This is a genomic window from Enterobacter sp. BIDMC 27 (genome assembly GCF_000534415.1).
Taxonomy (GTDB): Bacteria; Pseudomonadota; Gammaproteobacteria; order Enterobacterales; family Enterobacteriaceae; genus Enterobacter; species Enterobacter hormaechei_C.
The window spans coordinates 2,713,863-2,938,486 of record NZ_KI973178.1 but is presented as its reverse complement, the minus strand read 5'-3'; the positions used below and the strand labels follow the sequence as shown (position 1 = coordinate 2,938,486).

At 55.2% G+C, this 224,624-nt stretch carries 238 protein-coding genes, 2 tRNA genes, 1 other RNA gene, 4 pseudogenes and 1 other annotated feature (2 of these 246 cut by a window edge); of the genes and pseudogenes, 105 read left to right on the top strand and 140 right to left on the bottom strand.

Annotated elements, in window-relative coordinates:
• The 17 genes from L463_RS08740 to L463_RS08815 form a co-directional block, all read right to left on the bottom strand.
• Positions 1-2,374, bottom strand: the 5' portion of a protein-coding gene (locus L463_RS08740; protein WP_032673201.1) for a host specificity factor TipJ family phage tail protein. The gene continues 104 nt to the left of window position 1, outside the view; only the first 2,374 of its 2,478 coding nucleotides appear in the window; it begins with the start codon at positions 2,372-2,374; the stop codon falls past the left edge of the window.
• The gene (locus L463_RS08745) at positions 2,361-2,753 is read right to left on the bottom strand and encodes an NlpC/P60 family protein (RefSeq protein ID WP_048248317.1); all 393 of its coding nucleotides are present in this window, start codon (positions 2,751-2,753) and stop codon (positions 2,361-2,363) included. Before L463_RS08745 ends, L463_RS08740 begins: the two co-directional genes overlap by 14 nt.
• A gap of 9 nt (positions 2,754-2,762) precedes the next feature.
• Positions 2,763-3,233: a hypothetical protein gene (locus L463_RS08750; RefSeq protein ID WP_032104766.1), complete on the bottom strand. Its 471-nt coding sequence runs from the start codon at positions 3,231-3,233 to the stop codon at positions 2,763-2,765.
• A complete protein-coding gene (locus tag L463_RS08755; protein WP_032104765.1) occupies positions 3,233-3,736 on the bottom strand; it encodes a hypothetical protein in 504 nt (167 codons plus the stop codon). Before L463_RS08755 ends, L463_RS08750 begins: the two co-directional genes overlap by 1 nt.
• The gene (locus L463_RS08760) at positions 3,736-6,060 is read right to left on the bottom strand and encodes a tape measure protein (protein WP_032104763.1); all 2,325 of its coding nucleotides are present in this window, start codon (positions 6,058-6,060) and stop codon (positions 3,736-3,738) included. Before L463_RS08760 ends, L463_RS08755 begins: the two co-directional genes overlap by 1 nt.
• A 57-nt stretch (positions 6,061-6,117) precedes the next feature.
• Entirely contained in the window at positions 6,118-6,492 is a 375-nt protein-coding gene (locus tag L463_RS0122805; RefSeq protein ID WP_032104762.1) for a lipoprotein, read from the bottom strand.
• Positions 6,493-6,564: 72 nt separating this feature from the next.
• Positions 6,565-7,308 carry a DUF6246 family protein gene (locus tag L463_RS08765; RefSeq protein WP_032104761.1) on the bottom strand — a complete coding sequence of 248 codons (744 nt, stop codon included), beginning with the start codon at positions 7,306-7,308 and terminating at the stop codon, positions 6,565-6,567.
• Between the two features lie 50 nt (positions 7,309-7,358).
• Positions 7,359-8,114 carry an Ig-like domain-containing protein gene (locus tag L463_RS08770; RefSeq protein WP_032104759.1) on the bottom strand — a complete coding sequence of 252 codons (756 nt, stop codon included), beginning with the start codon at positions 8,112-8,114 and terminating at the stop codon, positions 7,359-7,361.
• A 60-nt stretch (positions 8,115-8,174) separates the two neighbouring features.
• Entirely contained in the window at positions 8,175-8,558 is a 384-nt protein-coding gene (locus tag L463_RS08775; RefSeq protein ID WP_032104758.1) for a phage tail termination protein, read from the bottom strand.
• Positions 8,555-8,923 carry a hypothetical protein gene (locus L463_RS08780; protein ID WP_032104757.1) on the bottom strand — a complete coding sequence of 123 codons (369 nt, stop codon included), beginning with the start codon at positions 8,921-8,923 and terminating at the stop codon, positions 8,555-8,557. The genes L463_RS08775 and L463_RS08780 overlap by 4 nt, the downstream gene beginning before the upstream one ends.
• Positions 8,924-8,925: 2 nt before the next feature.
• The gene (locus L463_RS08785; protein WP_032104756.1) at positions 8,926-9,276 is read right to left on the bottom strand and encodes a hypothetical protein; all 351 of its coding nucleotides are present in this window, start codon (positions 9,274-9,276) and stop codon (positions 8,926-8,928) included.
• Positions 9,276-9,449, bottom strand: coding sequence for a hypothetical protein (locus L463_RS08790; RefSeq protein ID WP_032104755.1), 174 nt, complete (start codon positions 9,447-9,449; stop codon positions 9,276-9,278). Before L463_RS08790 ends, L463_RS08785 begins: the two co-directional genes overlap by 1 nt.
• Positions 9,449-9,829 carry a DUF7370 family protein gene (locus L463_RS08795; protein WP_032104754.1) on the bottom strand — a complete coding sequence of 127 codons (381 nt, stop codon included), beginning with the start codon at positions 9,827-9,829 and terminating at the stop codon, positions 9,449-9,451. Before L463_RS08795 ends, L463_RS08790 begins: the two co-directional genes overlap by 1 nt.
• A 2-nt stretch (positions 9,830-9,831) precedes the next feature.
• Complete coding sequence (locus L463_RS08800; protein WP_032104753.1) at positions 9,832-10,047, bottom strand: hypothetical protein; 216 nt, start codon at positions 10,045-10,047, stop codon at positions 9,832-9,834.
• 10 nt (positions 10,048-10,057) lie between these two features.
• Positions 10,058-11,152, bottom strand: a complete 1,095-nt coding sequence (locus L463_RS08805) for a major capsid protein (RefSeq protein WP_032104752.1) — start codon at positions 11,150-11,152, stop codon at positions 10,058-10,060.
• Between the two features lie 11 nt (positions 11,153-11,163).
• Positions 11,164-11,592 carry a hypothetical protein gene (locus L463_RS08810; RefSeq protein WP_032104751.1) on the bottom strand — a complete coding sequence of 143 codons (429 nt, stop codon included), beginning with the start codon at positions 11,590-11,592 and terminating at the stop codon, positions 11,164-11,166.
• Positions 11,593-11,595: 3 nt separating this feature from the next.
• The gene (locus L463_RS08815; RefSeq protein WP_032104749.1) at positions 11,596-12,984 is read right to left on the bottom strand and encodes a DUF2213 domain-containing protein; all 1,389 of its coding nucleotides are present in this window, start codon (positions 12,982-12,984) and stop codon (positions 11,596-11,598) included.
• 70 nt (positions 12,985-13,054) lie between these two features.
• On the opposite strand from L463_RS08815, the gene L463_RS24310 reads away from it, so the two are divergent.
• Entirely contained in the window at positions 13,055-13,255 is a 201-nt protein-coding gene (locus tag L463_RS24310; RefSeq protein WP_123906381.1) for a hypothetical protein, read from the top strand.
• On the opposite strand, the gene L463_RS08820 is transcribed toward L463_RS24310, so the two are convergent.
• From L463_RS08820 to L463_RS08850, 9 genes are all read right to left on the bottom strand, one after another.
• Positions 13,248-14,228, bottom strand: a complete 981-nt coding sequence (locus L463_RS08820; protein ID WP_164722127.1) for a phage minor head protein — start codon at positions 14,226-14,228, stop codon at positions 13,248-13,250. The two genes, L463_RS24310 and L463_RS08820, sit on opposite strands and share 8 nt — an antisense overlap.
• Complete coding sequence (locus L463_RS08825) at positions 14,185-15,564, bottom strand: DUF1073 domain-containing protein (RefSeq protein ID WP_223866217.1); 1,380 nt, start codon at positions 15,562-15,564, stop codon at positions 14,185-14,187. The genes L463_RS08820 and L463_RS08825 overlap by 44 nt, the downstream gene beginning before the upstream one ends.
• A gap of 80 nt (positions 15,565-15,644) precedes the next feature.
• Positions 15,645-17,117 carry a terminase gene (locus tag L463_RS08830; RefSeq protein WP_032104745.1) on the bottom strand — a complete coding sequence of 491 codons (1,473 nt, stop codon included), beginning with the start codon at positions 17,115-17,117 and terminating at the stop codon, positions 15,645-15,647.
• Positions 17,117-17,719, bottom strand: coding sequence for a hypothetical protein (locus L463_RS08835; protein ID WP_032104744.1), 603 nt, complete (start codon positions 17,717-17,719; stop codon positions 17,117-17,119). The genes L463_RS08830 and L463_RS08835 overlap by 1 nt, the downstream gene beginning before the upstream one ends.
• Before the next feature lie 3 nt (positions 17,720-17,722).
• The gene (locus L463_RS08840) at positions 17,723-17,941 is read right to left on the bottom strand and encodes a hypothetical protein (protein ID WP_032104743.1); all 219 of its coding nucleotides are present in this window, start codon (positions 17,939-17,941) and stop codon (positions 17,723-17,725) included.
• Between the two features lie 151 nt (positions 17,942-18,092).
• Positions 18,093-18,524, bottom strand: coding sequence for a hypothetical protein (locus L463_RS08845; RefSeq protein ID WP_032105120.1), 432 nt, complete (start codon positions 18,522-18,524; stop codon positions 18,093-18,095).
• Positions 18,525-18,810: 286 nt separating this feature from the next.
• Complete coding sequence (locus L463_RS24595) at positions 18,811-19,005, bottom strand: hypothetical protein (protein WP_045898245.1); 195 nt, start codon at positions 19,003-19,005, stop codon at positions 18,811-18,813.
• On the bottom strand, positions 18,956-19,234 hold the full coding sequence (locus tag L463_RS0122795) for a hypothetical protein (RefSeq protein WP_032105111.1): 279 nt from the start codon (positions 19,232-19,234) through the stop codon (positions 18,956-18,958). Before L463_RS0122795 ends, L463_RS24595 begins: the two co-directional genes overlap by 50 nt.
• Positions 19,231-19,773 (bottom strand): glycoside hydrolase family 108 protein, encoded by a 543-nt coding sequence (locus L463_RS08850; protein WP_032673198.1) that lies wholly within the window; start codon positions 19,771-19,773, stop codon positions 19,231-19,233. Before L463_RS08850 ends, L463_RS0122795 begins: the two co-directional genes overlap by 4 nt.
• A gap of 276 nt (positions 19,774-20,049) precedes the next feature.
• On the opposite strand from L463_RS08850, the gene L463_RS0122790 reads away from it, so the two are divergent.
• From L463_RS0122790 to add, 23 genes and pseudogenes are all read left to right on the top strand, one after another.
• Positions 20,050-20,313: a hypothetical protein gene (locus L463_RS0122790; protein WP_032936032.1), complete on the top strand. Its 264-nt coding sequence runs from the start codon at positions 20,050-20,052 to the stop codon at positions 20,311-20,313.
• A gap of 160 nt (positions 20,314-20,473) precedes the next feature.
• Complete coding sequence (locus tag L463_RS08855; RefSeq protein ID WP_032105105.1) at positions 20,474-20,722, top strand: DUF7446 family protein; 249 nt, start codon at positions 20,474-20,476, stop codon at positions 20,720-20,722.
• Positions 20,719-20,877 (top strand): hypothetical protein, encoded by a 159-nt coding sequence (locus L463_RS24420; RefSeq protein ID WP_032105103.1) that lies wholly within the window; start codon positions 20,719-20,721, stop codon positions 20,875-20,877. The genes L463_RS08855 and L463_RS24420 overlap by 4 nt, the downstream gene beginning before the upstream one ends.
• Entirely contained in the window at positions 20,874-21,080 is a 207-nt protein-coding gene (locus tag L463_RS08865; protein WP_001752704.1) for a cell division protein FtsZ, read from the top strand. The genes L463_RS24420 and L463_RS08865 overlap by 4 nt, the downstream gene beginning before the upstream one ends.
• A gap of 78 nt (positions 21,081-21,158) precedes the next feature.
• Positions 21,159-21,437 carry a host nuclease inhibitor GamL gene (gamL, locus tag L463_RS08870; protein ID WP_032105026.1) on the top strand — a complete coding sequence of 93 codons (279 nt, stop codon included), beginning with the start codon at positions 21,159-21,161 and terminating at the stop codon, positions 21,435-21,437.
• Positions 21,438-21,446: 9 nt separating this feature from the next.
• A complete protein-coding gene (locus L463_RS08875) occupies positions 21,447-22,361 on the top strand; it encodes a recombinase RecT (RefSeq protein WP_032105027.1) in 915 nt (304 codons plus the stop codon).
• Positions 22,358-22,840 carry a siphovirus Gp157 family protein gene (locus L463_RS08880; protein WP_032105028.1) on the top strand — a complete coding sequence of 161 codons (483 nt, stop codon included), beginning with the start codon at positions 22,358-22,360 and terminating at the stop codon, positions 22,838-22,840. The genes L463_RS08875 and L463_RS08880 overlap by 4 nt, the downstream gene beginning before the upstream one ends.
• A gap of 8 nt (positions 22,841-22,848) precedes the next feature.
• The gene (locus L463_RS08885; protein WP_032105029.1) at positions 22,849-23,277 is read left to right on the top strand and encodes a hypothetical protein; all 429 of its coding nucleotides are present in this window, start codon (positions 22,849-22,851) and stop codon (positions 23,275-23,277) included.
• Positions 23,274-23,426 carry a DUF1317 family protein gene (locus tag L463_RS08890; protein ID WP_032105030.1) on the top strand — a complete coding sequence of 51 codons (153 nt, stop codon included), beginning with the start codon at positions 23,274-23,276 and terminating at the stop codon, positions 23,424-23,426. Before L463_RS08885 ends, L463_RS08890 begins: the two co-directional genes overlap by 4 nt.
• Positions 23,423-23,620, top strand: a pseudogene (locus L463_RS24730) (phosphoadenosine phosphosulfate reductase family protein); the annotation flags it as partial. The gene L463_RS08890 and the pseudogene L463_RS24730, both read left to right, overlap by 4 nt.
• A gap of 696 nt (positions 23,621-24,316) precedes the next feature.
• Positions 24,317-24,871: a phage N-6-adenine-methyltransferase gene (locus tag L463_RS24585; protein WP_032103555.1), complete on the top strand. Its 555-nt coding sequence runs from the start codon at positions 24,317-24,319 to the stop codon at positions 24,869-24,871.
• Complete coding sequence (locus L463_RS24580; protein ID WP_032103519.1) at positions 24,868-25,086, top strand: hypothetical protein; 219 nt, start codon at positions 24,868-24,870, stop codon at positions 25,084-25,086. The genes L463_RS24585 and L463_RS24580 overlap by 4 nt, the downstream gene beginning before the upstream one ends.
• Positions 25,083-25,790, top strand: a complete 708-nt coding sequence (locus L463_RS08895; RefSeq protein ID WP_032103520.1) for a hypothetical protein — start codon at positions 25,083-25,085, stop codon at positions 25,788-25,790. The genes L463_RS24580 and L463_RS08895 overlap by 4 nt, the downstream gene beginning before the upstream one ends.
• Positions 25,787-25,978 carry a DUF1382 family protein gene (locus L463_RS08900; RefSeq protein WP_001856439.1) on the top strand — a complete coding sequence of 64 codons (192 nt, stop codon included), beginning with the start codon at positions 25,787-25,789 and terminating at the stop codon, positions 25,976-25,978. The genes L463_RS08895 and L463_RS08900 overlap by 4 nt, the downstream gene beginning before the upstream one ends.
• Positions 25,979-26,069: 91 nt before the next feature.
• A complete protein-coding gene (locus L463_RS08905) occupies positions 26,070-26,285 on the top strand; it encodes a TraR/DksA family transcriptional regulator (protein ID WP_032103521.1) in 216 nt (71 codons plus the stop codon).
• Positions 26,285-26,782 carry a class I SAM-dependent methyltransferase gene (locus L463_RS08910; protein WP_032103522.1) on the top strand — a complete coding sequence of 166 codons (498 nt, stop codon included), beginning with the start codon at positions 26,285-26,287 and terminating at the stop codon, positions 26,780-26,782. Before L463_RS08905 ends, L463_RS08910 begins: the two co-directional genes overlap by 1 nt.
• On the top strand, positions 26,760-26,999 hold the full coding sequence (locus tag L463_RS08915; protein WP_032103556.1) for a DUF4222 domain-containing protein: 240 nt from the start codon (positions 26,760-26,762) through the stop codon (positions 26,997-26,999). The genes L463_RS08910 and L463_RS08915 overlap by 23 nt, the downstream gene beginning before the upstream one ends.
• Before the next feature lie 9 nt (positions 27,000-27,008).
• Positions 27,009-27,626, top strand: coding sequence for a hypothetical protein (locus L463_RS08920; protein WP_032103523.1), 618 nt, complete (start codon positions 27,009-27,011; stop codon positions 27,624-27,626).
• A 109-nt stretch (positions 27,627-27,735) separates the two neighbouring features.
• Positions 27,736-27,984, top strand: a complete 249-nt coding sequence (locus tag L463_RS08925) for an excisionase family protein (protein ID WP_032103524.1) — start codon at positions 27,736-27,738, stop codon at positions 27,982-27,984.
• Between the two features lie 32 nt (positions 27,985-28,016).
• The gene (locus L463_RS08930) at positions 28,017-29,297 is read left to right on the top strand and encodes a site-specific integrase (RefSeq protein WP_032103525.1); all 1,281 of its coding nucleotides are present in this window, start codon (positions 28,017-28,019) and stop codon (positions 29,295-29,297) included.
• A 44-nt stretch (positions 29,298-29,341) separates the two neighbouring features.
• Positions 29,342-30,748: pseudogene (gene malX / locus L463_RS08935) on the top strand (maltose/glucose-specific PTS transporter subunit IIBC); the annotation flags it as partial.
• Between the two features lie 49 nt (positions 30,749-30,797).
• Entirely contained in the window at positions 30,798-31,970 is a 1,173-nt protein-coding gene (locus tag L463_RS08940; protein ID WP_023296393.1) for a MalY/PatB family protein, read from the top strand.
• A gap of 96 nt (positions 31,971-32,066) precedes the next feature.
• Entirely contained in the window at positions 32,067-33,065 is a 999-nt protein-coding gene (gene add, locus L463_RS08945) for an adenosine deaminase (RefSeq protein WP_015570661.1), read from the top strand.
• Between the two features lie 56 nt (positions 33,066-33,121).
• On the opposite strand, the gene L463_RS08950 is transcribed toward add, so the two are convergent.
• The gene (locus L463_RS08950) at positions 33,122-34,162 is read right to left on the bottom strand and encodes an oxidoreductase (RefSeq protein ID WP_017693546.1); all 1,041 of its coding nucleotides are present in this window, start codon (positions 34,160-34,162) and stop codon (positions 33,122-33,124) included.
• Between the two features lie 239 nt (positions 34,163-34,401).
• Between L463_RS08950 and blr the strand changes: the two genes are divergently transcribed.
• The 12 genes from blr to gstA all read left to right on the top strand — a co-directional run bounded on the left by blr (position 34,402) and on the right by gstA (position 44,586).
• The gene (blr, locus tag L463_RS0122770) at positions 34,402-34,527 is read left to right on the top strand and encodes a division septum protein Blr (RefSeq protein ID WP_169802918.1); all 126 of its coding nucleotides are present in this window, start codon (positions 34,402-34,404) and stop codon (positions 34,525-34,527) included.
• 229 nt (positions 34,528-34,756) lie between these two features.
• Positions 34,757-34,972 carry a transcription modulator YdgT gene (ydgT, locus tag L463_RS08955; RefSeq protein ID WP_000217941.1) on the top strand — a complete coding sequence of 72 codons (216 nt, stop codon included), beginning with the start codon at positions 34,757-34,759 and terminating at the stop codon, positions 34,970-34,972.
• An 85-nt stretch (positions 34,973-35,057) separates the two neighbouring features.
• Positions 35,058-35,498, top strand: coding sequence for a DUF2569 domain-containing protein (locus tag L463_RS08960; RefSeq protein WP_017693547.1), 441 nt, complete (start codon positions 35,058-35,060; stop codon positions 35,496-35,498).
• A gap of 76 nt (positions 35,499-35,574) precedes the next feature.
• Positions 35,575-36,156 (top strand): electron transport complex subunit RsxA, encoded by a 582-nt coding sequence (gene rsxA, locus L463_RS08965; RefSeq protein ID WP_000133206.1) that lies wholly within the window; start codon positions 35,575-35,577, stop codon positions 36,154-36,156.
• Positions 36,156-36,734 (top strand): electron transport complex subunit RsxB, encoded by a 579-nt coding sequence (gene rsxB / locus L463_RS08970; protein ID WP_015570664.1) that lies wholly within the window; start codon positions 36,156-36,158, stop codon positions 36,732-36,734. Before rsxA ends, rsxB begins: the two co-directional genes overlap by 1 nt.
• Positions 36,727-38,748, top strand: a complete 2,022-nt coding sequence (gene rsxC / locus L463_RS08975; protein ID WP_023303569.1) for an electron transport complex subunit RsxC — start codon at positions 36,727-36,729, stop codon at positions 38,746-38,748. Before rsxB ends, rsxC begins: the two co-directional genes overlap by 8 nt.
• Positions 38,749-39,801, top strand: a complete 1,053-nt coding sequence (gene rsxD / locus L463_RS08980; protein ID WP_015570666.1) for an electron transport complex subunit RsxD — start codon at positions 38,749-38,751, stop codon at positions 39,799-39,801. It abuts the gene before it with no gap.
• A gap of 10 nt (positions 39,802-39,811) precedes the next feature.
• Positions 39,812-40,432, top strand: a complete 621-nt coding sequence (rsxG, locus tag L463_RS08985; protein ID WP_032103528.1) for an electron transport complex subunit RsxG — start codon at positions 39,812-39,814, stop codon at positions 40,430-40,432.
• Between the two features lie 2 nt (positions 40,433-40,434).
• Positions 40,435-41,121 (top strand): electron transport complex subunit E, encoded by a 687-nt coding sequence (locus tag L463_RS08990; protein ID WP_003857592.1) that lies wholly within the window; start codon positions 40,435-40,437, stop codon positions 41,119-41,121.
• Positions 41,118-41,753, top strand: a complete 636-nt coding sequence (gene nth, locus L463_RS08995) for an endonuclease III (protein WP_015570668.1) — start codon at positions 41,118-41,120, stop codon at positions 41,751-41,753. The genes L463_RS08990 and nth overlap by 4 nt, the downstream gene beginning before the upstream one ends.
• A 613-nt stretch (positions 41,754-42,366) precedes the next feature.
• A complete protein-coding gene (gene dtpA / locus L463_RS09000; RefSeq protein WP_017693548.1) occupies positions 42,367-43,875 on the top strand; it encodes a dipeptide/tripeptide permease DtpA in 1,509 nt (502 codons plus the stop codon).
• A 105-nt stretch (positions 43,876-43,980) separates the two neighbouring features.
• Positions 43,981-44,586 (top strand): glutathione transferase GstA, encoded by a 606-nt coding sequence (gstA, locus tag L463_RS09005; protein WP_003857598.1) that lies wholly within the window; start codon positions 43,981-43,983, stop codon positions 44,584-44,586.
• Positions 44,587-44,676: 90 nt separating this feature from the next.
• Here gstA and pdxY read toward each other — a convergent pair whose 3' ends face one another.
• The 5 genes from pdxY to anmK form a co-directional block, all read right to left on the bottom strand.
• The gene (gene pdxY, locus L463_RS09010; RefSeq protein WP_015570669.1) at positions 44,677-45,537 is read right to left on the bottom strand and encodes a pyridoxal kinase PdxY; all 861 of its coding nucleotides are present in this window, start codon (positions 45,535-45,537) and stop codon (positions 44,677-44,679) included.
• A 66-nt stretch (positions 45,538-45,603) separates the two neighbouring features.
• Positions 45,604-46,878: a tyrosine--tRNA ligase gene (gene tyrS, locus L463_RS09015; protein ID WP_017384594.1), complete on the bottom strand. Its 1,275-nt coding sequence runs from the start codon at positions 46,876-46,878 to the stop codon at positions 45,604-45,606.
• A 125-nt stretch (positions 46,879-47,003) separates the two neighbouring features.
• Positions 47,004-47,660 carry a pyridoxamine 5'-phosphate oxidase gene (gene pdxH / locus L463_RS09020; protein ID WP_003857601.1) on the bottom strand — a complete coding sequence of 219 codons (657 nt, stop codon included), beginning with the start codon at positions 47,658-47,660 and terminating at the stop codon, positions 47,004-47,006.
• A gap of 57 nt (positions 47,661-47,717) precedes the next feature.
• Positions 47,718-48,041 (bottom strand): C-type lysozyme inhibitor, encoded by a 324-nt coding sequence (gene mliC / locus L463_RS09025; RefSeq protein WP_015570672.1) that lies wholly within the window; start codon positions 48,039-48,041, stop codon positions 47,718-47,720.
• A 93-nt stretch (positions 48,042-48,134) separates the two neighbouring features.
• Positions 48,135-49,259, bottom strand: a complete 1,125-nt coding sequence (anmK, locus tag L463_RS09030; protein WP_015570673.1) for an anhydro-N-acetylmuramic acid kinase — start codon at positions 49,257-49,259, stop codon at positions 48,135-48,137.
• A 255-nt stretch (positions 49,260-49,514) separates the two neighbouring features.
• On the opposite strand from anmK, the gene slyB reads away from it, so the two are divergent.
• Both slyB and L463_RS09040 read left to right on the top strand, forming a co-directional pair.
• Positions 49,515-49,982 carry an outer membrane lipoprotein SlyB gene (gene slyB / locus L463_RS09035; RefSeq protein ID WP_003857604.1) on the top strand — a complete coding sequence of 156 codons (468 nt, stop codon included), beginning with the start codon at positions 49,515-49,517 and terminating at the stop codon, positions 49,980-49,982.
• Positions 49,983-50,174: 192 nt separating this feature from the next.
• Entirely contained in the window at positions 50,175-51,539 is a 1,365-nt protein-coding gene (locus tag L463_RS09040; protein WP_017384595.1) for a sensor domain-containing diguanylate cyclase, read from the top strand.
• Between the two features lie 35 nt (positions 51,540-51,574).
• Here L463_RS09040 and slyA read toward each other — a convergent pair whose 3' ends face one another.
• Positions 51,575-52,015 carry a transcriptional regulator SlyA gene (slyA, locus tag L463_RS09045; RefSeq protein ID WP_006808997.1) on the bottom strand — a complete coding sequence of 147 codons (441 nt, stop codon included), beginning with the start codon at positions 52,013-52,015 and terminating at the stop codon, positions 51,575-51,577.
• Between the two features lie 187 nt (positions 52,016-52,202).
• Between slyA and L463_RS09050 the strand changes: the two genes are divergently transcribed.
• From L463_RS09050 to L463_RS09060, 3 genes are read left to right on the top strand one after another with little or no spacing between them, the layout of a single operon-like run.
• Positions 52,203-52,439: a DUF1656 domain-containing protein gene (locus L463_RS09050; RefSeq protein WP_003857607.1), complete on the top strand. Its 237-nt coding sequence runs from the start codon at positions 52,203-52,205 to the stop codon at positions 52,437-52,439.
• 2 nt (positions 52,440-52,441) lie between these two features.
• A complete protein-coding gene (locus L463_RS09055) occupies positions 52,442-53,302 on the top strand; it encodes an efflux RND transporter periplasmic adaptor subunit (protein WP_032103558.1) in 861 nt (286 codons plus the stop codon).
• The gene (locus tag L463_RS09060; RefSeq protein ID WP_032103559.1) at positions 53,302-55,335 is read left to right on the top strand and encodes an FUSC family protein; all 2,034 of its coding nucleotides are present in this window, start codon (positions 53,302-53,304) and stop codon (positions 55,333-55,335) included. The genes L463_RS09055 and L463_RS09060 overlap by 1 nt, the downstream gene beginning before the upstream one ends.
• Here the strand turns inward: L463_RS09060 and sodC are convergent.
• The 3 genes from sodC to L463_RS0122765 all read right to left on the bottom strand — a co-directional run bounded on the left by sodC (position 55,314) and on the right by L463_RS0122765 (position 57,098).
• Positions 55,314-55,832 (bottom strand): superoxide dismutase [Cu-Zn] SodC, encoded by a 519-nt coding sequence (gene sodC, locus L463_RS09065; RefSeq protein ID WP_015570677.1) that lies wholly within the window; start codon positions 55,830-55,832, stop codon positions 55,314-55,316. The two genes, L463_RS09060 and sodC, sit on opposite strands and share 22 nt — an antisense overlap.
• Before the next feature lie 81 nt (positions 55,833-55,913).
• Positions 55,914-56,810 (bottom strand): aldo/keto reductase, encoded by an 897-nt coding sequence (locus tag L463_RS09070; RefSeq protein WP_017693550.1) that lies wholly within the window; start codon positions 56,808-56,810, stop codon positions 55,914-55,916.
• Positions 56,811-56,858: 48 nt separating this feature from the next.
• Positions 56,859-57,098, bottom strand: coding sequence for a DUF1289 domain-containing protein (locus L463_RS0122765; protein WP_017384600.1), 240 nt, complete (start codon positions 57,096-57,098; stop codon positions 56,859-56,861).
• Positions 57,099-57,245: 147 nt separating this feature from the next.
• Between L463_RS0122765 and eptA the strand changes: the two genes are divergently transcribed.
• The 5 genes from eptA (at position 57,246) to rnt (ending at position 61,926) form a co-directional block, all read left to right on the top strand.
• Positions 57,246-58,871: a phosphoethanolamine transferase EptA gene (gene eptA, locus L463_RS09075; RefSeq protein ID WP_026094312.1), complete on the top strand. Its 1,626-nt coding sequence runs from the start codon at positions 57,246-57,248 to the stop codon at positions 58,869-58,871.
• A 41-nt stretch (positions 58,872-58,912) separates the two neighbouring features.
• Positions 58,913-59,512 (top strand): TetR/AcrR family transcriptional regulator, encoded by a 600-nt coding sequence (locus tag L463_RS09080; protein WP_017384602.1) that lies wholly within the window; start codon positions 58,913-58,915, stop codon positions 59,510-59,512.
• A gap of 53 nt (positions 59,513-59,565) precedes the next feature.
• Entirely contained in the window at positions 59,566-60,663 is a 1,098-nt protein-coding gene (locus L463_RS09085; protein WP_015570682.1) for an alkene reductase, read from the top strand.
• A 99-nt stretch (positions 60,664-60,762) separates the two neighbouring features.
• Positions 60,763-61,170: a lactoylglutathione lyase gene (gloA, locus tag L463_RS09090; RefSeq protein WP_003857623.1), complete on the top strand. Its 408-nt coding sequence runs from the start codon at positions 60,763-60,765 to the stop codon at positions 61,168-61,170.
• Between the two features lie 96 nt (positions 61,171-61,266).
• Positions 61,267-61,926, top strand: a complete 660-nt coding sequence (gene rnt / locus L463_RS09095; RefSeq protein WP_003857625.1) for a ribonuclease T — start codon at positions 61,267-61,269, stop codon at positions 61,924-61,926.
• 78 nt (positions 61,927-62,004) lie between these two features.
• Here rnt and grxD read toward each other — a convergent pair whose 3' ends face one another.
• Positions 62,005-62,352, bottom strand: a complete 348-nt coding sequence (gene grxD, locus L463_RS09100; RefSeq protein WP_003832760.1) for a monothiol glutaredoxin 4 — start codon at positions 62,350-62,352, stop codon at positions 62,005-62,007.
• A 338-nt stretch (positions 62,353-62,690) separates the two neighbouring features.
• Between grxD and L463_RS09105 the strand changes: the two genes are divergently transcribed.
• Both L463_RS09105 and sodB read left to right on the top strand, forming a co-directional pair.
• Complete coding sequence (locus tag L463_RS09105; protein ID WP_023296388.1) at positions 62,691-63,449, top strand: C40 family peptidase; 759 nt, start codon at positions 62,691-62,693, stop codon at positions 63,447-63,449.
• Between the two features lie 122 nt (positions 63,450-63,571).
• The gene (gene sodB, locus L463_RS09110) at positions 63,572-64,153 is read left to right on the top strand and encodes a superoxide dismutase [Fe] (RefSeq protein ID WP_023296387.1); all 582 of its coding nucleotides are present in this window, start codon (positions 63,572-63,574) and stop codon (positions 64,151-64,153) included.
• A gap of 37 nt (positions 64,154-64,190) precedes the next feature.
• Here the strand turns inward: sodB and L463_RS09115 are convergent, their stop codons facing one another.
• Positions 64,191-65,357: an MFS transporter gene (locus L463_RS09115; protein ID WP_023296386.1), complete on the bottom strand. Its 1,167-nt coding sequence runs from the start codon at positions 65,355-65,357 to the stop codon at positions 64,191-64,193.
• Between the two features lie 161 nt (positions 65,358-65,518).
• The gene (locus L463_RS24305) at positions 65,519-65,608 is read right to left on the bottom strand and encodes a cytochrome bd-I oxidase subunit CydH (RefSeq protein WP_003857632.1); all 90 of its coding nucleotides are present in this window, start codon (positions 65,606-65,608) and stop codon (positions 65,519-65,521) included.
• A gap of 297 nt (positions 65,609-65,905) precedes the next feature.
• Between L463_RS24305 and purR the strand changes: the two genes are divergently transcribed.
• Positions 65,906-66,931, top strand: coding sequence for an HTH-type transcriptional repressor PurR (purR, locus tag L463_RS09125; protein ID WP_003857634.1), 1,026 nt, complete (start codon positions 65,906-65,908; stop codon positions 66,929-66,931).
• A gap of 17 nt (positions 66,932-66,948) precedes the next feature.
• On the opposite strand, the gene punR is transcribed toward purR, so the two are convergent.
• Positions 66,949-67,860 carry a DNA-binding transcriptional activator PunR gene (gene punR, locus L463_RS09130; RefSeq protein ID WP_003857638.1) on the bottom strand — a complete coding sequence of 304 codons (912 nt, stop codon included), beginning with the start codon at positions 67,858-67,860 and terminating at the stop codon, positions 66,949-66,951.
• Between the two features lie 111 nt (positions 67,861-67,971).
• Here punR and punC point away from each other — a divergent pair, with 111 nt between their 5' ends.
• A complete protein-coding gene (punC, locus tag L463_RS09135) occupies positions 67,972-69,171 on the top strand; it encodes a purine nucleoside transporter PunC (protein ID WP_023296385.1) in 1,200 nt (399 codons plus the stop codon).
• Between the two features lie 298 nt (positions 69,172-69,469).
• Entirely contained in the window at positions 69,470-70,618 is a 1,149-nt protein-coding gene (cfa, locus tag L463_RS09140) for a cyclopropane fatty acyl phospholipid synthase (RefSeq protein WP_032103533.1), read from the top strand.
• A gap of 31 nt (positions 70,619-70,649) precedes the next feature.
• On the opposite strand, the gene L463_RS09145 is transcribed toward cfa, so the two are convergent.
• Positions 70,650-71,291: a riboflavin synthase gene (locus L463_RS09145; protein WP_017384610.1), complete on the bottom strand. Its 642-nt coding sequence runs from the start codon at positions 71,289-71,291 to the stop codon at positions 70,650-70,652.
• Between the two features lie 225 nt (positions 71,292-71,516).
• Here L463_RS09145 and mdtK point away from each other — a divergent pair, with 225 nt between their 5' ends.
• The 3 genes from mdtK to L463_RS09160 all read left to right on the top strand — a co-directional run bounded on the left by mdtK (position 71,517) and on the right by L463_RS09160 (position 73,201).
• Positions 71,517-72,890: an MdtK family multidrug efflux MATE transporter gene (gene mdtK, locus L463_RS09150; RefSeq protein ID WP_017384611.1), complete on the top strand. Its 1,374-nt coding sequence runs from the start codon at positions 71,517-71,519 to the stop codon at positions 72,888-72,890.
• Positions 72,891-73,043: 153 nt separating this feature from the next.
• Positions 73,044-73,120 (top strand) — tRNA-Val (locus L463_RS09155).
• A gap of 4 nt (positions 73,121-73,124) precedes the next feature.
• Positions 73,125-73,201, top strand: a tRNA-Val gene (locus L463_RS09160).
• A gap of 178 nt (positions 73,202-73,379) precedes the next feature.
• Here the strand turns inward: L463_RS09160 and L463_RS09165 are convergent.
• From L463_RS09165 to tssB, 25 genes and pseudogenes are all read right to left on the bottom strand, one after another.
• On the bottom strand, positions 73,380-73,850 hold the full coding sequence (locus L463_RS09165) for an Hsp20 family protein (RefSeq protein ID WP_026080712.1): 471 nt from the start codon (positions 73,848-73,850) through the stop codon (positions 73,380-73,382).
• Between the two features lie 171 nt (positions 73,851-74,021).
• On the bottom strand, positions 74,022-74,222 hold the full coding sequence (glgS, locus tag L463_RS09170) for a cell surface composition regulator GlgS (RefSeq protein WP_023296382.1): 201 nt from the start codon (positions 74,220-74,222) through the stop codon (positions 74,022-74,024).
• 356 nt (positions 74,223-74,578) lie between these two features.
• Complete coding sequence (locus tag L463_RS24725) at positions 74,579-74,974, bottom strand: YdcA family protein (RefSeq protein ID WP_072203872.1); 396 nt, start codon at positions 74,972-74,974, stop codon at positions 74,579-74,581.
• A gap of 242 nt (positions 74,975-75,216) precedes the next feature.
• Positions 75,217-75,660: a type VI secretion system baseplate subunit TssE gene (gene tssE, locus L463_RS09175; RefSeq protein WP_032103561.1), complete on the bottom strand. Its 444-nt coding sequence runs from the start codon at positions 75,658-75,660 to the stop codon at positions 75,217-75,219.
• Positions 75,660-76,184, bottom strand: coding sequence for a type VI secretion system lipoprotein TssJ (gene tssJ / locus L463_RS09180; protein WP_172821116.1), 525 nt, complete (start codon positions 76,182-76,184; stop codon positions 75,660-75,662). The genes tssE and tssJ overlap by 1 nt, the downstream gene beginning before the upstream one ends.
• The gene (gene tssG / locus L463_RS09185; RefSeq protein WP_072203871.1) at positions 76,165-77,259 is read right to left on the bottom strand and encodes a type VI secretion system baseplate subunit TssG; all 1,095 of its coding nucleotides are present in this window, start codon (positions 77,257-77,259) and stop codon (positions 76,165-76,167) included. The genes tssJ and tssG overlap by 20 nt, the downstream gene beginning before the upstream one ends.
• A complete protein-coding gene (tssF, locus tag L463_RS09190; RefSeq protein ID WP_032103537.1) occupies positions 77,214-78,977 on the bottom strand; it encodes a type VI secretion system baseplate subunit TssF in 1,764 nt (587 codons plus the stop codon). Before tssF ends, tssG begins: the two co-directional genes overlap by 46 nt.
• Positions 78,978-79,008: 31 nt before the next feature.
• The gene (tssA, locus tag L463_RS09195; RefSeq protein WP_032103539.1) at positions 79,009-80,586 is read right to left on the bottom strand and encodes a type VI secretion system protein TssA; all 1,578 of its coding nucleotides are present in this window, start codon (positions 80,584-80,586) and stop codon (positions 79,009-79,011) included.
• Entirely contained in the window at positions 80,586-83,996 is a 3,411-nt protein-coding gene (locus L463_RS09200; protein ID WP_032103541.1) for an ImcF-related family protein, read from the bottom strand. The genes tssA and L463_RS09200 overlap by 1 nt, the downstream gene beginning before the upstream one ends.
• Complete coding sequence (locus tag L463_RS09205) at positions 83,980-85,137, bottom strand: hypothetical protein (protein WP_032103543.1); 1,158 nt, start codon at positions 85,135-85,137, stop codon at positions 83,980-83,982. Before L463_RS09205 ends, L463_RS09200 begins: the two co-directional genes overlap by 17 nt.
• Positions 85,138-85,140: 3 nt before the next feature.
• On the bottom strand, positions 85,141-85,407 hold the full coding sequence (locus L463_RS23620; RefSeq protein ID WP_071993137.1) for a PAAR domain-containing protein: 267 nt from the start codon (positions 85,405-85,407) through the stop codon (positions 85,141-85,143).
• Positions 85,408-85,519: 112 nt separating this feature from the next.
• Positions 85,520-86,215, bottom strand: a complete 696-nt coding sequence (locus L463_RS09210; RefSeq protein ID WP_032103544.1) for a DUF2931 family protein — start codon at positions 86,213-86,215, stop codon at positions 85,520-85,522.
• Positions 86,216-86,248: 33 nt separating this feature from the next.
• On the bottom strand, positions 86,249-86,944 hold the full coding sequence (locus L463_RS09215; RefSeq protein ID WP_032103546.1) for a DUF2931 family protein: 696 nt from the start codon (positions 86,942-86,944) through the stop codon (positions 86,249-86,251).
• On the bottom strand, positions 86,941-88,506 hold the full coding sequence (locus tag L463_RS09220; RefSeq protein ID WP_032103548.1) for a T6SS phospholipase effector Tle1-like catalytic domain-containing protein: 1,566 nt from the start codon (positions 88,504-88,506) through the stop codon (positions 86,941-86,943). The genes L463_RS09215 and L463_RS09220 overlap by 4 nt, the downstream gene beginning before the upstream one ends.
• 33 nt (positions 88,507-88,539) lie before the next feature.
• Positions 88,540-91,059, bottom strand: coding sequence for a type VI secretion system Vgr family protein (locus L463_RS09225; RefSeq protein WP_032103549.1), 2,520 nt, complete (start codon positions 91,057-91,059; stop codon positions 88,540-88,542).
• 76 nt (positions 91,060-91,135) lie between these two features.
• Complete coding sequence (locus tag L463_RS09230) at positions 91,136-91,345, bottom strand: hypothetical protein (RefSeq protein ID WP_032103550.1); 210 nt, start codon at positions 91,343-91,345, stop codon at positions 91,136-91,138.
• A gap of 17 nt (positions 91,346-91,362) precedes the next feature.
• On the bottom strand, positions 91,363-91,827 hold the full coding sequence (locus L463_RS23615; RefSeq protein WP_223826504.1) for a putative T6SS immunity periplasmic lipoprotein: 465 nt from the start codon (positions 91,825-91,827) through the stop codon (positions 91,363-91,365).
• Positions 91,821-92,374, bottom strand: a pseudogene (locus L463_RS0122760) (type IV secretion protein Rhs). The gene L463_RS23615 and the pseudogene L463_RS0122760 overlap by 7 nt, the downstream one beginning before the upstream one ends.
• Positions 92,367-94,997, bottom strand: a complete 2,631-nt coding sequence (gene tssH, locus L463_RS09235) for a type VI secretion system ATPase TssH (protein ID WP_032673194.1) — start codon at positions 94,995-94,997, stop codon at positions 92,367-92,369. Before tssH ends, L463_RS0122760 begins: the two are co-directional and overlap by 8 nt.
• A 172-nt stretch (positions 94,998-95,169) precedes the next feature.
• The gene (gene hcp / locus L463_RS09240; protein ID WP_009653685.1) at positions 95,170-95,661 is read right to left on the bottom strand and encodes a type VI secretion system effector Hcp; all 492 of its coding nucleotides are present in this window, start codon (positions 95,659-95,661) and stop codon (positions 95,170-95,172) included.
• Between the two features lie 5 nt (positions 95,662-95,666).
• Complete coding sequence (locus tag L463_RS09245) at positions 95,667-97,373, bottom strand: OmpA family protein (protein ID WP_032673193.1); 1,707 nt, start codon at positions 97,371-97,373, stop codon at positions 95,667-95,669.
• Positions 97,374-97,376: 3 nt separating this feature from the next.
• The gene (gene tssL, locus L463_RS09250; protein WP_023296378.1) at positions 97,377-98,030 is read right to left on the bottom strand and encodes a type VI secretion system protein TssL, short form; all 654 of its coding nucleotides are present in this window, start codon (positions 98,028-98,030) and stop codon (positions 97,377-97,379) included.
• On the bottom strand, positions 98,027-99,367 hold the full coding sequence (gene tssK, locus L463_RS09255; RefSeq protein WP_023296377.1) for a type VI secretion system baseplate subunit TssK: 1,341 nt from the start codon (positions 99,365-99,367) through the stop codon (positions 98,027-98,029). The genes tssL and tssK overlap by 4 nt, the downstream gene beginning before the upstream one ends.
• A 13-nt stretch (positions 99,368-99,380) precedes the next feature.
• A complete protein-coding gene (gene tssC, locus L463_RS09260) occupies positions 99,381-100,916 on the bottom strand; it encodes a type VI secretion system contractile sheath large subunit (protein ID WP_023324775.1) in 1,536 nt (511 codons plus the stop codon).
• A 40-nt stretch (positions 100,917-100,956) separates the two neighbouring features.
• The gene (gene tssB, locus L463_RS09265; protein WP_032673192.1) at positions 100,957-101,448 is read right to left on the bottom strand and encodes a type VI secretion system contractile sheath small subunit; all 492 of its coding nucleotides are present in this window, start codon (positions 101,446-101,448) and stop codon (positions 100,957-100,959) included.
• Between the two features lie 586 nt (positions 101,449-102,034).
• On the opposite strand from tssB, the gene L463_RS09270 reads away from it, so the two are divergent.
• On the top strand, positions 102,035-103,630 hold the full coding sequence (locus L463_RS09270) for an FAD-NAD(P)-binding protein (RefSeq protein ID WP_032103697.1): 1,596 nt from the start codon (positions 102,035-102,037) through the stop codon (positions 103,628-103,630).
• 28 nt (positions 103,631-103,658) lie between these two features.
• Here L463_RS09270 and L463_RS09275 read toward each other — a convergent pair whose 3' ends face one another.
• Together L463_RS09275 and L463_RS09280 are read right to left on the bottom strand one after the other, a co-directional pair.
• A complete protein-coding gene (locus tag L463_RS09275) occupies positions 103,659-104,294 on the bottom strand; it encodes a carbonic anhydrase (protein ID WP_015570694.1) in 636 nt (211 codons plus the stop codon).
• 72 nt (positions 104,295-104,366) lie between these two features.
• On the bottom strand, positions 104,367-105,149 hold the full coding sequence (locus L463_RS09280; RefSeq protein ID WP_032103699.1) for an MBL fold metallo-hydrolase: 783 nt from the start codon (positions 105,147-105,149) through the stop codon (positions 104,367-104,369).
• A 125-nt stretch (positions 105,150-105,274) separates the two neighbouring features.
• Here L463_RS09280 and L463_RS24300 point away from each other — a divergent pair, with 125 nt between their 5' ends.
• The gene (locus L463_RS24300) at positions 105,275-105,415 is read left to right on the top strand and encodes a hypothetical protein (RefSeq protein WP_003857665.1); all 141 of its coding nucleotides are present in this window, start codon (positions 105,275-105,277) and stop codon (positions 105,413-105,415) included.
• A 59-nt stretch (positions 105,416-105,474) separates the two neighbouring features.
• Here L463_RS24300 and L463_RS09290 read toward each other — a convergent pair whose 3' ends face one another.
• On the bottom strand, positions 105,475-106,881 hold the full coding sequence (locus L463_RS09290) for a DUF1996 domain-containing protein (protein ID WP_032103700.1): 1,407 nt from the start codon (positions 106,879-106,881) through the stop codon (positions 105,475-105,477).
• Between the two features lie 144 nt (positions 106,882-107,025).
• Entirely contained in the window at positions 107,026-107,193 is a 168-nt protein-coding gene (locus tag L463_RS24415; protein WP_032103701.1) for a hypothetical protein, read from the bottom strand.
• 245 nt (positions 107,194-107,438) lie between these two features.
• On the opposite strand from L463_RS24415, the gene L463_RS09300 reads away from it, so the two are divergent.
• From L463_RS09300 to L463_RS09315, 4 genes are read left to right on the top strand one after another with little or no spacing between them, the layout of a single operon-like run.
• Complete coding sequence (locus L463_RS09300) at positions 107,439-108,269, top strand: ABC transporter substrate-binding protein (protein ID WP_044488997.1); 831 nt, start codon at positions 107,439-107,441, stop codon at positions 108,267-108,269.
• A gap of 1 nt (position 108,270) precedes the next feature.
• Positions 108,271-109,086, top strand: a complete 816-nt coding sequence (locus L463_RS09305; RefSeq protein WP_032103702.1) for an amino acid ABC transporter ATP-binding protein — start codon at positions 108,271-108,273, stop codon at positions 109,084-109,086.
• Complete coding sequence (locus L463_RS09310) at positions 109,086-109,832, top strand: amino acid ABC transporter permease (RefSeq protein ID WP_032103704.1); 747 nt, start codon at positions 109,086-109,088, stop codon at positions 109,830-109,832. Before L463_RS09305 ends, L463_RS09310 begins: the two co-directional genes overlap by 1 nt.
• The gene (locus L463_RS09315) at positions 109,816-110,502 is read left to right on the top strand and encodes an amino acid ABC transporter permease (protein WP_032673191.1); all 687 of its coding nucleotides are present in this window, start codon (positions 109,816-109,818) and stop codon (positions 110,500-110,502) included. The genes L463_RS09310 and L463_RS09315 overlap by 17 nt, the downstream gene beginning before the upstream one ends.
• Here L463_RS09315 and fumD read toward each other — a convergent pair.
• From fumD to L463_RS09335, 4 genes are all read right to left on the bottom strand, one after another.
• The gene (gene fumD, locus L463_RS09320) at positions 110,483-110,692 is read right to left on the bottom strand and encodes a fumarate hydratase FumD (protein WP_003857676.1); all 210 of its coding nucleotides are present in this window, start codon (positions 110,690-110,692) and stop codon (positions 110,483-110,485) included. The genes L463_RS09315 and fumD overlap by 20 nt on opposite strands.
• A 108-nt stretch (positions 110,693-110,800) precedes the next feature.
• Positions 110,801-111,613 (bottom strand): MetQ/NlpA family ABC transporter substrate-binding protein, encoded by an 813-nt coding sequence (locus tag L463_RS09325; RefSeq protein WP_032673190.1) that lies wholly within the window; start codon positions 111,611-111,613, stop codon positions 110,801-110,803.
• Between the two features lie 23 nt (positions 111,614-111,636).
• The gene (locus tag L463_RS09330) at positions 111,637-112,305 is read right to left on the bottom strand and encodes a methionine ABC transporter permease (RefSeq protein WP_032103706.1); all 669 of its coding nucleotides are present in this window, start codon (positions 112,303-112,305) and stop codon (positions 111,637-111,639) included.
• Positions 112,298-113,320, bottom strand: coding sequence for a methionine ABC transporter ATP-binding protein (locus L463_RS09335; RefSeq protein ID WP_032103708.1), 1,023 nt, complete (start codon positions 113,318-113,320; stop codon positions 112,298-112,300). The genes L463_RS09330 and L463_RS09335 overlap by 8 nt, the downstream gene beginning before the upstream one ends.
• A 399-nt stretch (positions 113,321-113,719) precedes the next feature.
• On the opposite strand from L463_RS09335, the gene L463_RS09340 reads away from it, so the two are divergent.
• The 4 genes from L463_RS09340 to lpp all read left to right on the top strand — a co-directional run bounded on the left by L463_RS09340 (position 113,720) and on the right by lpp (position 118,595).
• Positions 113,720-115,090, top strand: a complete 1,371-nt coding sequence (locus L463_RS09340) for a pyridoxal-phosphate dependent enzyme (protein WP_017384623.1) — start codon at positions 113,720-113,722, stop codon at positions 115,088-115,090.
• 12 nt (positions 115,091-115,102) lie between these two features.
• Entirely contained in the window at positions 115,103-116,248 is a 1,146-nt protein-coding gene (locus tag L463_RS09345) for a trans-sulfuration enzyme family protein (protein WP_023296369.1), read from the top strand.
• 376 nt (positions 116,249-116,624) lie between these two features.
• Positions 116,625-118,046, top strand: a complete 1,422-nt coding sequence (gene pykF / locus L463_RS09350) for a pyruvate kinase PykF (protein WP_015570703.1) — start codon at positions 116,625-116,627, stop codon at positions 118,044-118,046.
• A gap of 312 nt (positions 118,047-118,358) precedes the next feature.
• Complete coding sequence (lpp, locus tag L463_RS09355) at positions 118,359-118,595, top strand: murein lipoprotein Lpp (protein ID WP_001082307.1); 237 nt, start codon at positions 118,359-118,361, stop codon at positions 118,593-118,595.
• A 60-nt stretch (positions 118,596-118,655) separates the two neighbouring features.
• Here the strand turns inward: lpp and L463_RS09360 are convergent, their stop codons facing one another.
• The 7 genes from L463_RS09360 to sufA all read right to left on the bottom strand — a co-directional run bounded on the left by L463_RS09360 (position 118,656) and on the right by sufA (position 125,284).
• A complete protein-coding gene (locus L463_RS09360; RefSeq protein WP_032103709.1) occupies positions 118,656-119,669 on the bottom strand; it encodes a L,D-transpeptidase LdtE in 1,014 nt (337 codons plus the stop codon).
• A gap of 97 nt (positions 119,670-119,766) precedes the next feature.
• Positions 119,767-120,183: a cysteine desulfuration protein SufE gene (sufE, locus tag L463_RS09365; protein ID WP_032103710.1), complete on the bottom strand. Its 417-nt coding sequence runs from the start codon at positions 120,181-120,183 to the stop codon at positions 119,767-119,769.
• Between the two features lie 14 nt (positions 120,184-120,197).
• Positions 120,198-121,418: a cysteine desulfurase SufS gene (gene sufS / locus L463_RS09370; RefSeq protein WP_032103712.1), complete on the bottom strand. Its 1,221-nt coding sequence runs from the start codon at positions 121,416-121,418 to the stop codon at positions 120,198-120,200.
• A complete protein-coding gene (gene sufD, locus L463_RS09375; RefSeq protein WP_023296367.1) occupies positions 121,415-122,686 on the bottom strand; it encodes a Fe-S cluster assembly protein SufD in 1,272 nt (423 codons plus the stop codon). Before sufD ends, sufS begins: the two co-directional genes overlap by 4 nt.
• Entirely contained in the window at positions 122,661-123,407 is a 747-nt protein-coding gene (gene sufC / locus L463_RS09380; RefSeq protein ID WP_032103713.1) for a Fe-S cluster assembly ATPase SufC, read from the bottom strand. The genes sufD and sufC overlap by 26 nt, the downstream gene beginning before the upstream one ends.
• 9 nt (positions 123,408-123,416) lie before the next feature.
• Positions 123,417-124,907 (bottom strand): Fe-S cluster assembly protein SufB, encoded by a 1,491-nt coding sequence (gene sufB, locus L463_RS09385; RefSeq protein WP_023296365.1) that lies wholly within the window; start codon positions 124,905-124,907, stop codon positions 123,417-123,419.
• A gap of 8 nt (positions 124,908-124,915) precedes the next feature.
• Positions 124,916-125,284: a Fe-S cluster assembly scaffold SufA gene (sufA, locus tag L463_RS09390; RefSeq protein WP_003857741.1), complete on the bottom strand. Its 369-nt coding sequence runs from the start codon at positions 125,282-125,284 to the stop codon at positions 124,916-124,918.
• A 496-nt stretch (positions 125,285-125,780) separates the two neighbouring features.
• On the opposite strand from sufA, the gene L463_RS09395 reads away from it, so the two are divergent.
• Both L463_RS09395 and L463_RS09400 read left to right on the top strand, forming a co-directional pair.
• Positions 125,781-126,140: a hypothetical protein gene (locus L463_RS09395; RefSeq protein WP_017693570.1), complete on the top strand. Its 360-nt coding sequence runs from the start codon at positions 125,781-125,783 to the stop codon at positions 126,138-126,140.
• 1 nt (position 126,141) lies between these two features.
• A complete protein-coding gene (locus L463_RS09400; RefSeq protein WP_017384630.1) occupies positions 126,142-126,594 on the top strand; it encodes a DUF3828 domain-containing protein in 453 nt (150 codons plus the stop codon).
• A gap of 109 nt (positions 126,595-126,703) precedes the next feature.
• Here the strand turns inward: L463_RS09400 and L463_RS09405 are convergent, their stop codons facing one another.
• Positions 126,704-127,432, bottom strand: coding sequence for a MerR family transcriptional regulator (locus tag L463_RS09405; protein WP_032103714.1), 729 nt, complete (start codon positions 127,430-127,432; stop codon positions 126,704-126,706).
• Positions 127,433-127,620: 188 nt separating this feature from the next.
• Positions 127,621-128,841 carry a diguanylate phosphodiesterase gene (locus L463_RS09410; protein ID WP_015570710.1) on the bottom strand — a complete coding sequence of 407 codons (1,221 nt, stop codon included), beginning with the start codon at positions 128,839-128,841 and terminating at the stop codon, positions 127,621-127,623.
• Between the two features lie 339 nt (positions 128,842-129,180).
• Between L463_RS09410 and ycgZ the strand changes: the two genes are divergently transcribed.
• The 4 genes from ycgZ to fdhF all read left to right on the top strand — a co-directional run bounded on the left by ycgZ (position 129,181) and on the right by fdhF (position 132,392).
• Positions 129,181-129,420: a regulatory protein YcgZ gene (gene ycgZ, locus L463_RS09415; protein WP_017384632.1), complete on the top strand. Its 240-nt coding sequence runs from the start codon at positions 129,181-129,183 to the stop codon at positions 129,418-129,420.
• Between the two features lie 4 nt (positions 129,421-129,424).
• Entirely contained in the window at positions 129,425-129,745 is a 321-nt protein-coding gene (locus L463_RS23610; RefSeq protein ID WP_032648090.1) for a hypothetical protein, read from the top strand.
• Positions 129,746-129,774: 29 nt separating this feature from the next.
• On the top strand, positions 129,775-130,053 hold the full coding sequence (locus tag L463_RS09420) for a biofilm/acid-resistance regulator YmgB/AriR (RefSeq protein WP_003857748.1): 279 nt from the start codon (positions 129,775-129,777) through the stop codon (positions 130,051-130,053).
• 188 nt (positions 130,054-130,241) lie between these two features.
• Entirely contained in the window at positions 130,242-132,392 is a 2,151-nt protein-coding gene (fdhF, locus tag L463_RS09425) for a formate dehydrogenase subunit alpha (RefSeq protein WP_023296363.1), read from the top strand.
• Positions 132,393-132,441: 49 nt separating this feature from the next.
• Here the strand turns inward: fdhF and L463_RS09430 are convergent, their stop codons facing one another.
• Genes L463_RS09430 through L463_RS09455 form a run of 6 tightly spaced genes read right to left on the bottom strand, consistent with a single transcriptional unit; the run spans position 132,442 to position 138,445 of the window.
• Positions 132,442-133,095, bottom strand: coding sequence for a helix-turn-helix transcriptional regulator (locus L463_RS09430; RefSeq protein ID WP_032103715.1), 654 nt, complete (start codon positions 133,093-133,095; stop codon positions 132,442-132,444).
• Positions 133,096-133,136: 41 nt separating this feature from the next.
• Entirely contained in the window at positions 133,137-133,649 is a 513-nt protein-coding gene (locus L463_RS09435) for a fimbrial protein (protein WP_032103716.1), read from the bottom strand.
• 11 nt (positions 133,650-133,660) lie between these two features.
• Complete coding sequence (locus L463_RS09440) at positions 133,661-134,608, bottom strand: fimbrial protein (protein ID WP_032673189.1); 948 nt, start codon at positions 134,606-134,608, stop codon at positions 133,661-133,663.
• Position 134,609: 1 nt separating this feature from the next.
• Positions 134,610-137,153, bottom strand: a complete 2,544-nt coding sequence (locus tag L463_RS09445; protein ID WP_032103718.1) for a fimbria/pilus outer membrane usher protein — start codon at positions 137,151-137,153, stop codon at positions 134,610-134,612.
• Positions 137,154-137,180: 27 nt separating this feature from the next.
• Entirely contained in the window at positions 137,181-137,858 is a 678-nt protein-coding gene (locus L463_RS09450) for a fimbrial biogenesis chaperone (protein WP_032103719.1), read from the bottom strand.
• A 56-nt stretch (positions 137,859-137,914) separates the two neighbouring features.
• Entirely contained in the window at positions 137,915-138,445 is a 531-nt protein-coding gene (locus L463_RS09455) for a fimbrial protein (RefSeq protein WP_015570717.1), read from the bottom strand.
• Between the two features lie 354 nt (positions 138,446-138,799).
• Between L463_RS09455 and L463_RS09460 the strand changes: the two genes are divergently transcribed.
• Both L463_RS09460 and L463_RS09465 read left to right on the top strand, forming a co-directional pair.
• On the top strand, positions 138,800-139,459 hold the full coding sequence (locus tag L463_RS09460) for a winged helix-turn-helix transcriptional regulator (protein ID WP_015570718.1): 660 nt from the start codon (positions 138,800-138,802) through the stop codon (positions 139,457-139,459).
• Positions 139,460-139,536: 77 nt separating this feature from the next.
• Complete coding sequence (locus tag L463_RS09465; protein ID WP_017693577.1) at positions 139,537-140,166, top strand: helix-turn-helix domain-containing protein; 630 nt, start codon at positions 139,537-139,539, stop codon at positions 140,164-140,166.
• A gap of 46 nt (positions 140,167-140,212) precedes the next feature.
• On the opposite strand, the gene L463_RS09470 is transcribed toward L463_RS09465, so the two are convergent.
• The 3 genes from L463_RS09470 to L463_RS09480 form a co-directional block, all read right to left on the bottom strand.
• Positions 140,213-140,407, bottom strand: a complete 195-nt coding sequence (locus tag L463_RS09470; protein WP_003857766.1) for a YdiH family protein — start codon at positions 140,405-140,407, stop codon at positions 140,213-140,215.
• Between the two features lie 85 nt (positions 140,408-140,492).
• Complete coding sequence (gene menI, locus L463_RS09475; protein WP_023296356.1) at positions 140,493-140,903, bottom strand: 1,4-dihydroxy-2-naphthoyl-CoA hydrolase; 411 nt, start codon at positions 140,901-140,903, stop codon at positions 140,493-140,495.
• Positions 140,900-143,956 carry a D-2-hydroxyglutarate dehydrogenase YdiJ gene (locus L463_RS09480; RefSeq protein WP_032103720.1) on the bottom strand — a complete coding sequence of 1,019 codons (3,057 nt, stop codon included), beginning with the start codon at positions 143,954-143,956 and terminating at the stop codon, positions 140,900-140,902. The genes menI and L463_RS09480 overlap by 4 nt, the downstream gene beginning before the upstream one ends.
• Positions 143,957-144,155: 199 nt before the next feature.
• Between L463_RS09480 and ydiK the strand changes: the two genes are divergently transcribed.
• Both ydiK and rprA read left to right on the top strand, forming a co-directional pair.
• Positions 144,156-145,271: an AI-2E family transporter YdiK gene (ydiK, locus tag L463_RS09485; RefSeq protein ID WP_015570721.1), complete on the top strand. Its 1,116-nt coding sequence runs from the start codon at positions 144,156-144,158 to the stop codon at positions 145,269-145,271.
• A gap of 208 nt (positions 145,272-145,479) precedes the next feature.
• Positions 145,480-145,587: antisense sRNA RprA (gene rprA / locus L463_RS23605), an RNA gene on the top strand.
• A gap of 5 nt (positions 145,588-145,592) precedes the next feature.
• On the opposite strand, the gene L463_RS09490 is transcribed toward rprA, so the two are convergent.
• From L463_RS09490 to ppsA, 3 genes are all read right to left on the bottom strand, one after another.
• Positions 145,593-147,968: a glycoside hydrolase family 3 N-terminal domain-containing protein gene (locus L463_RS09490; RefSeq protein ID WP_032103721.1), complete on the bottom strand. Its 2,376-nt coding sequence runs from the start codon at positions 147,966-147,968 to the stop codon at positions 145,593-145,595.
• A gap of 3 nt (positions 147,969-147,971) precedes the next feature.
• Complete coding sequence (locus L463_RS09495; protein ID WP_032103722.1) at positions 147,972-149,372, bottom strand: MFS transporter; 1,401 nt, start codon at positions 149,370-149,372, stop codon at positions 147,972-147,974.
• Between the two features lie 234 nt (positions 149,373-149,606).
• Positions 149,607-151,985 (bottom strand): phosphoenolpyruvate synthase, encoded by a 2,379-nt coding sequence (gene ppsA, locus L463_RS09500; protein ID WP_032103723.1) that lies wholly within the window; start codon positions 151,983-151,985, stop codon positions 149,607-149,609.
• A 335-nt stretch (positions 151,986-152,320) separates the two neighbouring features.
• On the opposite strand from ppsA, the gene ppsR reads away from it, so the two are divergent.
• The 8 genes from ppsR (at position 152,321) to L463_RS09540 (ending at position 160,451) form a co-directional block, all read left to right on the top strand.
• Positions 152,321-153,154 carry a posphoenolpyruvate synthetase regulatory kinase/phosphorylase PpsR gene (ppsR, locus tag L463_RS09505; RefSeq protein ID WP_017384644.1) on the top strand — a complete coding sequence of 278 codons (834 nt, stop codon included), beginning with the start codon at positions 152,321-152,323 and terminating at the stop codon, positions 153,152-153,154.
• A 150-nt stretch (positions 153,155-153,304) separates the two neighbouring features.
• Positions 153,305-154,351, top strand: a complete 1,047-nt coding sequence (gene aroH, locus L463_RS09510; RefSeq protein ID WP_032103725.1) for a 3-deoxy-7-phosphoheptulonate synthase AroH — start codon at positions 153,305-153,307, stop codon at positions 154,349-154,351.
• Between the two features lie 209 nt (positions 154,352-154,560).
• Positions 154,561-154,749: a hemin uptake protein HemP gene (gene hemP, locus L463_RS09515; protein ID WP_032103726.1), complete on the top strand. Its 189-nt coding sequence runs from the start codon at positions 154,561-154,563 to the stop codon at positions 154,747-154,749.
• 76 nt (positions 154,750-154,825) lie between these two features.
• Complete coding sequence (locus L463_RS09520) at positions 154,826-156,808, top strand: TonB-dependent hemoglobin/transferrin/lactoferrin family receptor (RefSeq protein ID WP_032673188.1); 1,983 nt, start codon at positions 154,826-154,828, stop codon at positions 156,806-156,808.
• A 35-nt stretch (positions 156,809-156,843) separates the two neighbouring features.
• Positions 156,844-157,872 carry a hematinate-forming heme oxygenase ChuS gene (gene chuS / locus L463_RS09525; RefSeq protein WP_023296351.1) on the top strand — a complete coding sequence of 343 codons (1,029 nt, stop codon included), beginning with the start codon at positions 156,844-156,846 and terminating at the stop codon, positions 157,870-157,872.
• Positions 157,869-158,687 carry a heme/hemin ABC transporter substrate-binding protein gene (locus L463_RS09530; RefSeq protein WP_032104821.1) on the top strand — a complete coding sequence of 273 codons (819 nt, stop codon included), beginning with the start codon at positions 157,869-157,871 and terminating at the stop codon, positions 158,685-158,687. The genes chuS and L463_RS09530 overlap by 4 nt, the downstream gene beginning before the upstream one ends.
• The gene (locus L463_RS09535) at positions 158,687-159,679 is read left to right on the top strand and encodes a FecCD family ABC transporter permease (protein ID WP_032104822.1); all 993 of its coding nucleotides are present in this window, start codon (positions 158,687-158,689) and stop codon (positions 159,677-159,679) included. Before L463_RS09530 ends, L463_RS09535 begins: the two co-directional genes overlap by 1 nt.
• A complete protein-coding gene (locus L463_RS09540; RefSeq protein WP_015570728.1) occupies positions 159,672-160,451 on the top strand; it encodes a heme ABC transporter ATP-binding protein in 780 nt (259 codons plus the stop codon). Before L463_RS09535 ends, L463_RS09540 begins: the two co-directional genes overlap by 8 nt.
• Here L463_RS09540 and selO read toward each other — a convergent pair.
• From selO to thrS, 14 genes are all read right to left on the bottom strand, one after another.
• Complete coding sequence (selO, locus tag L463_RS09545) at positions 160,448-161,890, bottom strand: protein adenylyltransferase SelO (protein ID WP_032104824.1); 1,443 nt, start codon at positions 161,888-161,890, stop codon at positions 160,448-160,450. The two genes, L463_RS09540 and selO, sit on opposite strands and share 4 nt — an antisense overlap.
• A 61-nt stretch (positions 161,891-161,951) precedes the next feature.
• Positions 161,952-162,665 carry an EAL domain-containing protein gene (locus L463_RS09550; RefSeq protein ID WP_032104825.1) on the bottom strand — a complete coding sequence of 238 codons (714 nt, stop codon included), beginning with the start codon at positions 162,663-162,665 and terminating at the stop codon, positions 161,952-161,954.
• Positions 162,666-162,958: 293 nt separating this feature from the next.
• Complete coding sequence (locus tag L463_RS09555) at positions 162,959-163,423, bottom strand: NlpC/P60 family protein (protein WP_015570730.1); 465 nt, start codon at positions 163,421-163,423, stop codon at positions 162,959-162,961.
• A 72-nt stretch (positions 163,424-163,495) separates the two neighbouring features.
• Complete coding sequence (btuD, locus tag L463_RS09560; RefSeq protein ID WP_032104826.1) at positions 163,496-164,251, bottom strand: vitamin B12 ABC transporter ATP-binding protein BtuD; 756 nt, start codon at positions 164,249-164,251, stop codon at positions 163,496-163,498.
• Positions 164,251-164,802, bottom strand: a complete 552-nt coding sequence (locus L463_RS09565) for a glutathione peroxidase (protein ID WP_017384653.1) — start codon at positions 164,800-164,802, stop codon at positions 164,251-164,253. The genes btuD and L463_RS09565 overlap by 1 nt, the downstream gene beginning before the upstream one ends.
• A 33-nt stretch (positions 164,803-164,835) precedes the next feature.
• Positions 164,836-165,816 (bottom strand): vitamin B12 ABC transporter permease BtuC, encoded by a 981-nt coding sequence (gene btuC, locus L463_RS09570; RefSeq protein ID WP_017693588.1) that lies wholly within the window; start codon positions 165,814-165,816, stop codon positions 164,836-164,838.
• Between the two features lie 103 nt (positions 165,817-165,919).
• Positions 165,920-166,219, bottom strand: a complete 300-nt coding sequence (ihfA, locus tag L463_RS09575) for an integration host factor subunit alpha (RefSeq protein WP_003857805.1) — start codon at positions 166,217-166,219, stop codon at positions 165,920-165,922.
• 4 nt (positions 166,220-166,223) lie between these two features.
• Positions 166,224-168,611 (bottom strand): phenylalanine--tRNA ligase subunit beta, encoded by a 2,388-nt coding sequence (pheT, locus tag L463_RS09580; protein ID WP_032673187.1) that lies wholly within the window; start codon positions 168,609-168,611, stop codon positions 166,224-166,226.
• 15 nt (positions 168,612-168,626) lie between these two features.
• Positions 168,627-169,610, bottom strand: a complete 984-nt coding sequence (gene pheS, locus L463_RS09585; RefSeq protein ID WP_003857809.1) for a phenylalanine--tRNA ligase subunit alpha — start codon at positions 169,608-169,610, stop codon at positions 168,627-168,629.
• A gap of 62 nt (positions 169,611-169,672) precedes the next feature.
• Positions 169,673-169,797: a sequence feature (Phe leader region), on the bottom strand.
• A complete protein-coding gene (gene pheM, locus L463_RS24295) occupies positions 169,748-169,792 on the bottom strand; it encodes a pheST operon leader peptide PheM (RefSeq protein ID WP_001386830.1) in 45 nt (14 codons plus the stop codon). It overlaps the preceding feature by 45 nt.
• A gap of 116 nt (positions 169,798-169,913) precedes the next feature.
• Positions 169,914-170,270, bottom strand: a complete 357-nt coding sequence (gene rplT, locus L463_RS09590) for a 50S ribosomal protein L20 (RefSeq protein WP_000124850.1) — start codon at positions 170,268-170,270, stop codon at positions 169,914-169,916.
• Positions 170,271-170,320: 50 nt separating this feature from the next.
• On the bottom strand, positions 170,321-170,518 hold the full coding sequence (gene rpmI / locus L463_RS09595; protein ID WP_001124225.1) for a 50S ribosomal protein L35: 198 nt from the start codon (positions 170,516-170,518) through the stop codon (positions 170,321-170,323).
• Positions 170,519-170,615: 97 nt separating this feature from the next.
• Positions 170,616-171,158: a translation initiation factor IF-3 gene (gene infC, locus L463_RS0122750; RefSeq protein ID WP_023616141.1), complete on the bottom strand. Its 543-nt coding sequence runs from the start codon at positions 171,156-171,158 to the stop codon at positions 170,616-170,618.
• A gap of 3 nt (positions 171,159-171,161) precedes the next feature.
• Positions 171,162-173,090: a threonine--tRNA ligase gene (gene thrS, locus L463_RS09600; RefSeq protein ID WP_003857814.1), complete on the bottom strand. Its 1,929-nt coding sequence runs from the start codon at positions 173,088-173,090 to the stop codon at positions 171,162-171,164.
• Positions 173,091-173,411: 321 nt separating this feature from the next.
• Between thrS and yncL the strand changes: the two genes are divergently transcribed.
• Together yncL and yniD are read left to right on the top strand one after the other, a co-directional pair.
• Positions 173,412-173,504 (top strand): stress response membrane protein YncL, encoded by a 93-nt coding sequence (yncL, locus tag L463_RS23600; RefSeq protein ID WP_017384656.1) that lies wholly within the window; start codon positions 173,412-173,414, stop codon positions 173,502-173,504.
• Between the two features lie 98 nt (positions 173,505-173,602).
• Positions 173,603-173,710: a small membrane protein YniD gene (gene yniD / locus L463_RS24290; protein WP_003857815.1), complete on the top strand. Its 108-nt coding sequence runs from the start codon at positions 173,603-173,605 to the stop codon at positions 173,708-173,710.
• 149 nt (positions 173,711-173,859) lie between these two features.
• Here yniD and L463_RS09605 read toward each other — a convergent pair whose 3' ends face one another.
• The 3 genes from L463_RS09605 to L463_RS09615 form a co-directional block, all read right to left on the bottom strand.
• The gene (locus tag L463_RS09605; protein WP_015570736.1) at positions 173,860-174,093 is read right to left on the bottom strand and encodes a YdgH/BhsA/McbA family protein; all 234 of its coding nucleotides are present in this window, start codon (positions 174,091-174,093) and stop codon (positions 173,860-173,862) included.
• Positions 174,094-174,270: 177 nt separating this feature from the next.
• A protein-coding gene (locus L463_RS09610; protein WP_095033700.1) for an IS1-like element IS1B family transposase occupies positions 174,271-174,968 on the bottom strand; the annotation gives its coding sequence in 2 pieces (ribosomal slippage) (positions 174,271-174,719 and positions 174,719-174,968; 699 coding nt in all).
• Positions 174,969-175,133: 165 nt separating this feature from the next.
• Complete coding sequence (locus L463_RS09615; RefSeq protein WP_026080717.1) at positions 175,134-175,892, bottom strand: DUF481 domain-containing protein; 759 nt, start codon at positions 175,890-175,892, stop codon at positions 175,134-175,136.
• Between the two features lie 296 nt (positions 175,893-176,188).
• Here L463_RS09615 and pfkB point away from each other — a divergent pair, with 296 nt between their 5' ends.
• The 3 genes from pfkB to L463_RS09630 all read left to right on the top strand — a co-directional run bounded on the left by pfkB (position 176,189) and on the right by L463_RS09630 (position 178,469).
• The gene (gene pfkB, locus L463_RS09620; RefSeq protein ID WP_032104269.1) at positions 176,189-177,121 is read left to right on the top strand and encodes a 6-phosphofructokinase II; all 933 of its coding nucleotides are present in this window, start codon (positions 176,189-176,191) and stop codon (positions 177,119-177,121) included.
• 91 nt (positions 177,122-177,212) lie between these two features.
• The gene (ghoS, locus tag L463_RS09625; RefSeq protein ID WP_003857822.1) at positions 177,213-177,503 is read left to right on the top strand and encodes a type V toxin-antitoxin system endoribonuclease antitoxin GhoS; all 291 of its coding nucleotides are present in this window, start codon (positions 177,213-177,215) and stop codon (positions 177,501-177,503) included.
• A 105-nt stretch (positions 177,504-177,608) separates the two neighbouring features.
• Positions 177,609-178,469 (top strand): fructosamine kinase family protein, encoded by an 861-nt coding sequence (locus L463_RS09630; RefSeq protein WP_032104267.1) that lies wholly within the window; start codon positions 177,609-177,611, stop codon positions 178,467-178,469.
• 36 nt (positions 178,470-178,505) lie between these two features.
• On the opposite strand, the gene L463_RS09635 is transcribed toward L463_RS09630, so the two are convergent.
• Positions 178,506-179,042: a YniB family protein gene (locus tag L463_RS09635; RefSeq protein WP_015570741.1), complete on the bottom strand. Its 537-nt coding sequence runs from the start codon at positions 179,040-179,042 to the stop codon at positions 178,506-178,508.
• Positions 179,043-179,183: 141 nt separating this feature from the next.
• Here L463_RS09635 and hxpB point away from each other — a divergent pair, with 141 nt between their 5' ends.
• From hxpB to tcyP, 4 genes are all read left to right on the top strand, one after another.
• Positions 179,184-179,855 carry a hexitol phosphatase HxpB gene (gene hxpB, locus L463_RS09640; RefSeq protein ID WP_003857825.1) on the top strand — a complete coding sequence of 224 codons (672 nt, stop codon included), beginning with the start codon at positions 179,184-179,186 and terminating at the stop codon, positions 179,853-179,855.
• 128 nt (positions 179,856-179,983) lie between these two features.
• Positions 179,984-180,745, top strand: coding sequence for a 2-dehydro-3-deoxy-D-gluconate 5-dehydrogenase KduD (kduD, locus tag L463_RS09645; protein WP_032104265.1), 762 nt, complete (start codon positions 179,984-179,986; stop codon positions 180,743-180,745).
• A gap of 95 nt (positions 180,746-180,840) precedes the next feature.
• Positions 180,841-181,431 carry a metal-dependent hydrolase gene (locus tag L463_RS09650; RefSeq protein ID WP_015570742.1) on the top strand — a complete coding sequence of 197 codons (591 nt, stop codon included), beginning with the start codon at positions 180,841-180,843 and terminating at the stop codon, positions 181,429-181,431.
• A 127-nt stretch (positions 181,432-181,558) separates the two neighbouring features.
• Positions 181,559-182,950 carry a cystine/sulfocysteine:cation symporter gene (gene tcyP, locus L463_RS09655; protein ID WP_015570743.1) on the top strand — a complete coding sequence of 464 codons (1,392 nt, stop codon included), beginning with the start codon at positions 181,559-181,561 and terminating at the stop codon, positions 182,948-182,950.
• 48 nt (positions 182,951-182,998) lie between these two features.
• Here the strand turns inward: tcyP and cedA are convergent, their stop codons facing one another.
• Entirely contained in the window at positions 182,999-183,253 is a 255-nt protein-coding gene (gene cedA / locus L463_RS09660; RefSeq protein WP_071524159.1) for a cell division activator CedA, read from the bottom strand.
• A 187-nt stretch (positions 183,254-183,440) separates the two neighbouring features.
• Between cedA and katE the strand changes: the two genes are divergently transcribed.
• Positions 183,441-185,690, top strand: a complete 2,250-nt coding sequence (gene katE, locus L463_RS09665) for a catalase HPII (RefSeq protein WP_017693594.1) — start codon at positions 183,441-183,443, stop codon at positions 185,688-185,690.
• Between the two features lie 89 nt (positions 185,691-185,779).
• Here katE and chbG read toward each other — a convergent pair whose 3' ends face one another.
• From chbG to osmE, 7 genes are all read right to left on the bottom strand, one after another.
• The gene (gene chbG / locus L463_RS09670) at positions 185,780-186,529 is read right to left on the bottom strand and encodes a chitin disaccharide deacetylase (protein ID WP_032104262.1); all 750 of its coding nucleotides are present in this window, start codon (positions 186,527-186,529) and stop codon (positions 185,780-185,782) included.
• A gap of 11 nt (positions 186,530-186,540) precedes the next feature.
• The gene (locus L463_RS09675) at positions 186,541-187,896 is read right to left on the bottom strand and encodes a 6-phospho-beta-glucosidase (RefSeq protein WP_017384662.1); all 1,356 of its coding nucleotides are present in this window, start codon (positions 187,894-187,896) and stop codon (positions 186,541-186,543) included.
• A 109-nt stretch (positions 187,897-188,005) separates the two neighbouring features.
• Positions 188,006-188,824, bottom strand: coding sequence for a transcriptional regulator ChbR (gene chbR, locus L463_RS09680; RefSeq protein ID WP_017384663.1), 819 nt, complete (start codon positions 188,822-188,824; stop codon positions 188,006-188,008).
• A gap of 29 nt (positions 188,825-188,853) precedes the next feature.
• On the bottom strand, positions 188,854-189,201 hold the full coding sequence (gene chbA / locus L463_RS09685) for a PTS N,N'-diacetylchitobiose transporter subunit IIA (RefSeq protein ID WP_003857835.1): 348 nt from the start codon (positions 189,199-189,201) through the stop codon (positions 188,854-188,856).
• Between the two features lie 47 nt (positions 189,202-189,248).
• Positions 189,249-190,607 (bottom strand): PTS N,N'-diacetylchitobiose transporter subunit IIC, encoded by a 1,359-nt coding sequence (chbC, locus tag L463_RS09690; RefSeq protein ID WP_017384664.1) that lies wholly within the window; start codon positions 190,605-190,607, stop codon positions 189,249-189,251.
• 80 nt (positions 190,608-190,687) lie between these two features.
• Positions 190,688-191,005 (bottom strand): PTS N,N'-diacetylchitobiose transporter subunit IIB, encoded by a 318-nt coding sequence (chbB, locus tag L463_RS09695; RefSeq protein ID WP_015570750.1) that lies wholly within the window; start codon positions 191,003-191,005, stop codon positions 190,688-190,690.
• A gap of 281 nt (positions 191,006-191,286) precedes the next feature.
• The gene (gene osmE / locus L463_RS09700; protein ID WP_003857836.1) at positions 191,287-191,631 is read right to left on the bottom strand and encodes an osmotically-inducible lipoprotein OsmE; all 345 of its coding nucleotides are present in this window, start codon (positions 191,629-191,631) and stop codon (positions 191,287-191,289) included.
• Positions 191,632-191,862: 231 nt separating this feature from the next.
• Between osmE and nadE the strand changes: the two genes are divergently transcribed.
• Both nadE and cho read left to right on the top strand, forming a co-directional pair.
• Positions 191,863-192,690: an ammonia-dependent NAD(+) synthetase gene (gene nadE / locus L463_RS09705; protein ID WP_003857837.1), complete on the top strand. Its 828-nt coding sequence runs from the start codon at positions 191,863-191,865 to the stop codon at positions 192,688-192,690.
• Between the two features lie 115 nt (positions 192,691-192,805).
• Positions 192,806-193,684 carry an excinuclease Cho gene (gene cho / locus L463_RS09710; RefSeq protein WP_063136382.1) on the top strand — a complete coding sequence of 293 codons (879 nt, stop codon included), beginning with the start codon at positions 192,806-192,808 and terminating at the stop codon, positions 193,682-193,684.
• Here cho and ves read toward each other — a convergent pair.
• The 7 genes from ves to L463_RS09745 all read right to left on the bottom strand — a co-directional run bounded on the left by ves (position 193,662) and on the right by L463_RS09745 (position 201,241).
• Complete coding sequence (gene ves, locus L463_RS09715; RefSeq protein WP_017384666.1) at positions 193,662-194,219, bottom strand: environmental stress-induced protein Ves; 558 nt, start codon at positions 194,217-194,219, stop codon at positions 193,662-193,664. The genes cho and ves overlap by 23 nt on opposite strands.
• 167 nt (positions 194,220-194,386) lie before the next feature.
• Positions 194,387-194,881: an ATP-independent periplasmic protein-refolding chaperone Spy gene (gene spy / locus L463_RS09720; protein ID WP_015570753.1), complete on the bottom strand. Its 495-nt coding sequence runs from the start codon at positions 194,879-194,881 to the stop codon at positions 194,387-194,389.
• Positions 194,882-195,218: 337 nt separating this feature from the next.
• On the bottom strand, positions 195,219-196,184 hold the full coding sequence (astE, locus tag L463_RS09725; protein WP_032104260.1) for a succinylglutamate desuccinylase: 966 nt from the start codon (positions 196,182-196,184) through the stop codon (positions 195,219-195,221).
• Between the two features lie 9 nt (positions 196,185-196,193).
• Positions 196,194-197,519 carry an N-succinylarginine dihydrolase gene (astB, locus tag L463_RS09730; protein WP_032104259.1) on the bottom strand — a complete coding sequence of 442 codons (1,326 nt, stop codon included), beginning with the start codon at positions 197,517-197,519 and terminating at the stop codon, positions 196,194-196,196.
• The gene (gene astD / locus L463_RS09735) at positions 197,506-198,993 is read right to left on the bottom strand and encodes a succinylglutamate-semialdehyde dehydrogenase (protein WP_017693599.1); all 1,488 of its coding nucleotides are present in this window, start codon (positions 198,991-198,993) and stop codon (positions 197,506-197,508) included. Before astD ends, astB begins: the two co-directional genes overlap by 14 nt.
• Positions 198,990-200,024, bottom strand: coding sequence for an arginine N-succinyltransferase (astA, locus tag L463_RS09740; RefSeq protein WP_017384670.1), 1,035 nt, complete (start codon positions 200,022-200,024; stop codon positions 198,990-198,992). The genes astD and astA overlap by 4 nt, the downstream gene beginning before the upstream one ends.
• Positions 200,021-201,241 (bottom strand): succinylornithine/acetylornithine transaminase, encoded by a 1,221-nt coding sequence (locus L463_RS09745; RefSeq protein ID WP_032104258.1) that lies wholly within the window; start codon positions 201,239-201,241, stop codon positions 200,021-200,023. The genes astA and L463_RS09745 overlap by 4 nt, the downstream gene beginning before the upstream one ends.
• A gap of 433 nt (positions 201,242-201,674) precedes the next feature.
• Here L463_RS09745 and xthA point away from each other — a divergent pair, with 433 nt between their 5' ends.
• From xthA to L463_RS09775, 6 genes and pseudogenes are all read left to right on the top strand, one after another.
• Complete coding sequence (gene xthA, locus L463_RS09750; RefSeq protein WP_015570756.1) at positions 201,675-202,481, top strand: exodeoxyribonuclease III; 807 nt, start codon at positions 201,675-201,677, stop codon at positions 202,479-202,481.
• Positions 202,482-202,487: 6 nt separating this feature from the next.
• A pseudogene (locus L463_RS09755) lies at positions 202,488-203,169 on the top strand (TVP38/TMEM64 family protein).
• Between the two features lie 6 nt (positions 203,170-203,175).
• Positions 203,176-204,345 (top strand): ABC transporter substrate-binding protein, encoded by a 1,170-nt coding sequence (locus L463_RS09760; RefSeq protein ID WP_072258098.1) that lies wholly within the window; start codon positions 203,176-203,178, stop codon positions 204,343-204,345.
• Complete coding sequence (locus L463_RS09765) at positions 204,318-205,847, top strand: ABC transporter permease family protein (RefSeq protein WP_032648041.1); 1,530 nt, start codon at positions 204,318-204,320, stop codon at positions 205,845-205,847. The genes L463_RS09760 and L463_RS09765 overlap by 28 nt, the downstream gene beginning before the upstream one ends.
• Entirely contained in the window at positions 205,847-206,467 is a 621-nt protein-coding gene (locus tag L463_RS09770; RefSeq protein WP_032104172.1) for an ATP-binding cassette domain-containing protein, read from the top strand. Before L463_RS09765 ends, L463_RS09770 begins: the two co-directional genes overlap by 1 nt.
• A 73-nt stretch (positions 206,468-206,540) precedes the next feature.
• Entirely contained in the window at positions 206,541-207,848 is a 1,308-nt protein-coding gene (locus L463_RS09775; RefSeq protein ID WP_032104176.1) for a sulfurtransferase, read from the top strand.
• Here L463_RS09775 and L463_RS09780 read toward each other — a convergent pair.
• The gene (locus L463_RS09780) at positions 207,845-208,462 is read right to left on the bottom strand and encodes a CDP-alcohol phosphatidyltransferase family protein (protein WP_032104170.1); all 618 of its coding nucleotides are present in this window, start codon (positions 208,460-208,462) and stop codon (positions 207,845-207,847) included. The two genes, L463_RS09775 and L463_RS09780, sit on opposite strands and share 4 nt — an antisense overlap.
• Positions 208,452-209,024, bottom strand: a complete 573-nt coding sequence (locus L463_RS09785; RefSeq protein ID WP_032104168.1) for a carboxymuconolactone decarboxylase family protein — start codon at positions 209,022-209,024, stop codon at positions 208,452-208,454. The genes L463_RS09780 and L463_RS09785 overlap by 11 nt, the downstream gene beginning before the upstream one ends.
• Before the next feature lie 75 nt (positions 209,025-209,099).
• Between L463_RS09785 and L463_RS09790 the strand changes: the two genes are divergently transcribed.
• Complete coding sequence (locus L463_RS09790; protein ID WP_032104166.1) at positions 209,100-209,516, top strand: pyrimidine (deoxy)nucleoside triphosphate diphosphatase; 417 nt, start codon at positions 209,100-209,102, stop codon at positions 209,514-209,516.
• Here L463_RS09790 and L463_RS09795 read toward each other — a convergent pair.
• A complete protein-coding gene (locus tag L463_RS09795; protein WP_003857857.1) occupies positions 209,476-209,748 on the bottom strand; it encodes a YnjH family protein in 273 nt (90 codons plus the stop codon). The two genes, L463_RS09790 and L463_RS09795, sit on opposite strands and share 41 nt — an antisense overlap.
• A gap of 225 nt (positions 209,749-209,973) precedes the next feature.
• On the opposite strand from L463_RS09795, the gene gdhA reads away from it, so the two are divergent.
• The gene (gene gdhA / locus L463_RS09800) at positions 209,974-211,317 is read left to right on the top strand and encodes an NADP-specific glutamate dehydrogenase (RefSeq protein ID WP_032673186.1); all 1,344 of its coding nucleotides are present in this window, start codon (positions 209,974-209,976) and stop codon (positions 211,315-211,317) included.
• 32 nt (positions 211,318-211,349) lie between these two features.
• Here gdhA and L463_RS09805 read toward each other — a convergent pair whose 3' ends face one another.
• From L463_RS09805 to L463_RS09830, 6 genes are read right to left on the bottom strand one after another with little or no spacing between them, the layout of a single operon-like run.
• The gene (locus L463_RS09805) at positions 211,350-211,610 is read right to left on the bottom strand and encodes a DUF202 domain-containing protein (protein WP_048983776.1); all 261 of its coding nucleotides are present in this window, start codon (positions 211,608-211,610) and stop codon (positions 211,350-211,352) included.
• Complete coding sequence (locus L463_RS09810) at positions 211,607-212,002, bottom strand: YidH family protein (RefSeq protein WP_032104162.1); 396 nt, start codon at positions 212,000-212,002, stop codon at positions 211,607-211,609. The genes L463_RS09805 and L463_RS09810 overlap by 4 nt, the downstream gene beginning before the upstream one ends.
• Complete coding sequence (locus tag L463_RS09815) at positions 211,983-212,867, bottom strand: MurR/RpiR family transcriptional regulator (protein ID WP_032104160.1); 885 nt, start codon at positions 212,865-212,867, stop codon at positions 211,983-211,985. The genes L463_RS09810 and L463_RS09815 overlap by 20 nt, the downstream gene beginning before the upstream one ends.
• Positions 212,868-212,923: 56 nt before the next feature.
• A complete protein-coding gene (locus L463_RS09820; RefSeq protein WP_032104158.1) occupies positions 212,924-213,781 on the bottom strand; it encodes an aldose epimerase family protein in 858 nt (285 codons plus the stop codon).
• 4 nt (positions 213,782-213,785) lie between these two features.
• A complete protein-coding gene (locus tag L463_RS09825) occupies positions 213,786-215,534 on the bottom strand; it encodes a sulfatase (protein WP_032648038.1) in 1,749 nt (582 codons plus the stop codon).
• Between the two features lie 13 nt (positions 215,535-215,547).
• Positions 215,548-217,083, bottom strand: a complete 1,536-nt coding sequence (locus L463_RS09830) for a PTS transporter subunit EIIC (RefSeq protein WP_032648035.1) — start codon at positions 217,081-217,083, stop codon at positions 215,548-215,550.
• A 152-nt stretch (positions 217,084-217,235) separates the two neighbouring features.
• On the opposite strand from L463_RS09830, the gene L463_RS09835 reads away from it, so the two are divergent.
• On the top strand, positions 217,236-218,450 hold the full coding sequence (locus L463_RS09835; RefSeq protein ID WP_032104153.1) for an anaerobic sulfatase maturase: 1,215 nt from the start codon (positions 217,236-217,238) through the stop codon (positions 218,448-218,450).
• A 115-nt stretch (positions 218,451-218,565) separates the two neighbouring features.
• Entirely contained in the window at positions 218,566-219,867 is a 1,302-nt protein-coding gene (pbp4b, locus tag L463_RS09840; protein WP_032104151.1) for a penicillin binding protein PBP4B, read from the top strand.
• 49 nt (positions 219,868-219,916) lie between these two features.
• Here the strand turns inward: pbp4b and L463_RS09845 are convergent, their stop codons facing one another.
• The 3 genes from L463_RS09845 to L463_RS09855 all read right to left on the bottom strand — a co-directional run bounded on the left by L463_RS09845 (position 219,917) and on the right by L463_RS09855 (position 223,555).
• Complete coding sequence (locus L463_RS09845; protein ID WP_032673185.1) at positions 219,917-221,839, bottom strand: DNA topoisomerase III; 1,923 nt, start codon at positions 221,837-221,839, stop codon at positions 219,917-219,919.
• A gap of 4 nt (positions 221,840-221,843) precedes the next feature.
• The gene (gene selD, locus L463_RS09850; protein ID WP_017384682.1) at positions 221,844-222,887 is read right to left on the bottom strand and encodes a selenide, water dikinase SelD; all 1,044 of its coding nucleotides are present in this window, start codon (positions 222,885-222,887) and stop codon (positions 221,844-221,846) included.
• A 116-nt stretch (positions 222,888-223,003) separates the two neighbouring features.
• Positions 223,004-223,555 (bottom strand): NAD(P)H nitroreductase, encoded by a 552-nt coding sequence (locus L463_RS09855; protein WP_032104149.1) that lies wholly within the window; start codon positions 223,553-223,555, stop codon positions 223,004-223,006.
• A gap of 167 nt (positions 223,556-223,722) precedes the next feature.
• On the opposite strand from L463_RS09855, the gene sppA reads away from it, so the two are divergent.
• Positions 223,723-224,624, top strand: the start of a protein-coding gene (sppA, locus tag L463_RS09860) for a signal peptide peptidase SppA (protein WP_023303508.1). It continues 955 nt past the right edge of the window; the window shows 902 of its 1,857 coding nt (coding positions 1-902); its start codon is at positions 223,723-223,725; the stop codon falls past the right edge of the window.

Here is a 224,624-nt window from a genome sequence, read left to right as displayed (position 1 = left end):
CCACCGTCGCAATGAGGTAGCGCGACGGGAGCTGGACAGTGTCTCCGTTCCAGATATTGAGCTGAATGCCGGGTATTGCCGCGGTGAATCCGTACTTCGTGTCGCTACGGGCGGTGGCCGGATAGCGCGGAGTTGGGTTACCCAGGCTGTCGGTAACCAGCACATACATCGAGCCGTTAAACGTGATCGGCTCGCTGGTATCAAAGTTATTCCCGGAGCGTCCGGTGATGTAACCCTGCTGCTGGTTGCTGTCGTAGATGTCAGGCATCTGTATGACGCTGCCGACCTGGATAATGCCGTCCTCAAACACTTTGGCGTTCATCTTCACGCGCGAGTAGATTAGGCGCTTGGTTTCTCGTAATGCGCGCTCCCGGGCCTGATACTCATTACGAAAGCCGACTATCTCCAGCTTGTTCGGATTTTCCGCTTCCTGTTCGACGATGGCGCCGTTTAGCACGCGATAGTTGATGTACGTCTTATTGTTCGTGGTCGGGTGGACGTAGGACACCTGTACGCCGTCGTAGCCGCCAGGAAGCGTGGCCTCGTACGTCATTTTGTACTCGTCCGTCTTCATGTTGGTCCGGTTGAATACGGCAGCCGGGTAGTCAACTTTCTGATCCCTGGTGAAAGTGAGCACACCGTCATCCCAGTAGGCCACCACTGAAGCCGCGTTGCAGATCGCTTGCACGCGGTCGCCGAGAGAATCGTTCTCGTCGTCGAACGTGTAGTCGAAGTAACCCAGTCGCTCATCAGGCAGACTTTCAGCGAGCGAATACAGTCCGTACAGGTCAATGCTGCTTACCGGCTGTTCACCCATAATCAACCAAGTATGCGCCACCGCATCAGCGAACGAGCGCGACGGCCGCAGAGTGTAATCCACCTCCTGCGTGTCGAGGTTGTACGTAATGGTATGGCGCGTCACCAGTGCGTTATATTTGCGCTCGCGGCTCCCCAGCGCGTTCTCGGTCGCCCTCACCTTCACTCGTACCAGCGTGTCGGTCGGGTGAACGACATTCGTACGGATGTTGATGCTATGGATCTCTTCGACCTTCAGCAGTGACGCGTCGCCGGAGTTATCCGTGCGCTGGAAGCTGACCGCGTACTTCCCGAAACCTCCGGTCGGAGTGATCTTGTCGGTTCGGTAAAACACTTCGCTGGTCGACTGGTGAGGCGTCGTCTGCCGATACGAGAATGTCTGCTGCGTACCAGGAACTTGGTTGTAGTCGTCGTCAATTTTCCAGATGACAACCTTCCAGTTGGTCTCTTTCTTCCCGCCGAGGCTGGACTGGGTATGCAGCCACAGTTGCGTTGACTCGACCGGAGAAAAGAACGGCCCAACCACCAGCGCCTCGTTATCGTTGAGGATGAATTTCGTGGTGTTGATCGTGGCGTTAGCAGGAATGTCCTGCGGCCCCTCCAGCTGGTTCATCGTAAACGTGTACCAGCGCACCGGGTTAACCACAGCGCCATCGTTTGTTTCAACGGCGGAAATAAGCGTGCCGGAGAAATTTGCGTCAGTGGTGACGCTGCCTGATGCTGTGTTGTACGTAACGTTGATGGTGAAGGTAACCGCATGCGGCAGAACCAGACCCATGAAATAGTCAAAATCAGCTTGTTTCACGATTTTCATCGCTATCTGTCCGCCGGAATACGTTCCGCTGACCACCGTGTTTGCCGTTGCTGTTTCGATCGGGAAGTCGCTGGCTTCGTTCTGCCCGGGAACCTCCTGCCCGTCGACGTCATCGAACCCGTAACCTTCAACGATCTGCGGGATTACTTCGCCAGGCTGGAAGAACTGGAATTCAGCACCTGCAAGAGAGCCCAGGCTTGATTCTGAGTAGCGCACGGACTCGTAATCGTATTTGCCGATACCGATACACATCCATTCAGTGACGTACTTCAGGCCGCCGTCTGTGGAAGTCTGATGAACGTATTCAAATACCGATTCCTGAATCAGATCCGGGAACGAACGGATTTGGCCGTAGATATCCGGCTTGGCTTTGTAGACGCGCGCGGTGTTTGTTTGACCGGTCAGGCTATTGTTCGGTGAGTCGACGGCATTACCGCCGTTGTTCGCGATTGCCGGCTTCGGCGCCAGGAACGAAAACACCTGGCCCACTACTTTAAATATCGGGCTAAGGATATCGCCGACAATGCCCTTTGGCTGGTCGAAAATCTGGATGTTGTCCAACTCGCTCAATTCAAACGCCAGCTCGTCATCGTCGCCCAGCCTTACGCCGTTGCGGACGATCAGCAGATCACGGTGAAAGGTAGCGTCATTGGCCGCCAGCCAGTCATAAAAAAGGGTGCCGTTTGGCACCCTGCAACGCAGCTTAGGCGTTCCTGGAAAATTCGATATCTCAACCAGCGCCATACGAAAAGTACTCCACTTTGGTGAATGCCCGCTGAATGACCAGCAACGAGTCCATGCGCACGCTTCCATTCTCGCCGCGGGAGTGCAGCGCCTGCCTGTTCAGTACCAGACCAACATGCGCCGGTTGCGCGCCGCGGTACCCGACAAATATCCCGCCATCGACCGGCTTATCAACCTTGCGCCAGAAAACGACGTCTCCCTGATAGCAGGTGAAGAAGTCCTCGCCGGCTTCGTAGTCCGGCGTCTGATGCAGTTCTATGCCGAGGACATGGCGGTAATACAATACGCACAAGCCCCAGCAGTCGACTTTCTCGAACGAGCAGGCCCGGTTAGCCCACGGCACTCCGATAACCCGCCGGATAAATTCATCTTTAGTCATGCGGATTCCTTATAGGTACTGGAGTCCAGTGTATTCGAGGGGATCGTATAATTTTCCAATATTATTATTGAGCGGGTTGGTCACAGACAGGGTGACAGACGCGGCGTCGGCATCGATGTCCACCGTCTTGACGTAAAGCTGCCACGACTTAATCGGCACCGACACATCGCCGCTGTCGAAGATCTGCCTGGTGGCCGTAATGGCCGTCAGACGGGCTGCACCCTTCCACTGCTTCATCAACGCTTTGATGTCAGACGACAGCCTCCCTAACTTCACCGTCGCGTCGATCACCGGCGTACCGCTCTGCTGGCTCTCTTCGATTTCAAATCGCGCCGGCGTGTACGCCTGTCCGCCGAGCGTCTTGGGGAAGAACTGCTTGTCGACAAGGCGAACGTAACCAAAGGATGGATGGTAGAACGTAATGGTGTCGTACAGTCCGCGCGTCGGGCGTTGCTGCTTATACTCCCTGAAGCTCGGCATTACGGCGCCCTCGGTAGTGATTCCGGATCGCGCCCGTCCGGATAACCCGTGACAACGATATCCAGCCACGAATCCCACGGCGGCGGCAGTTCAACAATGATGTCGTCAAACTCGTCATCGGCGTTGTACAGGTGGTTGGCAATAACGGTTCCCGTCCAGGTCACCACTCCGCCAGAAATATTGGTCTGGACAGGGAAACCATCTTTCGTAAAGTGAAGCTCCTGAACTTGCAAGCCACTACCGCCAAGATTTATCGGCATTCTGAACCAATAAATACCGCCGTGAAGATAGTTGGGACTACGTAACCATTGCTGAAATGCTCGGTCTTCCGCCAAGGTGAAGATCCACGTCAGAGACCAGGTCACTTTCAGGTCGTCGGTAAGGTTCTGGAAGATAGCCGGGCCGACCGCTGGCTGGTCGGTCTGGAACCCGGTATCGAGCGTCATGTTTTTGCTGGCCTTCTGCGCCAGCGGCAGCCAGTCGGGATAGTCGATAATTGGCATCAGCCCTGCCCCCTTGGCGTGCGTTTAACATTGAAGTTACTGGTTATACCGCTGCTGATTGGCCCGCCGTTGTTCAGGTCTGCAACAATGACATCAACGGTAAGTCCTCCATTTGCATCAGTGCCAGCCTGTGCATCAACGGACGATGACGTGTAGTTCTGGATGTTGATAACTACCCCTCCGCCGCCAGAAGTCATCTCCTTGTTGCTGATCACCCTGCCATTGTCGCCTGGTATCATGTACTGCTTACCGGTACTGGCCTGGTAAATCTCTGGCATGCCACCTTCGCCGACCTGATACATCCCACCAGCCGAGACAGGCCCGCCGTTTTTACGTTTTCCTGACAGTGCCAGGATGCCAGCCATCGCACCAAGACCAATAGCCACCGCACCACCGAATGAAGCCACGGATGACATGATGGCCGCCGGAGTCCATGCTGCCGTTGTGGCCGCCGCCGCCGCGGTAGATGTCGCCGTCGTGGTTGCGATGCCTGCTGCCTGTGCCGCGGTGGATGCTGCAACCGCCGAGGTAGTGGCCGTCTGGCCCATAATGGCCGACTTAACCCACTCGACGCCCATCTGCACAAATGTGTTTACTAGGCTATTTAAAACGGTTCTTCCTAAAGATTTAGCCGCTTCTTCAGCGTCCATGCTTTTGGTGATAAGGCCAGTCAGAGTGTTAGAGGCATTATTGCCGAATGCGGTAAATGCCGCAGCTGCTGCCTGAGTGGCCGCGTTCTGTTGCGCCCATTCTTCCCACATCGCAGCGTTACGCTGGTCACGATACTGCTGCTCTATAGCGGCACGCGCTGCCTCAGCCTCCCCGATCTTCTGCGGGTAAAGCTGGGCGTAAAGCTGGATGTCAGCAATGTCTTTCTGATACTGGCTATCCAGCCCGGCAGTTTTGCTGGTTTTACCCTGGATGGTACTGAACTTATTGGCAGCCTCTGTGCGCTCCCGTTCAGCCTTGGCCTGCTCACGCAATGCGTTGGCATTGTCCCAGGCTTTTCCTGCCAGTTGCCCGGCCAGCAGAAGTTGTTCCTGCGTGGCTGTGTTACCGAGAGACTGTTGCGCATTAAGCACGGACTGCGCTCTGGATAGTTCACCGACACTGCCAGCTGACAGCTCGGCCTTCTGCCTCAGTTCATCAAGCTTTTGATTAACAGATTCTTGAGCTTTGGCGTATTGCTCAGCTTCTTTCTGTGCCGCAGACTTTCCGCCTTTCGTTTTAGAACCACCTGAAGTGGCGATGGCTTTTATTTCGATAGGCTTAGTAGCTGCTGCTGTTTTCTGAACCGCATCCCAACCGGCGCGAGAGGCCTTCTCCCACGCTTCAGCTGTAAGTTGCGCGGATTTCTCCTCGTTCTCTTTCTGCCAGTCACCAAAGCCAAGCCAACTCCATGTTCTCGCTCGCTTGGCGTACATTTCGGCTTCAGAGCGCAGATCTGCTATTTGCTGACTGGCGGTAGCGGCCTGCCCGGTAAGCCTGCCAATGGCAACAGCAAGAGAATCGATAACCAGAACCATCCCGTTGCTAGCCCCTGTAGCCTGGTTAATATTATCAACCATGGTCAGGAAAGAGTTGGTGAGAGCGGTATTGGCCTGTGAAAGCGTGCGCGGTAGTTTCTCGAACTCTGCATTCACTGAACCGGTTTGCTTCTGAATGGCGTTCAGAGCATCTTCTGCCGTCAGTTTCCCGTCCAGCATGAGCTGACGAAGCTCTCCGATGCTTACACCCATCCCGGCGGCAATCTGGCGCGCCAGTTCCGGCATTTGCTCAAGGATGGAGTTGAACTCCTCCGCCCGAACCGTTCCGGAGGAAATTGACTGGCCGAACTGACGAAGAGCATTCGCCATTTCTTCGGAAGAGGATCCGCCAATGCGACCGATTTTCTGAAGCGTCTCGGTGAGTTGGATGATCTGGCCGTTGGTCGCTCCGGTATCGCGCAACGCCGTGCTGAGAGTCTCCCACAGCTTTGCTGTATCCTGTAGCGAACCACCCGTTGCCGAACTGATGCGCATCAGACTTTGCATAGTCTGCGATGCTGTCGCTGCGCTGCCAGTGAGCCTCTCTATACGCGCGTTGAGCTGGCTCATGTTGTCAGCAGCTACGAGGAATGCCTTACCCCAGTCAACAACGAGTGAGGCGGCAATTGCCCCGGCGACGCGGTTGATATTCGTCTGCAACTCATCCATCTTTTTGGCTGCATTGGTCGCCGAGTTGCCGATGGAGTCGAGCGACTTATTGGCCTTTCCCTGCGCCTTGAGCAAGCCAGAAACATCGGCCTCGATGTCGTAATAAATCTCGCCTGCTTTCTCAGACATCAGTTTTCTCCGGGCATAAAAAAACCCACCGAGTGGTGGGTTAGTTATTCGTGTCGTTTATTGGCATCGTTCTGTGTAAGCCGGTGGTGGAGGCGTATCTTTCGAACTGAGGAAGTGATCACCAAGGGTGTAGTCGACACCTTTTGAGAACATCCCCTTCGATTTCATTTTCAGCTCAACAAAGAAAGGATGGAACCCTGCATAGGCACCGAAACCGTTCTTTCCGTTAATTTCCCCGCAAACAACAGCATTAACACGACCGTCATCGGCATTTGTCATCTTCACAACTTTCACGTTGCGGAATTGCGCGCTGCCAGGATCCAGTAGATTGGCTGAAACTTCAGATTGTGCCAGAGAAATTGCCTTTTCCTCGCCAGGCTTACAGCCAGCCAGAATCAATGGAATCACCAAAACCAAAAGTATTTTCTTCACTCTTATCCCCTGAGTATTTTTGTCGTGCCATCATACGCCCGGTCAGGCGGGGCTGGAACATCCATTATTAACTCAGGCCGCTTTCTTTGCTGATTTTTCGCGCTCAACCATTTCCTGCCAACGGCGATCATCATCGTCCATAACCGCGTCGTACTCTTCCCTCGTGAAGCCCTTCTGGTCAGGGTATTTGGCATTAAGCATCATAGCGAACTCGGTCATAGTAAGGTTTTCAGCCTCTTCCCTGCTGATCCCGAAATGGTTTCTTGCCGCCATGATGTATTCAGTTGCATGGAACTCCGGTGTCGTTTCCTTGCTTTCGTGCTTCTGCAACTTACGAACCTTGGCCCGTCCGATAACGCCATGCATGATCAGTGACTGAGCTATCAGAATCAGGTTCTCAGGCGGAAGCGCGCCACGGCGCCATACAAACGCTCGCCGTCCAGTGCGTGATGGCTCATGCCAGCCTGTCAGCTCTGAAACGTCCTCGTCACAGCATGATTGAATGACATTAATAGCCGAGAGCAATGCCTCACGCACAAACGCGGCAGAACCTGCCGCATCCAGAGCCCACCGCGGCAGGGAAATGTCCCCGAAGTAGTATGCGTAAAATTTACGCTGATGCTCCGGTATGGCGCTGTGAATTTCTCTGGCCGCTTCAAGCATCTTTGCCACATCGTCATTGAACAGCGCATAGAAAGTGCGGACGATATGCTCAGGCTCGCCGATTCGCGTCATATTGCGGAACGATGGTCGGAAGAAGTATTCTCGGCCGCCAGCACCAATCAGGCACTCGCCAATTTCTTTCAAAGGGGTCATATCGTTCTCCATAACCATTATCAAGGGCAGCAAGCCGCCCTTTGTAGTGATTACGGTGCGGCAGTCACGGTCACAGCACAGGTGTCGGTGAAATCACCGTCAGCAGTGGTAGCCGTAATAGTCGCGGTGCCCTCGGCTACTGCTGTCACCAGGCCGGTTGAACTGACGGTGGCTATGGAAGGTGCCGAAGTGGTCCAGGTGATCGCTTTGTTAGTCGCATCTGTTGGCTGAACCGCGCCGCTGAGTTGCTGGGTTGCTCCAACGACCAGAGAAGCAGTTGCAGGAGTTACTTCAACGCCAGTGGCCGCGATAGAATCAGCGACTTCAAACACGACAGTGTCGGCGTCGTAGACCTTCCACTCGCCGGAGAAAGTGGAGATATCGTTGGTACCGAAGTCACCAGACCATGAAGTGGTGTTCATGTAGCCCTGGATATAAGTACCGGCGTTCTCACCAGCAAAGTCGAACCGCACCCACAGGTTAGGCTGACGGCCTGCCTGCACTTCGTCAAAGATGTACTTCGACAGACGCCACGCGCCGATCTCGTTATCTTTATCAGACTTGCGAAACTCCCCTTCGCCGGAGATCGTCAGATCCATGTTGTTGACCAGGTTCTCCACCAGCCCTTTAGCATCATCTGCCTCGGAGTTGATGGTGTTCATCGAATAGTCGATGCCCTTAGTCGTCATAGCGCCGAGACGCTTCCACTCGGAAAGCGCTGGCACTGCGTCGGGGCAGCCAAAGGCCATGCGTAGCACAGCTACTTTCCCGATCAGCTTGCCAAAATCATTAGCACAGCCTTGCATGTGTACCTCTCAAATAAAAAAAAGGCCACCGGATGGCAGCCTGATGGGTTGATGATTGGGTTATTCGCCGTAGACGCACATGAACTGGAGTCTGAAGACCAGGCGGCCCTCTTCGGTCAGGATTGGTGCTGGCATGTTTCCGAGATTTTGAATCAGGCCAAGGCATTCGTCGGCAATGTCGTTCTGTTCGACATAATTGATGATTTCCTGAGCCTTTTCAGCGGCTGCGCGGCGCTTATCTTTGGCGGAAATGACATCCACCAGCACGTAGTGATCAGATCCGAGGTCATTTCGGATGTCGGTACCGCCGTTAGGCCGGAACACGATGAATGCGTCGGTTAACTTCGTTGTGTCGTCCCAAGCCAGCAACTGAACAATGAAGCCAGTGGTAAGCCCGGCATCAACGAAGTAGTTACGCACGCGCTCATACATGGCAGGTGTCATACTGAAAGCTCCTTGCGAATTACGGCATCAATCTGGCTGCGGGTATCCTCAAAGCCTTTGGTGAGGAACTCTTTCTGCGCGGTGGCGCGGCGGAAGGTTTGAGGAACATTCGGGTCGTGAACGAATACAGCGTAGTTCGCCGTGTAACCCACTCGCCCTGTCAGTCGAACGCCGTTGTTTATCAACTCCCGATACTGGCTATTAAGCAGCGTTGAAGTGTCTATCGGCGTATAAAGCGCGGCCTGGGAGCTGCCGATTATCATTGCTGACTGTAGCGCCCTGACGACCTTTCGCCCTTTCACGTCGTTTATGATGCGGTTGAGCCCGGCTTTCGACTGCTTAACGCCACGTACTTTGATGCCCATGGCTACACTCCCGTCAGGATGGCGTAATCATCCGCCACTCGCTCAAACGTGTCGGCATAGCGAATAACCTGCCGCACCTCGTCGGCACCGGCCACAACCGGGTCGGCTTCCGTCGATACGCCAATCAGCAGGTAATCACCCGTGGCCGCCAGCGCGAACTCTGTCCAGACGGTGTTCTTAACGACGATTTCAAATCCCAGGCTGGCTAACTTCTTGCTGAGCCCACCTTCGTAATCACAGAGGATTTGCTCAGGTTCGGCATAGCCCAGCGGGTCGCCGTATTCGTCATTGCCTTCCAGCTTTCGCCAGATGGTCGCTGTTGCCGTGTATGACCAATTCGCGGTTGCAGACATCAGTCATCCCTCCATCGCAGCACCTTCGCGCCAGTCGCCCGGATACGCGGGCAGTTGATGAACCACTCCCCGTCCGGTTTCACGTAGCCGGTAGTCTCCCGCCCGGTGTCGGTCATCACCCAGACGCGGGTGAACGAGCGCGGTAGACCGTGCTTAACTGATTTGTATGTCATCAGCAGCCCCGGACCACCATGAACAGGCCGACGCCATTACCTGCGCTGATAGGCAACTCACCGGTGCAACCGCTGGTATCAAGCCGGGCCAACGAGTCGCGCAGCCAGGTAATGCTGTCGTCACCATATTCAAACGAGCGGGACGCGCCAGACGGCGCCCCCTGCGATTTGATGCGGCGCGCGCCGGACGAAGTAGCCATAAGCGCGGCGGCGTACATCAGGATCAGCTTCGCGGTGCACTCGTCATAACCCGCGCCATCGAGACACGGGATAATCTTGTTCACCACGCAGAGGATCGGCGTAAGCAAGGCATCAGGTATGGCGTACCCCAACTCAGCGAGGAAGCCTTTAATTTCTTCTGGCGTAAGCGGGGTTGCCATGGTTATTTCGCCTTTTTCGATTTAGCGGAGGTGTCTTCATCGTTGCCTGGCGTAGCCACTTCCAGTTTGCGGTCACCGCCTGACAAGACTTCTACCAGCCCAGCGGTTTTCCACTTGATCGCAGTCTCTTCACTGACCTCCACCTTTGCACCAACCTCCAACTTCTGGAGATTGGCACCGGAGAAAAGGTTATCGCTAATCACTTTAACCAGTGCCATATTTCACCCCTTAGCTGTGTGCGTAGATGACAGATTTCTTGCTGTTGATGTCGGTCTTAACCATCAGGCCAGCAGCGCCCCAGGTGCGCCAGATGTAATCGCTGTTGTAGAACGGACGCGGGTCGGCAACAGTGCCGAACGCCTGGCCTACAATTGGAGCAATCACGCCAGCGGTCAGCGGAACGATCAGGATCTGGTTACCTGTCAGCTGAGCATCTTCTTTAATCGCGGCAATACCGGACAGTTTCAGAAGCTCTTGCAGGATCGTGTCTGACTGGTAGTTGTCACTGAAGTAGCGCTCCAGGTTGGAGATGATGGCGCTGGAAACATACCAGGTCTGCTCTGCGTACTGATTGTTGGTCAGCTTGAGAGTGTCGCGCAGCTTAATCGCCGCGTTACGGATCTGCTCTGCCGTGGCGGAGGCGCTGGTGAAGTCGATATTCAGGCCAGATGCGCCCAGATCAACCATCGCAACGCGCTCATCGTTCTTCAGGCCCTTCCAGGTCTTCTCATCAAACTTGATGTAGTTTCCTTCCGCGTCACGATAGCCGTTGTAGATGTAATCCACATACTGGCGACGGACTTCGTTGGTGGACTCGAATTGAGCATCAGAGATGATGTCGAACGCATCCGGGTTGTTCAGGCGAGGCTCACGCCAGTGGAATTTGAAGCCAGTATCGTGCACCGGAACCATCGTGCCGTCGTACTGGTACTGCACCGCATCCAACGCCGCGCCGATCTGGCCTGACATAGAGGTGTGAGCCCACATGCGGCCGCCGGACTTAGCGTATTCGTACACGGTCTGGTTGATGCGCACCGAGCGAGACAGTGGCATCAGGTCGTTGAACAGTGTGAACTCAGTGTTCGGCTGGAATTGACGCAGCACGGTCTGGTCAAATGCCTTATACAGATCAGCAGGTGAGCGAACGGCGTTGATGCCATTCAGCTGATTAACTGCATTCAGGCGATCAGCCATTTCCTGCATTACGTTAATGCCCTGATGGTTCAAAGCGGCATTACGCTCCTGCGTCAGCATACCAAACTGGTACTGGTTCACGGCCAGGTTGCCGGTCTTTTCGCCCAGCGATTTAGAATAAACAAGCATTCAGTGACTCCTTACTTAATCACTACGCGAATGAGGTCGCCAGCAGCGGCGGTGATTGAGCGCTCTTCGTCGCAATAGCAGCGATCTGATTCGCCAGTGGCCCATTTCTTCACCTGGCCGTTGACGATTGAGAGAGCGTCGCCTTTTTTGTAGGTACCGGCGGCAGCGCGGACGTTCAGGAACATGCCAGGCAGTGGATGGATCCCCACCAGCAGATCGTCGACAGCAAACGTGTCATCTACCGTCTTGCAGCGCAGATAGTCGAAGTCAGCGACATAGATAATCGCTGTTTCGCTACCATCTACCGACACCTTGAAGACGCCAGCATCGAAGAAGCCCAGGGTGCCGGGCTTGACCGCGGTGGCTCGGCCTTCACGGTTGAGCAGCGGATTAGGGAATACGCCACCGGCGTGAATTACGTGTTTTCCGTCTTTAGCCATTTTTTACTCCGGCATTTCGCTGACTGATTGGGTGTTGGTAGCCTGGTTGCGGAATGCACCGTTCAGGCCGAAAGAGGTCTGGCACTTGGCGTACATAGCGTCGAGCGCCTTGCCGTCCAGATCTGCGACTTCTTCATCGCTCATGTTCATCGCCAGTTTCACAGCCGCGCGCTTTTCGCCTTTCTCTTTGTCGGCGTTCGCGTTCAGACTGTTGAAAACGACGTCCACGCGATCGGCTAGTGTTTTCGCCCACGCTGGCATCTCTTCGTTATTTGTAGCCTGCTCTTTTTTCTTGGGCTTGCCGGTTGCCGGGTCGATTTCTTCGTCGCCATTTTTCTTGGCGGCGGCTTCGTCGGCCTTCATCTGGTTGTATGCGTCCATCAGCTCGGCGTCGGACTTGCCTTCGGTCGGCTTACCAGCGGCTTGCAGCGCATTGATAATCAGCTCTTTCATCGGATCGTTCTCTCCGTTGGTTTTAATCTCGTACTCAGGTTGTTTGCGCACGACTTCTACAGGTTCGCCGACGAATTGGGCCTTGCCGTCATCGTCGATGATGTACTTCTGTTTGAAATAACGGGAATCATCCCGGTATACGAAGGTGTCAGGCCATACCGACTCTGGCCAAAGCCAGTTGTCATCAGATCGACCCTCTCGCAGCTTTTCACTGATTGCGCGCTGGATGTCGTCGAAGGAAAAGTTGGAGGCATTGGTAAAGAAGAATTTGGTTTTGTTGATCAGGCCATCGCGGGTGCAGTCGATTCCGTCAGCCAGGCGGGCAACTTCGATCTGCTGCTCATCACCTTCTGAGTTAACGAAGATGCCAACGCCCTCCTCCGGCGTACCGGCGCCTGGCTCATCAAGCAGCACAGCCACATGGTCAAACATCATGTTTGTGGCGATCTCGTTGTACTTCTTGCCCTTCGATTCGCCGTTGGCGGCGATACCGGAATAGAGCAGTCCTGTGGAGATGTGAATCGGGTCAGAGTTGGTGCCGGCTAGCATCTCATCCAGGCGGTTGATCAGGCGCTTGCCCTTGTCGCTCGACTCGGCGTACTGGCGGTTAACGTACATGTCGCCCATCACCTTCCCGTCTTTGTGGCTGACGTTCTGTAGCCAGGCCCCGACGTGGTACTCGTTCACCGCCCGGACATCACGCGCCGACACATGCTTGCCGTCCACTTTCGGGTGGCCCAGCGGCATCGGGTTACGCTCGAGCGTGTTGTAGGCCTTTTCGATTTCTGCTGCCGGGTACAACTTCCGGTTCATCACGATATCGTCCACGACAGGCGTGATGCCGCGAACCACGATATGTGGCTTGCCGTCTATGGTTTCAGTTGTGATGTTTGAAGCGGAGTTGACGACGGTCAGCACGTTAACGCGGTTGCGTTTCATGCTGTTTCCTCAAGTCAAACTAATGAGATATAACTAAACGGATGTCTTTCAGATAAATAGGAGTGAATTGATGGCAACATATAAAGTGACATATCAAATAAATGGTGATTCAACTTATCGAGATGTTAATGTCGAAAGCGACCACTCTTTGACAACTGTCGATAAAGAAGTAATCGAAGCTGCTAATCGTGATTCTGTGAATTTCACTTCAACTACCTCAGGAACATCACTAATTGGAATTCGAATAGTTTCAGTAACAGAGGTTATTTAGCTTTATTCCAGAGCTGGCGTTCTTTCGCCAGCTTATCCGCCAGCCCTTCGTTGAATATGCTGCCGTCGTCGTTGAGCAGCACAGGTATCTGGCTGCAATAGCAGTTGTACCGATTGCCGTTCTGAGCGTAGAAGTCCCGCACCTCTTCGGTGGTGTAGACCTTACCGTGTCGGCTGGCGTGCCAGGTACGCGTCGTTGGCTTGAGTGCTGAAAGCCACAGCAGGCCAGTATTTAGCCCCAGCCTGTCAGCAGCCCAGTCGGTTTCGTTCCACTGTGCCTGCCTCAGCGCGCCGACCTGCTCGGTCTGAGCGATGTTTTTCGCTTTCGACGTGGACACATCGAGGCGCTTACTGATTACGCTGGCTGTCTCGCGAGGATTCACGCCGCGCGCTACCGCATCGGTGATGATGTTTGTCAGGTCGCCGCGGGCGGTGTCGCTGATGACCTTCCAGTCACTGAACGTTGTCAGTCTTGCCGCCGCTATCTGGTTCAGGTAGCCGAGGCTGCTTAAAAGCTGCTGGAGCGTCGTCTGACTGGCGTACGCCTGCGACTGCACCGACAGGTTGGTGAAGGCGTTTAGCGTGCCGCGGTCATATTCCGCAATGACGTAGTCCATCGCCCATAGGTTCTGGCTGCCGCCTTCAAGAAGCTCATCATCAAGAATCGACTGCACCACCTGGAGCAGATCGGCCAATTCAGCAGCTGTCATGTCATAGACGAACTTACCGGCATTGACTTGATACAGCGAAGGTTCTGCGCCCTCGTTGTTGCACATCATCCAGGACTGCTGTGCGTTCGCCTCACGTTGCTGCCCAGTCAGCCGCAGCTCAAACAGAGCCTTAAGCCTGCGCTTGATGTTCAGATACCGATCTTCGATATCATTGAACATCCGACTGACCTGCCGCGATGATTGCGTCGGGTCAGCTTTATTACGCGGTACGATTGGCGTCCCGATTCTGGTTTGCGCTGTCATCATCATCTGTCAGCGGATCCTTATCGGTTTGCTTTACATCAGGGTTAGGTGGCTGCACGACCTTGCGAGGCTCAAGCTCACCAACTGCGCGGATTTCGTTTTCATCCACTGCCGGAGTGCCGTATGCCTGTTGGGTATCTTTCGCCACGACAGCCATTGCCTGCATGTTGGCAATCTTCTCTTTCTCACTCGGCGCGAGCAGATCAGACCATGCCAGCGTAACCTCTCCGGATGTAGGCGGGTCAATGACACCTACTGTCCAGAAGCGCTCAAGCACACTCTCAATAACCGTCGACTGGAATCCCCAGCGGCGGCCGTTACAGCGCTTCGCCCAGTCTGTTTTGTCCTCATCTGAGGCAAGGCGCCCCGTCTGCTGACCAAACAGTATGGTGAACGGGCACTGAATCGAAGATGCAAACTCGTTGGCAGCTACTGTCCAAGTCGGGGATGGATCGGCAGCTGCAACAGAAAGCACCGACGGCGTGCCGGCCTGCATTACCAGGGCAGAATCAGTGCCACGGTTCATCTTGGCGACTTTGTCGTTGAGCGCTTCGCCCAGGTCTTTGTAGCCAGCGTCTGTGGCTTGCTTTGACAGGTTCGCAATGTTGGTTTCTTTGTCGAACGCAATCCCGAGCTGGCGACTGGCATTCTTCAGGAACCCTTCGGCACTACCACCCGATACCTTTTCAAGGTCGAGAAGTTTGTTGTAGCCCGCGCGCAGGAAAGGCACGCCAGAGAGCATGTTCTCGTCTTCTGAACCTTCGCAAAGGATGATAATTCGCTCGGGGTGTACGGTAACGCCTCGCACCGGGCCGTACGTACCATCATCACCAACTGGCTGTTCGTTGAAGCTGTACGAAACTGGCTGGCCATACGTTTCTGAAAGCGTGTCGGTATCGAAATTACCTGGCTTGATCTGGGATTCCCACGCGGGGATCAGCTTAACAATGGCCTTGTCTTTCAGCCGTGACACCACCGACCTGTCTACCGGCTCACTCCACTCTCTTCCGTCCCGAAACTGAATCAGCAATGCCGAGTACCGGCCAACCAAGTTACGGCGATCCGCATCCTTAATTTTCGGCCAGTGTTTCTTCAGCAATTTAGTAGCTGACTTCTCCCATTCCGTTGTCTCGGTTGACTCCTTTCCATCGTCGCCGTCGATGATCGTCGGGTTATCAACCCAGCACGAATCAAGAAGCTTATGAACGGCGGCAAACGCCACCGCGTTGCGCTCATAGGCCCGGTAGTAGCGGTCGAACTCGAGACTATTTGGATAACCGAACTCATCCCACAACTTTGTGCGTTTGGTATTTCCCGGCTGGCCCGCGTACAGCATGCGCTGCCGCCCTAAAGCATCAGCAAGGGCATTAACGAGGAACTGTTCCCCGGTGCTTATTTCACTCACTGATGAGCTCCTTAGAAGAATACTGCGCCGACCTGTTTGTGGTTGTTCTTCGCTACGGCAAAGTAGCGGAAACTGTCAGCGCCGTGTGATGTGAAGTCATGAAGCGGCTTATCTTTCCAGCAGCCGCGCTTGTCGTCCCACTCCTTGCGGTAGCCCTCGAGGTGAGATATGCCCTCGGCACACTTCTCCTCATCGAATACACAGGACGGGAGGATTTCGCGCACCGACTCAATGCCGGTATCTATTCCCACTTTCGGAACCACCTGAAACGTCATGCTGTAAACCTGCCCGTCGATTTCATACCCTTCACGGGCAAGTTCTCTGCGGGATTTGGCGTCAGCACCGAATTCACGGTTATCGATGTCGTGCGGCCCCCAGTGCTCACCGTACTCATAACCCCTATCCTTCAGCACCTTCATGTAGTGCCGCAGGCCTTCACCAGAGTTTTCGTAGTAGTCGATGATGTGGAACTCTTCGCCAACCTCACGAACGAACCAGATAGCCGTGGAGTCGCCCACACCGATATCCCAGAATGTATGAACTGGCAGATGTGAGTTATCCGGGATTTGCCCTATCCGCTTGTTGGTATAGAGCCAGCGGAACTGCTTGGCGTAGTACGCGCCCTCGACCGACTGCTGGAACGCCTCGGCCGGAATGGTCGGGTATTCGCGCTTCATGTCATCGCCGAGCGTTTTCTCTTTAGCGTAGTACCAGGCTTTCTGGCGATCATTGACGACTACGCCGTGCTTCGACTCCATTTCAGCGAAGTACTCAAGCAGGCGCACCGGCAGAGACTCTACCGTGTCGATTGCGTACTGCGGGTTCTTCCACCAGGAGAAGAAGAAAAACTTCCAGTCCAGCGCGGATAAGGGCTTGCCCTGTAGCAACGCTTTCTCTGCCGTCTGGCAGTAATCAAAGAAGTAACCCGCCCGTCCCTCTGCCGTGCTCTCGATAGTAGCGAAGCATCCCGTCGATACCGCCTCAAACGCACCAGTGACGATCTCACGGGCTTTGTCCGGATACTTGGCGCATATCTTTCCAAACTCGGAAACGTGAAGGTAGCGCAGCGTACCACCACGAAACGACGTGCTGACGTATAGCGAGCCGCCCTTCTTAAAGACCAGTTCACCAGACGAGTCATTGCTCGCCGGGTTGGCCGCCTTTATCTCTGCTGGCAGCTTGTCGTATGCGTACTTCACCTTTTCGCGGAACAGGCGCTTTGCGTCATTCAGCGTATGGGCGATCAGCGCGCATTTAGCTGACTCGAACAGGGCCGCGTCGAGCTGGATGATGCACACTTCAGTCGTGAAACCGAGCTGACGAGCCTTAAGGATGATGTTGCGGGTGTGGATCCCCTCAAAGTACTCCCGCTGCTCAGGTGTCATCCTGAAGCGTGTGGGCTTACCCTCTTTGTCGGTGATCCAGTAAAGATTGTTAAGCCGCCAGTCTTTATTGGAAAGCAGCTTGATGTGCTCAGGTTTCATTACGCCCCCTGAGACAGTAAATCCATCAGGTCAGAAAGTTGCTTAACAGAGTTGTCGCCTTCAGGCCCATCTATGTCGTAGGCCTGTCGCTCAAGCCCGATCAGATTCTTCAGCGCGTCGCTCAGTGCCTTAACCGACTTAACGCGCTCCGGCATGCTGATGACCTTGTGGTAAATCTCATTGAGTTTGTCTTGGCCTTTGTCGTCGGGGTCGAACATCAGCTCTCCGAGCTTCTCCAGTGCGGACACGTCTGCGCACTCTGCACCCAACTCATCAAACAGGGCATTAGTTATCTGCCGGGCACGCTTAATGTCACCGCGATGTTCCATACGGACATTGGCGATTACCTCAGCCGTCGCTTCGATGAGTACGCGTTCATTAAAAGTGACTTCACTGCGTACCTGTTTGCGTACCTCAGCTTTGCGTACCAGATCGTCGGCTCGTTCTTTCACCTTCGCATTCAGGTCACGCGACCAGTCATCACGCTTGGCACGCTTACGGATAGCGCCTTCGCTGATACCGTGCTGTGATGCTATTTCTCGGAGGGACATCACTCCGGCCCGGTACGCCGTCTCGATGGCCTCCCAGTCCGGTTTGCTCATTCGTTACTCCGTTATTTGTTCTTCTGGCTGTTCGGTTTGCTCTGCCGGTACTGGCGTGAACTGCACGCGCTTCACATCGGCCGGAGCGAAATACAACCACTCGCCCGTCTCGGTCGCCAGCGGCACAAAACCGTTTACCAGCTCAGGCTGACGTCGTGACATCTTGCCCGTGAAGGTTTCGCCTGTTTGGGTGGTTAACGTGATTTGGTAGATGTCGGACATGGTTACCTCTTTGCCTTGTCGCAGCTGTTGCCCTGCTTCTCAGAAGTGCTTAGCCACTTACGGCTTACCCGTCAGCAAGATGTGATCACCATCCTTGCGGGGTTACACAGATCATTATCGAAGCCCCTCAGTGAAGAGCTTCTGTAATGAATCACAACTTAACGATGTGCCCTGTCAGTTCTTCGAACTTGTCTCTGCCGACCGAATTAAGCAGCGTTACAAAGCCACATGCCAGGATGTAAAACAGCGATGTGAATACCCATCCGGAGTAAGACAGCATGACGAAGATGGCCGCCATAGTCACAAGTCCAATGAGCCTTCTGATCGCGCCCTTGCGTTTGTAATAGTCCTTTAGAGGGATTAACAGCTTGGCACGCTCCATGGGGTCACTCTCCTTCCCGGCCATGAACACAGCCACAAGGAACAGAGGCGAGATGAAGCAAGCAAGAGCTATAATCGCCCAGTAAGCCGCCACGACGATGCTCATCAGTGAATGGTCGCCCTGTAGTGTTGCGTAAACCAGCAGGCCAAACAGCCCCCAGACCAGCACGAATACAAAAGCAGCAGTCATCAACTTCTTCATAATTCACCTATAAGTTGCGAGCCTGTTCGCATAGATAAGCCGCCCCGAGAGATAACGATTTATCTCAGGCTCGCTTCCTATAGGCTCTCGGTTGGCAATGCGCTGCGATGCGCATAAAAAAGCCCCGCGGATGCGAGGCTGTGAGAATTTGCTACGGTTAAAGTCCAGAGGAGAGACTGTGTCAGAACCTCAGGGATGAGGCTCTATTTCCCCTGGGTCTGCTTATCCCATTCCTCGCGGAACTTGGATGGGTTGTCGAAACCTTCACTGCACTGGTTGGCTTTCATCACTTTGCCCCCGATTCTTTTGTTTTCTGGCAGTTCGCCTGCCACGCTTTGTTATGCGCCAGGATGTCGCGCTTCGTCTGGCGGTCAAGAAAATCAATGTCGTGATCAGTAAGGTAGATTGGCTTTACCCAGTCACAGGCTGTATCAACCACCACCGGGACGCTTCCACGTGTCACGCAGCTCGCGATCAACATCGTCATCAGGCATGCGGTTAACATTCTGCTGTACATTGCTGGCCTCTTTCGTTGCTTCTACCCGGCGTTCGGCTACTGACTCAATGGCTGCGGCCTTTTCTTCTGTGCGCTGCCGGTCTGCTTTTTCTTCAGCCTGTTCACGCCCGCGAAAACGGCCCACACCAAACGCACCAAGCACCATCAAGATCGCAACTCCGATTGCCGCCAGTACAGATTTGAGTGTCGTCATAGGCTCACCCGCTCGCGCATCCAGCCATAAACGAATGATTCGTTAGCCGGCCGCTGTTCTGCCAACTCAAGATAACGCTGGCCCTGGCTACAGTTCAGTGCGCGAAGCAATACGATTTCCCCTTCGCCGCCTCGTTTCTCCAGGAAGGACTTTAGCGCGCTGATGCTACGTGGGCCGATTTGCCCGTCGGCGATCAGATCCGGATAGAACTGCTGCTGGTTATTGAAAACGTTCAGCCAGCGCTGGAACCATTTAACCTGCACCGATGGCCCCATGTTCACACCGGTATCGCAAAGTTCGGCGGCAATGGAAGGGGATACTTCTGCCACCTGGTCAAAGCGAGGGCCATACCAGTAATCAGACTCAAGGATCGCCAGAGCCTGCTCACGTGTAAGGTTTCGCATATCACCGGTATAACCATGCGCGCGGGCAGTTGCCTGAGTAATTCCCCAGTTCGTTGGTCCGCCCTTATCATTCGGGTGATCAACATAACCGCCCTCTTTGCCGAGGATGGTGTTAAAGATATCGTCTTTGGTCATGGCTATTCCGTAATGACGACCTTCGCCAGGTTCCCGCGAGCCAGCCACACCGCCATGCAGATGACGGAGTTAAGCAGCAGGTCGCCGAGGTTGTCCTCAAGCGAGGTGCAACGCTAGCAGTGTGATAAGACCTGAAAACCGGCTGGGCAGATAGTTGTTTGCCAATACAGAAAACAGGGCGTCAGGAAGTAAGTGAGAGTGGCGACTCAGTGCCAGTCCACCACACCGACCAAAGCATTTCTCCCGCATCAGCGGGTAACGACAGAGGGTAAAGCGATGGCAAAAGTTGTTCTGGTCTGGAATCCACAGAAGACAGAGTGTGTCGGTTTTTTAGAGCGAGAACCTGATGGTTCCACTTGGGATTGTGGATCAGATGGTGACGCGGAGCATGCAGCTGGCGGTATGAGATGGAATCCAGTTTCCACTCTCGCCGATAGCTTCAGGGAGCAATACGAAGACGTTGATGACGAATGTTTCATGCAGACCATTGAAGTTGATCAGTCATTAGCCGACGCGGTTGAAAGAGAAAAAGAAGATTAACCCGCTCCGGCGGGTTTTTTATCGGCCATACATAGGCAGATTTTCGAGTCTGCCCATTTATGACAACCGGCGGCCATCCACCGCCCAATGAAACACTGAATAAATGCGCAGAAGTCTTGTATTAACCGTTCCGTTCGCCGCGATAAGGCCAAGAGGATTTATGAGCAACCCAATCACAGTAGGTTTTACAGGCCTGACGAAGCGAATTTTCGCGGGTCGTTCAAAGCCGAGCAAATTGGCGCCCGGTGTTCGCGAGTTCACCGGTGAGAAATTTGATGTCACAGACGAGGCGCTATTTGCAGTGGCCCATCTTCTCGCGGTTCGCGATGACATCCTGATATTCCCGACAGCTGATGGGAAAGAGATTCACCTCCGCGCCGACATCAAAGAAAAGCGGGAGGCATCATGACAGTCACCCATAACGGAAAGAAGTACACCGCCAAAAAGCTCAACGATAACGAGTGGCAGCTGACGTCCGTATCGGCACCGCGTGAAAAGCTGACGCTTAACCGCTGGCAGATGCATATGGCTGGCCTCCTGGTACAGGTAGAGGTGAAGGTATGATTGGAATGCACTACGGCACCGCATCAGTGCCACGTAGCGAGGTTTTACCGGGCACAATGCTGCAACACCACGGCAAAACTTATCGCGCCTCTGCGAACGTTGAGAAAGGCCTGTACGCCTTCAACATCTTCGAAAAAACCATCATCAAAAGTGATTCCGTCGTTGTGCTGCTGAATGAGCGCGGCGAGCCAATGGTTCACTGATACCAACCACCCTGTTCAACCGATCGGCCTGGCTTTCTGCGGGCGGGATCTGCACATCCAAATTTCAGGAGTTCAGTCATGAACACATACCTCACTTACGACCGAATCGAAGATCGGCGCTGGGTTGAACAGCAACTCGACGACGAGAAAGAGAAGTGGATCGACGACCGGGCTAAAGAACTGATCGCCATGTTCCCTGCGAAACCTCTGGAAATGAGCAGCTTGTTCCTGCCCCAGGAAGCCCAGTTTGCGCTTATCGGAGAAAGGGCCGAAGAGGCATACAACAAATACATATCGGCCTGCGCGCATGCCCGCGCCGAAGAAGAATGGCAGCGCCAAGCGCCCTGCCCGTTTTAAGGAGTGATTATGAGCTTCGATCTGATTCAGTTCGTTAAGGAGCAGGAGCCGCTGTTTGTCGGTGCCCTTACCGACCAGTCTCTGACGTGGGCAAAGGAATGCCAGTTCGCTATCCAGTTATTCCAGCGTAATCAAAAATTGGCAGAAACGGCGATTGCCAACCCCACCAGCGCCCAGAACGCGATTATCAACGTTGCAGCTGTCGGCATTAGCCTGAACCCTGCAAGCAAACTGGCTTATCTGGTTCCGCGCGACGGTATGGTCTGCCTCGATATCAGCTATATGGGCCTTCTTCACATCGCCCAGTCAGTTGGCGTCATCAAGTGGGGTCAGTGCAAGCTAGTTCATGCAAGCGACGACTACGAGACACTAGGTCTCGATAAGGCGCCAGCTCATAAATACAACCCGTTTGCCACGCCTGACGCTCGCGGCGCCGTTATCGGTGGCTACTGCACAGTTAAAACCGCTGATGGCGACTATCTGACTGAAGAGATGAGTCTCGCTGAGATAGAAGAAATCAGGAAAGTGAGCAAAGCGGGAACATCACCAAAAGGCCCATGGGTCAACTTCTGGTCTGAGATGGCAAGGAAGACGATCGTCAAAAGAGCCTATAAATACTGGCCGCGTGCTGACCGTCTGGATAATGCCGTCGATGTGCTCAACGAAAGCGAAGGCATATACACCGAGCCAGTTATGCCATACACCCCAGAAAGCGAAATCATCCAGTCAGAAGAAAACGCAAAACAGGAACTTACCAACACCATCCAGTCACTATGTGAGGACATGAAGCAGGCGAAAAATATGCATGCTCTCAAAACCCACTTCCAGGCAGCTTACAAAATGACGGTCGGAATGCAGCTTCAACAAGAGGTGCAGGCCGTCTACGCCAAGTGCAAAGCAAAATTCGAAGAGGTTACGCAATGACAGCTCTTTACCAGATCGCCAATGATTTCGCAAAGCTGACTGATTCAGGCATGGAGCCTGAAATGATAGCCGACACCCTTGATGGCATTGAGTGGGAACTGGAAGCAAAGGTCGAGCAGATTCTTGCTGTTTGCAAAAACGAATCTGCTTATGCCGAGGCGCTGAAAGAAGAAAGCAAGCGTCTTGCAGAGCGCGCAAAAGCCGCAGAAAACCGAGTGTCGAGCATGAAAGATTATGTGGCTACCTCCCTCGAAACAGCGGGAAAGAAATCACTGAAGGCAGGCATTCATCAGGTAACGGTTCGCGCGCCGTCTAAGTCCGTTGAAATTACGGATGCCAGCGCGCTTCCTCCTGAATTCGTCGAATACGAGACGAGCATCAAGCCAGACAAATTGGCTATCAAACACCAAATCGAAGCTGGCGTGGATGTACCTGGTGCGCAAATAAAACTCGGCAAACCTTCACTCATTATTAAGTAGGTGCCGTCATGAAACGTACACCCTTCTACCGCAGGCCCGGGCGAACCGGGCAATTCTCCGGCCTCCGTGAGCGCGTTATCTGGATGATTCAGACGCGCGGACGTCCAGTAACCGGCAGAGAAATCGCTGAGAAATTCGGCGTAACTCTCATCGAGTTTAACCGGGTGGCCAATGGCATTACCCGCGGCTCCGGGCAGATAGCGAAGATAGTTGAATCGGAGAAATGGCTCAATGAGGACGGCATCTGTGACCGGACATTTAGCCTCGTGACGAAACCGAAGGTTGTAACGCCGCAAGGTAAATCGCGGCTGTTCACCCGACGCGCCATAGAGCAATCGCAGGAAGGCAGACGGCAGGAGTGCATTGAACGTGCCGCCCGCCGTAGCCGCCTGATTGCTCAGGGCCTGTACATCGACGAAATGGAGTCCATCCTATGACTCACGCTCACGACGACATCAGTGTTGGCACGCTGTGCCTTCCCTTCATTGGTAACGGCTGGCTAATGCCATGGGGTGAAGTGGTCAGCAATCCATTAAAGGCGCAGCGGCTCGCTGAGGAATATCGGGAAAGGCAGGAGGCGGCATGAGCATACCTCAAGTTGTCAGTTTCTCTGGCGGCAGAACCTCGGCCTATCTCGTCCATTTAATGGAGCAAAGGAGACTGTCTGGCGAAGAGGTTCACTATGTCTACATGGACACAGGGGCAGAGCACAGAGGGACCTACGAGTTCATCAAGAAGCTGGCGCGCGAATGGTCGATTAACCTGATCTGCCTCCGTGTAAAGGTTAACCCTGAACTGGGTAAGGCAAACAGTTACTCGGTGGTACCGCTTGATGATATCGGCCCTGATCTTCAGCCATGGAAAGATGTCTGCGAAAAGTACGGCACCCCATACGTCCACGGCGCGTTCTGCACCCGGACCATGAAAATGGAAGTTTTCGAAAGATATTGCCGGGAAACATTCGGCCAGTATCACACATGGATTGGTATTCGGGTTGACGAGCAGCGCAGGCTAAAGCCTCGAGAAGGCGTTAGTTATCTGGCAGATGTAAGCGATTTCGAAAAGCAGGACATTCTCGACTGGTGGAAGGATCAGCCATTTGACCTAGGCATTCCAGAACACCTGGGTAACTGTGTTTTCTGTATCAAAAAAGGGATAAACAAGGTCGCCCTCGCCGCACGCGACGAGCCTGAGCTCGCCGCTGACTTCTGGAATCTTATTACCGACCCGTCAGTAAGGGTTGTGGAACGACGCCAGCAAGAAAACAAAATCATGTATCGCGGCAACAATTCTCTGGAGAGCGTGATCGCAATGTTCTCTGACAGTTCACGCGAAGATATTGCAGCAACAATAAAAGGAGGCGGCGGATATGACCCTAATTCATGCACTGAAAGCTGCGAAGCCCTGACGTGTGAAGTGGATGATAACCCAGAGCCAGAGGTAGAGGAGCCCGAGGAAGAAGAAAGCCAAGTTTCGATCCGCACTGGATATGGAGGAAGCCATACTCCAGCAGATCAGCGCGACCTCTGGCGTACTCCACCAGCCCTCTTCGCTTCTCTTGATGCTGAGTTCTGCTTCCAGTTGGATGCCGCCGCGGCTCCGCATAACGCACTGTGCCGGAAGTTCATCACCTCCGAGCAGAACACGCTGGAAACGCCGTGGGCTGATTACCTGAATGTGCCAGGCTACGTCTGGCTGAACCCGCCATACAGCGACATCACGCCGTTTGTGAAGAAGGCTGCCGCCGAGAGCAACAATCAGATCGGCACGGTCATGCTGGTTCCGGCAGACACATCGGTTGGCTGGTTTAAGGAGGCTATCCAGACCGCCAGCGAAGTTCGCTTTATCACCGCCGGGCGGCTGGCTTTTATCAACCCGGTCACCGGTAAGCCGGTCTCGGGAAATAACAAAGGCAGTATGCTCATCATCTGGCGACCGTATCCGCGTACACACTGCCACTTCGCAACTGTGGACCGGGACGAGCTGATGGCTTTCGGGGCGAAACTTCTCGCCCGCCGGGAGGCCGCATAACGCCAGCAAATGAAAACGCCATCCGCACCGCATGCCGCCGCTGCACCGAGGAAATCCAGCAGGCCATGCGCAAGAAGCCAAAGCCTAACTGGAACGAAACAGTGCCTCCCATCATCAACAAGCATCACAAGAAAATTGAAGCTCTGGGAGTTAGCCTCCTGGAGTTCGTCGTCAAAACTGGCCGCCTTAACGGGCGGTTTGGAGCCGAACAATGATTCGCCGACAGATCGATACATCAACCCGATTTCTGCTTGATACCGCCTTCCACCGACTTGAAATAATCCGTGATGACGGTTTCTACCGCCACCTGCGCATGAAGCAGCCAGGTACGTCCTGTTATTACTTCGACATTATCACCTGGCCGGGATATCTGACTGTTACCGGCGACATGGGCACCTGGACATTCTCCCGTATCGCGGACATGTTCGAATTTTTCGGTCCGTGGCAAGACGGTATTAACACCGGTTACTGGTCCGAAAAGCTGGAGGCTGGCGCTGGCTATTCAGCGTGTGAGCTATTGGCGAAAGAGTACGATCATGATGCTTTTTGCCGAAGCCTGAAGGAATCAATGAGCGAGTATCTGGAAGATACACCAGAAGACCAGCAGGAAGACGAAGACTGGGATTATGAAGAGGATACTCCAGACAGTGATAAAGCCAAGGTTCGTGAGGTAGTCCGTGAATTATGCCGGGGTGGATTTAGCAATGATTGGGAAGCATATCAGGCAGTTTATAACGCTGACTGGCCCGAAAGTTTGAGTGCCTGGGATGTCTGCGACGGGCTGACATTCAAAACCTACACCAGCCACTTCCGCTGGATCCTTTTTGCCATCACTTGGGCGATCTCCAAATACCACAACACGAAGCTGGTCGATAAAGCTATGTCGAAATTCATAGCGGTAAGGATGGCCTCAGCATGAACAGAGCCTCACCCGTTGATTTGAGAAAAAGCCTCGAAATCGCCAACCACCTCGCACATATTGGGATTCGTTTCGTGCCGATTCCGGTGGCGACCGAGGAAGAATTCCAGACGCTGGCCGCCGAGCTATCTCGACGGCTTGAAAATATGGCGGTCGAAGCCGAGAAGAATGAAGGCGGTGCAGCATGAAGGCACTAATCACCAGGTCGCTAAAGCGGCCTTTTTTATTGCTGGCGCTCACCTTCAACCGAGTTAACCGACAGTTCCGGGAGCACTGACCATGGACATCATCGACACAGCAACAGAGATTGAAGAGCTTCAGCGTAACGCTGCCCTTTCCGCTCACCGCATCGACCGCAACGCCGTATCAGCTGAGCGTTGTGCGGAATGCGGGGAGGATATCCCGGAGCCGCGGCGCGCTGCCGTGCCCGGCTGCCAAACGTGCGCGGAGTGCCAGAGCGTTATAGAGCTGAAGAATAAGCAGAGGGGGTTGTAATGCAGCAGTCAATTTTAGACATGTGCTGCGGGTCGCGCATGTTCTGGTTCGACAAGCAGGACGAACGCGCGGTGTTCAGTGATATCCGCGCCGAACAGCATGAGCTTTGCGACGGTCGACAGTTGGTTATTAGTCCGGACCTTATTGCCGATTTCCGCGCCCTCCCTTTTGCCGATAACACTTTCCCTGTCGTCGTGTTCGACCCGCCGCACCTCGAGCGGGTCGGCGATAACGCGTGGATGGGTAAAAAGTACGGGCGGCTCAACAAAGAAACATGGCGCGACGATTTGCGTGCAGGCTTCGCCGAAGCGTTCAGGGTGTTGTGGCCACACGGTGTGCTCATCTTCAAATGGAACGAAACGCAGATCCCGGTAAGCAATATCCTGGCGCTTACCGACGAGAAGCCGATCATCTGGCAGCGCACCGGCAAGTCAGACAAAACCCACTGGGTGATCTTCGTCAAAGGTGGTCCCAATGTTCAGGATAATCCAGCCTAATACCTGGTACGCCGATCCCCACGGCGCACCCTGCAAAATCCTCCGCGCAACCCATGAAGTAATCCACTACATCCGCAACGGCCGCACCTGCATTGCCAGCATGGGCCGCTTTCAGCACGAATTCGAGCCACTGACCAAAGCACAGGCTGAGCGGATCGCCGAAGAAATCGAAACAGCAGAACACCTGAAGAAGCTGCGCGCCCAGCGTGCGGCATGAGGAGAGATTATGTCAGACCAAAGCAAATTTTATGATTATTACATGGTTGAGGGCGATGAAGTGAAGTCGCTTATTGCAGGTTATGACGATATCGGAGAGCAGCGTAACTCTATTCTGCCCGAAGCGGCCGGCAAGGTCGGTGCTATTGCGTGGACAACTTCCAGTGGATGGGGTGGCGGAGGCGGCTTGCTTAATGGGTTTGTGTGGGATAAGGGATATCAATTCCCCTGCCCTATGACCATTAAGCGTGAAGAAATGTTTGATGGTAAGCGGGTAGTGCTGGGGAGAGGGAAAGGGAATACGAAAGAGGGCCGGGCTTTCAACAAAGAGCTCGATGCGGTAATGGAAGAGGCCAACAAAAAACTGAAATCTTTGCCTGAGTGGAAAGACTACATCGTTAACCACTACGGCATTATGCGAACTGGTATCGGAGGACAGTCTGGCCGTGGCTTCGGTTTCGCGATGCTATCCACGTATGGCGGTAAGCACCCGGGTCGTGATGACTGCCTGGTATTCGCTATCCCGAACAACAAAGAAGAGCGCCACGGTGAAGTAGAGATACCGGGAAACTTCCAGAAAATAACCTACGGGCAGTTTTACGACATCGTTAACCATCCGAATGAATGACGCAACTGATAGCTGATTCACTGAGTCGGCTATTGGGTGCGAATGCACTGCCACGTTATCCCCCTTTCCCCGGCCATCGTGCCGGGTTCTTTTTTGCCTGGAGAAAACCATGAGCGACATTATTCAGCTGGCACCAAACAAATGGGTCACAGAGGAACTTTTAACTGCGACAACCGGCATGTCAAAGCACATGATTCAGCATGCCCGCCGGTCTACCTGGATGGAGGGAAAGCATTATCGCCATGTTGCCCCTGATATGGCACCTAAGCAAAACAGCCCAATCATGTATAACCGCGATGAGATAAACCACTGGATCGAGCACCAAAGCCCAGCGAAACGCCGGAGAATATCTGCTTAAATGTCCTTTGGCACATCAAACGAGGAATGATTATGGCAGCATACCCAACAGGCGTAGAGGTTCATGGCGAATCGTTACGCATATGGTTCATATATCAGGGAAAGCGTGTCAGGGAAAATCTCGGCGTTCCTGACACGCCAAAAAACAGGAAAATGGCAGGCGAGCTTCGGGCTTCAGTCTGCTTTGCGATAAAGACAGGCACATTCAATTATGCCTCACAATTCCCGGATTCATCGAACGCAGAGAAATTCAGCACTGTCAGAAAGCAAATCTCCCTACTTGAACTGAAATCGAAATGGCTCGGACTTAAGGAGATGGAGCTTAGTCTCGGGACTTTGCGGCGTTACGATTGCCACCTCACAACAACCATCGAAACTATTGGTGAGCACAGGTACATCGGCAGCCTGAACACTGAAGATATCCTTAGCGCCAGGAAGGAGCTACTGAACGGCTGGCAGAAAACCAGGCATGGACTGAATCATCCACCCAAAAAAGGAAGAAGCGTTCCTACCGTCAATAGTTATATGGCATGTCTTGGCGGGATGCTTGGCTTTGCTTTCAAAAGTGGCTATCTGAAAACCGATCTGATGGCAGGCATCTCCCCGCTCGCAAAAGAAAGGCCCATTCCAGACCCTCTGACTTCTGACGAGTATCAGCGAGTGATCGCGGCCTGCCCAACCCAGCAGTTTCAGAATATGGTTATCTTTGCGGTTAATACAGGCGTCCGGCATGGGGAGCTTAGCGCATTAGCCTGGGAGGATGTGGACACTGTTAACTGGACAGTTACAGTGTCACGTAACTATTCCATGAAGGGTAACTTCACCCTGCCCAAAACCAATGCCGGGATTCGGACTATACAGTTGACCCAGCCAGCAATTGACGCGCTTAAAGCGCAGATGCCACTGACCAGAATGATGGCGTCACACAAGGTAAGCGTCAGCCTACGGGAATACAAGAAAAAGAGAACTGACGAATGCACCTTTATATTCTCCCCGTCCATTACTTCAATGAACGGCAAGAAGACTATGTGCTACGTTCCCGGGTCTATTAATTCGGCCTGGCGCACTGCCCTGCGTCGTGCAGGCGTCCGGCAAAGACGATCTTATGAAACCAGAAACACATATGCTTGCTGGGCACTGGTAGCTGGAGCGAATCCAAACTTCGTTGCGCACCAGATGGGCCATTCGTCAGCGCAAATGCTCTTCACGGTTTACGGTAAATGGATGACCGAGAATAACCATGACCAGGTGGGCATTTTGAACGCGTCTTTTACTCAAAATGCCCCACTGATGCCCCATAGAAAAACCGCATAAACTCAAGTATCTGATTTTAAATATCAATATCACTTCAATCATGATTCATCTGGATGAGCAAGGTCGGCTCTTTTGCCTTTAGCTTCCTGCCGGTAATGTTCTGTATCGCCATTCCTCTGGGTCTGGCGCGCGAAAATAAAGGCGTGGCGGCGTTTGCGGGCTTCGTTGGCTATGCGGTCATGAACCTTGCGGTTAACTTCTGGCTGACTGCCAAAGGGATCCTGCCCACGACCGACGCGGCGGTACTGAAAGCCAATAACATTCAGAGCGTGATTGGTATTCAGTCCATCGATACCGGGATCCTTGGAGCCGTGATCGCGGGGGTGATTATCTGGATGCTGCACGAGCGCTTCCACAACATCCGCCTGCCCGATGCGCTGGCCTTCTTCGGCGGGACCCGCTTTGTGCCAATCATTACGCTGGTTGTGATGGGTCTGTTTGGTCTGATCATCCCTCTGATTTGGCCGATTTTTGCCATGGGGATCACCGGTATCGGCCGCATTATCAACGGCGCGGGTGATTTCGGCCCGATGATTTTCGGTACGGGTGAACGTCTGCTGCTGCCATTTGGTTTACAGCATATCCTGGTTGCCCTGATCCGCTTTACCGAAGCCGGCGGTACCATGGACGTTTGCGGTCATTCCGTTAGCGGTGCGCTGACCATCTTCCAGGCCCAGCTGAGCTGCCCGACCACTCACGGCTTCTCTGAAAGTGCGACGCGTTTCCTCTCTCAGGGTAAAATGCCTGCCTTCCTCGGCGGCCTGCCGGGCGCAGCGCTGGCGATGTACCACTGTGCCCGTCCGGAAAATCGTCATAAAATTAAAGGTCTGCTGATCTCCGGCGTTATTGCCTGCGTGGTGGGCGGTACGACAGAACCTATCGAGTTCCTGTTCCTGTTCGTAGCGCCGGTACTGTACCTCATCCACGCCGTACTGACGGGCCTGGGCTTTACCGTGATGGCTGTGCTCGGTGTGACCATCGGTAACACCGACGGTAACGTGATTGACTTCGTGGTCTTCGGTATCCTGCACGGCCTGTCCACCAAGTGGTATCTGGTGCCGGTTGTGGCCGCCATCTGGTTCGCGGTTTACTACGGGATCTTCCGCTTCGCCATCACCCACTTTAACCTGAAAACGCCTGGCCGCGATACCGATACGGCCACCAGCGTTGAACAGGCGGTAGCCGGTACCGTTGGGAAATCCGGATATAACACGCCGGCTATTCTGGCGGCGCTGGGCGGTGCGGATAACATTACCTCTCTGGATAACTGCATCACCCGCCTGCGTTTGTCGGTGGCGGACATGTCCAAAGTGGATACCAACGCACTTAAAGCTAACCGGGCTATTGGGGTGGTACAGTTAAATCAACACAATTTGCAGGTCGTCATTGGCCCGCAGGTACAGTCAGTGAAGGATGAGCTGGCAACCCTGATGCGAACCGTCGAAGCCTGATGCCTCGCCCCCCTCGTCATGAGGGGGTTTTACTTTACGGAGCACCGTCATGTTTGATTTTTCTACCGTCGTGGATCGACACGGCACCTGGTGTACCCAGTGGGATTATGTCGCTGACCGTTTTGGCGCTGCCGACCTGCTGCCCTTCACCATCTCTGATATGGATTTCGCCACCGCCCCCTGCATTACCGATGCGCTGCACCAGCGAATAAACCACGGGGTGTTTGGCTACAGTCGCTGGAAAAATGACGAATTTCTGGCCGCCGTGGCGCACTGGTTCCGGCAACGCTTTAACAGTCAGATTGATACCGAAACCGTGGTGTATGGGCCGTCGGTCATTTATATGGTCTCGGAGCTGATCCGCCTCTGGTCCTCGCCTGGCGACGGCGTGGTGGTCCATACCCCGGCTTACGATGCCTTTTATAAAGCCATCGAAGGCAACCAGCGTACCGTTGTTTCCGTGCCGATGCAGAAAACAGCGCATGGCTGGGAGGGCAATATGGCCGGGCTGGAAGCGGCGCTGTCAAAACCGGAAAACAAGGTGCTGCTGCTGTGTAGCCCGCAAAACCCGACCGGCAAAGTCTGGACGCGGGAAGAGCTGACCACAATGGCGGCCCTGTGTGAACGTTATGACGTAGCGGTGATCAGCGACGAAATTCATATGGACATGGTATGGGGCACGCATCGTCATACCCCGTGGAATGAGGTTGCGCGCGGTAAATGGGCGCTGCTGACCTCGGGTTCCAAAAGCTTCAACATTCCGGCGCTGACGGGTGCCTGGGGGCTTATCGCCGATGACGCCAGCCGTAGCGCCTATCTGAATGCATTAAAAGGTCGGGACGGACTCTCTTCCCCTTCCGTGCTGGCGCTGACCGCGCACATTGCTGCCTACCGACAGGGAGAACCCTGGCTGGACGCGCTGCGGACCTATCTCGAAGAAAACCTGCGCTACATTGCTGACGAACTGAATACTGCATTTCCGACACTCAACTGGCAACCGCCCGAGGCCACCTATCTGGCATGGATCGATCTCAGCCCGCTTGGCATTGATGACAATACGCTGCAAAACGTGCTGATTGATCAGCAAAAAGTGGCCATCATGCCGGGATATACCTATGGGGATGAAGGTAAAGGCTATGTGCGTCTGAACGCTGGCTGTCCGCGTAGTAAGCTTGAACAGGGCGTTCAACGCCTTATCGCCGGCATCAACACTCTGCTGTAAATCATTTGCGCAACGGAATATTCCCTTGCGCAAATAGCTTTTTACCCCGTTTTGTTTTTATAATATGGCGCACTTTAACCAGCAAAGAGTGCGACCATGATTGATACACGCCTGCCTTTAACTGATATTCACCGCCACCTCGACGGAAACATTCGTGCCCAAACCATTCTCGATCTTGGTCGCCAGTTCAATTTAACCCTCCCTGCCGAAACGCTTGAAACCCTGATCCCGCATGTTCAGGTCACGTCGAACGAACCGGATCTGGTGAGTTTTCTGAGCAAGCTCGACTGGGGCGTGAAGATGCTGGCCTCGGTCGATGCCTGTCGCCGTGTCGCCTTTGAAAACATCGAAGATGCCGCGCGTAACGGCCTGCACTATGTTGAACTGCGTTTCTCCCCAGGCTATATGGCGATGACCCACAACCTCCCCGTAGCGGGCGTGGTTGAAGCGGTCATTGAAGGCGTGCGTGAAGGCTGCAAAACCTTTGACGTTCAGGCGCGTTTGATCGGCATTATGAGCCGTACCTTCGGTGAAGCGGCCTGTCTTCAGGAACTGGAAGCATTACTGGCGCATCGCGACCAGATCACCGCCATCGACCTGGCCGGTGACGAGCTGGGCTTCCCGGGCAGTCTGTTCCTGTCTCATTTCAACCGCGCACGTGATGCAGGATGGCATATTACCGTTCATGCGGGGGAAGCCGCGGGGCCGGAAAGCATCTGGCAGGCCATTCGTGAGCTGGGTGCGGAACGTATAGGTCATGGCGTGAAAGCCATTGAAGATCGCGCGCTGATGGATTTCCTCGCCGAACAACGTATTGGAATCGAATCCTGCCTGACCTCCAATATTCAGACCAGTACAGTGGCGTCGCTGGCGCAACACCCGCTGAAAACCTTCCTCGAACACGGGGTGCTGGCTTCGCTGAACACGGACGATCCGGCGGTTCAGGGCGTGGATATTATTCACGAATACAACATCGCCGCACCACAGGCCGGGCTGAGCCGCGAGCAGATCCGTCAGGCGCAAATCAACGGGCTGGAGATCGCCTTCCTGACGCCTGAAGAGAAACAGGCGCTGCGCGATAAAGTTGCTCAGTAGTCCTCTTTACTGCCGGGTGGCGCTGCGCTTACCCGGCCTACGAAAGCGTTTGGCACTTATGCCAGACAGAGCGTTGCGCGATGTTTGGCAGATTCGATCCCGAGCTCGATGAGCTCCATAATCTGGATTGCCTGGCTTGCGGGAACCGGATTTTCACCTGAACCGTTCAGCGCGTCACGAATGGCGGCGTAATACGCTGGATAGTTCCCCGGCAGGGTCAATACCGTCTCTTCAACCAGTACCTCACCCTCCGCACGCGTCACCACCCCGTCGCGCATGTCGTAGCCCCAGTCCTCCTGCGGTAAGCGTTCGCCATTTTTGAGGCGCTCTTCCTGCGGATCCAGGCCGAACTTCACATAGCTGCCGCGCGCCCCGTGAATGATATAGCGGGCCGATTCCGCCGCCGCAAGCATTGTCCCGTGCAGCACAATGCGCCGCTGCGGATAACTCAAAATGGCATGGAAATAGTCGGTGGTCTGCGCCCCCGGCCTGAGCTGCGCTAAATCGACCGTCATGCTCACGGGCAAACCAAACAGATGAACGGCCTGATCGAGAAGATGCGGCGCTAAGTCATACCAGATGCCGCTACCCGGTCCCGCCTGCTCGCGCCAGCGATCTCGCACCTGCGGACGATAACGATCGAAATGCGACTCAAAAAAGGCAATTTCGCCGAGCGTACCTTCGTTTATCAGCGCCTTAACCGTCAGGAAATCGCTGTCCCAGCGCCGATTGTGAAAGACCGATAATAACCGACCCAGACTTCGCGCCAGCGCATCCAGCTCGCGCGCCTGTGACAACGTCACGGTGAAGGGCTTATCGACAACAACATGTTTCCCTGCCTCCAGCGCCGCTTTCGCCAGGGGGAAATGAGTGTCGTTAGGAGTAGGAATGACAATAAGGTCAATATTAGGATCGTTAAACAGATGCTTAGGCTCCGTTACCACCGGCACGGCTGGCCAGTCGGCGCGGACCTTAGTCTCATCGCTGCTTGTGATAGCCGCCAGTTCCATTCCCGGCGTGCCGGCAACCAGCGGTGCATGAAAGGTTTTGCTTGCGTACCCGTAGCCAATAAGACCGACGCGGATGTTTTCACTCATCGTTTGCCCCCTCGCTGTGCGCTTATTTATCACTGGCCTTGTGCTTAACGCACAGATTAATAATGTGCCCTGTGAGTTAAAATAGCATCTTGCGACAGCGTTTTTTGTTACCTCGCATTAAAGTGTGTATATGGGTTCGGGGAATCGTTCCCAAAGCGCTTGCTCTGGCGAAAAGGGCGCTGTAACATTTGTAATCTGTATTTATGGATAAATTACAAACACAAATTATGTCGTCAATAATTAATCGAATCATTGAATTAGCGGGATGGATTGTCCTTGGGGTTTCAGTCGTGTTGCTCGGCATTGCCAGCCATATCGATAACTACCAGCCGCCGGAGCCTGTTACTGCCGCACAACAAAAGTAAGCCGTGTCGTCATAAAGCGTGACACATTACGTCATGGAACGTATTGCCAGCCGTAATGAACGGGGTTACCCTTCTCTTCCAGGCATCTGCTGATGCCTGATTCTTCGCAAAGAAAACTCCTAATTTCGTCGCGTTACCCGAGTGGACAGTTTACGTCTTTATTAATCCGTTTATTATTCGAACGCATTACCTTTATGGGTATTACCCTTTTATATGGAAACTTATTAATATGACAGTTCAGGACTATTTATTAAAATTTCGCAAGATCAATTCCCTTGAAAGCCTGGAAAAACTGTTTGACCATCTGAACTACACGCTGTCGGATAATCAGGACATCATCAATATGTACCGCGCTGCTGACCACCGTCGCGCCGAACTGGTCTCTGGCGGTCGTCTGTTCAATGTGGGGGAAGTGCCTAAATCCGTATGGCGTTACGTTGTATAAGAAAGTAGCCTTCGGCGTGAAATGTTATATACTCTCCGCCCTGCAAATTTCTGTATAACATTTCGCGCAGACTATGGGAGAGCGTATGACCGCATTGCCTGGAGAGAGAATTGGGGGCTGGTTAATCGCCCCGCTGGCATGGCTGCTGGTGGCATTATTAAGCGCTTCGCTGGCGCTGTTGCTATACACCACCGCACTGGTTACGCCTCATGCTATCCAGACACTGATGTCCCAGAGTGCGCTCAATATTGCAACGTGGTTTGTGTCGTTCGTTTTCGCGATCGCGATGTGGTACTACACGCTGTGGCTGACTATCGCCTTCTTCAAACGCCGCAAAAACGTGCCAAAACATTACATTATCTGGCTGCTGGTCTCCGTGCTGCTGGCTGTCAAAGCATTCGCTTTCTCGCCAGTGTCTGACGCGCTGGCGGTTCGCCAGTTACTGTTTCCGCTACTGGCGACGGCGCTTCTGGTCCCTTATTTCAAGCGTTCGACGCGCGTTAAGAAGACCTTTGTCAACCCGTAATAACCTTACAGTTAACCTGTTGTGGCCTGTTGTCGTTTATCCGATAATAGGCGGCTATTTTATTTCAGGCTAAATAATGACCGATTACTTACTGCTCTTTGTCGGAACTGTGCTGGTTAATAACTTCGTACTGGTGAAGTTCCTTGGCCTGTGCCCGTTTATGGGCGTCTCCAAAAAGCTGGAGACGGCAATGGGCATGGGGCTGGCGACCACCTTCGTGATGACGATGGCCTCCATTTGCGCATGGCTGATTGATACCTGGATCCTGATCCCGCTCGACATGCTCTACCTGCGCACCTTGTCCTTTATTCTGGTCATTGCGGTTGTGGTGCAATTTACCGAGATGGTGGTGCGGAAAACCAGCCCTGCCCTGTATCGCCTGCTGGGCATTTTCCTGCCTCTCATCACCACCAACTGCGCGGTGCTGGGCGTGGCGCTGCTCAATATCAACCTTGGGCATAATTTCCTGCAATCGGCGCTGTACGGTTTTTCCGCGGCGGTCGGTTTCTCTTTTGTTATGGTCCTGTTCGCCTCGATTCGCGAGCGTCTGGCCGCGGCGGATATTCCCGCGCCGTTTCGCGGTAACGCCATCGCTCTGGTGACCGCAGGTTTAATGTCTCTGGCCTTTATGGGCTTTAGTGGTCTGGTGAAGTTGTAATGAGTGCTATCTGGATTGCCATCGCGTCCATCAGCGTACTGGGACTCGTCTTTGGCATCATTCTGGGTTATGCCTCCCGCCGGTTTGCGGTGGAGGACGATCCGGTGGTTGAAAAAATTGATGAACTTTTACCGCAGAGCCAGTGCGGGCAGTGCGGCTACCCTGGCTGCCGCCCTTACGCTGAGGCGGTGGGCGTGCAGGGCGAAAAGATCAACCGCTGCGCACCGGGTGGCGAAGCGGTCATGCTTAAAATAGCTGCCCTGCTGAACGTCGATCCCCAGCCTGTCGACGGCGATGAACAGGCCCAGGAGCCCGTTCGTGCCCTTGCTGTCATCGACGAAGCCAACTGCATTGGCTGCACCAAATGTATTCAGGCGTGTCCTGTTGACGCCATTGTGGGCGCAACGCGCGCGATGCACACCGTTGTGGCGGATCTGTGCACCGGCTGTAATCTCTGCGTGGCGCCCTGCCCGACGCAGTGTATAGAACTACGCCCGGTTGAAACGACTACTGAAAGCTGGAAGTGGGACCTTCAGACCATTCCGGTTCGCAATATTCCTGTGGAACAACATGCTTAAGTTATTTTCTGCCTTCAGAAAAGAGAAGATCTGGGATTTCGACGGCGGCATTCATCCGCCTGAGATGAAATCGCAGTCTAACGGCACGCCGCTGCGCCAGATCCCGCTGGCGACCCGTTACGTTATGCCCCTAAAACAGCATATCGGCGCGGAAGGTGAACTGTGCGTGAAAGAAGGCGATAGCGTTCTTCGCGGCCAGCCGCTGACCTTTGGTCGCGGACGGATGTTGCCGATACATGCCCCGACTTCCGGTAAGGTGGTGGCTGTTGCCCCCCATACCGTTGCCCATCCGTCGGCGTTGTCTGAGCTGAGCGTGATCATTGAAGCCGATGGTGAAGACCGCTGGATCGATCGTGACGGCTGGAGCGACTACCGTTCCCACAGTCGTGAAGCGCTGATTGAACGCATTCATCAGTTCGGCGTGGCGGGTCTGGGGGGCGCAGGCTTCCCGACCGGCGCTAAGCTTCACGGCGGCGGCGATAAAATCGAAACGCTGATCATCAACGCCGCCGAGTGCGAACCGTACATCACCGCCGATGACCGTCTGATGCAGGACTGTGCCGCGCAGGTGGTGGAAGGGATTCGCATTCTTGCGCATATTCTGCAACCCCGCGAAGTGCTGATCGGTATTGAGGACAATAAACCGCAGGCCATTTCGATGCTGCGAGCGGTACTGGCGGACAGCCACGATATCGCCCTGCGAGTGATCCCGACCAAATACCCGTCCGGCGGGGCAAAACAGCTGACGCAGATCCTGACCGGCAAACAGGTCCCCCACGGGGGCCGTTCGTCCGACATCGGCGTGCTGATGCAAAACGTGGGAACCGCCTACGCGGTGAAACGTGCGGTGATTGACGGCGAGCCATTGACCGAGCGCGTCGTCACGCTGACCGGCGAGTCCGTCTCCCGTCCCGGCAACGTCTGGGCGCGTCTGGGTACGCCGGTGCGTCATCTGCTGGAACAGGCTGGCTTCTGCCCGGGTAGCGATCAACTGGTCATTATGGGTGGCCCGCTGATGGGCTTTACCCTGCCGTGGCTGGATGTGCCGGTGGTGAAGATTACCAACTGCCTGCTCGCCCCTTCCCCAACGGAGATGGGCGAAACGCAGGAAGAGAAAGGCTGCATACGCTGTAGCGCCTGTGCGGACGCATGCCCGGCAGATTTACTGCCGCAGCAGTTGTACTGGTACAGCAAAGGCCAGTTGCACGATAAAGCCCAGGCGCATAACCTGGCTGACTGTATTGAATGCGGTGCCTGCGCCTGGGTCTGCCCAAGCAATATTCCGCTGGTGCAATACTTCCGTCAGGAGAAAGCCGAAATCTACGCCATCTCCATGGAAGAAAAACGTGCCGCTGAAGCGAAGGCCCGCTTTGAAGCGCGTCAGGCACGACTGGAGCGCGAGAAACAAGCCCGTCAGGAACGCCATAAGCAGGCTGCCGTCCAGCCTGCGGCGAAAGATCAGGATGCCATTAACGCAGCCCTGGCCCGCGTGCGCGAGAAGAAAGCCACCGCCGCCCAGACGGTTGTGATCGCTCCGGGAGAAAAACCGGACAACAGCGAAGCGATTGCGGCCCGCGAAGCGCGTAAAGCCGAAGCTCGCGCGCGTCAGGCGGAGAAAGCGCAACACGCCAAACCGGAAGCCGATATCGACCCGCGTAAAGCGGCAGTGGAAGCGGCTATCGCCAGGGCAAAAGCCCGTAAGGCCGGTCAGCAGACAGTGGTGGTTGAACAGGAAGCGACGGATCCGCGCAAGGCGGCCGTTGAAGCCGCTATCGCCCGTGCCAAAGCACGAAAAGCGGCACAGGTTCAGCCAGCCGAAGAGAGTGAAGCGCCTGTCGACCCGCGTAAAGCCGCCGTTGAAGCGGCCATCGCCCGTGCCAAAGCACGAAAAGCGGCACAGCAGGACGAACGGCCTGCGGCCGCCAACGACGATCCACGCAAAGCCGCAGTCGCCGCCGCGATTGCGCGCGTTCAGGCAAAGAAAGCCGCGCAGCAAGCCGTTAACGAGGATTAAATGGTTTTCAGAATTGCAAGTTCCCCTTATACCCATAACCAGCGCCAGACATCGCGTATTATGATGCTGGTGTGCCTGGCCGCGCTGCCAGGTATTGCCGTACAGTGTTGGTTTTTCGGCTGGGGTACGCTTTTCCAGTTAGTTCTGGGTTGCGCCAGTGCCGTCGCAGCGGAAGCAGCGATCCTGAAGCTGCGCAAAATGGAAGTGACTCGCATCCTGAGCGATAACTCCGCCCTGTTGACCGGCCTGTTGCTGGCCATCAGCATTCCCCCGTTCGCCCCGTGGTGGATGGTGGTATTGGGAACGGTGTTTGCGGTGATCATCGCCAAGCAGCTGTACGGCGGGCTGGGCCATAACCCGTTTAACCCGGCGATGATTGGCTACGTGGTACTGCTGATCTCCTTCCCGGTACAGATGACCAGCTGGCTGCCGCCGCATGAGATCGCCGCCACCGTCCCCGGCTTTATGGATGCCCTGCACGTTATCTTTACCGGCCACACCGCGCTGGGCGCAGATATGAACGCGCTTCGCATGGGCGTGGACGGCATCAGCCAGGCCACCCCGCTCGATACCTTCAAAACCTCCCTGCGTGCCGGACACAGCGTGGAGCAGGTGATGAAATCGTCTATTTACAGCGGCGTACTGGCGGGTGCTGGCTGGCAGTGGGTCAATCTGGCCTATCTGTTGGGCGGCGCGTTCCTGCTGCAACAGAAGGCAATCCGCTGGCATATTCCGGTGAGCTTCCTGGTGACGCTGGCCGTCTGCTCGACGCTCGGCTGGGTCATCTCACCTGAGTCACTGGCCAGCCCGCAGCTCCATCTGCTCTCCGGCGCGACCATGCTCGGGGCATTTTTTATTCTGACCGATCCGGTCACCGCGTCTACCACCAACCGAGGACGTCTGATTTTCGGCGCGCTGGCGGGCTTGCTGGTCTGGCTTATTCGCAGCTTTGGCGGTTATCCGGACGGTGTGGCATTTGCCGTGCTGCTGGCTAACATCACCGTTCCGCTCATCGACTACTACACGCGGCCACGCGTGTACGGTCATCGCTAAGGGTCACGCCATGCTAAAAACAATGCAAAAACAGGGCGTTACGCTGGCGATCTTCGCTGCCGCCCTCACCGGGCTGACCGCGCTGGTAAATGAACTGACGAAAACAACCATTGCAGAGCAGGCAATGAAGCAGCAAAAGGCGCTGTTCGATCAGGTGATCCCATCCGACTTCTACGATAATGACCTGCAAAAAAGCTGCTTTGTCGTGCAGGCTCCGCAGCTCGGTAAAGGACCCCATCGCATTTATATTGCCCGCAAGGGCGATAATCCCGTGGGTGCCGTCATGGAAGCCACCGCGCCGGACGGTTACTCCGGTGCGATTCAGCTGCTGGTTGGCAGCGATTTTTCCGGCACCGTGCTGGGCACGCGCGTGACGGAACATCACGAAACGCCGGGCCTTGGCGACAAAATTGAAACACGCTTAAGTGACTGGATCTTACACTTCTCCGGAAAGATGATTCATGGCGAAGACGATCCTGCTTTCGCGGTGAAAAAAGATGGCGGCGAGTTTGACCAGTTCACGGGTGCCACGATTACCCCGCGCGCGGTGGTCAACGCCGTCAAGCGCGCCGGGCTGTATGCCGAAACGCTGCCCGCGCAGATCAATCATCTTTCCACCTGTGAGGAGTGACCATGAGCCAGGTTAAAGAGGTTATCGTCCAGGGTCTCTGGAAGAACAACTCCGCGCTGGTACAGCTGCTGGGGCTGTGTCCGCTGCTGGCGGTGACGTCTACCGCCACCAACGCGCTCGGGCTGGGGCTGGCGACCACGCTGGTGCTGACCCTGACTAACTTTTCCATTTCAGTTTTGCGCCGCTGGACGCCGTCGGAAATCCGTATTCCGATCTATGTCATGATCATTGCGTCGGTGGTCAGCGTGGTGCAAATGCTGATTAACGCCTACGCATTTGGCCTGTACCAGTCGCTCGGGATTTTCATTCCGCTTATCGTGACTAACTGTATTGTCGTAGGCCGCGCTGAAGCCTTTGCGGTGAAAAACAATCCGGCCATATCCGCGCTGGATGGTTTTTCCATCGGCATGGGCGCGACTGCCGCCATGTTCGTCCTCGGCTCTCTGCGTGAAATTTTGGGCAACGGTACGCTCTTCGACGGTGCGGACGCGCTGCTTGGCGGCTGGGCGAAGTCGCTGCGTATTGAGGTGTTCCATACGGACACTCCGTTCCTGCTGGCCATGCTGCCGCCTGGCGCCTTCATTGGCCTTGGGATGATGCTGGCGTTAAAATACCTGATTGATGAAAAACGTAAACGCCGCGCCGCTGAGCGCAGCGTACAGGAAGGGATCCCCGAGAAAGCAGTATGAATAAAGAGAAACGCATTGCGATCCTGACGCGCCTGCGCGATGAGAATCCTCATCCAACGACAGAGCTGAATTTTAACTCGCCGTTTGAACTGTTGATCGCGGTGCTGCTCTCTGCACAGGCGACGGACGTGAGCGTCAACAAAGCCACGGCCCTGCTCTACCCTGTCGCCAATACGCCGCAGGCCATGCTGGAGCTGGGCGTTGAAGGTGTGAAATCCTATATCAAGACCATTGGCCTGTTTAACAGCAAGGCCGAAAACGTCATTAAGACCTGCCGGATCCTGCTGGAGCAGCACGGCGGCGAAGTCCCGGAAGACCGCGCTGCGCTGGAAGCGTTGCCGGGCGTCGGGCGTAAAACGGCAAATGTGGTGCTGAACACGGCGTTTGGCTGGCCGACCATCGCCGTGGATACCCATATCTTTCGCGTCTCTAACCGCACCCGGTTCGCGCCGGGTAAAAACGTGGAAGAGGTGGAAGAGAAGCTGTTAAAAGTGGTCCCTGCGGAATTTAAGGTGGACTGCCACCACTGGCTGATCCTGCACGGACGGTATACCTGTATTGCCCGTAAGCCACGCTGCGGTTCCTGCATTATCGAAGATCTCTGCGAATACAAAGAAAAAGTCTATCCCTGAGCGTAAACCACCTTACTTCTTACCTGTTCAAGCCCTTAAAATTAACAAGGGCTCTGATATCTTCCCGATTGACCATAAATTGCCCTCTCTTTCTCCTTTACGCATTGTCGATTCTTCGGTCATTTAACACTCAAACAGGTTAATAGTTTTTTCATCACCAAAAATTTCTATACATCTGTGATCGCGATCACTCTGATAACCTGATGTTGGATTTTTGTTGTTAAAACCCGCCCACCCCCTTTGTCAGACAAGATTTCATCGATTCCACACCGCACATAAGACCAGTCATTTTTCAGAATATGGGCTATATCACTGCCAATCACCCAAAATAGCAGAACATATCGCCATACAGCCGTTGAACAGGGTCGTTTACAGTGAAAAAAACCATCAATTTTGAACGGATGAGATTTAACGCTGTATAACATTTGCATGAACCGATGATTATACCGCCAGAGTTATATGTAACAGATTATTACAAACGTATTGCCAGATGGGGCTGGATAGTGAACATTACCCGCCGTTTCCCCTCCCAATATAACTATAAAGCGGATGGACTACGGTCATCACGCTATGAACACCCCCGTTAATATGGGATGTAAAAAAAGAGGTATATGTGTCTACTGCAAACAATAAACCAACAGATGAGAGCGTAAGTCTTAACGCTTTCAAACAGCCTAAAGCGTTCTATCTCATTTTCTCGATCGAATTATGGGAACGTTTTGGCTACTACGGCCTGCAAGGGATCATGGCGGTTTACCTGGTTAAACAGCTGGGTATGTCTGAAGCTGATTCCATCACGCTGTTCTCTTCCTTCAGCGCCCTGGTGTATGGCCTGGTCGCTATCGGCGGCTGGTTAGGCGATAAAGTTCTCGGTACTAAACGAGTCATTATGCTGGGCGCCGTTGTTCTGGCGATTGGCTATGGGCTGGTTGCCTGGTCCGGGCACGATGCAGGTGTGGTTTACATGGGCATGGCTACCATCGCGGTAGGTAACGGCCTCTTCAAGGCGAACCCGTCTTCCCTGCTCTCTACCTGCTACAGCAAAGATGACCCACGTCTGGACGGTGCATTTACCATGTACTACATGTCCATCAACATCGGTTCCTTCTTCTCTATGCTGGCAACCCCATGGCTGGCCGCAAAATTCGGCTGGAGCGTAGCGTTTGCGCTGAGCTTCGTGGGTATGCTGATCACCGTTGTGAACTTCCTGTTCTGCCGTAGCTGGGTTAAAGACTATGGTTCAAAACCAGACTTCGAACCCGTGCACATGGGCAAACTGCTGGCAACCATCGTCGGCATCGTGATCCTTGCCGCTGTCGCCACCTGGCTGCTGCACAACCAGGGCGTTGCACGTGCCGTACTGGGCGTGGTTGCGCTGGGTATCGTGTTTATCTTCGCGAAAGAAGCCTTTGCGATGCAGGGTGCGGCACGTCGTAAGATGATTGTGGCGTTCATCCTGATGCTGGAAGCGATCATCTTCTTCGTTCTGTACAGCCAGATGCCAACGTCTCTGAACTTCTTCGCTATCCGCAACGTTGAGCACTCCATCCTTGGTATCGCGTTCGAGCCGGAGCAATATCAGGCCCTGAACCCGTTCTGGATCATGATTGGTAGCCCGATTCTGGCCGCTATCTATAACAAGATGGGCGACCGTCTGCCTATGCCGCACAAGTTCGCTATCGGTATGGTGCTGTGCTCTGGCGCGTTCCTGGTGCTGCCGCTGGGGACGAAATTCGCCACCGACGCGGGTATCGTGTCTGTTAACTGGCTGATCCTGAGCTATGCGCTGCAATCCATCGGTGAACTGATGATCTCCGGTCTGGGCCTGGCGATGGTTGCGCAGCTGGTCCCTCAGCGTCTGATGGGCTTCATCATGGGTAGCTGGTTCCTGACCACCGCTGGCGCGGCTATCATCGCAGGTAAGATTGCGAACCTGATGGCGGTACCAGACAACGTTACCGACCCGCTGGTTTCCCTGAATGTCTACGGCACCGTGTTCATGCAAATTGGTATCGCGACCGCCGTGATTGCCGTGCTGATGCTGCTGACCGCACCTAAACTGAATCGTATGACGCAGGACGACGACAAATCCGCTAAAGCGATCAAAACCGCGAACGCGTAATGTCATCGGGAAACGACTGAACAGAAGCCGCTAATTGATTAGCGGCTTTTTTTTTATCCGAACGCGCACTAACATAGCTGGAACCTCAGCAAAAAGGAGTTACCGATGAAACTGTTCTATAAACCGGGCGCCTGCTCTCTTGCTTCCCATATTACGCTTCGCGAGAGCGGTAAAGATTTCACGCTGGACGGCGTTGACCTGATGAAAAAGCGTCTGGAAAACGGGGATGACTTTTTTGCGATTAACCCAAAAGGCCAGGTTCCGGCCCTGCTGCTGGATGATGGCACCCTGCTGACCGAAGGGGTGGCGATTATGCAATTCCTGGCGGACAACGTACCGGATCGTCAGCTCCTTGCCCCCACCGGCAGCATTGCGCGTTATAAAACGCTGGAGTGGCTGAACTATATTGCCACCGAACTGCACAAAGGCTTTACGCCCCTGTTCCGCCCGGACACGCCGGAAGAGTACAAACCTACCGTGCGCGCGCTGCTGGAGAAAAAGTTGCAGTACGTTAACGACGCGCTGAAAGACGACCAGTGGATCTGTGGCTCGCGTTTCACCATCGCCGATGCCTATCTGTTTACCGTTCTGCGCTGGGCGCGCGCGGTTAAGCTGAACATGGAAGGATTAGACCATGTCGCATCGTATATGACGCGCGTGGCGGAGCGTCCTGCGGTGGCAGCGGCGCTGAAAGCGGAAGGGTTGAATTAACCGAGCGGCCTGGATTGCCGGGTGGCGCTGACGCTTACCCGGCCTATAAATTCCGTAGGCCCGTGCAAGCGCAGCGGCGCCGGGCGTTTTCTAAAGCTGCGTTGCGCTAAAATAGTGCTCCGGCTTCGCGATGCGATCCTGCGCCGCGACGACCTGGAGCTCATATTCCTGCATCGTCTTCGTCGCAATCATGATTTCATAAACGGCTGCGGTGACGTGCTCCAGCGCATCGCGCAGGCTCGCGCCCTGCAATAGCTTCACCAGCAGCAAACCGCTGGTCACATCCCCGACCCCGACAGGCTGACGTGCACCGAAATCCACCAGCGGTCGACTGATATGCCAGGCTTCATCCTTCGTCACCAGCAGCATTTCAAAACGGTCCTGGCTCAACCCTGCGCGTGCCAGGTGCTTAACCAGCACAATCTCTGGCCCCTGGGCGATCAGCTCACGAGAGGCGCTTACAGCCTCTTCTACGCTGTTGACCGGATGCTCGCACAGGATCTCAAGTTCAATCAGGTTGGGGGCAATAATATCGCTGGCGGGCAATGCATGACGGACATGAAACTCCGCAACGCCCGGCGCTACGATGCAGCCTTTTTCCGGATGTCCCATCACCGGATCGCAGAAATATTTCGCCGCGGGGTTTGCCGCTTTCACCTGGCGCACAATGCCGAGGATATGTTCCCCCTGCTCCGCCGAACCCAGATAGCCGCTCAGTACGGCATCGCAGCGTTTAAGCTGGTCGATATCCGCAATCCCCTGAACGATTTCCGTCAGATGCGACGGCGGCATTACGCAGCCGGTCCATTTACCGTACTGGGTGTGATTCGAGAACTGGACGGTATTGAGGGGCCAGACGTTAACGCCGAGGCGGCGCATCGGGAATTCCGCAGCGCTGTTGCCAGCATGTCCAAACACAACGTGGGACTGAATGGCGAGGATGTTCTTCATGTTGTACTTACCAAACCCTGTCAAAACAAAAGGGGCGTGGTTTCCCACGCCCCTGCATACTTTTAATTACTTCCAGCAGACCAGGCAGTAATTTTTCTTACCGCGACGCAGCAGCGTGTAGCGACCATAGAGACGGTCGTTCTCGGTAAAGGTGTATTCCGGATCGGCCTGTTTTTCGCCATTAATGGTGATCGCGTTAGAGGCGATGGTTTTACGCGCCTGACCGCGAGACGGCTGGAGCTCGGAGTCCACCAGCGCCTGCATCAGATCGGCGCCTTTTTCCATCTCAACCATCGGCACGCCATCCTGCGCCAGCTGTTCGAAATCCGCTTCGCTTAAATCGCTCAGGGTTCCGTTGAACAGGCTAGCCGTAATGCGCTTCGCCGCCGCCAGACCTTCTTCGCCGTGAACCAGTTTAGTCACTTCGTCCGCCAGCACGTACTGGGCGCGTGGTGCTTTACCGCTGTTCTTGTCTTCTTCTTCCAGCGCATTGATTTCTTCGATATCCATAAAGGTGAAGAACTTCAGGAAGCGATAAACGTCGGCATCCGCCGTGTTGATCCAGAACTGGTAGAACTTGTACGGGCTGGTTTTCTTCGGATCCAGCCATACCGCGCCGCCTTCGGTCTTACCGAACTTGGTACCGTCGGCTTTGGTGATCAACGGCACGGTCAGACCAAACACCTGATTCTGGTGGAGGCGACGGGTCAGATCGATACCGGAGGTGATGTTACCCCACTGGTCGGAACCGCCAATTTGCAGAGAGACGCCGTGCAGTTTGTTCAGGCAGGCGAAGTCATACCCCTGCAACAGGTTATAGGAGAACTCCGTGAAAGAGATACCCTGATCGTCACGGTTAAGACGCTGCTTTACTGCTTCTTTGTTAATCATCTGGTTAACAGAGAAGTGTTTGCCGATGTCACGCAGGAACGTCAGCACGTTCATGCCACCAAACCAGTCGTAGTTGTTCGCCGCAATCGCAGAGTTGTCACCGCAGTCGAAATCCAGGAACGGTGCAACCTGTTTACGGATCTTATCCACCCACTCCTGCACGGTGTCTTCGGTGTTCAGCTTACGCTCAGCGGCTTTGAAACTTGGGTCGCCAATCAGACCGGTCGCGCCGCCAACCAGTGCGACAGGCTTATGGCCGGCCATCTGGAAGCGTTTCAGGCATAACAATGGAACAAGATGCCCCAAATGCAAGCTGTCAGCGGTGGGATCGAAGCCGCAATAGAGCGCGATCGGGCCTTGCGCCAGTCGCTCTGCTAACGCTTCCTCGTCCGTCACCTGGGCCACGAGGCCCCGCTCTTGCAATTGTTTAATCAAGTTACTGCTTGCCATCAAATTCTCCATGTATAAACGACTGCACCTTTGCCGGTACACGACTTTTCGCCTGATGCGAAAGGACCATAGAATAAAGCGCCAGCGCGGTGTGCGCTAGCGCTTAAATCAACAAATTTTGGGGATTACGGGGCCAGTCTGTCGATTTTCCAGCCACCGTTGTCGCGCTGGTATAAAAAGCGGTCGTGCAGGCGGTGTTCACCGCCCTGCCAGAATTCCATCTGCTCAATGGGGATGCGGAACCCGCCCCAGAAACTCGGCAGCGGTACTTCACCCTGCTGAAACTTCTGTTTGAGTTCGAGGAATTTACTTTCCAGCACACCGCGGGCTGAGATTCGGCTGGACTGTTTAGAGACCCAGGCGCCGATCTGACTGTCGCGCGGGCGACTGTGGAAATATTTTACCACTTCGAGCGTAGAGAGGCGCTCCGCCTTGCCGGTGACCATCACCTGGCGCTCCAGCATATGCCACGGGAAGAGCAGGCTAATACGCGGATTATTTTCAAGGTGATGCGCTTTACGACTGCCAAGATTGGTGTAGAACACCAGCCCTTTCTCGTCATAATGCTTGAGAAGAACGATGCGTTGATACGGCTGACCATTTTCATCAACCGTGGCAACGACCATTGCCGTCGGGTCAGCCAGTTTCGCTTCGCAGGCCTGCTTCAGCCAGCGTTCAAAAAGCACCAGCGGTTCGGCGGGAAGATCCTGGCGGCGCAGACCGCCTTTGGTGTATTCACGGCGCAGATGCGCAATTTGCTGTAGTTCGTCGTTATCTGACATGGCGTTAGCTGAAAGTGAGATTGGGTGGCGCTATTGTGCGCGCCCCCTTCAAAAATCTCAACGCTTCGGATTTTCAAGCTGACAATTGTTCAGCACAATGCGGTCACGCTTGTAGACGGTGGCGCTGTCGCCTTTCGACCAGAAGACGTAGATCCCGTCTGAGTAGCGCGCACCGGAGGCCGACATTCCCTGCTTCAGCGTTAACAACTTATTGTCATAAACAAAGCTGGCTTCCTGATGCGGGTTGTTCAGCTTCACCGTCAGCGGTTTTTCATCACAACGATATTCCAGCGTATCGGTTTGCATACGCTCAACGAACTGGTTATAGACGCTGCATCCGGTCATAAGAAAAGGTACAGCAATGAGAAGAAGTTTTTTCATGGGCAGATTCCGAAGACTATCCTGGTCCTGGAGGGCCTAACCGCCCTCCTGTTTTTCCCTATTTTACGGGTTACGCCTCCCGCTGAATTTCAGTTAACTCTGATTATGGCGCGGGTTTGCGGGGAAAATGGCCCCAAGGACGCTCGCCTCCCGCGCACCGGTTACGGAGGGTAAATTCCCCGGCAGACCGGCAACCGTACGCCAGGCAAGCCAGGCGAAGGCCAGCGCTTCCATATCGTCTCCGCTGATCCCGGCTTCATCAGTGGTCGTGACTTCGGTGCCTGGCAGCAAGGCGGCGAGGCGTGCCATCACCAGCGGGTTGCGGCTTCCGCCTCCGCATACCAGCAAGCGCTCACATCCGCCGCTCAGCAACACCTGTTCAGAAATCGACACCGCGGTGAGCTCCGTCAGCGTAGCCTGCACATCCTGAGGCGCAAGGCCGGGGAAGCGCGCCAGCTGACGTTCAAGCCAGCCGTAGTTGAAATATTCCCGCCCCGTGCTTTTCGGCGCGGGCAGAGCAAAGAAAGGATCGCTTAACAGGGTTTGCAGCAAGGGAAGGATCACTTTCCCCTGGCTGGCCCACTGCGCGTCTTTGTCGTAGGCTTTGCCGCTCTGACGCCAGATCCAGGCATCCATCAGCATATTACCGGGTCCGGTATCGTACCCCCGCACGGGCTGCCCGGGAATAAGCATCGACAGGTTGGCGATCCCGCCGATGTTCAGGACCATCCTGCGCTCTACCGGGTGCGCCAGCAGCGCCTGATGAAATGCCGGAACCAGCGGCGCCCCCTGCCCGCCGAGGGCCATATCGCGACGACGGAAATCACCCACCACCGTCACGCCGGTTTTTGCCACAATCTGGTTGTTATCGCCAATTTGCATCGTGTGCGGCGCCTCGCCGACAGGTTCATGCCAGACGGTCTGCCCATGGCAACCTATTGCCACGATATCCTGCGGGTGGAGTCTTTCCTGCTGCATCAGGGCCAGTACCGCCTCAGCAAACAGCGCCCCCAGACGCACATCCAGTTGGCCCAGTTGGGAAAGCGTCAGCTGTTGTCCCTGGCAGATGTTCAGGATCTCTTCTTTTAACGAGACAGGAATAGGCCAGGTCAGGCTTGCCTGCTGCGCCACCATGTTTTCATCAATGGCGGCCAGAACGACATCCACACCGTCAAGACTGGTACCAGACATCACACCGATATAGCGACCCGATTTCATGCGCTTTCCTTACGTTACATGGGCTAAGTGCAAACACTCCATCATAAATAACGCGGCTTTGCTATGCGGTGATAATATTTTTTAACAATCTCAGACCTGTAGCACAGACGGTTTTTGTTTATGTCCCGTTAAGCCCTGCTGAAGTAAAATTTATCTATTCGGCATGCAAAGATATGAACTGTGGTCAGGAATGCCATATAATTTAGCCATAACGGATGCCCCAACCGGGCGTTTTTTGGTGAACAGGAGAGTCAAATGATTTTACGTGTACTGGGCGTTTCGCTGATTGGTTTAACACTGGCGGGTTGTGTGAATGACAGTTCACTCTCCGGCGACGTATATAGTGCTTCTGAAGCTAAACAGGTACAGAACGTGACATACGGTACTATCGTTAATGCCCGTCCTGTTCAGATTCAGGGTGGCGATGACACGAACGTGGTGGGCGCAATCGGTGGTGCTGTGCTGGGTGGTTTCCTGGGTAATACCATTGGCGGCGGCACCGGACGTTCTCTGGCTACCGCTGCGGGCGCAGTTGCAGGCGGCGTAGCGGGTCAGGGCGTTCAGGGTGCGATGAACAAAACTCAGGGCGTTGAGCTGGAAATCCGTAAAGACGATGGCAGCACCATTATGGTTGTGCAGAAACAGGGTAACACCCGCTTCTCTGCTGGCCAGCGTGTTGTACTGGCAAGCAACGGCAGCCAGGTTACCGTCTCCCCGCGCTAATATCCTGATGGATGTGGTCTGTTCAGACCGCATCCATTTAACAAAATCATCGTTTCCAACAATATATTTGCACAATACATTCACACGGTGAATTATTCATTTCATCTATTTTTGTCCGTGCGCAAAGTATTTTTTATTTCCCTCACTTAGACTCTTCGCAATCTCTTTTCTTTTTTAATTTTTAAATTCTCTATGCTTGCGATCTGTCGATTTGTAAAGAACCGCTTTGTGGCCTTCGCGCTTGGATGCATTGTTATCATTGCCGTATTACAAGCTTTTTTTATAAAACTTGTTGAATGGGTTCCTTCGTTTTCACCTTTGTTTTTCCCTACGCTGACGATATTTCTTCTGGTGTTTCATCTGTTTATTGCCTGTTTTATGGCAATGAAATACTGGTGCGACAGAAGGCGATTATATCTTGTTCCCATTGCCCTGGCCTTTGCCGGCTCAGCGTTATTGATGGTGGGGACTCTGTCCAGCTTCCCGGCCTGGCTTGATCTCTATCAGTTCAACGTGGCGAACTATAATGACGCCATGATTTTCTATATGTTCCGCCACTTTTTAATGGCGGTGCTGATAATCATCTCGGCATTGCTGTATACCCTGCGTACGTCCGCTCTCTCACGAAGCACCCACATCGGTATCGTTGTCGGCGCCTCGCTCTTTACGGGCAGTATGCTTGGGCTGGCATTGTTCTATTCCAGCCATTCAACCCTGCTCACACTGGACCTGGTAGACAATGAAACCCGACAGTTTATGGTTCTCTGGAGCCAGGCGATTAATATCATTTTGATCGTCCTGTGGGTAGTAACGTTAATCACCCTGATGGCCATTACCCGCGTGAGGAATTTGTTTTGGGTCGGCGGCAATTTTTTATGCGTCTGTTATATCGTCACCCTGCTCATGCTATTGTTAGGCGGACACGCTGAAGATATTTCATGGTACCGGGCACGGTTATTCGAAACTGTCGCTACATTAATCATTATCTTCATCTTACTTTCCGATGTATTTAATTTGTATCGTGACTCGCATGTAAAATATCAGCAGTCTTATCAAAACTCGATCCGCGATCCCCTCACCCGTCTGTATAATCGTAGCTATTTCTATGATTCATTAAACCACGCGCTGAGTACAGCAACCCTGGCGCACCCGGTATCGGTGATCGTGAGCGATCTTGACCGTTTCAAACGCATTAACGACTGCTACGGCCATTTGCAGGGGGATAAGGTTTTACAGTTTGTCTCAAACCTGTTGACCGATTCAGTGCGACCGCAGGATATCGCAGCGCGGATCGGCGGCGAAGAATTTGTGCTCATGCTGACAAATACCCCTTCCGATCTTGCGCAACAGGTTGCCGAACGCATACGTCTCAAATTGAGCGGTTTCGACAACGTTAGCAGCGGCGGTTATCTCCCGGAACCGATAACTATCAGTATGGGGGTATTCACCGCCACCTCGCCGGAGACCAGCGCTGAAACCTGTGTGGAAAGCGCGGATAAAGCCATGTACGAGGCAAAAGAGACGGGCCGCAACCGGGTGGTGGTGTTCAGAACATGACAAAGGCCTTGCACCAGCAAGGCCTGTGAATAACGTCAGTCGCGCGACTGTAAATCGTGGATGTTTTGTTCAAGACGGGCGATGAGTCCGATCAGCATCTCCAGCTCAGCGGGGGAAATACCGGCCAGGATCTCCCCTCGCGTTTTACTGATGACGGTCTCCATCTCAGTAATAATCGGGGCCGCTTTTTCCGTCAATTTAATCCGCTTGGCGCGACGATCGCTGGCGCAGGTTTGTCGGGAGATGAGTCCCTTCTCTTCCAGCTGGTCAAGGGTACGCACCAGAGAAGGCTGCTCAATACCAATCGCTTTTGCCAGTTGGATCTGTGACTGATCGGGCGGGAGCTGATGAATGTTATGCAGCGTAACCCAGTGCGTCTGCGTAAGTTCCAGAGGTTTCAGGCGATGGTCAATCAGAGCACGCCAGATGCGTACCAACCTTGCCAGATCAGAACCTAATGGCGATTCCAATTTCATCTCCTTATAATTAGCTTGCTAAGTGATTATAGTGATTTTAGAATAGTTTGCAGTATTTGTATTGCCAAAACAAATGCAATCACGGTATTCATCATTCCTTAAAGGATGATTTACACTGAATGGTAATGCGCCATCGCATTGAAATCTGCCAATGTGGCCCTCATTCCACCGCAAAGGATCGCTGCTTGTGACGTTGTTTTCCTTCTCCGCAGGGTTGCCCCTCCAGGATTTGATTGTTGGCGCATCGGTCTACTTTCCGCCACTGTTTAAAGCCGTAATGGTCGGTTTTGTAATCTGGCTCATTGCGCATCGTCTGCTGCGCGACTGGATGTATTCTGGTGAAATCTGGCACCCGATGTTAATGGATCTCTCCCTGTTTACCCTCTCCGTCTGTCTTGGCCTTGCCGTGTTAACCGTGTGGTGAGAATAGCATTGAAAACGTTAAAATATTTTTCCACTCTTTTCGTTTTAGCGCTGGCGGTGATGGCCGGCTGGTGGCTCTGGAATTATTACATGCAGTCGCCCTGGACGCGTGACGGCAAGATCCGCGCGGAACAGGTCAGCATCACGCCACAGGTGTCCGGCAGTATCAGCGCGCTGCTGGTGAAGGACAACCAGTACGTTCATGCGGGCGATGTGTTATTTCGCATCGATGAGACCCCTTTCCACATTGCGGTGCTTAATGCCCAGGCGCAGCTCGCAAAAGCTCAATCAGATCTGGCAAAAGCCAATAACGAAGCCGAACGCCGCCGCCATCTGTCGAGAAATTACATCTCTGCGGAGGATCTCGATACCGCCAATATCAATGTAAAAGCCATGCAGGCCAGCCTGAAGGTTGCAGAGGCAACGCTGAAACAGGCCGAGTGGCAACTGACCCAGACCATGGTCAAAGCCCCGGTGGATGGATGGATCACGAGCCTGTCTACCCGTGTGGGTGATTACGCCACCACAGGCCAGCCGGTCTTCGTCCTGGTCGATAGCCACTCTTTCTATGTTGTAGGTTATTTTGAAGAGACCAAGCTGCGCCATATCCGCGAGGGAGCGCCTGCCCGGATCACGCTTTACAGCGGCGCAGAAACGTTACAGGGTCACGTTAGCAGCATAGGTCGGGCAATATACGATCAGAGCGTGGAAACCGATTCTGGCCTGGTGCCTGACATCAAACCCAACGTCCCGTGGGTGCGCCTGGCTCAGCGGGTGCCTGTTCGCGTCGAGTTTGATCAACTGCCGAAAGACATTACCCTGGTCTCTGGCACAACCTGCACCGTCGCCATCGGATCGCGATGATGAACCTGGGGGCTTTCTCCTGGCGCAATACGCCGTGGATAAAAGCGACACGGCCGCAGTGGCGTTATGCGCTGCGCAACGGCATCGCCATGTGCCTTGCGCTTACGGTTGCCTATTATCTGAATCTGGATGAGCCTTACTGGGCGATGACCTCTGCGGCGGTCGTCAGCTTCCCTACCGTCGGGGGCGTTATCAGTAAAAGCCTCGGGCGCGTGGCGGGTAGCCTGCTGGGGGCAACCGCCGCACTGCTTCTTGCCGGCCATACCCTGAACGATCCCTGGCTCTTTCTGTTAAGCATGTCGGCATGGCTGGGGCTGTGTACCTGGGCCTGCGCCCATTTTACCAATAACGTTGCCTATGCGTTTCAGCTGGCGGGTTACACCGCGGCCATTATCGCCTTTCCGGTCGTCAACGTGCTGGATACCACCGAGCTGTGGGATATCGCCCAGGCACGCGTGTGTGAAGTGATGGTCGGCATTCTGTGCGGAGGCGTCATGATGATGATCCTGCCCAGTACCTCAGATGGCACTACGCTTATCACCGCCCTTAAAACGATGCACGCACGTTTGCTGGAACATGCCAGCCTGCTCTGGCAGCCTGACAGCAGCGATGACATCCGCCTCGCGCACGAAAAGGTCATCGGCCAGATCCTGACCATGAACCTGTTGCGCATCCAGGCTTTCTGGAGCCACTACCGTTTTCGTCGCCAGAACACGCTTCTGAACTATTTACTGCACCAGCAATTGCGGATGACGAGCGCGATCTCAAGCCTTCGCCGGATGTTGCTGAACTGGCCTGCACCGCCAGCCCATACCCGGGAGATTATCGAGGCGCTGCTCGCCGCTCTTGCGCGTCCGGATGCCGATATCTATACCGTGGCCCGCATTATCGCGCCGCTCGCCCCAACGGATGAATATGACTACAGGCACCGTGCCTTCTGGCAGCGTCTGAACTATTTCTGCCGCCTGTATCTGCGCAGCAGCCGCTGGTTAAAAGCCGTCGAGAATGCCACGCCCGTCACCGAATTTTCCGTTCCCGGTAGTCCTGCTCTGGCGCGCCATACCGACGCAATGGAGGCGCTGTGGAGCGGTTTTCGTACGTTTTGCGCGTTAACGGCCGTGGGCGCATGGGCCATCACCACGCAATGGGATGCGGGCAGTGCGGCCCTGACGCTTGCGGCAATCAGCTGCGTGCTCTATTCCGTCGCCGCTTCCCCCTTTAATTCCCTGACGCTTCTGCTGCGTACGCTGGTACTGCTGTCGCTATTCAGCTTCGTGGTGAAATTTGGTTTGATGGTGCAGATAACCGACCTCTGGCAATTTCTGCTGTTTCTCTTCCCGCTATTAACCACCATGCAGTTGCTCAAACTGCAAATGCCTAAACTGGCCGGTCTGTGGGGTCAGTTGATTGTTTTTATGGGCTCATTTATCTCTGTAACGAAACCACCGGTTTACGATTATGCTGATTTTCTCAACGACAATCTGGCGAAGATCCTCGGCGTGGGGCTGGCGTGGCTGGCTTTCGCTGTGCTACGCCCGGGCTCGGACGCGCGTAAAAGCCGCAGGCATATTCGGGAGTTGCGCAGGGGTTTTGTCGATCAGCTGAGCCGCAGGCCGCATCTGCGCGAAAGCGAGTATGAATCGCTGGTTTACCATCATGTCAGCCAGCTGAACAACAGCCAGGATTCACTCTCCCGTCGCTGGCTGCTGCGCTGGGGCGTGGTGCTGTTAAACTGTTCGCACGTGGTGTGGCAACTGCGCGCCTGGGAGACGCGTTCCGATCCGCTGTCGCAGGTCCGTGATAACTGTATTTCCATGCTCCGAGATGTGATGAGCGAGCGCGGGGTGCAGCAGCGCCCCCTGAGCGTCACGCTCGCCGAGCTTCAGCGTATTTGCGACGCGCTGGCGCACCATCATCAGCCTGCGGCCCGCGATCTGGCGTCCATTATCTGGCGGCTGCACTGCTCCCTGTCACAGCTTGAACAGGCGCCGCCACCCGGTACGATTGGCGATCAGATCACCCCGCAGGCATAGCGCGCCCCGCCGCCGCCAAGCGGTTTAGGCTGATCGGACATGTTATCGCCGCCCACGTGGACCATCAGCGCCTTGCCTTTGACCTCGTCAAGCTTTTTGAGTCGTGGCGCCACAACCGGATCGGTGGCTTTACCATCGTTATTTACCACCAGCACCGGCAAATCGCCGAGGTGCCCCATCCCTTCCGGGCCTTCATGCTTACCGGAGTTGTGCGGGTCGAGATGCCCCCCTGCGGCTTCCGCAGCTGTTGGTTTCCCCTCTTTCATCGCGGGTTGACAGCTGCCTTTGGCATGAACGTGAAAACCATGTTCGCCGGGTGGAAGAGCCTTGAGATCGGGAGCAAATTCCAGCCCTTTATCGGTTTCGGTGATTTTCACCGTCCCGATGGACTGGCCTACCCCCTGAGAAGTGACGAGATTCATTTCAACGTCCTCGCTGGCTGCATGCGCACCTGCGCAAACAACCAGCGTGACCATTGCCAGAGCAAAACGCTTCATAAGACCTCCACGGGTTATTTTTTGCACCTTAAGTCTATACCAGCGGCGCAGATTTCACCGGAAAGTCAGGTTCAGGCGTGCTCAGGGTACGTCGTAGCCCAGCGCCGCCTTGCGGATGCGGAACCACTGCTGACGCGTCATATCCAGCTCCTCAGCCACAAGCGCAGCGCGGACGCGCTCAATTTTGCCGGAGCCAATAATTGGCAGCGGTTTAGACGGCAGGCACAGGATCCAGGCGTAAACCACCTGCTCGATACTCTCCGCATTCAGTTCGCGCGCCACCGTTTCAAGCTCGTTACGCAGCGGCTGGAATGCCTCATCGTTAAACAGGCGGCCGCCTCCCAGACAGGACCATGCCATTGGACGGATGCGCAGCTGTTGCAGTTGGTCGAGCGTGCCATCCAGCAGCAGCGGCTGATGAACAGGCGAGATCTCCACCTGATTCGTCGCCAGCGTAAACGGCAGGCGAGACTGCAATAGCGCAAACTGTGCCGGGGTGAAGTTAGACACGCCAAAATGGCGCACTTTGCCGCTCTGGTGCAGCGTCAGGAAGGCTTCCGCGACCTCATCCGCATCCATCAACGGATCGGGTCGGTGGATCAGCAGCAGGTCGATACGATCGGTGGCCAGGTTAATCAGTGACTGCTCGGCGCTTTTAACGATATGCGCGCTGTCAGTGATGTAATGCCCAAGCGCATGCTCCGGTTTTGCTGTGGTGGCAATACCGCATTTGGTCACAATCTCCATACGTTCACGCAGCGCCGGCGCACGCTTCAGCGCTTCGCCAAAGGCAGCCTCGCACTGATAGCCGCCATAAATATCAGCGTGATCGACGGTGGTGATCCCGAGATCGAGATGCTCTTCTATAAAGTCCGCCAGCTGGACCGGAGACATATTCCAGTCCATAAGGCGCCAGTAGCCCATAACAAATCGGGAGAACTCCGGGCCCTGCGGGGCAAGGGTAATACGCTGAACCATAACATTTTCCTCAAGGAAGTCATGTCACCAGTATACGCAATTACCCTGCTAAAACAGTGAAGGTTGCTGAGGTTCTTCGCTTTCAACCGCTTTGTTTGCACGAATTTTACGCAGCAGACGCTGTCGACAGAGCCGTAAGACCTCCTGCTTTTGCGCGTCGCTGAAATTTTGCCAGTTAAAACGTTCATCGCGCGTGCGCATGCAGCCACGACAGTATCCTCGTTCATCTACCTGGCAAATACCCCGGCACGGGCTCTGGACAGGGAAAAACTCCAGTTGCTCTGCCACACCTACCTCCAGAACGTCATTATTCCCTACAGTGAAGACCCTAAATGGCTTGCATGCAAGGATGTCCGCCACAAACAGAGCATTAAGGTTTCGCTAATCTTCCCTTCTTATACTCGCCGCATTGATATAACGAATGGTCTGGTCATCATGTGGTTCACTAAAAAGTTACACTGTAACGATATAAAATTTACTCTGGGCTGTGCACTTTTCTTCACCGTACTGAATGCACTGTTTATCCAGCGCAGCTGGTCAATCATTGCGCCTGCGCATCTGCACGATCTCCTGTTTGCTGCCAGCGTGCCGCTGGTGCTGTTCTGCGGCTGGGTGATTGTCTTCAGCCTGCTGAATATTCCCTTTATTCGCAAGCCGCTCATGATTGTCCTGACCCTGGGATGCGCCGCCGCGACCTGGTTTATGTATACCTATGGCACGGTTATCGATCAGAACATGATTGTGAACGTGTTCGAAACTAATTCCCAGGAAGCGACTGCCCTGGTGACGCCGCAGATGATCCTGTGGCTGGCCGTTGCGGGTCTGGTTCCATCGATTATTTTAGCCCTGACGCGCATTCGCACCGGAAAATGGTGGTATGCCCTCCTGACGCGTGTCGCCGCTATGCTGGGCGCGTTGCTGGTGATCATCCTGGTCGCGGCGGTGTTTTATAAAGACTATGCTTCGCTGTTCCGCAATAACAAAAGCATCGTCAAAATGGTCACCCCGGCGAATTACGTGAGCGCCGTGGTGAAATACAGCAAAATGCGCTGGTTTGCCGGCGACCAGACGCTGGTCCGCATTGGCGAGGATGCTCATAAAGGCGCGCTGATTTCCAGCCAACGCAAGAAAACCGTGCTGATTGTGGTGGTGGGCGAAGCCTCCCGCGCCGCAAACTACTCGTTAAATGGTTACCCGCGTGAAACCAACCCCGAGCTGAAAAAGCAGGATGTCATCAACTTCCCCCAGGCCTCCTCCTGTGGCACGGAAACCGCCGTTTCCGTCCCCTGCATGTTCTCCGGCATGACGCGGAAAAAATATGACGCGGACCTCGCCCATCACCAGGAAGGTCTGCTCGATGTACTTAACCATGCCGGTTTCAACCTGCTGTGGCGCGACAACGACGGCGGGTGTAAAGGCGCCTGCGACCGCGTGCCGCACACGGACATGACCCAGTGGAAACTGGATCAGTTCTGTAAGGACAAATCCTGTATCGACGACGTCAACCTCTACCGTCTGGACAACGTACTGGATGGAATAAAGCAGGATACGGTTCTGGTTATTCATCTGATGGGCAGCCACGGTCCGGCCTACTACAACCGTTATCCGGACAGCTTTCGCAAGTTCACCCCAACCTGCGATACCAATGAAATTCAGGATTGCGATCATCAGTCGCTGATCAATACCTATGACAACTCGATTTTGTATACCGACAGCGTGGTCAGCCGAACCATCGACGCGCTAAAAGCCCGGCAGGCCAACATGAACACGGCGCTCATTTACCTCTCCGATCACGGTGAATCGCTGGGCGAAAGCGGAATTTACCTGCACGGTACGCCGTATATGCTGGCCCCGGAGCAGCAAACGCATATTCCGTTTATGTTCTGGCTCTCCCCGGATTATGCGAAAAACTTCGGCGTAAACACGGATTGCCTGCGTGACCATGCCGCAAAAGAGGCGGTTTCACAGGACAATTTATTCGCCACCGTTCTGGGCATGATGGACGTGAAATCAGCGGTTTATCAACCGCAGCTGGATATTCTGTCGCAATGTCGTCGCTAAGCGGGCTTGCATTAGACCGAACGGTCTATTAGAGTAAGGGCATGAGCAGACACACTGAACACGATACACGAGAACATTTGCTGGCTACCGGCGAGCGCCTTTGCATGCATCGCGGGTTTACCGGTATGGGGCTGAGCGAATTGTTAAAAACCGCTGAAGTACCTAAGGGATCGTTTTATCACTATTTTCGATCCAAAGAGGCGTTTGGCGTTGCCATGCTGGAGCGGCACTACGCCAGCTACCATCAGCGCCTGGCAACCCACTTCGCCAGCGGTGAAGGTGACTACCGGGATCGTGTTCTGAACTACTATCAGGAAACGCTGACGCAGTTCTGTCAGCAGGGCATCATCAGCGGCTGCCTGACGGTAAAACTGTCTGCCGAAGTGTGCGATCTCTCCGAAGATATGCGCACCGCAATGGATAAAGGGGCCAGCGGCGTGATTGCCCTGTTGGCTCAGGCGCTGGAGAGCGGGCGCAATGAAAAAACGCTCTCCTTCTCCGGCGATCCGCTCACGCAGGCACAGGTGCTCTATTCCCTCTGGTTAGGCGCCAACCTGCAAGCAAAAATGTCTCGCAGCGCCGTGCCGCTCGAAAGCGCGCTGGCGCATGTGAAAAACTGTATTACCGCGCCTGGCGTGTAGCCGGCGTTTTTATTTACCCTTTTACTAGTCGACTGGTCTACTCAGGAGCCGTTATGTCCGCTGAAAAGCTGTTTACCCCACTGAAAGTGGGTGCCGTTACTGCCCCAAACCGCGTGTTTATGGCCCCACTTACCCGTCTGCGCAGCATCGAGCCGGGCGATATCCCAACGCCATTGATGGGTGAGTATTACCGCCAGCGCGCCAGCGCGGGCCTGATTATCTCCGAAGCCACGCAGATTTCTGCTCAGGCAAAAGGCTACGCCGGTGCACCGGGTCTGCACAGCCCGGAACAGATCGCCGCGTGGAAAAAAATCACCGCAGGTGTTCATGCTGAAGATGGCCGTATTGCGGTTCAGCTGTGGCACACCGGTCGTATCTCACACAGCAGCATCCAGCCTGGCGGTCAGGCGCCGGTTTCTGCCTCTGCCCTGAACGCCAATACCCGCACTTCCCTGCGCGATGAAAACGGTAATGCGATCCGCGTCGACACCACCACGCCACGCGCGCTGGAGCTGGACGAGATCCCGGGTATCGTGAATGATTTCCGTCAGGCCGTCGCCAACGCCCGTGAAGCGGGCTTCGACCTGGTTGAGCTGCACTCTGCGCACGGTTACCTGCTGCATCAGTTCCTGTCCCCGTCTTCCAACCAGCGTACCGACCAGTACGGCGGCAGCGTTGAAAACCGCGCGCGTCTGGTGCTTGAAGTGGTGGATGCTGTTTGTAATGAGTGGAGCGCAGACCGCATTGGTATTCGTGTCTCCCCGATCGGTACTTTCCAGAACGTCGACAACGGTCCGAACGAAGAAGCAGACGCGCTGTATCTGATTGAAGAGCTGGCGAAACGCGGTATCGCCTATCTGCACATGTCCGAGCCGGACTGGGCAGGTGGCAAGCCTTACAGTGAAGCCTTCCGTCAGAAAGTGCGCGAGCGCTTCCACGGCGTGATTATCGGGGCGGGTGCGTATACGGCAGAGAAAGCCGAGGATTTGATCGGTAAAGGCCTGATCGACGCAGTGGCCTTTGGCCGTGACTACATTGCTAACCCGGATCTGGTTGCCCGTTTGCAGAAGAAAGCCGAACTGAACCCGCAGCGCCCTGAAAGTTTCTATGGCGGCGGCGCGGAAGGTTATACCGACTACCCTTCACTGTAATCCCGCTTTGTACATTGATAGCGGCGACCTTTCGCCGCTATACTAAAACATCGTTTCTGTTCAAAAAGATGATCCATTCCACTGGTTAATGAGGAAATTATGCGCCTACTTCACACCATGCTGCGCGTTGGCGACCTGCAACGTTCCATCGATTTCTACACTAACGTTCTGGGCATGAAGCTGCTGCGCACCAGCGAAAATCCGGAATATAAATACTCCCTGGCGTTTGTCGGTTACGGCCCGGAATCTGATGAAGCGGTCATCGAGCTGACCTACAACTGGGGCGTGGACAGCTACGAGCTGGGTACAGCTTACGGCCACATCGCGCTGGAAGTGGATAACGCCGCCGAAGCCTGCGAACGTATCCGCAGCAATGGCGGTAACGTCACCCGTGAAGCCGGTCCGGTTAAAGGCGGTACCACCGTAATTGCGTTTGTGGAAGATCCGGACGGTTATAAAATCGAACTGATCGAAGCCAAAGACGCTGGTCGCGGCCTGGGCAATTGATCCCGCAGGGCGCACTTTGCGCCCGTTGTTTTGCTGCATCCCCTCTCAAAATTTGCCATAATGCGCACTGCTTTTTCCCCCTTGTAAGAGACCCTGATGTCCGATAACGCTCAATTTACCGGTCTGTGCGACCGTTTTCGTGGTTTTTATCCCGTTGTCATTGATGTTGAAACAGCCGGATTTAACGCTAAAACCGATGCGCTGCTTGAGATTGCCGCCATCACGCTGAAGATGGATGAACAGGGCTGGCTTGTACCGGACACCACGCTGCATTTCCACGTTGAACCCTTTGAAGGGGCAAACTTACAGCCAGAGGCGCTGGCCTTTAACGGTATCGATCCGACAAACCCGCTGCGCGGGGCGGTAAGCGAATACGAGGCGCTGCACGCCATTTTCAAAATGGTGCGCAAAGGCATGAAAGAGAATGACTGTAGCCGCGCCATCATGGTGGCCCACAATGCCACCTTTGATCACAGCTTCACTATGGCTGCCGCCGAGCGTGCCTCGCTCAAGCGTAATCCATTCCATCCGTTTGTGACCTTCGACACCGCCGCGCTGAGCGGCCTGGCGCTGGGGCAAACCGTGCTCTCTAAAGCCTGCATCACGGCGGGTATTGCGTTTGACGGCACCCAGGCGCATTCCGCGTTATACGACACCGAGCGTACGGCGGAGCTGTTCTGTGAGATCGTCAACCGCTGGAAACGTCTCGGCGGCTGGCCGCTGCCGATGGGCGACGAGGCCGATCTTCAATCGTAGGTTGGGTAATCAGTAGCCCCACAGGACAAAAAAAAGCGACCAACATAATGTGGTCGCTTTTTTATATCCGCAGAAAACTTACTCTGCGTCCGGCTCTTCGGTTTTATACTTCGCCGCAGTCTCTTTGATCAGCTGTTGCAGTTCGCCGCGCTGATACATTTCAATCAGGATGTCGCATCCACCGACCAGTTCACCATCAACCCACAGCTGTGGGAAGGTCGGCCAGTTGGCGTATTTTGGCAGTTCAGCGCGAATGTCCGGGTTTTGCAGGATATCAACGTAAGCAAAACGCTCACCACAGGCGGACAGCGCCTGAACCGCTTGCGCGGAGAAGCCGCAGCTTGGCAGCTTCGGAGAACCTTTCATGTACAGGAGAATCGGGTTTTCAGCGATCTGGCGCTGAATTTTTTCAATAGTGGTGCTCATGTCTTGCTTCCTTTAACTTCTGTTACGGCATCAGTCTGACATTGTAGCGGGTCAGGCCGACATCGGAAAATAACATTTTTGTCACGTCTAATTATTTTATCGCTTATCGCATAAAGTTGCATTGCTAATGTCGTTTATCCCCAGACGGGGTGCGGTTTTGGTTAAGGAGCGAACAGGAGTGCGTCAGAATGGTGAATTTTTTTGCACTTGCTAACGAAACATAATTTTTGAATGAAAAATGCTATTAACTTCTTCTGAATTTATGGATTAGAATCGACAGGTTTTGTAAATCTCACGCGGGTATGCATTGTGGCCTGCATTTATCAGGGGACTGCCCAGTGGCGCGGATAACTAAAATCTCGATGACGCTCTGTGCTTTACTGTTTACCACACTCTCATTTACGCCAGCGGCGAACGCCTCTGAACAGGCGCGGCATTCTGCTGTACAAAAATCGCATCTGGCAAAAACCACAGAACGTAAGAAAAAAACCACCAGTAAAACAGTAAAGAAGAAAACCACCGCTCAGACCAAAAAGACCGCCTCCAGTAAATCCAAAACTCTCCGTTCCGGCACGCACAAAACCACCCGCACGACCGCCAGCCTGGTGAATGAAAAATGCATCGTGCGCAAAGGCCATAAAACGAGATGCGCAAAAGTGACGAAGCTGGCTGACGTGCATAAAGCGCGTATGCAGAAAGCGCAAAAAACGGCGATGAACAAACTGATGGGGCAAATAGGTAAACCGTATCGCTGGGGTGGCACCTCTCCGCGCACCGGTTTTGACTGTAGTGGGCTGGTTTATTATGCCTATAAAGATCTGGTGAAGTTTCGCATTCCACGCACCGCCAATGAGATGTACCATCTGCGCGACGCCGCGCCTGTAAACCGTGGCGAACTGCAAAATGGCGACCTGGTGTTCTTCCGCACCCAGGGACGCGGTACGGCCGATCACGTTGGGGTGTATGTGGGTAACGGTAAATTTATCCAGTCACCGCGCAGCGGTCAGGACATTCAGATCACCTCTCTCAGCGAAGATTATTGGGTGCGCCACTATGTGGGTGCGCGCCGCGTGATGACGCCAAAAACCATTCGCTAAACCCTGCCGTGCCGCCTCCATGGCAGGGTAAGTTCCTCTTTTGCATACCCTTTCAATTTGCTATTCTGTCCTTGTTGTCTGTAGGGTTATTGGCAACGTATAAAACTATAAGGAGAGAAGCAATGTCGTTCGAATTACCTGCACTACCGTATGCAAAAGACGCCCTGGCCCCGCACATTTCCGCGGAAACCCTGGAGTACCATTACGGCAAGCATCACCAGACCTATGTCACCAACCTGAACAATCTGATCAAGGGCACCGATTTTGAAGGCAAAACGCTGGAAGAGATCGTGCGCAGTTCAGACGGCGGCGTATTCAACAACGCCGCACAGGTGTGGAACCACACCTTCTACTGGCACTGCCTGGCCCCCAATGCAGGCGGAGAACCTACCGGTGAGCTGGCGGCAGCGATTAACGCCGCGTTCGGCAGTTTCGCGGATTTTAAAACGAAGTTTACTGACGCAGCCGTTAAAAACTTTGGCTCCGGCTGGACCTGGCTGGTCAAAGAGGCTGATGGCAAACTGGCTATCGTTTCCACCTCTAATGCGGGTACCCCTCTGACCACCAGCGCAACGCCGCTGATGACCGTGGACGTATGGGAACACGCCTATTACATTGATTACCGTAATGCGCGCCCGAACTACCTGGAACACTTCTGGGCACTGGTTAACTGGGAATTTGTTGCGAAGAACTTCGCTGCGTAAGAGACACGCAGAAGGGGCAGCCCTTCTGCGTATTTGTTTATTCCGCCGTACACACCGCTTCAGGCTGTTTACGACCAGACATCATCACCAGCAACAGACCGAGTGCGGCAATGATCGCCCCCATCACAGGCACAAAGCTGTAACCCAGACCGCCGGAGATCACCGCCCCACCCGCTGCGGCCCCCAGCGCATTGCCCAGGTTAAACGCACCGATATTCACGGACGAAGAGAGCCCCGGCGCTTCGTGCGCAACGCGCATTACGCGCATCTGCAACGGTGGCACCACGGCAAAGGTTGCGGCGCCCCACACCACCATGGCAATCGCGGCACCCACTTCGTTACGCGCCAGCCACGGGATCGCCACCATGATAACAATCAGCAGCGTTAAAAAACCTTTCAGCGTCCCGCTGACGGAGCGGTCGGCAAATTTCCCGCCGAGATAGTTGCCAATCGAGAACCCGACACCAATCAGCACCAGCATCGCGGTAACAAAGAGTGGCGTTGCGTGGGTAATGTCGTGCAGTACCGGGGAGATATAGGTGTAGAGCGTAAACATCGCTCCGGCCCCCAGTACCGTGGTGAGCAGCGCGGAAAGCACCTGGGGACGCATCAGCACCGCCAGCTCTTTACGTACTTCCGGACGTTCTCCCGCACTTCCTTTCGGCAGTGAGAAGAACAGCGCAACCATCGCGACCACGCCCAGTCCGGCGGTTACGAGGAAAGACATACGCCAGCCGATGGCTTCTCCCAGCCAGGTGGCAGCGGGAACGCCGCCGATATTAGCGATGGTGAGGCCCATAAACATAGTGGCTACCGCGCTGGCCTGCTTATGTTTTGGCACCACGCTGGCGGCAACAACCGAGCCCAGTCCGAAGAAGGCGCCATGATTGAGGCTGGTCAAAATGCGCGAAAGCATCAGAGTGGTGTAATCCGGCGAAATCGCGGAAAACACATTTCCGAGAGTAAAAATTGCCATCAGGAAGATCAGCGCGTTGCGGCGAGCGCGGTGCGAAAGCAGCAGCGTCATCAGCGGCGCGCCCACCATCACGCCGATCGCGTAGGCGCTAATTAACATACCGGCCGCAGGGATAGAGACGTCCACACCCCGGGCGATAACAGGCAATAACCCCATCGGGGAGAATTCAGTGGTGCCAATCCCGAAGGCGCCAATCGCCAGGGCCAGCAGGGGGAAATTGATTTTCATGAATGAACTCCGGATACCGTGCCATAACCCGACACAGAGCTAAGAAGCCAAAAGCATGACATCAATCACAAAAAATGAGAAGTTAACATTTTGGCAAAAGATTTTTGCCGGAGAGAGAACAATAGCGGCAAGGGAGGGAGAAGGTTCTCCCTCCGCCAGAATCAGTGCAGCGCAGCGGTTAAACCACCGGCAACAATCAGAGCAAGAACAACAATGGTGGTAAACAGCGAAAACTTCAGATCGGTACTCATCAATTTTTCTCCTTTTATTCACCCTACGAAAAGTGAGCTTGCTCATTTTTACACAGTTCAGGTCAAAAATCTTCCAGGATTTAAACGGATATCCACTTTACCTCTTCCCCTTTTCATCAAGATAGGACAAAATTCCACGCTAAATTTATTAGCGTACCGGCCACTGACCCCCTCCTGACGTCCTGTGTCGTTTTCCCGGCGTGTCGCAACTCATGTTTGCGTAATAAGGGTGAGAGAAGGCAAACGTTTACCTTCAATTTATTCAGGAGCTTAGGATATGGTCTGGAGTGACATTTAATGGCAACAATTAAAGACGTAGCAAAACGCGCAAACGTTTCCACTACAACCGTATCACATGTTATTAACAAAACGCGTTTCGTCGCTGAAGAGACGCGTAATGCCGTCTGGGCGGCAATCAAAGAACTGCACTACTCGCCAAGTGCGGTCGCCCGCAGCTTGAAGGTTAATCACACCAAATCGATTGGCCTGCTGGCCACCAGCAGTGAAGCGGCCTACTTTGCTGAAATCATCGAAGCCGTTGAAAAAAACTGCTTCCAGAAAGGCTATACCCTGATTCTGGGCAACGCGTGGAACAACATTGAAAAACAGCGCGCTTACCTGTCAATGATGGCGCAAAAGCGCGTCGACGGCCTGCTGGTAATGTGTTCTGAATACCCTGAGTCGGTCCTTTCCATGCTGGAAGAGTATCGCCACATTCCAATGGTGGTCATGGACTGGGGCGAAGCGCGCGCAGACTTTACCGACTCCGTTATTGATAACGCCTTTGAAGGCGGCTACATGGCGGGGCGTTATCTGGTAGAACGCGGTCATCGTGAAATTGGCGTGATCCCGGGTCCTCTTGAGCGTAACACCGGGGCTGGTCGTCTGGCCGGTTTCATGAAAGCGATGGAAGAGGCGTTGATCACCGTGCCGGAAAACTGGATTGTTCAGGGCGACTTCGAGCCGGAGTCGGGCTATCGCGCGATGCAGCAGATCGTCTCCCAGCCGCATCGCCCTACTGCGGTGTTCTGCGGCGGCGACATCATGGCGATGGGCGCGCTCTGCGCGGCGGATGAACTCGGCCTGCGCGTCCCGCAGGATATCTCGGTGATCGGCTATGACAACGTGCGCAACGCCCGCTTCTTTACCCCGGCGCTGACCACCATTCACCAGCCGAAAGATTCGCTCGGTGAAACGGCCTTCAATATGCTGCTGGACAGGATCGTCAACAAGCGTGAACAGTCCCAGTCCATTGAAGTCCACCCGCGCCTGATTGAACGACGTTCCGTTGCGGACGGTCCGTTCCGCGACTATCGTCGTTAATCTCATTACGGGGCCAGCTATGCTGGTTCCCGCAACCACTCCCGGTTCAGCGTTTCGCTGTCGCCCAGATAATCCAGCAGCCAGGCCATGGCGGGCGAGACGTCGTTTTGCTGCCAGGTCAGACAGCACGCGGCATCCGGGAAGGGGTTTTCCAGCGTCAGAGCCACCCACTCTCCCGCGTCGATGCGCGGGCGCGCAAAATGCACCGGCACCATGCCAACGCACAGCCCCGCGCTCAGACAGGTGGCCGACGACTCCCAGTCCGGCGCGACCACGCGGCGCTGATTATCCAGCAGCCAGGTAATGCGCTTGGGCAGCGAGCGGGAGGTATCTTCCAGCACCAGCGAGGGCCAGTTGCGTAAGGTGTCATCGCTCAGCGGACCTTCCAGCGCCGCCAGCGGGTGATCGCGCGCGACCACGCAGGTCCAGCTCAGCATGCCCATGTCGCGAAACGCGTAGCGCCCCCCAACCGGGATCGCCTGGGTCGCACCAATCGCCATCTCCGCCCTGCCGTCCGCCAGCGCATCCCAGACGCCGTTGAACACTTCCTGCGAAACACGCAGTTCGACGTCGGAAAAATGACGATAGAAATCGACGATCATCTGCCGGGTCCGCTCCGGCTTAACGATGTTATCCACCGCAATAGCGAGATGCCCGCGCCAGCCGTTGGCGATCTGCTGGCACTGCTCACGGGTGATCTGCATTTTTTTGATAACAGACCGCCCTTCCTTCAAAAACCACGCTCCGGCAGGCGTGAGCTCCACGTCGCGATGGCGCCGCTCGAACAGCGGGACCGCCAGCCACGCTTCCAGCTGGCGCACCGTATAGCTGATAGCCGAGGGAACGCGATGCAGCTCCTGGGCGGCACCGGTAAAGCTGCCGTTACGCGCCACGGCATCAACCACTTCAAGGGAATAATCTGACCACATCTTTAGCCTGCAAATTTTTTGAACGCACCCGCCAAATATTAGCGTTTCACAAGCCGCTTTGCACTCCCTACACTCTGCGCCAACGTACACCTGCCTCCTCAGGAGAAAAAAGTGCAACCCAGGAAAGGATTTTTAGTCTGGCTCGGCGGCTTAAGCGTGCTGGGCTTTTTGGCAACCGATATGTATCTGCCCGCGTTCGCCGCGATGCAGGAAGATTTGCAAACCCCTGCCGCCGCCATCAGCGCCAGTTTAAGTTTGTTCCTCGCTGGCTTTGCTTTTGCGCAATTGCTGTGGGGGCCGCTCTCGGATCGTTTTGGCCGTAAGCCCGTCCTGTTGTTGGGGCTGGCGATTTTTGCCGTAGGCTGTCTGGGCATGCTGTGGGTCCGCGATGCCGCCTGGCTGCTGGCGCTGCGCTTTATTCAGGCGGTCGGCGTCTGCGCCGCAGCGGTGACCTGGCAGGCGCTGGTGACCGATTACTACCCCGCCTCGCGCACTAACCGCATATTCGCCACTATTATGCCGCTGGTCGGCCTGTCGCCGGCGCTTGCCCCGTTACTGGGCAGCTGGATCCTCGCGCATTTCGACTGGCAGGCTATTTTCGCCACGCTCTTTGCTATTACGCTGGTCCTGATGCTGCCTGCTTTCGGGCTTAAACCTGCGCATAAAAAAGAGACGCATCCGGACGCAAAGCCCATCACCTTTACCTCTTTACTGCGGTCGAAAGCCTATCGCGGTAACGTGCTGATTTATGCTGCCTGCTCTGCCAGCTTCTTTGCCTGGCTGACCGGTTCGCCGTTCATTCTGCATGACATGGGCTACAGCCCGGCGGCTATCGGCCTGAGCTATGTACCACAGACCATCGCCTTCCTGGTGGGTGGCTATGGCTGTCGCGCCGCGCTGCAAAAATGGGAAGGCCAACAGATGCTGCCCTGGCTGCTGGTGCTGTATGCACTAAGCGTGATTGCGACCTGGGCTGTCGGCTTTATACCCGGCGCCGGGCTTGCAGAAATTTTGATTCCGTTCTGCGTCATGGCGATCGCTAACGGGGCTATCTACCCTATCGTTGTAGCCCAGGCGTTGCGTCCATTCCCGCAGGCGACAGGCCGCGCTGCCGCGCTGCAAAATACCCTGCAACTTGGCCTGTGCTTCCTGGCAAGTCTCGTGGTCTCGGCGTTGATTGCAACCCCGCTGCTCACCACCACCAGCGTGATGCTGGTCACCGTTGCGCTGGCGGGATTGGGCTATCGCATGCAGTCCTCAGCCCATCGCGAGCAGAGTGAAAACGCGCAGACAGAAACGTCGCACGCCTGATTGCGTGGGAAACTATGTTAAAAACCAGTGATTAGGTTGCTAACAATTTTCTGTTGAATCACCAAATTTTGCGGCCTATACTGAATTTGGTTCGATTAAATACGATAAATATTAAGTGTTAACGGGAGCCGAAGCGCTCCCGTTTTACCATGGAAGGCATTTCGGCAAGGGTTATCTCCCTTCCTCTGTTCTACGTCGGATATTAGCCTCGCGGGCATTTACCGTGAGATTTCTCACAAACCAAAAAAGCGTCTACGCTGTTTTAAGGTTCTGATCACAGCAAGGTGATGGAGAAGCTATGAGTTCATCGTGTATAGAAGAAGTCAGCGTTCCGGACGATAACTGGTCCCGGATCGTCAGTGAACTGTTGGGACGTGCGGGCATTACGATTAATGGCTCATCCCCCTCCGATCCCCAGATTAAGCATCCCGATTTTTTCAAACGCGTCTTACAGGAGGGATCGTTAGGGCTGGGTGAAAGCTATATGGACGGCTGGTGGGAGTGTGAGCGGCTGGATATGTTCTTCTCCAGCGTATTACGCGCCGGTCTAGAAAAACAGCTCCCTCGTCATTTCAAAGATACTTTACGTATCGCCTCCGCCCGCCTGTTCAATCTGCAAAGTAAAAAACGGGCGTGGATCGTCGGTAAAGAGCATTACGACCTGGGCAACGATCTGTTCAGCCGTATGCTCGATCCTTTAATGCAGTACTCCTGCGGATACTGGAAAAAAGCGACGACCCTGGAAGAGGCGCAGCAGGACAAGCTGCAACTGATCTGCGATAAATTGCAGTTACAGCCCGGTATGCGTGTGCTGGACATCGGCTGTGGCTGGGGTGGTCTTGCCTGGTTTATGGCGAAAAATTACGGCGTCAGCGTAGTCGGCGTCACGATTTCCGCTGAACAGCAGAAGATGGCGCAGGAACGCTGTCTGGGTCTGGATGTTGATATTCGGCTTCAGGACTACCGCGACCTGAACGAGCAGTTCGATCGCATTGTTTCCGTAGGTATGTTCGAGCACGTGGGGCCGAAGAACTACAAGACCTACTTCGAGGTCGCCGATCGTAACCTGAAGCCTGAGGGAATTTTCCTGCTACACACCATCGGCTCTAAACGCACCGATAACAATGTGGATCCCTGGATCAACAAATATATCTTCCCGAATGGCTGTTTACCCTCTGTTCGCCAGATTGCGAACGCCAGCGAACCGCATTTTATTGTGGAAGACTGGCATAACTTCGGCGCAGATTACGACACCACCCTGATGGCCTGGCATGAACGTTTCCAGGCTGCATGGCCTGAAATCGCCGACAACTATTCGGAACGATTCAAACGGATGTTTAGCTATTATCTGAATGCCTGTGCGGGCGCGTTCCGTGCGCGGGATATACAGCTGTGGCAGGTGGTGTTTAGTCGTGGGATTGAGCACGGTTTGCATGTGGCTCGCTGAAAAAATAACCCCGGTTAACCGGGGTTATTTTTTATTCTTCTTCCACGGTTTTTATTATCGCCGCCTCTTTCGCCGCCAGTACGCGCTCAACGGTATCCACGACCGCCTGGGTCTGGGGATCAATTTCGATATTTACGCGCTGCCCCAGTTTTTTTGCGCCAAGCGTAGTACGTTGCAGCGTTTCAGGAATTAAATGCACGCAAAAACGCGTTGGCGTCACTTCACCGACGGTCAGACTAATCCCATCGATGCCAATAAATCCTTTATAAAGGATGTATTTCATTAATGACGGATCCTGCACCTTAAACCAGATTTGACGGTTATTTTCCGAGGTCACGATTTTCGCCACTTCTGCGGTGGTCATAATATGGCCCGACATCAGATGCCCGCCAATCTCATCGCTGAATTTCGCCGCGCGTTCAACGTTAACGATATCTCCCACCACCAGCTCACCCAGGTTAGTGATACGCAGCGTCTCTTTCATTAAATCAAAGCTTATCTGGTTACCGTTAATTTCGGTCACCGTCAGGCAGCAGCCGTTATGCGCTATCGACGCCCCGGTTTCAATGCCGTCGAGCATATATTCAGGCAGCTCAACTACGTGAGTACGGAAATTCGGTTTTTCATCAATGGACACCACTTTGGCAGTGCCCTGCACAATACCAGTAAACATGCTTACAGCTCCTGTTCATTCCGAACGGCGATGACACCGTATAATCCCACCACAATAACAGTTGAAAAAACAGGTTGCCAGTGATGCGCAATTTCTGGCGATTTTTTCACTAGATAATTAGTTAAACCCCGCTACAATAGCTGGCATCCCTCTGTTTTTTCTTCTTGCTGCCAGTAACGGCGGCCTTTTTAGTCTCTCAAATAACTACAATACAAAGGTGTTCACGTGCAGAAGTATATGATCGAAGCGCGTCAGTTATTGGCACTGGCCATACCGGTGATCGTCGCGCAGGTAGCCCAAACCGCAATGGGATTTGTGGATACGGTAATGGCCGGTGGTTACAGCGCCACCGATATGGCCGCCGTGGCGATCGGAACCTCAATCTGGCTTCCGGCCATTCTTTTTGGTCACGGCCTGCTGCTGGCGCTGACGCCCGTTATCGCGCAGCTTAACGGCTCCGGTCGACGCGACCGCGTGGCCCATCAGGTGCGCCAGGGCTTCTGGCTGGCCGGGGGTGTCTCCGTCCTGATTATGATCGTCCTGTGGAACGCCGGGTATATTATTCGCGCCATGCATAATATCGACCCGGCGCTGGCGGATAAGGCGGTCGGTTATCTGCGCGCCCTGCTCTGGGGCGCGCCCGGCTATCTGTTCTTCCAGGTGGCACGTAACCAGTGTGAAGGGCTGGCAAAAACCAAGCCGGGCATGGTGATGGGCTTTATCGGCTTGCTGGTGAACATTCCCGTGAACTATATCTTCATTTACGGTCATTTTGGCATGCCGGAACTCGGCGGCGTGGGCTGCGGCGTGGCAACGGCTGCGGTGTACTGGGTGATGTTCGGCTGTATGCTCACCTACATTAAACATGCGCGATCCATGCGTGACATTCGTAACGACACCTCGTTCAGCGCACCTGACTGGACGCTCATGACCCGTCTCATTCAGCTGGGGTTACCCATTGCGCTGGCGCTGTTCTTCGAAGTGACGCTGTTTGCCGTCGTCGCCCTGCTGGTCTCGCCGTTAGGGATTATTGATGTCGCAGGACACCAGATCGCCCTGAACTTCAGCTCTTTGATGTTCGTCCTGCCGATGTCCCTGGCTGCCGCGGTGACGATTCGCGTGGGCTTCCGTCTGGGGCAAGGCTCGACGCTGGACGCGCAAACGGCAGCCCGCACCGGCCTCGGCGTCGGCGTCTGCATGGCAGTCTGTACCGCGCTCTTTACCGTGCTGTTGCGTGAGCAAATTGCCCTGCTCTATAACGACAACCCGGAGGTAGTGACCCTGGCCTCGCATCTGATGCTGCTGGCGGCCATTTATCAGATCTCTGACTCCATCCAGGTGATTGGCAGCGGCGTGCTGCGTGGGTATAAAGATACGCGTTCCATCTTCTTTATCACCTTTATCGCTTACTGGGTGCTGGGTCTGCCGTGCGGGTACATTCTGGCGCTCACGGATCTGGTGGTGGATCGCATGGGGCCAGCCGGATTCTGGATGGGCTTTATCATCGGCTTAACGTCTGCGGCCATTATGATGATGCTGCGTATGCGCTTCCTGCAACGTCAGCCGTCTGCGGTAATTTTGCAGCGCGCTGCACGTTAATAACACAGTAGCCGCCGCCTGGCGGCTACTTTCTCTTCACTTTGCGCGGTAATGAAGCAATCGCGTGAAATCAGAGAGAAAAATGCATTTTCCCTCTTGCCACCTTGGGGCTGTGCCGCTAATATTCGTCCCCGTTGTCACCGACAACACAATGCGTTCATAGCTCAGTTGGTTAGAGCACCACCTTGACATGGTGGGGGTCGTTGGTTCGAGTCCAATTGAACGCACCATTCTGCGTCTGTAGCTCAGTTGGTTAGAGCACCACCTTGACATGGTGGGGGTCGATGGTTCGAGTCCATTCAGACGCACCAATCTGTTTTCTCGCACATTTCATTCCCGTTCAGCCTCATGCAGAGGCAGCAAACCTTTTAAGCACATCGAAAGTGACCTCCAGCCCGCGCGTACCGGGAAAAGCGGAATGGCATAAGCCCCATCAGGTTAGCAAAACGCCCGGCGTTTGCCGGGCGTGAAAACAACGTCAATCAATGATTACGGCTTATGTTCAATCGCCGGGTTGTTGTTGATGGCGATGCGCTGCGGTTTCTCTTCTTCCGGGATATCCTGGTGTAATTCAATCGCCAGCAAGCCGTTTTCCAGCGAAGCGCCGGTTACTTTCACATGCTCCGGCAGACTATAGCTGGCCCGGAAGTCGCTGCGGCTGATACCCCGATGGATCCACCCTTCTTCGCCGTTTTCGGTTTTCTCTTCTTCACGTTTACCGCTGATATTCAGCTGACCGCCAACGGTTTCAATTTCCAGTTCGCTCTCTTTCCAGCCCGGCACGCTCAGCGTCAGTTCATAGCGGTTATCACCCACCCGCCGGATATTGTAAGAAGGCGTGGAGGGCAACGGCGTACTGCCGGTTAGCTGGCTAAAAAGGCGATCGATACGGTTAAAACGGTCCGCAAACAGAGAGTCGGAGAGATCGTTCAACATGGGAAAAGCTCTCAGAGTCATCATGTACCTCCTGAACAGTAAAAAAGAATATTCAAAAAGTTCATGTCTTACGGGCAGGTATTCCTTACCCGCTTTCTATATGAGGTTACCGCACAATATTTCAACCTCAGGAGCTGCAAAATGTAGCTGGAACCTAAAAAACGCAACGGGCCGTTAAGCCCGTTATTCGTTACATCATCGCAGTTCTATCACTCTCGCCCGCTCAGCCTGCTTTCGGTAGTGGTCATATCGCTCCCGGAACCATGCCTGCTGTTCATAACTCATATTGCCGGTCACGGCATCGATATCAACTGGCTGGCCCAGGGCGTACATACGGGCAAAACTGCGTGCCAGAAAATCAAAATTCTTTAATGCGTTTATATCTTGTCGCTTCATTAGCATATCCCTCCAGTCATTGTGATTACTGTTCAAGGTCATATGCTTTTCTGATCTCAGTATCCGCCTGAAAAAGATCGTTTTTTGAGCGATGCGTGCGCATCCATCTGCCAGTGTTCACATTTCAGGAACGACAAAACTCTTCAGCCCTGGTCATGATTTTCCCTCCCTTTTATCACTCATGCAGAAAGCATAAACGCCAGCCATGCAGTAAGTTCGCCATGTAGCCGGAAGGTGCGAACGGCATGCTTTAATGCCAGACGCGGTTACAGGTCGTCCAGCGCGTGCAGGTGGGTTACCACCTGCACGCGTCTTATCAGTTCGAATAACAGACAAAGAACGTTTACACTGGCGGATTAATACTGATTTCCTGAACAAATGGGTAAATGGGTGAATCCGGGCTTGTTGGCCATATAGAGAGGGGCGCATGTAGGTTGCCGCGGTTGTGTATCGAACTGCGCATTGTTTTCTACAACACGCTGCTCCTGGCCTTTCACGGCTATTCTCTTTTTCGTCTGCGCTTTCCTGGCGGAGGGGGAGGGTTTTACCTGCGGGGGCGGTTCGGAGGCACCATAACCTGAACAGAATCGCTTCGACTGGCTCAAACTTCCGTCATTGCAGACAAAACGACCATCCGATGTACAGTGTGCTATGCCACCTTTTGAGCCCGAGCAGGGCTGTCTACCACGGGCGGCATCAGCCTGCATGTTAAAAAGTACACTGACCGTAAGAAGGAGAATTCTCATTTTCATATCTGTATCCATGATTGACGTCATCATGCTCAGGGTATATCCCCTCAGCCATTAACCTTTTCGCCAGATAAAATGCAATGACTCGCGGCGAAGAAATCAACTATTAATATTTCAGTACCCGCTACAGCATAAGTGCTACAATAAACCCTTGAAAAGTAAATCTTTAATGTGCCTTTTCTGATCAGGGTAAAATAAATGTCTGGTCGTTCATGTTGTCATAACTGTTTTAACCTGAGTAATGACTAGATGGCGGCTCGTGCATCGAGGTATTGCTGTTGTTTCAGATGACGGATTAATACCCTGCCCTCGGGCATAAATTCTGTGCCGTAGCGCACCAGCCCCACCCCCTTCAGCTCCGCGTCAATGGCGTAGCGGAGTTCACCGGGCTGAATCTGTTCCTGCATCACCACGTTAATCCGGCTCAGGCGCGGCTCGTATTTCAGCAACACGGCCGACAGTGTGGTAATCAGCTGGTGGGCTGTCCCGGGCATTCCCTGGAGGATTTTTGTCATATCCGGCAGGCCGTAGTCCGGCAGGTGGGCCAGCGTACCGGCGCGGCAGTTGAGGATGCGCTGCATGTTATCGAGTACTGATAAAATCAGCTGGTTCTCCTCACTGACGCTGTGCAGGTCAAGCCCGCCGGCGAAGTTACCGTACAGCATGTCATACAGAGACGGACGCGGCATCATTCCCCCTCCAGCGGTTTCAGCGTCAGACGATTATTACTGACTTCGATAACCCGCGCCTTATCCGGGTCAAGGTCGTCACGGGTCAGGGTAATACGCCAGGTATCGTTTACCTGGTCCGGTGCCATAAACATCCCCGCCACCGCCACAACCTGCGCGCTCTCTTCCATCGGCATATCCAGGGTCACCGATTCGCCAGGGCGCAGGCGGATATCCTTTTCCGCCACAAGATCGGCTTTAATGGCCTGACTGTCACTGGCGAACAGCGACGGATAGTCAGTACTGTCAAACGCCTTACGCTCTTTAAGCTGGTAAATTCGCACCACCGTTGCCAGCGATGCCCCCTTCGCGTTGTTGTTCACCCCTTCGCGCGCCTGAATATCCAGGTGAAGGGTTTTCACCTCTCTGTAAAAAATGGACTTCGTGACGGCGACGGTGCCGTCCGTCACTTTCTGCGTCAGGCCGCAGCCGGTTAACAGGGTCGCCAGAGAGAGTGCCAGCGCTTTACCAGCGGTAATCGCCATCTTCATCGTTCTTCCTTCGCTGAATGTTTTCCCGGACGCTCTGAAAGCGTCCAAGGTGAATGGTGATAATGTCGTTTCTGTTCTGTTGCGCATTTAGGGGACGCAGCACCGCCGTGCGCCCGACCTGCGCGGTCTGTTCCGCATTGCAGGACAGCCGCGCATCCGGCAGTAAATGCCGGGCAACGCATAACTGCATACGTACATCCAGGTGCGCGCCCAGCCACACGTGCAGCAGCGCCATCAGGTCGGCGTGCAGGTCGCCGCCCGGCAGCCAGCCCCGGACCTCTTCCGGGTTGTCCGTGCTCAGGCGCAACAGCACCTGGCCGTTCACATCCGTGGCATGCGTGCCCATCACCGGACGGTGCTTCAGGCTGACCGGCTGGCATGTACTCATCGCAACCGGCTGCTTCAGCGGGATACGGCAGCGGTCGTGGTGATACACCGTTGCGCGGGTATCCGGCGCCAGCATCCGCACCAGCGCCCCCATTCCCTCCGCCGTCCGTCCCGGCAGCATCATCACCGGCAGCAGCGCCAGAAAACGCGACAGCGGCGTACCAGCGGTCTTCGCGCAGCCGGTTATCCCCAGCCCCGCCAGGCCCAGCAGGTATTGTGATGTGTTGTCAGCGCCGCCGGCCTGAAAGGTGGCCGGGTACGAATACTTACGCCAGATGCGGTAATACTGGGTAATCAGCCGGTGACTGAAAATATCCAGAAAATCCTGCGTCGCGTCGTGCCCTTCCCGTCGCTGAGCGATATCGTCGGTGTAGTGGGTCGGCAGCGGCGACTCCACGCCGTACAGCCCCATAAAGGTGACACGCACCGACGGCGGCAGATGCGGATGTTCCGGGTCTTCTGTACTGTGGATTTCACCGGCCGGAAACCCCATCCCCGGATGCGGGCGAAAACGCACCGGCTCCTGCCGCACCCGCCAGTCGCTGCCGGGCACCGGCATCTCCGGCTGGCTCTGTTCCAGCAACTGGCAGAAGCGGTAAAAATTCATGTACGGCAACTGGTGCCGTACCTGCGCCATCAGCCGGGCAGGCGCGGACTGTGATTCTCTTTCCACCGGATATATTTTCCTTCTGGCTGAACAATGAGCGTGAGCTGGTTAAACTGGTTCATATCGGCATACAGGGCGAAAAAGCGGTTGAGCAGTTCGCCAAACAGGTGGATATCGCCTTCTCCGGTAAATCCATTGCTGTCGAGCGTCACCTCCACGTCCAGCCCGCGCAGCAAAAAACCGTCCTCAAAGCGCTGAATGCGGTGGTGCCTGACATCCAGGATGGCATCGAGGCGACGGTTGTTCAGTTCGTCGTCCCGCCAGTTATAGAGCGAGAGCGTGCCGCGCAGCACCTCAGCGCTGCTCATCATATTGAGAAACCGGGAGCCCAGATGGCTCATCACCCGCCAGTGGAAACGATCCTCCGCAGGCGGGTATGCGGGCAGCGTCGGCTTGCAGAGATTACGCACGGTGAGGGGCGTGTCATAGACCTGTTCACAGCGGTCCAGCAGCGTGCTCTGCAACGCCCGGCGCGGTAACTGGCCGTTGGTGCCAGTGATGCGCAGCGAGACCGTTTCCCGCTCCAGCATCCGGTCAGCTTCCCACTGCTGGCCGCCCAGTATCAGCCAGGTATCGTGCATCCCGGTGACGCCCCGCTTCACGCGGGTGTGGTAATACCGTTCCGGCGCGTGACGACGCATCATGCCGCCCTGATGGCGAAAACTTGTGAACGGCACATAGTGCGCTTCGCCGGTGCGCCCGGAGCCGTTGACGCTGTCCACCGAGTAAATCTCGGTATGCCCGTCCTGAAGACGTTTCGGGCGCAGCAGGTATTCACTCTCCAGCCCGCTAATGGTCAGCGGGTCAGCTTCCAGGGTGAACAGGTTAATTACCGGCACGCAGTGCAGGCGCAGGCTGCTGTCTGTTACCGGTAAATCGCTCTGCCATACCTGGCTGAACACCACCTCGATATCGAAGTACGCCGTACCCGCCGGGAGCGTGATATTTTCCAGCCCGTTAAGATGGACGAACATAAACTTTTCGCGGAAGGTGAAATACTCCAGCAGCAACTGATAACCGCTGAAGGCGCTGTCGCCCTTTGGCCACAGCCGATCTTCCTCAGCAAAACCGCCCGGGGAGAAATAACCGTCCAGTGCGATCCGCTCCGTCTGCCCGGGCAGGCGAATGTACAGCGCCGCCTGACGTTTTGTCAGCCAGAGGTGCAGGCTGCTGCCCGTCACCCTATCTTCACCCAGGTACAGCGGCAGATGCCGGAGGTCAGTCTGCGGCCAGTCCGCCTGCGTACTACAGGCAAAACGCACCCGCAGGAGCGAACGCCCGTCAGGCTCCGTGGTCATAATGACCTTTTCCACCGCGAGCGGATTCAGCGTCAGATCCCGGGTGGTGCGGTAGCGGCAGACAGTGTTTTTAGGACCGACCGGGCGCGAGCTAATTTCCAGCCCGGCGGACAACGTTTCCGCCATTTTCATCGCCGGCACATCCGGCGACAGCACCACCACCGACAGGGACGGGATGGTACGCAGGTAGTGCGGCCACAGCATGCTCACCAGACTTTCGGTCAACTCCGGCAGATCATCATCTATCTTTTCGCGCAGACGTCCCATGGAGAAGGCGAAGCCCTCAAACAGCCGTTCAACATACGGGTCAGGTGTGCCGGCTTTGTCGAGATCGAGCATTGCCGCCCGGTCGGGGTGGGTCTGCGCGAACTCTTTCGCCGCCTCGCGCAGGTAACGCATTTCAGCGTCAAAATAACGCAGGGTTAAATCTTCCATTTAATTTCTCAGCGTTCAGGGAGCAAAAAAGTCAGGCGCACAGTACGGCGGCTCTTGCCGGGTCGATGGCAATCAGCCCCGCCAGCAGATGCTCCATCTCCGGATTCAGGCGTGTTTTATCCGTATCATTACGTCCGGCCTTCATCCGCAGCAGCTTCAGGCGCCGGGCTTTTATCTCGAACAGCAGGTCCGGCTCCCACTGCGTGAGCGTGATGGCAGCAGCACAACCATCCAGCTCGCCCAGCAGGTGCAGCGCCAGCTCGTTTTTACCGGTCTGTTCGGCCACTCTCGCCATTAACAGGCGCAGCAGCCAGCAGCTGCGTACCGTGATGATACCAGGACGATTTTGCAGCCAGGACAGCGCCACATCGGGGCCGTCGCTGTCGGCAAGTGTGAGCGCTTCGCTCTCCAGTTGCAGGATATCGTTATCGCCGGAAGCGGTCGCCGCTGTCACGGCTGAGTCCTCCTGCCAGCCCCCGCCGCTGTCCATCACCTGCTGCTGGATCCAGTTCAGGGTCACTTCATCGGCGAAAGGCGTACCGTCGTTAAAGGCCAGCGTCTCCAGCCCGGTCAGGCGCGAGAGCAGGCCTTTCAGGTCGGCCTGGATAATCGCCGCTTCGTGCTCCCGCCCGGATTTCAGCAGCGCCTGGTGCAGATACCACTGCACATCCAGCCACAGGTGGTTTGCGCCGCGCGACAGCAGGCTGTCCGCCTCTTCCATCAGCTCACGCCAGCTCTGTTGCAGGTAGAGCCGTTTCAGCAGTGCGCGCTGATCCGGTTTTGGCGGCTCGATGCGGGTTTTGCCGTCGGCCAGAAGCGGCGGTAGCTGACGCAGGGTGTCGTGACGCAGGTTCTTTATCAGCCGGTGGGCGGATAACCAGCCGTCCGGCTGATTTCTCAGGTAGTCCGCCAGGATCCGCGCCTGTGAGAGTAACTCCTGGCCTGAGGCGATGCCTGTCAGCGACGGTACGCTGACGTGTGATGTGGCTGCGTGACCCGTGTCGCTGACATTCTGCGGCACCACCGCATCCGGGCCACCGGATTTCTGTAACCGGGTTTCCAGCGCCTGATACAGCGCGCCGGGGATGGCGCCTTCCGCCACCTGCTCCGTAAGCCACAGGGCACCGGCAATGCGCAGGGTGTCAGTATTATTGGCCTCCGGGTACAGAGACAGGCTGTCGAGCATTCTGGTGCTGGCGAGCCACTCCAGCGCCCCCTGTCGGCTGCGTTCGCGTTGTGGGTGCAACTGTATGTTAAAGCGCTGCATTAAACCCGCCAGCAGATCCAGTCCGTCTGCCAGTCCCGCTTCACCCTCCCGGTGCAGTCGCGCCCAGGCGTAATACGTGGCGACACGAATATCTTTTGTGGTGGTGGTCAGCAGTTTTTCCGCAAGGGTACAAATCAGGTCGGCATCTGCCCCGGAAAGTTTATTGACCTCCTCGCGCATCAGCTGAAAATCATCGTCGTAGCCGGGGTCAGCGCCGGTGGGGTTGTCCGCCTGTACTGGCCGCAGCCAGTAGTCCCACAGGGAAAGGCGCTGCTGCGCCTGTTCCGCCAGCGCTTCCGGCGCGGCCTGGCAGGCTGTAATCAGTGTGTGAACGGATGCCATCAGTACGTTTCCTCTGTGGGGTCGGTGTCATCAGCCAGGGGGTCAGCGGCAGGCTCGCTGACGGTGAATATCTGCAACGGCAGGCTGAAGTTTCGCAGCTTCAGCAGGGCCAGCGGGCCCTCTCCCGCCTCGGTACGCAGGGTGTAGTTTAGCGGTCTGCCATCCTGCGCCTGCCACGTGAGACTGTAACTGCTGCCCGTGCCGGGATACGCGCTGACTGACGCCTTGTCCAGCAGCCGGATCCAGCCCCACGCCCCGGACATATCCGCATACTGCCGGGTGCCGGCCTGGGTGCTTATCCAGCTTAATGCCGCACCAGGCGCTTCGGTGTCCGCAGGCCAGGTAAAACGCTTCCAGGCGGGCATCTGGTTCATATAAGTCAGCTTCTGGCTGTCGATAACCAACCGCGTCTCCATGATGCCATCCGCCGTTCCCGGGCGCAGTTCAAAGGACAACCCCGCCTCCCCGCGGGTGAACACCACATCGGAAATATGGCTCAGGGTATCAACCGCCCTGAGGAAGGCCGGATTGAAGGTCAGCCCCTGGGCGTTGATGCTGTCCGGCACCCAGTGACTCCCCTCCCTGTGCAGCACGCCGTTAAGACGGGTCTGGAGAAAACGGGTGATACGTCCGGAATCAGCGTTGAGGTATCTGGCCAGCAACGGCAGTGAGACCTCGCTGCTGACATCTTTAAACGGATACCGCCCGCCAAAGGCGCTGTTCCAGTCATCCACCACAGCGGTCTGCCACTGTGCATTCAGACTTTCAGCCGCCGGAGTCAGTACCTGTTGCCAGGCCTGCTCCATGGGCCGCACAAACATCGTCTGCCCGAAACCACTCCATTCCTGCCCGAGCCCCGCTGCCACCAGACTGCCGTAATCGCGGGTCTCGGTTAAATCCACCGCCTTGCCCTGAAACACCGTCTGTGCCAGTGCCTGGGTCATCGCCTGTGGATCAGCGGCGTTGGTCACCTGCTGTAGCCGCAGGCGCACCTGGGTGACGCGGGTCAGAAACGTCTGCAGGCTCAGGTCAGTATTGCCACCGCCTTTCTGCTGGCTGTTAATCAACGCCAGTACCGGGCCGAAGGTCGCCTCCAGGGGGCCGCGCGAGCCGCCGCTCTGGTCAATGGCCGGCTGTTTATCGCCACCGAGCAGATTCTTCGCAGATTTCACCAGCGAATCCGAAATGGCTTCGCCTGTCTGCCCGGTGCGGCCCTGAACATTCAGGGTGTTCATCAGCGCCACCAAAGGCGACTGACGCACATCCGCCATCAGGGTGAGCTGGTCAATGGCGTCGGACAGGGTCACTGCCCGTTGCCAGCGCAGACTGTTGAGAAAATCGAGCCAGGCGGTACTGAAGTCGGCAAAATAACGTGCGGTGAGCCGCTGCTTCAGGGCTTCCGGCGAGGTCTGCTGCGTGGCGGGCTGTCTGCTGTCGCTCAGCACCCAGTCCATCTCCTCGCGACGTTCATTCACCACCTTGTCAATGGCAGGCTGTACCGCCTCCTCCCACGCCTGACGGGTGAACATCCCCGGCACCACCTCATCGGTGCGGAACAGGCTTGCGGCGTCGGTGTCGCCGGTCATGTCCGTCAGGCGCATATCGGCATACTGGTTCGCCACCTGCGCGAGCATTTTCTGATAGAGGGTGGATTCACTGTTTCGCACCCCCATCTGGCGAACCAGCAGCGTACGCGTCTGGCTGACCAGCATATCGTCAGCATGTAAGCGCCACTGCGGGTGTGACGCCAGGCTCGTGGCATAAAAAGCGTACAGTGCCGGGCCGCTGCCCTGCCAGAGGCCGTTTGCCACACCCGCACGCTGCGACCAGTAACGCATCAGCGTGGCGGAAAACCAGGCCGCATCCATTTTCTCCGGCCGCGAGAGCATCAGGTACAACCTGAGCCGGTCGTAAACCGGTTTTGCCATGCGCTCACGTAACGGGCTGTCCGGCGGCAGCTGTACAAAGGCGTGTAGCTGTTGCGTAAGATGTTCCGCCGCCGCATCGCGCAGCAGGGGCAAGGCGCTTTCGCCATAACGCGGAAACAGCGCCGCCAGCAGGGCATCGTTCTGGCTTAAGCCGCCGCGTGCATACCAGGGCACGCCGTGTTGTCCACGGTACTGTAAACGGACAAGGGTTTTCTGGAGTTCAGACAGGGCGTGCAGACGCGTGCTCAGCGGCTGTTTCTCTGCCACAGACTGCTGAACCTGCTCCTGCGCCGTCGCCACCAGGTGACGGTTGGCGACAAAGGAGACAGCCATGGATACACCCCAGAGCACCATCAGCGCCGCCACGCTCACGCCCGCCATCTGCGTCCAGCTGATTCCGGGTTTACGCGGGCGCAGACCTGCCGGTAAGGCCTGTGCCGAGGCCGGGATGGCATCCCAGCGGTTGTCTTTGCCCCAGTGATGAGCAACGCTGCGCACGCCGCCGAACGTGGACGGACTGAACACCACACCGGCCAGCGGCAGCGGGCGGTACGGTTTGAGCAATACCGATAAGGGGCCGGTCAGCGTTTCCGGCTCGCGCGTCAGCTGGTCGGCCAGGGCGAGCAAAAAACTCTGCTGTGGTTTGTCGCAAATCTGCTGAACGCCCTGCGCGGTGAGGGCCGGTATCAGGTCGCTTAGCTGGCGGGCCAGTGCTTCAGGTTTAGAGGCCGCTGACAGCTGGTACCCCACCGGCTGGGTAATCCGCCCCAGTTGCTCTCCAGCTCGCGGATGCAGCGACCAGACGTAAAGCGGCAGTTTCCAGCCCAGCGCGTCATAGCGCCCCTTCAGGGCGTGAGCCAGGGCGTCCATGGATTCAGGAGTCAGCGGCGCTGCCAGTTCAGTATCTGAGCCTGCGAGGCGATCAAACGCAGAGGTCACCCACACCACGCCATCCACTGGGCGGCGGCGCAGTTTACGCAGCGCGGTAAGCCAGGCAGTGTCCGCCGGTGCTGCCGGGTCACCGCCCCACAGCAGCAGCGTCCCCTGGTCTTCCTGCCAGAATTCCTGGGTGAGTTTTGGGATGAGTTGTTCGACATCTGAAGCGCTGCCGGTTATCAGCAGGATTCGGAGTTTGCGGGGCCAGCAACGACCGTACAGATGGCACAACTCCTGGCGAATTTCCTCTACCGTGATATGACGTGGCGGCGTCAGTGTAATGCGACCTTCTTCGTCAGGTAAGGCATTAATCTTCTGAGCCTGGCGACGATAATAAACTTCCTTAACATAACGGGAAAGTGCTGGCGCATAACGAATAAGCACCAGCACCAGGCACACCAGGACAAACGCCAGAACCTGTTCACCCCGCGTATCAATATCCAGCGCTTTGGCGTAGTGGGTTATCATCCACCACAGCGCCACCACGCCTGCAAATACGATCCCGACTCGGCCGAGGCGGCCAAACATACTACCCGATGTGTTCATCTTCACTTCCTGCTGTGACGGTACTGATAAAACGTTCCTCGCCAGAGGAGAACAACGTAAGAAGAGAGGCGTTATCCAGACAGACCAGATCTGCCGCAAAGGCAGTCAACAACCACGGTGCCGCAGGCCCCGGAATGCCGCACCATTTTTCAAGCAGCAGTCGATCAGCGGGATCCCAGGTGGCACCCTGTTCGTTCCCAACGATCATTAGTGGTGCGGCGACATTTTCCCAACTGCAACTGTCGCCCAGAATGCGATCGGTACGGCAGGCAGCCGTCTGGGTCCCGAGAAACAGCCTGAGTTCATCCTCAAACCCGTCCAGTTGCAGCGGCATCGGCCGCAACAGACGGGCCGGATGTGGCAGGCGGTATTTTTGCGCCACATCGTCACTCGTCATCAGCAACGCGGCCAGACCGTCTGAATACGCGTCACGACCACACAGTTGTATCACCAGAATAAGGTCAACCGTCAGAAAGGGCTGTTTCAAACGCTCTTCGACCCATCCCATCGTGAAGGCAGGCATTATCGTGATGCTGTCAGGCGCAGCGCGCTGAGGAAATAGGGAGGTCCAGACTGTGGCAAAGGACTTCTGTAATCCAGAACAGGGCAGATCGGTTACCAGAGTCACGTTAACCTGAAGGTCAGAAGGCAACAGGCAAAGCGCATCCATTGTACCTTTAAGTAGTACGAGGAAGGACTCATCGACCAGATGATTACTGTCAGGCAGATAATTTATTTTTCTGACAAGACCGTACTGCTGCGGTAATTCGCTTCGAAGGCATCCCACAGTGATTTTGTCGGGTAAAAAAATACAGTTGCCCACAATCGCAAGATACCGTTCAGCCCAGGCTTCCCACAGTTTCTGGGCATGTTCAGCCTCATTTTTCAAAAAGTTATGTTCATCAACTTTTTTACCCCACAGCCAGCCTCTCAAACAGAGAAGAAACAGCCAGCTACCTGACGGTGCGAGGGAAACCAGCCAGATATTGATCCCTGAAATCGCATTCATCATACCGGAGGCGTGGATCATGAATAATACAATCCCGGTGATTAGTGTCAGGACGCCAGCCAGAAACCACCACATAAAGGATGGTTTTGGGGGTAACTCTGTTGTCAATGATTTCGCTCTGTTCCAGCCCATGGATTATCCTATTGCGCAATCCGGTGCGCTTGGGATAACCTGACACCCGCACTGGCATTTGCATCCGTCAACCACAATAGCCTTGCCGTCAGAGGACCATTCCAGAGAGCCTTCCACTATAGGATTGGGACCATGGAATGGTATTGGACAACTAATCATGTCGCCAATCAGAGCAACTTTTTTGCCGTTAACAATCATGGTTGATGATGCTGAAATAACTTTTCCGCCATGTGTAGTTTTATCACCGAGCAAAACAAAACCTTTAGACATACAAAATACCTTTGTATTTAAGTAAGTATTTATGAAATAAAATTTATTTTTCGAAATCTCAGTCTCACATTATAAGACCAATGAATAATGAGATGATAAAGTGAATAAAAACTCACCATTTCCCGTAAGGATATTTTTTTCCTTTAATGAATTCCGGTATTTCTCCATAGTAAATGTAACCATCGGGATGTCTTGTTATATTCTTGCACATTTCTAATTTATTACCGGAAACGGTCTCAACCAGTATATCAGTGAGCTCTATATTCGGCTTGCGACTGTTCTGTAACCATACCCTGACCTTTCCTTCCGGTGCCAGTCCGATAACCATAAATTGATGGTATCGTTGCTCTCCTTTAGCACCATTATGATAAGCTGACTCTGCTTCATCATAAGGAGCAAAATAAGGCGTCAGCATCAGTTTCCAGACGTCACTGCTGAAGGTTATTCTGGTTTCGTAAACTTTTTTATCGATAACTGAATCCCAGCAAAAGTGAATAAATTGTGGAGGATTTTTAGCTTTGTTAAATGCTGTAAGCCCAAAGCCAAGTTTATCTCCCCACTTACCTATACTACTTTTACTGGGTTTAGTTCCATCCAGCGTTCTGAAGCGATAAAAAACGCCATCTGTATCCAGCAACTCTGCATAAGTTACAACGGCTGGTAACGCTTTAGGGTAAACAAAATCAAAATACCACTCATCATAAGGTGCCAGCAGACTCGAGAGCTCGGTTGATTTTTCAGTGTTATTAGCAGCCAGAGTAAAGCCTGATATAAATAACGCAACAACACTTAACAGGCATTTCTTCAAAACCTTCTCCTTAAATTTTCTCAATAAAACAAATCACCACTCTCCATACGGATATTTTTTACCTTTAATAAAATCTTCTGTCCCTTTCGAGTATTTGTACCCGCGACTAAAATCAGTGATGTTTTTACACATATCTAACTTATCACCGGAAACGGTCTCAACCAGTATATCAGTGAGTTCTATATTCGGCTTGCGACTGTTCTGTAACCATACCCTGACCTTTCCTTCCGGTGCCAGTCCGATAACCATAAATCGATGGTATCGTTGCTCTCCTTTAGCACCATTATGATAAGCGGTCTGTATTTCATCATATGGAGCAAAATAAGGTATTAACATCATCTCCCAAACTTTACTGCCGAAGGTTATAGTGGTTTCATAAACTCTTTTGTCAATAACGGAGTCCCAGCAAAAATGGATAAATCGCGGAGGGTTTTTAGCTTTATTAAATGAAGGTATTCCATAACCAATACTGTCTCCCCACGAACCTACACTGCTGTCACTGGAGTTAGTACCATCCAGCGTTCTGTAGCGATATAAAATTGAGTCTGTATCCAATAACTCCGCATAAGTTACAACGGCAGGTAGTGCTTTCGGGTATGCAAAATCAAAATACCACTCATCATAAGGTGCCAGCAGACTCGAGAGTTCGGTTGATTTATCAGCCTTATCAGTTGCAAAAGCACATCCGGATACAAGCAAGGCTGCCAATAAAACAGACTTTTTATTCATACTATGACCTCTCCCTTCATATTATAAACTGTACGACGCCAGTTCGTGTCGGGCCGGTTGACAAAACTTAATACCGCAGATGCACGCGCACCACTGGTAACTTTTCTAGCTGAATCGTAATCTACAGCATTCCAGTTAGCTGAGCAGTGGATATATTTCCCAATGATATTAATTTCTTCAGATGTAAATGGAATAAACTGTGAGCCTGTAAAGATCGCTTTTCCCTGAGATATGGCCTTTTCGCAAAAAGGACGTAGTTCATCGCATATTGAAAACTTGTCGCTCTCTTGTATTTCTTCAAATAGCACACCCACATCTTTGGAAATCTCATACATAACTCTCAGAACAACTTTCGACCAGTCATTTGATACTGTTCGTTCAAACGTGACAGCAGCGCCGACTTTTTTGTTGAAATTGTTATAGCGATCCGGAGACATTCTGTCATCGGAATTACACTCTACTTTTATCACCCCTGATGGTAGCAGAGGGGCAAGTGATGGAAAGCCAAAAAGTGATTCACTCTGCACGGAAGCATTACGGTAGACCTGGGTTGCCTGTTCAGGCGTATTTTCCGGTACTGTTTCAATTTCCGGACGCGTCAGAAAGTAATATTCAGGCTCTTCAGGATTGTATCCACCCCCAATATCAGAATGCACACCAGGCAGGCTCAGTTCAGGCCATACTTCTTTAATACTGTTAAGGCAAAAATTGTACCGGCATTCATGCATTGCTATTATATGGAAAACGTGTTTTGCAATACCCGGAGGCAACTCCAGTTTGACATCATGGTTGTTACTGTCATGGGGATCAAGCCCATCTGAAAGCGCGGCGACAGCTGCAACGGTATCGAAAGGACCAATAAATCGAATTTCTCCAGCTGGTTTTCCGTGCTGTGTATAGCCACTGAGACCCGCTTTAATCGCTTCGACTAATGCAGGGTCTTCATCATTGACTCGATTTGCAAAATGCCTTGCCGCTGCCGCTCCCCGACTAAACCCAAATACATCAAACTGGATTTTTGCAATGGCGATAGTGTTCATATCATTCTTATTGATAAATAATGAAATTTGTTCTTTTATCAGTTCTATCGCCCGGTCAGTTTTGGCTACAACACCTGTCTCATTATTACCGAAACCAAGGCCATACTTTGAGTCTTTTTCTTTGTTTTTAGTCCCTATACCTTCAATATAGACCTTTCTCTGAGCCTCCATGGCATTATCTGGTATTTTTTCATCTTGTTTATATAAGCTATTCAGCCAGTGAATGTTGGTGAAATACCCTAGATAACTAGTTGCAGCGGAATCCCTATAACCTTTTTCAGCCATGCATTTTTCATTGAATTTAGCTAATTCACTGGCATCAAGCCCATATAACTTAGAGTCACATTGCTCAATGCGACTGTTTATGTTTTCAACATTATTCCCCGTCCCATCAAAAAACACGCCAATGGTTAACGTCACCCCTCGGGCAGGTATCCGCTGAAGTACAATTTTTTTTGCAGTATTACGAATGCTGGTTTTATGATGTCCGTCAGGGGCATCGTAACAGTAATATTCTGTCATATCATGGTCCTTATAGAGTATGATTTTCCGGGATTATTTGCTGCCACTGCGCAAAATTTCGATTTTCATGTCAGAAGGGAATGCGGTAAACACTGGTAGCGTATTCCCCTGTTCGTCAGTTTCGCCGCTGAATACTGCACCTTCGGATGTGGTAATACGGTACATCGTTTTGCTGAACGGAATATCCTTATCATCAGTCAGAACATAACTTCCTCCGAATCCCATGGGAAGTTCTTTGGCAGGAACATTAATATTGGCAGCGCCCATTTTCTGCACGTTCGCGGCTTTCAGTAAGATGTTACCGGGACAACCACATTCTATATCCCCTCCACTCATCCGGATATAGGCCCCACCGCAGGTCATCAGTAATTCCTGGCTGGCATTGATAGTAATTTTTCCGGTATTACTCACAACAGAAACGTCTTTAAGAGCCTGGATATTCATGGCATCACCCTGTGCCTGAATGTCCACTACCCCATTTCCAGAGAACAGCTGCATTCCTTCACCTTGTGCAAACAGGCTGACGGTTTCTTTTGCAGCAACAGTGAATGATTTTGCCGCACTAATATCCGTGTTTTTACCTGACACAATACCCACGCTCTGCTCACCTGAAGCAACACGAATAGCTTCCGGGCTGACGATGCCAACACCATGAGGCGCATAAGCCAGTATCCCCGCTTCCTGAAGCTCATTCAGTGCGGTATTTAGCTGTGACTGACTGTCTTTTTCAGACGGTGTTGCTTTAGCACTACCCGCCGCTGCACTCAGGCTTTCAGCCAGTGACAATGCCTGTTTCAGTTGCAGGATAGCTGCTTCCATGTCAAGCATTTCGCCCTGCGCACCAGGCTGTCTATCTGCGCTCAGTAATATCCCTTTGCCACCCCGGATACTCACCCAGTCATCTGTTCTGAGTTCGGCACCTTCACCCCGTAAGGTCCGTTCGGCATCGACGTTATGACCAAGGTTAAGTTGAGTCTTACCGCCATACTCGGTGCTGATCTTGATATGCTGCTCACCCCGTTTATCTTCCATTCGCAGCTTGTTGTTCGTCGGCGTGCGGATTACGTTGCGTGTACTGTTCTTCTCCGTTACATGGTCGACATGCCGCGAGTCGTGCAGCGCATGGGCGATATACGGGCGGTCAGGATCGCCTTCGTGGAATGCTATCGCCACCTCCGTGCCCTGGATCAGCGGGAAGTGAAAGCCGTATACGTCGCCACCATAAGGTTTGGCGAGGCGTACCGGCATGCTCTCTTGACCCGGTGACTTGCCGTCCCGGTCAGCGTCGAATTTCACCCGGTACAGACCGGACGCATCCTGCCAGGCGTAGATATCATTAGCCTTCGCGCTGGTGATACGGGCAGTCATGGTGCCGGTCACTTTTGGACGTGGCAGCAGCGGCGGACGCCAGCACACCGTTTCGCTGTATGGCACCGCCAGTAAGGTTACCCGCAGGGCGCTTTTGCGGCTGGCGATAAGACCTGTTCCGGTAATTAATATCGGTTCCTGTAATGGTGTCGGCAAGGAGGATGGTAGGCTATCGGTGACAGTCAGCACCTGTGCTGGAGCTAGTGTCGCATCTGTACTGACGCCGGTTATCTGTATCTTGTTTGCCAGAAAACGTTCATGGTCAAGGCGGGCGTAAAAGTTAGCCGTTTCTGCCGCGGGATCTATTTTGTCGCCCCGCTCCAGATGGCGTAGTCGGTAGTGGTACACCTCACCATAAGTGTTCCCCTCACCATCGCCCCGTGTCATATCTGCCGGCGCGGACTGAAGGATGCTCTGCGCGTCACGGTGGTTGTAATCCTTTGTGGTGACGCTCGCTTCCACCACGCTGTGCGTGACGTTCAGCCCCCATATCGATTCCGCCCCGCTGTCGCTCATCCCGGACGGACTGTTCACCGGCAGCGTTTTGCCAAACATCAGCGCCCGTTGCGCATCCGCAAAATGTACCACTTCGCTCTGTGCATCTTCCTGGAGGGTAAACCAGTAAAATATCCCCACCTCCGCCAACAGACGCTGGATAAACGCCAGGTCACTTTCCTGGTACTGATTTATCTGCTCACGCTTCGGATAGTCTGCTTTGAGGGTAAACTCATACTCCCAGCCTTTCAGGCCATGCTCCTGCAATACTTCGGTGACAACTTCCGGGACCGACTTATTGACGAAAAAGCGGTGGGTACGGAATTGTTTGCGCAACAGGGACAGGAATGGCTCAATAATAATCTGGTATGTCGCCTGGTCGCGTGAACCACTGATACGCTTAAAATGCGTCACCACACCATGTACCACTTTCTGCCCGGTCAGCCCCATCAGCGGCCCTGTCCCCATGGTCAGCGTGGCAGGCTTAGTCAGTAATTGCGCTGAACTGATATTTTGATCGCTGCTGGTAAAGATAACCTGGTAGTAATAAAGCTCACTCATAAACTCCTTACCGCTGAAAGTTTCCACATCCAGTAAGGCTGTGCAGGACGGAATATCCAGACGATAGCGGTTCAGCCCGCCTTCAGTTAGCGCAGACAGGGTGTTCTTAAGCGTATCTGTCAGACTCATGATATTGACTCCATGGGATAACCTGCAGTCCATGACTTTATTGCCAACGGGTAAGTAACAGGTTCAATCAGGGTACTCAGCGAGTACGAAAAAGGGTGATTACGGTTCCAGCCCCGAGGGCGCAGGCGAGGATTTTCATCAGCAAAACGGTCATTTCAAAATTGTTCATGCCGTATTCGCCGTCACCAGTGATGGGGATAAAGCGCTTAACGATTGTGTAAAAATACGTATCCGGATGAAACAGTACTCCCGCCACCACTAAAGCTAAAAAGATAAAAAGCTTCATGACGTTAAACCGGAGCACTATTCAGAAACTTTAATTGAACCATACGGCCTTGCAATTTCACGATCGGTCAACGGAAAATTGTAAACCACCCCATGATTTATCCCCACGCCGACAACAAATTTTCGTGGCTCATCATGTTTCTTTGAAATTAATATATATTCAACAATAAACTTCCCATTATCAGGGAAGTGATAAAAAGAAGGAGGAATACATAATTTTCCATCAACGATCGTAAGTTCAGGGGAAAAATTAAAGTCCTTTTCCTTCAAGGGAGTTCCGCGCGGATTTATTCCTATGTCAGCAGGTTGATAATCCTGAGCATCTGTAATGTTAAAACATACGTTTTTTCCCTGTTTACTAACAGAAGTGGTTTCATGGGGGATAAACCTATCTCCCGGGCCCGGGCATCCGGTTAAAATCACCAGACACAAACCAGAAAAAACAACAGGCCAACACTTACCAAAACCAAACACTTTTACCATGGGAACCCTCGTAACGCAATTTTGTATTGTTCACGTATTACTGATTCAGTAGTATCACCATCCAGAGTAATAGTTGGATATTTACTGCCCCATAATCGATGCCATATCTTATATCCCTGCGTTTGCAACGTAAAATTATCTGCAATAATCTGCGCCTGTTGCTCCATCGAATATTCACTTAAGAGACGACCATCAAGTATATAGTGATAGCTCACCATCCAGCTAACCAATCCTCTGAAGCTTACATTCATCCCTTTTTCACGTTGCCAAACATGCCCCATTTCATGGATGAACATATGTTGAAGATCGTCTGTCGTCTGGGAAAAATCATCGCAGTATTGATCGCGAAAATAGATCTCCCCGTCCGGTGTCATCGCCGTATTCTTATCCTGTAAATTGAAAGGGAGGTAACTTTCCCTGTGGATCCATACTTTCGAATAATCAATAGTGGATAAAAAACTGAGTGTGCCAGCTGTATCTCACCCGTCGTAAGTAGCCTGAGACCACCTTCTTTAATTCTTGACGGATCCTGAGTTTCTTCAGTCATGTTTACACTCCAGCCCAATCCCCTCTTCATCACTCCAGCCGAGCGTCAGGGTATGTGGTTTCTGTTTCGCTGCCATGTGGGTCAGCAACTGCTGGCTCAGCACCGGCAGAATCTGCTGGTTCAGCAGGCTGTCGATATTGCGCGCCCCGGTGTCCGGCAGCAGGCAGGCATCGGTCAGTGCGTCGTACAGACTTTCGTGGATATCGGTCTTCATACCGTAGTGACGGTTGAGGCGTTTACTGACCTGCGCCAGCTTCATTTCCACGATGGTGCGCATCGCTGCCTGCGCCAGCGGACGGTAAATCACCGTCTGGAAGCGCGCCAGCAGCGCGGGCTGGAAGTGGTCCCGCAGGACAGGACGCAGCAGTTCATGCAGATCCGGCTCTGTCGCCTCCGGCTGTTCCTCCAGCATCTGCATGATGAGGTCGCTGCCGAGATTAGAGGTCATCAGAATCACCGTGTTGCGGAAGTCAATTTCCCGCCCCTCGCCGTCGCGCATGACGCCCCGGTCAAACACCTGGTAGAACAGGTTCATCACGTCCCGGTGCGCCTTTTCCACTTCATCCAGCAGCACCACGCTGTACGGGCGCTTACGGACGGCTTCGGTCAGAATGCCGCCCTGACCGTAACCCACGTAGCCCGGAGGTGAGCCCTTGAGCTGCGAGACGGTGTGTGGCTCCTGGTATTCCGAAAGGTTGATGGTGATAAGGGACTTCTCGCCGCCGAACAGTTCATCGGCCAGCGCCAGGGCGGTTTCGGTCTTGCCGGTGCCGCTCGGCCCCACAAGCAGGAACACGCCCTGCGGGCCGTTCTCCGGCGCCAGACCGGTTTTGCTGGCGCGCAGGCGCTGCGCAATGGCATTGAGAGCACTGTCCTGACCGACAACGCGTTTCGCCAGACTGTGCTCAAGGCTCAGCAGTTCCGTCTGCTCGTCCTTCATCAGGGAAGAGAGCGGTACGCCCGTCCAGTCGGCGATAACGGTGGCGACGGTACGCGCGTCCACATCCAGCCCCAGCAGCGGGGTATTCTGCTGCACGGCAGTAAGCTGCATCTGAAGGTCCGCAATCTCCCCCTGACGGGAGATATCCGTGCGGCAGGCAAGCAGTTCTTCCGTCAGTTTCAGCTCCTGGCCGTACTGGGCTTCCCGTTCGTCGAGCTGCAAAATGATGGCGACCTCTTCCTCTCCGATGGCGGCCAGACGTTCGCCGTGAGCGGTGTTGCTCACCGCGATATCCTCCAGCAACGCCTGCTTCTCCATAGTCAGTGCCGTGAGCTGCGCCTTCATGCGGGTCAGCGGCTCCGGCACCGTATCCAGGCTCATACGGACACGGGCAGAGGCAGTATCCAGCAAATCCACCGCCTTGTCAGGAAGCTGGCGTCCGGTCAGATAGCGTCTGGACAACGTGACGGCAGCTTTAACCGCCTCATCCGTAATGTGTACGCCATGGTGCTCCGCGTAGCGTGACTTGAGTCCGCGCAGCATCAGGCAGGCGGTGTCGTCGTCCGGCTCATCAACTTTAACCATCTGGAAACGACGCTCCAGCGCGGCGTCGCGCTCAAAGTACTGTTTGTACTCACTCCAGGTGGTGGCGGCGATGGTTCTGAGCTCACCGCGGGCGAGCGCCGGTTTCAGCAGGTTGGCCGCATCGGCGCCGCCCGCCTGGTTGCCCGCGCCGATAATGGTGTGCGCCTCGTCAATGAAGAGCAGAACCGGCTGGGGTGACTGCTGCACCGCGTCGATGATGTTTTTCAGGCGCTGCTCGAATTCCCCCTTCACACCCGCCCCGGCCTGTAACAGGCCGAGGTCAAGGGTGCGTACCGAGACCGGCTTCAGCGCGTCCGGCACATTGCCCTTATGAATGCGCAGCGCCAGTCCTTCCACGAGCGCGGTCTTACCCACCCCCGGTTCGCCGACCAGAATCGGGTTGTTCTTGCGGCGCCGGGAAAGAATGTCCACCATCTGGCGGATTTCATTGTCGCGGCCATAGACCGGGTCGATTCTGCCCTCACGGGCGCGGGCGGTGACGTCGAGGGTGAACCTGTCCAGCGCATTCTGCAACGCCGGGTTCAGCTCTCCTTTTATATCCGCATTCACCGGACGACCGACAAACTCCACCTCATCACCCTGCGTAAGCTCCGCTTCCTGCTGCACCTCCGGGCGTTCATCCGACTGCGCATCCAGAAGTCCACGCAGGCGCTCAAGCTGGCTCTGCGCCAGCGTCAGCAGCGGCCACAGGCCGTCGCAGCGCAGCAGTTTCGGTTTTTCCACCAGAGCCATCAGGAGGTGAATGCTGCGGATATGCTCTTCCTCCGCCAGCGAGGCGTGCAGCCAGGCATCCTGCATCAGTGACTGCACGCCCTCCGAAAGCTGCGGACGGCTGCGCACTGACCGTGGCAGGCTGTCCAGAAAACCCAGCATATCCTGCCATATCGTATCCATATCCCATTCGTAGCGCCGCGCCAGCACCGTCAGGTCGCCCTCACCCTGTTCCAGCAGTTTCAGCAGCCAGTGCTCAGGCAGGATTTCCGCATGGGCGCGGGTCTGGCACAGGGAAGCGGCCCCTTCCATCGCGCGGGCACAGTAAGGGTTAAGACGGCGTAACAGGATGGCTGGATTTTCCATGAGACTCTCTCTTTATCAGTTCCGGACACGCTACCGCCCGTCGCTGTTCCCTGTTATTCAGGAACCCAAAGCGCATCAGGTCGGGCAGGCAGATTGTGTTTTTCTTTGCTGACCACCCGTCAGTGCAGGCGCTCAGCAAAAAAAGCAGACGGCTGACCGTCTGCTCGGGGACTTACGCAGTGGCGCGTTCGTTCCAGGAATCGGAATGAATGATGTTGCCGTCCTTGTAGGTCCAGGTGATTTTTTCGTAGCGCAGTTCAATCTGCTCGAGGTGGTTGTGCTTCTCGAAAGCAGGATCCTTGATGTCATGCATCTTCGGATTCACTTTCACCAGCTTCACGTTCTCAAGCTTCGTGTTGAAGTACTCCACTTCCTGGCCTGCGTCATTGATTCTGTACCATTTGAACTCAGCAGATTTCAGGGTCTGGCCGGTCGTCACCGCCTTGTACAGGTACGGGCTGGAGGAGTCGATTTCCTTGGTGAACAGGAACGGGGTGTGGATACGGGTGCCGGTCAGCTTGCCGGTATTGTTATCGGTCGGGATGTACAGGTTGTGCTCCTGGGCCACCACTTCGATACTGCCTTCACGATCCTGAACGTCCACGGACCCTTTGATGTCCGCGCCGCCGTCGTCCTTCAGCCACAGATAGACTGGAATTGCCATGTTAATTACTCCGTTACATTGTTATCAGCGCCATCATCCTGAGATGACGCATGGGTCGTGCCCGGCGCCTGACAGGCATTCGCCTGTGGCACCAGACTGATTTCGACACGGCGGTTGAGCGCACGCCCTTCCGGGGTGTCGTTGGTGGCGACAGGACGGCTTTCACCATAGCCCTGCACCGCAAAACAGCTTTCCGGCACGTCGCCGGTATCCCGCATCCAGTCGCGCACCGACTCCGCGCGCTTAAGCGACAGCACCTGGTTGGACTGGTCATCCCCGGTGCTGTCGGTATGGCCCGCGACCACAATCAGCCAGCCGGGCTTCGCCTTGATCCCCACCAGTGAGTTCACCAGCAGCTTTGTTGAGGCGGGTTTAAGCGCCCACTTTCCGGTATCAAACAGCGACATGCTGTCGAGGCGGACAGTCTGTGGCCCCTGCACGATTTTCTTAATCACCGGACGAGGTGGCGGCGGTGGCGTCCAGCTATTAATGGCGGCTTCTACCGGCGGGATCAGACGCATGCCCTGATACAGGCCGAGCCCGTAACGCAGTGGCTCGCCACGCCGCAGCCAGTCGTCCAGCAGGCGGCTGTCTGCCCGCAAACGCAGCTGCGCCTGCTGCTTCGGCTCAGGTGGCGTGCCGCTGAGACGGTGGTATACGGCAAGGTGGTCGCCCACGCTGCGCACCAGCCGCTGGTTGTTGATAAAGGAAGCCAGCATTGCCAGCGCAAGGAAGACAAAGCTGATCCCCCCGGCCAGCCGCATATTCTGCATCCGGCGGCTGATGCCGTGACGACGTGGCAGGTACGGCAGCAATACCTCCGGCAGCGGCAGTAATTCCGGTGCAAAGTCAGGTTTCGGGCAAAGCGTGGTGATACCGGCTATCTGCTGTTGCCAGAGGTTATCCTCTATTGCGGCGATCGGTGTCAGACAGATACCTGCCGCGCAGAGTTTCAGCTGCGGAAGCTCACCCTGTCGGGCGCTGAGTGGCCGGGTGAGGTGGTGCGCCATCAGCGCCAGTATGCTGTCCAGCCACAGCGTGTCATAAAGGCGTGAGGCGCGGCTGCCGCTCTCCCACTGCCAGTCCGTCACCGGCAGGGTGACATGTCCGTTTTGCCGCACCCGCACGCCCGGTAACTCCGGTGTGACGGTAAACCACTGCGCCTCTTCTTTAGGGTGAAGGTCAGGTGGCGACACCCAGGCCACGCTCCATACCGGCGGAACACCGTTCAGCCAGTTCCGGCACTGCGTTATACTGCGTCGCCAGCCACGGAGCGTCTGCGCCAACGCCTCTTCCGACGTCTGCTGTTCCGGTATCAGCGCCAGCAATACCGAGACCTGCGACATCAGCGCCGGACGGACAGCCGCCAGATGCTGCGCCAGCAGCGGCAGCTGTTCTGCATTTTGCGCGTGTATGTACCAGCCCTGACGGGTTTCACGATAAACGGTATCGGGAGGGAACAGGCTGGTCGTATCGCCGCAGACCAGCACCACCGCACCCTGAAAATCTTCCGGGGGCAGGACATGCTCTGTTACCGGTATGACGAACTGGCGACGCCGCCACCGATGCCATAGCGCCGCACCGCAGACCAGCAGAATACAGACGCTGAGCACAGAACGGCTGATGGTGGAAATCGGCCAGAAACCCACGACCAGCCACAGGGCCAGAACAGCAGCAAACAGTGTGAGTAGCGTTCGGGTGAGTTGACGCATCCGTTATCCCTGCCCCGCTATCTGCGCCACCATCTGCGACAGCACTGATGAGAAGGTGAACCACAGCGCCGCCAGCACCACCACGCCCGCCGCCCAGCCCAGCCAGTACATCCGGCGTCCGCTGCGCAGGCGGGATGCCCTGACTACCACAGGCGTTTCCTGGGTCAGCGCAAACGGCGGTACGCGCTCACTGAGCGCGCGCACCACATCCTCACGCCGCTCATCATCCTGCGTGCGGTACTGGCCGGTGAAGCCCAGTTGCAGAGTGCGGTACAGGCAGGTCAGCACCGCCACATCCGGCGCAGGTTCGCGCAGGGCCGTACGGATACGCTCCCATAGCTCTTCCCCTGCATTCAGGGTACGGAAAAACCGCGCCTGAAGTGGGTCTTTTCGCCACTGGCGGTAACCGTCATCCTGTTTATCCCGGTTCAGCACGCTCTCATCCATCAGGGCGCAGTACGCATACAGCATATGGTCGCAGGACGTGGTGCTGAACCCGGCTTCGTTCAGCGATTCACGCGCGGCGTTCACCCACCGGCAGGCCCGTCGGTACAGCGCTTCGCCGTCCTTTACCTCCTGGCCGCTGCGCAACTGGCTGACCAACAGCCAGCCCGGATAAAACGTTTTGTTTATCAGGTCAATGTCGGCATCGTTCATGAGCGCAGCACCGCAAACAGTTCAAGTTTCACCTCACCGAGGGAGCCCGGCGTATAGAAGGTACAGTTCCCGGCTTCCAGCATGGCACGAGCAGCATCGGTGGACAGATCCAGCGCGAAATACTGATTTTCCAGGCGCAGCGGGATGGCCGCCGGAACGTGACTCAGCGGTTTAATCACCATCCCGCTCAGGGCGATATTCACCACCTCAGAGACATCATCGTGGCTGCCCGCCTTGCACAGTTGCGGGAAGCGCGTCTGAAGTTCGTGGTTTGGCATGGCGGAGCGTACGGAGAGATAGAAATCGGCCCCTTCACGCAGCCGCGCGTCGTGCAGCTTCCCGCGCCAGATTTCCCGGTCTTCGCCCTGTTTCAGTTCAATAGCGATCACGCGCGACGGCAGGCTGGCTTCAAGGAGACTATCAAGCAGGGTAAACAGCGGCGGGAACACCGTTTCCGGCGCGTCATGCCGATAGGGGGGAATGGCGTCCACATCATGTTCAAGTGAAAAGGTCAGCAGGCTGCCGGCAAGGCGGGCCAGCTCGCGGTACAGCAGTTCCGGATGGCGGGACGGCGCCTGGTGCAGCTCCGTCAGTACCGGCTCAACGCTGTTGAGGGCGTTCAGCAACCAGAACAGTGATACATCGGCCACCGCGAAGTCCGCCATCCGCTCGTTGCTTTCACGGCGCATTGCCATCAGGCGCTTACGCCGGGCCGCAAGGCGGTGCAGCAAATCACTCAGTTCGCTGAGCAGTAACGGGCTGGCAGACAAAGAGAGCAGCGGCGGAATAAAGCTCCGCTCCAGTACCCACTGCCCCTGCGCGTTTCGCATCAGTCTCGCCACCGGGCAGGTAAGCCAGGCGCTGTTTTCCTGCGTCGACAGCCGCAGCGTCAGAGCATGACGAAGTACCGTCAGTTCACTGCGCTCATGCCCGGCCAGTTCCTGCACCGTCACCCGTTCAGACTGCCAGCGGCGCGGACGGGCACTGTCCCGCCCGTCATCCAGATTACCGCCGTTGGCGCTGAGGAGTGGCAGACACAGCAGCACTTCAACTGCATCACTCCCCGCCGCTGATAAATCACATACCGGCGGCAGGTTATCCGCCAGATCTGTGTCCACCAGCGTACCATCCGCAAAGCGCACGCAAAGCCGGGTGGCATTCAGCCGTGAAAGGGCCAGCGCGCCTTCGTCGAACTCCGCGCACAGCACACCCCACGGGTGCGCCAGCGCCATCCGGGCCACAGTGTCGGCCACATGTGCATCCCAGCGGGCCTGCTGCTGGAACTGCTGCGGGGCCAGGAAGGCCCCGTCTTCCCATAACGGACGATAAATTTTCATCCCTGCTACCGCCTTACGCTTTCGCTTTCGGCATCTGGCTCACCAGAGACAGGTTCACATCCATGCCTTCCACCTGGAAGTGCGGTACCGCAAACAGCTTCACGCGGAAGAAACCCGGGTTGTCTTCGATATCTTCCACCACCACCTTCGCGTCACGCAGCGGATGAGAAGCCTGCAACTCATCGCCCGGATCGGTCATTTCCGTCACCAGACTACGCACCCAGGTATTCAGCTCCAGCTCCAGCAGACGGCGGTCCTTGGTGGTGCCAATGTTCTCGCGCTGGATGAGCTTCAGATAGTGCGCAATACGCGACAGCAGGAAGATATACGGCAGACGGGCGTTGATGCGGCTGTTGGCCGTGGCATCTGCGGTGTCATACAGCGCCGGTTTCTGCGCGGAGTTCGCCGAGAAGAAGCAGGCATAGTCGCGGTTTTTGTAATACGAGAGCGGGATAAAGCCGAGGTTGGCAAACTCAAACTCGCGGGTCTCCGGGATCATCACCTCAGACGGGATTTTCACCTGGTTGCCGGTACCCAGATCGTACAGATGAATAGGCAGGTCTTTCACCGCCCCGCCCGCCTGCGGGCCACGGATCTGCACGCACCAGCCGTTATTGATGAAGCTCTTCACCATGTTTGACGCGAAGGAGAACGACGCGCTGGTCCACAGGTATTTCTCGTGATCCGGGCCTTTCACCTGCTCAACGTAGTTAAAGCTGCGTACAGGTACGGTGTCCGGGCCATACGGCAGACGCCCCAGCACGCGCGGCATCACGAGGCCGATGTAGCGGGCGTCGTCGGTGTCGCGGAACGATTTCCACTTGATGTATTCCGCGCGGTCGAAGTAGTTGCCGATATCCTTAATTGCAGCCACCTCTTCCATGGAGTCTTTCAGGAAGAATTTCGGCCCGACAGAGCCAATAAACGGCATATGTGCGGCAGCTGACACTTTAGAGATGTTGCGCAGCAGCGCCACATCCTGCGGGCTGGCGTCAAATTCATAGGATGAAATCACGGAACCAATCGGCTCTCCGCCCGGGGTGTCGTATTCGGCGGTATAGGTGTGCCAGTAGAGGCCGCTCTGGATAAGTTCCGGCGCGTCTTCAAAGTCCTGACGCAGATCTTCTTTCGACACATCCAGAATTTCGGTTTTCACGTTCTGGCGGTAGTCGGTGCTGTCCACCAGCTGCTTCAGGCCGCGCCACAGGGACTCCACCTTCTGGAACTCCTGGTGATGCATTACGGCATCCAGCTGACGGCTAATCTGGAAATCCAGCTCAGCGATATGGTGGTCAATCAGCGTTTTGTCGAGCTTCTCCACCGGCTGACCGGATTTGCGGATGCAGTCCATAAACACCTGCATCGCCGCCGTCAGGCGTTCACCCGCCGGAGCGTCAGAAAGCGCGGCGTCATCCAGAAACGCATTGATATCACCCAGGCTGGAGGCCGGGGTCAGGTTGATTTTTTCAAACAGGGAGGCGTAAACGCCCTCTTTTTCCAGTACGGTGGTCTGCCCCTGCGCGGAGGCGGTTTCAGTATTCACAGACATCAGCATATTCCCGGTTAATCCATTAAATTACACATGCCGCTTATTTCGGGGCCAGTGCACTCATTTCGTCGCGTAATTCCTGAGACAGCGCCGGGTCTTTAAGAATTTTCTCGAGTTCTTTTCTGAAACTTGCGTTATCAAGGAGATTGGATTTGAGGTCGCGTAATAAATTACGCATGGCCAGCATGGCGCGGAGCTGGGGGATCTGGCGGGCAACCTGTTCAGGTTCGAAATCCTTAATATCGGAGAAATTCAGTTTTATGCTTTCTTCCGAACCATCCCCGGCCATTGTGTTAGGAACCGTCAGATTCACTTCCGGGTTAAATTCCGAAAGTACGCTGTTGAAGTTATTTTTATTGACGTTAATTTTCTCCCTTTCCGATAATGGGCGATTCTCTTTTCCATTACTGAAATCACCGACGGTGAGGAGTTTAAGCGGCAGTTCGATTTTCTTCTGCGCGCCACCTGTATGCAGAGCCAGCTTTAAATTTATGCGTGCCTTGGGCACCTCATTCTGGAATGAATCGGCCATAGCAGTCCCTTTCTTTAAAAGAAATAAATGTTAAGTGAGTGACGTTTCTTTACAAAACCATATTAGAGCAAAAGCCCATTTAAAATCAACTTCCCAGATCAAAGATCTACCATTGGACTTTTCTTAAGAGTTTTATGCCAGGAAGGGTATAAAAAGAACGCCGCGTAGCGTCTGCCGAAACGCCCTCGCGACCCTGACAGAAAGGTTGTTTTAAAGGCTGGAAACCTTATTATTTTATTACTTTACAGAAGGAGTGGATTAGTCCAATGCTGGATTATTCCATCACTCACAGTTATAAAAATAAGGATAATATTGGCCCCACTATATATTTAAATACCCTATCTCTTTTTTAACCCCCATTACATACAGATAATCGTTAAACCTGGGACCAAACAGTCTTTCCTTTCAGAAATCAGGCAGAATCATATCTAATCAGCCAGGGTCAATTGTACTTAACTTTTCCATAAGTTCAGGAAGAGGGGCAACATCCCCTCTTCTAAACGTCTTAATTTCTCCCTTCATTGAATGACTTAGCCTTTCTCCTGCTACGCTTATTTTATGGTTCAGAAACGCAGGAACGCTTTCGATGAAAAAAATCGCTATTATCGGCTCAGGCCCAACAGGGATTTACACCTTTTACTCACTTCTTAACAACGCAGCACCGCTTTCGATCACCGTGTTCGAAAAGGCAGACCAACCCGGTGTCGGGATGCCCTACAGCGACGAGGATAATTCCCGGCTGATGCTGGCGAACATCGCCAGTATCGAAATCCCGCCCATTTTTATTACCTATCTCGACTGGCTCAAACAGCAGAGTGCGGCCCATCTTGCCCGCTATAACGTCGATAGTGAGAAACTGCACGACCGGCAATTCCTGCCGCGTATTCTGTTGGGTGAATATTTTCACGATCGGTTTCTTGCCGTCGTTGCTGAGGCGAAAAAGTCGGGCTTTCATGTCGAGGTGCACCCCAACGCAGAAGTCACGGATATTAAGGCTGATGCAGACGGTGTGGCCCTTTCAGTGAACGATGCCCCTTTCTCAAGGCGGTTTGATCTTGCGGTTGTTGCCACCGGCCACGTCTGGCCTGATGAAGATGAAACCACCCGCGCATATTTCCCAAGCCCATGGTCAGGGCTGATGGACGCGGAGGTCCGAGCCTGTGAGGTGGGGATCATGGGTACTTCCCTCAGCGGCCTGGACGCTGCAATGGCGGTTGTGATGCAGCATGGCCGGTTTAGCGGGGAGCAGTTCGTTGTCAATAAAGGCAGCGAAGGGCTAAAAATCACGCTGATGTCCCGCACGGGCGTTCTGCCGGAGGCCGACTTTTACTGCCCTATCCCTTATGAACCGCTGTCCGTGTTAACGGAGTCTGTGGCGGAAAGTGAAATCGCCAAAGGCCCGGACGGGCTGCTTGACCGCATCTTTGCGCTGATGGTGAAAGAGCTCGAGCTGGCCGACCCGCGCTGGTGCCAGGCGATATCGCTCGGTACGCTGAATGCCGACACGCTTCGTGATGTCTGGTTTGAGGATCGTAAAAAGCATGGCCCTTTCACCTGGGCCGAAGCGAATCTGAAAGAAGTGGAGCGCAACAAGCGCGAAAAACGCACCGTTGCCTGGCGCTATACCGTGCTTCGTCTGCATGAAGTGGTTCAGGCCATCGTCCCTTCACTCAGTGAGCGTGACAGAGAGCGGTTTAAATCCGGGCTGGAGCGTGTGTTTATCGATAATTATGCCGCCATTCCACCGCAGTCTATCCGCCGTTTACTGGCGCTGCGCGAGGCAGGGATCATTAGCGTGGTCGCACTCGGTGATAATTACGACCTGGATATCGGCAGCGATCAGACCGTCATCACCACGGCAGAAAAGCGTTACCGCTTCGACGTGTTTATTGATGCGCGCGGGCAAAAGCCACTCAGAAACAAGGACATTCCCTTCCCCACCCTGCGTAAACAGCTTGCGGAAACCGGCGATGACGTCCCGGACGTGGGGGAAGACTATACGTTGCTGGCGCCTGCATCACTGCGGGGGCGCATCGCTTTTGGGGCGATCCCCTGGCTGATGCACGATCATCCCTTTGTTCAGGGTTTGTCTGAGTGCGCTGAAATTGGTAAAGCGATGGCGAAAGCGGCTGGAAAACCTGCGACAGGCGTGCGAAGGAAGTTACCATTCATGGAATTTTAACAGAGCTTCCCTGCCCTGCGGGGTCGGGTTACTCGAAGAAGACGTCCGGGTTTTCCGACAGCGACACGAACGATTTAGTGTTCTTGTCCAGGGCAAGGATTTTGCCGCTTTCAATGTCATATACCCAGCCGTGCAGGCGAATGGCGTTGTTGCGCAGGCCTACCGCCACCGACGGATGGGTCTTGATATTGCTCAGCTGCGCAAAGACGTTCTCCTGCACCATCGCATTCACTTTATCGATTGGCTTATCCCAGGTTTTCTTCTCAACCACCGCTTTTGCCGCATCAGAATAGCGCAGCCAGTGGGAAACGGCCGGCATCGGCTCCAGATCGGCGTTGTCAGCAATCGCCTTCATTGCGCCGCAGTTGGAGTGGCCGCAAATAACGATATCGGTCACGCCCAGGGCAACAACAGCATATTCGATGGTCGCAGAGACACCGCCAGGCTCCGGCCCGAACGGTGGCACAATGTTGCCCGCGTTTCGAATGACAAAGAGCTGTCCTGGCTCCTGTTGCGTAACCAGTTCCGGAACCAGACGGCTGTCGGAGCAGGAGATGAACAGCGCTTTGGGATTCTGACTGGACGCTAAACTACGAAAAAGCTCTTTACGTTGCGGGAAAATCTCTTTTTGAAAGCTGAGAAAACCTTCAATGATATGTTGCATAGCCATTTCTCTTTTATCTGTTTTAGTTTAGGTATGATCGCGATCACACTCGTAAAATTTAACCACCGCACCTTAGCGGAGACAAGCAATATATTTCTGGCCCGACCGCTGCACGATCTCATCCGCGTTCGCCGGGATGTTCTGCCCTTCAAAGGCCCCGTACAGGCGCTGGTACGTTTTCCCTGTCAGTCGACCAATCACCGACTCAACGGTGCGGGCAGGCAGCGGCAGCATATTCGGATAACTCCACATAAACGACACGGCGTCCTTACCGGGCGTAACCTGCAAAATATCACCGGCCAGCAGCACGCCGTCGCCTGACTGCCAGTGCAGCACCGTGCCGCCGGCAAAATGCCCGCCCAGCCGCAGCAGAGTCACCAAAGGCATAATCTCCAGGGCGTCCTCCTCCCAGAAGCGTATCGCCGGGCTGTCACGCATCACCCACTGCCGATCCCTGGCGTGCAGGTAGATCGGTGCGTTAAACGCCGCGGCCCACTCCTGCATGGTGGTGTAGTAATGCGGGTGCGAAATCGCGATCGCGCTGATTCCCCCGAGCGCGTCAACTAACGCTCTGGTCGCCGGGTCAAGATTGGCGATACAGTCCCACAGAACATTGCCCTGTGGCGTACGCAGCAGAATCGCCCGCTGGTTGATGGCAAAAGCGGGAACGGTTTTGATGCTGAACAGCTGCGGCTCCAGCTGTTGCCATTTGTTGGTGTGCGTGGTCGTAAGGCTGTCGAAGTCCGTCCATGCCTGGCCCGTCACCGGGACATACTGGCGCTCATCGTCGCAAATCGGGCAGTTTTTGGGCTGTTCATCGTAAGCGGTACCGCAGGTTTTACAGAGTGTAATCATCGGCTTTCCTCAGCAATAAAGCACTGAGTATGGCAGGGATTATCCATATGTGCTGAGGGGTGCCTGGCCCGCTTTTTTTGACTTATACTGTGCCAGTATCAAAAACTGAATAACGCAGGTGGCACATGGAAATTGATCTCGATAACTTAGTCTTTAACGGGCTGGATGAAGCAGAAGAGCGCAACGCGGAACGTCTCGACGATGCGGATAAAAAAGCCCAGGCGATTGTCGCCGATGACGACTGCGGCGATGCCTGCAAGATCTGAAGAAAAAGCACCGGGCTCCCCGGTGCTTTTTTTTTATGAATGCCTTTTGCTACCCGCTATCAGATCTCCGGCGTTTTGCTAAACCCGGTCAGCATCAGGATCAGGCTTTGGGGAGATGACCCCGTCTCAAACTGATAGTGATTTCCCTGACGATCGCCGCCGATATACCACGAAATGTCGGTTTTCCCTTCTGCCAGCGCCTTGCGCACCGCTTTATCCACGTCCACCATCCGGTATTCGCGGGAGTGGTTCAGGTACAGCACCGCATCCGAGCGATAGTTGCAGGAGGGTCGTGACTGCCAGCTCACGGTGGCCGGTTCCCAGTCGTTACTCGCCGGATAGAAGAAGATTTGATCCGCGCCGTCAGTTTCCACTTTCCCGCCATAAATTCTCACGCGGTATTTAAACTGGGCAGGATCCTGTCCGACAGGCAGCGGAGGGATATTGAACTTCACCAGCGACAATGTTTCGCTGTTTTTCGTGCGTCCACCGTTCTTCCAGTTATCCTGCACCAGTAAGACCTGGGGATCGGGCTGTGAAAGTGCCGGTTCCATGCTGCTGAGCCAGACGTTAGCCTTCGCTTTTGAATAACCATACGGCACGGTGGTGCCGCAATCCATTCCCCGGTTCATGCACAGGTCGGTCATAAATCGCGCGGCATCTTCCGTCCAGCCGTTCATAAAGTCAGCATGCGCCGTATATAGGCTCCCCCACCGCTCTTCACGCTCACTGCCATGCATGATGGGGTCGAGGGAAAGCTGGACTTTGCTGGTATCCAGAGAGCTAATTGTCGGAAGCACGTACGCAATATTCATGTTCACCGTCGGGATCTTCACCGGGAAGGCGGACGGACACTGTCCTTTCGTATCGTAGGTGGCGTTAGCCAGGCCGTGGGCGGGCTTCAGGTTGACCCCGTCCCAGCAGTTCGGGAACTGAATGCCGATATTAAACTGCACGGCATCCTTCGCCTTGCGTAAGCCGCAGACTTCACCCGTTCTGGTGGTGTAGCCCTTGCCATTGGCGCATAAAAAGGTGATATGCGTATTTGGCGCGGTGCCATGATGATCGCCGGCCAGCAGCGACAGCCCCGGCGGAAACGAATGAAGCGGCCAGGCGTCAACGTTCGATGCCTGATAATAGGTTTTTTGATAGGCGGGTTTGACCACCGTTCCGTCCGGCAATTTTAGCGACGGAGCCCAGTAGGCCGAGCTGTCTGCTTTGTTATCGCAGGTGGTCTTTTCCTGGGTACGCAGAGATTCACGGCTGGAGTAAGCATCCGCGTGCACGTTACCAAAAAAATCGTGCAGCATAGCCTCATTGGGCATGCCGAACATCATAATGGCATCATCGCCGAGGGTGTGGGAATAACTGCATACAACATGCGCCTGTGGACCAGCGTGTGCCGCCTGCATGGTAAGCAGAAGTGCGGAGGCAGAAAGCGCGGGGGTTAATACTGTCCGTTTCAATATTATCTCCATCTGTGAAAGGAGATAGTGGTAACAAAACGGCCATCATTTACCGAGGATTAGCCTGGGTATTTTTCCCTTCATCCTCGCTTTACAGACACCACGCACAGCTCATTCCAGTACATTTCGCGCGTCCGGCGCAGTTCAGCGTGACGTTTTATCATGGAACCACTCCGGGTCGATGTTGGCTACGTCCACGCCATACAGGCTGGCGACAGGTAGTATTGACTCAAGAACACGTTGCGCGCTGTTCTCCGCATTCACTGGTCGGGGCGCAAATAACCGCCGTAACGTGCTTATCCATTTTTTCATCGTCATTACCCTTCTCGCTTAACCTGTCCTCAGTTAAACACCCAAATTGCGCCCGGGGGAAATATCAAAATCCACTGTCGATGTGCAGGATCTGCAAATAGCGCCCCGCCGTCTGCTCTCTTCTTTAACACCTTGTTCACTCATGCTTTTTTTCTCAGAGCAAAGAACGATTTCTTATTTGGCGATAGCTTTCCCTTATGGGAGCGTAACGGAGTAAAACAAAAACAACGGGATGGCGTATGACTATGGCTGCAAAAATGAAAGGGTTTAAAAAACGGGCGCAGGTTCTGGGATTAGTGGCAGCCTGGGGCCTGGTTTCAGCGCAGGCGCAGGCCGATCGGCTGGCGGATATCAAGGCAGCAGGCGTGGTGAAAGTGGCCACGTTTGATGCCAATCCACCCTTTGGCTCGATTGATGCCAAAACGCATGAGATAGTGGGTTACGACGTGGACTTCGCCAAAGCGCTGGCGAAATCGCTCGGCGTAAAGCTTGAACTGGTCGCCACCAATCCGGCTAACCGTATTCCGCTGCTACAGTCCGGAAAAGCGGATCTCATCGTGGCGGATATCACGATCACTCCGGAACGCGCACAGGTCATTGATTTCTCAACGCCTTACTTTGTCACCGGCCAGCAGTTCCTGGTTCCGGCAAAATCACCGGACAAGCTTGATGACTATAGCCGGGCACGCATTGGCGCCGTAAAAGGTACGACGGGCGAACAGGCGCTGCACCAGCGTTTTCCGCAGTCCCGCGTCCTCTCTTACGATGATATCCCGCTGGCGCTGACGGCACTGCGCAATGGCAACGTGCAGGCCATTACCCAGGACAGCACCATTCTGGCCGGTCTGCTGGCGCAGGCGCCGGATAAAGCCGACTTCAAAATCCTGCCCGACCTGCTCAGTAAAGAAGAGATTGGCGTGGGGGTGAAAAAGGGTGAAACGGCGCTGCTGAAAGCCGTTAACGATGAGCTGGTAACCCTGGAGAAAAACGGCCAGGCGGCAAAAATCTATGACGTCTGGTTCGGTCCAGGCACCCCAGCTCCACAGCCTCGTAACTTTAAAATAGAAGCCCGGTAATATGCTCTCAGGTTTATTTTCACGCTCCGCGGCCAATGCCGCGGATTTTTCACATCTGGAACAGGCCAGCGTTGAGTTTCGCCATGTGGACAAACGCTACGGCGACCATCCGGTTTTAACCGACATTAACCTCACCATCATGCCGGGTGAAGTGGTTGCCATTCTCGGCCCTTCGGGTTCCGGAAAATCGACCCTGATTCGGCTTATCAACCAGCTTGAGAGCCTGAGCGGCGGGGAGATTCTGATCGACCACAAGCCGACCGGACAGCTTTCCGGCAGCAGGCTACGTCAGTTACGCAGCCGCGTCGGGTTTGTGTTCCAGCAGTTCAATCTCTATGCCCACCTTACCGCCAGTCAGAACATCACCCTGGCACTGGAGCACGTTCACGGCTGGAAACCCCTGCCCGCCCAGGAGCGCGCGCTGGCGCTGCTGGAGAAGGTCGGCATGCTGGAGAAGGCGCACCGCTTCCCCGCTGAACTTTCCGGCGGACAGCAGCAGCGCGTGGCGATTGCCCGTGCTCTGGCCTCGTCGCCGCAAATCATTCTCTTTGACGAGCCGACGTCGGCACTCGACCCGGAAATGATTGGCGAAGTGCTGTTTGTGATGAAAACCCTCGCCCACAGCGGGATCACCATGATTGTCGTTACGCATGAGATGCAGTTCGCCCGGGAAATTGCCGATCGAATCGTCTTTATCGACGGCGGAAAAATTCTGGAAACCGCGCCCCCGGCGCAATTTTTCAATCAACCGTCGCATCCCCGTGCGAGGCGTTTCCTGCAAAAAGTGCTGGATCCGCTGCATCAGGAGCAACTGTAATGCCCGCTCTGGACTGGCAGGGGGTGCTGGCCGGACAGCCCCTGCACTGGATCCTCTCCGGATTCCTCACCACTCTGTGGGTGACGCTGGCGGGGATTATGCTGGCCAGCCTGCTCGCCTTGTTCTTTATGCTTTTGCGGCTTTCCGGGGGACGTTTCGGGACATTGATCGTCAGCTGCTGGGTATCGCTGTTTCGCAATACGCCGCTGCTGGTACAGCTGCTGTTCTGGTATTTCGCCGCCTGGAACGGGTTGCCGCAGGGGCTGCGCGACGCGGTGAACGCAGACCACAGCTGGTCCATTTTACCCGGTGACGTCTGGTGGTTTACGCCAGAGTTTTTATGCTCCGCCTGGGGGTTAGGCGTCTTTACCTCGGCGTTTTTAATTGAAGAAGTGGAATCGGGGCTGCGTTCCGTACCTGCCGGGCAACGGGAGGCGGCGCTCGCTCAGGGATTTTCCTCATGGCGTCTGTTTCGCTACATTCTTCTGCCACAGGGGCTCGCTAACGCGTGGCAGCCCGTCGTCGGCCAGTACCTTAACCTGATGAAGCTCTCCTCGCTCGCGAGCGGGATTGGCTTCGCCGAACTGACCTACCAGGTCCGCCAGATAGAAAGTTACAACGCCCATGCACTGGAAGCCTTCACCGTCGGTACGGTGCTTTACTTGCTTACCGGGATGGTGACGGGAAGCGTGCTGGTGCGCCTCGGCCCCCATTCAGGGAGGAAATATCATGCTCCCCGGATTTAACGTTATTGTCGAAAACCTGGATTATCTGCTTTGGGGACGTGCGGCTGCGGGAGAACCCGGCGGCGTACTGCTCTCACTGCTGATGGCCGCAGGCGCCGCCGCGCTTGCCCTGCCCGGCGGGATTGTGCTGGCCTGCGTCGCCTGGCGCTATCCCGGCGTGGTGCGCAGCGCGCTGTTTGCGTGGGCAGAGTTGATTCGCGGGATCCCCCTGATCTTCGTGATATTCTGGATGTGGTATCTGCTGCCACTGATAACCGGCAGGGATCTCCCGGGCGCGACGACCGTCACGCTGGCGCTGGCCTGGTTTACCGCGGCTGCGGTGATGCATTCGGTGTTAGCCGGACTGAGAGCCCTGCCGTCGGGCCAGAATGAGGCCGCGCTTTCTCAAGGGTTCAGTACGCAGCAAACGCTGTGGCGCGTGCTGCTGCCGCAGGCGCTGAGAAATATTCTGCCGTCGCTGGTGGGGATTTTTATCAGCCTGCTGAAGGATACGTCGCTGGCATTTATCGTGAACGTTCCTGAACTGACCACGGTGGCGGGACAGATCAACAACCGGGTGCAAATTTACCCGGCGGCCATTTTTATCTTCACGGGTGTGATCTATTACCTGCTCTGCTGCTCGCTTGAGCTGCTCGCGAAGCGCTGGCGAGTTAGCCAGCCAGCGCTTTAACCACCGTTTCCATCGCTTTGGTGGTCAACTCACTGCGCTTAACGCGCTGGTTCGCCAGCGCGGTACGCAGAACGCCCGCAATGACAATATGTTTCGGCTCCTGCCCTAAATCACGCATTTCGAGAACGACCTTGCCTACCACCCGACACATCTCCTGGTACAGCGCTTCGTCTTTGGTCACATTGCCCATTGCCATCACTCCGTTGCCCTAAACCGTCAGCTTAAATCATTCGTCGGCTGGATACAAAAAAGAAGCCCGGCGTGTTGTTCGCCGGGCTTCGTCTGGAAAATCAGGAGATTAGTTGTTTACCGGGATCACTGCGCCTTTGTATTTGGTGCGGATCCAGTCCTGAATCTCTTTGGAGTGCAGCACGTTCACCAGCGCGACGATATCCTTCTTCTTCTCATCACCGCGATGAACGGTAATGATGTTGGCGTACGGGTTATTCTCACCGCTTTCTACCACAATGGGATCGTGCACCGGATCCAGACCGGCATCAATTGCGTAGTTGGCGTTGATCACCACCGCAGCACCTTCGTCGTTGTTGTACATCTGCGGCAGCAGAGATGCCTCGACGTTAGGGGTAAATTGCAGCTTTTTCGGGTTCTCCACGATATCGCTGATGCGCGCGGTCACTTTATCGATGCCCGGCTTCAGCTTGATCACGCCCTCTTTTTCGAAGATGGAGAGAATACGCCCTTCCTCGGAAACCGCATCACGCATGATGATTTTGCCGCCTTCCGGCAGATCCTTCAGCGATTTGTATTTTTTCGAATAGATACCGATCGGCTCAATGTGGATTGCGCCCGCACTGACAAAATCATAATCCTTATCGCCCGCGTGATCTTTCAGCACGCTGTTCAGGTAAGGGATGTGCTGGAAATAGTTGGCGTCAATGTCATGCCCCGCCAGCGCCGTGTTTGGCAGAATGTAGTCCTGGAACGGTTTAATCTCCAGATCAATCCCCTGCTTCGCCAGAATCGGCTTAGCCTGCTCCAGAATTTCCGCGTGCGGGGTGTTGGACGCCCCCACGGTGAGCGTGTCCGCCCAGGAGGCAAAGCTCAGGGCGCTCAGGGTTGCGGCGGCGATCAGTGTCAGTGTCTTTTTCATGATGTGGTTCCTGTGTGTATTTATTAGCGTTTATCTAACAGTGAAGTAATGGCATCGCCGACGAACTGGATAATGAACACGATGATCAAAATGGTCACCGTTGCCACCAGCGTGACGTCACCATGGTTGCGCTGGAATCCTTCCAGATAAGCCAGATTTCCCAAACCGCCAGCACCTATCACCCCTGCCATTGCGCTGTAGCTCACCAGCGCAATCAGCGTCACCGTCATACCTGAAACCAGTGCGGGTGAAGATTCCGGCAATAAAACCCGAAACACTAACGTACTCAGCCGCGCGCCCATCGAACGCGTGGCCTCAATGACCCCTTTGTCCACTTCTCGCAGGGCAATCTCGACCAGACGGGCGTAGAACGGCGCCGCACCCACAATCAGAGCGGGCAGCGCAGCGTTAGCGCCAAGAATGGTCCCCACAACGGTCTTGGTGAACGGGATCAGCAGGACGATGAGAATGATGAACGGAATCGAGCGGAACACGTTCACCACAATCGACATCACGCTGTAGACCGTGCGGTTGTGGAATAACCCGCCGCGGGCGGTTAAAAACAGCGCCAGACCAAGCGCGATCCCCAGGACAAACGTCGCCACGCCGGAAAGCGCGGTCATGTAAAGCGTCTCCTGAGTTGCAGCCCAAAGCTGATCCCACTTCAGGTGCGGAAAGAGTTCTTCACCCATGCTTGATTACCTCGCCTTCAATATCGCTTTGCTTCAGGTCGGCGAGGATATTGTTCAGTTGTTCGTCCGATGCCACCACGTGCACCCAGAGCTGCCCGAAAACACCGTGGGCGGTTTGCGTCATTTTGCCGTGCAGGATGTTAAACGGCAGGCCGTAGCGCAGGGTCAGTTCACCGACGATCGGCCTGTGCGTGCTGTGCCCGGTGAAGGTCAGCCTGATCACCGTGCCTTCCAGATCGTTTGCCAGTTCGGTGTTGAAGGTCTCTTCCTCCGCGTACTGGCTCACCTGGCGGACAAACTGCCGGGTGATCGGCTGCTGCGGATGCGTAAACACGCTCAACACGTCCCCCTCTTCCACCACCTTGCCGTTATCCATTACCGCCACGCGGTCGCAGATTTTGCGCACCACGTGCATCTCATGCGTAATGAGTACGATGGTCAGGTTAAAGCGACGGTTAATGTCCAGGAGCAGATCGAGGATCTGATCGGTGGTTTGTGGATCCAGCGCCGAGGTGGCTTCGTCACACAGCAGTACGTCCGGATGATTGGCCAGCGCGCGGGCAATGCCCACACGCTGTTTTTGCCCGCCGCTCAGCTGCGACGGGTAAGCATTCTCGCGCCCCTTCAGGCCGACCAGCTCCACCAGTTCGGCAACGCGAGCCTGAATTTGCGCTTTTGGTACACCGGCAATTTGCATTGAAAAGGCGATGTTTTCCTTCACCGTGCGCGACCAGAGCAAATTAAAGTGCTGGAACACCATGCTGATTTTCAGGCGTGCCTGACGCAGCGCTTCTCCCTTCGCGGCGGAGATATCCTGGCCGTTAATGGTGACGCTGCCGACGCTGGGCTTTTCCAGACCGTTCAGCAGACGGATCAGCGTACTTTTCCCGGCCCCGCTGTAACCGATGATCCCGTAAATCTGTCCCTGCTCTATCGTCAGGTTGACGTTATCTACGGCTGTCAGCGCCTGTTTCCCGTTGTCAAAAACCTTCGAAATATTGCTGAGTACAATCATTCTTATTCTTTATCCGTTTCGCATATAGCGGTTTAGCAGTATGGATGTCCAAAAGATAGTAAACAGCCGTTATCAGCTTTTAAATGACCAAAAAAGAATTTCTTATAATGCTCAGGAATAAGCAGCGAACTGGCGGGTGAAAAGCATTTAGATGAATATCAGCAATAATTATCTGCCATTTGCATATCAGGTCTTACTCACCCGACGAAATCGGCTAATTTTGCAGCACTTTATGCGGATATAGCCATCCTCACATCCGGACAACTTTACGTCTTGCTGTCTTTCCATCTGAAAACACAAGGATTATTCCTTTCCGTTCTAAAACTCAGTGAAAGGTTCTTTATTGAGAAAATTTCATGGTTCTATCATCCGGTCATCACCTCTTCACAGGACATGACCATGACGCTTTACCACTCCGTCACCGAACTGATTGGCCGTACGCCGCTCATCCAGCTGCACAAGCTGGACACCGGCCCCTGCTCGCTGTTTCTGAAGCTGGAAAACCAGAATCCCGGCGGCTCGATTAAAGACCGCGTCGCGTTGTCGATGATTAATGAAGCCGAGCGTACGGGCCAGCTACGGCCCGGCGGCACCATTATTGAAGCCACGGCGGGGAACACCGGCCTGGGGCTGGCGTTGATTGCGGCGCAGAAGGGCTACTCGCTGATCCTGGTGGTGCCGGACAAAATGAGCCGCGAGAAGATTTTCCACCTGCGCGCGTTAGGGGCGCAGGTCGTGCTGACCCGTTCAGATGTGAATAAAGGGCATCCGGCCTACTACCAGGATTATGCCCGGCGGCTGGCGAACGAACTGCCAGGCGCGTTTTATATTGATCAGTTCAATAACGCGGCCAATCCGCTAGCGCACCGCACCACTACCGCACCGGAACTGTTTGAACAGCTTGACGGCCAGATCGATGCCATCGTCGTCGGCGTGGGGTCCGGCGGTACGCTGGGTGGCTTACAGGCGTGGTTTGCAGAACATTCGCCGCAGACGGAATTTGTGCTTGCCGATCCGGCCGGGTCGGTGCTGGCGGACCAGGTTGAAAACGGACGCCATCACGATGCCGGATCGTGGCTGGTTGAGGGGATTGGCGAAGACTTTATCCCTCCGCTGGCGCACATCGAAGGGGTTAACCGCGCCTGGCGCATTACCGATCGCGAGGCGTTCACCACCGCCCGCGATCTGCTAAAAACGGAAGGGATCCTGGCAGGCTCCTCCACCGGCACGCTGCTGGCGGCGGCGCTGAAATATTGCCAGGCGCAGACTACGCCAAAACGTGTGGTCACCTTCGCCTGCGACAGCGGCAATAAATACCTCTCGAAGATGTTCAACGACGACTGGATGCGCCAGCAGGGGCTGATTTCGCGTCCGCAGGCAGGCGATCTCTCGGACTATATTGCCCTGCGCCACGATGAAGGCGCGACGGTGACTGCCGCCCCGGACGACACGCTTTCCACCGTGCTGGCCCGCATGCGCCTGTACGACATCTCCCAGCTGCCGGTGCTCGATAACGACAAGGTCGTCGGCATCATCGACGAGTGGGACCTGCTGCGACACATCGGGGGAGATGCCGATCGCTTCTCTCTCCCCGTGACGGCGGCCATGACGCGTCAGGTCGAATATCTGGATAAGCAGGCCCCGGAGAGCGCCCTGTACGCCATCTTTGACCGTGGCCTGGTGGCGATTATTTATGACGAAGATCGCTTTCTGGGTCTGATCACACGCAGTGATGTACTCACCGCCTGGCGTAACCGCCTGACAAAATAAAAGGAGCAAAAGATGAAAAACCTGGCCACCCTCAGCGTTCACAGCGGTGAGTATCACGACCCGCACGGCGCCGTGATGCCGCCAATTTACGCCACGTCGACGTTTGCGCAACCGGCACCGGGTGAACATACCGGCTACGAATACTCCCGGAGCGGCAATCCAACCCGCCACGCGCTGGAGACCGCCATCGCCAAACTGGAAGGCGGCACGCGCGGGTACGCTTTCGCGTCAGGGCTGGCAGCCATTTCCACCGTGCTCGAACTGCTGGATAAAGACAGCCATATCGTCGCCATTGACGACGTGTATGGCGGTACGTATCGCCTGATCGAAAACGTGCGCAAGCGCAGCACCGGGTTACAGGTGAGCTGGGTTAAGCCGGACGATGTAGCCGGGCTTGAGGCCGCCATTCGCCCGGACACGCGCATGATCTGGGTGGAAACGCCAACGAACCCGCTGCTGAAACTGGCCGACCTGGAGGCCATCGCGGACATTGCCCGGCGCCATAATGCGATCAGCGTGGCGGATAATACCTTCGCCTCCCCGGTCATTCACCGGCCGCTGGAGGCGGGGTTCGACATAGTGGTCCACTCCGCCACTAAATATCTCAACGGTCATTCAGACGTGGTTGCCGGGCTGGCTGTTGTCGGGGCAAATAAGGATCTCGCGGAGCGTCTGGGCTATCTGCAAAACGCGGTTGGCGGCGTTCTGGATCCGTTCAGCAGCTTCCTGACGCTGCGGGGGATTCGCACCCTCTCACTGCGCGTTGAGAAGCACAGCGCCAACGCGCTGGCGATTGCGCAATGGCTGGAGCAGCATCCGCAGGTAGACCGCGTGTTCTATCCCGGGCTGGCGTCACATCCCCAGTATGCACTGGCCCGCAGACAAATGGCGCTGGCGGGCGGCATGATCTCCGTTGTGATTAAAGGCGATGCGCAACGCGCGACAGAGGTGATCCGTCATCTTACGCTCTTTACCCTGGCGGAAAGTCTGGGCGGTGTGGAGAGTCTGGTGAGCCAGCCCTACAGCATGACCCACGCCTCCATACCACTGGCGCAGCGTCTTGCAAACGGCATTGTGCCGCAGCTTATCCGCCTGTCGGTGGGGATTGAGGATGCGAAGGATCTGATCGCCGACCTTCAGCAGGCGCTGGAAAAGTGAGCAAAAAACGGCGGGCGTTGCGCCTGCCGTCATAAGATGACATTAGACCTTAACGCCTTGATAACAAACTTATGTGAATCTGCACAGATTGTTTTGAAACGCTGTTTCCATTTTCCTTTTTACTGTAAATCAGCGTATAATGCGCGCCAAATCCCTGGTGAATGGTTTCAGCGCTTGGAATACAAAAAACAACGTACAACTTCTCCTCTCCTTCGTTGGGCTGGCACTCAGGCACACTTTCTTCTGCACGCTCATTTGATGTCACCTATTCTTAGTGCGTGTCATATACTCTTTCGCAACACAGGTTTGACTCCGCGGCGGTGCGCCCCCGGAGCGAGATTTCCATATCCTTCCCAACTTAAAGACTAAGACTGTCATGAAAAAGACGAAAATTGTTTGTACTATCGGCCCGAAAACCGAATCCGAAGAGATGCTGAGCAAAATGCTGGATGCCGGCATGAACGTGATGCGTCTGAACTTCTCCCACGGCGACTATGCTGAACACGGTCAGCGTATCCAGAACTTGCGCAACGTGATGAGCAAGACCGGGAAAAAAGCGGCAATCCTGCTCGACACCAAAGGTCCTGAAATCCGCACCATCAAACTGGAAGGCGGTAACGACGTTTCCCTGAAAGCGGGCCAGACCTTCACCTTCACCACCGACAAATCCGTTGTAGGTAATAACGAAATCGTTGCCGTGACCTACGAAGGCTTCACCAGCGATCTGTCCGTTGGCAACACCGTGCTGGTGGATGACGGCCTGATCGGCATGGAAGTGACCGCGATCGAAGGCAACAAGGTTATCTGTAAAGTGCTGAACAACGGCGATCTGGGCGAAAACAAAGGCGTTAACCTGCCGGGTGTGTCCATTGCGCTGCCTGCGCTGGCTGAAAAAGACAAACAAGACCTGATCTTCGGCTGCGAACAAGGCGTGGACTTCGTTGCTGCCTCCTTTATCCGTAAACGTTCTGATGTGGTTGAGATCCGTGAGCACCTGAAAGCGCACGGCGGCGAGAACATCCAGATCATCTCCAAGATCGAAAACCAGGAAGGCCTGAACAACTTCGACGAAATCCTCGAAGCGTCTGACGGTATCATGGTTGCGCGTGGCGACCTGGGCGTTGAAATCCCGGTTGAAGAAGTGATCTTCGCGCAGAAGATGATGATCGAGAAATGTGTTCGCGCGCGTAAAGTGGTTATCACCGCAACGCAGATGCTGGACTCCATGATCAAAAACCCACGCCCTACCCGCGCTGAAGCAGGCGACGTAGCAAACGCCATCCTTGACGGTACCGATGCCGTTATGCTGTCTGGCGAATCTGCAAAAGGGAAATACCCTCTGGAAGCGGTCGGCATCATGGCGACCATCTGTGAGCGTACCGACCGCGTGATGAAAAGCCGTCTGGATTACAACAACGACAGCCGTAAACTGCGCATCACCGAAGCCGTGTGCCGTGGTGCGGTAGAAACCGCTGAGAAACTGGAAGCCCCACTGATTGTCGTGGCGACCCAGGGTGGTAAATCTGCGCGTGCCGTGCGTAAATACTTCCCGGATGCGACCATTCTGGCGCTGACCACCAACGAAACTACCGCGCGTCAGCTGGTGCTGAGCAAAGGCGTGATCCCACACCTGGTGAAAGAGATTGCCTCTACCGATGATTTCTATCGTCTGGGTAAAGAAGTGGCTCTGGAACTGGTTGATTGTGGCCTGGCCCAGAAAGGCGACGTGGTGGTTATGGTTTCTGGCGCGCTGGTTCCAAGCGGCACCACCAACACTGCATCTGTCCACGTGCTGTAATATTTCACGAACAAATTATTGTTTTGTTAAAAAGCGTCCTTCGGGGCGCTTTTTTTATTCCCGCCTTTAACCAGAACTATTCAAAAAGCAAATCGGGTTTTTCTATTTAATCGCGATTTATCTAAGATGAATCCGATGAAAAATGCCTTTTTTAACATAGCTTTTTCGTCAAAATTGCCGATTTCGTTGCTTCTTTGAGCGAACGATCAAAAATAGGCGTAATCCCATCAAAAAAATATTCTCAACCCAAAAAACTTTGTGTAATACTTGTAACGCTACATGGAGATTAACTCAATCTAGAGGGTATTAATAATGAATCGTACTAAACTGGTACTGGGCGCGGTAATCCTGGGTTCTACTCTGCTGGCAGGTTGCTCCAGCAACGCTAAAATCGATCAGCTGTCTTCTGACGTTCAGACTCTGAACGCTAAAGTTGACCAGCTGAGCAACGACGTGAACGCAATGCGTTCCGACGTTCAGGCTGCTAAAGACGACGCAGCTCGCGCTAACCAGCGTCTGGACAACCAGGCTACTAAATACCGTAAGTAATAGTACCTGTTAATAAAATGGCGCACATTGTGCGCCATTTTTTTTGCCTTCGTCAAACCTCTACTGAAGCGCTTTCTCTCCCTCGCCTTCCGCCACCGCCGCTGAGACACGACTGTTCTGTACCGACAGGACAGAATTGCTGGCTGAAGAACCACTGCCTGCTGACACGGCAACCGGGATCCCCGCTCTGCGCGCCAGGGCCTTGTCGATTTGCGTTTTATCGCTACCTGACTCCGCTGCAAAGGCGGTAAACGCCGCCGAGTGCGTGAACGGCACCGTCTGTGGGTTTTCGCCCTCAGCCTGCGCCAGCGGCCTGTGCACCTCGATATAACGTTTGCCGTCCGGCTCGACGGAGAACTTCACCGGCTCATTGATGATCTGCACCCGCGTGCCGACGCGCACTTGCTCAAACAACGCTTTGATATCGGGCGCGTTCATCCGCATACAACCCGAGCTGACCCGCAGCCCTACGCTGTCCGGCGCGCTGGTGCCGTGAATAAGATATTCCCCATTCCCGATACCCAGACGAAGCGCAAAGCGCCCCAGCGGGTTATTTGGCCCTGCGGGTACCACAGGCGGCAGTTTAATGCCCTGGGCCAGTGAGCGCGCTCTGATGCCCGCTGTGGGGGTCCAGGTAGGGTTAGGGATTTTCTGACTCACACGGGTGGTGCTGACCGGTGTTTCCAGCCCAAGCTGACCAATACCCAGCGGATAGACCTGCACGATATTTTCGCCAGGCGGATAGAAGTAAAGACGCAGCTCCGCCAGATTCACCACAATGCCCTCGCGCTCGGTGTCCGGCAGTAGCATCTGGGAAGGGATCGTAATGACCGTTCCTGGCGCAGGGTTCACTGGTGCAATGGTATTATTGGTTTCAAGGATGAGCTGTGCGGCGGTATTAAACCGACGAGCGATAGACTGAAGTTTATTGTCCCCTTCCTGAATGGTGTATGTCTGGTTTTGCCCAATCAGACGACTGCCCACGGGCGGTAAAGGATAATCAACCGCCCTGGCTGAATTAACAGCACTGAGCGAACCAAGGAGTAATAGAGTTATTAGAGACGCGCGCTTCATGCTGAGATTCCTTATTCACTGACCAAACGTCAGAAAGCTGAAAAACCAGCGAGGTGGAAACCACCCCGCGAAACAGAATGAATGCTGTTCTGTCAGTTTAGCTAAGGATTGCGGCTTTGGCGCGGATGGCGCGGATCATCGCTTCCAGCCCCTGGGATCGGGACGGGGTGAGGTGTTGAGTTAAGGCCATTTGTTCAAACCACGGGCGAACGTCAAAGGCGACAATATCCTGCGCCGACATCTGGTGATAAAGAATAAATACGACGGCAATAAGCCCCTTCACAATGGCGGCATCGCTGTCACCCTGTAATTCAATTACGCCTTCATCCGTCTGCTGCATCAGGATCCAGACCTGACTCTGGCAGCCCTGAATGATGTTGTCCGGGTTATGCGCCTCTTCGCTGAGCGGCGGCAGGCGCTGACCCAGCTCGATGATATAAAGGTATTTCTCTTCCCAGTTTGCGCAACGCCCAAAGTTGCGCAGCAATTTATCTCTGTCCGGCAAATCTGCCATCTCTCGCCTCTCCGTTAGCCAAGCAGCTGGTGAATACGTTTTAGTCCCGCCACCAGTCTGTCGACCTCTTCCGTTGTGTTGTACATCACCAGCGATGCGCGGCACATGGCCGGTACCTGATAATACGCCATCAGCGGCATCGCGCAGTGATGCCCGGTACGCACAGCGACGCCGTAATTATCAAGGAAACTGCCCACATCATAGGCGTGATGCTTGCCGAGGTTGAAGGCTATCACACCCAGACGGTCAGCAGGACCATATAAGGTCAGATCCGGGACGCTGGCCAGCTCCTGCAAGGCATAATGCATCAGCAGCTGTTCGTACTCCTGAATCGCCGCCAGCCCCGTTTCAGAAACGTAGCTAATGGCCGCGCCCAGCCCGATGATCCCGCCCGTGTTGGGCGTACCCGCCTCGAAGCGCCAGGGCGCACGGGCGTAGGTTGTGCCGTCCGTCAGGCTGACGGTGGCAATCATTGACCCGCCCCCTTCCCACGGCGGCATGGCCTGGAGAATGTCCTCTTTCACATACAACACGCCGATGCCCGTCGGGCCATACAGCTTGTGCCCGGAGAAGACGTAGAAATCGCAGTCCAGAGCCTGAACGTCAACCGCATGGTGCATCACCGCCTGGGCGCCATCAATCAACACTTTCGCACCAACCTGATGGGCTTTGTCGACGATCAGCGCCACCGGATTTTCCGTCCCCAGCACGTTTGAAACGTGGGTCACCGCCACCAGCCGCGTTCTGTCGTCCAGCAGGGCGTCCAGCTTTTCCAGCTGGAGCGTGCCGTCTTCATTCAGGGGGATCACCCGCAGTTGCGCCCCCACACGCTCACAGAGCATCTGCCAGGGCACGATGTTGGCGTGGTGCTCCATCTGGGTGATGATGATGTTATCCCCCGCGTGCACCTGCGCATTGCCCCAGCTGTTAGCCACCAGGTTGATCCCTTCGGTGGTGCCACGCACAAACACCAGCTCTTCCGGCGAACGCGCGTTGAGGAAGGCCGCAACCTGCGTGCGCACGTTTTCCATGCGCTGGGTCGCCTCGGCGCTCAGGGTGTGGATCCCGCGATGTACCGCCGCATAACCGTGGCGATAAAACTCGGCTTCCGCATCCACCACCTGATTTGGTTTTTGCGCGCTGGCCGCACTGTCGAGATAGGCCAGCGGCAGACCGTTCACTTCACGGGTCAGTACCGGAAAATCTGCCCGGACTTTCTCTACGGGAAATGTCATGCTTCGCCTCCAGGCAGACGCTGACCGATACGGGCCAGCACCTGCTGTTTAAGTCCGCCATCGGGCAGCGCTTCCGTCAGCTCAGCCGCAAAGGCGTAAATAATCATCTTTTGCGCGGCCTGCTGGTCTATCCCGCGCGAGCGCAGGTAGAACATCTGCTCATCGTCAATACGCCCGACCGTCGCGCCGTGGCTGCATTTCACGTCGTCCGCATAAATTTCCAGCTGTGGTTTGGTGTCCACCTCTGCCAGACGTCCCAGCAAAAGGTTGTTGTTGGTCATCTGCCCGTCAGTTTTGATGGCGTGCTGCGCCACGTTTATCAGGCCGTTAAACACCGCACGTCCTTTGTCGCTGACGATGGTTTTGTGCAGCTGACGGCTGTTGCAGTAGCCTTTGTTATGCTCAAGCCAGGTGCGCGTGTCGCACACTTCTGACTTCACTGGCATCGCCAGGCTGTTAATACGTAGCGTAGTGTTTTCACCGTTCAGCTGGGTGCTGGTATTGTGGCGCAGCACCGCGCCGCCAAGCAGGAAGCTGTGGCTGTACGCCGCGGCATCCTGGCCCAGCAGAATATCGTTGTGGGCGAAGTGGTGACTGAGCGGATTCTCAAACGCCAGCTTGATGTGGTGCAGCTGGGCATTGGCCGCCACGTTCATCGTCAGACGCGAACCGGTAAAATGACGGGTGTCGTTAAGGCTGACGTAATGCTCGATCACCGTCGCCTCTGCCCCTTCTGCCAGCTCAAGATGGTGGCGATAGTGGGCGGTGTTAATCTCATCACCCTCAACGCCCTGGGTGATATGCATCAGCAGCAGCGGTTTCGCCGGACGCTGGTTACGCTTAACGCGAATATGGGTGACAGATTGCGACAGGCTCTCTGTCAGGTGCAGGAAGACTTCAGGCTGAACGGGCGCGTTCAGCGACTGACGTTCATCGTTAATGACGATATCGAACCCGCTCTCCTGCACGCTGTCGCTCAGCTCCGCACGGAACAGACCGTCGACAAATACCAGACGCACGGCATCCACGCTCAGCGCCAGCATGTCGCGCTGATCGGGGCTGACCTGCGCCAGACGGGTGACAAACTCGCCGTTCAGCAGGCCATCCAGCGGGGTATATTTCCAGTTCTCATGTTTACGCGTCGGTAAACCGAGACGCAGCATCTGCTGGAGATGGTGCTGAGCCTGTTCAGAGCGCGCTCGACCCTGCGCTTCAAACAGCCGGTGCCACTGCTGAAGTGCATTACTGCTGTTCGGTAAGCCAGCCATAACCCTGCTCCTCCAGTTGTTTAACCAGCGTAAAGTCACCGGATTTCACAATGCGTCCCTGGTAAAGCACGTGGACATAGTCCGGTTTGATGTAATCCAGAATTCGCTGATAGTGAGTCACGATGATAAATGAGCGGTTGCCGTCACGCAGGGAGTTCACCCCGTCGGCAACGATCTTCAGGGCATCGATATCCAGCCCTGAATCGGTCTCATCGAGAATGCACAGCGCCGGTTCCAGAACCGCCATTTGCAGAATATCGTTACGTTTCTTCTCACCGCCGGAGAAACCCACGTTTACCGAGCGGGTCAACAGATTTTCCGGCATTTTCAGCAGCTTAATCTTTTCTTCCATCAGATCCTGGAAGTCAAAGCGATCCAGCGCCTCAAGGCCGCGATACTTGCGCACCGCGTTCAGCGCGGTTTGCAGGAAGAACTGGTTGCTGACGCCCGGAATTTCCACCGGATACTGGAAGGCCATAAAGATGCCCTCGCCGGCACGCTCTTCCGGCGACATCTCCAGCAGATCTTTGCCGTTAAACTCAACGGAGCCGCTGGTAACTTCATAATCTTCGCGTCCTGCCAGCGTCGCTGAAAGCGTACTTTTCCCGGAGCCGTTTGGCCCCATGATGGCGTGAACTTCACCCGGTTTGACGTCAAAATTGAGGCCACGCAGGATCTCTTTCTCTTCCACGCTAACCTGTAAATCTTTAATGCTTAACATGTGCTTTCCTTAACCGACGCTGTGTTCAAGACTAATGGCGAGGAGTTTCTGGGCTTCAACGGCAAATTCCAGCGGCAGTTCAGAGAACACGTCCTTACAGAAGCCGTTAACGATCATTGAAATCGCATCTTCTTCACTGATCCCGCGTTGCAGGCAGTAGAAAAGCTGATCTTCACCAATGCGTGACGTAGTTGCCTCATGCTCAAGCTGGGCGCTGTTATTGCGGCATTCGACATACGGGAAGGTATGCGCCCCGCAGTCCGCGCCAATCAGCATGGAGTCACACTGGGTGAAGTTACGCGCGTTGGTTGCCGTCGGCATGATTTTCACCAGCCCGCGATAGCTGTTCTGGCTGTGACCGGCAGAGATCCCTTTGGAGATGATGGTCGATTTGGTGTTTTTACCGATGTGGATCATCTTGGTGCCGGTATCGGCCTGCTGATGACCGCTGGTCAGCGCCACGGAGTAAAACTCACCGATGGAGTTGTCGCCGCGCAGAATACAGCTCGGGTATTTCCAGGTAATGGCGGAGCCGGTTTCTGACTGCGTCCAGGACATTTTGCTGTTTTCGCCTTCGCACAGCGCGCGTTTGGTGACGAAGTTCAGAATACCACCGGTGTTGCCGTCGCCCGGGAACCAGTTCTGTACCGTAGAGTACTTCACTTCCGCATCTTTATGGATGATCACCTCTACCACCGCCGCGTGCAGCTGGTAGCTGTCGCGCACAGGAGCGGAGCACCCTTCGATGTAGCTTACGTAGCTGCCTTCATCGGCCACCAGGATGGTGCGTTCAAACTGGCCGGTTTTTTCCGCGTTGATGCGGAAATAGGTCGAGAGCTCCATCGGGCAGCGCACGCCTTTCGGCACGTAGATAAAAGTACCGTCTGACGCCACCGCCGCATTCAGTGCCGCGAAGAAGTTATCGTTACTCGGCACCACGGTACCAATATACTTTTTCACCAGCTCGGGGTGATCGTGAATGGCTTCACCAAAGGAACAGAAAATGATCCCCTGCTCCGCCAGTTTTTCACGGTAGGTGGTTGCCACCGAGACGGAGTCAAAAATGGCGTCTACCGCCACCTCTTTGCCTTCGCGCACGGGCACGCCGAGCTGATTAAACGCCTCTTCCACCTCTTTACTCAGGAAGCTGTTATCCGCGCCAGTTTGCTGAACCGCGCCGGGTTGCGAGGCACAGGTATCATCACAGCTGCCGCAGGAGGGCGCGGAGTAGTAGCTATAATCCTGATAGTTCAGCTTATCGTAATGCGCTTTCAGCCAGTGGGGTTCTTCCATCTCCAGCCACGCGCGGAATGCGCTCAGACGAAACTCCAGCATCCACTCCGGCTCGTTACGTTTCGCCGAAATGGCGCGCACGACCTCTTCGTTGATGCCTTTCGCCAGCTCATCGGTTTGCAGCTGCGTAAAGAAACCCTCTTTATAGTTGAGGTGTCCGCCGCTCCAGGTGTTTACATCACTCGTTGCTTCAGTATTACGAGACATAGTACCGCCTATACCCCAAAGCTTTCGCCGCAGCCGCATTCGTTCTGGGCTTTCGGGTTATGAAATTTGAATAACTGGTTTAAACCTTCCCGAACGTAGTCGACTTCGGTTCCATCGATAAACGGCATCGCCTGTAGCGCGACGTATAACTTTGCACCGTCGGTTTCAAAGACCAGATCGTCCTTTTCAGGTTCGGTTACGGTGTCCAGCACGTAGCCAAATCCCGCGCAGCCAGTCTGCTTAACGCCTAAGCGTACGCCGAGGATGTCGGGATTTTTTGCCACCAGCTCATGAATATGCGCCGCCGCCGCGGGCGTCAGCGTTAAGCCACGCCAGGCAAAATCGGCCGGATTGAAGGTTTCTGAATGCAGTTCCATAGGTCCACCTCATCTGATAAGCCACCAGGGCATAACACCATGTTAGTGATAACGATTATCACTTCAACCCCCTACGAGCAGGGGCTTTGGGCTAAACCGCCCTTTTTGGCTACTTTCATTAAGCATAGACCCTGTGACGGGATGCGGATGGGATGGTTAGATTTGTTCAATGCATTGATAAATAATGCATTTCATAAGAAAGGCGGTAAGGTGACGGGCAATGATAAAAATTGTATTGGAAATACCTATTTTTGAGATAGCTAAAGTACGCGCAGGCACCATATACATTTTTTACGTATGCCTCCCCCTTAAGACAGGTTCTTTTTAATCCTTTTTTGCCTTACCTGGGCGCGCATAAAGACGTTTGATGGATAAGTTAACCATTATTTATCAGTCTGATAGTGGTTAAATTCCGATCATGATTAATTACATAAACTCATCCCTTTTCGGCGTAATGTTTCCCTTGTTAACCATTTATTCAATAAGGGATTAAATTATGTGGAGTGCCCATAAAGCCGCAGTTCATGCTCGCCAGCATGCAGGTCAGTATAGCCAGAAAAGATGTGCAGAATTTGTTTCGAAATCCATTCGCGCCGGCGGTGCTAATCTACAGAACACACATTATGCTAAGGATATGAAAAGCAATTTAATTCTGGCGGGTTTCCACCAGGTTTACGGTGAGCCTGTTGAGGGCGATGTGGCGGTGATCCAGCCCACTGCGCACCACCCATATGGCCACGCTTGCATCTATGGTGGGAACGGCGTCTGGTACTCTGATTTTGTTCAGCGAACAATGTATCCGGGAAAGGAATACCGGGAATTAAAGCCAGCATATGCAATTTACAGGCATGACTGACATGAAAAAAATAATTCTGGCGATCCTGCTTCTGCCCACTCTCGCATCCGCTGCACAGAAGTTCCCCCCTGAGGTATCCGCTGCCCTTCAGTTTAATAAGTGGTACATCTCGCAAATTATTATCGGGAAAGAGCCCCTGAAAAACTATGAAGCGCTGAGGCCATATGTAACCCGCGAAACTATCAGCAAACTCAAAGCCATGGATAAGCTGGATCCAGATGAATATGACGTGCCTGACGTCGATATGTTCATCAAGGCTCAGGGATATGAAGATGACTGGGGCATCGTCAGTGCGCGGGCGCTAGATTACGATGCCGCCTGTATGCAGGTTTATATCTCATTCGGCAAAAAGCGGGATCACACCGTGATTGACTGCATGGTCAAGGAAGATGGCGTGTGGAAAGTTGAATCCGTGGCCAGTATGAATATTTCAGACAACCTGATGATGGAATAAACCGACGATATGACAGGGGTACTGATGCTATGCATCTTCGCGGATACCCCTGTCGTATCGCCAGAAGGCAAAATCCCGCACTGGCGGTTTACCGTTGGCCCCCTTAACATCAGTGATGGAACGAAACGGCGAAACCCTGTTCACGCCAGTGGTCGAGCTGCTCCTGTTGACGAGGCGTAGGCGCTTTACCGGTCCAGACGAAGATTTTTTGCCCGGGGAAGAGTTCAGGACGTGGAGAATCAATCGGCTCAGCCAGCACGTCGATATGCCAGCCTTTATAGGCAAGACGGGCCGCTTCCAGCCACAAATGCGTACGGTCGTCGCAATCCCACCCAATCAGCAGCGCATCCTTACCTGCTTTTTTTCGCGACTCACCCAGGCTTGCAACGGCAAACTCAATCAGGACACCGTCCAGCAGGCTCGCCATGTGACGCACCGTATTCTGGTCCTGGTTCATTCGCTGCCGCACAGGGGTGATGATGTTATCTATCAGAACATCCATCGCATGGTCACGGCGGAACTCGCCGATTTTGGCGCGCAGTTTTGCCGGACTGGCATAGCGCAGAACGGTTAACATCTCTTCCTGAAAAGATGCCCAGTTCCCCTGAGTCATTACTTCTGTATTTTCAAGAAGCGCTTTTACTTTACCGACCGAAACACCCGTTTTCATCAGGCGCTTGATCTCTTCGATACGCAGGATATCTTCATCGTCAAACTGACGATGACCCCCTTCGCTTCGCTGCGGCTTCAACAATCCATAACGTCGCTGCCAGGCACGCAGCGTAACGGGGTTGATACCGCATCGTTCGGCCACTTCGCCGATACTGTAATAGGCCATTAACTCCCTCACGCACATTACTTCCATACCTAACCAAACCAACCTTATCAGATTGTACAAATCATTTGTATAACTAACTCCTCGTTCTGAGACAAGTGAATGGCTCAATGAACCACTCACTCGTTAATGTATTGTTGTATAAATTTAGCCGTACGTACAGGTCACTTTTAAGAGTTACGTACAGGTTTTTATAAATCGTACTTTTTCTCGGGCCAGGCAATCGCCGGTATGCCCCCCAGGCGCGGGCTGGCGAAAAGGTGCCCCTGGAACTGAGAAATCCCGGCAGATTCCAGCCACATCCACTCTTCAGCCAGCTCTACGCCTACCGCACAGAACAGAATTTCCAGGGAGGCGCAGCATTTAATAATTGACTGAATGATCGCCTGACGCGGGCCGCTCTTGTGCACGTTGGCAATCAAATCACGGTTGATCTTGATTCTGTCCGGCTGAAACTGGGCCAGCAGTTGCAGACCGGCGAATCCCGCGCCAAAGTGATCGATGGCCACGCTGATCCCGGCGCTTTTAAGCTGTCTGACCGCGCTGGTGAACTCTTCGAAGCGCGAGATCGCCTCGCTCTCGGTGAACTCGACCACAATTTGCTCCGGCACAAAACCGTTCGCCTCAATTGCCGTCAGTAAAAAATCGACGGCGCCAGGAACATTGACCAGCGTCATCGGCAGCAGATTAATGGACAACGTTTGAGTCTGTAGGCCCAGTGCGCTGGCCATCGACAAAGCCACCTGTTTACTCTTCAGATCCGATTCGTACAGCGCCTCACGCGACAGGTTGGCAAAATAGCTTTCCGGGGACTCACCGGACGGCGTGCGGATCAGGGCTTCCCAGGAAACTACCTGCTGCATAAACGGATCGACGATAGGTTGAAATGCGAAACTACAGTCCGCGCCCTTTGCCACTACTGTCGGCTGGGAGGATAACGGCGTATTTTCGGTGACAAACTCCCAGGCGTCAGCCGGAGGCAGCTCAAAGTAGTTGGCTTTTTCAGTGGCCTCAACGAAGGTGCGGAAAAATTGCAGGGCGCGATCGTTATAGGTCAGCTGATAGCGCGTTGTGCCTTTATCGAGTACCTGTTGCAGCACTTCGTCGGTATCGTACTGACGAAGGTCAAAGAGCTCCATACCCACGTTGCCAAAACGTCTTGAAGGCCCGTGATCGCTTAACAATTCGACCACGTTGTGATGCCGTGGGTCACGGCAGATGAGCTCATAGATCTCCTTAACGTTATCAGCGGGCCCTTCAAGTAACTGAAAAAAGTGTGTGCCGTTAAACAGCAAAATCCCCGTCACATCGAACTGGCGATTTCTACAATTTGCAGCAGCGACCATGTCTTCCAGCGCTTTCACTGGAACGTCCTCGCAGATATGACTGCGGTAAATGATGGTTGTGAGCATGCTAATCCTGAAGATTGAGGGGGTGACCACGAAAACACGTGGGGAAAACTCTGTTATAGCACATTAATTGCCCAACAAATAATTTACATCTCAACGATTTACACGGCTTTTTTGCGTCATTTACGGGCTTGTACAACTCTGCGACGCCGCTTCGGATTGTACAATATATCTTGTGAATACCGCAGTAAATCGTATAAGAATAAGCAACTGATAAATAATGATTTTATAAAATATATTATAAAATGTTTAAAAAATTGTACATTTTAAATGTACAGATTTGAAAATTATGTATACCTTAAATGTAACGTTACTGATTACGAAAATTTACAGGAGCGAAACATGCAGCAGAACGGACACCTCGCAGACTCGGCAACAGCGATTGCGCAGTATTTCGAAAAAGCCGCGCTTCCAACCCAACAGGAAACATTGGGTCAGGTTGTTGTTGAAATCCTTAGCGACGGGCGAAATCTGAATCGCAAATCGCTCTGCACAAAACTGTTGAGTCGCCTTGAAAAGGCCAATGGCCCGGAAGAGGAACATCATTATCACATGCTTCTTGGCCTGCTCTTCGAACGTTAATGTCATGAACAGCAGTGATGCGGACAGACTAATCGACAAGCTTATTGGAGAAGCCGCTCTTTCACTTTTGAAGGAGCGCGGTCCGGTGACGACCGAGGGATTGGTTCAGCGTCTGCGTAACATGCAAGCATATGAAACGGATCCCCAGCGGCGGGAGACATTAGCGCGAGTTATAGCTGAAATCAGCTCTGGCACGGTCGCTTTTAAAGGTCGCAGAACCGCACAAGGACGAATACAGAGAGAGGGATCTCTCAAAAATAACCGAGACAATGTAGTGCCGTTATTTGGAAATGGAAAACCGTCCGATCCTAAAAAGATACATTGACTACAACTTTACAGCTACGGTGAGAACAAATGAGACAAAATATTCAGCTTCAACCCGAATACCACTCCGCCTTTTTAGATAGCGCGTTGTCGGAGTATTTCCGTCACGCAGGCGATCGCTTTGCTGAAGAGTCTGCCATTTTTTCGACTGCGGTTCGTTGTGTTCTTGCTTCCGAAGGTCATTTGACCAACAAAGCGATCATTCTCTGGCTAATCCAGACGCTGGAATCCACCGACGATGTCGTTAAGGCGGATGTGATCCGCAAGACGCTGGAAATTGTCGTCGGTTACACCATGGACGATCTTTAACGCCTCCCCCATCCCTACGGATAGCGTGTCATCGTCAATTCTGACGAACAGACTGACGATGACACACCCTCTCTCCTCTAACGCCCTGTTAATCAAGAACGCTGAATGTGGCATGGATCCTGCTTAGTCCGCTAAGGGACTGGGCTTTCCAGTAAACATTGCTTCATTTCTTAACAGGTCTGTTATTGATGAAAAAAATCGCCAGCGTCTGCCCCTACTGCGGTGCAGGCTGCAAACTAAACCTCGTCGTTAAAAATAACCGGATTATCCGTGCCGAAGCCGCTGATGGCGTAACCAATCAGGGCACGCTTTGCCTGAAAGGGTTCTACGGCTGGGACTTTCTTAACGACACACGGCTGCTTACCCCCCGTCTGACGCAGCCCATGATCCGCTACAGCAAAGGCGAGGCCTTTACCCCTGTTACCTGGGAAGAGGCCATTCGCTATACCGCTCACAGGCTTAAAAGCATCAAAGAACAGTATGGCCCTCGGTCCATTATGACTACGGGTTCCTCACGGGGAACGGGCAATGAGACCAACTATGTGATGCAAAAATTTGCCCGAGCGGTGCTGAATACTAACAACGTCGACTGCTGCGCCCGCGTCTGTCACGGTCCGTCCGTTGCCGGTTTACAGGAGACCCTCGGCAACGGCGCCATGAGCAATTCCATTAACGATATTGAAAACTCAAAATGCCTGCTGGTATTCGGCTATAACTGCGCCGACTCTCACCCCATCGTCGCCCGACGCGTGCTTAAAGCACGTGAAAATGGCGCTAAAATCATCGTCTGCGATCCGCGTCATATTGAAACGGCACGCATTGCCGATCTTCATCTTCAGCTAAAAAATGGCAGTAACATGGCGCTGGTCAATGCCTTTGGCTATGTCCTGCTGGAAGAGGAACTGTACGACAAAAACTACGTTGCCCGCTTTACCGAAGGGCTTGAGGCGTACCGGCTGACGGTAAAAGATTACGCACCCGAGCAGGTTGAACATCTGACGGGGATCCGCGCGCGGGATGTTCGTCAGGCAATGCGCATGTTCGCAGCGGCGCCTTCAGCAACGGTGATGTGGGGGATGGGCGTCACGCAGTTTGGTCAGGCGGTCGATGTGGTGAAAGGTCTCTCCAGCCTGGCGCTGCTGACCGGCAACCTGGGCCGCCCTGCCGTCGGCGTGGGTCCGGTTCGCGGGCAAAATAACGTTCAGGGTGCCTGCGATATGGGCGTTCTGCCCAATATGTTCCCCGGCTACCAGGACGTCACTGACCCGGCGGTCAGACTGAAATTTGCCGATGCGTGGAAAATCAATGTCAACCGGATGGACGATCGCGTCGGGACGCGTATCACCGAAGTGCCACATCTCGCGCTGGAAGGAAAGATCAAAGCGTATTACATCATGGGGGAAGATCCGCTTCAGACAGAAGCCGATCTGGGACTGGTCCGCCGCGGCTTTGAGGCGCTCGATTTTGTGGTGGTTCAGGACATCTTTATGACCAAAACGGCAGAGGTGGCTGACGTGCTGCTCCCTGCCACCTCATGGGGAGAGCACGCCGGCGTGTTCACCTGTGCCGATCGCGGCTTCCAGCGTTTCGGCAAAGCCATTGAGGCCAGCGGCAACGTGAAGCGCGACTGGGAGATCATCAGCCTGCTGGCCACGGAGATGGGTTATCCCATGCATTACGAGGATAACCAGCAGATCTGGGACGAAATGCGCGAGCTGTGCCCCCTCTTCTACGGCGTGACCTACGAAAAAATGGGCGAGATGGGTCATGTGCAGTGGCCCTGTCCCACCCTCGATCATCCCGGCACTCCCTACCTGTACAAGGATAATCAGTTCGACACCCCCACTGGCAAAGGCCAGTTATTTGCCGCCCCCTGGCGCGCCCCGGCGGAGATACCGGATGCGGATTACCCGCTGGTACTGTGCACGGTGCGCGAAGTGGGTCACTACTCCTGTCGCTCAATGACCGGGAACTGCGCGGCGCTGCAAAGCCTGGCCGACGAGCCGGGCCGGGTGCAGATCAACCCGGCCGACGCGGATGAACGGGGGATTGCCGAGGGCCAACTGGTCTGGGTACGTTCACGCCGGGGTAAAGTGATCACGCGCGCCAGCATCAGCGAGCGCATCAATGCGGGAGCAATCTATATGACCTACCAGTGGTGGATTGGCGCCTGTAATGAGCTGACGCAGGATAATCTCGACCCGATCTCCAGAACGCCGGAAACGAAGTATTGCGCCGTGCAGCTGGAGGCGATCGAGGACCAGCGCTGGGCGGAGGATTTTGCGGCTTCCGCATACCAGACCATGAAGACGCGGTTGATCGCTGCGGTTAATGTTTAAATGCATTGCCGGGTAGCTATCGCTGCCCGGCCCGCTATCCGCTGCCGTTTTAGGCTATTTGTTGTGCATAATTATTTTCCAGGTAATCGCGAAGCAGGTTCGGACGGCTCTTTTTCTCCATCAGCCTTCTCAACAGTACGATCAGCTCGTAATCGCTTCGCAGATTAAATTTCTGCATCATCATATATTTATGGGTAAAGACCGTTTTTTCGCTCATCTTCAACGCGTTCGCGGTCTGCACCACCGACAGCCCCCGGTAAAAATTGACCATAATACGAATCTGTTGCCGGGATAATCCTTTATGCTGGCAGTCGAAACAGGTCTTTTTATTCAACGTGTAACCTGGTAATTGCGTCCTGAACCACGCGATAAACAGAACGCCGCTAATACGATCAAGCGACGCCCGGCGCGGAAGAAAAATAATGTCCTGAAAGCAGGAAGGCAGCGCCGAAAAACGCAGCTCATCGTCGACGAGACCTATCACAATTCCTTTTTGCCGGGCCAGTAACTCCGGAAAACAGGTCAGCGTTTCCCCCTGACATAATGAAAGAACAATAATATCGGCCTGGCTGACGTTTTCATTGGTCAGCGCCAGGTGAAATGTGATGGAGCGATGAAAGTTATGCTTAAAAAAATCGTCGAAAAAGCTCTGTAGCCCAGCCTGAAAAAACAGATCCGTTTCCTGAATCAGAATATTTAACATAGTTCACACCAACGTCTTTAAAAAAGGCTTATCACCGGCATTTAGTTGTACTGCATCGTCATTACCACAACCGCGCTGATGCTTCCCGGCGTGGCGCCTCCCGGCATGGATTTTACCGAGGCCAGCATAGCCAATGTCGCGGTTCTGTCCGCGGCAATGGTCTGGGTCATACTGGTGCCTGTTCCTTTAAGCGCGCTGGTTTGGGCATCGCGCATGGCTATCGCCACATGCGTGGCCGAACCGCTGTTCATGAAATAGTCCGCTCCCGCCTCGGGATCGGGGCTGCCGGTGAAAGCGACGGTCACACTCTGCGTTCCCGTTGGGCACTGGGTAAACAGCAGACTGAAAGGCACCGGATCCGATGTTGAGCCCGGCGTCGCCATATTGGTTGCCTGAATATTGCCCAGGTTGACATCGAGGCTGTTACTGCCGCCATTAAATATGCACGGCGACGCAACGATATTTCCCGTCACACCGATGTTGACGCTATCAGCGGAGCATACCTTCCCGCTGAGTAAGGCAAGTAAAAGCAGTGTCCTGCATCTTATTTTCATCTTCTTACCTGCTACTGGTAGGTCAAATTAAGGGTGGCGGAGGCATTCGCTGAACCTGACTCCACTCGGGTTAACGTCTGGTAATATCGGGCCGTTAATGGCAACGTCTCTTGCCCCCCGGCAGACTGCCGCAAGAATAGTCGGCTGTTCATCACCAGCGGTGCACCGTTATAGATAAGCTGCACCCCCACCCCTTTCGCAGTGCCGGCATTTCCCTGCCCGGTTAAGGCCATCACGCTGGTATTGGCGCTGTCCGGGTTCAGTATTCCACTGAGCGAGACCGTAATATTGGTTCCGGCGGCGCAGGTCAGGCCCAGGTTTTGCGTGTTCTGTGCTCCCACTGGCGTGGTGCCCACCGTGGAGCCGAACGCCGAGGCGGGAATATCCCCTATCGGAAACGTCAGCTGGGCCGTATTCACCGTGCACGCCAGCGCATTGATGGTGCCGGAGGTGAGCTGCGTGGTCAGACCGTCACGGTAGAGGCCATCGCTTCCCTGAAGCGTCACGACACCGATCGTCCCGGGGGTTAATGCCCCCGATGAGACCGGCCCCGTCACCACCAGCTCAATCCTCCCGCCGTACCAGTCCACATAGGAGGTCTGCGCATTGTACGAGAACGTATTGCTCGGGTTTTCAAAATAGCCGTTGGAAGAAAAGCGTATCCCTATCCCGCTGACGTTCGTGTTGTAAACATGGTTGCCGTAGCTGCTCAACGTGGCGCCGTTGTAGCGCAGGCTGAATCCCAGCATCAGCGGATTAGTACACCCGGTAAGATAGGAGCCTGTGGCTGACGCCGCGCCAGAAAATACCACCGTGCCGACAGGCGCATCGCGCTGCACGTTGATCGTCCCCACGGACAGGGTGGAAAGCTGCGGGGTGATGGTGGTGCAGGTACCGGCACGAGCCATATTTGCCGCCGCGAGCAAACAGAGCAGCAGCATCGCGTTAAGACATTTCATGTTAGCGTTCCTGACGGCAGGTGGCGTGCATATCAGCGATCCCACCGTACGTTGAGTGATTCGGCAGCGTGAAATCAGCGCGGCATTGCTGACTGGATTGACTTCCCCATGTAGCGACTAACGTTCCCTGCTCGCGCATCCCGGTTAAATAGACCTGACCGCGATCGCCGACAATAAAACTGCCGCTGTCATCACCCACAAGGGTGACCACCGCCCCAAACGGAACGGCGCGGTCGCTGTCGGTCAAGGTCATCAGCACCCGGCGTCCTGACTTCGGCAGATAATCGGCTCTCACCACCGCTCCCCGCGTCGGCGTCACCGTGCGGGTGTTGATCTCCAGCTCGACATCGTCCGGCATCGTTTCCGGGTCGAGGGTGAGATCGTTTTTCCGGTAGACAGAAAGGTTGCTCACGACCGTATATCCGCGAAAATCTGTCCGTACACCGGGCTGATTGCGGATATCCACGTCGTGGGCGCCGGGGGCTTTGATTAAGACGCTGGTCTCCCCCAGCGGCTGGGAAAGCGTGATGCCATCAGCATGGGCGAGAATGCCGCCTTGCAGCCCGTAATTCAGGCGTTCACTGTTTTTGTCATAACCATAACCTGCCGTGACTTCGCCATAGGCGCCTTTGTAGTCCGCGTTAACATTGCCGGTATAGCCCACGCCCTCTGTTCCGTATCCCTGCTGTACGTTCCAGTTCAGGGCACGGTTCTCGAGCGCTACCCCGTTCAGGCCGACGTTATGCGTCGTCCCGTTATTCCCGCTGGCGTTCATGCCATAGTTAGCCCATGTCTGCGGCAAAAATTTATCCAGCGGAATGCTGACGTTGAACGCCAGAAGCTGGTCATGGTCAGCGTTTTTTTGGCTGTCGCGGGTTTCTGACGCTGAGCGGACATTTTTGCTGTAAGTCCATGTCAGGCCATAGCTGATGTTATGCCAGTAGTTGCTATAGCCGACGCTCCACGAAGCCATCGACTTACCGTCATTCCAGTAATCTTCCCGCGCCGCACTGAGGGTAAGCGCGCCCAGGTTGTCCCCCAGCGTCTGGCTCATCGTCAGCTCGGCACGGTTACGTCGCCTGTCATGAAGCGCGCTGCTGTCGCCGTAAGAATCGAGGACGTCCTGCATCCCGTAATAGCCGCGGGTCGAGTAGCGATACCCGGCAATCGAAAAGTTGGTCCCGGTATTGATAAAATTCTTGCTGTATCGGGCCCGCCACGACTGACCGTTTGTTTTCGCGGCATGCTCCGGCGTTGACCAGCCCTGAGTGACGTCTGCGGATACAGCCCCGAGATCGCCCATATTCTTGCCCACCCCCAGAGCCGCCGACTGGTACTTATCTGCCCCCTGGACGCCGCCATAGAGCGTAATACCGTGAGGGAGGCCGTAAATTCCGGTCAATTGCCCGAAGGGGGTTTTCTCCACGCTACGGTTATACGAGCGATACTGCCCGGCGGTAAGGGCATATTTCAGGCGCCCCTCCCGTTGCAGGACCGGCAGCGAAGCGTACGGCAGGGTGAAATGTTGCTCACTACCATCAGCTTCGACGATCGTGACATCAAGATCGCCCGCGCCGCCGGTGGGATACATATCCGCGATCTCAAACGCGCCCGGCGCCACATAGCTTTGGTAGATTTGATAGCCATTCTGACGCACCACGACCTGCGCGTTAGTTCGCGCAATACCGCGCACCACCGGCGCATAGCCTTTCAGGGAATCCGGCAGCATATCGTCGTCGGACGCCAGCTGGACGCCGCGAAACGGCATGCTGTCAAAGACATCGGCAGGCGCGGAACTGTCTCCGAGCGTAAGCTGGGCTTGCAGGGGAATAATCGCGCGCTGCATCAAGGTATAGACGTTGTCCCACTTATCCTGGCCGGACGCATCGCGGGACCAGGTGGTGTAGTTGCGTAACCGCCAGGGACCGACGTTGATCCCCGGCCGCAGGTTTGCATACTGGCTGTCGCTGCGGGTGCCTGCCCCGCTTCTTGCCCGGCTGTTTGCCCCGCTCAGGCTGTAGTTGAGCATGGCCGCGGTAATGCCTTCATCCCACATATCCGGCGGAACGTAACCTCTCGCTGGCAGGTCTATAGCCGCCTGTGGAATGCTAATGGCCAGACGCTGGGCGCCAAACTGAAAATCCGCGCTGGCCTGTGGGATCGCCCTGAGATCGGCGCATTCACCTTCCCCGGCGGCAAGCTGCGGGAAAAGCGCCGTTTTCACGCCCCACGCTTTTAACTGCCCGATACTCAGGCAAGGCTGCAACGTTTCACTGCCGTTAGCATCCTTCACTGCCATAAAACGAATATCCCGCGTTTCCAGCAGCCGATCGTCAAGAATAATATCAACGTGGTATATCCCGGGCGCCTGCGAGCCGGATTCAAAGGCAGATAAATCCGCTTTTCCCATTCCGGGATTATCCAGCTCTACCAGTTCCGTATTAAACGTCTCACTGGCATACAGTGTGGGAGAGACACCAGCAAGCGCGAGGGCAATAAATATTGCCAGGCGCGCAGGCTGCATTGTATTCAATGCCGTTGTCATGACGAACACCTGATTAACGCGTAAGGATCACAAACTGGCCCGGTGTAATTCGCCAGGGCTGCCATAATCGTTAATGACTTTAAACGTCAGCGTATTGCCACTGGTTCCGTTCGGTAACGGAAAACGGGCTGCGCCTGAAGGCATCACGTACGTGACATCGTCAAGTTTCTTATTACCCAACGTAATTTCATTGAAATTGATAACGTACGGCGTAGGGTTATTAACCTGAAGGGTATTTCCCGCACGACGCCAGGTTAATTTATTGGCTTGCTCCTCGGGGGTAGACGCACGAAGAGTCTCTGGTCGATAAATTAATTTGATGCGCGTTTTGACGGCAATTTGCAGCGAGTTCATCTGCTTTGAGGCTGAAGGAATAGCTTTAATGTTCAGCCAGAATAAACTCTCCTGCCCCTGAGGCAGTGAGCCGGTCATGACAATACGCTCAAGGTTTTTTTGCCCGCCGTCCAGCCGATACAGTGGTGGCGTAATAATAAAAGGCGCTTTACCCGATTGTTCATCCTGAACATCTATCCACGACTGGATTAAATAAGGAACATTATCAGGATTAGTAATACCTATTGACGCCTCTTTTTTAGTCCCATCAAAAATAATACGGGTGCCGCCAATAATTACTCCTGCACTGACGGATGTTAACGTCAGCGGTAACAGCGCCATAGCCAGGCCCATTGTCGTGATAAAATGCATTTTAATACCTCATAAAACAAGGGGCCGGGCGGCCCCCTGCTGATTACTGCAATGACTTAGTTGTATACCACTGAGAAGTTTGCGACCGAGTTAGCCGGGCCCGCGGTCACGGATGCCGCGGTGGAGATATACTGCGCGTAGAAGTTCAGTGTATTATCAGCCGTACTGCTGAGCGGGTAAATATAGCTGTTGCTGCCGTGCAGCGGCAGATCGGCTTTATCTGCCGTCATCAGGTTAATCGCCACCCCGGTGGCCGCCCCCGCCACGGACGTATCAATCGCCAGCAGGCTGGCGTTGGTTAAATCCGGCGTGCCGTCAAAACGGACTTTTGCATTGGTGACCGTTACCGGACAGTTTTTCAAAATAATATTGAATTGCGTCGCAGCCGTTCTCGCCCCGGTTGTCGGGAATTCCGTTTTATAATAATCGCCTAATACCACCACCTGATTCTGGGATGCCACATCAACGTCGCAGGCAGAATCCAGAATATTCCCGTTAAAATTAACGGTACCGGCCGCTGCGAATGCATTGGTCATGGTGAGTACAGAACCTGCCGCTAACATTGCCATCATCAATTTTGTATTCATAATTTTATATCCCGTATTACTTTATTTATTACCGACATTCAGTTGCAGAAACAAAAGACTTTCCGACGAGTCAAAATTTATACAACTCTTTTTCCGCATACAATCAATTTTGAGGTCTAGCTGTAGACCCTCTTTTAACAATTACAAAACATATTCACTCGGAAACACCTTAAGAATAATGGCCAAAGTCTACTTTTAGACCTGAATAAAAAAGATTTCAATTTCAATTAATTAAGACTCAAAAAAAAGCGAGTCTATAATTAGACTCGCCGCAAACATTCCCTGATCTGCTGGTTTTTAAGATAATTCTTTATGCCGATCAAAAAATGATCGCATCAGTCAGTGAGGTTTCACATGAATACCCGTTTCGCGCCTGAGTCAGATATTGATAAGTCAACAGTGCTCGGCGCTAAGCCTTTTAAGCACATTGAAAAAATAATCGATAATGTTTTGCCGCATGCGGAGAGAAGCATTATTGCCAGAGGAGAAATTATCCATTATTGCTCCGGCGATACCCGTCAATGCTTTTTACTGTTGCATGGCAGCGTGGCGTTACACCGTCGCGGGGACGGTATCGTCTTAAATTCTGAATCCGCGCCATTTATACTCGGCGTGAGCAGCCAGTTATCGTCTGAACACCTGTACGTCAGAGCGCTGGAAACTTCAGAGGTGGCCAGCGTTTCGCTGGCGTGTTTCAATCATGTTGTCGCACAACAGAATTTATGGGAGCACTTCTCAAACCTGCTGATCTATACCGCATCGCGCGTCTACGAACATTGTGCCCAGATATCGCAAATGTCGGCTTATGACATTATCCGCTTTCAACTGGTTGAGTTAATGCAGGAGCCGGAAGCCATAAGACAAAACATTACTGCCGCAGCCTATATCAAAAGCCGCACCTATCTTTCACGCAGCGGCATTATGCGGATCCTCGCGGAGTTGCGGACGGGGAAATACATCACCATGGAGCGTGGCGTACTAGTTGAGATCCATCACTTACCCCGTAAGTACTGAGGCTGTATTTATCTCTGGAGAAGGTGGAAAAGAAGAGCGACACTATAGAGAGTACAGTCTCTTTCCAGGTTAACGCTATGTCTTCTGACAAACCATCGCATCGCGGCTCTCCCTATGCTCAGGAACTGATTTCTCATTTACAGCCGCACTGCGCCACGCATAAAACCGATCCCGGCGAGCAACTTGATCTCCAGGTTGACGGGCAGAGCATGTGTTATTTAATTCTTGATGGCACGGTCGCCATATACAGAAGAAGCGACGACATGATGCTTTCAACGGCGCGCAGTCCCGCCCTGTTTGGCCTCGCTAACCTGACGGACATTTATTTTAATGACTACCTCCGAACGGTAACGCCTTGCCTGATTGGTGTGCTCACGACCGATCGGGTGGCTGAAATTATCAAAGAGAAGGCGCTGTGGGGGCTGCTTTCTAATCATCTGATGTTTGTCTATAACCGCCTCTATCACAACGTCATGCCGAAAGGCGCGCCAACCGCGTACGAGATGATTCGCCAGCAGCTCGTGCTGCTGATGCAGGAAGATGACAGCTACCGACGCAGCGTGACGGCGGAAAGGTATATCAGGGATAAAACCCATCTTTCCCGCAGTGGCGTAATGCGGATCCTGGCTGATCTGAAAACGGGTGGGTTCATCGAAATGGAAGAAGGCCGGCTGATTAAAATTAACAAACTGCCTGCCAGATACTGAATGTCAGACACAAAAAAGGCCGCGCTTGCGGCCTTTTCTTCACTGCTTAATGGACGTGAACGCCCAACCGCCAGGCAAAGTAGATCTCTTCTTTCAGTTCGTTTGAAGAGAGCGCCAGCAAATCCGTAAATTCCAGCTCAAGCTGTTTCAGCTTTTTCAGGTACTGCGCGGGAGAGAGATTGCTTTTATCGCGACGTAAATATTCAATTGCCAGCTGTGTTGGGGTTATTTCAGTATCCATGATGTCCTCGCTTATGTTCAAAACGTGACCAGTATATCACAATCAGGCGGCTAATTTTTGACCAAAAACAAGACATCCGGAAACTTTACACAACGGCCGTCGTCAGCCTGGATGAACAACACAGGCGATCCTGCTCGTCCAGAATATCAATCTGCCACACCTGATGACGGCTTCCGGCATGCAGCGCCCGGCAGACGCCGCGCACGCGCCCGCTGCGAACGGAGCGGATGTGGTTGGCATTGACCTCCAGACCCACCACCTTCTGCTCTCCTTCCGTACACAGGTAGCCCGCCACCGACCCCAGCGTTTCGGCCAGCACGACGGACGCGCCGCCGTGCAACAGGCCAAACGGTTGATGAGTACGGTTGTCTACCGGCATCGTCGCTTCCAGTTCGTTGTCGCCAATGCGCGTGAACTGGATATCCAGCAAACCGACCATGTTCTCCGCGCCCATGGCATTTAAGGCCTCCAGCGTGACCGCACGTTTCCAGATCATCCGATAATCTCCAGTAAAGCCTGCAATGGATGGCGGACGCCGTTACCTTCCACCCGTTTCACCTGGCTGCGGCAGGAGTAGCCCGTCGCCAGACAGCGGTTGCGTGGCAGGCGCTGCATCGCCTGATGCCACGACAGCTCGTAAATGCCGAGCGAATTAGCGTGGTTTTTGACTTCATGGCCGTAGGTTCCGGCCATACCGCAGCAGCCCACGTTAACGCTTTCCAGCTTCGCGCCAAACCGGGCAAAGATAGAAGCCCACTGGGCAGGCGCCGTCGGCAGCGCCGTCACTTCGGTGCAGTGCCCAAACAGATACCAGGCTTCTCCACTCACCTCCTGAGTGGGCGTTTGCGTCAGCACCGCAGGCAGCCACTCGTGCACCAGTAAGACCTGAAAATCACCGCGCTTATCGCCGAGCGTCTGCTTATATTCATCCCGGTAACAGAGCACCAGCGCAGGATCGACGCCCACCATCGGCATACCGAGCTGCGCCACGCGATTCAGAAAATCTGAAGTTTTCTGCGCGGTTTTCGCAAAGCGGGTGAGGAAACCTTTTATGTGCTGCGCCTTGCCGTTCGGCGAGAACGGCAGCACCACCGGCTGGTAGCCGATTTTCTCGGCCAGTCGGACAAAATCGGCCACCACCTGCGCATCGTAATAGCTGGTAAACGGATCCTGCACCACCAGCACCACCTTCGCTTTCTGCTCAGGGCTTAATGCTTCCAGTTGTTCCAGGGTCATGTTCGCCGAGCGGTGCCCCACCAGCCGACGCTGGAGCGATGGCACCGACAGCAGCGGCAGATCCACCATGCCGATATGTTTTTCTGACAGTTTGCGCACCAGCGGCTGGTTGATAAAGAAGTTAAAGGTTTTTGGCGCACGGGCCATCAGCGGCGCGTAACTCTCCACCGTCGCCACCAGATGATCGCGCATCGGGCGCAGATAACGCGTGTGGTACAGCTGGAGGAAGCGGGAACGGAATTCCGGTACGTCAATTTTAATCGGGCACTGGGTTGAACACGCCTTGCACGCCAGGCAGCCGGACATCGCCTCTTTCACCTCATGCGAGAAATCGTATTCACCTTTGTTCGCATGCCAGCTGTTGCGGGTGCGTTCGATAAGCCCGCGCAGGCTGGCGCGTTTTTCCGGCAGCTCCTGTTCCAGCTTGAGCGGGTCAACGCCGCGGTCGGCCAGCAGGCGCAGCCATTCGCGCACCAGCGTGGCACGCCCTTTCGGGGAATGAATGCGGTTGCTGGTGATTTTCATCGACGGACACATCGGGCTTTTCACATCGAAGTTGAAGCACAGCCCGTTGCCGTTGCACTCCATCGCGCCGCGCCAGGAAGCGCGTACCGCAATCGGAATTTGTCGGTCATAGGTGCCGCGCTTGACGGCGTCCACCTGCAACATCGGCGCATCGATGCCCTCCGGCGGGCAGATTTTTCCCGGGTTGAGGCGGTTATCGGGATCAAAAGCGGCTTTCACCTTACGCAGCTCGGCGTAAAGTTGTTCGCCAAAAAACGCCGGGCTGTACTCGGCGCGGAATCCTTTGCCGTGCTCGCCCCATAACAAGCCGCCGTATTTGGCCGTGAGGGCCACGACCTGGTCGGAGATCTCCTTCATCAGGATCTCCTGCTGCGGGTCGCACATGTCCAGCGCCGGGCGCACGTGCAGCACACCCGCGTCCACGTGCCCGAACATGCCATAGCTCAGACCATGGCTGTCGAGCAGCGCGCGAAACTCCACAATATAATCAGCAAGGTGCTCCGGCGGCACGCAGGTATCTTCCGCAAACGGAATAGGCTTCGCCGCCCCTTTCGCGTTGCCGAGCAGCCCCACCGCTTTTTTACGCATCGCGTAGATTCGCTCGATGCCGGAGAGATCGTTACACAGCTGCCAGCCAATGACGCCGCCTTCCCCCTGGGCAATCAGCTCGTCCAGACGCTGGCAGAGCGTGCTTACCTGGCTCTCAATCAGCTCTGCGTCATCCCCGGCGAACTCGACGATGTTCAGGCCGAGCATCTCTTTATCCGGCACGTCGGTAATCAGTTCGCTCACCGAATGCCAGACGATATCTTCCCGGGCCAGGTTCAGAACTTTTGAATCGACGGTTTCCACCGACAGCGCCCGCGCCTCCACCATAAACGGTGCATTACGCAGCGCGGAGTCAAAGGAGTTGTATTTGACATTCACCAGACGGCGCACCTTTGGCAACCGGGTGATATCCAGACGCGCTTCGGTGATGAAGGCCAGCGTCCCTTCTGACCCGGTCAGTACGCGGGTAAGATCGAACTGGCTCAGATCGTCATTAAAGACATGGCGCAGATCGTAGCCCGTCAGGAAGCGGTTAAGCTTCGGGAATTTGTTGAGGATCAGTTCGCGATTTTCGCGGCAGCGCTCCAGCACGGTACGATAAATCCGTCCGCTGGTGGTGCTCTCTTTTGCCAGCGTTTCGGCCAGCTCGATCGGCATCGGTTGGGTATCGAGGATATCGCCCCCCAGCAGCACCGCCCGCACACCCATAACGTGATCGGAGGTTTTGCCGTAGACCAGCGAGCCCTGCCCCGAGGCATCGGTGTTGATCATCCCGCCAATGGTCGCGCGGTTACTGGTGGAAAGCTCTGGCGCAAAAAAATAGCCGTAAGGTTTCAAAAACTGATTCAGCTGATCTTTGATCACCCCCGCTTCCACTCGCACCCACCCCTCTTCAGGGTTGATCTCAATGATGCGGTTCATATAGCGGGACATATCAATGATGATGCCCTGGTTCAGCGCCTGCCCGTTGGTACCCGTCCCGCCGCCGCGTGGGGTAAAGACCAGGGTGCTGAAACGCTCCTGCGACGCCAGACGGGCGATGAGCGCCACATCGGCGGTAGAGCGCGGGAAAACGACGGCATCGGGAAGAAGCTGGTAAATACTGTTATCGGTCGCCATCGTCAGCCTGTCGGCATAATCGGTGGCGGTGTCACCTGTAAAACCCTGTTGCTCCAGTGCCTGCAAAAAATTAAGCACCAGCTGAACGACGCCCGGTGCCTGAGAAATCTGTGGGATCATTGCTGTCGACCCTAATGAGAATAGTGTGAAATCGTTTGCGTTGTGTCTGGAAAGTTTTATCACATTTTTTTCTTATGTGCTTCGTAGAATTACGGGCAAAATCCGCCTGTCAAAAATCGCTGAAATCACTAATGATTAGAGAGATGCGGTTTATATTCCCATCAGCCTTGCTGGTGTTCATTTAAGGAAAGTTTCGTTTATGGTCAATCTTCGTCAGCCCAGGGATGTCGCGCAGATACTGCTGTCGGTGCTGTTCTTAGCCATTATGATTATTGCGTGTCTGTGGATTGTTCGTCCTTTCGTGCTCGGATTTGCCTGGGCCGCGACCGTCGTCGTCGCAACCTGGCCTTTACTCTTACGTTTGCAGAAACTGCTGTTTGGTCGCCGCGGCCTGGCCGTGCTGGTGATGACGCTGCTGTTGTTCCTGCTGTTTATTATTCCCATTGCACTGCTGGTTAACAGCCTGGTTGACAGTAGCGGCCCGGTTATTCGCGCGGTCACCAGCGGTGATATGACGCTGCCGGATCTCGCGTGGCTGAACAGTATTCCTGTTGTGGGCGCAAAACTGTACAGCGGCTGGCACAGCCTGCTGGAGATGGGCGGTAGCGCCCTGATGGCCAAAGTGCGTCCGTACATCGGCACAACCACCACCTGGTTTGTGGGGCAGGCTGCGCACATTGGTCGCTTCATGATGCACTGTACGTTGATGCTGGTCTTCAGCGCCCTGCTGTACTGGCGCGGCGAGCAGGTTGCGCTGGGGGTACGTCATTTCGCCACCCGACTGGCAGGTAAACGCGGCGATGCGGCCGTGCTGCTGGCAGCCCAGGCCGTCCGCGCGGTAGCGCTCGGCGTGGTGGTCACAGCGCTGGTGCAGGCTGTACTTGGCGGAATCGGGCTGGCAATTTCCGGCGTACCTTATGCCACCATTTTCACCGTCGTCATGCTGATGACCTGTCTGGCTCAGCTCGGTCCGCTGCTGGTGCTGGTTCCCTGCATTATCTGGCTTTACTGGACGGGGGACACGACCTGGGGCACGGTGCTACTGGTCTGGAGTTGCGTGGTGGGCACCATGGATAACGTGATCCGTCCCCTCCTCATCCGCATGGGCGCTGACCTGCCGCTGATTCTGATCCTGTCCGGGGTGATAGGGGGGTTAATTGCCTTCGGCATGATTGGCCTGTTCATCGGTCCGGTGCTGCTTGCGGTAACCTGGCGTCTCTTCTCCGCCTGGGTGCATGAAGTGCCGCCGCCGGGAACCGACCCTGACGTCATCTTAAGCGAACTTGAAGAACTGGAAGATAAGAACGCGCAGTAAGAACGTAGGCCGGGTGGCGCTAACGCTTACCCGGCTACACTCTCCACAGCAATACTTAAACGTTGCTAAACTATTTATTCTCTGCACACTGGTCAGACCCGCCTTTTTCTGCCTAAAACCGTCATTCTCTTCAAGAAATCTTTACCTGCCTTTAACTATTGAGACGAATCCGATCGACTCAAAATCCTGGCATGCCTACTATTAAGACACGGTTATAAATCAACACCTTGATTTATAAGCATGGAAATCCCCTGAGTGAAACAACGAATTGCTGTGTGTAGTCTTTGCCCATCTCCCACGATGGGCTTTTTTTTATCCTTTTTACGCCCGTGTAATGTCACAGCGGCTGAGCATGCGCCATTCCCCCGCCAGCTCCCGCGTCTCCCCGGTTACCAGCACGTTCACCACCTCGCGTATATCCGCCGAGGACGCGCCAACCTGTAGCTCAAATTCCCCTGGCTCGACAATCCGCTTCCCGTCCCGGCGGGTGAAATTAAACATCTCCACCGGCAGGGTAAAGGTCAGCGTGGCGGTTTCTCCCGGTGAAAGCGTAACGCGCTGGAACGCTTTCAGCTCCTGAAGCGGACGCACCTGCGTGGCGACCTTATCGCGTACGTACACCTGTACCACTTCGCTGCCGCTGCGCTCGCCGGTGTTGGTGATATCGACGCTTAACGCCACCTCTCCGTCGATCGGGACGCGGCTTTCCGCCAGGCGGGCCGCGCCCCAGCGAAACTGCGTCCAGCCGAGACCGTAACCGAACGGGTAAAGTGCGCCGAAATGGAACGCAAACGGCGTGCCGCCGCTTTTCAGCTTGTGGTTATAGTAGTACGGCATCGCCCCGGCGTTTTTCGGCACGCTCACTACCAGCCTGCCCTGCGGCTCCGCGCGGCCGGTTAAGACATCAGCAATCGCCCAGCCCCCTTCCTGCCCCGGCGCCCAGGCCATCATCAGCGCGGCCACCTTCTCTTCCAGCCCCTGAAGGTTATAAGGACGCCCACCCGTCATGACGACAATCACCGGCTTACCGGTTGCCACCAGCGCCTCCAGCAGCTGTTGCTGCACGCCCGGCAGATCCAGCGAATCGGTATCCGAACCTTCCCCCACGGTGCCGCTCTGGAATAGTCCGGCGAGGTCGCCCACGCAGGCCACCACCACGTCACTCTCTTTTGCCGCGCTCACGGCGTCGGGGATCAGATCCGTGCGTTGTGAAACCGGCGATTGCTGCATCGGCTTACCGCCGCTGTCGCCCGGGAACACCGGTGCGCCCGCCATCCGTTTTTCGATAATGTGGCACCCTTTGGCGTAACGTACCTGTGATGCGCCAAGGTACTGTTCCAGCGCCGCGCGCGGGGTAGTCACCTGCGAGGTCTCTTCAACCATATCGCTGATAATCAGGTGAACCGGGAAGCTGTAGCCGCTCAGTAACGCCAGTGGATCGTCCGCCGTCGGCCCCACTACCGCTACACGGGGTTTTCCGCCGAGGGGCAAAATGCCGTTATTTTCCAGCAGCGTGATCGATTTTGTTGCCACCTCGCGCGCCACCTGCCGGGTCGCCTCATTCTGCAAATCGATACCGTCTTCGTCGGCGTACGGTTTTTCAAACAGCCCGAGACGGAATTTTTCACTTAGCACGCGCGCCACAATCTCATCCACTTTCGCCATTGAGATGAGCCCACGCTCTACCGCTTCCGCCAGATGACGCGCGCAGTCATCCTTCGGCAATTCCACGTCCAGCCCGGCGTTAAACGCCAGCGCCGCCGATTGTGCTGGATCGTGAGAAATCCCGTGGTGCTGGTGCAGCAGGCTGACGCCGCCGTAATCCGCCACGATAATGCCGTCGAAGCCCCACTGTTCACGCAGCACGGTGGTGAGCAGAAAATGGTCGCTGTGCCCTGGCTGATTATCAATGTCGTGATAGGCTGGCATCACCGAACCGGCGTTGGCCAGCTTTACCGCCATCTCAAACGGCAGCAGGAAGGTATCGTTAAGCTCGCTGAAACCGAGATGGACCGGCGCATGATTGCGCGCCCCTTCGCTGAAGGAGTGGCCGACGTAATGTTTCAGGGTCGCCAGCAGATCGCGCTTATCGCCCTGCAACCCCTTCACGTACGCCGTCGCCATCACCCCTACCAGCCACGGATCTTCCCCAAAGGTCTCTTCCGTCCGTCCCCAGCGCACATCGCGCGAGACATCCAGCACCGGGGCCAGCCCCTGCTGGCACCCGACGGATCGGGCCTCTTTGCCAATCTGCTCCGCCGCGCGCTGCACCAGCGCCGGGTCCCAGGTAGAACCGTAGTTCAGCGACGACGGGAACAGCGTTGCATCTTTGCACAGCAGCCCTACCAGACACTCTTCATGAAACAGCGCCGGAATGCCGAGCCGGGTCTCCTCCATCATCATGCGTTGCAGGCGGTTAGCGGCACGCACGCCGTTTTTTGCATCTACAATGTGCGTGCCGAGCGGGCGGGTGATCTGCCCGACGCCGAGCTTCAGCCTTTCGCTGAGGGACGCCTGTTCACTCACGCCGGCGAATTCATCGCTCAGATCGCTGCGCTCGCGGTGGTTGCCGTGTTCATCGAGGATCAGCCAGTACGCGTGCATCTGGGCAAATTTCTCTTCCGGCGTCATACGCGCCAGTAAATCAGCGACACGCTCGTGTACGGAACGTCCCGCGTCCTTGTAGATCGCAGTCATGGTTTACTCCTGTAGTGCGGATTGGGTTGCCGGGCTGAGCTGCCCCGCATCGTTTCGACTATCGCGTTTGCTGGCCAGCTCGCGGGCGATGCTGTCCACCAGCCGGCTGTTAAGTTTGTAGATGGCAAGGAGCGCCACCATGCAGAGGAACAGCACGCAGGGGATCAGGGTGAACAGGGCATTGATGGTTGCAAGAACGTGAGGCGCCTGGTTTGCCTGACCGGGAGCGTAATCCACCATGCCAAGCACCCAACCGACCACCGCCCCACCCAGCGCCAGCCCAAACTTGATGGCAAACAGGGCGGTAGAAAAGACCAGCCCGTCCAGGCGGCGGCCGCTACGGTGTTCTTCGTAGTCCACCACATCGGAGAACATGGTCCATTGCAGCGGCGTGGTCAGGTTCTGAATAAAACTAAATACAATATTCAGACCGAATATCAGCCACACCTGCGAAGGCGGAATGAAGAAAATCAGCGCGCCAAAAATAACGAAAGAAATAATGGTCCACTGATAGGCACGCACCCGGTCAAATTTGCCCAGCAGGCGTTCAGATAATAATGCGCCGCTTAAGGAGGCCACCATGCCGGAAACAATAAAGGCAAAAACCAGTTCCGGACGTAACAGAACATAGTTAACGTAATACATGGTCGCAGAGCCACGCGTCACGACGGCGGTTAACAGTAAAATATTAAACAGAAAAACAATTCGCCACTGGCTATTGGCGGCCAGCAGTTTTAAATCCGTCAGCATCGAGCCGGAGGTGTCATTGCGCGGCGAGTAACGCTCCCGGGTCATAAAGAAGCAGCAGAAGAATAAAACAATACCCAGCAGCCCCATCAGGCTCATGGCATAGAAATAGCCTTTTTGCACATTCCCCTGGCCTAATAATGAGACCAGCGGCAGCGCGATGACCGTTACAATCAACCCGCCGATAAACGACAGGCCAAAGCGCCAGGATTGCAGCGAGTGGCGTTCGCGCGGGTCGAGCGTCAGCGCGCCAGGCATGGCACAGTAAGGGACGTTAATCGCGGAATAGATCAGACTCAGGATGGCATAGGTTACGCAGGCATAGACAATTTTTGCCATCGCCCCGGCATCCGGTACGTAGAAGGTAATCAGGCAGCTCACGCCAAACGGAATGGCAAACCAGAGCAGCCAGGGACGAAAACGACCGTGGCGGGTCTGAGTGCGGTCCACCAGCGCGCCAATGCACGGGTCGACAAACGCATCGACCACGCGCACCACTAAAAACATGGTGCCCATAATGGCCGCAGGCAAACCGAATACGTCCGTATAGAAATAAGCGAGAAATAACGTTGCCGTTTGCCAGACCAGCGCGCTGGCCATATCGCCGAGGCCATAACCTATTTTATCTTTGGTACGTAATACAGAGGAGATTGTCATTGTTATTTGCCTTTTTATCAGGTTAAAACGTATTTCAACCAGTCGCGCATCATCCCGACGGATGTACGCGGTAAGGCTCAAGTATTAGCAACGCCCTGCCCGCTAACAATTGTCTAAATTAACAGATAAATTATGATATTTGGTTTTTTGCTTTATTTGTGATGGTGAGCATATTCGCAGGAAAATAAAAAAGGCGAGGACAGATATCCTCGCCTTTTTCAGGTTGTGCAGGTTTTACTTTTTCAGCTCTGCCAGGCTCAGCCAGGTCTGCACCACGGTGTCCGGGTTCAGGGAGAGGCTATCAATCCCCTCGTCCATCAGCCAGGCCGCAAAGTCTTCATGGTCAGAAGGCCCCTGCCCGCAAATCCCGACATATTTACCCTGTTTCTTCGCCGCGCGGATGGCCATGGAGAGCAGCGCTTTCACCGCCTCGTTACGCTCATCAAACAGCTCAGAGACGACGCCGGAGTCGCGGTCTAGGCCGAGCGCCAGCTGCGTCATGTCATTCGAGCCAATGGAGAAGCCGTCGAAGTGCTCAAGGAACTGCTCGGCCAGCAGGGCGTTGGACGGAATTTCACACATCATGATGATCTTCAGCCCGTTCTCGCCGCGCTTCAGCCCCTGACGCGCCAGCTCATCCACCACCGCTTTCGCCTGATCCACGGTACGGACGAACGGGATCATGATTTCCACGTTGGTCAGCCCCATGTCATTGCGCACGCGTTTTACCGCCTCGCACTCCAGCGCGAAGCAGTCGCGGAAGCTTTCCGACACGTAGCGTCCGGCGCCGCGGAAGCCCAGCATCGGGTTCTCTTCTTCTGGCTCGTAGCGTTCACCGCCCACCAGGTTGGCGTATTCGTTGGACTTAAAGTCCGACAGACGCACGATCACGCGTTTCGGGTAGAAGGCCGCGCCGAGCGTGGCGATCCCTTCCGTCAGACGACCCACATAGAACTCTCTCGGCGAGTCGTAACCCTTCATCATCTCGCGGATTTCGTTTTGCAGTTTTGCGTCCTGGTCGTCGAACTCCAGCAGCGCACGCGGGTGCACCCCGATCATACGGTTAATAATAAATTCCAGACGCGCCAGGCCCACGCCTTCGTTCGGCAGACAGGCGAAGTCAAACGCGCGGTCCGGGTTGCCGACGTTCATCATGATCTTCAGCGGCAGGTCCGGCATGGTATCCACGCTGGAGCTTTTCACGCTGAAGTCGAGGATATCGGCATACACGTAACCGGTATCGCCTTCAGCGCAGGAGACCGTCACCTTCTGGTCGTCCTTCATGCGTTCGGTCGCGTCACCGCAGCCGACTACCGCCGGGATCCCCAGCTCACGGGCGATAATAGCCGCGTGACAGGTACGGCCGCCGCGGTTGGTGACGATGGCAGCCGCTTTTTTCATGATCGGTTCCCAGTCCGGGTCGGTCATGTCGGTTACCAGCACGTCGCCCGGCTGGATGCGGTTCATCTCGCTGATGTCGTGGATCACTTTCACCGGACCGGCACCGATGCGGTGACCAATTGCGCGGCCTTCCGCGACAATTTTGCCCTGCGCGTGCAGGGTGTAGCGCTCCATGACCTGACCACGTGAACGGACGGTTTCCGGACGCGCCTGCACGATAAACAGCTTGCCGGTGTGTCCGTCTTTCGCCCACTCGATGTCCATTGGACGGCCATAGTGTTTTTCAATCTGCACCGCCTGCTTCGCCAGCTCTTCCACTTCGGCGTCGGTCAGTGAGAAGCGATCCCGCTGCTCCTGCGGCACATCTTCAATGGTGACCTGCTTGCCATGCTCTTGCGTCGGAGCATAGATCATGCGGATTTTTTTCGAGCCCATGGTGCGGCGTACCACTGCCGGACGGTTAGCCGCCAGCGTAGGCTTGTGCACGTAGAATTCGTCAGGGTTCACCGCCCCCTGCACCACCATCTCGCCCAGACCCCATGCGGAGGTGATAAACACCACCTGGTCAAAGCCGGATTCAGTGTCGATAGAGAACATCACGCCGGAAGAGCCTACGTCGGAACGCACCATGCGCTGTACGCCTGCGGAGAGCGCCACGCCGCGGTGGTCATAGCCCTGATGGACGCGATAGGAGATGGCGCGGTCGTTGAACAGGGAAGCAAACACATGCTTCACCGCCACCAGCACCGCCTCGTAACCCTGGACGTTGAGGAAGGTTTCCTGCTGCCCGGCGAAAGAGGCATCCGGCATATCTTCCGCGGTGGCGGAAGAGCGCACGGCAAAGGAGGCCTGCGCATCGTCAGCGGAGAGCTGGTTGTAGGCGTCGTGGATGGCTTTTTCCAGTTCCGGCTGGAAAGGTGTGTCGATAATCCACTGGCGGATTTGCGCGCCGGCTTTGGCAAGCTCGGTGACATCATCAATATCCGTTTTATCCAGCAGGTCGTAAATGCGCTGGTTTACACCGCTCTGGTCTAAAAACAGGTTAAACGCATCGGCGGTTGTGGCAAACCCGTTAGGTACGGAGACACCCATACCGGACAGATTTGTAATCATTTCACCCAGGGAGGCATTTTTGCCCCCAACTCTGTCTACATCATTCATGCCGAGTTGGTTATACCAAAGCACCAGCGGTGACGAGCCATTGTTGGACATCGAAACAATCCTTTTGTGATATTTGATCGGAGTAAGAAACACCTGACTACGTATTTATACTGGCATATTTATTTCCGCTAAAAAAACGGTGAATCGTGTAAGCAATTTAAATTTTCAACTTTTCGGACAGTTTCCCGGCACTCGCTAACCCGATGATTCCTATAGATTCCGGCAAAAACCATAGAAATAAAGCCGCTATTCGAAAAATGAAATCCACTTTTCAGGAAAATCAAAAACACCATTTCATTTTAAATTCAGATAAGTTCTTTGCTGTGAAATTAACTTTTTTAATTTATGCTTTCAGGCAATTACGTACGCTATTCAGGGTGGATAAAATGGATAATGCTGTCGATCGCCACGTTTTTTATATTTCTGATGGGACGGCGATTACCGCCGAGGTGCTGGGACACGCGGTGATGTCGCAGTTTCCGGTATCGATAAACAGCATCACGTTGCCGTTCGTGGAAAATGAGAGCCGGGCCAAAGCGGTCAAGGACCAGATCGACGCCATTTACCAGCAGACCGGCGTTCGTCCGCTGGTGTTCTATTCCATTGTGATCCCTGAGATCCGCAACATCATTTTGCAAAGCGAGGGCTTCTGTCAGGACATCGTGCAGGCGCTGGTTGCTCCCTTGCAAAGCGAGCTGAAGCTCGACCCGACGCCGATCGCCCACCGTACCCACGGTCTGAACCCCGGCAACCTGACCAAATACGATGCGCGTATTGCCGCCATTGACTACACCCTGGCGCACGACGACGGGATCTCCCTGCGCAATCTCGACCAGGCGCAGGTGATTTTGCTCGGCGTGTCGCGCTGCGGTAAAACCCCCACCAGCCTTTACCTGGCCATGCAGTTTGGCATTCGCGCCGCCAACTACCCCTTTATTGCCGATGATATGGATAACCTGGTGCTGCCCGCCGCGCTCAAGCCGCTCCAGCATAAGCTGTTTGGGCTGACCATCAACCCGGAACGACTGGCAGCGATCCGCGAAGAACGTCGCGAGAACAGCCGCTACGCCTCGATGCGCCAGTGCCGAATGGAAGTCTCCGAAGTCGAAGCGCTGTACCGGAAAAATCAAATTCCCTGGCTGAACAGTACCAACTATTCAGTAGAAGAAATTGCCACCAAGATCCTCGATATCATGGGGCTGAATCGCCGCATGTACTAATACGCTAGTACATTAATCCAGTTTCAGTTATTATTACGCCATCCTCGGGGCGACGTGCCCCGAACTTGAAATCAGCAGGGATTGGTTTAAGGTGATGCCCATCACTTCCCGGTAGTCTGCCGATGAAGCTAAAAATTTCTGAGACATTCCATGAACAAAACCGACGAACTGCGCACCGCGCGCATTGATAGCCTGGTCACACCGGCTGAACTGGCCCGGCTGCATCCCGTTTCCGCCGAGGTGGCGGACCATGTGACGGCCTCCCGTCGCCGCATCGAAAAAATTCTCAATGGTGAAGACAAACGTCTTCTGGTGGTGATTGGCCCCTGCTCCATTCACGATCTGGACGCGGCAATGGATTATGCACAACGCCTTCAGACGCTGCGCGGCAGGTATCAGGATCGCCTGGAGATCGTGATGCGTACCTACTTTGAAAAGCCCCGTACCGTCGTGGGCTGGAAAGGATTGATTTCCGATCCCGATCTGAACGGTAGCTACCGGGTGAATCACGGTATTACGCTGGCGCGCAAGCTGCTGTTACAGGTTAACGAGCTGGGCGTGCCGACTGCCACCGAATTTCTGGATATGGTGACCGGACAGTTTATTGCCGACCTCATTAGCTGGGGCGCGATTGGCGCACGTACCACCGAAAGCCAGATCCACCGTGAAATGGCGTCGGCGCTTTCCTGCCCGGTGGGCTTCAAAAACGGAACGGACGGCAATACCCGAATTGCCGTAGATGCCATCCGCGCGTCACGCGCCAGCCATATGTTCCTCTCCCCGGATAAAAACGGCCAGATGACCATCTACCAGACCAGCGGCAACCCGTTCGGACATATCATTATGCGTGGCGGTAAAAAACCGAATTACCATGCAGAAGATATTGCCGCCGCCTGCGAAACGCTGGCGGAATTTGACCTGCCGGAGCATCTGGTGGTGGATTTCAGCCACGGCAACTGTCAGAAACAGCACCGCCGCCAGCTGGACGTCTGCGAGGAAGTTTGCCAGCAGATCCGCAGCGGCTCGACCGCCATTGCAGGAATTATGGCGGAGAGTTTTATCAAAGAAGGCACGCAGAAAATCGTCGCCGGACAGCAAATGGTCTACGGCCAGTCAATCACCGACCCGTGCCTGAGCTGGGAAGACAGCGAGCTGCTGCTGGAGATGCTGGCTTCAGCCGTGGACACACGCTTTTAAAATCCTGCCGGGTGACGCTACGCTTACCCGGCCTACGGTACGTGCCCTTCTCCCTCTCCCCGTGGGAGAGGGTCGGGGTGAGGGCATCAGACCGCACCTCTCCCCCAAATTTGATCCCGTCACACAATTTTCACAAAAACGCTTGCCGTGAATTTGCAGTTTATTGATAATGATTATCATTGTTACATTGATTGTTATTTATAAACATTATGTCACCGACCGATAACAGCGCGGCAACGCCAACAAAAACACACACAGCACAGTCCCCTGCTCCCACCGATCGCCGAATCGACAGCAAAAGCCTGTTGGGTGAGGAGGGACGGGTCATTATCGAGCATGACGGCCAGCACTACCTGCTGCGCCAGACCAATGCCGGAAAACTGATCCTGACTAAATAAACCAGACAACACATTCGCCAGCCACCCAGGTGATCCCCAGGCAGCCAGCGCTTTTCAATTCTTATGGAGAGTTGCTATGCCACACCTGCAATCCGCGTCTTTACGCCCGTCTCTTCTGGCGCTGGCGATTGTCAGCACCCTGCCGGGCGTTACGTTTGCCGCCGCAGACGAGATCACCGTCACCGCCACCGGCAATGCCCGCAGCGCCTTTGAAGCCCCCATGATGGTGAGCGTGATTGACGCCACCGCGCCGGAAAACCAGACCGCCAGCTCCGCCGCCGACCTGCTGCGCAAGGTGCCCGGTCTGATGCTGGACGGCACCGGGCGCACCAACGGTCAGGACGTTAACCTCCGGGGCTATGACCGCCGTGGCGTGCTGATACTGGTGGATGGCGTGCGCCAGGGCACTGATACCGGACACCTGAACAGCACGTTCCTCGATCCGGCGCTGATCAAACGTATTGAAGTAGTACGTGGTCCTTCCGCCTTGCTGTACGGCAGCGGCGCGCTGGGCGGCGTAATTTCGTATGACACCGTCGACGCCAGCGATCTGCTGGATGCAGGTAAAAACAGCGGCTATCGCGTATTTGCTACCGGTGCAACGGGCGATCACAGCATCGGGATGGGTGCCAGCGCCTATGGCCGCACCGATACCCTGGACGGTCTGGTCTCCTGGTCCAGCCGCGATCGCGGCGACATTCGCCAGAGTGACGGCGCGAGGGCGCCAAACGACGAATCCATCAACAATATGCTGGCGAAAGGCAGCTGGAAAATCGATCCGGCGCAGACGCTGAGTGGCTCCCTGCGCTACTACAACAACGACGCGCAGGAGCCGAAAAATCCGCAGACCACGGATGCCAGCAGCAGTAACCCGATGACCGATCGTTCCACCATTCAGCGCGATGCCCAGCTTGGCTACAGCATTGCGCCAGCCGGAAACGACTGGCTGAACGCCGATGCGAAAATTTACTGGTCCGAAGCGCGGATCAACGCCCAGAACATCGACGCCAGCGGCGAGTTCCGTAAGCAGACTACCAAAGGCGGCAAAGTGGAAAACCGCACCCGCCTGTTCAGCGACTCCTTCGCCTCGCACCTGCTGACCTACGGCGGGGAATACTATCGTCAGGAGCAACACCCTGGCGGCGCGACCACCGGCTTCCCGGACGCGAAAATCGACTTCAGCTCCGGCTGGTTGCAGGATGAGATCACTCTGCGCGACCTGCCGGTAACGCTTCTCGGCGGGACGCGTTACGACAACTACCGCGGCAGCAGCGACGGTTACGACGACGTGGATGCGGATAAGTGGTCATCACGCGCCGGGTTAACCGTGAGTCCAGCCGACTGGCTGATGCTGTTCGGCTCTTACGCCCAGGCCTTCCGCGCGCCAACGATGGGCGAGATGTATAACGACTCGAAGCACTTCTCTATCGGCAGCTTCTACACCAACTACTGGGTGCCGAACCCGAACCTGCGTCCGGAAACTAACGAAACCCAGGAGTTCGGTTTTGGGCTACGTTTTGACGATCTGCTGCTCACCAACGACGCGCTGGAGTTCAAAGCCAGCTACTTCGACACCAAAGCGAAAGATTACATCTCCACTACCGTCGATTTTGCGGCGGCCACCACCATGTCCTATAACGTACCAAATGCTAAAATCTGGGGCTGGGACATGATGGCGACTTACGCGACCAGTCTGTTCAACCTGGACGTGGTCTACAACCGCACACGCGGGAAAGATACCGACACGGGCGAATACATCTCCAGCATCAACCCGGACACCGTCACCAGCAAGCTGGATATCCCCGTGGCGCAAAGCGGCTTCTCCGTGGGCTGGATCGGCACCTTCGTCGAACGTTCAACGCACATCAGCAGCAGCTACAGCGAGCAGCCTGGCTACGCAGTGAATGATTTCTTCGTCAGCTATAAAGGCCAGCAGCAGTTCAAAGGCATCACCACCACCCTCGTGCTGGGGAACGCCTTCGACAAAGCCTACTGGTCACCACAAGGCATCCCGCAGGATGGCCGCAACGGCAAGATCTTCGTCAGTTATCAATGGTAATTCCCTTCGGGGCAACGATTCAGAAGGATAAGATTATGGGTCACTACACACGCTGGCTTGAGCTTAAAGAAGAACATCCGGGTAAGTACGCCCGTGATATCGCCGGATTAATGCACATCAGCGAAGCAGAGCTGGCATTTGCGCGCGTTGGACACGACGCCTGGCGGCTGCGCGGTGAAATCCGTGAGATTCTGGCAGCGCTGGAGTCGGTGGGGGAAACCAAATGCATCTGCCGTAACGAATACGCCGTTCACGAACAGGTCGGGGCGTTTACTAACCAGCACCTCGGCGGCCACGCCGGACTGGTGCTGAATCCGCGCGCGCTGGATCTGCGTTTGTTCCTCAACCAGTGGGCGAGCGCGTTTCACATAAGTGAAACGACCTCCCGCGGCGAACGTCAGAGCATTCAGTTCTTCGATCATCAGGGCGACGCTTTACTGAAGGTCTACACCACGGATCACACCGACGTTGCCGCCTGGGGCGACGTGCTGACCCGTTTTATCATTGCCGATAACCCCACTCTGGCACTGAAGGCTGTCGATGCCCCTGCGCATTCCGACGGTGCTGATGCAGGCTCGGTGGAGAAAGAGTGGCGCGCCATGACCGATGTGCATCAGTTCTTTAGCTTACTGAAGCGCCATAACCTGAGCCGCCAGCAGGCGTTTCGTCTGGTGAGTGACGATCTGGCCTGTAAGGTGGATAACAGCGCGCTGGCACAGCTGCTGGAGACGGCGCGACAGGACGGAAACGAAATCATGATCTTCGTCGGCAACCGCGGCTGCGTGCAGATCTTCACCGGTGTGGTGGAAAAACTGACGCCCATGAAGGGCTGGCTGAACATCTTCAACCCAACCTTTACCCTGCATCTGCTGGAGGAGACTATCGCCGAGACGTGGGTAACGCGTAAGCCTACGGCGGACGGACACGTTACCAGCCTGGAGCTGTTTGCTGCGGACGGCACTCAGATCGCCCAGCTCTACGGGCAGCGTACCGAAGGCGAGCCTGAGCAGAGCCAGTGGCGCCGCCAGATTGACGCCCTGACGCCAGAAGGGCTGGCCGCATGAAAAACTGGTTCGCCCTGCTCTGCGCCCTGCCGCTGGTCGCCGTCGCCGCGCCGGAGAGAATTGTCGCCCTCGGCGGCGACGTGACGGAGATCGTCTACGCCCTCGGCGCGGAGTCTTCTCTGGTTGCGCGCGACAGTACCAGCCAGTGGCCGCAGGCGACAAACGCGCTGCCTGACGTGGGGTATCTTCGCCAGCTGAATGCGGAGGGGATTTTATCCGTACGCCCGACGCTGGTGCTGGCAAGCGACCAGGCGCAGCCCTCTCTGGCGCTGAAACAGGTTGAACAGAGCCACGTCCGGGTGGTTACCGTTCCCGGCACGCCTGACCTGCGCGCGATTGACGAAAAAGTACGGGTGATAGCTCAGGCGACGCATCATGAGGCGCAAGGGGAAACCCTGCGCAACTCGCTGCGTCAGGCGCTGGCGGCACTGCCCTCAACACCGCTCAACAAGCGGGTGCTGTTTATCCTCAGCCACGGCGGAATGACCGCAATGGCGGCCGGGCAACAGACCGGCGCGGATGCGGCAATACGCGCCGCCGGGTTGCAGAACGCCATGCAGGGCTTTACCCGCTATCAGCCGCTTTCCCAGGAGGGGGTGATGGCCAGCCAGCCGGATCTGGTGGTGATTTCGCAGGACGGTCTTAACGCGCTGGGCGGCGAAGAAAATCTGTGGAAACTGCCCGGTCTGGCGCAAACGCCAGCGGGACGAAGCAAGCAGATGCTGGCTATTGATGATATGGCCCTGCTGGGCTTCAGCGTCCGCACGCCGAAAGCCATACAACAGCTGCGTGCCAGAGCGGAGCAACTGCCCTGATGTCCCGGCGCATCACGTTATCGTTATGGCTTCTGGCGGGGTTGCTTACCGTCATGACGTTCATGGCCACCGGTTTTGGGGCGTTACGCCTGCCGGTGAACGTGCTGTGGAGCGGCAGCGATGAGACGCTACGCCAGATCTGGCTTACCATCCGTCTGCCCCGCGTACTGCTGGCGCTGGTGATTGGCGGATCGCTGGCGCTCGCCGGCTGCGTCATGCAGGGGCTGTTCCGCAATCCACTGGCCGACCCGGGCCTGCTCGGGATCAGCAGCGGTGCGGCGCTGGCCGTCGCCCTGTGGGTGGTGCTCCCGCTCTCGCTGCCCGCGCTGGTGATGCTTTACGCCCCTATGCTGGCGGCATTTTTTGGGGCGCTGGCAGCCACTGGCGTGATCTTCCTGCTCAGCAAGCAGCGTGACCCCTCTCTGTCACGTCTGTTGCTGGTGGGTATCGCCATCAATGCCCTATGCGGTGCGGCAGTGGGTGTGCTTTCGTGGGTCAGCAATGACGCCCAGCTGCGTCAGCTTTCACTCTGGGGAATGGGAAGTCTTGGTCAGGCACAGTGGTCAACGCTGCTCGCCGTGACCTCGCTGATGGTGCCTGCCGTTCTGGCGATCTGGCGTTGTGCCAGCGCATTAAATTTACTGCAACTGGGTGAGGAGGAAGCGCATTACCTTGGCGTGGACGTTGCCCTTGTACAGCGAATATTACTGTTATGCAGCGCCCTGCTGGTCGCTGCGGCTGTCGCCGTCAGCGGCGTGATTGGCTTTGTCGGACTCGTGGTGCCGCACCTGATGCGCATGTGGCTGGGCGCCGATCACCGGGCAACCCTCCCCGGCACGGTACTCGCGGGCGCATTACTGCTGCTGGTGGCGGATACGGTCGCGCGCACCCTGGTCGCTCCGGCAGAAATGCCGGTCGGCCTGCTCACCAGTATCCTTGGCGCTCCCTGGTTCTTATGGCTCATTTTTCGTCGTGGAGAACAGCATGGCTGAACGTTATACGGCTGAAAATCTTACTTTTACCCGGTCTGGCCGCACGCTGACAGATAACGTTTCGCTGTCACTGTCGCAGGGAGAGCTGGTTACATTGATCGGCCCCAACGGCGCGGGGAAATCCACGCTGCTGCGGCTGCTGACCGGCTACCTGAAACCCGACAGCGGCGGCTGTTCGCTGGCGGGAAAAGCGCTGGATGAATGGCATCCGCAGACGCTGTCCCGCTATCGGGCAGTGATGCGCCAGCAGTCTCAGCCTGGATTTGACTGGCAGGTGGAGGAGATCGTTGGAATGGGGCGTGCGCCCTGGACGCGTCACCCGGAACCGTCGATTGTGCGTGAGGTGTTGCAGCTGACCGGTTGCCTGCCGCTGGCCGGCAGGCGTTATCATGCCCTCTCCGGCGGCGAGCAGCAGCGCGTCCAGCTCGCCCGCGCGCTGGCGCAGCTGTGGCGTGACGGAACGCCGCGCGGCTGGCTGTTTCTCGACGAACCCACTTCAGCGCTGGATCTCTACCACCAGCAGCATCTGCTGCGCCTGTTGAAATCGCTGACCCGTCAGGGCCATCTTCACGCCTGCGTGGTGCTGCACGATCTCAATCTTGCCGCATTATGGTCGGACCGGATCCTGCTGTTACACAACGGCAGGATTGTTTCTCAGGGCATACCGGAGACGGTTTTGCAGGCCGACGCGCTGGCACACTGGTACGGTGCGCAGGTGCACGTCGGCAGACATCCGGCGCACGCCGCACCGCAGGTTTTTCTCGCCCCTTAGCTTGAGCAGCTCACTTCCAGCCGCTTGCCCCAGTCCGGCGGGCGGCTGACATAGTCATCGTCCCGATCGGCAAACGGCGTGCGCAGGGCGATATGCAGCCGATGCAGCTCGGTATAATCCCCCTGCTCTGCCTGCTCAATGGCCCGCTGCGCCAGCCAGTTGCGCAACACCATCGCCGGGTTAACCGCCTTCATCCGCGTCTGGCGGGTATCGTCATCAATTTGTTCCTGCTGTAAACGCGTCCGGTAAACGGCAAACCAGTCATCAAACGCCTGACGATCGATGAACTCGTCGCGCAGCGGTGACGCGGCGCTCTGCTGCGCGGTCTGGCTCAGCATACGGAAGGTTCGGGTATAGTCGCTGCCTTCACGCACCATGATGGCAAACAGCCCATTCAACAGCGCGTTATCGCCTTTTTCCTGCGTCATCAGCCCCAGCTTGTTGCGCATTAACACACCATATTCCCGCAGCAGGATCTCCTGATAGCTGTCCAGCGCATCGTTCAGGGCATCGACGTCGATAAACGGCGACAGGCTTTGCGCAAGCCGCTGAAGGTTCCACAGCCCCACCGCAGGCTGGTTGTCGAAACGGTAACGCCCCTGATAGTCCGAATGGTTACAGATGTAACCCGGCTGATAGTCATCAAGGAAGCCGTACGGACCGTAGTCAAACGTCAGCCCTAACAGGGACATGTTGTCGGTATTCATCACCCCGTGGGCAAAGCCGACGGCCTGCCAGCGGGCAATCATTGCGGCAGTGCGCGCGACAATATCACGGAACCAGAGAACATAGCGGTCCGGCTCGTTTTGCAGGTGCGGCCAGTGACGGCGAAGGGCGTAATCGGCAAGCTGGCGGACCTTATCCGGCTCGCGGCGATAGTAGAAGTGTTCAAAATGACCGAAACGCAGATGGCTTTCCGCCACGCGGATCAGCATCGCTCCCTGCTCCATCGTTTCACGGGCCACCGGCGTGTCGCTGTTGACTATGGACAGCGCGCGTGAGGTGGGGATCCCCAGGGCATGCATCGCCTCGGAAGCCAGACCTTCACGGATGGTTGAACGCAGCACCGCGCGGCCATCCCCCATGCGTGAGTACGGGGTTAGCCCTGCCCCTTTCAGGTGCCAGTCGAGCGTTTCGCCATTCGGCAGAACCTGTTCACCCAGCAGGATGCCGCGGCCATCGCCGAGCTGTCCCGCCCAGACGCCAAACTGATGTCCGCTGTAGACCTGAGCCAGCGGCTTCATGCCCGGGAGCAGCGTTTCGCCGCCCCAGACGCCGGCGCCTTTTTCTGGCTGAAAAAGCGTCGAAGGGATGCCAAGCGAATCCGCTAATGCATCGTTATGCCAGATAAGACGCGCGTTCTGTAATGGCGTTGGCTTAAGCGCGGTGTAAAAGCCGGGTAATTCATCGTGCCAGTGAGCAGTAAAAGACAGGGTCATAAGTCCTCCTGCTTTAAGTGTAGAGGGTTTCCCTGGACGTAAACACGGGCGAAGAAAGGGGTTATTGCTGAACGAGAGTCGTGACCCGCTCTGCCGGGACGGCAGGCCACAGGCTTCCCTGCATTGCACCGAAATTGAAGGGCAGCACGCGTTCTAAGATGCCGTGATCGTCAATTCCCGAGACCATGACCGACTGACAATGCGGCGCGATCTGCCAGAGAATGGCGCGCATAAAAGGCTCAAACGAGAGTGCCGACGCGCGCTGCTGGATAAAGTTTTTATCCAGAATCACCCGTTTGAACAGACCATCATAAACCGGTTTAAGGGAAGATGCCCCTGCACCAAAGTTAGCCAGTACTAAGGGGAAATGGATCGCCATTCTTGCCAGACAGGGATCGTCTTTCCCGTTATTTAAACCTGGATAGTTCTCATTAACAGTAAACTCAAGAAACGGATAACGCTCGAGGATTGAAACAGCGTTCTCATTAGTTAATAAAAACTCAACAATTGCAGGTGTAATATTGATCCATGCAATTAACTGATGCTGAATAAAAAATAGCTTACAGGTATCGAGTAATTGCAGTTTCTCCTGAAACAGCGCTAATTCATCTTCCTGAGAAAGATGTGGGATAACCAGTTCAGTCGGGATCCGTACGTCCGCACCCACGCCAGTAAAGTTAACCAAAATCTCTAAACCTTTAAGCAAACCTGCACTATCACGCGCCGGAAGGAGTAAAAGTTCAGACTGGTAAGCATTATCTAGCGTAATAATCATCGCGCTTGTCCTGCATTAAAGATGAGAGAGAACATCCTGGAGCAATTGCAGGCACAATTCCACTGTCTTGATTTTAATAAGATTAATTTCATTCTTTCCGTATTAATTTTCAGATTTTTCCCTGAATCTAAATTAATTTTATCCTGGTTATTGAATAATAGCCAGTTTTAGATAAAACAGGCACATGCGGACATAAATAATTGGGCAAAAAATTTAACTTTAATCAACCCGCAAGAAAAGCCTGACGTCTATTTTCACCGCCAGGCCCTCCGCACTGCATTTTTATGCAGCGGTTAAATACGTCTGGCCTGCCAGAAATTTTTACGCCAGTAAACATTATCCAGAGAGGAGCGCATCACGCCACGGCTGGTCGAGGCATGAATGAACTGATTATCGGTATCATAGATGCCGACATGAAGGCCGCTTTCACCGGAGCCCGTTTTAAAAAAGACCAGATCGCCGGGCAGGAGCTCGTCTTTATCAATTTCAGTGCCGATTTTCGCCTGCATACGCGTTTCACGCGGAAGCTGGAGGTCAAATTTATCGCGGAAGGTCATCAGTACGAATCCCGAGCAATCCACCCCGCCCCGGCTCATGCCGCCGTAGCGATAAGGTGTGCCGCGCCAGTTGCTGAGCTGATCGTTCAGGCTGGCAATGACCGTAATGGAATCGGAAAGCCGTGGGTTGGGCGGAGGTGCACGATGGCTGCTGCATCCTGCAAGAAAGAGCGCCGCAACAAGGAGAAACCAGAATCGCATTTCAGACGAATCCTCTGCTTTTTTTGTTCTTTCGGTAATTTAGCGTGCATCTATGCAGCTGTGCAAGAAAGGTTATTCCTGCGCCGTGGAAATGAGCATCTTGTGGCCTTCAATATCCAGCCTCCGGAACGACATGTGGTAAGCGCTCGCAAGATTGGCGGCCGTCAGCACGCTGTCGCGCGTTCCGCTGGCAATCAGCTTGCCACGCGCCAGCAACCACACCCGATGCGCGTGGCGCAACGTATGGTTTAAATCATGGCTGCTCATCACGATGGCAATCCCCTTGCGACACAGCGCGCTGAGCAGGGTATCCAGCGCTGCCTGCTGGGCAACGTCCAGCCCACTCATCGGCTCGTCCAGCAGCAGCAACCGCCCGTGAGGATTTCCCGCCGGATGGATCTGAAGGATAACGGCAGCCAGACGCACGCGCTGCCACTCGCCGCCGGAAAGCTGATTTGCCTGCCGGTTGAGCTTATCGTCTAACCCGAGTGCCGCAGCAACCTCGTTGAGCAATCCCACCTGATTTTTATCAGGCAGATGCAGCGTCAGGTAGTGCCAGACGGGCATCGCAAAGGGCGGAACCTGCTGCTGAACCAGATAGCTTCGACGGGAGGCAAGTGTAGCGGGTAGCCAGTCGACGAGCGATTGCCCGAGGAAGGTAATCTCCCCTTCCCCGCTGGTCAGCCCCGCCATACGCGCCAGCAGCGTGCTTTTTCCGGCGCCGTTTGGCCCAACCAGGTGAAGGATTTCACCTGCGTTGACTGCGGCAGTCACAGGCTCAAGACGTCCCTTCCCGGCAACGTCCGTGAGCTGCATCAGCAGCGTCATTATTTCGCCAGCGCCAGCTTGATTGATTCCATCACGATAGGATCTTCAGGCGTCATGTCAGGCGAAAAACGCTGCACGACCTCACCGTCACGGCCAATCAGGAATTTTTCGAAGTTCCACAGAATATCGTCCGGATAGAGCGGCGCGCGGCCTTTACTCGCCATACGCTCATAGAAACCACTCTCTTCAGGCGCAACGGCGGTCGGCGCCGCGGCCACCAGTTTGGCATACAGCGGATGACGATTTTCCCCGTTCACGTCAATTTTGCTGAACATCGGGAACGTCACGCCATAGGTTGTGCTGCAAAAGGTCTTAATCTCCTCTTCGCTACCCGGCTCCTGGCCCAGGAACTGGTTGCACGGGAAGCCGAGTACGGTAAAGCCGTCTTTTTCCCAGGCTTTATGAATGTTTTCCAGCTGTTCATACTGCGGCGTAAGGCCACATTTCGACGCCACGTTCACGATGAGCAGCACCTTGCCCTTGTAGCCTTCCAGCGTGGTTTTCTCGCCGTCAATGGTCGTCACTTCGGTATTCAGAATATCAGACTGCATAGCATTCCCTCAGGTTGACTTACAGGTTGTGTTTTAACGTCCAGCTTTTAATAGTAGCCAGATAAAGACCGGTGCGCCCAGCGTTGCGGTCACCACGCCTATGGGCAACTCAGCGGCCGTCAGGGCGAGCCGGGCGATGATATCGGCAACCAGCAGCGTTGCCGCCCCGGCAACCGCCGAGGCCGGGAGCAGGGTTCGGTGGTCCGTAATGCCGCACAGGCGCAGCATATGCGGGATCACCAGCCCAATAAAGCCAATCGCCCCCGCCAGCGCCACGCTTACGCCTACCATCCAGCCAATGGCGATAACCAGCACGTTGCGCCAGAATCCAATCGGCATCCCGAGCTGGCGAGCAGACGTTTCGCCCAGCGCGAGAATATTAAGAGGCTGCGCCTGGAACGCCGTCCACAGGATGACCGGGATCAGGAGCACCATCAGCCACCCCTGACGCCAGTCAACACCCCCAAATCCCCCCATCATCCAGTACATTAACTGGCGCAGATCGAAGGAGGTAGAAAAGTAGACGGCCCAGGTCATCAGCGCACTACAGATGATCCCCAACGCTACCCCGGCAAGCAGCAGCCGACTGGTGGATAAGTGGCGGCGGGCAAAGCGCAGAAGGATAAGGGTTATCAACAGCGCGCCAAGGATGGCGCTGAGGCTAATCCCCCAGCCGGAGAGCTCGCCTCCCCCCAGCATCACGGCGGCGATAAGCCCGACGCCTGCGCCATTCGAGACCCCGAGAAGCCCGGGTTCCGCCAGAGGGTTTTCAAATAATGCCTGCATGATCGTGCCGCACAGCGCCAGCGCAGCGCCGACTAAAAGGACAGCCAACGTCCGCGGCAGGCGGATCTGCCAGACAAAGAGCTGTCCTTCAGGCGTAAACCAGCTTTCCGGCCCCAGCCACCGATCGCCCGCACACAGGCTGACGGTGGTGGCGACAATCAACAGCACCCCGAGCAGACACAGGCGGCGAAGATCGGAGCGGTGCTGGCGGCGGGCAAGATCAAGCATAGACGATAGGTTATCCGGTTGAGATATCATTGATTTTACGGCGGGTTTAGCAAATAGCGCAAAGAAAAAAGGCCGCGTGAGCGGCCTTTTTAGTTAGTTCATATTACTCTGCTTTGGGCGTTGCGTTTTCGACACGGCTTTTTAACTTCTGTCCGGGTCTGAAGGTCACCACGCGGCGGGCTGTAATGGGAATATCTTCCCCCGTCTTCGGGTTACGGCCCGGACGTTGGTTTTTGTCTCGCAAATCAAAATTGCCAAAACCGGAGAGTTTAACCTGCTCACCATTTTCCAGAGCACGACGGATCTCTTCGAAAAACAGCTCTACCAGCTCTTTGGCATCCCGTTTGCTAAGCCCAAGCTTATCAAACAGATATTCTGACATTTCAGCTTTTGTAAGCGCCATAGGTTCAATCCCTCAATGATGCCTGGAATCGCTCTTTTAATGCCTCTACACATTTGGCGACGGTAGCGGCAATCTCCTCTTCTTCGAGTGTACGGCTGGTATCCTGAAGGATAAGGCTAATAGCGAGGCTCTTGAAACCTTCTGCTACGCCCTTGCCGCGGTACACGTCAAATAAGTTTACGCCAACTACCTGATTTACGCCAACTTTCTTACATTCGGCCAAAATATCTGCTGCGGGCACATTTTCAGCGACCACAACCGCGATATCACGGCGGTTTGCCGGGAAGCGGGAGACGTCCTGCGCCTGAGGAATGACGCGGTCTGCAACCGGGTTCCACTCCAGTTCGAATACGATGGTACGGCCATTCAGATCCAGCTTACGTTCCAGTTCCGGGTGAACAACCCCAATGAAACCAACACGTTTGCCGTCTAAATAGATCGCCGCACTCTGACCCGGATGCAGGGCTGGAATCGCTTCTGCGCGGAATTCAATTTCGGATAATTTACCGGTCAGATCGAGAATCGCTTCCAGATCGCCCTTCATATCGTAGAAATCAACCGTCCCTTTTGCCAGGTCCCAGTGCTCTTCAAAGCGGTTACCGCTGATGGCGCCGGCCAGCATGAGATCCTGACGGATGCCTAAATTCGCCTGAGTATCCGGTACAAAGCGCAAACCGCTTTCGAAAATACGCACGCGGTTTTGCTGACGGTTCTGGTTATAAACGATAGTACCCAGCAGTCCCGTCCACAGGGACAGACGCATCGCTGACATCTCGCTGGAAATCGGGCTTGGCAGGATCAGCGCTTCCTGACCCGGGTGGATCAGCTGTTGCAGCTTAGGATCAACGAAGCTGTAGGTGATCACTTCCTGGTAGCCTTTGTCGTTCAGCATGGTTTTCACACGCTTCAGAGACAGATCGGCCTCGCGATGGCTGCCCATCACCAGACCCGCCTGCACCGGCTCGTCAGGGATGTTGTTGTAGCCGTAAACGCGGGCCACTTCTTCCACCAGATCTTCCTCGATCTCCATGTCAAAACGCCAGGACGGCGCAACGGCTTTCCACTCGTCCAGACCCTCAGTAACTTCGCAGCCCAGACGCGTCAGAATGTCGGTCACCTGCGCATCGGCAACGTGGTGACCAATCAGACGATCCAGTTTGCTGCGGCGCAGGGTAATGGTCGCACGCTTCGGCAGCGTCGCTTCGTTGGTCACATCGATAACCGGACCCGCTTCGCCGCCGCAGATGTCGATCAGCAGGCGAGTCGCACGCTCCATCGCTTTGTATTGCAGCGCAGGATCCACGCCACGCTCGTAGCGGTGAGAAGCATCAGTGTGCAGACCGTGACGGCGTGCGCGGCCGGTGATGGAGAGCGGGCTGAAGAACGCGCATTCCAGCAGGACGTTTTGCGTCTCGTCGTTGACGCCAGAGTGCTCGCCGCCGAAGATCCCGCCCATCGCCAGCGCTTTGTTGTGATCGGCAATCACCAGGGTGTCAGCGTTCAGTTTCGCTTCGCTGCCGTCCAGCAGAACCAGGGTTTCTCCCTCTTTCGCCATGCGCACGACGATCCCACCTTCGATACGATCTTTATCAAAGGCGTGCATTGGCTGGCCCAGCTCCAGCAGAACATAGTTGGTGACGTCGACGACCGCATCGATAGAACGGATACCGCAGCGACGCAGTTTCTCTTTCATCCACAGCGGGGTTGGCGCTTTAACGTTAATACCTTTCACCACACGACCGAGGTAGCGTGGGCAGGCCTCAGGCGCGTCTACCTGTATCGGCAGCACGTCACTGATGGTTGCCTCAACCGGAGCGATCTCCGGCACGTTCAGTTCAGTCTGGTTCAGCACGGCCACGTCGCGGGCCACACCGATGATGCCTAAACAGTCAGCACGGTTTGGCGTTACGCTGATTTCGATGGTGTTGTCATCAAGCTTCAGGTATTCGCGGATATCGGTACCAACTGGCGCATCCTGCGGCAGTTCAATAATGCCGGAGTGATCGTCGGAAATACCCAGTTCGGAGAAGGAGCACAGCATGCCTTCAGACGGCTCACCGCGCAGCTTAGCCGCTTTGATTTTGAAATCGCCCGGCAGCACCGCACCGACGGTCGCCACGGCCACTTTCAGGCCCTGACGGCAGTTTGGCGCACCGCAGACGATATCCAGCAGACGGTCACCGCCCACATTGACTTTTGTTACGCGCAGTTTGTCAGCGTTAGGGTGCTGACCGCATTCAACCACTTCACCCACGACCACGCCGGTGAAGGCGCCAGAAACCGGCTCTACACCGTCAACTTCCAGACCCGCCATGGTGATCTGGTTGGAAAGCTCGTCGCTGTCCAGCGTGGTGTTCACCCATTCGCGTAACCACAGTTCACTGAATTTCATTGTTCTGTCCTGCCCTTATTTAAACTGTTTGAGGAAACGCAGATCGTTTTCGAAGAACGCACGTAAGTCGGTTACGCCGTAGCGCAGCATGGTCAGACGCTCCATACCCATACCGAACGCAAAGCCGGAATACACTTCCGGATCGATACCCACGTTGCGCAGCACGTTTGGATGCACCATGCCGCAGCCCAGCACTTCCAGCCATTTGCCGTTTTTACCCATCACGTCAACTTCCGCAGACGGTTCGGTGAACGGGAAGTAGGACGGGCGGAAGCGAACCTGCAAATCTTCCTCAAAGAAGTTGTTCAGGAAATCGTGCAGCGTGCCTTTCAGGTTGGTAAAGCTGATGTTTTTATCAACAATCAGACCTTCCATCTGGTGGAACATTGGGGTGTGGGTCTGATCGTAGTCGTTACGGTATACGCGACCCGGCGCGATGATGCGGATTGGCGGCTCCTGCTCCTTCATGGTGCGGATCTGAACGCCGGAAGTCTGAGTACGCAGCAGACGGGTAGCGTCAAACCAGAAAGTGTCGTGGTCAGCACGTGCCGGATGATGGCCAGGAATGTTCAGGGCATCGAAGTTGTGGTAGTCATCTTCAATTTCCGGGCCAGTCGCCACGGTAAAGCCGAGCTCACCGAAGAAACTTTCAATACGATCGATAGTACGAGTCACCGGATGCAGACCGCCGTTTTCAATACGACGACCCGGCAGAGAAACGTCAATCGTTTCTGCCGCCAGACGCGCATTCAGTACTGCGCTTTCCAGCTCGGCTTTACGCGCGTTCAGCGCCTGCTGTACCTGCTCTTTGGCTTCGTTAATCACTGCACCGGCTGCCGGGCGCTCCTCTGCTGGCAGTTCACGCAGGGTAGTCATCTGAAGGGTCAAATGCCCTTTCTTGCCCAGATATTCGACGCGGACATTGTCTAACGCGGCAACATCTGAGGCCTGGTTAATGGCGGCCGTTGCACTGGCAACCAGCTCTGCGAGATGTGACATGGTTTTCCTCATTATGTCGGTGCAGACACCGAATTGTTGGACGTATTCTCTTAACTTCAGGCACAAAAAAAGCCTCCATCGGGAGGCTTATCTGGCGCTGTTTTTCGTTTCATCTTTCACGCGCTAGCCTCCTGAAGTCAGGTGCTAAAGTAAAAGAAGAAGCGGAAAATAGCAGCATTCATGCTTGCGTTACCTTGTAGGGTAAAAACCGTTAGACCTTATTGAAAAGCCTGCACGGATAAATGTCAATCTTCTGATGGTGTTAAATGAAAAGAGGAGGCAAAGCCCCCTCTCTCAACTGGCTTATGCCAGTGCTGCTTTCGCTTTTTCGACCAGAGCGGTGAACGCTACTTTGTCGAATACTGCGATGTCAGCCAGGATCTTACGGTCGATTTCAACAGAGGCTTTTTTCAGGCCGTTGATGAATTTGCTGTAAGAAATACCGTTCTGACGTGCTGCTGCGTTGATACGCGCAATCCACAGTTGACGGAACTGACGCTTACGCTGACGACGGTCACGGTAAGCGTACTGACCTGCTTTGATAACAGCCTGGAAGGCAACGCGGTATACGCGTGAACGCGCACCGTAGTAGCCTTTAGCTTGTTTCAAAATTTTCTTGTGACGTGCACGTGCAATTACACCACGTTTTACGCGAGCCATGTGTGCTCTCCTGTATCTATTCTAAGTTAAAAAAGTTAAACGTTAACGACTTATGCGTACGGCAGGCACGCGATGACCAGGCCCAGATCGCCTTTAGAAACCATGGCTTTTGGACGCAGGTGACGTTTACGCTTGGTAGCTTTCTTAGTCAGAATGTGACGCAGGTTAGCGTGCTTGTGCTTAAAACCACCTTTACCGGTTTTTTTGAAGCGCTTAGCAGCACCGCGTACGGTCTTAATTTTTGGCATTTTAATAACTTCCACTTCGCATTGTTAAATAAACGAAACATAGGCGAACAAAACCTATGGGGCCCGAAGGCTCCACAGATTTTGCTGCTTGAAGGCCTTACTGTTTCTTCTTAGGAGCGAGCACCATGATCATCTGGCGGCCTTCGATCTTCGTAGGGAAGGATTCGACTACTGCCAGTTCACTCAGATCGTCACGGACGCGGTTAAGCACTTCCATACCAATCTGTTGGTGGGCCATCTCACGACCGCGGAAACGCAGCGTGATCTTGGCCTTATCGCCATCTTCCAGAAAGCGAATCAGGCTGCGGAGTTTTACCTGATAATCGCCATCGTCGGTACCAGGACGGAATTTAATTTCCTTAACCTGGATAACTTTTTGCTTCTTCTTCTGTTCCTTAGAAGACTTACTCTTTTCATAAAGGAACTTGCCGTAGTCCATGATACGACAAACTGGCGGTTCGGCGTTAGGGCTGATTTCAACTAAATCTACTCCAGCTTCTTCAGCCTTTTCGATCGCTTCTCTCAGACTCACAATCCCCAGCTGCTCGCCTTCCAGACCTGTTAAGCGAACTTCCTGGGCGCGAATCTCGCCATTGATACGATTCGGACGTGCCGTTTGAACTCGTTTTCCGCCTTTAATACCTTATTCCTCCAGTTGTTGAAGACTGCGGCTGCGAATCTCTTGTTGCAGCTTCTCAATCACTTCACTTACGTCCAGGCTCCCCAGGTCTTTACCACGGCGGGTGCGAACGGCAACTTTGCCTGCTTCCACCTCTTTATCACCACAGACCAACATATACGGGACACGACGTAAAGTGTGCTCGCGGATTTTAAAGCCAATCTTCTCATTTCTCAAGTCTGCTTTTACGCGAATGCCCGCATTTTGTAGTTTCTGCGTCAATTCTTTAACGTAATCCGCCTGAGAATCGGTAATGTTCATCACCACTACCTGCACTGGCGCAAGCCAGGTTGGGAAGAAGCCCGCGAACTCTTCGGTCAGGATGCCGATGAAGCGCTCCAGTGAACCGAGAATCGCACGGTGAATCATAACCGGCACCTGACGCTCGTTGTCTTCGCCAACATAAGAGGCGCTTAAACGCTGCGGCAGGGAGAAGTCCAGCTGTACCGTTCCGCACTGCCATGCGCGATCGAGGCAGTCATACAGGGTAAATTCAATTTTCGGACCGTAGAATGCGCCCTCGCCCAGCTGGTATTCGAACGGAATACCGTTCTCTTCCAGCGCTACGGCAAGATCCGCCTCTGCGCGATCCCATGTCTCATCGCTGCCGATACGTTTTTCCGGACGCGTTGAGAGTTTGACCACGATCTTCTCGAAGCCAAAGGTGCTGTACATATCGTAGACCATACGAATACAGGCGTTAACTTCTTCACGGACCTGATCTTCAGTACAGAAGATATGCGCATCATCCTGAGTAAAGCCACGAACACGCATCAGACCGTGCAGCGCACCTGATGGCTCGTTACGGTGGCAGCTACCGAACTCCGCCATACGCAGCGGCAGATCGCGGTAGGATTTCAGACCCTGGTTGAAGATCTGAACGTGGCCCGGGCAGTTCATTGGCTTGATGCAGTATTCACGGTTCTCAGACGAAGTGGTGAACATCGCATCTTTGTAGTTGTCCCAGTGGCCGGTTTTTTCCCACAGCACACGGTCCATCATGAACGGGCCTTTCACTTCCTGGTACTGGTACTCTTTCAGCTTGGAGCGCACGAACGTTTCCAGTTCACGGAAGATAGTCCAGCCGTCGTTATGCCAGAACACCATCCCCGGCGCTTCTTCCTGCATATGATACAGGTCAAGCTGCTTACCGATTTTACGGTGGTCACGCTTAGCCGCCTCTTCCAGGCGTTGCAGGTACGCGTTCAGGGCCTTCTTATCGGCCCACGCGGTACCATAAATACGCTGCAACATTTTGTTGTTGCTGTCGCCACGCCAGTAAGCGCCTGCGATTTTCATCAGTTTGAAGTGATGACAGAAGCGCATGTTCGGCACGTGCGGTCCACGGCACATGTCGACGTATTCCTGGTGATGGTACAAGCCAGGCTTGTCATCATGAGCGATGTTTTCATCAAGAATCGAGACTTTGTAGCTCTCGCCGCGCTTCACGAAGGTTTCACGCGCTTCGTGCCAGCTGACTTTCTTCTTAATGACGTCATAGTTGGTTTCGGCGAGCTCGTGCATTCGTTTCTCGAGCGCGTCGATATCTTCCTGAGTCAGGGTGTGGTCAAGGTCAACGTCGTAGTAGAAACCGTTGTCGATAACCGGGCCGATCGCCATTTTGGTGTTTGGCCACAGCTGCTTAATAGCATGGCCTAACAGGTGCGCACAGGAGTGACGAATGATCTCCAGACCTTCTTCGTCTTTCGCGGTGATGATCGCAAGCGTTGCATCGCTTTCAATCAGATCGGACGCGTCTACCAGCTCACCGTTTACGCGACCTGCGATGGTTGCTTTTGCAAGTCCAGGACCGATATCCAGGGCAACATCCATTGGGCTAACAGCATGGTCGAAATGGCGTTGGCTGCCATCAGGAAGAGTAATTACAGGCATTTTATATCCTTATTTGCAGTGATGCCCCACACATAAGAGCATATACAAAGAAAATAATCGTGATTAAACAGTAGATTACGAAACCATCTGACCAACAATCGTCAAATTGGTTCGTCATCATGCACCTGCCGATTCAGATAAATGCGAATTTACGGCAAGCAGGGTAATGGTAACACTATTGAAAGGGCGAATGCACCTTCTGAGACCGTTTGAACCGTTCATCCTTTTGTCTGCGTTCATGAACTTTTGCTGACGGAGGCTCGCAATCCGAAAGTGCTGAGCTATTCTTGACTTGGTCCTTAAACATCGAAGGGGTATCACATGAATGTATCCAGCAAAACCGTTGTGATATTGAATCTACTTTCCGCTGCTTGCCTGGTATTGATTCTGGCTGACAGATTCCATTGGTTTTAAGCCGAACCGGTGTTCCGGCATAACCTGTTGTCCAGGGTTGAGCGCTTTCTGGCGCAGATTTTGGTAGACTAAGGGTATCAACTGACAAGGATTAGGTTATGCCAACAAAAAGATTTGCCGTGAAGCACTGGAAAATGGTCGTGGTGTTAATTGCTATTTGCGGCGCGATGTTGCTGCTGCGCTGGGCCGCAATGATCTGGGGCTAATATTTTGTCAGCGAAAACGTGCCGTGAATTTACTGAATAAATCTTAACTATCTTTACGATAATTTATGGTCCAAAACCGGTACGTCATAATCCGGTTTTCGACAGGCTGTGACAGCGTATATATTCCGTCACACGTGGCAGTTGAAATATCAGGACCACTCACCCGCCACCAGCTTGTGTACATCAAATGCATCATTCATTGACTGGCCGGTAGACTGAGAGCCAGGGGCAATGTTGGAGCCTGCTTCTACATCCGAGGCTTTAGCGATCCCGATTGGGCTGTTAACGTCACTGGCAGGTTGCGTCATATTATCAGCAGCAAATACGCCAAATGAAAGTGCGGAAAGCACCATCGCTGCTGTAGCGGTTTTGATTTTTTTCATAATTTTATTCTCATACTTATTTAATGCGATATGCCTGAGGCGAGTTTTTCGCCTGTGCCGTAAGTGTAGATCTGGATCACATTCTTGCCTAGTCAAATTATTTATCAATTCGTGTCAAATAAACTGAATAAGCCCTGGTCGGCTAATTATGGAGAAATTATGGGTAATGACTCCAACTTATTGATAGTGTTTTATGTTCAGATAATGCCCGATGACTTTGTCATGCAGCTCCACCGATTTTGAGAACGACAGCGACTTCCGTCCCAGCCGTGCCAGGTGCTGCCTCAGATTCAGGTTATGCCGCTCAATTCGCTGCGTATATCGCTTGCTGATTACGTGCAGCTTTCCCTTCAGGCGGGATTCATACAGCGGCCAGCCATCCGTCATCCATATCACCACGTCAAAGGGTGACAGCAGGCTCATAAGACGCCCCAGCGTCGCCATAGTGCGTTCACCGAATACGTGCGCAACAACCGTCTTCCGGAGCCTGTCATACGCGTAAAACAGCCAGCGCTGGCGCGATTTAGCCCCGACGTATCCCCACTGTTCGTCCATTTCCGCGCAGACGATGACGTCACTGCCCGGCTGTATGCGCGAGGTTACCGACTGCGGCCTGAGTTTTTTAAATGGCGGAAAATCGTGTTGAGGCCAACGCCCATAATGCGGGCGGTTGCCCGGCATCCAACGCCATTCATGGCCATATCAATGATTTTCTGGTGCGTACCGGGTTGAGAAGCGGTGTAAGTGAACTGCAGTTGCCATGTTTTACGGCAGTGAGAGCAGAGATAGCGCTGATGTCCGGCAGTGCTTTTGCCGTTACGCACCACCCCGTCAGTAGCTGAACAGGAGGGACAGCTGATAGAAACAGAAGCCACTGGAGCACCTCAAAAACACCATCATACACTAAATCAGTAAGTTGGCAGCATCACCGAAATTATGAAGATGAAACCAGACCCATTATTTTAAAACGCCGTTTAATATAAATAAGCACAGTTTCAGAAAATAAAAAACGGGCCGAGAATAATCCCGGCCCGACGATATTACATTTTATAACCTAAAGAAATCGTGGTTCGGCGATCGGTATGTTCCGGCGCAGAATCAGGTGGGGATGAGTTCCAGGTTACGTTGTACGCCACCTTGAGTCCAAAGTGTTCGTTGATGGCCACATTCAACGCACTTTCTGAGTTCAGCGTTGTATCTTCAGCACCAAACACCGACACACCCTGGGTGAATTTTGCGTTGTCCGTCATCTGCCATGCATAGGTGCCCGACGCATAACCCAGCGGCTGGGTTTCATCTTCGCCGTTGGTGTACTCGTCGTAACGGACACCCGGACCGAATTCAAAACGCAGGCTGTGCACCGGCCCATTGAGGAACTGACGACCATAACCCGCAGTCACGACATCACGCTGGCGATAGCCGTTGTAGCGGTCAGTCAGCCAACTCGCCTGCCCGAACAGGTAGTCATAATCGGTCATGTTGTATCGGCTACGTCCGCCTACCGCGTATTTCTCTGATGAGCGTTGATCGTTAGCAGAGGTGTTGCTGGCATTTCCCCACAGCGACCAGGCCGTGGTGTTGCCGTACCAGGTCAGGGTGCTGTCTGCGGTCAGGGAGGAGCTTTTCGTATTACCGGATTGCGCCAGATACCCGGCATTCACGTTACCTTCAAAGGGTTTTTTGGCAGTGGAGGGATCGTCCATGACAGTAAAAACGGTATCATCGGCGGTTGCATTCAGTGACGCAAATACGCCACCCGCCAGCATCAGTGCTGCGGGTACTGTCTTCAAAAGCTTCATTTTATTTAAGGAGTCCGTACAACATAAAAAGAGACCGTCACGGTCTCGGAAACTTTCTTGCGGATCAATGACAAGGCGACCATAGAAAGGTAACAAATTATAAAAAGCCGCAAATAACATAGCAATATTTTCTTCTTTCATTTTTTGAATAAGAACGATCCCAAAACGTGTTTTATTTTATATGCCCGGCGCAGGTTATTTGTCAGCATTCATATTTAAAATCATACTGTTATTTACGTTGCCTTCCTGCCAAACGGTGCCAGGCTTAAAAGAACCCATGATAAAAGGAGGTCATGATGGCTTCGATTTATACGCTGACACTCTCCCCTTCCCTCGACTCCGCGACCATGACGCCGCAAATCTACCCGGAAGGTAAGCTGCGCTGTAGCGCGCCGGTGTTTGAGCCGGGCGGCGGCGGCATCAACGTGGCGCGCGCTATTACCCATCTCGGCGGAAAAGCCACCGCCATCTTCCCCGCTGGCGGCGCCACGGGAGAGCATCTGGTTGCGTTGCTGGCAGATGAACAGGTGGCCGTAGACACCGTCGATGCTAAAGACTGGACCCGGCAGAACCTGCATGTCCATGTTGAATCCAGCGGCGAGCAATATCGTTTTGTGATGCCGGGGGCGAAATTGAGCGATGATGAGTTTCGTCAACTGGAAGAGAAAGTGCTGACCATTGAAAGCGGCTCATTACTGGTGATCAGCGGTAGCCTGCCGCCGGGCGTCAAAACAGAAAAACTGACGGCGCTGGTTCAGGCGGCGCTCCAGCGCGGCATCCGCTGCATTGTCGATAGCTCGGGCGAAGCCCTGAAGGCGGCGTTAGAACCCGGACAACTTGAACTCGTTAAACCTAACCAGAAAGAGCTCAGTGCCCTGGTTAATCGAGAACTCAGCCAGCCTGATGACGTTCGTACTGCCGCAGAAGAGCTGGTACGTACGGGCAAAGCGCATCGCGTTGTGGTCTCTCTCGGTCCTCAGGGTGCGCTGGCCGTCGACAAGACGGGCTTTGTACAGGTTGTGCCACCGCCGATGAAAAGCCAGAGCACCGTGGGTGCCGGTGACAGTATGGTTGGCGCGATGGTGCTGAAGCTGGCGCAGGGCGCTTCGCTTCTGGAGATGGCACGCTATGGCGTCGCGGCAGGGAGTGCAGCCACCATAAACCAGGGAACGCGTCTGTGTTCGCTTGCGGATACCCAGAAAATTGTCGATTACCTGGAGAGAAGCTGAACCTGCTTCCCCGTCCCAGGGAGGGGGAAGTCGCTAAACAGGGCATATCGACTATGCTAAGAAAACTTTCAGGATAACAACGAGGTGAATTATGAGCAGTGGTGATATCACCCGCTACGTCGTAACCGTGAATATTCATGAGGCGTCGCTGACCGAACTGAATGAACTCAACAACGCGTTCACGCGCGCCAATTTTCTGCTCACGCTGACGGACGATGAGGGCAATATCCACGATCTCGGCTCACTGGCATTTGGCCTGATAAGCCCGCTGAGTCAGGAAGAGGTGAAGGCGCTGGCCAGTAGCCTGGTGGAAAGCGTGACTGACAAAGCCACGGAAATTGATGTGGATAGCTGGGAAAACTGGCATAAAAAAGAACAATAAGTGCCCTGTACAAAATTAAACCGCTCAGTTGTGCGTTAGTTCCTGTTTTTTTATAGCCGTTTTGCGCTAACTTTATGATCTGGCAGACAACATGGGAGAGACATCATGTGGCAGGCTATCAGTCATCTTTTAATTGAGCAGCTGGGTGAAGGTGAAATTGAACTGCGTAACGAACTGCCAGGCGGAGAGATCCATGCCGCATGGCATTTACGTTACGCCGGGCGCGATCTTTTCGTTAAATGTGATGAGCGTGAATTGCTCCCCATTTTTACTGCCGAAGCCGATCAGCTTGAGCTGTTATCGCGCAGTAAAACAGTCACCGTTCCGCAGGTTTTAGCCGTCGGTAGCGATCGTGACTATAGCTTTCTGGTGATGAACTATCTTCCCGCGCGCCCTCTGGATGCGCACAACGCCTTTATTCTCGGGCAACAGATCGCCCGTTTGCACCAGTGGAGCGATCAACCTCAGTTCGGGCTCGATTTTGATAACGACCTCTCCACTACCCCACAGCCAAACGCATGGCAGCGCCGTTGGTCGACCTTTTTCGCCGAGCAGCGCATCGGTTGGCAGCTGGAGCTGGCCGCTGAAAAGGGATTAGCGTTCGGCAACATCGACGCGATTGTTGAACACATTCAGCAGCGTCTGGCTTCGCATCAGCCTCAGGCTTCCCTTCTGCACGGAGATTTATGGTCAAACAACTGTGCACTTGGGCCTGATGGTCCCTATATATTTGACCCGGCCTGCTACTGGGGCGACAGAGAATGTGACCTCGCAATGCTGCCGTTGCACCCTGAACAGCCGCCGCAAATTTATGATGGCTATCAGTCTGTCTCGCCGTTACCTGCGGGTTTCCTTGATCGTCAGCCGGTTTATCAGCTGTACACCTTGATAAACCGGGCTATTTTGTTTGGCGGGAGTCATCTGGTGAATGCCCAGCGGGCGCTGGACCGCATTCTGGCGGCATAGCGGGAGGGGGCGGCTTCACGCCCCTTCCCTTAGGATTTACAGGAAGCCAAGCAGCGTAAAGAAGAAATACCCGGCCACAATGATAATGACCGGCAGGATGTAGAGCGGGAAAAACTGCACAAAAATGGTATGACGCGGAACGACAATGCGCGATTCGATCTGCTCGCGGCTCATCCCGTCAGGGCCTTTCGCCTTCTCAAGGATCAGCTGGTCTTCCACCCCTTCGCGCAAAAAGCGGGTCTGGCGACTCATGCGCGCGCCGGAAGCCTGCAACGCCATCGCGATAAATATCAACGCATAGATTATCCAGAAACCGACATTCAGCTGGTGGTGAAAATCCGGCGTGGGCGAGTTGAACCAGAAGACGTTCAGGAACGGGGTGTTAAACCGCATCATCTCAATCATGACGTGCGCAAAATCAAGCATGACGGCATTGATGCCCGGCTGTTTTTCGCTGTGATCGTACATAAATTTGAGTACGGAGATCAGCGTTGAAATCAGGGCGGGAATGAAAATAACCCAACCAGCAATACGTTTTAAGACCGCGATGCGTCCAGCTTGTTGATACGTCATTAGTTCCTCTTCATAAAGACGCGTTATTTGTGCCTAAGTCTACCTGCTGTCGGTCATTTTCGCCCGCTCTTTGAATGCAATATGCTAAATTGCTTGTGCTTAGCACCGTTTGTCTTACCCCCAAGATAAGGAGATGTTGTAATGTCGACCCCGCGCCAGATACTTGCCGCTATTTTTGACATGGATGGATTGCTGATTGATTCCGAACCCCTGTGGGATCGGGCTGAACTGGACGTGATGGCCAGCCTCGGCGTCGATATCAGTCGTCGTAACGAGCTTCCCGATACCCTGGGGCTGCGCATCGATATGGTGGTTGACCTCTGGTATGCCCACCAGCCATGGGTTGGCCCGGATCGCGACGAAGTAACGGCGCGCATTATCAACCGCGCTATCTCCCTCGTAGAAGAGTATAAGCCGCTGTTACCGGGCGTACGCGACGCTATCGCCCTGTGCAAGGCGCAAGGGCTGAAAGTGGGGCTGGCCTCCGCCTCACCGCTGCATATGCTGGAAAAAGTGCTGACGATGTTCGGGCTGCGCGACAGCTTCGACGCGCTGGCCTCGGCCGAAAAGCTTCCTTACAGCAAGCCACATCCGCAGGTATATATGGACTGCGCCGCGAAACTGGGGCTGGATCCACTTACCTGTGTGGCGCTGGAAGATTCGGTTAACGGCATGGTGGCGTCCAAAGCCGCACGTATGCGCTCCATCGTTGTGCCGGCTGAAGAAGGCCGACACGATCCCCGTTTTGCCCTCGCAGACGTCAGGCTGACGTCTCTTGAAGAATTGACTGCCCGCCATCTGCGCGGGGAGTAACGCTCTTTCAGGCAGCTTCGGCTGCCTGTCTCGCTAAATCAAAACAACGTTTTACTTTATTTGCTTTTCTCATTCCAGACTCCTATTCTTACGTGCAGAATGACAATAACCTGACTTCTGAGGCGCGTATGATACTGGATGCTTTTACTCTGGCAGGAAAAGTGGCGATGGTGACCGGGTGCGATACCGGTCTGGGGCAAGGTATGGCCATTGCCCTCGCCGAGGCAGGATGTGATATCGTGGGGGTTAACCGCAAGGTTCCTGACGAAACGGCAGCGCGCGTTACGGCGCTGGGACGTCGCTTTATCGCGATTCGCGCCGATCTTGGCAAGCAGGAGAGTATTCAGAGCGTGGTGGATGCCGCAGTCGCTGAGATGGGCCGCATCGATATTCTGGTTAACAATGCCGGCACCATCCGCCGTGCTGATGCGCTGGAATTTAGCGAGAAGGACTGGGACGAGGTCATCGATCTCAATCTGAAATCGGTCTTTTTCCTCTCTCAGGCAGTGGCGAAACAGTTTATCGCGCAGGGTCAGGGCGGCAAGATTATTAACATTGCCTCCATGCTCTCCTTCCAGGGCGGCATCCGGGTGCCCTCCTATACGGCGTCCAAAAGCGGCGTGCTGGGCCTCACCCGCCTGCTGGCGAACGAATGGGCAACGCTGGGCATTAATGTGAATGCTATTGCGCCGGGTTATATGGCGACCAATAACACCCGGCAGCTTCGCGATGATGAGCAGCGCAGCCAGGCGATCCTCGACCGTATTCCGGCGGGTCGCTGGGGTCTGCCGGAGGATTTACAGGGTCCGGTGGTGTTCCTGGCCTCATCGGCCTCTGATTACGTTAACGGCCATACCCTCGCCGTAGACGGTGGCTGGCTGGCGCGCTAACCGCGCGTTTGTGACAAAGAGTTACACCGTCACCTCTTTCACACACTGTATAAAAACCCTATACTGTATGAATCGACAGTTTACTGGGTTTTATCATGACGGCGGAAGGCCACCTGCTTTTTTCACTTGCCTGTGCAGTGTTTGCCAAAAACGCTGAACTGACCCCTGTGCTGGCACAGGGGGACTGGTGGCATATTGTCCCTTCCGCCGTGCTGACCTGCCTGCTGCCGGACATAGATCATCCAAAGTCATTCCTTGGCCAGCGGCTGAAGTGGATTTCAAAACCCATCGCCAGAGCCTTTGGTCATCGCGGGTTTACCCACAGCCTGCTGGCCGTCTTCGGCCTGCTTACACTCTTCTATTTGAAGGTTCCGGAGAGCTGGATCGTCCCGGCGGATGCCATTCAGGGCATGGTGCTCGGCTACTTAAGCCATATCCTCGCCGATATGCTGACGCCAGCGGGCGTACCGCTGCTCTGGCCCTGCCGCTGGCGTTTCCGTCTGCCAATCCTCGTGCCGCAAAAAGGCAACCAGCTGGAGCGCGTTCTGTGTATGGCGCTGTTTGCGTATGCCGTGTGGATGCCGCAGACATTGCCCGAAAATGGTGCAGTGCGCTGGTCATCGCAAATGATCAACTCGCTACAATTTCAGTTCAATCGTTTTATTAATCACCAGATTGAACATTAAACCGACAATATAATCACTTTTGTCATAAACCATTCCATATGGATATAAGCGCGACATCACACTTCTGATAACCTTGCGCCAACAGGTTCGGTAAAAACCGACCGTATAATAAATCAGGAGAACGGGGATGAATTTTCCACTCATCGCGAACATTGTTGTGTTCGTCGTATTGCTATTGCTTCTCGCCCAGGCTCGCCACAAACAGTGGAGCCTGGCGAAAAAGGTACTGGTCGGTCTGGTCATGGGCGTGGTGTTTGGCCTGGCCTTACACGCCATTTACGGCTCCGATAGCCCGGTACTGAAAGATTCTATTCAGTGGTTCAACATTGTCGGTAACGGCTATGTACAGCTGCTGCAAATGATCGTTATGCCGCTGGTATTCGCCTCTATTCTGAGCGCCGTAGCCCGCCTGCATAATGCCTCTCAACTGGGTAAAATCAGTTTCCTGACCATTGGTACCCTGCTCTTCACCACGCTGATTGCGGCGCTGGTGGGTGTGCTGGTAACCAATCTGTTTGGCCTGACTGCTGAAGGTCTGGTGCAGGGTAGCGCTGAAACCGCGCGTCTGACGGCGATTGAGACCAACTACGTGGGTAAAGTGGCCGATCTGACCGTTCCGCAGATGGTGCTCTCCTTCATTCCGAAGAACCCGTTCGCTGACCTGACCGGCGCAAGCCCAACCTCCATTATCAGCGTGGTGATCTTCGCGGCATTCCTGGGCGTCGCTGCGCTCAAGCTGCTGAAGGACGATGCGCCGAAAGGCGAGCGCGTTCTGACAGCCATCGATACCCTGCAAAGCTGGGTGATGAAGCTGGTGCGTCTGGTCATGCAGCTGACGCCGTACGGTGTCCTGGCGCTGATGACCAAAGTCGTGGCAGGCTCTAACCTGCAAGACATCATCAAGCTTGGCAGCTTTGTGATCGCCTCTTATCTGGGGCTGGGCATTATGTTTGTGGTGCACGGTATCCTGCTGGGCGTGAACGGCGTTAGCCCGCTGAAATATTTCCGCAAAGTCTGGCCGGTGCTGACCTTCGCCTTCACCAGCCGTTCCAGCGCGGCATCTATCCCGCTGAACGTGGAAGCACAGACCCGTCGTCTGGGCGTACCGGAGTCTATCGCCAGCTTCTCGGCCTCCTTTGGCGCCACCATCGGGCAGAACGGCTGTGCGGGTCTCTACCCGGCGATGCTGGCCGTGATGGTTGCCCCAACCGTGGGGATTAACCCGCTGGATCCGGTCTGGATTGCGACGCTGGTGGGTATCGTGACCATTAGCTCCGCCGGTGTTGCGGGCGTGGGCGGCGGCGCGACCTTCGCTGCGCTGATCGTTCTGCCTGCGCTGGGACTGCCGGTGACGCTGGTTGCCCTGCTGATCTCTGTTGAACCGCTGATCGATATGGGGCGTACCGCCCTGAACGTGAGTGGCTCAATGACCGCCGGTACCCTGACCAGCCAGTGGCTGAAGCAGACCGACAAAACGATTCTCGACAGTGAAGAAGATGCGGAACTGGCCCATCGTTAATCACGGCTGAAATAAAAAAACCGCCTGCGGGCGGTTTTTTTATGGCTGTTATTCTTCAACCTCTTCATCCTGGCGGGTCTGCACAGCCCATCGCTGCGCCGATTCCGGCACCGTAAACGCAGGGGAGCGACGGAAGTGCTCGCCAATCAGCACGAAGGCAACGTATTTACCCCGTAACATCCAGACATCGCGAAAACCATCCACTTTCAGGGCATGGTCAGGCGGCGCGGGTTCAACGCGGGGCACATAGCTAATAACCTGGCGGTTTTGTTGACGAAGAGGTTTCATAAGCGACGGGTTCACTAAAGCAAATTCTTAAAGCAGGAAATTTCTATCATAGCCGATTCTCCCCCCACCCGTCGCGCCTGACGTGAGGCAGATGACTCCTTTCGCTAATCACTTATCTGAAAACGCTTAGTTCGCCTGCTAATTCATCACATTGTTCTATCCTTAATAGGGTTTTCAGGAACGAACAAAGGAGAATCGTGCAATGTCGAACAATGATAAACCACATCAAGCCCCTATTCATGGCACCGAAGAATCTCAACCGGGAATGGACTCACTCGCCCCTGCGGATGGCTCTCATAAACCGTCGCCGGGCCTGTCCGCGCCGGGCGAGCAACCTACTGCACCGGGAAGCATGAAGTCACCCGATGCGGACAACGAAAAGTTAAAATCTCTCGACCCGCACCGCAAAGGGGGTGAAGGCTATGCGCTGACCACCAATCAGGGCGTGCGCATCGCCGATGACCAGAACTCCCTGCGCGCCGGAACGCGCGGCCCGACGCTGCTGGAAGATTTCATCCTGCGGGAAAAAATCACCCATTTCGACCATGAGCGTATTCCTGAGCGTATCGTTCACGCTCGCGGCTCCGCGGCGCACGGCTATTTCCAGCCGTACAAGAGCCTGAAGGCGATCACGAAGGCGGATTTCCTTTCCGATCCGAACAAAATCACACCGGTATTTGTGCGCTTCTCTACAGTACAGGGCGGCGCGGGTTCGGCCGATACGGTGCGTGATATCCGCGGCTTCGCCACCAAATTCTATACCGAAGAGGGCATTTTCGACCTCGTCGGGAATAACACCCCGGTTTTCTTCATTCAGGATGCGCATAAGTTCCCTGACTTTGTCCATGCGGTAAAACCAGAGCCACACTGGGCCATACCGCAGGGACAAAGTGCGCATGACACCTTCTGGGACTACGTCTCCCTGCAACCGGAAACCCTTCACAACGTGATGTGGGCGATGTCTGACCGGGGGATCCCACGCAGCTATCGCACCATGGAAGGGTTTGGTATTCATACCTTCCGTCTGATTAACGCTGAAGGCAAAGCGACGTTTGTGCGTTTCCACTGGAAACCGGTCGCGGGGAAAGCATCCCTGGTGTGGGATGAAGCACAGAAGCTGACCGGGCGCGATCCGGACTTCCACCGTCGCGAACTGTGGGAATCCATTGAAGCCGGTGATTTCCCGGAATACGAGCTGGGGTTACAGCTGATCCCGGAAGAGGACGAGTTCAAATTCGACTTCGACCTGCTCGACCCGACCAAGCTTATTCCTGAGGAGCTGGTGCCGGTTCAGCTAGTGGGCAAAATGGTGCTTAACCGCAACCCGGATAACTTCTTCGCGGAGAATGAGCAGGCTGCGTTCCACCCGGGCCATATTGTGCCGGGGCTGGATTTCACCAACGATCCGCTGCTACAGGGCCGTCTGTTCTCTTACACCGATACGCAGATCAGCCGTCTCGGTGGACCGAACTTCCACGAAATTCCTATCAACCGTCCGACCTGCCCGTACCATAACTTCCAGCGTGACGGGATGCATCGCCAGGATATCGATACCAACCCGGCGAACTACGAGCCAAACTCCATTAACGATAACTGGCCGCGTGAAACCCCGCCGGGGCCAAAACGTGGCGGATTTGAGTCGTATCAGGAGCGCGTGGACGGAACAAAAATTCGCGAGCGCAGCCCGTCATTCGGCGAATATTACGCTCAGCCTCGCCTGTTCTGGAACAGCCAGACCCCGATTGAACAGCAGCACATTATCGGCGGTTTCAGCTTTGAGCTGAGCAAAGTGGTGCGTACCTACATTCGCGAGCGCGTGGTCGACCATCTGGCGCATATTGATATCCAGCTTGCTCAGGGCGTGGCGAATAATCTCGGCATCACGCTGACTGACGAGCAATGCCATGCCGCACCGCCAAAAGACGTGAACGGGCTGAAGAAGGATCCGTCCCTGAGCCTGTACGCGGTACCTGGCGGGTCAATTAAAGGCCGCGTAGTGGCTATCCTGCTGAATGATAAACCGCGCGCCAGCGACGTGCTGGGGATCATGAAGGCGCTCAAAACCCAGGGCGTACATGCCAAACTGCTTTACTCCCGCATGGGTGAAGTGACAGCCGACGATGGCTCTGTCCTGCCAATTGCCGCGACCTTCGCCGGGGCACCGTCGCTGACGGTTGACGCGGTGATTATGCCGTGCGGCGACGTTGAGAGCCTGCTCGGTAACGGTGATGCCGCCTATTATCTGCTGGAAGCCTATAAGCACCTGAAGCCAATCGCCCTGGCAGGCGATGCGCGGAAGTTTAAATCTCTGCTGAAGGTACCGGATCAAGGGGAAGAAGGCATTGTCGAAGGTGATAACATTGACGATGCGTTTATGACCCGGTTGTTTGACCTGCTTGCCGCCCACCGCGTGTGGTCGCGCAGCAGTAAGATTGACCAGATACCGGCGTAAAAAAAAGCCGGGTGGCGCTGCGCTTACCCGGCCTACATTTCGATTGCTTTTGTAGGCCCGGTAAGGCGAAGCCGCCACCGGGCTTTAACTCAAAGATCCCTGAACGTCCCCAGACGATACCCACGCTCGGCAATCGCGTACTTTAACGACGCCGACGTCAGCACATCCAGTTCTGCCAGACGCGGCCAGCAGTAGGCGCTCTTACGTACGATGTTATCGACAAACGCCGGGTGCGCCATTACCTCAAGCGAGCGCTCCCCTTTTGCGGCGGAGTCATCCAGCACCTTCAGGAACAGCGCTTCGTCGATCTCGTCGCCATAAAATGCGCTGCTGAACCCCTCCGTTGACGTCACCGCGACGTCCGGCAACCCGCGCACCTCACGATCCACGCGCATCGCCACGCCTTTACGTTGCACAAACTCTGCCACAAGCGGGAAAATCGCCGGGATCATATGCACATGATGATGGCTGTCAATATGGGTAGGCTCGCGGCCAAACACATCCACAAAGCGGTTAAACTGGCAATCCAGCTCGCGGGCAATCTCATCGAGCGGCAGAGCGTCCTGCTCCGCCATTTCCCAAATCCATTTCCCCAGCTGGCCGTCGCGCGTCAGGCCCGGCATTGGCGAAAGGGGCAACCCAAGCGTCAGCACAAAGTGCATGCCCACGCCCAGCTCGGGCAGCTCACGGCTTAACTGCGCCGCATGTTCCACCGCCTCACCGTTGATGAGCGCTGTTGTAGAGGTCACGACGCCCCGGCGACAGGCTTCAATAATGCCGTAGTTCTGCCCTTTTGACAGGCCAAAATCATCGGCATTGACGATCAGCAGGTTTTCCATCGCGCCTCCTCTTAACGGTGTGTGAGTTTCAGTTTCTCAACCGTTGCAGCAAAGTTTGGCAGCCATTTTTCATGCGCCAGGATCATCTCACCCGCGAGTTTTTCAGCGTCACGGTCAGAATGCACCAGCGGGCTGAGGTTCAGCGCCAGCAGCACGTCATTCAGTTCGCCGCTCAGGGCCGCATTGCTCGCCGCCACTTCAAAGCCTTTGATGGTGTGAATCAGGCCCATCACCTTATCGTCGAAGTGGGTAATGCGGGGATGTGGTTTTGCACCCTCGCGCCCAAGAATGCAGGTCATCTCAACGGCCCAGTCTGCCGGGATATTGTCGATGTGCCCGTGATGGGGAACGTTTACATAGTGCTCGGCCTGCTTGTCATTGTAAATGGCGTTAATCACTTCACACGCGGCATCCGAATAGTATGCCCCGCCGCGCTGCTCCAGCTCTTTCGGTTTGACGTTCAGGTTCGGATCTTTATACAAATCAAAAAGCTGCTTCTCTACTTTCTGTACAACCTGAGCGCGTGCGCCACCTTTGTAGTATTCGCCCATTTCAATGGCCAGCATCTCTTTCTGCTTGAAGTAGTAGAGTAGATACGAGCACGGCAGCAGATTCAGGGAGCGGATCAGCCCTTCGCTGAACGGCAGATCGAAAATGTTTTTCACCGAGGCCGCGGTCAGGCGACCAGAGGCGACGCCGTCGAGCAGTTCCGCAAAGCGCGATTGCCCGTTCACTATCACATCTTTGATAAAGACCATGTGATTCAGGCCGAACAGATCAATGGAGAGATCATCGTTATCGGTCAGTTCCAGTACATCGCGGATGAACATCTTCATGCCAATCGGAATATTGCAGACGCCGATAAAGCGTTTGAAACCGGTGTGGCGATAGACTGCCTCGGTGACCATCCCGGCCGGGTTGGTAAAGTTGATCACCCAGGCGTTCGGGCAGATCTCCTCCACGTCTTTAATGATGTCAAAAATGACCGGAATAGTACGCAGGCCTTTAAACAGGCCACCTGCCCCGTTGGTTTCCTGGCCCAGATAACCGTGGCTCAGCGGAATGCGCTCGTCCAGCTCACGCGCCTTCAGCTGGCCGACGCGCAGCTGCGTGGTCACGAAGTCAGCATCTTTCAGTGCCAGGCGGCGATCCAGCGTTTTATGCACGGTTAAGGGCACGCCCGCTTTTTCAACCATGCGTTTGCACAGTTCAAAGATAATATTCAGCTTCTCCTGACCTTCTTCAACATCCACCAGCCATAATTCGCTGACCGGTAATTCATGATACCGTTTCAGGAAACCTTCAAGTAATTCCGGGGTATAGCTGCTGCCGCCACCAATGGTTACGACTTTTAATTTCTGTTGCATAATATCTCCCTTAGCATATCAGGTTAATCGCCTGCAAGGTATAGCGTACTCTTCCCGCTATTTGGGCAAGCCATTACGTCACTGTTCCTGGCGGATAAACCGCCGAAAGTTAATTAATTACCGTTAAATTTTTGCGGTAACTGTTCGGTGTGAATGAAGTCAATTTTTTAAAGGTTTTAATAAACAGGCTGGGGCTGCTGTAACCCGATTCGTAAGCGATATCGGTGACAGAGTAGTTAGTAATTTCCAGCTGTTTTTTGGCAAAGTTAATGCGGATTTCATTAATGATTTGCACAGGCGTTTTACGGTAATAACGCTGCGTGGCGCGCGTCAAATATTCCTGCGATTTACCCGACAGCGCCACCATATTCTCCAGGGCGTTATCGCTGAACTGTCCTTTATCGTGCATCAGCTCCACGGTACTGCGCAGCCACTGAGGAATATCATCCACCACCTGCTGTTCTTCACGGTGATGGCGGAGGCGATTCATGACGTAGAACGTCACGGTTTCAATAAATTCATCAAATTCATTGTCGCGGAAATTCAGCGATGCGATAACCGTTTCAATCCAGGTCATAAACTCATTTTTAACGCGATACACCTGTGACGCCACAAAGCAGAACGGCACCAGCGGCAGATAGTGCTTCTCGAAGAAACGCCTGCTCACCCCTACGTTCAGAATGCGTGTCGCACCAAACTCATAAAAGCTCTGGTGATAAGATCCCATTGGCAGGAAGACGAAATCGCCACGCTCAAGCAGGACGCGCTTACCGTTGATCTCCTGATAGTAGCGGCCGGTCAGAACAATCGTGAACTCGTAGTAGTCATGCTGGTGCAGACCGCTGGCGCTCTCCGTTTTGTTGTAAATCACCACGTGAAAATTTTTGCCATTAAACAGCTGTTGCTCATGTGCGGTTTTGATTTCCATCGTGCTGACCTCCTGCTACTTCAACTGACTTATTGCATCTTCTCGTGAAGCTCGATGAGCTCCGCGACCAGCTCGCGTGCCAGCATGGAGGTCATCAGATGATCCTGCGCATGTACCAGCACCAGACTCACTTTCATCTTCCCTTCGCCCTGGTCGCTTTCGATGAGCTTCGTCTGCACCAGATGCGCTTCGTTTAACGCTGTACGGGACTGCTCCATCATGGTTTTCGCGGCAACGAAGTCGCCCTGCTTAGCCTGCTTAAGCGCCGCATACGCCAGGCTGCGTGCCTGCCCGGAGTTGATGATGAGGCCCATCACCACCTCTTCCAGATCATTCTCTGCGGTTTCTTCGGCAACGATACTCTCTAAATCTAACATCTTTAAGCTCCTTTCCGCTGGCGCGGGTTGCCCCGCGCCGTGCAATTTTAGAATTTCAGTGCGAGGGCGATATCCTCTTCGCTCTCTTCTTCATCGATAACCGTTGCGGCCTTGTTCGCAATCGCCACGAACGGCATGTAGAGCAGGGTTGCAATCCCGAGGTTGAATATCGCCAGCAGGAAGGCCGCCACGCTACCGTTGGTGTTGAAGAACGCGCCCAGACCAGCCGGCATCGTCCACGGCGCAATGTTGGTCACCGGCGGGATAATGCCCAGGTAGTACGCCGTCAGCGTAATCGCGGCCAGCAGCGGCTGAACCAGGATGAAGGGAATGAACATCACCGGGTTCATGATAATTGGCAGACCAAACAGGATCGGCTCGTTAATCTGGAAGATGCCTGATGGCAGGGCCAGCTTCGCAACCTGACGATGGTCGGCGCGGCGAGAGACAATAAAGACCGCGATGATCAGACCCAACGTCGCCCCGGTACCGCCCAGGAAGATATAGGAGTCAAGCATCGGCTTCGCCCACACATGGAAGGTTTTACCGGCCGCCAGCGCCGCATCGACGGAGCCGTACTGCTGGTAAAGCGCGACGTTTTCCAGTGCCCATGGGGTCATAATACCGCTGTCCAGCGCCGCCAGTGCCAGTGAACCATGCACGCCAAAGAACCACAGCAGGGAGGTAAAGATGACATACGCCCAACCGACCACGCTACCCATCGACGCCAGCGGCGTTGAGATAGAGTCCATAATGATCTGGTGGAAGTTTGTGCCCCAGTGAGAGAGCGCCCAGGCAATAATCCCCATGATGGAGAGAATAATGAAGCCCGGAATCAACGCGGAAAATGAACGAGAAACAGAGGCCGGAACGCTATCCGGCAAGCGGATAACCCAGTTACGGCGAATAATGAAGGTGAACATTTCGGCCACCACCAGCCCGATAATAATACCGGAAATGATGTTTGCCCCACCCAGCCAGTTGGCGCCAACGGCATAAGCGTCGCCCACGCTGTACGGTGTGACGGTCATGAACGCGGCAATGGACAGTAAGCCTGCCGCCAGCGGATCCACTTTACGCTCTTCCGCCAGCGCCATTCCGATAAAGAAAGGCGCCATTAGCGACATAATACCCAACGTACCGTTGTATACGTTGCCGCCAATGGCTTTTAAACCATTAAGGGTTTCAATAGTTGAAGCATCTAACCTAATTCCTAATGAATAAAAAAAGGAACCTTCTCCAAAGCTCAGAAAAACGTTGTTAATTAAAACGAACATTGCCCCGGCTAATGTCAACGGCATTAATTTAATAAAGCCGTTCTTAATGGCATTAACGTGAGGCTGCTTTCCTATTTTAACAGCAAAAGGAAGGAGTACCTTTTCAAGTGAAGCGATGACTTTACTCATAGGAAAATACCCTTAAATGCCGCAACGACCGTTACGGCGTATTGTGTGTGAAATAACTCTTTGACGGGAAAAATAAAAAATTAATTAGCAGCTTTTTTAATCGCCGCAACGGCAGCTTTTAATACACCTAAACCATCAATCTTGCCGTATAAAACGGAATCGATCACTTCGACCGGCTTATTGGGTAGCAGACGCTGAATTTCTGGCAGCATATAAGCGATTTGCGGCCCGAGTAAAATAACGTCGGCTGTCTGACCCTTCTCGCCCGCCAGCGTTTCCGGAAACGCCTCAATCACCACAGGGACTTCATATTTTTCGGCCTGCGCGCGCATTTTGGAAACCAGCAGCGAAGTGGACATGCCCGCAGAGCAAAACAGATAGATATGTTTCTTTTCCATGATAACTTCCCTCTTGTTTGGCTACCCGCCGTCTCGCTATCACTCGACTCGCTATCCTGGCTGACGGGCAGTGTGCTGAACATTGTTTGTCGTTGAAGTGAGTATACGCAATGGTACAGGGAGGGGATAATTCTGGATAGACTGAAATTGTCTCTCATTGACCTGGCTTGTTGACTACCTTCACATTTCAGGCAAATAATTCGCGCCAAGAAATAAGATTCACGTATGCATAAAAAAACCGGCCTTCCGGCCGGTTTGTTAACGCTCTCAGGCAAGCAGGCTTACTGTGCCTTAGGTGCCTGTGGGTCGGTGTCGTATTCGGCACAGGTCTGGTAACCAGAATTGATCACGTGACCCGTATCATCCAGGGCGACAAAATAGGTCTCTGCCTTACCATCACGTTGACCCAGAATATAGGTCTGGCAGGTACCACGCGCGTGGATCATAGTGACTTCTGAAGAAGGTTTACCGGCAATGGCTGCAACCTGGGAACGCGTCATGCCTTTTTTGACGTCTTTTACCACTGGCTGTGTGAACTGATCTTTAGTGCGATCGTAAGCTGTACACCCTGCCAGCATAGTCAGTACCGCCGCTGCGCTTAAAATTCCTGCTACGTTCTTGTTCATATTCCGTCCTCTTGTTTATCAGCGTGTTAACTAAGCATGGGATAAAAATTACTATTGTTCAACTTTGCGAGTTACGCCAGACGAATTTCGGAAAATTCTAATAAAACAACGGTAAGCTGCTAAATCGCTGTAAAACAGTACACTCAAAACTGTGATCCTTGTCGTTTCCCCGACAAAGGGTTAGTTTTAACAGATCACACTTTCTGTTTGGTTCTGCATAGGGAGGGCGTAATGGCTCTGCAACAAGAAATTATTCAGGCGCTGGGCGCGAAACCTGCGATTGATGCCAATGAAGAGATCCGTCGTAGCGTTGATTTTTTGAAAGCTTACCTGTCTGCACACCCTTTCCTGAAGACGCTGGTGCTGGGCATCAGCGGCGGTCAGGATTCCACTCTGGCCGGTAAGCTGAGCCAGATGGCCATCTCCGAGCTGCGTGACGAGACCGGTGACACCGCGCTGCAATTTATTGCCGTACGTCTGCCGTATGGCGTGCAAGCCGACGAGCAGGACTGTCAGGATGCGATTGCGTTTATTCAGCCGGACCGTGTTCTTACCGTAAACATCAAAGGTTCGGTACTGGCCAGCGAGCAGGCCCTGCGTGAAGCCGGTATTGAACTGAGCGATTTTGTCCGCGGCAACGAGAAAGCCCGTGAGCGCATGAAAGCGCAGTACAGTATCGCAGGGATGACCAAAGGGGTCGTCGTCGGCACTGACCACGCCGCGGAAGCCATCACCGGCTTCTTCACCAAATACGGCGATGGCGGCACGGATATCAACCCCCTCTTCCGCCTGAACAAGCGTCAGGGTAAGCAACTGCTGGCGGCGTTGGGCTGCCCGGAGCACCTGTATAAGAAGGCGCCAACGGCGGACCTGGAGGACGATCGCCCTTCCCTGCCGGATGAAGCGGCGCTGGGCGTTACGTATGACAACATCGATGATTATCTGGAAGGCAAAACGCTCGACGAAGGTACCGCTAAAATTATCGAAGGCTGGTATCTGAAAACCGAGCATAAGCGCCGTCCGCCCATTACGGTGTTTGATGATTTCTGGAAAAAGTAAAAGCAAAACGGTAACTCCGCTTTGCAGGCCGGGTAAGGCGTAGCCGCCACCTGGCTCTTTTTTAACCACCAAACACCTGCTACACTGTATGCCTGAACAGTATATGGAGCAGTATGTGAGCAGGCGTCAATCCGCCCCGCGTCTTGAGTTCGAAGCGGCGGCTATCTACGAATATCCCGAGCATCTTCGCCCCTGGCTTGAGGCACTGCCTAAACAGCCTGGCGTCTATTTCTTCCACGGCGACAGCGACACCATGCCGCTCTATATCGGCAAAAGCGTGAATATCCGCAGCCGGGTGATGTCGCACCTGCGTACGCCGGATGAAGCATCGATGCTCAGGCAGTCCCGGCGGATCACCTGGATCGAGACGGCAGGCGAACTGGGCGCGCTTCTGCTCGAAGCCCGGCTCATCAAGGAACAGCAGCCGCTGTTTAACAAACGCCTGCGCCGCAACCGCCAGCTGTGTTCCTTGCAGATTAACGCAGGAAAACCGCAGGTCGTTTATGCCCGGGAAGTGGATTTTTCGCATGAACCCAATCTTTACGGTCTGTTTGCCAACAAACGTGCCGCACTGCAAACCCTGCAATCCCTGGCTGATGAATTACAGCTTTGTTACGGCCTGTTAGGACTGGAAGCCACCACCCGTGGTCGCGCCTGTTTCCGCTCAGCGCTGAAACGCTGCGCCGGGGCGTGCTGTGGAAAAGAGAGCGTTGAAGAACATCATGCCCGGTTTATGGCTGGCCTTGCCTCTATCAGCGTTAACTGCTGGCCGTGGGAAGGCGCGGTGGCGCTGAAAGAAACCCGCGATGGGATGACGCACTATCACATCATCCGCAACTGGCTCTGGCTTGGCGCCGTTGAAAATCTGGATGACGCTACCGCTCTGCTGCGCACCCCTGCCGGTTTCGATCAGGATGGTTACAAAATTCTCTGCAAGCCACTGTTAACCGGAAAATATGAGATCATCGTCCTCAATGACCCGGCAGCCAGGTAATTTCACTGAACAGCAGCGACCCCTTCGTTTCCAGTAAACGGAGGGTATGACTGCCCGCTTCCCAGCTGGCGCCCTGATCGGCGGTCAGTAATTTGTCGCCCAGTTGCCAGGCGCCGCTTAATACGAATGCCACCCCACCGCGTGATGCGAAGGTAGTGAACGTCCGGGTAGCAACGCGCACCTTTGCCTGGCAGCAATCCCGTCGGGTCATGATGTTGAAGTCCATCGACATCTGCCCCTCTGTGAGCACGGCTTTCACCGCCAGATCGCCCGCAAATCGGTAAGGCTGATGATGCTTCAGGGTATGACAAAACGCCCTGCCTGCATCCAGGGTCACCTCACCGCCCTCCAGCAGCGTAATCACCCGGTCAACGCCCGGGAACGCGGAAAATTCGCCGTTACTGGCGATGGAGGCAATACTGGCCCGCCAGAAAAAATCCCGCGTCGCGGGAGGAAAACAGCAAATCTCACGCGTCTCACCCGCACCATTACGCCAGAGACTGACCGGCATTTTACGGATATCAAAGAATTCCATGACCACTCCTGAAGGACGCACCGTGCGCCAGGGCATTTTCACAGACGTATTATCGGCAGCAGTCAGGCCAGACCTTAGGCATGGGATAAAAGAAAAACCGCCGGTCCTGTCCACAGCGTTTTCGCTTTTGTAGACAGGAGCCCGGCGGTCTTAAGAGAGTGAACCGATTATTCGGTTGGTGCAGGCATTTTACCTTCCGGCGCTGCACGTTCTGTCAGACGCTTCTCAAAATTGGCATTAAATTGCTTTTTCTGTTCCGGCGTCAGAATGTTGTAAATCTTGTTCTGGGTTTCCATGTGGGCCAGCATGCGCGCTTTATGCTGCTCGGCCATTTTGTCGATCTGCGCTTCCGCTTTTGCTTTATCGAAGCTGTCGCTGGCAATGATGTCATGCATTGCGCGGCGCTCTTCCAGCGGAGGACGTTTCATCTGGTCACGCTGGCTTTTCATGATGTCGCGGATCTGCTGCTTCTGCGCATCGGTGAGGTTCAGATCTTTAAACATCATCATCTCATGGTGCATACCCGGCTTGCCTTTATGATGCATCATCATTTTGCCTTCCGTCGGCGCGGCGGTAGTGGTCGCGGTATCGGCGGCGAACGCCATGCTGGTAGCGCCCAGAGCCAGGGTAGAGGCAACAAACAGTGCAGTTAATTTACGCATAATGTCTTTCCTTACTTTCAGTTATTCTTCGGCGCTATGCCGTGTTGACGAGATTAACTTTACGGGGTTTATCGTCAATTAGTCAGAGCAACGGTAAAACAATGAAAGTGTAAAAAACAACTTTTCGCCAATTGTGGAGAAATTAAGGAAAAAGCGTGGAGAGATGAAACAAAAATATTCAACAGGATGATTTTAAAGAGATTATGGAGAAGTATAGCGAAGTGCCGTTTAATAATAAAGCAATTCTCCAGGAATATTCCGCAAACAATACCAGAGCGCTTTTAACGCTAAGAAATTTATTCTTCATTTCCCCTCCGGTCTGCGCGAGGGGAGACGATCAGGGCATTTTTTCCAGCATCAGGCCAGCTCGCAAACCAAACGCGACCGACGGATTAGGAAATAAAACATATTCCGTGGATTTCTGTACCGCATAGCGCGTCTCACCATCTTCTGCCAACAGGACGCCCTGGCGAAACGGCGTAAAGTTCAGCGTATGGGGCGCCATATGAAGCTGGAAAGCCTTGCTTTGACGCGTGATCTGCTGCACGACCCGATAGCGCACGACGGGTTCCCGGGTGGGTTCCGGCGCAACCCCGGCGAGCAACGCCCGAAGCGCCTGATGCGTAGGGGCAAAACGCGTCAGGTCGTTTTGCCCGAACGGCAGCGCTTTTCCCAGCTCCAGGGTGCAGGATAACGCACCAACATTCTCGCAGGTGAAGTGGGTAAACGTGCCGCCTGGCGTCTGGTGGAAGACCAGCGCCTCCAGCCCCGCGTCGCCAAGCCAGGTCAGAAACGCCTCATCCCACGGCTGATGACGCTGCGGTAACACGCCAAAACGCACGTGGTACGAGGCGCGAATGGCCGTATGCAGATCGAGGTGCCAGCGCGTTTCCCCCGCCCCGGCAAAAAACGCCGTGACCACCTTCTCCAGCCATTGCGCGCGTGTCGTCTCATCACTCTGTGGAAACTGCGCCCAGCGACCACCAAACATGCGGTTGATGTCGCTCACGAGATACCGTTTATTTTGCGCCAGCGCAGGCGGATTTCCCAGCACCACCAGCAGACGGCAGTGCAGCGTGATCTCTGCGCGAAACAGCGCGCGCAGCAAAAGATCGACAATCTCCACGGGCGCGGTTTCGTTTCCGTGAATGCCGGTCGTAAGCAGCAGCGACAGATCATATTCCCCCGTCGGCGTCAGTTCAAGCACGCCCGGCCCCAGCCATCGCCAGTGGAACGAGGGGCCTTCCCCCTCGTGCCGCTCCGGTGTCTCTTCGGCCAGCGTCAGCGCCAGTAAGTTTTCCATATCATCTCCTTAGCGCTGGAACGGATAAACCGATCCCAGTTGCAGGATGGTCGATAATGCATCCAGCGCCTCGCGGCCTTCGCGCAGCAGCTGCGGATCAACCAGATCGGCCTGAACCAGACGGTCGCGATAATAGCGGTCCACCCAGTCATTGAGGGTATTGAACAGCGTGTCGTTCATCATTACCGCCGGATTCACGGCCTGCATCTCCTCCGGCGTTAACACCACGCGCAGTCGCAGGCACGCCGGTCCCCCGCCGTTGGCCATACTTTCCCGCAGATCAAACACGCGCAGTTCATCAATCGGGTTATCCGCCTGCACCAGTTCGCTCAGATAGCGCCAGACGCCCTGATGGTTGCGGGACTCCTGCGGCAGCACCAGCATCATGCTGCCATCATCCCGGCTCAGCAGCTGGCTGTTGAACAGATACGTTTCGACCGCATCCTGCACGCTTACCGCCTGCGTGGGCACCTGAATCGGCATAAATCCCGGCACGCGTTCGCGCAGCGTGGCCAGCAACTTTTCCTGATGGGCAAACGCCTGCTCGTGGCAGAACAGTACCTGACGGTTGGAAACGGCAATGACGTCGTTATGAAACACGCCCTGGTCGATCACCTGCGGATTTTGCTGGGCAAAAATCACCTGAGAAGGATTAACCTGGTTCAGCCGCGCAACCGCCTGGCTTGCGGCTAAAGTTTGTCTCGCCGGATAACGAACCGGCGCGGCGTGGCCGCCCTCTTCCCGTCCATAGATAAACAGCTGCAAACCCGGCTCGCCATAGTCGCCGCCCAGACGATTGTGGTTTGCCGCCCCTTCATCGCCAAACATCGCGACCTGCGGCAGCGCCGAATGTACCTCGAAATGCGCTTCATGATTAAAAATGGCGCGCAGCACGCGCCCGGTGGTCTCCGCTTCGCTGGCGCGGTGGAATTTGTTGTTCAGGTTAGCAACGGTCAGATGCACTTTGCCGTCCAGCGTATCCGCCGACGGCGCAACGGTGGCGGCATTCGCCACCCACATCGAGGAGGCTGAACTGGCCGCCGAAAGCAGGTGTGGCGTCTGCGTGCCTGCTTTTTCCACCACCTGTTCATCCGTACCGCTGAACCCCAGCTGGCGCAGCACGTCCACGTTTGGTCGCTCCTGAGGCGGGATCACCGCCTGCGGGAAACCGGCATCGGACAACGCCTTCATTTTCAACAGACCCTGCTTCGCCGCCAGCTTCGGGTTCGAGACCTGGAAACGGTGCTTCGTCGAGGCTTCATTGCCGAACGATAGCCCGGCATAGTGGTGCGTCAGCCCCACGAGGCCGTCAAAGTTAACCTCACGCGCTTTCATGGGCGTCACCCTCTGTAAAATCCAGCCCCGGATTCAGCGTCTCCGGCAGCGTCAGCGCCGGGGTTTCCAGGCTTGCCATCGGCCACGCGCAGTAATCGGCGGCATACCAGGCGCTGGCGCGATGGTTGCCCGACGCCCCTACGCCACCAAACGGCGCGGTGCTCGCCGCACCGGTCAGCGGTTTGTTCCAGTTCACGATCCCGGCGCGCGCTTCAAGCAGCAGTTGTTCGAATTTCTCGCGATGCGGCGATATCAGGCCGCTCGACAGGCCGTAGCGGGTGTTGTTGGCCATCTCGATCGCCGACTCAAAATCGTCATAGCGCCAGACGCACAGCAGCGGGCCAAAGACCTCTTCATCCGGCACGTTGCTCGTCGCACTCATCTCAATAATCCCCGGCGTCAGCAGCGACGTGCCCGGCTGAACCAGCTTCGGCTCCAGCAGGGTTTTCGCCCCGCGCGCCACGTGCTCCTGCCACGCTTTCAGCACGTTCAGCGCCGCCTGCGCGGAGATCAGCCCGCCGATAAACGGCTGCGGCTCGGCATCCCATTTCGCGGGAACCAGACGCGCGCTCACCTCCACCAGACGCTTCAGGAACGCATCCCCCTGCGCGCCGCGCTTAACCAGCAGGCGGCGGGCGCAGGTGCAGCGCTGTCCGGCGGTAATGAACGCCGACTGAATGGTCAGATGGACCGCGGCATCGATATCATCCGGATCTTCCACAATCAGCGGGTTGTTGCCGCCCATCTCCAGCGCCAGAATTTTTTCCGGCTGCCCCGCCAGCTGACGATGCAGCTGATACCCCGTTCCGGCACTGCCGGTGAACAGCAAACCGTCAATGTCGCTCAGCGCACTCAGCGCCTGACCTGTTTCACGCCCGCCCTGCACCAGATTCAGCACCCCCGGCGGCAGCCCCGCCTGCTCCCAGAGTTTTATGACTGCTTCTCCGGTTAAGGGGGTTAACTCACTCGGCTTGAAGATGACGGTATTCCCCGCCAGCAGCGCAGGCACAATGTGCCCGTTCGGCAGATGTCCGGGGAAGTTATACGGGCCAAACACCGCCAGCACCCCGTGCGGACGGTGGCGCAGCGTGGCGGCGCCGTCTGGCATCTCGGTATGCTGCTCGCCGGTGCGGGTATGGTACGCCTTCACCGATATCGCGATTTTGTTGATCATCGCCGTGACTTCGGTTGTTGCCTCCCAGCGCGGCTTGCTGGTTTCGCAGGCAATGATGCGGGTCAGCTCGGCTTTATTGGCCTCCAGCAGCGCAGCAAATTTCTCAACCAGCGCCTGGCGCTCGGAGAATGGCCGTTTCGCCCATGCCGGAAACGCGCGGCGTGCAGCCTGGCAGGCCTGCTCAACCTGCCCGGCGCTGGCGTCGTTCCCCGACCAGAGCACCTCCTGGCCGACCGGGTTAGTTTTTGTCCGCGCGTCACCTTCGCCCGTTACCCAGTCACCGTTAATCCATAGAGTCATGCTGTTTTCTCCTCAGGGCAGAGCCGCACCAGGCGAACCGTGTCGCCAGCGTTACATTTCAGGGCATCCAGTTGCGCAGCCGTCAGTACCAGACGCTCGCATGTTGGGTTGGTTCGCACCAGCATGGCGCGGAAGTTGGTGTAATTCTCGTTCGAGACCAGGCAGGCTGGCCACTCGCCCGGCGCGGGCTGGCCTTCTGAAACCTCAACCAGGCGGCTTTTACGGATGGCGCGAACGCGGTCAATGTCGCATTCCAGCGTCGGGCCGCCGTCGAAGATGTCGACGTAGTTACGGTAGCGAAATCCCTCTTTCTCCAGCACTGCGCGGGCCGGGGCGGTTTGCGGGTGAACTTCGCCGATCACCGCCTGCGCTTCAGGGGTTAAGAAATGGGTATAAATAGGATGCTTCGGCATCAGCTCGGCGATAAACGCCTTCTGACCGGTACCGCACAGGTAATCCGCCCGGCTAAATTCCATGGAGAAGAAGCGTTCGCCCAGACTCTCCCAGAACGGCGAGTAGCCCGTCTCATCAATTACGCCGCGCATCTCCGCGACCACTTTTTCGTTGAAGCGGTCGCGAAAGGCGGCCATAAACATAAAGCGCGATTTGGAGAGCAGATAACCGTTGCCCTCTTTGCGCCAGTCCGGATCGAGAAACAGGGTGCAGAGTTCGCTGGCGCCGGTATGGTCATTACAGAGGAAGAGCGTCGGCAGCGCGTTGTAAACGTTCAGCTCTTTCGAGGCGTGGACCATCGTGCCGACCCGGTAGTTGTACCACGGATCGTTAAGCCCGACGGCCACCTCGATGGCGCAAATCCCCGCCACGGTTCCCGTGCCGTTATCTTCCAGCACGAACACATAGCCCTGTTCGCTTTTTGGCAACGTCCCCTGCCAGGTTTGCAGGGAGCGCTCAATGCGCGCCGACAGCGTTTTTTCATCGGCAGGCAGCGAGGTTAGCCCGCCCCCTGTCTTACCGGCAAGCTGCATAAGCCCGGCGAGATCGCCGTGCGCAACGGGACGGATGACCATCATGATGACACCCCGGACTTCACCTGTTCGCAGGCCAGCGCAAAACGATCTAACCCGGTTCTGACCTCTTCCTCGCTGACGATCAGCGCAGGGGCAAACCGCACCACGTTAGCACCGGCAATCAGCACCATTACGCCCTGCTTTGCCGCTTCCTGTGAAATCAGCTTCGCTTTGCCGGCAAACTCAGGGGCAAGCTCACAGCCTATTAACAGCCCCAGACCGCGGATCTCTTTGAACAAGCCGGTCTGGTTATTGATGGCAGTAAGGCGCTCAACAAACCACTGGTGACGCTGCTTCACGCCGTTCAGCACCTCAGGGGTGTTGATGATATCCAGCACCTGTCCGGCGACAGCGGTTGCCAGCGGGTTGCCGCCGTATGTGGTGCCATGAGTGCCCACGGTCATCACGCTGGCGAATTTATCGGTGGTCAGCATCGCCCCCACCGGGAAACCGCCGCCGAGCGCTTTGGCTGTTGAGAGCACATCCGGGGTCACGCCATAGTGCATGTAGGCGTACAGCTCACCCGTGCGGCCCACGCCGGTCTGGACTTCGTCAAAAATCAGGACCGCGTTATGCCGATCGCACAGCTCGCGCAGCCCTTGCAGGAACGCTTTCTGGGCGGGCATGACGCCGCCTTCCCCCTGCATGGGCTCGACAATCACCGCACAGGTGGTGTCGTCAATCAGCTCGCTGGCAGAGTGTAAATCGTTATACGCCGCATGCCGGATATCCGGCGGCAGCGGCGCAAAATCCTGAGAATATGAGGGCTGACCACCCGCGCTGACGGTAAACAGCGTGCGGCCATGGAAGGCATTTTTAAAGGCTACGATGCCGCTCTTGTGCGCGCCGAATTTATCGTGCGCATATTTGCGCGCCAGCTTCAGCGCCGCTTCGTTCGCTTCCGCGCCGGAGTTACAGAAAAAGACTTTTTCTGCGAAAGTGGCGTCGATCAGCTTCTTCGCCAGACGCAATGCCGGTTCGTTGGTATAACCGTTGCCGGTATGCCAGAATTTCGCCGCCTGGTCATTCAGCGCCTGCCGCAGCGCCGGGTTTGCATGCCCCAGCGCATTCACCGCAATCCCACCCGCAAAGTCGATATACTCTTTGCCCTGCTGATCCCACAGGCGAGAGCCTTCCCCACGTACCGGAATAAAAGCCGCCGGAGCGTATACCGGCATCATCCATTCATCGAAATTTTCACGCGTAACTGACAGAGACATAGCGACCTCATCCGGTAAATAAAAGGTTGTTTAAATGTTAAATAATTGAGTGTTTGCACTGTGAATGTAGATTGCAGCGTTCGTGCCAGCCAGCGATAAAAATGCATAAACGGGTTGGGGTAACACAATATCAATGAGTTACAATATGGAGTTATTCACTGTTAATGCATAAATAGTGAATATTATTACGACAAGCGGCGCTTTACCGCATGAAAACAAGAAAGAGTATGCAGAGGCCAAATATAATTCTGGAATTGTGATCGCTCGCGAAATTTATCGGCCCTTTACGCCCTGTTCGAGGGCAAAACGCGCCGAAATGGTGCAAATATTGCACCGTCGGCATTATCTGTCGCAGTAATTGGGCGAAGCGGATAACAGACGACGTAAATTCTGCTACCATCCTTGCACTATTCACCTTGCATTGGCAGCGACTATGAAATTTGTCTCTTTTAATATCAACGGCCTGCGTGCCCGCCCTCACCAGCTTGAAGCGATTGTTGAGCAACATCAGCCAGATGTGATCGGCTTGCAGGAGACAAAAGTTCACGACGATATGTTCCCGCTCGAAGAGGTAGCGAAGCTGGGCTATAACGTTTTTTACCACGGTCAGAAAGGCCACTACGGCGTTGCGCTGCTGACCAAAGATACGCCGGTGTCGGTGCGTCGTGGCTTCCCGGGTGACGATGAAGAGGCGCAACGCCGCATCATCATGGCGGAAATTCCTTCCGCGCTCGGCAATGTGACCGTCATCAACGGCTATTTCCCGCAGGGTGAAAGCCGCGATCATGAAACCAAATTCCCGGCCAAAGCGAAGTTTTATCAGGATCTGCAAAACTACCTGACAACCGAACTCAAAAAAGAAAACCCGGTGCTTATCATGGGCGACATGAATATCAGCCCGACGGATCTGGATATCGGTATTGGCGAAGAGAACCGTAAGCGCTGGCTGCGCACCGGCAAATGCTCTTTCCTGCCGGAGGAGCGCGAGTGGATGGAGCGCCTGCTGGGTTGGGGGCTGGTGGATACTTTCCGCACGGCTAACCCGGCGACGCAGGATCGCTTCTCGTGGTTTGACTATCGCTCTAAAGGCTTCGATGACAACCGGGGCCTGCGTATTGATCTGCTGCTGGCGAGCGCCCCCCTGGCCGAACGCTGCATCGAAACCGGTATCGACTATGACATCCGTAGTATGGAAAAGCCGTCCGACCATGCGCCGGTATGGGCAACGTTCAAGCTGTAAACTTCAGTGAATATTAAAAAAATCAGTCTCCTGTGCGCCCTTTTGGGCGCATTTGTTTTGACCGTTGTTTTGCTTCCTCCAGGCATACTCTCCCTCGACACGCTAAAAATGCACCAGCAAACGTTGCTCGATCGTGTGGAGCAGGCGCCTCTTCAGAGCGCTGATCTATTTTGCGGTTTACGTTCTGCTCTCCGCGCTGTCGATCCCCGGAGCCGCGCTTCTGACGCTGCTCGGCGGGGCGCTTTTCAGCCTGTGGGAGGCGACGCTGTTGGTGTCATTTGCCTCGACGCTCGGCGCCACGCTTGCCATGCTCGTTAGCCGTTATCTGCTGCGCGACTGGGTGCAACGGCGCTTTGCCGCACAGATGAGCACGATAGATGCGGGGATGGATCGCGACGGCGCGCGCTGCCTTTTTGCCCTGCGCCTGATGCCGTTGTTCCCGTTCTTTCTGGTCAATTTGCTGATGGGGCTAACCCGTCTCAGGGTGCGTCACTACTGGTGGGTCAGCCAGCTTGCAATGCTACCTGCCACTGTCATTTATCTGAACGCCGGACGCGAGCTGGGGAAACTCACCGCGCTGCGCGATATTCTGTCGCCGGGACTGCTGTTCGCCTTTACACTATTAGGGTTATTACCGCTGGTCACTCGCTGGCTGTTTTCCCGTTACATCCCTTCGATTAAAAAGTGAGGCATTATGCGCCGGGTGCGTTTTTGCGCGTTTCTGACGAGTCTGCTGCTGGCAACCTCTGCCTTCGCCGCAGAGAGCTGGCAATCCATTCAGCAACAGGCCACCGGGCAGACCGTCTGGTTTAACGCCTGGGGCGGTGACGAGGCCGTTAACCGCTACCTCGACTGGGTGAGCGGCGAGATGAAAACGCACTACGCCATCAACCTGAAGATCGTTCATCTGGCCGATGCCGCCGACGCGGTGAAGCGGATCCAGACGGAACAGGCCGCAGGACGCAGCAGTAACGGGTCGGTGGATCTGCTCTGGGTAAACGGGGAAAACTTCCGCAACCTGAAAGCGGCAAACCTGCTGCTCACCGGCTGGGCGCAAACCCTGCCCAACTGGCGCTACGTCGATACCCGTAAACCGGTAACGGAAGATTTTGCCATCCCGACCGATGGGGCAGAATCCCCGTGGGGCGGCGCGCAATTGACCTTTATCGCCCGTAAAGCGAGTACGCCGACACCACCGGCAGATCCCCACGCGCTGCTGGTATACGCCCGTCAGCACCCTGGCAAGGTGAGCTATCCGCGACCGCCGGATTTTACCGGCACGGCGTTTCTTGAGCAGCTACTGCTGGCGCTGACCGCCCATCCGGAGGCGTTAAAAAACGCGCCGGACAGTACCTTTGCGCAGGTCACCGCGCCGCTGTGGGATTACCTTGATACGCTGCACCCCCTGCTGTGGCGCGAAGGGAACGATTTTCCTCCGTCGCCTGCGCGCATGGATACGCTGCTGGCCAGCGGCAGTCTGAACCTGTCGCTCACCTTTAACCCCGCCCATGCGATGCAAAAGGTGGCGAGCGGTGAACTGCCTGCCGACAGCTACAGTTTCGGCTTTCTCAAAGGCATGATCGGCAACATCCATTTTGTCGCTATCCCGGCAAACGCCAGCGCGAGCGCAGGCGCGAAAGTGGTGGCGAATTTCCTGCTGTCACCGCAGGCGCAGATCCGCAAAGCTAATCCTGCCGTCTGGGGTGACCCGAGCGTGCTGGATGGCGAAAAACTGCCTGCGAAAGCGGCAAAACAGCTTCGCGCCTTTACCCCCTCAGGCACGCCTGATGTACTTCCCGAACCGCACGCCGCCTGGGTTAACGCCCTGGAGCAGGAATGGCTTCGCCGCTACGGAACCCGCTAAGCGGGCTGGTCTGGGCGGCAATGGCGGTCATCTATCTGCCCCTGCTTCCCGCCAGCGGCATGCTGCTGACCCCGGCGTTTTCTCCCGGCAACTGGGCGACGCTGTTTGCCGACCCACAGCTGCCGCAGGCGCTGGCCGCCACGCTGGTTTCCACGCTTATCGCGACGCTGGGCTCACTGTTTATCGCCCTGATCCTGCTTGCGCTTCTCTGGCCGGGTGAAGGCTGGCAGCGCCTGAGCACCCGTCTGCCGTGGCTGTTAGCCGTGCCGCACGTCGCCTTCGCCACCAGCGCGCTGCTGCTGTTTGCGGAAGGGGGGCAGCTTTACCGGATCTGTACGGTCTGTTCGCCGCAGCTTGACCGCTACGGTATCGGGCTTGGCCTGACGCTTGCGGTCAAAGAGAGCGCGTTCGTTCTGTGGGCAATTTACGCCGCGCTGCCTGAAAAGCGCCTCGCACAGCAGAAAATTGTCCTGCATACCTTCGGCTACGGACGAATGCAGGCGCTCAACTGGCTCGTCCTCCCGGCCATCGCCCCCGCACTGGGCGCCGTGATGCTGGCGGTGCTCGCCTGGTCGCTTTCCGTGGTGGATGTGGCGATTGTGCTCGGGCCGGGCAACCCGCCGACGCTGGCGGTGCTGGCCTGGCAGTGGCTCACCCAGGGCGATGCGCAGCAGCAAACAAAGGGAACGCTGCTGTGTCTGGTGCTGCTCCTGCTGCTGGCGGCGCTTGCCGCGGTGGGATACGGCTTCTGGACGGCATGGCGGCGCACCCGGCCAGCCCCCTCCGGAGTTCGTCGCGCTTCGCATACTGCGCTGCCCGCACGGACGTTGGGCGGGTTACTGCCGCTGTGCGGCGTGCTCTGTGCGCTGGTTCTGCTGATGCTGGCACGCCGGGACGACACCGGCCCCGTCAGCGACAGTCTTTCACTGGGACTGCTGTCCAGCCTGACAGCGCTGGCCATCCTCATGCTCTGGCTTGAGTGGGGACCCCAGCGCGGCGCGGTGTGGGTCTGGCTGCCGCTCGCCCTCCCGGCGCTGCCCCTCGTGTCCGGGCAATATGCCGTGGCGCTGTGGCTGGGCATCGACGGCCAGTACGCTGCGGTGCTCTGGAGCCATATGCTCTGGGTTCTCCCGTGGATGCTCCTGGTGCTGCAACCGGCCTGGCGCAGGCTCGATCCCCGGCTTATCCTCACCGCCAGAACGCTGGGCTGGCGACAGGCGAAAATTTTCTGGTTGGTGAAATGCCCCCTGATGGTTCGTCCGGCCCTGCTGGCCTTTGCCACCGGCTTTTCCGTGAGCATGGCCCAGTACATGCCCACCCTCTGGCTGGGAGCGGGACGTTTCACCACCCTGACGACGGAGGCGGTCGCCCTCAGCAGCGGCGGCAGCATTCCGATCCTCGCCAGCCGGGCGCTGGGTCTGTTGCTGTTGACCAGCAGCCTATTTGCCCTTGCCGCGCTGCTCTCCCGGCTCGTGGGCCGTCACCGACAAGGATTACGTTAATGCTGAACGTGAAAAATCTCACCATTGCGCCACTCTTACGTGAGGTCAACTTCCGCGTCCCGGCGGGGGAGATCGTCACGCTGATGGGGCCCTCCGGGAGTGGGAAATCGACCCTTTTCGCCTGGATGGTGGGGGCGTTATCCGCTGATTTTAAGGCGCACGGCGAGCTGTGGCTGAACGATCGTCGCTGCGATCTGCTCCCCGTGGAAACGCGCGGGATCGGCATTCTGTTTCAGGATGCCCTGCTGTTTGACGCCTTCAGCGTGGGGCAAAACCTGATGCTGGCGCTGCCAGCGCACATCGTCGGGCGCGCCCGCCGCAATGCGGTAGAACAGGCCCTGGAGACTGCCGGGCTGGCAAACCACTTCGCCAGCGATCCGGCCACCCTTTCCGGCGGCGAGCGCGCCCGGGTCAGCCTGTTGCGCGCCCTTCTCGCCCAACCGCAGGCATTGCTGCTCGACGAGCCGTTCAGTCGACTGGATAAAACGCTGCGCGCCTCATTCCGGGCGTGGGTATTCGAGGTTACTCGCCAGCGCAGGATCCCGGTGGTGCTGGTCACGCATGATGAGGACGATATTCCGCCCGGCGGCGAGGTGATTGAGATTTCTCGCTGGCAATAATGTGCTAACGCAATGTTTTTGGCTTCAGGAGAGACGACAATGCCCCCCTCTTTTAATGACGTCAGGTTTTACGATGAAACGTGTTTCTCAACTGACCGCGCTGGCCCTGATCTGCGGCCTCGCCTCACTCTCCTCCATGGCGGCTGATATGCCCCACTCCCTCACTCTGGCTCAGCTCCAGACGCAAAACGGCGCGGTAATTGATACGCGCATCAGTGCGTTCTATAACGGCTGGCCGCAGACCCTGAGCGGAACGTCCGGGCATGAACCCGCCGCGCTTAATCTCTCTGCCAGCTGGCTTGGGGCAATGAGCGATGAACAGCTCAGCGGCTGGGCAAAACAGCATCGGCTTACGCCAGACATGCCGGTTGCGCTCTATGGCAACGATGATGACAACCAGACCGTCAAAACGCGGCTGGAGAAAGCGGGCTTTACCCACGTCTCCACCCTGAGCGATGCCCTTCAACAATCCGATCGTCTGCAACGTCTGGCGCATTTCGAACAGCTGGTTTATCCCCAGTGGATCCGCCAGTTGCAGCAGGGCAAACCCGTTACCGCCGCACCAGCCGGAGAGTGGAAGGTGATCGAGGCTGGCTGGGGTGCGCCGAAGCTTTATCTCCTTAGCCACATTCCCGGCGTGGGCTATCTCGACACCAATGAAGTGGAAAGCGAACCGCTGTGGAATAAGGTCTCTGACGAAAAGCTGAAAGCGATGCTGGCGAAGCACGGGATCCGTCACGATACCACCGTCATTCTGTACGGTCGCGACGTATATGCCGCCGCGCGAGTGGCGCAGATCATGCTCTACGCGGGCGTGAAGGATGTGCGAATTCTGGATGGCGGCTGGAAGGCGTGGTCCGACGCCAGCCTGCCCGTTGAGCGCGGAACGCCTGCAAAGGTCAAGCCAGCCCCTGATTTTGGCGCGCCGATCCCGGGCCAGCCGCGGCTGATGGTGGATATGGAGCAGGCCCGGGGAATGCTGCACCGTCTGGACGCCTCGCTGGTGAGCATTCGTTCCTGGCCAGAGTTCATCGGTGAAACCAGCGGCTACAGCTATATCAAGCCAAAAGGTGAGATTGCCGGTGCGCGCTGGGGCCATGCGGGCAGCGACGCGACCCACATGGAAGATTTCCACAATCCGGATGGCACCATGCGCAGCGCCGATGATATTGCCGCCATGTGGAAAACGTGGAATATCCTGCCGGAGCAGCACGTTGCGTTTTACTGTGGTACCGGCTGGCGCGCGTCTGAAGCCTTTATGTACGCCCGCGCGATGGGCTGGCAGAACGTTGCCGTCTACGACGGCGGCTGGTACGAATGGAGCAGCCATCCGCAGAACCCGGTCTCCACCGGGGAGCGCGGACCGGAAAGCGCACGCTAGCGGGGAAGTGATTTCAGCGTGATATAACCGCTCCAGATGCGCGTTGTGGTGGTCAGCCAGCACAACGCGCCAAACGTCCAGGCAAACAGCGCGAAATGCGCCGGAAACAGGCAGCACAGCGCAAACAGCGCGATGGTTTCCGTTCCTTCCGTTAATCCCCCAATGTAATAAAGCGACTTGTGCGCATAGCCGGGGTTGTCGATATCATGCTTCCCCGCCAGCGCGGCAAAGGCCAGAAAACTGCTACCCGTCCCCATAAACGCGAACAGCAGCCAGGTGGCGGCGATCGCGTTATCAGCCGGAGCGGCCAGCGCAAAGCCAAACGGCACCAGGGCGTAGAACAGGAAGTCGAGGGCGATATCAAGAAATCCTCCCGCGTCCGTCAGGCCACGGCGACGCGCCAGCGCGCCGTCCAGACCATCCAGCAGCCGGTTCAGCACAATGGCGATCAGCGCCGCCGGATACCAGCCCAGCGCCAGAAACGGTAACGCCAGCACGCCAATCGCAAACCCGGCGAGCGTTAAGCCATCAGGCGTGATAAACGGTCTATCCAGCGCGGCGGCCAGCTGATTTAACCCGGGTTTCAGTCGGGGGTGCAGATGTTTATCCAGCATGCGGTTTACCTTTAAACGTGGCGCACAGCCCCTGAGCCGGGATATCCAGCGCGGCGTTAAAGCGGGCGGAAAGATTCTGAAAGGCAATAAGAGCCGTCATTTCGGTGATGGTCTCTTCCGTAAAGTGGCGCTTCAGCAGACTTTTGATATTTTCATCCACCTGAGGTGGCGTGGCGGTGACCGCTTCCGCATAGGCCAGCGCCGCGCGCTCCTCTTCGCTGAACAGGGTGGAATTTTGCCAGTCGCTGACGGCCTGCACTTTATCCAGCGCCCCGCTCCGCTCGGCCAGACGCAGGCTGTTGGCATCAATACAAAATGCGCAGTGGCAGATCTGCGAGATCCGCGTCATTAGTAGCGATCGCAGAACCGGGGTCAAACGCGCCTTGCGCCGCTCCAGATAGCCGACAAATAGCGCCACCAGCCAGAAAAGACGCGGCATACGCCCCCACCAGCGCGTGGGGTTCAGCACCGCGCCGAAGTGTTTTTTCTGCATGACGGCGATGGGGCTGAGGCTGACGGGAAGGGTTTCCATGGGCGCAACCCAGGCGGATGTCTCTTTCACCTGATTCTCCTGATGACTGGACTCTTTGGAAGGGCACGATAATATGTCGTTTTTCGCTATTAATTATTGACGAACATGCTGAAAACACTCGATGTGGTTGCGGCCATCCTCGAAAAAGAGGGCAAGATTTTGCTGGCGCAGCGTCCCGAACATGCCGATCAGCCAGGAATGTGGGAATTTGCAGGCGGGAAGGTTGAAGCCGGTGAGACCCAGCCGGAAGCGCTGATCCGCGAACTGCGCGAAGAACTCGGCATTGAAGCCGTGCCCGCGCGGTATGTGGCAAGCCACCAGCGGGAGGTGTCGCAGCGGCTGATTCACCTCCACGCCTGGCATGTGCATGAATTTAGCGGTGAGCTGAAGGCGCATTATCACTCGGCGCTGGTATGGTGCACGCCAGAAGACGCGTTCACGTATGCTTTAGCCCCGGCGGATATACCGCTGCTGGAAGCGTTTATTCTTTTACGCGACGCCAGACCAGCGGGTTTGTACTGAGGGTGCGTTCATCACGCTGGCACTGCAACAGCACGCCATCTGCCCTGACCACTGCGCCTTCGGAATAGTTTTGATCCTGATAGATACAGCACTGATTACATGGCTGCGCACGCTGGCCGCCAGCGCTAAAAACCTCTGGCGGCACGTTGACCTCGACATCCGGGCGAATGCGGTCAGCCTGTGCCCCGGCGGACACCATCAAACATAACGCGGCCATTGCGTAACGGTTCATAGACTTTATTTCCTTTGCATCGTTTATATCTATAACGGTCGATCCGGACGGGATCTTTAATTTATCTCGTCATCGCTTTTGGTTATGACGCGCGCCCTGTCATTAATTTCCCTTGCGGCATAAATTTCTGCTTGCCTCTCAAAGCGGTGCGGGTGGTATAGTCAAAAAAACGACACAAAACATCTACGCCACACGCATAAATTATTATAAGAGGTTCTTATATCTATGGATCAGACACGCTCTCTGGAAAGCTTTCTTGCCCATGTTCAGCAGCGCGACCCGCACCAAAGCGAGTTTGCCCAGGCCGTTCGTGAAGTCATGACCACCCTGTGGCCCTTCCTTGAGGAAAATCCGCGTTACCGTCAGATGGCGCTGCTTGAACGTCTGGTAGAGCCGGAGCGCGTCATCCAGTTCCGCGTGGCGTGGGTGGACGACCGCAATCAGGTGCAGGTCAACCGCGCGTGGCGCGTGCAGTTTAACTCCGCCATTGGGCCGTTTAAGGGCGGGATGCGCTTCCACCCCTCGGTGAACCTGTCGATTCTGAAATTCCTCGGCTTCGAGCAGACCTTTAAAAATGCGCTCACTACCCTGCCGATGGGCGGCGGTAAAGGCGGGAGTGATTTCGATCCGAAAGGCAAGAGCGAAGGCGAAGTGATGCGCTTCTGCCAGGCGCTGGTCACTGAGCTCTATCGCCACCTTGGGCCGGACACCGACGTTCCTGCCGGGGATATCGGCGTGGGGGGGCGTGAAGTGGGCTTTATGGCCGGGATGATGAAAAAGCTCTCCAACAACAGCGCCTGCGTCTTTACCGGCAAAGGTCTGTCGTTTGGCGGTAGCCTGATTCGCCCGGAAGCGACGGGTTATGGTCTGGTCTATTTCACCGAAGCGATGCTTATGCGTCACGGGCTGAGCTTCGAGGGGATGCGCGTGGCGGTCTCCGGCTCCGGCAATGTGGCGCAGTACGCTATCGAGAAAGCGATGGCGTTTGGCGCGCGCTTGGTGACCGCCTCCGACTCCAGCGGTACCGTGGTGGATGAAGCTGGCTTTACGGCAGAAAAACTGGCGCGTCTGTGCGAAATTAAAGCCAGCCGTGACGGTCGGGTAGCGGATTATGCCCGTGAATTTGGCCTGACCTATCTGGAAGGTAAACAGCCGTGGGGCGTGCCGGTGGATATCGCCCTGCCGTGCGCGACGCAAAACGAACTGGACGTGGATGCCGCCCGGACGCTGATTAGCAATGGCGTGAAAGCGGTAGCGGAAGGGGCAAATATGCCCACCACTATTGAAGCGACCGACCTGTTCCTGGACGCGGGCGTGCTGTTTGCGCCAGGCAAGGCGGCGAACGCTGGCGGCGTGGCAACATCCGGTCTGGAAATGGCGCAAAACGCCGCGAGAATGGGCTGGAAGGCAGAGAAAGTGGATGCCCGTCTGCACCACATCATGCTCGATATTCATCACGCCTGCGTGGAGTACGGCGGCGAGGCCTCGCAAACTAACTACGTGCGCGGGGCGAATATCGCCGGGTTCGTGAAGGTGGCCGATGCGATGATCGGACAGGGTGTGATCTAACCGCGATTCGCCCGGCGATATGTTTCGCCGGGCTATAAACGTACCACTATTCCGGCCAGCAGTAGCGCGCCACTTCCGCTAACCAGCAGCGAAACAACGCTGTGTCTGCGCATTATGCCGCATAACATCCCCAGCCCCACAGCCAGCAACAATACAGCATTCACCATATGCAGCGCTTCGCCGAAGCGTAGCCAGTGACGCAGACAGAGCAGCGCCGGAACCAGCGTCGCCCATCCGGTACGACGCCATGCCAACAACGTTCGCTCTGGCTGGAGTCCCGGATCGCGATTCACGGCGCCCCCTGCCACAGCAATACCGCAAGCAGCAATCCTGACAACAGGATAAATCCCCCCAGCAGAAGTAATCCGCGCGTATAGGGTAGATCGCTCCCCAGCCGCATCGCATATTCATTGTGACGCCAGCGCCGCCAGGCGATGATCCCCAACGCTGATGCTACGCTCAGCAGCGACGCGGAAAGGATGGTGCGCAACGCAACGGAGGAAAGCTGAGGCGAAAATTGTTCAATCCCCACTGCCCCCGCCATCAGGGCCAGCGCGGTGCGGATCCACGCCAGGAAGGTACGCTCATTTGCCAGCGTAAACCGGTAGTCTGGCGTTTTGCCCGCCAGCCACCATTTACCGCGCGGGCGTGGAGGAAATGACGAATTATTCTCCTGAAGACTCACGTTTGATTCTTTCCTTAATCAACAGTTCTTTTATAGAAAGCCCGGTTGACGCACTGTCGCGCAGATTATGCCGGGTGATTTCGGTGCAGAGGAATTCGATAATAAAAAGCTGAGAAAGTCGTGTGGCGATAGAATCCCCCTGAAACGGCCCTGCGCTGCCGCAGGTTAATAGCCAGTTATCGGCAAGCTCGGTCAGCGGCGACTGGAGGTTATGGGTAATCGCCAGGCAATGCGCCCCGGCCTTACGCGCCAGCCGGAAAGCGTTGACCACCTCTGGCGTTTCGCCCGAGTGAGAAAAGGCTACGACCAGATCTTCCGGCTTAAGATTGGCAAGCTTAAGGGTCATCGTAAAACGATCGGTGTAAGCCTCTGAATCAATCCCCTGGCGGTTCATTTTGTCCCTGGCTTCCATGGCTGACAGGCCTGATGCGCCGAAACCAACAAACAGCACCCGGCTGGCCGTCAGGAAACGGTCAACCACCGGATGCACCACTTTCATATCGAGCAGACCGATGGTTTCTTTTACTGTCGTCTCCAGCGTTAGCGCAATTTTCTGCGCCACTTCATTTCGTGAATCATCCAGGAAAATGTCCGGCGAGACAGGCAACGGCTGCTCACTCTCCTCAAGCAATTCACGTTTCAGCGCCGCCTTGAGATCGAGCAGGCCGCCATAGCCAATCCTTTTGCAAAAACGCACGATCGTTGCTTCACTGACCTGAATCGCCTCCGCCAGCCGGCTTACTGGCATCTGTGCCACCTGAGCCGGTTGCTCAACAATAAACCCGGCGATACGGCGATCGGTCTCACTTAAGCCACCCAAAATATTGCTGATATAGACCCGCACGTTTTCCCGATTCACGCTCATGGCGACGTTTCGCTCCTTTTGCGATAAAGACTGCCCGTATTCTGGCAATCCCCCGCTCATGCGTCCACCGTAAAGCGCAACCGGACGGTAAAAGTCTGGCTTTCTCCCGCGGCCAGATGCCGCATACCTCGTTTATTCATCGTCTGTCCGTCGGCATCCGGTGCATCGGTGGTACCGGCTAACGGCTCAATACAGAGTAAATCGGCCCCCGGCACGCCCCACAAGGCCAGCCAGGGCTGTTCGCCCGTCTCCAGCGCTAAGGCGAGCGAACCGTCGGGGGCACGAACAGAAATAATCCTGCGCTGACATTCGCCGAAATAGACGGCCCCCGCCGCAAAAGATGCTCTCGTTAGCGCAAATCGTGTTGTAGCCCGCTGTTGTCCGCCAGTGTTTAGCGTGCGATCGCAAGTAAAGAACGGTCCGCTTACCGCAGCGCTAAATTCCACCCACCAGCCGGGGCGGGAGGCAATGGCCAGGGCGAAACCAGGATGCCAGCCAGCAGAGTAAGGCAACGTTCGGCTGTCGTCATTAAAGACCGTCTGTCGAAAAGTCAGTCCACCGCCGTCGAGAGTGATTGCCTGCCGCACCCGCCAGCGGCGCGGCCAGTGTTTCAGTGTCTGCGCCGTGGAGCAGGCTTCCAGCGTCAGCGTATCCGACGTCTGCTCAACGCAACAGAACGTTTGCTCGCGTAGAAAACCATGTGCCGGGAGTGACCAGAATTCGCCGTCCAGCCACAGCCCGTCGTGTATGAGTCTCCCGACCACTGGAAATAACGGCGTGGCCGTATGGTTCCAGACCGCCGCCTGCGGTTGCCATAGCCGCTCAGTACGCGTTTGTTTGTGCCATAGGCTGACCAGCTCACCGCCTGTGGCCTGCACCGTTGCGGTATAACGTTCGTTTTCAAGTGTCCACATGCCGTTATTCTGTCCGTAACAACAGTCGGGTCTGGTAAACCAATGCCCGGTGCCGATCGCCACTAAAAAATGCGTCGATCAGGGTAAAGATATCGTCGTCGCGGAGTGTTTTCCCCGCCGGGAAGTGCGCCAGCAAATCATTATGGGCAACCCCACGCGCCTTCACGGCATGGAGGATAAAACGCAGCGCTTCTTCCACACCATGATGCTCGCACTCGGCCAGGGAATTCAGCCGTGACCAGCGCCCGGCGAAGGCCGCCTCGCGCGTTGCGCTAATGGTGTCCAGTTCGAAACGGGCAAATAACTCGGAAGGTGCATCATGCGCCTGCATCATCGCGCGCATCGCCTGTGCGTAATGCAGCGTTTTTTCGCTGTCCGCAAGCGAAACCACTTGTCCCGGATCGGCATGCAGATCAAACAGCTTATCGCCGAATCGCCACGGGTTGAGGTAGCCGAAGGTCGCCGGGATCCGCATCACCTGCGCCCCTTGAGTAAAATCGAACCCCGGATGGAGCGTAATATTTTGCAGTTCGCTGACGTTAAACATGCTGTCGATACGCGTTGGCATTAAGGTGTATTCGTACAGACTGTCTTTACCTTCTTCCCGAGGACAGCGCATATAGACGAAATTACCATCGGTGATATTGATGTGGCCGCCAAAATAGCCGAACAGGGCGTAGTCTCGCACTGGCCTGTCATGCCGCACTGCTTCACCCAGCGGTCGGCCGGTCATCGTGGCCGGGCGCGGCAGATTAAAATAGTCGAGCAGCGTGGCGGGAATATCGATAGTCTGCGCCAGCGCCTGCCGCCTCACTCCGTGTTCGCGGCTACGTGGATCGCGGATGAAAAATGGCGTATTCGCGATTTCGTTATAGACCGGCATAATATTTTTGCCCCACCACTGGTGCTCGCCGAGCAGGAAACCGTGATCGGTGCAGACGATAAAGAGGGTGTCCTCCCACAGGTTCAGCGCCTTCAGTTTATCCATCACCTGACCAAGGTAGTCATCGCACATGGTGACCAACGCCTGGTAAAACTTGCGAACCTTTTCCTCATTCTGCCCGCCCGGCGCGCCGCAGTAATACGGCACCCATCCGTCGAATTCATCGGCAGTACAGCCATACTGCGCGAGGTATTTTTCCGGTACAAAGAATGGCTCATGGGGATCAAAACATTCGATCTGCAAAAACCAGTTATCCTGGTGCTGATTGGTTTCAAGAAATTCCATGCCCGCCTGAATGGTACGATGCGTATAGTGTTCTTCCTGCCCCGGCATCGCTGCGCGGTTGATGAGATCCTGGGTCATCCGTCCACTGCGCCTGCGCAGGGTTTCTTCATCCTCCTGACCCTGCCAGTTAATGGTCGGTTTTTCGACCTGGCCTTTCCAGCAGTCCCCCTCCTGCCCGCGAATAAACTCAAAGGTAGTGTAGCGGGTATGGTAAGTGGCTCCGCCGTCTCGCCAGTAGTGTTTGTGGTCAGTCACCAGATGAGTATGGATCCCTGCCTCACGCATAGCCTGAAAGGTTGAGAAGTCGTATGGCTCCACAGGACCCCAACTACGATGCAAAAAATTATAGCGGCCGGTATGCAGTTCCCGGCGGGCGGGCATGCACGGCATACTACCCACGTAAAAGCGATCGAACTGCGCAGACTCCTGCGCAAGACGGGTAAAATTGGGCGTAATCGCGTCGCCGCCATAGGGAGCAAGATGATTACGGGTTAGCGTATCGAACATCAACATGACTGCTTTCATAAGACGTCTCTTTTTATGAACCGATAAATTCTTCGACTTCGTTCTTAATCAGGGTGACATGGGGCCCGTACACTATCTGCACCCCTTCCCCACGAATAAAAGCACCGCGGCTGCCGAGCCGTTTAAAGTCCTCAATGACGACATCTTGCGCTTTCTTCACGGTTACGCGCAGGCGGGTAGCACAGCAGTCTACGTCGATGATATTGTCGCGCCCACCCAGCGCATGCACGATACCGGCGGCGCGTTCATTGCCCGCCATGGCCATATCTACGGCATCCTCTTCCTTCTCGCGACCCGGTGTCTTCAACTGTCGCCACTGGATCAGGAAGCGGAATGAGAAGTAGTACAGACAGAACATCACCGCGCCGAGCGGCAACATAAGCAGCCAGTTAGTTTTGGCGTTGCCCTGAAGCACACCAAACAACATAAAGTCGATAAGCCCACCGGAAAAAGTCTGCCCGACAGTGATTTGCAGGATGTGAGTTAGCATAAATGCCACGCCAGTGAGCACGATATGGACCCCGTAAAGCAGCGGCGCGCAGAACATGAATGCGAACTCAAGGGGCTCGGTGATGCCGGTAACAAACGCGGTCAGTGCAGCGGATAGCATCAGGCTGGCGACCTTCTTACGATTTTCCGGACGCGAGGTGTGGTAGATGGCCAGCGCCGCGCCCGGCAGACCAAACATGAAGTCGGCAAAGCGGCCAGCCATAAACCGTGACACGCCAATGTAGTATTCGGACACCGTAGGATCGGCAAGCTGAGCGAAGAAGATTTTCTGTGTTCCCTGGACTACCTGACCGTTAACCACCATCTCTCCGCCAACGCTGGTCAGCCAGAACGGCAGATAGAACAGGTGATGCAGGCCCAGTGGAATCAAACATTTAAGGATCATGCCGTAGAACAACGTTCCCACGTAGCCCGTTTTTTCCACCACTCCACCCAGGTGACTGATACCTGCCTGTATGTGCGGCCAGACAAAAAATAGCGCTACACCGAGAAAGATGGCGAAGAACGAGCTAACGATGGGCACAAGACGCGAGCCGCTAAAAAAGGCCAGCAGATCCGGTAACGCCGTTTTACCGAAGCGTTTTTGCACCCAATATGCCAGCAGGCCGCTCATGATGCCTCCCATAACGCCGGTTTGAAGGCTAACGATGCCCAGGACGTTTGCTTGTCCTGCCGCGGCCAGATTGTCCGACGCCAGCGTGCCTGAAAGGAGCAGCGAGGCGTTAATGGCCTTGTTCATGACGATGTAACAAAGCACCGCAGCCAGCCCGGCAGTCCCTTTGTCGCTGCGCGCCATGCCAACCGCGATACCCACCGCAAACAGTAGTGAAAGGTTATCGAACACCACGCTGCCACACAGTTTCATCACGGTAAATAGTGTCTGAAATACCGTGTTATCCAGCATCGGATAGGTCGCAAGGGTCACCGGATTGGTAAAGACGCCGCCAAAGCCCAGTAACAGCCCAGCGGCGGGCAGAACCGCAATAGGTAGCATGAACGACTTACCCAGATTTTGTGCGCCCGCAAACAATTTGTTCATAAAAGCCCCTGATATTGGCGTAATGAAGTTTATGTTTCATTTTATTCGTGCTTATATGAAATCTATATTTCGATCGTTTTTTTATAAAGTCAAAACGCAGTGAGAGAAAAGTGAACAGCATCACCTTTTACCTGGAAGGCTAAGGAGCCTGTATGAACCGTCCCTTTCATCTGATGGCAAAGTCTGTGAGCTATCAGTGCAACATCGCCTGTGACTACTGTTTTTATCTGGAAAAGGAGCACGGGACGCTTCAGCCCCGTCAGCCGTCGCGACACATGGATGACGCAACGCTGGACGCGTTTGTCCGTCAGTACATTTCGGCGAACCCAGGGCCGGAGGTGGAATTCACCTGGCAAGGCGGTGAACCAACGCTGGCAGGCATTGCTTTTTATGAGCGGGCGCTGCGGTTACAGCGTAAATATGCCGATGGGAAACGCATCACCAACAGTATTCAGACCAATGGGGTGCTCATTGATGAAGCGTGGGCATCGTTCCTGGCCGCAAACCATTTTCTGGTGGGACTCTCGATTGATGGTCCCGCCTGGTTACACGATCGGTACCGCAAAACCCGTAGCCAGGGCTCAGTGTTTGACAAGGTTGTCCGCGCCATGTCGCTACTGCAACAACACAATGTCGACGTGAATGTGCTGACCGTCGTAAACAACGTCACTGCCGAACACCCGCAGGAGATCTATCGTTTTCTCACCCAAGAGTTGGGGGCAAGATTTGTTCAATTTATCCCTGCCGTTGAGCAACGACCGCTGGCAGAAAAATACGGCGAACTGCTTTATCCACAGTCGCTTGCCGGGGGTAGCGTCACCGAATGGTCAGTATCCGGCGAGCAATGGGGAAAATTTATCAACGGCGTTTTCGACCTGTGGGTACGCCACGATGTGGGGCAGGTTTATGTCCAGCTGTTTGACAGCGCTCTTGCAGCGTGGCTGGGGGAGAAACCCTCTTTATGCGTGATGCAATCCTCCTGCGGTTATGGGCTCGTCGTAGAGCAAAACGGTGACGTCTACAGTTGCGATCACTATGTTTACCCTGAGCACCGCCTGGGCAATCTGCGCAGAGATAGCCTGGTAAAAATGGCGAACAGTAAAAAGCAGCGGAAGTTTGGTTTAGCGAAAACAGCGGTATCCGCAGAGTGCATGCGCTGCGACTGGCGCTTCGCCTGTCACGGAGGGTGTCCGAAGCACCGTATCCATAAAAACGGGCAGCGGTGGCACAACCATCTTTGCGCAGGCTATAAAGTCATATTCAGTCATATGGATCCGTATATGCGTTTTATGGCGCAGCAGATCCGGGTGCGACAACCGCCTGCAAAGGTAATGGAAGTGGCAGGGATTATTGCCGGGCGGCAATAGTGTCAACAACACCATTGCTGTTTTCGTGGAGATGATCCCTTTTTCCTCGTGAAGCAGGTTTATTATTACCGACGTTTTGGGTGCAAGAATATCGTCTTACATTGAGGGATCGATGATGAAACTGTGTGCGATGTTTGCTTCTTTGATTGCGTTATCCGCATCAGCGTTTGCGGCGGATTATCCGGTGTTAACCCCTGCACAACCGGATACCGTGGGCTTTAATGTTAAAAAATTAAACAGTATGGTTCGCTGGATCCAGCAGCAAGTTGACGCTGGCTACCCCGGGATGAATGTGCTGGTGATAAAAGATAACCACATTGTATTTCAGAAAGCCTGGGGCTACGCCAAAAAATATGACGGCTCGCATTTAGCCAGCAATCCTGTTATGGCCACCACGGACACCATGTACGATCTGGCTTCCAATACCAAAATGTATGCAACAAACTTTGCGCTACAGAAGCTGGTCTACGAAGGCAAAATAAGCGCGACCGACCTTGTCGCGAAATATATTCCAGGGTTCGCGGATAACCCCACCGACAAAATTAAAGGAAAAGATGCCCTGCGAATTATTGATATTTTGCATCATACCGCCGGCTTCCCGGCCGATCCGCAATATCCAAACAAGCGTGTTGCAGGCAGCCTCTACTCTCAGGATAAACAGACCACGCTGGAGATGATTAAGCGAACGCCGCTTGATTATTCGCCAGGTACAAAACATGTCTACAGCGACATCGATTACATGATCCTCGGATTTATCATCGAGTCCGTTACCGCAATGCCGCTTGATGTGTATGTTGAGAAACATATTTACCAGCCGCTCGGCCTGAAGCACACGGTGTTTAACCCTCTGTTAAAAGGCTTTAAGCAACAGCAAATTGCCGCCACCGAACTTAACGGTAACACCCGGGATGGTGTAATCAGTTTTCCGAATATTCGTACCACTACCCTCTGGGGCCAGGTTCATGATGAAAAGGCATGGTATTCCATGGAGGGCGTTTCAGGTCACGCAGGTCTGTTCTCAAATACACATGATATTGCCGTGCTGATGCAGACCATGCTTAACGGGGGGCATTATGGCAACGTTACGTTATTTGATCAGAGTACAGTAGATGAGTTTACCCGTAGCTCGGCAGCAGATGTCACCTTTGGACTGGGCTGGAGGGTTAACGGTAATTCCTCTATGACCCCAACCTTTGGCGTACTGGCAAGCCCTCAAACCTATGGGCATACGGGCTGGACAGGCACGCTCACCGCCATTGATCCCGTAAAACGTATGGCGATTGTCATTCTGGGCAACCGACCACACTCCCCCGTCGCTGATCCTAAAATGAATCCGAATGTTTTTGTCAGCGGGACCTTACCTGCGGCAACATATGGATGGATTGTCGATCAGATCTATGGCGCACTGAACGAGTAAACGCCACCCTTCATGCCGGGTGGCGGCTTCGCCTTACCCGGCCTACGGTTTAAGCGGTTGTATTTTTGGCTGCGCTTTTCTTCTTTTTGAACGGTTTCTTCGCCCCGCCGCCCGGGGCGACCATTCCCCGGAATCGCTTCACTGGCGTACTGCGCGCCTGGTCAATCAGCTGATAAAGCGTCCCTACCAGCGGCTGCATAAAGTCCTGATAACGGCACTGCTTTTCGCTGATCTGCGTCAGCACCGACTCCCAGTGCGCGGTCATGTCCGGCCTGGCGGCCAGCTCCGGCAGCGAATGAATTAGCGCCCGGCCCGGTTCTGTTGAATGGATGTAACGTCCCTTTTTCTCCAGGAAGCCGCGCTTAAAGAGCAGTTCGATGATCCCCGCGCGGGTCGCCTCCGTCCCCAGACCGTCGGTGGCGCGCAGGATCTTCTTCAGATCTTTATCCTGCACAAAGCGGGCGATGCCGGTCATGGCCGAAAGCAGCGTCGCATCGGTGAAGTGGCGCGGCGGCTGGGTTTGTCGTTCAACCACTTCGCCCTTCTCGCACAGCAGTTCGTCGCCTTTGGCCACGACCGGCAGCGGCGTGCCGTCGTTCTCTTCGTCACGCTCTTTGTTGCCGAGCAGCGTGCGCCAGCCCGCTTCTGCAAGGAAACGCGCTTTGGCGATAAATTTGCCTTTGGCAATTTCCAGTTCAATAACGCACTTGCGGAACACCGCGTCCGGGCAGAACTGCATCAGATACTGACGCGCGATCAGGTTATAGACCTTTGCTTCGTTGTCGGTCAGGTTGACGTTGCTGGTGCGCGCCGTCGGGATTATCGCGTGGTGAGCATCGACTTTTTTATCGTCCCAGCAGCGGTTATGGGTATCCGGGTTTACCGCCGGTTGCGGCAACAGATCCGGCGCATGGACGCCAATGGCATTCATCACCGAGTGGCGTCCGGCGAAGTGTTCTTCCGGCAGATAGCGGCTGTCCGAACGCGGATAGGTGATCAGCTTGTGGGTTTCGTAGAGCTTCTGGCAGATATCGAGCACGTTCTGCGCGCTAAGACCAAAGCGCTTAGCCGCCTCAATCTGCAACGCCGAAAGGGAGAACGGCAGCGGTGCGGGCTCCGTTTCCCGTTTGTCGTTATAGCTGGTGACGATTGCGGGCTGGCCGGTAATGCGGTTGACCACGTGCTCCGCCAGCGGGCGATGCAGCAGCCGTCCCTCTTCGTCCTGATATGACTCACAGGCATCGCTTGGCTGCCAGACGGCGGTAAAGCGTTCGTCTTTCGGCGTGACGATATGCGCTTTGACTTCGAAGAAGTCTTTGGCGACGAAATTTTCGATCTCTTCGTCGCGACGCACCACCAGCCCCAGCACCGGTGTCTGGACACGACCGACGGAGAGTACGCCCTGATAACCCGCGTTGCGCCCGAGAATGGTGTAGGCGCGGGTCATGTTGATCCCGTACAGCCAGTCCGCACGGGCACGCGCCAGCGCGGAGACACACAGGGGAATAAATTCGCTGTTGGCGCGCAGGCGTGAAATGGCCCGCTCTACCGCCTGAGGGTTGAGGTCGTTGATCAGGCAGCGCTGCACCTGCTGGCGCTTTTCCGGCGCCAGCTCCAGGTAGTCCAGCACTTCATCGACCAGCAGTTGCCCTTCCCTGTCCGGGTCACCCGCGTGGACCACTTCCGTCGCCTCATGCAGGAAGCGCTTAATGACGTTGAGCTGTTTGGTGACGGAAGGACGCGGTTGGAGACGCCACTTTTCCGGCACAATCGGCAGATCGTTGAGGTTCCAGCGGGCGTAGCGGCTGTCGTAGACATCCGGCTGCGCCTGTTCAAGCAGGTGACCGATACACCAGGTGACCACCTGCCCGTTACCGCATTCGATAAAGCCGTCTCCTTTGCGATGCGGCCAGGGCAGCACATCGGCGATGGCACGCGCCAGACTCGGCTTTTCGGCAATAAACAACCGCATCGAATTAACGGATCTCAATCATCGGGCGACCACCGCGGGCGGTCACCAGCTCACCAATGGCCGTCAGGGTGATGCCAAACTCGGCAGCCGTCGCCTGAACGTCAGCTTCAGCTTCCGGCGTCACCGCCAGCAGCAGGCCGCCGGAGGTTTGCGGATCGCACAGCAGGTTACGCCACGCTTCCGGCATTTCGCCCATTAAATGGCCGTAGCTGGCGAAGTTGCGCTGCGTCCCGCCCGGCACTGCGCCCTGAGCAATGTACTCTTCCACGCCCGGCAGCTTAGGCACATCCTGATACCAGACCTGCGCCTGCACGCCCGCGCCCTGACAGACTTCAGAGAGGTGCCCCAGCAGACCAAAACCGGTCACGTCGGTCATGGCCTTCACGCCGTCGATATTGGCGAATGCCGCACCGGCGAGGTTCATCTGGCACATCACTTCCGTTGCCAGACCGATATGCTCGGGCTTCAGCAGGGATTTCTTCTCGGCAGTGGTCAGTACGCCAATGCCCAGCGGCTTAGTGAGGAACAGCTTGCAGCCCGCCTGCGCCGTGCTGTTGCGCTTCACGCGCTCGGTCGGCACCACGCCGGTGACGGCCAGGCCGAAGATCGGCTCCGGCGCATCGATAGAGTGACCACCGGCCAGGGCAATACCCGCCTGCTGGCAGGCAAAGCGTCCGCCTTCGATCACGTCGCGGGCAATCTCCGGCGGGAGGGTGTTAATCGGCCAGCCCAGAATGGCGATCGCCATAATCGGTTTACCGCCCATCGCAAAGATATCGCTGATGGCGTTGGTGGCCGCAATGCGCCCGAAGTCGAACGGGTTGTCGACAATCGGCATAAAGAAGTCAGTAGTGCTGATAATGCTGGTGCCGTTACCCAGGTCATAAACCGCTGCATCGTCACGCGTTTCGTTACCGACAAGCAGGTTCGGGTCGACAAACTTCGCCTGCTCACTGTGCAGGATGGTCTCCAGCACTTTCGGGGAAATTTTACAACCGCAACCGGCTCCGTGGCTGTATTGCGTTAAACGAATGGTTTGCTCGCTCATGGACGTCTCCTGTCATCTCAATCGCGCTATGGTAGCGCTCATTCCATAAAGAGGTAAGTATGACTGTCTGAATTCTGCGGCGGATGCTCAGAATCCAGACAGTTTAGCGCGGGTGATTAAAAACGGCTGACGAAAGGCGTGGTGTCCGGCACGCTAATGGTGCTGGAAGCTTTAAGCTGCGGGGTGCCAAGATAGAGGAAGCCGACAATTTTATCCTGTTCGCCGCAGGAGAAACCTTCCCGCACGGCGGCGCTCCCGGTCAGCGGTCCGGTGCGCCAGATGCCATTGAAGCCCTGCGCGACGGCGGCCATTTGCATCGCCATTACCGCGCAGCCTGCGGACATTTCCTGCTCCCAGACCGGCACCTTATGGTCGGCCTGACATTTCGCCACGACAGCGATGATCATCGGCGCGCGGAATGGCGCACTGCGGGCTTTATCAATCCCCTTCTCATCCTGGCCTGCGGCAACAGCCCCCTGCTCCAGCAGCTGGCTGAAGCGGTCGCGCCCTTCGCCTTCAATAATAAAGAAGTGCCACGGCTGCAATGTGCCATGGTCCGGCGCACGCATTCCGGCACGCAGAATGTTTTCCAGCTGCTCGCCGACGGGTGCCGGTTCGGCCAGGCGGGAAGCGCTACGACGGTTAACAAGCAGTTCAAGTGCGTCCATTGGTTAACTCCTTTCATGAAATTTACTCACAAAATTAACACGACAGCAGAATTTGTTACAGCGTGGCAGGCGATTCCTGCTGACAAGTGGCGGTTGGGTCATTACGATAACCGCACATTACCGTCCCGTGGCGACGGAAACAGTCCTTTTCTGGTTAGGGAGAATACATGCGAACCCTTTGGCGAATCTTTGCCGGTTTCTTTAAATGGACGTGGCGACTGCTCAACTTCGTCCGCAACCTGGTGATGAACATCTTCTTCATCTTCCTGGTCCTGGTATGCGCAGGTATCTGGATGCATATCAGCAACGCAAACCAGTCGCAGCATTCGACGCGCGGCGCGCTGTTACTCGATATCACCGGGGTGATTGTTGATAAGCCATCGACCAGCAACCGTCTGGGCGTGATTGGTCGCCAGCTGTTCGGCGCAACGTCAGACCGTCTTCAGGAAAACTCCCTGTTTGATATCGTCGACACCATCCGTCAGGCTAAAGACGATCGTAACATTACCGGTATCGTGCTGGACCTGAAAGATTTTGCCGGCGCCGATCAGCCGTCAATGCAGTACATCGGTAAGGCGCTGCGCGAATTCCGCGACAGCGGTAAACCGGTTATTGCCATTGGCGACAGCTACACCCAGGGACAATATTATCTGGCGAGCTTTGCCAATAAGATCTGGCTTTCGCCACAGGGTACGGTCGATCTGCATGGCTTTGCCACTAACGGTCTGTACTACAAATCGCTGCTCGACAAGCTGAAGGTCACCACCCACGTCTTCCGCGTTGGGACCTATAAATCCGCCGTGGAGCCGTTTATCCGCGATGATATGTCCCCTGCCGCCCGTGAAGCGGACAGCCGCTGGATTGGCGAGCTGTGGCAGAACTACCTCGGCACCATTGCCGCTAACCGTCAGATTACCGCTGAGCAGGTCTTCCCGGGCGCGCGCGGCGTGCTGGACGGCCTGCGCAAGGTGGACGGCGATACAGCGAAATACGCGCTTGATAACAAACTGGTCGATCAGCTGGGTTCCAGCGCTGAAATTGAAAAAGCGCTGACCAAACAGTTCGGCTG

What these genes read in the sequence shown, in the direction of transcription:
- L463_RS08910 (WP_032103522.1), top strand. Translation starts at nt 26,285, where the DNA reads ATGCAGCAGTCAATTTTAGACATGTGCTGCGGGTCGCGCATGTTCTGG.
- tssC (WP_023324775.1), bottom strand. Translation starts at nt 100,916, where the DNA reads ATGTCTGTGAATACTGAAACCGCCTCCGCGCAGGGGCAGACCACCGTA.
- astD (WP_017693599.1), bottom strand. Translation starts at nt 198,993, where the DNA reads ATGACTCTATGGATTAACGGTGACTGGGTAACGGGCGAAGGTGACGCG.
- gamL (WP_032105026.1), top strand. Translation starts at nt 21,159, where the DNA reads ATGAACACATACCTCACTTACGACCGAATCGAAGATCGGCGCTGGGTT.
- kduD (WP_032104265.1), top strand. Translation starts at nt 179,984, where the DNA reads ATGATACTGGATGCTTTTACTCTGGCAGGAAAAGTGGCGATGGTGACC.
- ghoS (WP_003857822.1), top strand. Translation starts at nt 177,213, where the DNA reads ATGAGCAGTGGTGATATCACCCGCTACGTCGTAACCGTGAATATTCAT.
- L463_RS09650 (WP_015570742.1), top strand. Translation starts at nt 180,841, where the DNA reads ATGACGGCGGAAGGCCACCTGCTTTTTTCACTTGCCTGTGCAGTGTTT.
- selD (WP_017384682.1), bottom strand. Translation starts at nt 222,887, where the DNA reads ATGAGCGAGCAAACCATTCGTTTAACGCAATACAGCCACGGAGCCGGT.
- L463_RS09400 (WP_017384630.1), top strand. Translation starts at nt 126,142, where the DNA reads ATGAAAAAAATAATTCTGGCGATCCTGCTTCTGCCCACTCTCGCATCC.
- tssE (WP_032103561.1), bottom strand. Translation starts at nt 75,660, where the DNA reads ATGCCGCGTCCGTCTCTGTATGACATGCTGTACGGTAACTTCGCCGGC.
- purR (WP_003857634.1), top strand. Translation starts at nt 65,906, where the DNA reads ATGGCAACAATTAAAGACGTAGCAAAACGCGCAAACGTTTCCACTACA.
- L463_RS09305 (WP_032103702.1), top strand. Translation starts at nt 108,271, where the DNA reads ATGCTCTCAGGTTTATTTTCACGCTCCGCGGCCAATGCCGCGGATTTT.
- L463_RS08830 (WP_032104745.1), bottom strand. Translation starts at nt 17,117, where the DNA reads ATGAAACCTGAGCACATCAAGCTGCTTTCCAATAAAGACTGGCGGCTT.
- L463_RS08920 (WP_032103523.1), top strand. Translation starts at nt 27,009, where the DNA reads ATGTCAGACCAAAGCAAATTTTATGATTATTACATGGTTGAGGGCGAT.
- pbp4b (WP_032104151.1), top strand. Translation starts at nt 218,566, where the DNA reads ATGAAACTGTGTGCGATGTTTGCTTCTTTGATTGCGTTATCCGCATCA.
- L463_RS0122795 (WP_032105111.1), bottom strand. Translation starts at nt 19,234, where the DNA reads ATGACGACACTCAAATCTGTACTGGCGGCAATCGGAGTTGCGATCTTG.
- L463_RS08885 (WP_032105029.1), top strand. Translation starts at nt 22,849, where the DNA reads ATGAAACGTACACCCTTCTACCGCAGGCCCGGGCGAACCGGGCAATTC.
- L463_RS08840 (WP_032104743.1), bottom strand. Translation starts at nt 17,941, where the DNA reads ATGTCCGACATCTACCAAATCACGTTAACCACCCAAACAGGCGAAACC.
- L463_RS09565 (WP_017384653.1), bottom strand. Translation starts at nt 164,802, where the DNA reads ATGCAGTCTGATATTCTGAATACCGAAGTGACGACCATTGACGGCGAG.
- tcyP (WP_015570743.1), top strand. Translation starts at nt 181,559, where the DNA reads ATGAATTTTCCACTCATCGCGAACATTGTTGTGTTCGTCGTATTGCTA.
- ves (WP_017384666.1), bottom strand. Translation starts at nt 194,219, where the DNA reads ATGGAATTCTTTGATATCCGTAAAATGCCGGTCAGTCTCTGGCGTAAT.
- L463_RS08815 (WP_032104749.1), bottom strand. Translation starts at nt 12,984, where the DNA reads ATGAAACGCAACCGCGTTAACGTGCTGACCGTCGTCAACTCCGCTTCA.
- katE (WP_017693594.1), top strand. Translation starts at nt 183,441, where the DNA reads ATGTCGAACAATGATAAACCACATCAAGCCCCTATTCATGGCACCGAA.
- L463_RS08775 (WP_032104758.1), bottom strand. Translation starts at nt 8,558, where the DNA reads ATGACACCTGCCATGTATGAGCGCGTGCGTAACTACTTCGTTGATGCC.
- L463_RS09555 (WP_015570730.1), bottom strand. Translation starts at nt 163,423, where the DNA reads ATGCGATTCTGGTTTCTCCTTGTTGCGGCGCTCTTTCTTGCAGGATGC.
- L463_RS09770 (WP_032104172.1), top strand. Translation starts at nt 205,847, where the DNA reads ATGCTGAACGTGAAAAATCTCACCATTGCGCCACTCTTACGTGAGGTC.
- sufA (WP_003857741.1), bottom strand. Translation starts at nt 125,284, where the DNA reads ATGGAACTGCATTCAGAAACCTTCAATCCGGCCGATTTTGCCTGGCGT.
- L463_RS08800 (WP_032104753.1), bottom strand. Translation starts at nt 10,047, where the DNA reads ATGGCACTGGTTAAAGTGATTAGCGATAACCTTTTCTCCGGTGCCAAT.
- pfkB (WP_032104269.1), top strand. Translation starts at nt 176,189, where the DNA reads ATGGCTTCGATTTATACGCTGACACTCTCCCCTTCCCTCGACTCCGCG.
- chbG (WP_032104262.1), bottom strand. Translation starts at nt 186,529, where the DNA reads ATGGAAAACCTGCTGATCGTCAATGCCGATGATTTTGGCCTGTCAAAA.
- L463_RS09480 (WP_032103720.1), bottom strand. Translation starts at nt 143,956, where the DNA reads ATGATCCCACAGATTTCTCAGGCACCGGGCGTCGTTCAGCTGGTGCTT.
- L463_RS08890 (WP_032105030.1), top strand. Translation starts at nt 23,274, where the DNA reads ATGACTCACGCTCACGACGACATCAGTGTTGGCACGCTGTGCCTTCCC.
- L463_RS09360 (WP_032103709.1), bottom strand. Translation starts at nt 119,669, where the DNA reads ATGAAGCGCGCGTCTCTAATAACTCTATTACTCCTTGGTTCGCTCAGT.
- L463_RS09790 (WP_032104166.1), top strand. Translation starts at nt 209,100, where the DNA reads ATGCTGAAAACACTCGATGTGGTTGCGGCCATCCTCGAAAAAGAGGGC.
- L463_RS23620 (WP_071993137.1), bottom strand. Translation starts at nt 85,407, where the DNA reads ATGTCTAAAGGTTTTGTTTTGCTCGGTGATAAAACTACACATGGCGGA.
- L463_RS09070 (WP_017693550.1), bottom strand. Translation starts at nt 56,810, where the DNA reads ATGGTTCAGCGTATTACCCTTGCCCCGCAGGGCCCGGAGTTCTCCCGA.
- L463_RS09280 (WP_032103699.1), bottom strand. Translation starts at nt 105,149, where the DNA reads ATGATTACACTCTGTAAAACCTGCGGTACCGCTTACGATGAACAGCCC.
- L463_RS24310 (WP_123906381.1), top strand. Translation starts at nt 13,055, where the DNA reads ATGGCAACATATAAAGTGACATATCAAATAAATGGTGATTCAACTTAT.
- L463_RS09820 (WP_032104158.1), bottom strand. Translation starts at nt 213,781, where the DNA reads ATGTGGACACTTGAAAACGAACGTTATACCGCAACGGTGCAGGCCACA.
- grxD (WP_003832760.1), bottom strand. Translation starts at nt 62,352, where the DNA reads ATGAGCACCACTATTGAAAAAATTCAGCGCCAGATCGCTGAAAACCCG.
- btuC (WP_017693588.1), bottom strand. Translation starts at nt 165,816, where the DNA reads ATGCTTGATCTTGCCCGCCGCCAGCACCGCTCCGATCTTCGCCGCCTG.
- L463_RS08795 (WP_032104754.1), bottom strand. Translation starts at nt 9,829, where the DNA reads ATGGCAACCCCGCTTACGCCAGAAGAAATTAAAGGCTTCCTCGCTGAG.
- L463_RS09420 (WP_003857748.1), top strand. Translation starts at nt 129,775, where the DNA reads ATGAGACAAAATATTCAGCTTCAACCCGAATACCACTCCGCCTTTTTA.
- L463_RS09460 (WP_015570718.1), top strand. Translation starts at nt 138,800, where the DNA reads ATGAATACCCGTTTCGCGCCTGAGTCAGATATTGATAAGTCAACAGTG.
- L463_RS08905 (WP_032103521.1), top strand. Translation starts at nt 26,070, where the DNA reads ATGGACATCATCGACACAGCAACAGAGATTGAAGAGCTTCAGCGTAAC.
- ppsA (WP_032103723.1), bottom strand. Translation starts at nt 151,985, where the DNA reads ATGTCCAACAATGGCTCGTCACCGCTGGTGCTTTGGTATAACCAACTC.
- L463_RS09430 (WP_032103715.1), bottom strand. Translation starts at nt 133,095, where the DNA reads ATGTTAAATATTCTGATTCAGGAAACGGATCTGTTTTTTCAGGCTGGG.
- L463_RS09815 (WP_032104160.1), bottom strand. Translation starts at nt 212,867, where the DNA reads ATGAGCGTGAATCGGGAAAACGTGCGGGTCTATATCAGCAATATTTTG.
- L463_RS09550 (WP_032104825.1), bottom strand. Translation starts at nt 162,665, where the DNA reads ATGATTATTACGCTAGATAATGCTTACCAGTCTGAACTTTTACTCCTT.
- hxpB (WP_003857825.1), top strand. Translation starts at nt 179,184, where the DNA reads ATGTCGACCCCGCGCCAGATACTTGCCGCTATTTTTGACATGGATGGA.
- L463_RS09765 (WP_032648041.1), top strand. Translation starts at nt 204,318, where the DNA reads ATGGCTTCGCCGCTACGGAACCCGCTAAGCGGGCTGGTCTGGGCGGCA.
- L463_RS09205 (WP_032103543.1), bottom strand. Translation starts at nt 85,137, where the DNA reads ATGGGCTGGAACAGAGCGAAATCATTGACAACAGAGTTACCCCCAAAA.
- L463_RS09225 (WP_032103549.1), bottom strand. Translation starts at nt 91,059, where the DNA reads ATGAGTCTGACAGATACGCTTAAGAACACCCTGTCTGCGCTAACTGAA.
- L463_RS24725 (WP_072203872.1), bottom strand. Translation starts at nt 74,974, where the DNA reads ATGAAAATGAGAATTCTCCTTCTTACGGTCAGTGTACTTTTTAACATG.
- tssB (WP_032673192.1), bottom strand. Translation starts at nt 101,448, where the DNA reads ATGGCCGATTCATTCCAGAATGAGGTGCCCAAGGCACGCATAAATTTA.
- slyB (WP_003857604.1), top strand. Translation starts at nt 49,515, where the DNA reads ATGATTTTACGTGTACTGGGCGTTTCGCTGATTGGTTTAACACTGGCG.
- L463_RS09825 (WP_032648038.1), bottom strand. Translation starts at nt 215,534, where the DNA reads ATGAAAGCAGTCATGTTGATGTTCGATACGCTAACCCGTAATCATCTT.
- L463_RS09275 (WP_015570694.1), bottom strand. Translation starts at nt 104,294, where the DNA reads ATGCAACATATCATTGAAGGTTTTCTCAGCTTTCAAAAAGAGATTTTC.
- L463_RS09855 (WP_032104149.1), bottom strand. Translation starts at nt 223,555, where the DNA reads ATGGACGCACTTGAACTGCTTGTTAACCGTCGTAGCGCTTCCCGCCTG.
- cfa (WP_032103533.1), top strand. Translation starts at nt 69,470, where the DNA reads ATGAGTTCATCGTGTATAGAAGAAGTCAGCGTTCCGGACGATAACTGG.
- L463_RS08750 (WP_032104766.1), bottom strand. Translation starts at nt 3,233, where the DNA reads ATGCCGAGCTTCAGGGAGTATAAGCAGCAACGCCCGACGCGCGGACTG.
- L463_RS09145 (WP_017384610.1), bottom strand. Translation starts at nt 71,291, where the DNA reads ATGTTTACTGGTATTGTGCAGGGCACTGCCAAAGTGGTGTCCATTGAT.
- L463_RS08785 (WP_032104756.1), bottom strand. Translation starts at nt 9,276, where the DNA reads ATGTCTGCAACCGCGAATTGGTCATACACGGCAACAGCGACCATCTGG.
- L463_RS09615 (WP_026080717.1), bottom strand. Translation starts at nt 175,892, where the DNA reads ATGAAGCTTTTGAAGACAGTACCCGCAGCACTGATGCTGGCGGGTGGC.
- L463_RS09300 (WP_044488997.1), top strand. Translation starts at nt 107,439, where the DNA reads ATGGCTGCAAAAATGAAAGGGTTTAAAAAACGGGCGCAGGTTCTGGGA.
- L463_RS08855 (WP_032105105.1), top strand. Translation starts at nt 20,474, where the DNA reads ATGAGCAACCCAATCACAGTAGGTTTTACAGGCCTGACGAAGCGAATT.
- L463_RS09530 (WP_032104821.1), top strand. Translation starts at nt 157,869, where the DNA reads ATGAAAAACTGGTTCGCCCTGCTCTGCGCCCTGCCGCTGGTCGCCGTC.
- L463_RS09465 (WP_017693577.1), top strand. Translation starts at nt 139,537, where the DNA reads ATGTCTTCTGACAAACCATCGCATCGCGGCTCTCCCTATGCTCAGGAA.
- chbA (WP_003857835.1), bottom strand. Translation starts at nt 189,201, where the DNA reads ATGTTAGATTTAGAGAGTATCGTTGCCGAAGAAACCGCAGAGAATGAT.
- gstA (WP_003857598.1), top strand. Translation starts at nt 43,981, where the DNA reads ATGAAACTGTTCTATAAACCGGGCGCCTGCTCTCTTGCTTCCCATATT.
- rsxD (WP_015570666.1), top strand. Translation starts at nt 38,749, where the DNA reads ATGGTTTTCAGAATTGCAAGTTCCCCTTATACCCATAACCAGCGCCAG.
- menI (WP_023296356.1), bottom strand. Translation starts at nt 140,903, where the DNA reads ATGATCTGGAAACGTGCGGTCACGCTGGAGGCCTTAAATGCCATGGGC.
- pykF (WP_015570703.1), top strand. Translation starts at nt 116,625, where the DNA reads ATGAAAAAGACGAAAATTGTTTGTACTATCGGCCCGAAAACCGAATCC.
- L463_RS09230 (WP_032103550.1), bottom strand. Translation starts at nt 91,345, where the DNA reads ATGAAGCTTTTTATCTTTTTAGCTTTAGTGGTGGCGGGAGTACTGTTT.
- tssA (WP_032103539.1), bottom strand. Translation starts at nt 80,586, where the DNA reads ATGGCATCCGTTCACACACTGATTACAGCCTGCCAGGCCGCGCCGGAA.
- chbC (WP_017384664.1), bottom strand. Translation starts at nt 190,607, where the DNA reads ATGAGTAAAGTCATCGCTTCACTTGAAAAGGTACTCCTTCCTTTTGCT.
- L463_RS09745 (WP_032104258.1), bottom strand. Translation starts at nt 201,241, where the DNA reads ATGTCTCTGTCAGTTACGCGTGAAAATTTCGATGAATGGATGATGCCG.
- L463_RS09245 (WP_032673193.1), bottom strand. Translation starts at nt 97,373, where the DNA reads ATGCGTCAACTCACCCGAACGCTACTCACACTGTTTGCTGCTGTTCTG.
- osmE (WP_003857836.1), bottom strand. Translation starts at nt 191,631, where the DNA reads ATGAACAAGAACGTAGCAGGAATTTTAAGCGCAGCGGCGGTACTGACT.
- L463_RS09440 (WP_032673189.1), bottom strand. Translation starts at nt 134,608, where the DNA reads ATGAAATGTCTTAACGCGATGCTGCTGCTCTGTTTGCTCGCGGCGGCA.
- btuD (WP_032104826.1), bottom strand. Translation starts at nt 164,251, where the DNA reads ATGACGCTGCTGATGCAGCTCACGGACGTTGCCGGGAAGGGACGTCTT.
- L463_RS09085 (WP_015570682.1), top strand. Translation starts at nt 59,566, where the DNA reads ATGTCCGCTGAAAAGCTGTTTACCCCACTGAAAGTGGGTGCCGTTACT.
- L463_RS08895 (WP_032103520.1), top strand. Translation starts at nt 25,083, where the DNA reads ATGATTCGCCGACAGATCGATACATCAACCCGATTTCTGCTTGATACC.
- L463_RS09200 (WP_032103541.1), bottom strand. Translation starts at nt 83,996, where the DNA reads ATGAACACATCGGGTAGTATGTTTGGCCGCCTCGGCCGAGTCGGGATC.
- L463_RS09455 (WP_015570717.1), bottom strand. Translation starts at nt 138,445, where the DNA reads ATGAATACAAAATTGATGATGGCAATGTTAGCGGCAGGTTCTGTACTC.
- astA (WP_017384670.1), bottom strand. Translation starts at nt 200,024, where the DNA reads ATGATGGTCATCCGTCCCGTTGCGCACGGCGATCTCGCCGGGCTTATG.
- L463_RS08850 (WP_032673198.1), bottom strand. Translation starts at nt 19,773, where the DNA reads ATGACCAAAGACGATATCTTTAACACCATCCTCGGCAAAGAGGGCGGT.
- gdhA (WP_032673186.1), top strand. Translation starts at nt 209,974, where the DNA reads ATGGATCAGACACGCTCTCTGGAAAGCTTTCTTGCCCATGTTCAGCAG.
- L463_RS08790 (WP_032104755.1), bottom strand. Translation starts at nt 9,449, where the DNA reads ATGACATACAAATCAGTTAAGCACGGTCTACCGCGCTCGTTCACCCGC.
- L463_RS24595 (WP_045898245.1), bottom strand. Translation starts at nt 19,005, where the DNA reads ATGTTGATCGCGAGCTGCGTGACACGTGGAAGCGTCCCGGTGGTGGTT.
- sodB (WP_023296387.1), top strand. Translation starts at nt 63,572, where the DNA reads ATGTCGTTCGAATTACCTGCACTACCGTATGCAAAAGACGCCCTGGCC.
- rsxC (WP_023303569.1), top strand. Translation starts at nt 36,727, where the DNA reads ATGCTTAAGTTATTTTCTGCCTTCAGAAAAGAGAAGATCTGGGATTTC.
- L463_RS09845 (WP_032673185.1), bottom strand. Translation starts at nt 221,839, where the DNA reads ATGCGGTTGTTTATTGCCGAAAAGCCGAGTCTGGCGCGTGCCATCGCC.
- L463_RS09435 (WP_032103716.1), bottom strand. Translation starts at nt 133,649, where the DNA reads ATGAAAATAAGATGCAGGACACTGCTTTTACTTGCCTTACTCAGCGGG.
- L463_RS09470 (WP_003857766.1), bottom strand. Translation starts at nt 140,407, where the DNA reads ATGGATACTGAAATAACCCCAACACAGCTGGCAATTGAATATTTACGT.
- hcp (WP_009653685.1), bottom strand. Translation starts at nt 95,661, where the DNA reads ATGGCAATTCCAGTCTATCTGTGGCTGAAGGACGACGGCGGCGCGGAC.
- L463_RS09340 (WP_017384623.1), top strand. Translation starts at nt 113,720, where the DNA reads ATGACGCTTTACCACTCCGTCACCGAACTGATTGGCCGTACGCCGCTC.
- chbB (WP_015570750.1), bottom strand. Translation starts at nt 191,005, where the DNA reads ATGGAAAAGAAACATATCTATCTGTTTTGCTCTGCGGGCATGTCCACT.
- fdhF (WP_023296363.1), top strand. Translation starts at nt 130,242, where the DNA reads ATGAAAAAAATCGCCAGCGTCTGCCCCTACTGCGGTGCAGGCTGCAAA.
- rnt (WP_003857625.1), top strand. Translation starts at nt 61,267, where the DNA reads ATGTCCGATAACGCTCAATTTACCGGTCTGTGCGACCGTTTTCGTGGT.
- L463_RS09540 (WP_015570728.1), top strand. Translation starts at nt 159,672, where the DNA reads ATGGCTGAACGTTATACGGCTGAAAATCTTACTTTTACCCGGTCTGGC.
- L463_RS09605 (WP_015570736.1), bottom strand. Translation starts at nt 174,093, where the DNA reads ATGAAAAAAATCAAAACCGCTACAGCAGCGATGGTGCTTTCCGCACTT.
- gloA (WP_003857623.1), top strand. Translation starts at nt 60,763, where the DNA reads ATGCGCCTACTTCACACCATGCTGCGCGTTGGCGACCTGCAACGTTCC.
- sufD (WP_023296367.1), bottom strand. Translation starts at nt 122,686, where the DNA reads ATGGCTGGCTTACCGAACAGCAGTAATGCACTTCAGCAGTGGCACCGG.
- L463_RS08990 (WP_003857592.1), top strand. Translation starts at nt 40,435, where the DNA reads ATGAGCCAGGTTAAAGAGGTTATCGTCCAGGGTCTCTGGAAGAACAAC.
- pdxY (WP_015570669.1), bottom strand. Translation starts at nt 45,537, where the DNA reads ATGAAGAACATCCTCGCCATTCAGTCCCACGTTGTGTTTGGACATGCT.
- nth (WP_015570668.1), top strand. Translation starts at nt 41,118, where the DNA reads ATGAATAAAGAGAAACGCATTGCGATCCTGACGCGCCTGCGCGATGAG.
- L463_RS09445 (WP_032103718.1), bottom strand. Translation starts at nt 137,153, where the DNA reads ATGACAACGGCATTGAATACAATGCAGCCTGCGCGCCTGGCAATATTT.
- rsxG (WP_032103528.1), top strand. Translation starts at nt 39,812, where the DNA reads ATGCTAAAAACAATGCAAAAACAGGGCGTTACGCTGGCGATCTTCGCT.
- L463_RS24415 (WP_032103701.1), bottom strand. Translation starts at nt 107,193, where the DNA reads ATGAAAAAATGGATAAGCACGTTACGGCGGTTATTTGCGCCCCGACCA.
- L463_RS09675 (WP_017384662.1), bottom strand. Translation starts at nt 187,896, where the DNA reads ATGCAACAGAAATTAAAAGTCGTAACCATTGGTGGCGGCAGCAGCTAT.
- L463_RS08880 (WP_032105028.1), top strand. Translation starts at nt 22,358, where the DNA reads ATGACAGCTCTTTACCAGATCGCCAATGATTTCGCAAAGCTGACTGAT.
- astE (WP_032104260.1), bottom strand. Translation starts at nt 196,184, where the DNA reads ATGGAAAACTTACTGGCGCTGACGCTGGCCGAAGAGACACCGGAGCGG.
- L463_RS08915 (WP_032103556.1), top strand. Translation starts at nt 26,760, where the DNA reads ATGTTCAGGATAATCCAGCCTAATACCTGGTACGCCGATCCCCACGGC.
- L463_RS09215 (WP_032103546.1), bottom strand. Translation starts at nt 86,944, where the DNA reads ATGAATAAAAAGTCTGTTTTATTGGCAGCCTTGCTTGTATCCGGATGT.
- fumD (WP_003857676.1), bottom strand. Translation starts at nt 110,692, where the DNA reads ATGGGCAATGTGACCAAAGACGAAGCGCTGTACCAGGAGATGTGTCGG.
- L463_RS08930 (WP_032103525.1), top strand. Translation starts at nt 28,017, where the DNA reads ATGGCAGCATACCCAACAGGCGTAGAGGTTCATGGCGAATCGTTACGC.
- L463_RS09830 (WP_032648035.1), bottom strand. Translation starts at nt 217,083, where the DNA reads ATGAACAAATTGTTTGCGGGCGCACAAAATCTGGGTAAGTCGTTCATG.
- L463_RS09410 (WP_015570710.1), bottom strand. Translation starts at nt 128,841, where the DNA reads ATGCTCACAACCATCATTTACCGCAGTCATATCTGCGAGGACGTTCCA.
- sufB (WP_023296365.1), bottom strand. Translation starts at nt 124,907, where the DNA reads ATGTCTCGTAATACTGAAGCAACGAGTGATGTAAACACCTGGAGCGGC.
- anmK (WP_015570673.1), bottom strand. Translation starts at nt 49,259, where the DNA reads ATGAAATCGGGTCGCTATATCGGTGTGATGTCTGGTACCAGTCTTGAC.
- ydiK (WP_015570721.1), top strand. Translation starts at nt 144,156, where the DNA reads ATGGTCAATCTTCGTCAGCCCAGGGATGTCGCGCAGATACTGCTGTCG.
- L463_RS09115 (WP_023296386.1), bottom strand. Translation starts at nt 65,357, where the DNA reads ATGAAAATCAATTTCCCCCTGCTGGCCCTGGCGATTGGCGCCTTCGGG.
- L463_RS09315 (WP_032673191.1), top strand. Translation starts at nt 109,816, where the DNA reads ATGCTCCCCGGATTTAACGTTATTGTCGAAAACCTGGATTATCTGCTT.
- tyrS (WP_017384594.1), bottom strand. Translation starts at nt 46,878, where the DNA reads ATGGCAAGCAGTAACTTGATTAAACAATTGCAAGAGCGGGGCCTCGTG.
- tssL (WP_023296378.1), bottom strand. Translation starts at nt 98,030, where the DNA reads ATGAACGATGCCGACATTGACCTGATAAACAAAACGTTTTATCCGGGC.
- L463_RS09330 (WP_032103706.1), bottom strand. Translation starts at nt 112,305, where the DNA reads ATGGGTGAAGAACTCTTTCCGCACCTGAAGTGGGATCAGCTTTGGGCT.
- L463_RS09310 (WP_032103704.1), top strand. Translation starts at nt 109,086, where the DNA reads ATGCCCGCTCTGGACTGGCAGGGGGTGCTGGCCGGACAGCCCCTGCAC.
- L463_RS08960 (WP_017693547.1), top strand. Translation starts at nt 35,058, where the DNA reads ATGACCGCATTGCCTGGAGAGAGAATTGGGGGCTGGTTAATCGCCCCG.
- L463_RS08805 (WP_032104752.1), bottom strand. Translation starts at nt 11,152, where the DNA reads ATGCTTGTTTATTCTAAATCGCTGGGCGAAAAGACCGGCAACCTGGCC.
- L463_RS09165 (WP_026080712.1), bottom strand. Translation starts at nt 73,850, where the DNA reads ATGATGACTCTGAGAGCTTTTCCCATGTTGAACGATCTCTCCGACTCT.
- L463_RS09405 (WP_032103714.1), bottom strand. Translation starts at nt 127,432, where the DNA reads ATGGCCTATTACAGTATCGGCGAAGTGGCCGAACGATGCGGTATCAAC.
- add (WP_015570661.1), top strand. Translation starts at nt 32,067, where the DNA reads ATGATTGATACACGCCTGCCTTTAACTGATATTCACCGCCACCTCGAC.
- tssJ (WP_172821116.1), bottom strand. Translation starts at nt 76,184, where the DNA reads ATGGCGATTACCGCTGGTAAAGCGCTGGCACTCTCTCTGGCGACCCTG.
- L463_RS08760 (WP_032104763.1), bottom strand. Translation starts at nt 6,060, where the DNA reads ATGTCTGAGAAAGCAGGCGAGATTTATTACGACATCGAGGCCGATGTT.
- ihfA (WP_003857805.1), bottom strand. Translation starts at nt 166,219, where the DNA reads ATGGCGCTTACAAAAGCTGAAATGTCAGAATATCTGTTTGATAAGCTT.
- L463_RS09635 (WP_015570741.1), bottom strand. Translation starts at nt 179,042, where the DNA reads ATGACGTATCAACAAGCTGGACGCATCGCGGTCTTAAAACGTATTGCT.
- ycgZ (WP_017384632.1), top strand. Translation starts at nt 129,181, where the DNA reads ATGCAGCAGAACGGACACCTCGCAGACTCGGCAACAGCGATTGCGCAG.
- chuS (WP_023296351.1), top strand. Translation starts at nt 156,844, where the DNA reads ATGGGTCACTACACACGCTGGCTTGAGCTTAAAGAAGAACATCCGGGT.
- rsxA (WP_000133206.1), top strand. Translation starts at nt 35,575, where the DNA reads ATGACCGATTACTTACTGCTCTTTGTCGGAACTGTGCTGGTTAATAAC.
- chbR (WP_017384663.1), bottom strand. Translation starts at nt 188,824, where the DNA reads ATGGAAATCAAAACCGCACATGAGCAACAGCTGTTTAATGGCAAAAAT.
- L463_RS08810 (WP_032104751.1), bottom strand. Translation starts at nt 11,592, where the DNA reads ATGGCTAAAGACGGAAAACACGTAATTCACGCCGGTGGCGTATTCCCT.
- sufC (WP_032103713.1), bottom strand. Translation starts at nt 123,407, where the DNA reads ATGTTAAGCATTAAAGATTTACAGGTTAGCGTGGAAGAGAAAGAGATC.
- yncL (WP_017384656.1), top strand. Translation starts at nt 173,412, where the DNA reads ATGAATGTATCCAGCAAAACCGTTGTGATATTGAATCTACTTTCCGCT.
- L463_RS08875 (WP_032105027.1), top strand. Translation starts at nt 21,447, where the DNA reads ATGAGCTTCGATCTGATTCAGTTCGTTAAGGAGCAGGAGCCGCTGTTT.
- L463_RS08820 (WP_164722127.1), bottom strand. Translation starts at nt 14,228, where the DNA reads ATGACAGCGCAAACCAGAATCGGGACGCCAATCGTACCGCGTAATAAA.
- L463_RS24300 (WP_003857665.1), top strand. Translation starts at nt 105,275, where the DNA reads ATGGAAATTGATCTCGATAACTTAGTCTTTAACGGGCTGGATGAAGCA.
- sufE (WP_032103710.1), bottom strand. Translation starts at nt 120,183, where the DNA reads ATGGCAGATTTGCCGGACAGAGATAAATTGCTGCGCAACTTTGGGCGT.
- L463_RS08845 (WP_032105120.1), bottom strand. Translation starts at nt 18,524, where the DNA reads ATGAAGAAGTTGATGACTGCTGCTTTTGTATTCGTGCTGGTCTGGGGG.
- mliC (WP_015570672.1), bottom strand. Translation starts at nt 48,041, where the DNA reads ATGAAAAAACTTCTTCTCATTGCTGTACCTTTTCTTATGACCGGATGC.
- L463_RS23615 (WP_223826504.1), bottom strand. Translation starts at nt 91,827, where the DNA reads ATGGTAAAAGTGTTTGGTTTTGGTAAGTGTTGGCCTGTTGTTTTTTCT.
- sufS (WP_032103712.1), bottom strand. Translation starts at nt 121,418, where the DNA reads ATGACATTTCCCGTAGAGAAAGTCCGGGCAGATTTTCCGGTACTGACC.
- L463_RS08835 (WP_032104744.1), bottom strand. Translation starts at nt 17,719, where the DNA reads ATGAGCAAACCGGACTGGGAGGCCATCGAGACGGCGTACCGGGCCGGA.
- tssH (WP_032673194.1), bottom strand. Translation starts at nt 94,997, where the DNA reads ATGGAAAATCCAGCCATCCTGTTACGCCGTCTTAACCCTTACTGTGCC.
- L463_RS09270 (WP_032103697.1), top strand. Translation starts at nt 102,035, where the DNA reads ATGAAAAAAATCGCTATTATCGGCTCAGGCCCAACAGGGATTTACACC.
- L463_RS08745 (WP_048248317.1), bottom strand. Translation starts at nt 2,753, where the DNA reads ATGACTAAAGATGAATTTATCCGGCGGGTTATCGGAGTGCCGTGGGCT.
- ydgT (WP_000217941.1), top strand. Translation starts at nt 34,757, where the DNA reads ATGACAGTTCAGGACTATTTATTAAAATTTCGCAAGATCAATTCCCTT.
- tssF (WP_032103537.1), bottom strand. Translation starts at nt 78,977, where the DNA reads ATGGAAGATTTAACCCTGCGTTATTTTGACGCTGAAATGCGTTACCTG.
- rsxB (WP_015570664.1), top strand. Translation starts at nt 36,156, where the DNA reads ATGAGTGCTATCTGGATTGCCATCGCGTCCATCAGCGTACTGGGACTC.
- L463_RS09835 (WP_032104153.1), top strand. Translation starts at nt 217,236, where the DNA reads ATGAACCGTCCCTTTCATCTGATGGCAAAGTCTGTGAGCTATCAGTGC.
- ppsR (WP_017384644.1), top strand. Translation starts at nt 152,321, where the DNA reads ATGGATAATGCTGTCGATCGCCACGTTTTTTATATTTCTGATGGGACG.
- L463_RS09630 (WP_032104267.1), top strand. Translation starts at nt 177,609, where the DNA reads ATGTGGCAGGCTATCAGTCATCTTTTAATTGAGCAGCTGGGTGAAGGT.
- L463_RS09395 (WP_017693570.1), top strand. Translation starts at nt 125,781, where the DNA reads ATGTGGAGTGCCCATAAAGCCGCAGTTCATGCTCGCCAGCATGCAGGT.
- L463_RS0122790 (WP_032936032.1), top strand. Translation starts at nt 20,050, where the DNA reads ATGGCAAAAGTTGTTCTGGTCTGGAATCCACAGAAGACAGAGTGTGTC.
- L463_RS08770 (WP_032104759.1), bottom strand. Translation starts at nt 8,114, where the DNA reads ATGCAAGGCTGTGCTAATGATTTTGGCAAGCTGATCGGGAAAGTAGCT.
- L463_RS24305 (WP_003857632.1), bottom strand. Translation starts at nt 65,608, where the DNA reads ATGAGTACCGATCTGAAGTTTTCGCTGTTTACCACCATTGTTGTTCTT.
- L463_RS08780 (WP_032104757.1), bottom strand. Translation starts at nt 8,923, where the DNA reads ATGGGCATCAAAGTACGTGGCGTTAAGCAGTCGAAAGCCGGGCTCAAC.
- L463_RS09060 (WP_032103559.1), top strand. Translation starts at nt 53,302, where the DNA reads ATGAACCTGGGGGCTTTCTCCTGGCGCAATACGCCGTGGATAAAAGCG.
- L463_RS09450 (WP_032103719.1), bottom strand. Translation starts at nt 137,858, where the DNA reads ATGCATTTTATCACGACAATGGGCCTGGCTATGGCGCTGTTACCGCTG.
- L463_RS09535 (WP_032104822.1), top strand. Translation starts at nt 158,687, where the DNA reads ATGTCCCGGCGCATCACGTTATCGTTATGGCTTCTGGCGGGGTTGCTT.
- selO (WP_032104824.1), bottom strand. Translation starts at nt 161,890, where the DNA reads ATGACCCTGTCTTTTACTGCTCACTGGCACGATGAATTACCCGGCTTT.
- L463_RS08950 (WP_017693546.1), bottom strand. Translation starts at nt 34,162, where the DNA reads ATGAGTGAAAACATCCGCGTCGGTCTTATTGGCTACGGGTACGCAAGC.
- L463_RS24420 (WP_032105103.1), top strand. Translation starts at nt 20,719, where the DNA reads ATGACAGTCACCCATAACGGAAAGAAGTACACCGCCAAAAAGCTCAAC.
- rplT (WP_000124850.1), bottom strand. Translation starts at nt 170,270, where the DNA reads ATGGCTCGCGTAAAACGTGGTGTAATTGCACGTGCACGTCACAAGAAA.
- L463_RS09780 (WP_032104170.1), bottom strand. Translation starts at nt 208,462, where the DNA reads ATGCTGGATAAACATCTGCACCCCCGACTGAAACCCGGGTTAAATCAG.
- L463_RS08825 (WP_223866217.1), bottom strand. Translation starts at nt 15,564, where the DNA reads ATGCTGTACGCGGGCCAGCCGGGAAATACCAAACGCACAAAGTTGTGG.
- L463_RS23610 (WP_032648090.1), top strand. Translation starts at nt 129,425, where the DNA reads ATGAACAGCAGTGATGCGGACAGACTAATCGACAAGCTTATTGGAGAA.
- lpp (WP_001082307.1), top strand. Translation starts at nt 118,359, where the DNA reads ATGAATCGTACTAAACTGGTACTGGGCGCGGTAATCCTGGGTTCTACT.
- pdxH (WP_003857601.1), bottom strand. Translation starts at nt 47,660, where the DNA reads ATGTCAGATAACGACGAACTACAGCAAATTGCGCATCTGCGCCGTGAA.
- L463_RS09040 (WP_017384595.1), top strand. Translation starts at nt 50,175, where the DNA reads ATGCTTGCGATCTGTCGATTTGTAAAGAACCGCTTTGTGGCCTTCGCG.
- punR (WP_003857638.1), bottom strand. Translation starts at nt 67,860, where the DNA reads ATGTGGTCAGATTATTCCCTTGAAGTGGTTGATGCCGTGGCGCGTAAC.
- slyA (WP_006808997.1), bottom strand. Translation starts at nt 52,015, where the DNA reads ATGAAATTGGAATCGCCATTAGGTTCTGATCTGGCAAGGTTGGTACGC.
- nadE (WP_003857837.1), top strand. Translation starts at nt 191,863, where the DNA reads ATGGCTCTGCAACAAGAAATTATTCAGGCGCTGGGCGCGAAACCTGCG.
- sodC (WP_015570677.1), bottom strand. Translation starts at nt 55,832, where the DNA reads ATGAAGCGTTTTGCTCTGGCAATGGTCACGCTGGTTGTTTGCGCAGGT.
- eptA (WP_026094312.1), top strand. Translation starts at nt 57,246, where the DNA reads ATGTGGTTCACTAAAAAGTTACACTGTAACGATATAAAATTTACTCTG.
- glgS (WP_023296382.1), bottom strand. Translation starts at nt 74,222, where the DNA reads ATGAAGCGACAAGATATAAACGCATTAAAGAATTTTGATTTTCTGGCA.
- L463_RS09495 (WP_032103722.1), bottom strand. Translation starts at nt 149,372, where the DNA reads ATGACAATCTCCTCTGTATTACGTACCAAAGATAAAATAGGTTATGGC.
- L463_RS09795 (WP_003857857.1), bottom strand. Translation starts at nt 209,748, where the DNA reads ATGAACCGTTACGCAATGGCCGCGTTATGTTTGATGGTGTCCGCCGGG.
- L463_RS08765 (WP_032104761.1), bottom strand. Translation starts at nt 7,308, where the DNA reads ATGACCCCTTTGAAAGAAATTGGCGAGTGCCTGATTGGTGCTGGCGGC.
- L463_RS09490 (WP_032103721.1), bottom strand. Translation starts at nt 147,968, where the DNA reads ATGACTGCGATCTACAAGGACGCGGGACGTTCCGTACACGAGCGTGTC.
- pheT (WP_032673187.1), bottom strand. Translation starts at nt 168,611, where the DNA reads ATGAAATTCAGTGAACTGTGGTTACGCGAATGGGTGAACACCACGCTG.
- L463_RS09345 (WP_023296369.1), top strand. Translation starts at nt 115,103, where the DNA reads ATGAAAAACCTGGCCACCCTCAGCGTTCACAGCGGTGAGTATCACGAC.
- L463_RS08865 (WP_001752704.1), top strand. Translation starts at nt 20,874, where the DNA reads ATGATTGGAATGCACTACGGCACCGCATCAGTGCCACGTAGCGAGGTT.
- hemP (WP_032103726.1), top strand. Translation starts at nt 154,561, where the DNA reads ATGTCACCGACCGATAACAGCGCGGCAACGCCAACAAAAACACACACA.
- rpmI (WP_001124225.1), bottom strand. Translation starts at nt 170,518, where the DNA reads ATGCCAAAAATTAAGACCGTACGCGGTGCTGCTAAGCGCTTCAAAAAA.
- L463_RS08900 (WP_001856439.1), top strand. Translation starts at nt 25,787, where the DNA reads ATGAACAGAGCCTCACCCGTTGATTTGAGAAAAAGCCTCGAAATCGCC.
- L463_RS09760 (WP_072258098.1), top strand. Translation starts at nt 203,176, where the DNA reads ATGCGCCGGGTGCGTTTTTGCGCGTTTCTGACGAGTCTGCTGCTGGCA.
- L463_RS08925 (WP_032103524.1), top strand. Translation starts at nt 27,736, where the DNA reads ATGAGCGACATTATTCAGCTGGCACCAAACAAATGGGTCACAGAGGAA.
- thrS (WP_003857814.1), bottom strand. Translation starts at nt 173,090, where the DNA reads ATGCCTGTAATTACTCTTCCTGATGGCAGCCAACGCCATTTCGACCAT.
- L463_RS09520 (WP_032673188.1), top strand. Translation starts at nt 154,826, where the DNA reads ATGCCACACCTGCAATCCGCGTCTTTACGCCCGTCTCTTCTGGCGCTG.
- L463_RS09335 (WP_032103708.1), bottom strand. Translation starts at nt 113,320, where the DNA reads ATGATTGTACTCAGCAATATTTCGAAGGTTTTTGACAACGGGAAACAG.
- pheS (WP_003857809.1), bottom strand. Translation starts at nt 169,610, where the DNA reads ATGTCACATCTCGCAGAGCTGGTTGCCAGTGCAACGGCCGCCATTAAC.
- L463_RS08940 (WP_023296393.1), top strand. Translation starts at nt 30,798, where the DNA reads ATGTTTGATTTTTCTACCGTCGTGGATCGACACGGCACCTGGTGTACC.
- L463_RS09080 (WP_017384602.1), top strand. Translation starts at nt 58,913, where the DNA reads ATGAGCAGACACACTGAACACGATACACGAGAACATTTGCTGGCTACC.
- aroH (WP_032103725.1), top strand. Translation starts at nt 153,305, where the DNA reads ATGAACAAAACCGACGAACTGCGCACCGCGCGCATTGATAGCCTGGTC.
- L463_RS08755 (WP_032104765.1), bottom strand. Translation starts at nt 3,736, where the DNA reads ATGCCAATTATCGACTATCCCGACTGGCTGCCGCTGGCGCAGAAGGCC.
- xthA (WP_015570756.1), top strand. Translation starts at nt 201,675, where the DNA reads ATGAAATTTGTCTCTTTTAATATCAACGGCCTGCGTGCCCGCCCTCAC.
- tssK (WP_023296377.1), bottom strand. Translation starts at nt 99,367, where the DNA reads ATGAAAATTTATCGTCCGTTATGGGAAGACGGGGCCTTCCTGGCCCCG.
- spy (WP_015570753.1), bottom strand. Translation starts at nt 194,881, where the DNA reads ATGCGTAAATTAACTGCACTGTTTGTTGCCTCTACCCTGGCTCTGGGC.
- L463_RS09220 (WP_032103548.1), bottom strand. Translation starts at nt 88,506, where the DNA reads ATGACAGAATATTACTGTTACGATGCCCCTGACGGACATCATAAAACC.
- yniD (WP_003857815.1), top strand. Translation starts at nt 173,603, where the DNA reads ATGCCAACAAAAAGATTTGCCGTGAAGCACTGGAAAATGGTCGTGGTG.
- astB (WP_032104259.1), bottom strand. Translation starts at nt 197,519, where the DNA reads ATGAAAGCGCGTGAGGTTAACTTTGACGGCCTCGTGGGGCTGACGCAC.
- L463_RS09325 (WP_032673190.1), bottom strand. Translation starts at nt 111,613, where the DNA reads ATGAAAAAGACACTGACACTGATCGCCGCCGCAACCCTGAGCGCCCTG.
- L463_RS09775 (WP_032104176.1), top strand. Translation starts at nt 206,541, where the DNA reads ATGAAACGTGTTTCTCAACTGACCGCGCTGGCCCTGATCTGCGGCCTC.